The sequence below is a fragment of the Peribacillus phoenicis genome (assembly GCF_047238085.1).
Taxonomy (GTDB): domain Bacteria; phylum Bacillota; class Bacilli; order Bacillales; family DSM-1321; genus Peribacillus.
On sequence record NZ_JBDFMF010000001.1, the window covers coordinates 473,871 to 704,556 of the forward strand.

The window sequence follows — 230,686 nt, forward strand, 5'->3', positions numbered from 1 at the left end:
CTTTGAAATAGAGTTTACTAATGGCGGTGGGCTACAAGGGCAGGAATTCCGCCTTGATATTGATGGAGATGCCATCACTGACCAAGAGTTAGCCCAGTATATTGTAGAGGATATGAGGTTACTAATGGTTGGAGAAGTTAAGATATTTAATAAAAAGATAATTAATGAAAAACATAAACGAAAACCTGTTGATGAGAACTCTAAAAAGTAATCGACTTCAGCTAACAAGTGCGTTAGCTGAGGATTGGAGCAAACAATATTTAAATGATTAAGGGAGGAAGAATTATGTCCATTAACGTAAGATCAAGAAGAATGCTTTTAGATTTGGCAGTTACTTTAGATGGTTTTATAGAAGGGAAAAAAGGGGAAGTTGATTGGTGCATCATGGACCCTGAGATGGGGTTTATTAATTTTTTAAATCAAATCGATACCATTTTATATGGAAGAAAAAGCTACGATTTATGGGGACAATACACTCCAGGAATTGAAGATGCCGATACAGAAAAAGAACTTTGGAAAATAGTTCATAGTAAAGAAAAATACGTGTTTTCCAGAACGCAAAAAGGGACTGATAATAAAGCAATATTTATAAATGATAATATTGTTGAAGAAGTAAATAAATTAAAGAATAAGCCTGGTAAAGACATCTGGCTATATGGCGGAGCAAGTCTTATTACAACATTTATCAATTTAGGGCTTGTAGATGAATTTAGATTATCTGTTCATCCTGTTATTTTGGGAGAAGGAAAACCTTTGTTTATTGATATTAAAAAGAGGTTGAATTTAAAATTGGTTAATACAAAAACGTTCTCCTCTGGTGTTGTGCAACTAATTTATCATTTGAATGAAAATTAATAATATTGTACATTCCAAGGATAAAATACAATAAATATCATTAAGAAATAATTGATAGTTATTGTTGTAAATTCTTCAACATTCGGGTGCTTTAATGGTGCAAGCGATATTAGACATTCTAGATGATGAGAGGGAAAAATGGTTTTAGTATGCTATACAATTGCACCAAGCAGAACAAAAATGGCTTAAGCAGGAGCTGTACAACAGCTCCTTTTTTTTATGCAACAAACGAGGCAGTTGAACAAATCTTCATATATATTGTTGCTGTGATTATTGAAAACGAAGAATTAAATTTAAAACCATAGAATAAGTATTAGATGTGAAAAGGGATTTCCTTAGTTATTTTTGTTTTCGTTTTATCTTCAACTTTCTTCCTTTTTATTATTAAGGGAAAAGACGATTTTATCAATCTCATGAACTTCTTTTAAATTTCTTTCCTGCTTATAATACTACTCTAAGGTGAGTGAACATGAAAAATAGAATGAAAACAAAAATGATAAAAATACTCAGCGGAAACAGGGAAACTAGATTAACGGTTCAAGTTGCAGATACTCAAAGAAAAAGAGATAAGGGCTTAATGTTTGTTGGGAATTTACCCGAAAACGAGGGGATGTTATTTGTGTATCCAGTTAAAATATATGGTGGCTTTTGGATGAAAAACACATTAATTCCTTTATCTATTGCTTTTCTTGATTGGGATGGGGAAATTCTAAAAATACTTCATATGGAGCCTTGTAAAGAAGATATATGTCCTACCTATGATCCAGAAATTCCTTATCAATATGCAGTTGAAGTGAACCTTGGATGGTTTGAAAAGAATCAAATTAAAGAAGGGGATTATGTAAGGTTTTATTGAATTGATCTCACCTCTAGTTTTTCTGGTGAGGTGATTTTTTAGTTCATATTACTAAAAAAATTGTGAAGAAATGTACTAAAACTTACGGGTGCGTTAGGTGAAGATCGGAGCTGTCTTAAAGGCAGCTCTTTCTTATGCAGCTATCGGGGCAGTTTACAGGAGTGGTGTTAAGTAACATGAGGGGGAATTTACTTTATATGGTATTGTATATGCAAGGACTTATTCAGCTAAAGAGCAGTTATTCCGAACGTTTAGCTGAAACGATTGAATTGTGCTTTCTTAAAGGGGGGATTAGCATAAATCACTCACGGACAAATATGTTTCTCTTATTTTTGGCAATCTTATTTTTCGCAGGTATTATTCTTTTTTCATTTAGGATGTTTGTTTGGGGATTATTGCCACTCATATTCTTGCTTATTCTCTACATTTCAACTAATAAATACCGTTCATCAGTTTCCTTGTTTATTTTCTTCTTATTAGGTACATTGGTGTATCAACTCGGAAGCATCTATATCAATGAATGGAACATTCCCAAAGAAATGAAAATCATAATAAACAGATGCTTACTTATATTTATTATGATTGGAACAGTGATTTCACTTATGTTGTCTAAGCAGAAGATATTTTTCTCTGCACGATTACCAGATTGGCACAGGCGTATCAAAATGCCGTTTCATACAATTAAATTACCGTATTTTTTACTTATTGGGCTAATGGTATCAAGCACAATACTTATACCATTATTTAGTCAAGAAATGAGCGATTTAAAAACAGTATTACTTTTCGGTATATTGTTTGCCATCATAAACGCTACACTTGAAGAAGTAATTTGGAGAGGTATTATGTTATCTAGTTTAAAAAGAAATGTTTCCACCTTTTATGCTGTCGTAATAACCAGTATCGGATTCGGGCTACTGCATATATCAATTGGAATTCCTGTAATAATAAGCTTACTTTTTTCTATTGGGGGGCTTTTTTATGCAATCGTAGTTTTAAAGACCGATAGTATATATCCATCCATAGTTTTTCATATTGTTATCAACTTGGGTATGGTTTTCAATGGATGGATAATTTGAACTTATTCCATACAGGGTTTCTTAATGAACGAACGGGTGCTTTAGCTGAAAAATCGGAGCTGTCTTTAAGGCAGCTTTTTCTTTTTGCAACTTCGGGGCAGATTAAGATACATCCATCTGTTTAATTGAGTGCCAGCTCATGTTATAATGAATAACTTACTATAATTACTGTTTCTGAACGGATGCCAGAAAAGCCTCCGCATAGCGATAAAATATGGAGGTGTAAGAGAATGAATAAACAATGGACGATTGGTAAAATTAAAGAATTTGTTGAGAACAATTCGGAAAGTAAGTTGCTGACGACGGAATATCACGGTTTTTCTCAAAAGTTACTATTTAAATGTACATGTGGCAGCAACTTTGAAAAAACATTCAAGAAATTTAAAAATAATAACCAACGTAAATGTGATGTGTGCCAACCGCCTAAAGCGGCACGATAACGTATAGTGAATAAACCGAAGTGCTAATTTCTATTAAAGAGAAGTTGGCACTATTTTTATTTTGGGAAATAAAAGTGGATTTCACTAAAAGGGGAAATTAGAAGAATATTCTTCTAGAACTAACGGGTGCTTTAACTGAAGATTGGAGCTGAAGCTTTTTCTTCATGCAACTAATTGCCCGGGAAAGTTGAGTAGCAGGTTACAATAAAAGACGGTCTGTGGAAAGCTTTCCTAATAATAATTTTAAAGAAGCGGGATCAGCTCATAGTGAGGTGCTGAATGAGTAGTTCGAAAAAGAGAAAAAAACAAACAGAAAAAATATTAAAGACCCTAAAGGTACCAATAAATAAACATTTACCCTTAACGGAAAATGAAGAAGAAGTTTCCCTTAGAACAAAGGAAGAGATTATAGATAGAATTATTTCATTAGCGATAGTCTCAGCGAAAGCCATGGAGGCTCCGCCAGAAAAATATTCATAAAGAAGAACAAAAGTTTTTAAAGAAAAAACATCCTAATCACAATGAGCTGATCCAATACTCGTGGAAGTTAGAATGTATTTGGCTTCTGCTTTGGTCTTTAAATCTAATAGCCGATTTAGATGTTCCAGTCGATACTTGCAATGCTGAATATGTTTTTGAGACGGTTTTTTCTCTTCATTCTAAACAAGAGTTGCTTGATGAATCCACTTTAAAACCAACCAGTGATATATTAGATAGTCTTGATTTTATTTATAGGGCACATTGGGCGGTACGAGAAGCCCAAATAAATCATTTGGAAGTTCCATCATCTCTAGATGAAGGCGTTGTATATGAAAGGCACTACACCCTTAATTGGCTAGTAAATTATATGGATCAAGAATGGGAGGAAATAAGTACAGATACATAAAAGCTGCAATACATACTTTTATGCTCCTATATCAGGGTTAAATGTGAAGTTACCTACTTGATCTAACAGGCAGGAAGGTTGCTGGGGCAGCCTTTTTCTTATGGCACTAACAAGACAGGTTAGCTGAAAAGGGACGAATTACCAGTACAAAAGTTTTGATATTTTGAGATAATCAATAAGCACCAAGTCTTTGATTGTAATAGAATGGATTTGTGTAGAAAATATTATACAAGTTTGGGTGGTAAACATTTCATGGGGAATGTATTACTGGGCTACCAATCGATATATTTATTGCAGCCTATATAAGGCAATACACAGATAAAATTATAAAAAAATTGTAGGTTCCATAAAATACATAGTTAAATAATTTCTAATTGAACTAAAGGTCGGTTTAGTTGAAGATGGAGTCGTGACGAGAGCTCTTTTTTCCCGTAAAAGAACAGGCATGTTATAGTATAGGAGAACCGGATTTTATATTATCTGTGGTAATCTTAATCATCAAAGGAGTTTATTCATAATGCATGTGCTACAAAAAACACAAAAAATAGTTCGCTATCAGAATCAACAGGGCAAAATACATTACGGTATTGTTGAGGATGACATGATATTACAACTGTCTAGCAGTTTTGCTGAACTTGTCAACAAGGAAATAAAGTATGACGGGGTCGAGCTGAAATATAGTGACGTGAAAATCTTGGAACCTGTAAAACCTTCGAAAGTGGTTAATTTCGGCTGGACATATGCAGGTCATGCGAAGGAAACGGGTGGAGAGGCAAACCTTGTTGAACCATTCCTATTTTTAAAGCCATTATCTTCGCTTATTGCAGACAAGGAGAATATTATCCTTCCTCCAAACGAGCTATCCAATCAAGTGGAACTTGAAGGGGAAGTGGCCCTTGTCATTGGAAAGCGCGGAAAAAACATTAAAGAAGAAGACGCGCTGGATTATGTATTTGGGTGCACGATATTTAATGACGTCACAGCAAGAGATCTTACAAAAAAAGATCCACAGTTTACGCGGGGCAAAGGATTTGATACATTCGGACCTTTGGGACCGTGCATCGTTACCGGGGTAGATCCTACAAATTTAAGGATTGTGACCACTTTAAACGGCCGTGTTGTCCAAGACGGAAATACCAATGAAATGTCTCTAAGCATTCCGTTTCTAATCAGCTGGCTTTCACAGGTAATGACACTTGAGCCCGGTGACATTTTGGCCACGGGTTCACCATCTGGCAGCTGCACGATCAAGTCGGGGGATGAAGTCGTTGTTGAAGTCGAGAATATCGGTCGGTTATGTAATGGTGTCCAGTAAGATTTGCTGGAATTCTTAATACGTTAAAAAAGATCAGAGCTGCCTTTAAGGCAGCTTTTAGTTTGTACACAAAGTGGTTTCTATCTGAATTTTAAAACAAAGTTGATTGGATCGAAAGGTGCGAGACTCCTGCGGGAAAAGCGTGTCCAGGGGAGACCCCGCAGGCGCAATGACAAGCCATAGAAAATATAGAGAAACTCGATGAATACCGAATTTGTCTACAGTCTGTAAGCTGTCTTTAAGACAGCTTTTTCTTTATGCTAATTAAGGATATAATGGAAGATAATTTGTTGAGTCACAGCTGCATAAGTACGGAGTGCCAGTCAATGGCCGTCTTGTCAATGTAGTAATCATACATAAGCATGGCATCTATGAAAATATTTTTTGCTAACATGGCTTGTTATATGTCTATAAAATTTAATAATGATTGGAATTTAATGATGTTTACAATAAGTACATATCTAGTTGAAATCAGTGAAGGTGAAGAGAGTTATATATCCTTGGATGACTCTTTAAGATTAAGAGAAGTTTTTGATCATCATAAATTTACTCCGGAGCATATTCAAATGCATATAATGATTCAGTTTAATAATCAAATTGTTATTGGAAATGATATTCCTAGTGGGTTAAATTTATGGGATGATTATATAGTTGGAATAGAGAAATTTTTAAACGGTGAGAACGTTGAAATACCTTATGGGATCGATCCATATCTTATGAAGTTGATCTCCATAAACAGCAATTCATTGGAACTTTCTATAGTGGGAGATTGGGAACCTGTTAAGGTGTTTGCACAAGATATATTACCAAAAAGAGAATTATTTACAGCCATTTTAGATGGAGCAGAACACTTTTGGAATACATTGATTGATTATAAAGTGTTTGAGGAAAAAGAGATAAAGGACACAGCATCTAGAGAATATCCGAAACTAATGATTAAAGAAATTGAAAAATTGAGTGCGAAGGTAAAAACTTTGTTTAAATAAAAAGAGCTAAACTTGAGGCAGCCTTTTAAGGAACTAACAGGGAAAGTTCGTTTCAGAAGGAATTTCAATTTAAATTTTTTGAGATAAACAAAAAGCATTCTCTTAGGTAGATAATGTAAAATCAAAAGACAAAGACTACTCTCCAAAAAAGTAGTCCATTGTGCAGTAAAAAGGGCACCAAAAGTGCCCGACCATTCACTTAGTAAGCGTGTAAGTAAAGATTTTCCTTGAATTTTCTGCCCTGAACTTCTTTGTGGTTTGTTTTATTATAGGCTTTGAAATTTAAGGATCTATAGAGATTCTCACTGTATCGTCTGCTTTTAAATGAACATGGAAAATAATATTACCAATTATTTTTCAAAACAATTTTTCCTATCGCCTTGCCTGACTCCATGTACTCATGAGCTTTTGAGACTTCAGTAAAGGTGAACATGTTTGGATCCACAAGCGGGCGCAGCTTACCTTCCTCAACCACCTTGGCAACCTTCTTTAAAATTTCTCCATATTGCTTATGCATGTCTTTATTTAATATCTTCAACAACATAAAGGTAACATGTAGAGAAAGTCCCTTTGAATGCACTGGGGAGAGGTCATGAGTCGAGCGGGCAGCAATGGCTGCTACCGTTCCATGTACCGCAGCCGCTTCAAAAGAGCGATCAAGGTTTTCACCCCCTACCGTGTCAAACACAACGTCAAATCCTTTTCCGGCTGTATATTTTTGTACATAGTCGTGTACGCTTTCTTCTCGATAATTGATCGTTACATCTGCACCAAGGCGCGTGCCAATCTCCAGTTTCTCTTGCGAAGAGGCAGTTGTATAGACTGTCGCGCCTTTCCATTTGGCTAGCTGAATGGCAATGTGTCCTACACCGCCGGTTGCTGCATGGATCAGTATATCTTGTCCAGGGACAAGATTTGCCCGATTAAATAAAGCTTCCCATGCGGTAATGGCAACTAGTGGTAAAGCTGCGGCTTCTTCCATCGTCAAACTTTTCGGCTTGTGAGCAAGTAAATCAGCATCTGCCAGCATAAACTCCGCAATTGCACCGCCAGTCCCTTTAAAACCACCCGCACACCCAAACACTTCATCGCCAACTTTATACTCAGTCACTCCTTCACCCACTGCAGATACCAATCCTGCAACATCACCATGTAAAACGGCTGGAAACTCGGGGGCAACGGCTGGAACTGCACCAGCACGGACTTTCGTATCAATAGGATTTACACTTGAAGCCTTGACTTGAATAAGTACATATCCAGGTATTAATTCGGGTTTTGAAATCTCTTCAAGCTGAAATACGGATGGATCACCAAATGATTGAATAATTTGTGCTTTCACTTTAGTCACTCCTATTTATTTTTATGGGGAATGTCTCATTACCTATGCATGTTAAGGATCGTAGGCAATAACATGAAAAGTAAGAATATTTAGTCTTTACTTGTAAAATCAATGATACTTTATCTACTATAAAATTAAAAGTTAAGCACATTTTTTTAAGGGAATATAAGAGAAGTCTCTTAAATCATTAAAATATTAATATGATTTTTATTACTAATATATCAGTGATGGTAGCGTGAAGGTTGGAGCAAATACTTAAGTGCAGTTTTAAGCAATATCTATATTAGTTGAAGAGTGAGCTGCCATATAGGCGGCTTTATTTTTATTGTTACAGAAGGTTTTTATCTTCATAAATAAGCTGGAATTCCGATATAAAAGGTGAGTGAATGTTAAAAATTTATAGCTTTTTAGGAGATGTAAACAATTGAAAATTAAAACGAGGTTGATAACTACAGTTTCCATTCTTATTGGAACTATTCTAATACTGGGGAGCTTTGCTGTTTATGTAATAGATGCATTATCCGAAAGAAATTCTATACTTCAGGATAAGATGGAAATTCAAAAGGCTGTTATTGGAATTCAATATCGCCTGGCAGGTTTATCAAATGATGAAAGGGCATTTATCATAACTGGGGATAAACAGTTTGCCGAAGGGATGGAAGAAAAAGCAAATGATGTACAAAAGAAAATCGAAAGAATTAAGGATCTTAATAATGAAAAGAATTACGGGGAGAAAATAAATAATCTAGAAGAAAACTTTAATGATATTTGGGAAATGAACCAGCAGGTAATTAGCATTCATAAAGAAGATCCTGAAGGAGCTAAAAACTTGCACTTTGGAGAAGAAAGAACTCTTAGGAAAGAAGTGCTGGATCCATCAGTAGATGAATTGGTGGAATCTCTCAATGCCGATGTTACCAATATACAATCGTTAAATGACCGCAATTCTGATTTTAGTAGGGGAGCCTTTCTCTTCCTGGCAATTGCTTCATCGATAGTTGGACTCGCGTTATGTATTTTGCTATTAAGGTCAATTCTAATGCCACTTGGAAAGTTAAACCGCCAACTAGAGGAAATAGCCACAGGTGATGCTGATTTAACTAAGCATATGGAGGTTACAGGCAATAATGAATTTGGTCAACTGGCTAAATCGTTTAATATCTTCGTGGACTCGCTTAGACAAATGATTTCTCAAATTGGCATATCATCCGAACAAGTGGCAGCTGCTTCTGAAGAGCTTTCGGCCAGTACCGAACAGTCTATAGTAACATCGGATCACATCTCGGAAACGATGCAAGCGATAACTCATAGCAATATTGAACAAAGCCAGTTAACAGTTAACAGTCTAAAGGCGGTAACCGATTCACTAAACAGCATCATTTTGGTAGCTTCGAATACATCAAAGGTAGCAGAGGTTTCATCAAATATGAGAGGGCAAGCTGAAAGTGGTGAAAGCTCGGTAAAAGAAATGCTCGAGCAGATGAAATCCATCAATCTGTCTGTTGACATGGCGGATAAAGGAGTCACCTCATTAGTATTTAGCGCGACACAAATTAAAGAAATCTCCACTCTAATTACTGATATTTCAGGTCAGACGAATTTACTTGCATTAAACGCTGCAATTGAGGCTGCTAGAGCCGGGGAGCATGGCAAAGGATTCGCAGTTGTTGCAGAAGAGGTTAGGAAATTAGCCGATCAAACCAGTCAATCTGCAAATAATATCCATAAGCTTGTTTCAACCATCCAAAATGAATCAAACGAGACCGTTAATAATATTCAAATTGTAAGAGATAATGTGGACTCTGGAATAAAGCTTTCAGAAGAAACGGTTACAAACTTTGAAGAAATTTTAATTTTAATTGAGCAGGTAACATCTCAGATTCAAGAAGTGGCAGCAGCTACCCAGTTTATAAAGAATGGCTTTGAAGAACTGCAGCAAACCATTGAAATAATTGCTGAAGGGTCGCAGGAAACATTAGCTGGCACTGAAACAGCTGCTGCTGCCAGTAAGCAGCAATTGGCCTCAATTGAGGAGGTATCGAATGCAACAATTTCCTTGACCGGATTGGCGGAGGAATTGCAGGAGATGATTTCTCGTTTCAAGGCTTAACGAAAAAAATGCCCCCAAGCGATTAGGTTTTGGGGCATTTTTTACATTTGAAACTATTTATCTGGTATTTGTCATGCCAAAAAAGTTAATCAGAACAGAGATACAGCATTATGGAACGGGTATGCGAGACTCCTTCGGGAAAAGCGTATCTAACGGAGACACCGCGGGCGGACCGCCTGCTTGAAAGCAAGTGCCTGGAGCGGAAATCCACGTCCAAATTGTACAAACCATAAAGAAACTGTAGACAAACTCGATTTTCATCTAGTTTGTCTACAGTCTGTGGAGTTGTTTTGGCAACTCTTTTTTATGCCACTAAAGGGGCATGTTAACATGGAAAGGTAAAATGAAGGAAATTAACGAGGTGCAAACATGCTTTTAGACGATTTAATGAATGAGAATTTTCCAAACTTAGAGCTTAGTCCACCCTTGTTTTATAGTTGGAAAACTGGTATCCGGTTTAAATTAGGTGTGGACTATGACAGTGATTATGCTTATGAAAATAGCCCATATTTACAAGGAGTATATAAAAGGGCCATCACTTTATTCAAGTCCTTGCATTCTCATAACGATGATATTTATATCGTAGTTGACGTAATCGATTATGGTGATGGTTTTAAACATAAATCAAAAACTTTTTCTCGGTATATTAACGAGAAGTCGATCTTATACCGGTTAAACCAAAAGACAACTTTTCATGGCGATGATGAAGAAGGAACATATAAAACACATAGATTTACTTTAAAATGCAAAACGTCCGACTTCAAATACATTCCTATGCTAAAAGCAATCTGCAATCAAGATATGGGAATAAGGCCAAGTATTTTTAATAGAGTCTATTTTATAAACATCAACAGGAAAACAATATTTCACGTTTATGATGATAGGGGTTGTGATTTATTGGCGACTTCGCCCGAAACAATAAGAGATGTTTATGATAAATACAACGATTGGATATTAGATTACGACAGAAATGAAATAGATGAGGTATTCAAATAAATAAAAGATGGCTCCTTGTTAAAATATCCGGTGCATTACCAAAGGTCAGAGCTGCCTTTAAGGCAGAGTTTGTAGACAAAAGGAGTTCTATCTAGAGGATAAAGAAAGTTGATTGGAGCGGGTGTTCGACTCCTGCGGAAAAGCGCGTCTAAGGGAGACCCCGCGGGCGCAAGCCGGGGGCTGACCGCCCGCGCGGAAAGCGAGTGCCTGGAATGGAAATCCACATCCCAATTGTACAACCATAAAGAAACTGTCGACAAACTCAATTACTATCGAGTTTGTCTCAGTCTGGAGCTGTCTGGAAGGCAGCTCTTTTTTTATGCAGCTAAAGAGAAAGGTTGTTTGAATAAGATATAAATAATTTTGTGGTAAACTATATATATAATGTAAATAAAAGGGGAAAATTTAATTGGGATTCTTAGTGTTCATTATGTTCTTTATCATTATTATTATTCTTGCTCTCTTTATAAATAAATTTCTAACGAAATGGCTTGGTGTAGAAAGGAAAGAAAAGTTATCAGAAACTCCTGGTAAGAATATTGACCGATGGGGAAGAGGTATAATCTTATTAATTTTTTTATGTACTCTTCCCTATGCAATAGAGAACAGAAATGTTATAAAGTGGTATTGGATATGCTTTTTAATTGTATCAATTGGTTTTCAGTCGTTTATGGAGTGGAAGTACCTGAAAACCTCAAAACAATATGTCATTACACTTACTTACATATTGTTAGCTCTAGTTATCATGTATTTTATAGATTATTTTATTTACTGAATCTATCTATTCTCAAAAAGGGGTTGCTGCGGCAAGCCTTTTTCTTATGGTCCTATAGGAACAGGTTAGTTAAACGAAGATAAGATATAATTTGGATTAATATACAAAATTTTAATGAAAATAGAAGGGAAGCGTGAATATGACAGAAATGGTACCACTGACATCGGAGAATTTGGAGCTATGTATCGAACTCTACTTGAATGTTTTTAATCGTGAACCATGGAATGAAAGATGGACATATGAAACGGCTAAAGAGAGACTTTCCGACTTATTGAATACGCCTAAATTTCTTGGCTTTTTATTTCATGTTGATCACAATCCAGTTGGTTTTGTTGCTGGAAATAGTAAGGTGTCTTATCAAGGTTTAACTTATTATTTGGCAGAGCTTTGTGTGAATAATGAAATGCAAGGCAAAGGGCATGGCTCAAAAATGCTTCGATCTTTAGAAGCTGAACTGCAGAAGAGAGAGATTAAAAGTCTATATTTATTAACGGCTAATGACGGTCATGCAGAAGCATTTTATCTGAAAAATGATTATGTTGTAAATGAAGATAGGGTGGTTATGAAGAAAAATTTATTTTGAAAAGTAGTCAAGGGGTGATGGAATTGTCGAAATCTGTAAAGTTGTATCAATTAAGCCGAAAAATACATAAATGGACTGGATTGGTTTTATCCGTTTTTTTTATGTTCATTGCAGTCACAGGCCTCGTACTTGTTTATATGATGCCACTCGGAGTGGCTGATGAGTTAAGGACGGGGAAAGAGGCGAGTCCAGATCAAGCGATACCTATGGAGAAGGTCGTGTCCATTGCTACGTCTCAGGATCTTCCAGGTGCGGATTCGGTTGAAGATATATTTAGAATTGAATATAGACCAAGTGCAAATGTGTACCAGGTTCGCTTTAATAACGGTCAAGGTGTTCAAATAGATGTAAGTACGGGAAAAGTGTTATCCACAAATCCAGATTACTCGACTTTCCTGATTACTTTGCATGATGGATCCTTCTTTGGCGATTGGTATAGATACAGTATCCTCACAATGACCGGTTTATCCTTAATACTGCTGTCATTTTCCGGGTATTACATGTTCGGGTATCCTCTCTATAAGCGTCTAATGGCGAATAAAAGGCAATCTTAATCTGAGGTGGTAATGTGTCTATAAAAGGTTTGAATCACTTTTTATTTTCAGTTTCCGATTTAGAGAGTTCCATAGAATTTTATCAAAAGGTTTTTGATGCAAAATTATTAGTTAAGGGCAGAACTACAGCCTATTTTGATTTGAATGGAATGTGGATTGCCCTGAATGTTGAAAAAGATATTCCCCGTAATGAAATAAGCCATTCATACACACATATAGCATTTTCCATAGAAGAAGCTGACTTTATTAACATGTACGAGAAACTAATCGGATTGAATGTAAACATCCTGTCAGGACGTCCAAGAGATGAAAAAGATAAGAAGTCTATTTATTTCACTGATCCAGATGGTCATAAGTTTGAGTTTCATACAGGTACTTTACAAAATAGAATAGATTACTACAAACAAGAAAAAGCACATATGGAGTTTTTCGACTGATAAGTAAGCTATTTTCAAATGAAAAGGGGAATGTTCATGAAAACTATTGGCCTTATTGGCGGCATGAGCTGGGAGTCATCGTTAGAATATTATCGAATCATTAACGAAGAAGTAAAAGCCAAATTGGGAGGATTGCATTCAGCCAAGTGCATTTTATATAGCGTGGATTTTGAAGAAATCGAACGCTACCAAGCTGAAGGGGATTGGGAAAGCTCAGGCAAATTATTAGGCGATGCAGCTTTGTCTTTGGAAAAGGCAGGTGCCGAAATGATTCTTATTTGTACAAATACGATGCATAAAGTGGTCGGAAATATTGGAGAAAAAGTCAATTTACCGATTTTACACATTGCTGATTCAACGGCAAAACAAATTCAAAAGTCCAAAATCAGTACGATTGGTTTACTGGGCACTAAATATACGATGGAGCAAGACTTTTATAAAACACGAATAGAGTCTAATGGTATCAAGGTTTTGATACCAAATGATGAGGATAGAAAAGTCATCAATAAAGTAATTTATGAAGAATTATGTTTAGGGGAAATTCAACAATCATCAAGGGAATATTACAAAAACGTAATCAAGGGGTTAGTTGATGATGGAGCGGAAGGAATAATACTAGGCTGCACAGAAATTGGATTACTAGTTAAACCAGAGGATTCAGAAGTGCCATTATTTGATACGGCTGTAATACATGCCATTGAAGCCGTTAATATGGCATTGGAAAAATGATTTGATGACATTGTGCTTTAAAAAGGAAGGTTGCTGCGGCGGCCTTTTTTTTGTGGAGTTGGAGGGTTAGGGTAATTCAGGAAAGATAATCAAATAAATGGAATTATGTGTTAAAGTTTTACTATAAAAATTTGGGACTCAAATTTAAAGGGAGAAAAAGATGAAAAATGTAATATATATATTTATTACTATTTTAATTTGGATCTTATCAGGAACTTTTTTGTGCATCCATAGTAAGGGTCTGATGAATGTTAATCCTTGGGGGATGCACAATTTTGAAAATATAACGATACAAATAGCAGTTATTCTATTACCGGTTATTGGACTATTTTTGTCAATTCTTATTAAGAAAAGAGTCATAAAGTACGTAATGATTTTAGGGTGCTTAATAAATATTTATTATCTCTCCATTCCATTTACCTTTGCTTGGTTACATTACTTTCAGGTCATTTAATACAGTAGAATACTTTTTGAAATTAGACTAACGGGAGCTTTTCTTCATGCTTAAGCTGTGCTTATGCAGCTAATTGATTAGAAATAAAATTTATATTGCAGTAAAGGAGAAGGTTGGACTTGATAAAGATAGATACAGTTTTTTCATATATTCTTCTAGGAGTGATCGTATTTTACGCCTTGGAGTGGTTAGCTGTTGGTTCAGGTTTCGGAGTACTTGTTGGCGGGAGTTTTGGTTTACTTTTATTTATAGCCAATCATATTAGTAAAAATCAAAAAAACATGGGTAATACGGAAGAACCTGATGACAAGCAATAAATATTAATATACTAGTCTAACGGGTGCTTTACATTAATAACAGGGTTGCTGTGGCAGCTCTATTCTTATGAAAAGGGGCAGGTTAGTTGAATAAGATATTTTGGATAAATGTATGTAAGAATTAGTATCCAAATATAAGGGGGGGATTCTTATGACATATGATAAACTAAATAAAACAATTACCACTAAAAGGCTAGTACTAAGACTTTTTCAAATATCTGATGCAGTAGCAGTTACTAAGCTTTGTAATAATTATAATATTTATAAAAATACATTGTACCTACCTTATCCATATACTATAGATGATGCTTTATCATGGATTGAGCATCATCTTAATAATTTTAATGCTAATAAATCATATGAATTTGCTATAACAGATAAGGAAAGTGGAGAATTATATGGAGCTATAGCGCTATCTAACAACCACAAGTTTAATCATGGTGAAATAGCCTATTGGATTGGTGAAAAATTTTGGGGAAATGGATATGCTACAGAGGCAGCGCAAGCTATATTACATTTTGCATTTGAAGAAAAGCAATACCATAAAGTATTTGCTCGTTACTTTAATTCAAATCCAGCTTCAGGAAGAGTAATGCAAAAATTAGGCATGAAAAAAGAAGGGGTATTAATTGACCATGTGAGGAAAGAAGACCGATTTGAAGATCTAGTATGTTATGGGATTATAAACTCAGTAGGATTATAGATTATACTGAGGGAGATATGCTAAATTATTAGCCAAATGGTGGACCGACGATGGTTTAATGGGTTCAACCAGATATATTTGGCTGAACTTCTTTTATTAAAGGGTTCTTTACTTCAACTTATTGCTATTGTCATAAAAACATCCTGAAAACAAGAAATATAAAGATTATGATTATGAGCGTGAGGATGATTTTATAAATATAGATATGGAATATTTAATAAGTAGGATCACTATCTCGTTAATGTAGTACTAACGGAGGAGAAACAGACATATGCCAGAAAATAAAAATGATTCATTTCGTGATATGAATATAAAAGAAAAGATGGCAACAGTTGCCGGATTAGCATTTCTCATTATTATGGTAGTGGGCTTTGTTATGGGGCTTTATTTCTTTGGACTGGCAGGGATTTTTGAACTGCTCGGCGTTCGGTATGAATCTATCTGGTCATTGGTTATTTTTGTTGTCAGTTTTTTTATTCTAGGCATCATTGTCGAATTGTTTTCCAAAGCAATTTTCAAGCTGTCTGTCCGAAATATAACAGGAAAAATAAAGGTGTTTTTTATCCGAATCGGTTTTGAAGGCACATCGAACTGGCTAGTACTGTTCGCAGTGGATGAGTTTATGAAAAGTATTACACTTTCCTTGAAAACCGAGATTATTATTGCATTGCTACTTGCCATAATAGAAATTGTTTTCGACGATGATAAGGAAATCCCCTAATAAAACAATTTACTTAAGTATAATTGGGGATTTCCTGTACCTCAGGTGTAGAATAATGGAGTTGGAAGTGAACTTAGCTCGTGGTTTATATTATTTAAGGCAAAGACAGACTCAAAGGTAAGACAAATTAGCCCATGCTGAGATTTTTCCATATTCACCGTGCATTTTTGGTCCACCATTTATAAAAATCTTCTTTGAAAATTTGAATCAAGATATCCTAATAATGGGCTTCTGTATATCCGGTCACGTACGGACCTTATATGTTTAGAGGCCATCCTGGAATCTTAGGTAAAGGCGTATCAACAGGTAATGAACCTATTTTCGCTGCTTCTTTTAATAAAAGTTCTTTATTTTAAATCCCCATTCAGTCCACGATTCTTCTAAACTCGGCTAATTCTTTCATGTGAATGACTCCTTCCTTGTTTATTCGAACTGTGCAACATTAAAACTCATATAATTTTCCACTATTTGGTTTATAATGATAGTAAGGAGTTGTTGTTTAATTGAATGTTACTAATATAAGTACATCCATTTCTGAAGATATTATAATTACTAATTTGACAGGTTTCATAACCCTTGCTGATGTAAACACCTGGTTTAATTCATTTGAGAAAACGTGCTATTCATTTATTAGACAAGGAAAAAAGTATAAGATGTTAGTTAATCGTAAAGGTTATACTCCAGAACATTTTTCTGTACAAAAATTGTGGAAAGACAAATTGTTCTCTAATAATATATTAGAGAACACCATTGCAGTCGCTTTTTTATTAGAAGAAGGGGATATTCTAATTCACCTTGAACAGTCTAATACCAAAGACAATGCAATGTTCTCAAGTAATTATGACCAATTAATTGACTGGCTTACTAAATATAAATAACGGATTATTACTCCTAAGTTGCTGAAAGGTAACTTTTTTTAATGCACAGTTTGTGTCAACTCTGCAATAAGCTATAGAACTAACGGGTGCTTTACTTCAATAACAGGGGGGTTGCTGTGGCAGCCTTTTCTTATGCAACTAACGGGGCAGTTTAGTTGCATAAGGATAATGGTTTTTTGTGGTAAAAATCAATAGGAAAAGGATAATAAGGGGGATGACTATGGAAGGGTTGGAAATATACGATTTTTTAAGATTAGTTTTTATTACTTTTATCATTAGTTTAATTGTTATTACCATTATTTTATTGGTTCAAAAGAAACGGAGCAACCTCGTTAATGGATTCACAGTTAGTATTACTTCAATAATTTCAATAATTGTTTCTGGTATTAATCTTATTATTATGGGATACATAGCTGATGAATTAAATTTAGGAGGAGATGTTATTTCCTCATATTTGTTTCTTATAATTTTAGGGTTAAGCATATTTAATTTGTTTATTTACTTTAAAAATAAAAACAGTATTATTAGTGCCTAATAAATAAATTTTGTTCTTAAAGGAGTTGTTAGGGCAACTCCTTTAACGGGTGCGTTAGCTGAAGATTGGAGCTGTCTTAAGGCAATTTTTCTTCTTTAACTAACAGGTGTTATTGTTTAATGAAAAATCTACTATTCTAGTATAATAGTTCTTCTTTTGTCTATACTGTCTATTAATATGGTATAGATTGGAGAGAAACAGGTATGATCTTAACTGATGTATGGGGTTTATATAAGGCAGATAAGCAAATCCAATTTATCGAGAATAACGGGATAGTATATCCATTAGTTCTTGCTTGGCTGTTTCTACACTTTCTTTTTGGAAATGTTTGTATTGCACTCGGATCTTGGATTCATCCATTCCTGCTGCACTTTCCAAAAACCCAGAAAGTCCTCTTGCTTTTCTATCCACTTCGATGAATAAATCTACGGATTGAGCGTCCGCGACGAATCCGATTTCAACCTCATCAAGGCTTCTTTGGAATGGACCGCCCTTTGGCTTGTATTCGAATTCCTGAAAGACACCCGTTTTGCTACGTTTGAAGGGTATATTTTTCACTTTGTTCAAGTAAAACCCTAATGATTCGATTGCTTTTAGGAAGCTACTGACTGTTTCATTTTCAAATACGTTTATATAATCGTTATCTTTAGGGTCCAATGCGAACGTCACATCCATTTCCGTCTTCATCCACACAGACACGTCTCCTATCGTGATTGGCGTTTCGTACGGAAGTTGCAAGGAAAACGGAATCACCTTTTCTTCGCCTTTTTCAATGACGAATGCATCCGAAACCTTTATTTTGTAAAGGGTAACATCATCTAAATACTTACGGTCATCCTGTTCCCTCAAAACCTGTGTCATCACATGGATGTACAGCCCATTGATTTCCTGTTGGGTGTTTCCGCCAAGGACAAACACGTTCCCTTTTACCGTTTCTCCTTGTTTGTATGAATCTTTTTCTAATTTTGTATCCACTTTCGCCGCACCGATTCCGATGCTTGCTTTCATTTTATCAAAAAATGACATGTACATAATTCCCCCTTTGTAAGTCTATAAATAGCATAGCATAATAGGTTCATGAGCGCCTCTAGAAGTGGTTCAAAGTTTAATGGGCCATGAAAAAAGTGAAACCATAAAACTAAGTGGTGCAATGCGGAGAGACTTGTATAGAAAGTATTTTTAAGGGACCAAGGGTCCTTTTTATTTTGTTCTTAATAAACTATCGGGGCAGGATGGTTGATAATCATGGAAAATTTTCCAATTTTAGTATAGTGTAGAAGGAAGAAATGGAGGGATGAAATTTGAGATTTTTCAAGATGTTTTCTTTTTGCACTTTAATGATAGTATTCTTAAATGCTTGTAGTTTAGAAACTACAAAAACGAAAAGTGAAATTTTAGAAATACCTAATATAGATGAATATACAACCTTATTAGTGCAAAGTGTTGATGAGAAAGGGGTATCTTCCAATTCAACTTCAAAGGTCATTACAGATATTAATGAAGTACAAGCTTTTATAGAGAAAGTGAACAAAATGGAAGTTGTGCAACCTCCTAATAAGGAGTTATTGGAGAAGAGTAAAGAATTAAATAAAAAAGGGAATTACTTTTTTGTATTATCCGATAAAGAAACCATGGATAACAAAGTGTACACTATGAATTTTTTTAGTGATGGAAGGATTATGTTTCAAGAACCGAACGGAAAGAAGCAAGAAGCAAATGGAGCAGAACAGAAAATGATGTATTTATCAAAAGAAAAACATACTGATGTTCTTCTTGAAATGAAAGAATTATTAAACATTAAGTTTTAATTAATCCTTAATCAACTAACTGGTGATTTAGCTGAAGATCGGAGCTGTCTTTAAGGCAGCTTTTTCTTATGGCACTAACGGGGCAGGTTAGCTTAATAAGAACAGGACAATCAATATACTATGTAGAATATAATAAGATGGTATTGTTTAAATATTTAGAAAAAACAGTATAAAAATTAGGAGTGTTTGTTATGGTTCATGCAAAAGATGTTTTATCGGATCAGTTGTTGGCAAATGCTAATGACCCAAGTTGGTACCTACCATTTTCAGATTCAATAGAAAGATTGTCTGAGGAACATGCATTTTGGAAGCCAAACGAAGAAAGTAATAGTATTGCTGAAATTGTGCAGCATCTACTATATTGGAATCAAACATGGCAAACAAGGTACCAAAAATCTCACGTTGATGCTGTGCCTTCAATAGGAAATAATAATAACAGCTTTATTATTCCTGAAAATCATACTTTTGCTGACTTAAAAAAACAACTATTAGAGGTGCTTTTACGTTGGCAAGAGTTATTATCTGAAGAAAAAGTTGAGAGAGAAGTTAATGGTTATCCTGGACACGTGAAATGGTGGGCAATACTCGGAAATGTGTCAACTCATAACGCATATCACATTGGTCAGATCATTTATATCCGGAAGTTGCAAAATAGCTGGAAAATAGATGCAGGAGTAGATAAATAAAAGTTGCACTAGTGCCTACTTGAAATATCGGGTGCTTACTTCAATAAGAAAGGTTGCTGAGGCAGCCTTTTTCTTATGGCACTAACGGGGCAGGTTAGTTCATTAAGTAATGTTAATTAGAGGTGGAAAATGAGAAAGCGATTAAAGAAAAAATTAGAAAATAGATATAATGCTTTAAATGAAGCCAAAGGTCAAAGATTTAAACGAAAAGGCAATCGGTGTATAAGATATGAGTTTTTACCAATTGGAGAAAGGGATAAGTATGCTCTGAATAATGATGAAATAACACCTGAATACCCTTATGCTACACACTGGCTGATTGAGGCATTTGATTGGAAGCATTTTTCTCAAATAAGGATTTTTCCTTGTTCAAAAAATGGAGGTACTACAAGTAGCTCCCCAGTTCAAATGATTATATTTAGTGATGAGAATGTTAAACAGATTTTAAATACATTTAAAAAAGTAGTTGAAGATATGAAAAGTGATAGGTTTTGGCAAACCATTTATTAAACATACTTCAACGCTTAATTTGTTAATGAACTAACGGGTGCTTTACTTCAATAAGGGAGGTTGCTGAAGCAACCTTTTTGTTATGCAACTAAAGGGGCAGTTTAGTTCATTAAGCGTAGCTTAGTCGAACCATAATTATTGACTATTTTTATAAAAAAAACTAAAATTTGGATAACGATATTAATTGGGCGGTGTGTATTTGTTGAGTAATATAGGTATTCCAGAATTAATTCTATCTTCTCTTTTCGTAATATTAGTATTGTTTTTACTAAGAAAACTAGTGAAACCGAAAAAAGAGCTTCAACAAAAAATAGATAAACTGGAAGAAGAGGTTCGAATATTAAAAAATCATAAATAATAAAACTATGCTTTAATGTACTAACAGGTGCATTAGCTGAAGATCAGAGCTGTCTTTAAGGCAGCTCTTTCTTTATGCAACTGTCGGGGCAGGATAGGCTTAAGACCGATATTAATTTAGTGTAGATGTATAGTAATAATAATCAATAAATGTTAAAATTTTCTTAATTCAGTAAGTGATTGTATGAATTTTATTCTTTGAGGAGACAACAATTATGAAAAAAGTTTGTATGAAATTGATATTTGCTTTTAGCGTATCTATATTTTTATTCGGGTGTAGTATAGAAAAAGAAGATATGAAAGAAGATCCTGGGCTTGATAAATCCCAAAAGATAGAAGTATCGTCAGAAGAAAATCCAGAATTGGTTTTAAACGTTATAGATAATCAAGATGATGTAAATGAATTTGTTAATACACTAGAAGTTGATAAATGGAGTATTGTAGATATTCCTTCAAATTCAACTAAAGGGTATATTTATAAGATGTACCAAGAGGATACAGTCAAACTCGGAGAGCCTAATACAGATAAAAAGGAACTTATACAAATCGCTACAATTATTACATATAAAGATAGTCCTTATATCGAATTAAAAACCAAGAAACTAAATTTAAATTTTAAAGTTCCAAAAGATGTAGCAGAATACCTATCTAATAACAATAATTAAAACATTAACCATACAACAATTTCGTCAACAGGACGTTATTTCTTCTTATTGAATTAAACCAGCTGGTAGTTTGTGAAGAATAGTACTTAAACTAACAGGTGCGTTAGCTGAAGATCGGAGCTGTCTTTAGGGCAGCTTTTTCTTTATCCAACTATCGGGGCATTTTAATAGAAGAAGCTACTGTATAATATTAATATATTTAATAGTTTTCGAGGTTTGAAATGGTTAATGGTGGAGATGGATTATTTGCTCTTGTAGCTTTTTTCCCTATTATTTTTTGTATAGTTATTACTGGTTTTTCCATTTATTTTGTATTTAAGGTAATTAAATTCATGAATGAAAAAACAATATTAGACCGAGAAAGAAATGAGAAGCTTGATGAATTAATTAAGGTCAATCAAGGTAAAAAAGATTAAATAACTTTATTTCAACAAACGGGCGTTAGCGCCATAAGAAGGCCGCCAATTGGCGGCCTTCTTAATATATAGCTTTTACAATAATACTTTCAAATTTAATTAACAAACGGGGCAGGTTAGTTCAATAAGGAAACTTTTTCCTTTTTCGTTCGTATTAAAAGTAGCAGGAAATAAAGTTGTCCTTTGGAGTAGGTGTATAAATGAAAAAAATGTTAATGATCTCAACGATGGCTGCATTAGTATTAGCTGCGTGTGGTGAAGAAAAAGCACCATCTTGGAAAGGTACGTGGAAAAAGAAGGATGGAGAAAAGAGTGTTTGTCGAGACTCCTTTACCTTTAAAGGGAAAAACAATTTTGAAATTCAAAATTCAAGAGTCCAGGGCGGAGAACAATCTTCTGGAACATATAAGCATATAGAGAATAATGATTATGAATTTGATTATGGTGGTGGTTTTGACAATTTTACTATTATAGTCGATAAAAATACGATGAAAGTTCAATTATCAGGCAAAGATATCATTTGCGAATATAATAAAGTCGATAAAATTAGAAAAAAATACGAAAATCCATGGGAGTAATGATTGGAAAGCTTTCATAAGGTCAGTCAGATTTTTACCCTTTTCATGAAACCAGCGATGTATCCAATCTGTAATTTCCTATTTTATATATGGTTGGAGGTACAGCAGAACAAGAGATTTCTGCTACCAGTTAAATCTGCTATTCATATTTCAATTATCCCTTTTTCTGAACATTTAGTGCATAGAGAACAGCTAGAATTGTATTCACTAACACTACATACTTTTGTGAAGCCTCTTAAAGAACTAACAGGTGCTTTACTTCAATAACAGGGGTTGCTGCGGCAGCCTTTCTTGCGTAACAAAATAACAGCTACTGATGTTTCTGTTTCTTTTTTTAAATTTGCAAAATTATAAATAGGGATAGTCCAATCACTATCCCTAACATTACATATGATTACGATTAACGAGTTCTTCCGCCTAATTGTTGTTCAGCCATTTGCACTAAACGTTTTGTAATTTCTCCACCAACAGATCCGTTCGCACGAGATGTTGTATCAGCGCCAAGTGTAACACCGAATTCACTAGAGATTTCGTATTTCATTTGTTCTAGAGCTTGCTCTGCACCATTAACTACTAATTGATTACTGTTGTTATTTCTAGCCATGTTGTCAGCTCCTATGAATGTAATGTGTTGCTAGTCATAGGTTTTGATATTGTTAAGAGTTATATACATAGAATTTAAAATAAATCAAGGCAGTGATTAAGTGAAATTAAACTCATCTGTAGCTCTAGAAGGGAAGAGGTACAGGAAAACATTGAAGCAACCGGGTCGCAAGGTAAGGGTTTCAGAAGCTCCGAAAAGCAAATAATCTGATGTAGAGGTTTTCTCCTCCTATTTCACAGTTTGTGTCAATACAATAAGGCAGGTTGCTTAGGCTGCCTTTTTCTTATGGTACTAACGGGGCAGGATAGTTGAAGATAAGCTGGTACTATTATGTAATGTAAACTTCTGAATTTATGGAGGTGTATGATGAAAAATATAATAAATTTTATTTCTCTTTTTGTCTTTATGGTGTTGGTCGGTTGTATTGGGGAAGAAAAAGGAAAATTATCAAGAGTAGATGTTCAAAAAATTGATACAGAAGAAAATTACGAAGATGTCGTAATGATAACAGATAGCGAATCAATAGAGCTGCTAAGGCAGGCATTTGAACAAATCAAATGGGATGATAAAGTGGTTAAAATGGCTAGAAAACCCGACGTAGAAGCTAATTTGTTTTACACTTTTGGTGAAAATATACCTGAAAGACTTTATGAATATGAAATTTGGTTTAATGAAAGTGCAGGTACAGCAACAATTATTAGCAATAATGAAAACGAAAGTTATGGAGAGTTAGATAAAGATAATGCACAAGCCCTAAAAAATTTTTTTCTTAAGTAACGGGTGCTTTAGCTGAAGATCGGAGCTGCCTTTAAGGCGTTTTTTCTTTATGGAACTATCGGGGCAGGTTAGTTCCATAAGCGTAGTGTATTCGTACTGTGTAGTTCGATATTTACACAAACATACTTATTTTTGTTAAAATTAGGTAGTGTTAAATTATCATTAAGGGCACAAATTTTTATAATCTAATTCATTAAGGGGCAATTGTTGTGCAAAAAATACCAGGACTTATATCCGTTCTAATCCCGTCTGTTTTAACATTATTGATCATTAACTTTTTATTTGATATCGTATCCTTGAAAATTCAAGGAATGCCACTCGTATTTCCGTTTATACTGTGTCCAATAGGAGCTATATTTGGATTCGTAGGCTATAAAATGAATCGCGATAAACTTTCGTTAGCTGGAATAATTTTCAACATCATTTTATTTGTGTTCCCAATCTTATATAACATCGTCGCTATACTTACACAAGGTCCATAATCTTTAGTACAAAGGGGTTGGATTTTTCCAATAAGAGATATATCGCACAGTTTGTGTCAACTCTGTGATAAGTCTTATAGAACTAACGGGTGCGTTAGCTGAAGATCGGGGCTGTCTTTAAGGCAGCTTTTTCTATATGCAACTATCGGGGCATGTTAGTTGCATAAAGAAGTTTCCATTTTTTACACAAATGAAAAGGTGTCAAATGGTATGATTGAAACAGAAATTGTACAGAACTTAATTTTTAGGGGGAAATATATTCTTGAAAATGATTAGAATTATCTTAGCAATAATTGTTCTTGCTTTATCAGCCTATCAGCTAATTACTGAAAATTTTGAGTTGATGCCGTATTCTATGTTGTTCTTGGGGGCAATTATGTTAGTTACAGGATTATCCGAACTTCAAAAAGACAGAAAAGGCTTTTGGGGATATATGAGCATTGGTATCTCTTTATTTGTTTTCTTTGTTTCCATACAGGGTTTCTTAATGAACTAACAGGTGCGTTAGCTGAAGATCGGAGCTATCTTTAAGGTAGCTTTTTCTTATGGAACTAACGGGGCAGTTTAGTTTAGGAATAAAAGATATAATTTGTAATATTGATTTAATTGAAAGGAGGTTGCTTCATATGCCAATATGTCCACTGTGGCTATAAATGGGGTTGGATAGAGGCTTTTTTAAAAATGTTTACCTTTAAAAAAAAGTTAAGATGTCCATCCTGTGATTCATCCCAATACATTTCCAAGAAATCAAGAAAGCTATTAAGCCTATTTATATCTTTATTGTTTGTACCATTAGTATCATTTGGTGTACCTAAAAAGTTATGTCTTAGCTTTTGAAATAGTTGCATATGCTTTGGTTATTATTTTGATGCCATTTAATTTTCATGAACAGCAATTCTCCAATTACTTAGGAAACTTTATAAATAATAACACCACTAATCCTGAGATATGTTAATAACAGCAATAATGCAACAATGCATATCGTTCCGATTGAAGCTAAAACATTAAGGATTTTATTTGCTTTTGTACTAAACAGCTTACAAAATACAATATAAACTCCAACTCCAATAATTCCACCTAATGTATTTCCCATAAAGTCAGTTATATCGCTAGCTCCTATAGCAAAGATGAATTGCAATACTTCAAATAACAAACTAACTCCTGCTATTACTGCAATCTTTTTCAAGAAAGACCAATTTGGTTTTAGCATACTGATATAAATTCCAAATGGGATAAATGCAAGTACATTATAGATTATTTCATTAAAATCTATTTGATTATTAACATTAGCTGAACCAGCAAAAGGGATTAAGTTGATTTCCCTAAAATCCGGCAAGCCTTGAAATGAAAATTGCATTTTAAAGACTATAATCCATGTTAATGCAAATAAATATACGGCCAACAAGCCAGCAGTTATTTTTTTTTGATTTTTCATATAAATCCTCAATTCCTAATTCTTTTTCAAATTTATAATTTAAGCTTTATCCTACTTTACACTATTGCTATCATCTTCGAAAATTTTTCAGCTATTTCTTCTGATAATTTTATTACACTATTAAGTAACTGGTATCAGGTTGTTAATTCTTTGTGTGTAAATAAATTTATGATATCCGATTTTATACCAGCTTGTTGAACAGCGTATTCACTGTTAATCAAAAGCAGATTCCCTTGATAGATCTGCTCTTCTGTAATCTCAATCTTATGGGGGTTTTCAGTAGCTGTATTATCATTTTGTTCATATATTTAATCCTCTACTTTATCTTGGGATATCGGTAATATATTAAAAATAAAAACTAGAAATAATGCAAAAACCAATAAATATCCCCACTTTTTCATTTTTAGTCTCCTCCTTGATGTAACTTGTTTATAGGATAGGAAAAACTTTTAAAATAAAAAGTGGGGTAAATATTAAATTTTTCTTAAATTTTTACTTGGATTTTAATCCGCCATTGGTAATTGTGTCTTTAAAATAAAATTGCGATGTTTGTAAGAAAGATGCGAAGTTTTGAATAAAGTTGTGATACTTTATCTTTTCAATCAAAGATTTCTAAATGAGCTTTGATTGAACTTTTTTAGAAAACGGAGAGTCCATTCAAAATGGTTTCCTTTTATTAGCCATAGCTTGTGGGTTTACAGAAAATTTTAAATCAAACCTTATTCAAAACCAACACTAATAATTGATGGATTTTGACATACCGCCAGTGAAATATGTAATCACGTCGATAAAGTTGTTCCGATAAGAATCGCTTTTCTTAATGAACTAACGGGTGCTTTAGCTGAAGATCGGAGCTGTCTTTAAGCAGCTTTTTCTTATGCAACTAACGGGGCAGATTAGTGAAAGAATAAATTTTAAACAGGACTATTGATTAAGTACGTAGTATTTAAAAAGTGAATGTAAAAAGAGGGGGGGAATCTTTTTGGAATTTTATAGATTTGACAAAGAAGTAGGAAAAAACGTTTCTCATTTTAATTCAAATTTCATTATGTCTCGAATTGTAAAAACAGAAAAACCTACACAAATTGGTTGTATGCATTTAGAAGCTAACGGAATTGTAGGTTTCCATCAAGCTGTTATCCCACAATTGCTCATTGTTGTAGATGGGGAAGGATGGGTTCGTGGTGATGATGAATTAAAAGTAAATATAAAAGCTAACGATGTGGTCTTTTGGGAAAAGGGTGAAGGACACGAAACAGCAACTGCCACTGGACTAACTGCAATTGTAATTGAATCTGAAGAATTAACCCCTTCTAATTTTATGCCAATTAAAGAACATAAATAAAAAAATCTTGTTGAACTAACGTATGCTTTACTTCAATGCTAAGAGCTGATCAGCAGCTCTTTTACTTATGGCACTAACGGGGCAGGTTAGTTCAATTGCATGTTATGATGGAAAAAAATAGATTTTCAGGAGGATTAAAAATGTTACATGCTATCTGAAATATGTTATTGACCCTTATAAAGTAAAGGAATTCGAGGAATACGGTAAGATATGGATCCGATTAGTTAATAAATTGGGCGGTACACATCAAGGTTATTTTCTTCCACATGAGGGCGCTAATAACATTGCTTATGCCTTATTCACTTTCCCAAGTTTAGCAGCATATGAAGAGTACCGAGTAAAAATGGCATTAGATGCAGAGTGTCAGGAAGCTTATAAATTAGCAGAAGAAACTAAATGTATTTTAAGTTATGAGAGAAGATTTATGCGCCCTGTATTCGAGTGAGTGAACAGATAAAAACTTATACATATCTTGTTAAGCTAACGGGTGCGCTAGTTTAAGATCGGAGCTGTCTTTAAGGGAGCTTTTTCTTTATGCAACTAACGGGGCAGGTTAGTGAAGTATTAAGACTTAAACTTACTTTTGTAATGGAGGAATATCATAATGGACAAATTAAAAGGGAAAATTGCAATTATTACGGGAGTAAGCCGTCTGAAAGGGATTGGAGCTGCTATTTGTAAGGAGTTAGCTGAAACGGGTTACCATATATTTTTTACTTATTGGACAGATTATGATAAAAAAATGCCTTGGAGTATTGAATTAGATGAGCCCATGAAATTAAAAGAAGAATTAATAAAAAAAGGTGTTAAGGTATCATGTATGGAGTTAGATTTAACTTCATATGATGCACCTGAACAACTTATAAATAAAGTTTCTGAACAACTTGGTTATCCTGATATCTTGATTAATAACGCAGCATACTCAACTAACAACGATTTTTCTAATTTAACTGCCGAAGAATTAGATAAACATTACAAGGTAAATGTTCGTGCAACGACACTATTAAGTAGTAAATTTGCTCAAAGGTTTGATAAGAAATCAGGTGGAAGAATAGTCAATATTACTTCAGGTCAGTTTCGAGGACCAATGCCTGGCGAATTAGCATATGCAACAACAAAAGGAGCAGTTGATGCTCTAACTATTACATTGTCGGCTGAATTAGCCCCTTTAGGAATAACGGTTAATGCATTAAATCCAGGTCCAACTGATACAGGGTGGATGACAGAGGAAATAAAAAATGAATTAAAACCGATGTTTCCTTTCGGTAGGATAGGAAAACCAAGAGATGTTGCAAAAACTATTAAATTTCTAGTGAGCGATGAAGCAGATTGGATTACAGGTCAGATTATTCATTCAGAAGGTGGATTTAAAAGGTAAATTAAACTAAAAAAGTCTTTGGTTCTAGAACCTTTTTGTTGTATTAAATTCCAAGGATAGATATCAATTTGTGAAGGATTGTACTTATACTAACAGGTGCTTTACTTCATTATCAGGAGCTGATCAGCAGCTCCTTTTATTATGCAACTATTGGGCAGGGTAGTTGTATAAAGAAAATTGAAATTTTGTGGTAAAATTAGATAATTATGTAGATTAGGGAGGATATTGAATAAATGAGTAATTGGTTATACATGCTTTATGCTGTAATTTTAGGAATAGTATCTACGTTTACTGGGGAAATAGTAACCTTTGTTATGTTGGGGGTTATTCTAATTGCATTGAATAATATAAATTCAACTCTTAAAAAGATTTATCTTCAAAATAATGAGAGAAGTAATAACGAAGATAAATAGATGTGAAAATAATTTGATTTAAAACTAACCGGTGCTTTATTTCAATAACAGGAGCTGATTAGAAGCTCTTTTTCTTATGGAACTAACGGGGCAGGTTTAACGGGTACTTAACTGAAATAAATTAGCGGGAGATTAAAAATGGATATAATCGTTGGAATTGCCATTGTACTTATTTTGTTTTTTTCTTCAAGCATAATTGAAAAAAGGTTGAAATCTATTGAGAAACAAAACAATCGTGTAATAGAAATCTTAGAAGAAATAAGAGATAAAAAATAATATGTTATTAAGTAACGAGGTAAGTCAGTTGAAAAAGGGAGTTTGTTAGCAAAAAAATCATCAATGCTTGAAGGTAGTTCAGAATTTAACGAATTAAGTGACAGACTAGAAGAAAAGAAAAAAGGCTTAATGAACTAACGGGTGCTTTACTTCAATAAGGGAGGTTGCTGAGGCAGCTTTTTTCTTATAGCACTAAAGGGGTAGGTGGAATAGGTTAAATGATATTTACGGAGGAAGATATAACTTCAAATAAAAACATTCTAAATTTCCCTTTAAATGGATATACACTATAAAAAAAGGAGGGCAATTCAGATTGGAATTCAAATTTGGGAACGGTGCTATTGTGCTACCCCCTTTACACATTACGATTATCGCAATAATTATTATTTTCTTTTTAGTAAGGTGGAGCAAGAAATTAGAAACACGACGATTTACGATTTTCTTTTACTTTCTGATAAGCACTTACATTGCTCCTGTTTTTTCCCGCAGTACAAAAGAAGGTGTCTTTCAGCTATGGATTCCTTTGGGTTTTATATTAGTTTTCTTTTACTTGTTTCGCAGTAAAAGTAACCATCCATCAAAAATGAAAGCGAGTATTTTAGGACTTTGCATAGCGTTATATCAGTTAATTCTTCAATATGTTAGGTAGTTTTTGGTATTAGAGCAATTGCTTATTTCAGTGTGTCAAACTATCAAAAAAAAGACCTTAAATAGTAGAGGTCATTTCATATTTTGTCTTATATTTTCTGGAATCATAACTACTTCTGTTTTTAAATCAACAGGTCTGAATGTTTCATCAATACATTCTTTCCAATACTCTAAATGCTTCTTATCTATCCAGTGGTCTGATTCCTGCACTTCTTGTCCGCCTTGACCCTGGACAGAGTACCAATATAAAAACTCATCACCATTTAGATATTCTCTAAATATAGTTTCAACATACATTTTTTCGGCTTCAAGGGTTATTAGCACATCATTCATATTTTCGTTTAGAAACTTTAACCATTCATCTACCCGTTCGGATTTACCTTCTTTAACTCTAAATCTTGTTAGTTCTACATTCATATTTCTCCCCCATTTAATTAGTTATCTTGCTTACATTACATATTTTAGCAGGTTTTAACCTAACAGGTGCAATAAGGGAGTTACTTTGGCACATCTTTTTCTTATGGAACTAAAGGGGCAGGCTAGTGAAAGAAGTAATTTCCATTTTTCATACAAATGAAAAGGTGTTAAATGGTATGATTGTAAAAGAAATAATGCAGAACTTAGTGAGTTAATGCCGTATTATATGTTTTTCCTTGGGGCATATTTGTTGGTGACAGGATTAGCCGAACTTCAAAAAGACAGAAAAGGATTTTGGGGGTATATGAATATTGTTGTCTCTTTATTTCTTTTCTTTTTTTACATACCGTATTTCTTATAGAACTAACAGGTGCTTTAGCTGAAGATCGGAGCTGTCTTTAAAGGCAGCTTTTTCTTTATGCAACTAACGGTGCAGGTGGGTTTCATAAGAGATATAATAAAACTTCAATGATTAAATGTAATAAAAGAGTTCAACAAGCTAAGGTTATTTCGGTAGCCTGTTCCTTATTTGACTAACAAGGCAGGTTATATTAGGCGGGTTTTGTAATGGGATTGTTTTTTGAAAAAGAGAAAGTACTAAGCCATTTATCCTGATTAGATATTTAATGATAATAGCAACGGGCTTAATTTTAATATTAAGTTTAATTAACGATATTAATTTTAGTTTCATAAAATATATAATTCTTTTATCAGGAATTGGTTCAATAATTGATGGATTTGAATGTTTTTTTAAAAAAGAGGCTAAGAAGCAGATGTTATTAGATTTTGGTATTGCGGTTATATGGTTCGCAGTATTCTTGGTATTACATTTATATGGTGGTTCGTAACATTTTTTATAGAACTTACGGCTGCTTTAGCTGAAGATCGGAGCTGTCTTAAAGGCAGCTCTTTCTTTATGCAACTAACGGTGCAGGTTAGTTTGTTTAATAAGCGTAGTCTGTTCGTACTGTGTAAAAACAAATATAAACATTTTGTGGAAATAATTACATTAATTAGTTAAAATGTTTACGAGGTGATTTTGTTTTGGGATACACAGGTTTGTTCGTAATGCTGGCAATTATCTTTTTAATAGTAATTTCCAATAGGCATTTATTTTGGTGGATAAAAGTCACAATAGCAGCCTATTATTCTGTAATTTCTTATATCTTTATCACTACTAAAAACAAAATTGATAGACAATATGAGAATATTCTTCCTGTACCAGATGCATATTGGGATAAGAATTCAGGATGGGTTAATACAATGGTTGGTTATTATTTCTGGCCTTTGGCAATAATTCTCCTTTTTATTTACTACAAATGGTATAGAAGTGTACAAAGCAGGACAGCAAAAGGATGGATTGTTGTAAGTTTCATTCCAGCAACTGCTATTTTTTTTATTATTACTTTTTTCTTTGGATTTGGATACGGGTACAGACCATAAGGTTTGTACCTTTATTTTTATTGCATAGTTTGTGTCAACTCTATACTAAGCCTTTTTCTTATGGAACTAAAGGGGCAGGATAGTTGTAAAGTGCTGTTTGATCTTTAATTGGGCCATATTCTGGAGTAACTGATTGTGCAAATGATCAAAATTTGAAATAAATGTTATTGAGTATGCTCTTATTAATTAATAAGGAATGTTGATGGTGGATAATAAAGGAAATATGGAGGCTGCTAGTAACTCCATAGTTTTTTCCACTAATGGGTTCCTTTCCGAAATATCCTTGCTGCGTGTATGTTCCAGGGCAACGAGCATTCCGCACACTATTAGTAAAAATTTTAAAAGAATTTATGGATTTGAATTTGTTGCCATACAATTTTATAATTGTATGATTAATGTTGGTATGAAAAAGGGTGAGGAATGTGCCGATTAATTCGTTTGAGGATTATCCAATGACATGGAAGCCGACAATAAATCGAGAAGACAGACCGATTTATCAGGCATTAGCTAAGCAGTTGGAATATGACATTATAGAGGGGCGCTTAGTGCCTGGCACGAAACTTCCACCACAAAGGGAGTTGGCGGATTACTTAGAGGTGAATCTAAGTACGATTTCGAAAGCTTTTAAAGTATCTGAGTTAAAAGGACTGGTCAGTGCGACCATAGGTAGTGGCACTTATGTTTCGTATGATGCGATTTCGAACGCTTATTTGCTTGCAGAAGAAAAGCCAAAGCATTTAATTGAAATGGGAGCAATTTTACCAGATCGTGTGTCGTATGGACCTTTATTTGACTTATTGCAATCGATGTTACAAGAATCAGATTGTGCGAGATGGTTTGGATACAGTCGGCCAGGCGATGCGATTTGGCAAAAAGATGCAGGCGTAAAATTATTGGAATTTGCCGGTTTTGAAACGACTAGAGAACATATCTTACTTGCTACTGGCGGACAAAACGCCATCACGGCAACACTTGCAAGCCTTTGTCAGCATGGAGATCGAATTGGTGTAGATCACCATACATATCCAGGCTTAAAGACAGCAGCCGCGATGCTGGGGATTCAGCTTGTACCGATTCGTTCAGAATCTGATGAAATGAGTCCGGAAGCACTTCTTTATGCATGTAAAAATGAAAATATTAAAGGATTATATATTATCCCAGATTATCAGAATCCGATGACATATACGATGAGCGTTGAAACTCGTAAGGCTATTGCTGAGATAGCTGTAAAGTATAATTTATTTATTATTGAAGATGGAGCGTATCATTTAATCCAAGAAAAAGTGTTGCCGGCTGTAGCGACATATGCTCCTGAGCATACGATTTATATAGCGAGTTTATCGAAATCGATGGCACCTGGACTCCGTCTTGCTTATGTGGCAGTTCCTTTAAAATACCTGGATTCTACTCGAAAAGCTCTTTATAATTTAAATATTTCCGTATCGCCACTACTTGCAGAGTTAGCATCACGAGTAATTGTATCGAATCAGTTTGAAAACATTGTTGCATTTCATAAAGAGGAAACAAAAGCTCGCAATCAGTTGGTTAATCAATATTTAGGTAAAGAGAACTGTTTAGGTGAAGAAACAGGGATTTTTCATTGGTTACATCTGCCGCATAAGTATACAGGTGACCAATTTGAACAACTAGCTGCAGCACAAGGTGTACAGGTATATAGTGGAGGGCGATTTGCGGTAGGTAATGTCGCACCGGCAAATGCCGTACGTGTGGGGATTTGTGCTCCAGAAACGAGAGAGGAACTTGAAAAAGCTCTTATAATACTAAGAAAAATAATTGAATTGTAAAATAAATATTGTTTGCCATACAATAATTATATTGTATGGCTTTTTTTTTACGTGTTATGATAATTCAAACTTAGTTGGGGGATGAAAGGAAATAATAATTTTGGTGTCATAGGCTTATCCCTTTATATAAAAATCTGAATATTCCAATAAAATAAGAAGTGGTAGGTAAAAAAATTGAAATGTTAAAGGAAGGAATGTTTACAATTGGAAAATAAATTTGCTGAGAGGGCCCGTCTAGTTAATTCTTCTGAGACCCGTGAAATATTAAAAGTAACAGAAAGGCCAGAAATCATTTCTTTTGCGGGAGGACTTCCAGCTCCGGAGCTGTTTCCTGTTGAAGCCCTCAAAGTTGCTTGCAATGTTGTATTGAATGAAGAGGGCGCGGCTTCTCTTCAATATAGTACTACTGAAGGCTATGGTCCGTTGAGAGAAGCTATATGTCAAAGGATGAAAGCCATTGGGATTAACTCTGCAATTAACAATGTTCTTATCACTTCAGGGTCCCAGCAAGCAATAGATCTTACTGGAAGATTATTCATCAACGAAGGAGATACCATTATTTGTGAAAGCCCAACCTATCTTGCAGCAATTAATGCATTTAAATCATACAATGCAAACTTTGTGGAGGTAGCTATGGACAATGATGGGATGATAATGGAAGAGCTAGAGAGGAAACTGCAAGAGCATCCTGGCGCAAAATTCATTTATACTATTCCCGATTTCCAGAACCCTACAGGTCGTACATTAAAACTTCAAAGACGTAAAAGAATGATCGAACTTGCTAATCAATACGATGTACTGATTGTAGAAGATAATCCTTATCGAGCTATTAGGTTTGCTGGAGAGGGAATCCCTCCAGTGAAACATTTTGATACAGAGAACAGAGTAATTTATATGAGCACGTTCTCTAAAATTTTCACTCCAGGCATGCGAATTGGATGGATTTGTGCAGATCAATCGTTTATTGATAAGTACGTGGCTTTCAAGCAAACAGCTGATTTACATACCGACAGCTTTGCTCAAAGGATAACAACTAAGTATATGGAACTTTACGATATGGAAGAGCATATTAAAGAAATCAAAGCAGTATATAAAGCAAGATGTACAAAAATGTTAAAATGCATAAAAGAATTCTTTCCGGAAAATTTGTCTTACAGTAAGCCAGAAGGTGGGTTGTTTATTTGGATCGAGCTCCCAGAGGGGGTTGATTCCAAACATATATTTACAGAGTGCTTGAAAAATAATGTTGCTTGTGTTCCTGGTGTTCCATTCTTTCCAAATGGCACACAGAAGAACACTTTACGTTTAAATTACTCGAATATGCCTGAAGACCAAATCATTGAAGGCATGAAGCGTATGGGGGATGTATTACATCGTGAATTAAATAAAGAGACAATATGTTTGTAACTAAAGGAAACAAAAAATAATTAAATCAAACACCAAAACCATTTATAAATATATTTACCGTCTAAATGTTTAATGAAAGCACTATTCTAAAAAATATCCAATTCAAAAAGTAAGATTTTAATTGTATTATTAATAAATCTTATATTTGAATAATCAGGAGGCTTATTATGCCAATATCATTTATAAATCCATATATTACAAAGCCCGTTTCGACATCACCACCACCACCGTTTACTCCTGTATATACGCTTATATATAAAACAGATTAAGAATCTGCGAAATATATAAGCTCTTTCGCAGATTCGAAGGAGTAGGCATGAAATCTAAAATTCAGTTTATATTATCAATGATTATTTTCGGTACAATGGGTTTAGTTGTGAAATACATTGATTTATCTTCGAGTGAAACAGCTTTTCTAAGCAGTTCAATTGGGTGTCTCTTTTTAGTGTTTGTATTTTTCATTATGAAGAAATCCATTCCATGGAAATTAGTGAAAGTTAATGCTTCTACCCTTTTTCCTTCTGCGATTGCATTGGGAGGGAATTGGATTTTTCTTTATCAATCCTACGATCATACAACACTTGCTAATGCAACACTTGGGTATTATTTTGCGCCAGTGTTTGTCATGGTTCTCTCGCCATTTGTACTTAAGGAACTTTTACCAATTAAAAAAATTGTTTGTATTGGTGTAGCGATATTAGGTATGTTATTGATTATTGGAAACGGCATTAGCGCCTCTGGTAAAGATGATCTACTTGGAATCCTTTTCGGGTTAGTTGCGGCTGCATTTTATGCAGCTTTAATGTTATTAAACAAATTCATTCAAAACATGGGCATGTTAGAGATTACAATCATTCAACTTGGAACAACTGCTTTACTTCTCTTTCCCTATGTATTATTCACTGAGGGATTCGGTACCTTGGAAGTTTCAAGATCTTCCGTTCCTTTTATAATACTCTTAGGCGTTGTTAACACTGGTATTGGCTTTTGGTTATTTTTTTCCGGTATGCTAAAGTTAAAGGGACAAAGCATCGCTATGCTAAGCTATGTAGATCCTTTTGTAGCTATACTGATTTCTGCTGTAATCTTACAGGAAAAAATGACAATTGTTCAAATCATAGGTGGCACACTCCTTTTAGGTTCAACTTTTATTAGTGAAAATAATACAATTAATTTTCGAAAACGACACACGAAGATTTTAACAAAATAAAGAAACGGGGCAGTGAGGGGAAATCCCTCACTGCTTTTTACTATATTCCAAGTGAAAAGTCTAAGTTTTGTTACACCCTACTGCCACTAAATTACTTCTTTATTTAACTGACGCAGAGTTTGTGTCACTCTACAATAAGTCTTAATGAACTAACGGGTGAGTTGGCTGAAGATCGGAGCTGTCTTTAAGGCAGCTTTTTCTTATGGAACTAAAGGGGCAGGTTTGTTCAAGAAGGTATTAGGAAATCTTTTGACGAAAATATAAAGAGCTTAGTAAGAAGCGCTTAAAATACCATATAAGAAAAACAGGAAAAAACTAACTGCTAAAAAATTTAGGGGGGAAAATATTGAAACAAACATTACTGATAATCGATGCTCAACAGGAATTAATAGAAGGTAATAAAGAAAAACAAGGAGTCTTTGAGAAAGAAAAAATCGTTAATAACATTAATACTGTAATTGAAAAAGCGATAAATGAAAGTATCCCCGTTGTTTTTATAAGAGATTTAGATGTTTCAAATGGAGAAGGACCTGGATTCCAGATACACAGGGATATTAAAATACCATCAACTGCTATCATATTTGATAAAGCTGCCACAAATTCATTTTATGGAACTCCATTACATGAACATTTAAGTGAAAAAAATGTAGATCATATTGTAATAATGGGATGTAAGACGGAACATTGTATTGATTCAGCTGTTAGAACAGCAACAATCAATCATTTTGATGTAACATTAGTTGGTGATGGACATTCTACTTCTGACTCAAAAAACTTATCTGCAAAACAAATAATTCTTCATCACAATGACACCCTTCACGGTCACTATAATGTAGACAATTTTTCACTTGTTAGAAATTCTAATGAAGAATTGTTTAAACCTATTCACAATAATTACCGATAATAATCATCTTCAATTAACGAGTGAGTTAGCTGAAGATCAGAGCTGTCTTTAAGGCAGCTTTTTTCTTATGGAACTATCGGGGCAGGTTAGTTTAATTAACTGACATTATAATAGGGATGAAATAGAATATAAAACGAAACTTTCTTTATGTATATTCCGTAAGTATTGTAAAAAGGAGGAAGAAAGATGAAAAGAAATGTTGGGATTTTTATCGTTGTACTCATTTCAATAGGAATGGCTGATTTAATACAGGGAATTATTTTAACATCAATATATACACCAGATTCTTACTCAACGAATGGTCAAGAAATGGAACCCTTCCTACAATACATTATCTCAGCTATAACCGTAACCTTAGCTCTTTGGAGTGTTCACAAGGTAAAGCTTTTATTAAAAGGCTCTAAATCACCAAGGTTTTAATAATAGAGAACATATTGAAAAGACAGGACTTAATGAACTAAAGGGTGCGTTAGCTGAAGATCGGCGCTGTCTTTAAGGTAGCTTTTTCTTATGGCCCTCTCGGGGCAGGTTAGTTCCATAAGGAAATGGATTATTTTACACTAATGAATAATTACTCTTTATTGTTATTATTTTCTTAAAGGTTCAAATTATTTTAATTTGATATCGTTAATTCACCATTAAGGAATGTGATTTACTGTGAGAGCAATAAATAAAATTAACTTAGTTACAAAGTTATTAATTTTTTTAATTTTTGTCTCTTTTAATACATATATTTGTTTTTATGCAAAAGACAAAACAGAAGGTATAGTTACTGCGTGTATAGGTACCTTTCTAGTGATTTTGGTTGCAACTATGGGATTTCTTCTAGATAGAAGCAACCATATGTATGAAAGATAAAGAGGATGAAAAAGGAAAGGCAAAAAAGAGGGTTTTTCAAAGGGATAATGATTGAAATTCGTGATTCAATCTTATATGAATTCGTTTTTAACCTCTTAACTCTTATTCCAAGAATGATAGTTCGTTTAGTAAAAAGTTTATTTTAACTAATTGTGTCGGAAGTAATTCTTAATGAACTAACGGGTGCGTTAGCTGATGATCAGAGCTGTCTTTAAGGTAGCTTTTTCTTATGGAACTAAGGGACAGTTTAGTTGGACAAGGTTCTTAAAAAACCTTAATAGGAGTTATATCAAATACCTCAGTTTTTATTCTTTTAAAGGTTTTATTAAAGTTGAATTGAATTATTAATATGGATAAATAAAACAAAGTTGAGGTGTTATCTTGCAGATACTTTTAATTCGACATGGTGAGTCAGAAGACGATTTTCTAGAAGAAAATTACGAAGGAACTACAGATTTACCACTAACTATTAAGGGAGTTGAACAAGTAGAAAAAATGTGCCGGCGTGTATCAGAAGAGTTTCCACCAGAATTCATATGGTCAAGTACCTTGCTTCGTGCTAGTAAAACTGCTGAAACTTTATCAAATACTATCCAATGCCCAGTAACATTCTTAGATGATTTACGAGAGATGCAAGATATGGAGAGTAAATTTGATTTTAGATTACGAGCACAAAATGTTCTTTCCTATATTAGAGAGAACAGTACAAATTATAAACGAATTGCTATAATATCCCATGGGGGGGTGATTACTAAAATGATTGAAAGCTTTCTTCAATTACCACCCGAAATTAATGATGTGTGGTTCAATTCTAATAATACAGGTATACATCTTCTTGAGTATACCGATCATCCATACAAACTTATAAGATTTTTAAATAGTACTACGCATTTGAATTAACTTATGTTCATGCTAAAAAATTTTAACTCCTTTAAAATCAGAAGCTGAGCGTTAGCTAATCGGAGCTGTCTTTAAGGCAGCTTTTTCTTATGGCACTAACGGGGCAGGATAGTTCCATAAGAAAAATTGGAAATATATGTGGTGATATAGGAAGAAATATATTAAGTACATAAACCAAACGGTATACATATAAAAGCTGTTTTTATAATGAAGAGACTCAATTAGGGTAAGCAGTAAATATCATTTAACAGAGAGCTTATAGTTATTCCATTTAATTTTCTTTCGTTAATCGACTCATTCGGAATGAAGCAATGATGAGAACGATAATAAGAACAATTCCCATATAGCCAAAGACTGGATAGAGAGAGGAAACAAGTTTAGTAAAGCCAAAGAAGCTTGCTATAAACCCTATTAACAGTGATGAAATAACGATTACTTTAAATTTTGTGGTCTGGGGATCTGAAAAGCGTGTTCCTAATGAGTAGAACATGCTGACTGCCGTATTGAAAATCATAGCGAAAAGAACGAGAGAGTACAGAATACCTAAGAGAGGTGAAAAACTGTTGGCGATTCCCAACATTGGCATATCTATATCCGCTACAGTATTAATATTTGAGAAAATAGTAAGGTGACTAATTATAACAAGTAGACCTAAAGCAATCCCTCCTGTAAGTCCTCCAATGGATGATATCCTTTCATCAGGTTCATTTCCACCCATAACAAGTGTCATTGAAGCCCCCATTGCAATGGTTATTGAAATATAGTTTATTGCAGATATAAGCCAATGTCCCGCAGCTGAATTTTGTTCCAGCGCATGTGGTTCAAGTGACGTAAACGATGAATTCATTGTAAACATACTATAAATAAATAGAAAAAGTACGACAAGAATCAGAAATGGTGTGACGGATGCAATTACCTTAATCACACGGTCAACTTTCAGCATAACTGTTATCATAACAAGAACGGTCATAAGAATTGTGCCGATAACGGAAGGTAATCCGAATTGCTGATCAAAGATCGAGCCTGACCCCGCAATCATGACAATTCCTACACCAAATAAGATGGCGTTCAGAACATAATCAATGATCCAGCCGAGAAAGCGACCACTAATCTTATAAATTACTTCCTGATGCGAATCTGTTTGTGTACGACTGCCAAGCTTCATCAGAATCATTCCAAGGTATGCAAAGATAGCGACTGAAATGATAGCTCCAATTGTTCCCAAGTGCCCGAAGCTTACAAAATACAGCATGGTTTCTTGTCCTGAGGCGAACCCGGCTCCGATAAGAATTCCGATAAAAGCGCTAGCAATCTTAAGGATTCTCTTCATGTTGTCCTCCGTTTTTCTTACGTTTATATTTTTTTCTTAACTAGTTGATAGGATTATTATTTGATAGCATCTTTTGATACATAATTTGCTAAGGAGGCTCCATGGTGGTATTTCTTGAAAGAATTAATTTAGATACCGTCCTCTCATGGTACTGAAGTTCCCCAGTACTCTCGGGGGAATAGTCGATTTCCTGTACGCTACTTCCATCTCTTCATTCAGCTCTTTCGAACGTTTCGCTGCATGATGAATCGCCTGTGAAATGGCTCTGCCGCCATTATTTTTCCGTAAAGCATCAAGTCCGGATGCTGTCGTTCCATTTGGTGAAGTCACTTTCTCTCTGAGACTTGCCGGTGCCTCGTCGTTCACCATAATCATCTTGGCTGCGCCTAAAATCGTTTGGGCGACAATCTCACGGACCATCGCTTCATCCATACCCTTTTTAACGCCAGCGTGTTCCATATGCTCCATTAAATAATAGAAGTAAGCAGGTCCGCTCCCTGCAATTCCTGTAAAAATATCCATTTGCTCTTCTTCAATTAAGAACACTTTTCCCATACAGCCAAACAGTTCTTTCACTGCTATCACATTGTCCATCGCTGTATGTTTTCCCGGACATAATGCAGTTGCCGACTCCCGGATCATGCTCGACGTATTCGGCATCAACCGCACAACCTGATGTCCAAGCTGTAGATGATTTTCCATGAATTCAGTGGAAATGCCCGCTAATACAGAAATCACAACTTGATCCACTCTTATTTTATCTTTGAGTGCATCGAGAGCATCTGCTGCTCCCTGGGGCTTCATTGCCAAAATAAAGAAATCAATGTCTTCATATGGCAATGCATCCTGATGGACCGCATGAACTCCATACACGTGATTCATTTCCTCGAGTCGTAATTGATTGCTGCGATTTGTCACATAAATTCTCTCTGCTGGTATGCTCCCAATCTGCACAATTCCTGAAATCATCGACTCTGCCATCGAACCGGCTCCTAAAAATGCAACAGTTTTATCTCTCAACATTATGCCCCCCTAAAAGTTCATTGTTCGTAATTCTGTTCGTATTTTTCAACCTTTTTATCGTAACATGCTGAGATTTAGATTCAAGGGAAGAGAGGACATTCACAAGGAAAAGGCCGAGATAGTGAAGGGAAGCGTTATCATTTGGTGCTAACATGCCAGTCAGGTCATTTAATTAGGGATAATCGGCTGTAATCGGGGTATTTGCGATATTTTAGGAAGAAAAACGAAATTAAACAATTCATGTCGTTACAGGTTTTGTCCGCATTTTTTGTCTGTAAAATGCCCTTTTAATAATCGCTCTCCCATTTTATCTAAGACTTGACCTTAATTTATTGAGGGGAGAAGCACAATTTTTGTCTTTTTATGAATAGTTACCTGACAATCTTTTAGCAGGCTTCTTTAAGGGGTTTAGCAAGAATATTAAAAATGGCATCCTTTCCGAAGCAATGTATTATGAGATAGATTTATAAAGACCCTGCAAACAAGTGAGGAAGGGCAACCGACGACTACTTTATTGGCTCAACTAACTTATAGCCCTTTATATATCATCACTGTAATAGTGGCTCTTGGAGTGCTTATTTTCTTAAGAAGTGAAAAAGGTTGCTTAATGTTTTTGATTAGAATTTGGGCTGTGGGTCATATAATTATTTACTTACTAGCTATTTACTTTAATTTAACAACCCTAATTAATGCACAGTTTGTGTCAACTCTGCATAAGTCTTAATGAACTAACGGGTGCGTTAGCACCATAGAAAGGCTGTCAATTAGCGGCCTTTTGAAAGTAAATCAAAGTCATTGTTTTTATTAAATCCTTGAAAATGTAAGCGCTTTCTATTATAATGATAATGGGTTGGATGGCATGTGTGGCTGTCATAGTATCTGGCGTAGGCGGGGCCGATACTAGGAAGAGGGCTTAGGAAATGTCCTTTTTTATTTGTTAAAACTAGTTTTTTATGCGGTCAGAAGTCAAAATATTAATGCCCATCGGTGAATAATAACATACATAAACAATAAAAACGAAAGACATTAAACCCCTTGTGGCCTAAGGGGTTTTTAGCATGCTGCTTAATTACATCTTCCATAATTAGATAAATAAATATGAATTACAAAAAGCTCTAGTGGTTAATCTAGGGGTTTTATTGGTCATCTAGCAAACCCACATCAAGGTTGTACAAAATCCTGTTAAACGATAAAACATGACTAAGAACCAACCCCTTGATACACATGGGTTTGGCTTTTGTTGCTACTTCCTAAAATTTACTTTATGTAAAATAGATTTGTATAACGTATTCATTCGATCCTTTGAGGTCTTCTTCAATGGGAGAGTTTATTTTCTTAATTTAATGGACAAATTATTATAAGTTGAAATTGTGCAATGGTACGTTACGTTAATTCAGAATTTGGTGTAAGTTTGTCAAAAAACATATAGAAGTTGGAGAGAAATGAATAGTAAAATAGAGAACTTTACAAAACGACTATCTGCTGCTCAAATAATTGTTTTTTATTACCTGGTGGCTGTAGTGGTTTCAACCATTTTATTGCTGCTTCCTATTACTCAAACGCAGAATGCAGAGCTCTCATTTATTGATGGAGTATTCATTTCTATTAGTGCGGTAACTGTAACAGGCTTATCTACGGTAGATGTAAGCCAGCTGCTTAGTGTTCCCGGTACGTTTATTTTTGCAATCATCCTCCAGTTCGGTGGAATTGGAATCATGGCTTTCGGAACAATACTTTGGCTTGCATCAGGAAAAAAAATAGGACTCAGGGCAAGAATACTCATGACGACAGAACAAAACAGCCCCACGTTTTCCGGGATTGTTCGGTTCATACGAATGATCTTCTTTTTCTTTGTCATGATTGAGCTATTAGGGGCTATTGTCTTCGGTACATATTTTTTGAAGTATTTCCCAACATGGCAAGAGGCTTATTTGCAGGGTTTCTTCGCCTCTGTGTCTGCTACGACAAATGCCGGTTTTGATATCACAGGAAAATCACTGATTCCGTTTGCAGACGATTATTTTGTCCTGACCCTTAATATAGTACTCTTTATTATCGGATCCCTTGGGTTTCCTGTTTTAATGGAGGTAAGCCAGTGGATCAGGCATAAGGGAAAGATGCCATTCCGGTTTTCCTTGTTCACAAAAATTACAACCGCAACTTTTTTCATACTGATCGTAATTGGAGCCATTCTCATTTATCTGTTTGAGTACAGTCATTTCTATGTGGAAAAGACTTGGCATCAATCCTTTGTCCATTCTTTGTTTTATTCGACATCTTCAAGGACTGGCGGAATGGCGATCAGCGACGTCAATCAATTTTCAGTACCTACCATTTTGTTACTGAGTATTTTTATGTTCATTGGGGCATCCCCCAGCAGTGCTGGGGGTGGGATAAGAACCACCACGTTTGCTGTGATGCTGCTTACCATTTACAACTATGCGAAAGGGAACAGAACAATAAAAATATTCAAAAGGGAGATCGATGAGGAAGATATCATCAAGTCATTCATCGTTTTCACAACAGGTATGATACTGTGCAGTGTGGCAGTTGTCATTCTTGAATGCATTGAATCTGCCTTTTCCCTAATGGAAATTTTATTCGAAGTTTCCTCTGCTTTTGGCACTGTAGGCCTTTCGCTTGGCATTACACCGGAATTGAGTACTGCCGGGAAGGTCGTAATCATGACTTTAATGTTTATAGGGAAAATCGGGATGTTTACCTTCTTATTCAGCATGGGAGGCAAACCAGTTAAACATCCGTATCATTATCCCAAAGAGCGCATCATTATAGGATGAAAACGTAATACCGCAAAGGTAATCAACATGCAAAAGTGCAATACAATTTGTATTGAATATTCTTTTCATCTTCAACTATCCCCCACTTATATCATATAAGCAGCAAAAAGGATCTTTCAGTTTTGAAGGTCCTTTTTTTATACCGATAACATTTTATTATGTTAACCATGCCCTTACAAATAAGGTTTTAGTTACATTGATCGCAACCTTTTAGCCCGTGCTAAAAACCTCTGTTTTTCTCATAAGGATAAATAATTTTTTTTCAAATTTTTCATCGTACAAGAGACATATATAAATCAGACTCTCGAATAGATCCCGTTTAAATTCTTCTAATAATGCGTTCCAAAAAAATCTGAAATCTACATTATTCAAACATAATCATTTTTATTATACATAATAATAAACAGAATTAATTTTTGTTTGCAATATGACAAACATAATAATATAATGTTTGTTAATTGGCAGGAGTCGAGTGTGGTATTTAAAATATGAATTTCACCTGTCCTATATACATTTTGTTGATTATGGATTTCTAAGCAGAAATTCTGACGGAACATCGTATTGGGTGAAGGACTAAAACGAAAAAATAAAAAGGAGCAATGATATGAATAGAGATGGATATGGGTATAACTCAATTATCACTGTTGAAAATTACGACAAAGTAGATGGTAAGGCTGCCTATGGTAAAGGAATCGATTCGTTAAGCGCAGGAATGCTACAGGGAAAATCTCCTAGAACAGGAGATATCGTTGGAAAAATTGTAATGACTGATGATTCTGCTCAAGAAATTGAGTTATCTGCCACTAGAATTTTAGATTTAGCCATCCTTATTTTATCGACCAACTTATATTTTAGAGATGCATATAAATTTGAAAAACTGTATGATCCTGAAAATCCAATCGTTACTGCTTTAGGTTTGCAGGGAAATAAGATGCAAATAGAAATTGACACAAAAAACGAAAATTTAGATAAAGATATTCAATATTTTTATGATATGTTGCAATCGGATGGCGAAATTTTGGGAGAAAGATTTAGAGTCATCAACGATATTATGAAAGATATGGGATATCGGTAAGGAGAGTTATAAAATGATAAGAGGATTTGTCGTTTCAGATGGCAGGAAATTTACAGAAGAAGAAATACAAATGATTTGGAAAAAGCCTCCTAGTCATCAAGAAAGTGTGGAGGAAGTACGTGTTGCCGATACACTCAATAGGAATTGGCAAAATGGAGAACTGCGAGTCATCAATGTTCTGCTAGAGGGGGATGCTGGCTCAGGTAAAACACAACTTGCCAAAGCTCTCTCTCATGATCTTCAATTGCCATATACGAAAATTACCTGTTTTGCCGACATGGATAAATCAGATGTTTTCGGCTCACTTTTGCCTGTAATGGAAGAAGCACAAGTGGAAGATAAAAAAATAATTCAGTTTTTTGAACATAATAGCACGACGCAGCAGCTTTTAGAAAATTTGTCTTCCTATCTACAATTAAATATGACAGAAACGAAAGAATACTTGGCAAAACTTGAAAAGAAAATCAAAGACACCGGTAAGAATGTAACCTATAAGTATTATCCATCAGAAATCGTTCGTGCACTACAAGAAGGCTACTTGCTAGAGATACAGGAACCTACTGTCATTAGAGATGCATCGGTTTTAGTTGCATTGAATTCCGCTCTTGAAATTGATGGTATTTTAAATACTCCAACTGGAATGATCAAACGGCACCATGATGCTGTAGTGGTTATTACAACCAATAGAAATTATCAGGGGAATAGACCTCTTAATGAATCATTACGTGATCGAGTTCAACACACGGAACGAATGAATCTTCCTTCTAAGGAAGTGATGGTCAAACGGGGTTTCAGCAAAGTTGGTTTTGCAGATGAAGAGCTATTAGCAATGATGGCTGAAATCATTATTTTATTAGATGCTATCTCAAAAGCTAATGGAATCAAAGGTGTAGCAGGAATGAGAAGTTATTTCTATTGGGTGAATGCAGTGCATCAAGGAGAAAATATCTTTGATTCTATTTATCAAAAAGTTATCTATAAAATCACTACCGATGAAACGGAGATTGGAATACTAGAAAAAGAATTAGAAAGCAGTCAATTATTGGAGCGTATTCAATCTTATTTACTGAATCAAAAGAATCCAATGAACAAACCGCAAGCTCCTCTAGGGTCACCAATGGTAGATAAATATGAGGAACAACGAGACGGTGAGGATGAACTTCAAAAAGATACATCTTCCTTTGATTTTCCAAAAGATGAGGAGGAAATCCAAAATAGTGATTCCGCTTTGCCTCAACAAGAAAAAGGGAATCCATTAGAAATTTTTTCTGAAAAGAGATCAAAGGACATTGAAATCGATAGTAATAAAGGAAAAGAGCATGAGGAATCTCAAACAGGCATTTCTCAGCAACAAGTAAAACAGATGCCGGAAATACTAGAGAAGCATGAAGCAGAAAAGAAAAAAGAGTTGAATAAAGAAGCTCGAACGCTTATGAAAAACACGATTCATCAAAAAGAAGGGATCATTATCCACCGTCCTCATGCAACGAATGAAAGTATGAGTGAAGCAGAAAGTATTAAAAAGGAAATAACACCTCTTGTGGATAGTATGGCAAGAAAAATTCTTGCTGTATTAGAAAAAGAAGAGTCAGAAACATACACTCAAGGGAAGTTATACGGTACGCGATTTAATGCTTCTAAAGTTGTGATGGGAGATTATCGTTACTTTGATAAAAAAAATCCGCCAACTGAAAATCCCTCTCTAGCTGTAGCAATACGTATAGATGAATCTGGTTCCATGGTTCGGGCTCAACGAATGGAGAGTGCCAAAAAAGCAATAATCGCTTTAACAGAGTTTTGTAGAATGTTAAATGTTCCTTTGATGATTTATGGAGACACTGCAGATATTAGTCAAAGGGAAATGACTTCACTATACTCGTACAAAGAGTTTGATGATGGGTACGAAGGTGTTATAGGAAAAATTGCGACAATGAAGCCTCGCCAAAATAATCGTGACGGTGTTAATATGCGAATATTAGCCGAAAAATTATCGAAACAAGTTGCTTCTACCAAGCTATTGATAAATATTAGTGATGGACAACCAAAAGCCATGCCTAATTATTCTGGAGATGCAGCGAGGGTGGATATCCAATCAGTTATTAGTGAATATGAAAGAAAAGACGTGCTATTCCTATCTGTGGCTATTGGAGAAGATAAAGAAAAGATTGCAGAATTACACGGAAGAGAGAGATTTCTCGATATGACAGACCTTAAATCGTTTCCTCAAAAATTAGTGGAAACAATCAGTCGCTTTTTATAGGAGAGATTTAAAAATGGATGAAAAACGCAAAAAGGCACTGGTACGGTATCAATAAAGATTTTTCCGTTTTTTTTAACCCCGTCCTAATTTAGAACGGGGTATGCTTGTTTGAGCTTTTAAAATTAAATAACTTTATTGTCTTTTTACAATTTCCTCGGTATTGTAAGCGAGACATTAGGCATTTTCTTCAAAATTCCAGTCCGTGGTCGTTAAATTATAGTCTAACCTTAACCTCAGTGCCGTCCTTAGCTTTGACATCTACTAGCACGATTCCCTTATAATTTTTCAGTTCCTTGACGATAGGCTTTAGCATATTTTTGTCTATTAACGGAAAGGTAAAGTCCAGTTTTTTTCTTTCGAAGTGCTCTTTTGTCCATTTGTTTACATTTTGCTGAAGAAATTTTGAAGACAAAATGGAAATAACAATATTTAAAATGGCATATGGAACTGGGATGGTAAACCGAACGTCTTTTGCTTTCACTTTTACATACATCATAAACAAATCACTAATCAATGATGACGGAAACGGTATCCCCGTTTGCCGATTTAATATCAACAATTTGGCCATCTAATTCGTTTTCGATTGCTTCAATAATAAGGCTTATGTCTATATCTTTAACGTATTTTTCCGATTGAGGAATACTCGCTGCGATGCTGTGTCCAGCCACTAATACTGCCTTGACCAGTTTTATAGGCAAATTGACCGTGACGTTATCATTTTCGGCGGATACAACACGAACTTTTAATGTTTTATCTAAATATTTAGTCGGTTTTTCAAGAAGCTTATTACCTGTCTCTTCTTTCTCTTTTAATATTTGAATCAATTCTGATCCCTTATCTGCATCAATCTTCCCTTCTTGAACCATTGTTAACACTCTTGTAATTTCCTCTTTCATGATAAATTCCTCCCTATTCCTCTTTTAAGAGCTTAATGGCTTCTTCTGGTGTTATTTCGCCATTTTCCAACATGGTGACAACTTTTTTCTCGTCCACTTCATTTTTCTTCTTCTGCACATATCCAAGGGATGAAATGATGTCAGTTAGCTTGCCTCGAACCGTTGGATACGAAATCCCCAGTTCCTTTTCAACTTCTTTGATATTCCCTCTGCATGTTAAAAATACTTCCACAAAATGAAGCTGATCCTTTGATAAGGATGCCAGCTTAGATATTTCAAACTCATTTTCAATCGTAGTGTGACAATGAGAGCACTGCAACTTTGTAATTTTCAATGTTTTACTGCAGACAGGACAATTTGTGATTAATTTATAAGCCATAATGAAATCCCTTCCTTTTATTAATTCGATTATAAAACAATAATTTAAAAATATAAATAATAAAATTTAAATTTTAAATAAAAATAATCAATAATATTAATTTATCGTTTAATATTATTGATTATCCGTTTTCGTTATTCATTCAAGTATTATATTACCATAAGGGTTGAAATTGTAGACATTCTTCTTGTGTAAAATACCCAGTTACATAATGAGCACGATTACTTAGTCTTTGAGATGCTGATTAATAATCCATGGATATTTGATATTAATATTCCAACTATGATGATTCAGCAGTCGTTGGCATTGATGTATGATTTAATGATTTAGAACTTGAAAATTATTAAGCTTACGGGTTGATTAATCTCCGATTATGCAGTTATTTGAGGACTTAGTCTTTATTAATGTGTGGAATACCTTTTTCAGCTAAACTCCTCTGATGTCCACCAAAACAAGGGTGATTAGGAGTTTGAGATTTTCATGTATTGTACTATGATAAATTTAAATTATTTGAGTTGGGAAGGTATGGGACGGTGACCGTACTCTTACAGAATTATCTAAGGAGTGGTGCGGCAGCCTTTTTTGTTGAGCTAAAGGGGCAGGTTAGCTCAACAAAGGAAGTAATGAATAGCTTATCAAATAAAGCCTCAGACCTTCTTACCAAGCTAATTTTAAAATTGCGGATAGTAAGACAGGGTTCTTTGATTTAAAGAATAGTGTATTAGAAACGGACCAATATAAAAAAGGGATTCTAATAGCTTAGAATCCCTTTCGTTATGTTTATTTAACAGTTATTTTCCTCTTCACTACTGTTTTGTTTTTTGATTTATCAGTAACAGTGTAAGTTAATGTATAAGTACCTTTTTTCTTTGTATTAACAGAACCTGTTACGTTAATCTTATTTGTTAAATTGCCATCCAGATTGTCTTTTGCTGTTACACCTTTTTTGGAACTGAATGATGAATGTAATTCAATCGTTTTACTCTTAGCTCCTGAAATCACTGGTTTGGTGCTGTCAATCGTGATCTTTCTTGTAATCGTTGTTACGTTCTTTGAATTATCAGTAACGGTGTACTTCAATGCATAAGTACCCTTTTTCTTTGTATTAACGGTTCCGCTTACTTTAATTTTACTAGTCAAACTGCCGTCAACATTATCCTTCGCAGTCACACTTCTTTTTGGATTAAATGAAGAATTTAGTCGAACAGTTTTATTCGTGGCACCTAATATTACAGGTTTAACATTGTCATAAACAGTTATTTTTCTTGTGATTTTTGCTCCATTTCCTGACTTGTCTGCTACAGCGTAAGATAAATCATAAGTGCCTATTTTCTTTGTATTAACCGTACCAGTCACTTTTATAGCACTTGTTAAATCACTGTCAACATTATCCTTCGCAGTCACACTTGTTTTAGCATTAAAAGTTGAGTTGATAGGAATGGATTTCTTTGTTGCACCTGAAATCACAGGTGCCGTTTTATCTTTGACCGTTTTCGAAGGAAGGGAGAGTGACTTCCCGTTTTCCTTTAATACCACTTGAACGATGGAATTTGCTTTTTGTTTACCGATATTTAATTTAAACATCGAGTCATTATTAAGCGTGAATTTCCCAATACTTTTCTTCGAGTTTGTTTTTATTTCTCCAGTTGTAGTCAATCCGTTAGAACTCAAACTTTTCTTCATCGAATTATTTGTAATGGGATTCGATTCCAAGAGATAGACTTCGGCCTCGTTCCCAAATGAACTTTGTCCAGTAATATAAGCATTGTTGTCTGAGAGTTCTTCAATATAGACTTCCTCTACAGAAGTATAACTATAATCATATTGATCCGTATTTGGCATTCTTGTTTCCACTTTTATTATTGTGTCAGGATCTAGTCCATTAACAGGTACGGCAAATCTTCCATTTTCATTAGTCGTACTTTCACCTAACTTGGTATTTTGTTCATCCAAAACGGTAATTAGACTATTTGCGGTTGCAGTTCCAGTTACTTCTTTTGAAATCTGTGAAACTGGGTCAATTTCTGGTTTCGGCGACGTTGTTAATCTTAAAGTTTCAACACTAATCACATTTTCAAATTCTTCTTCATATAAAGTTAATGGTTTCAAATCTTTTAATCTTGTATTTTCATCGAAAGATTGTTTAATTACTCCCGTTGCTCCAGTTGGAAGAACATCCTTGTTTTTATTAAATAGACCACTATATTTTAGATTCGGCGGAAGATAAACGCTGATTGAATCTGACCATGTCGTAATTTTTGAAGTGGAAATAGGATAGTCAACCATAAACCAATCATATATGTCATAGGATGTGGCCAATAATTCATAGGTTTTTATTACCTTTCCTTTTGAAACCCTTATCTTTACAAAATCTCCTAAATGTATTTCGGGACATTCAAGGGAACTATAACTCCCTCCTGCTAAAACACTTTTTACGATCTTGTCATCGACTATAACCTCAATTTTTGAACCTTGACTCGCTTTATAGTAAATTCCAGTCATAGGTCTTTTGGTCGGTGTTTGTCCAATTTCGCCTTGATCATCAATCATCATTTTACTGCCAAAAGAAATTGAAAAGTAAGCTTCAAGCGATGCTTTTAATACAAATACTTCATCAGAATCGATTAAGTTTCCATTGGGATCATACGTATTAATCGTAAAAGTGGTATTTGCTTGATGCTTTCCTACATATATTTTAAAAATTCCATCTTTATTCGATACTGCACTGAAAACTCCGTATCTCTCATCGTAGTAGTTTTTGCCCACATATTTCACTCGTGTGTTTGGTGTTGTCGTCCAGAAACTACTTCGTCAGCAGAGTAAAAATGATTTACCTTTGTCACATCATCTTGAGCAGAAACTTTCCATGTAGAAAAATTGAATGTGCTAAGAAATAGAAGTACTGACAAGAATAAAATAATAAAATTCCTTGTTTTTTTCATAAATCCCCCATTACCTTTTTTAGTATAGTTTATTTTTTTTATAAAGTTGGATTTTTTTCTCAAAATAACCCTAGTTTTATAATCTTTTATATTATTTCTTGCTTAAACATCCTGCCCCTTTAGCTGCTTAAGAAAAAGAAAACCGCAGCACTCCTTATTACTGAGGTAAAGAAATTTAGTCATTATGTTATGAATAACAGTTATTAGTGAAAGGATCTTGGCAATCAATAGGGGGGATGTGTTGGTTGCTTTAATCCTAGTATTCAAACTATCGTAAACATAGGTGTTACTAAACTTATATCATCACTAAAATAGTTGATGATGTTATATAACTAACGGATGTGCTTTAGCTGATTATCGGGGCTGTCTTTATGGCAGCTTTTTCTATGCAACTGTTGGTGCATATTAGCTGAAGAGTGGTGACATAGAGGTATTGTCCTATTTACATAGAATATTTTAAGAGAAAAGCATGTGAATAAATGGGGGGACATATATGGAAATTTGTTTTATTGGCGGTGGAAATCACACAAATAATGAATTAGGTGAAGTGTTCCTGGAACTTTCAAAAATGATTAAACCTGAAGCTAAGATTTTAATAATCCCTTTTGCAACCGACAATTCCAGATATGAAAGTTGGATGGCAAGTATTACACAAGCCTTTTCAATCATGGAGAATGTAAGTATTGAATTATTAAACGAAGACCTTTCAGACAAAGAAATGAAAAAGTCTATAAAAGAACATGATATTCTTTACTTTATTGGTGGAAAACCAGAAAGGTTAATCCATGTTATAGAAGAAAAAGGACTTACCTCAGTTATCAAAGACTTTCAAGGTTTAATCATTGGATATAGTGCGGGTTCTTTAGCTTTCTGTAATGATTGCATAATAACAAAAGATAAAGACTATCCAGAAACGGTAGTGATCAAGGGGTTAGGTTTAGTTGGGTTTAGCGTTGAGGTCCATTACGAGGATAATATAGATGGAGAATTATTTCCCCTATCAAATGAACGAAAGATATATGCAATACCAAATGGAAGTGCAGTTTTCTCCAAGAACGGGGAACTATATAAAGGTATAAATGATATCTATTCGTTTCAAAATATGGAAAAGGAAATAGTGAATTCCAAAGTATTATAGAACTGGCAGGCGCTTTATCCCAATAAGCCGCGGCAGCATTTTTTATATGCGGGAGCAAGGTCGCAGGAAGCTAAGGATAGAGAAAAGAAGACTGCAATGAAAGTAAATTTAATGATCTTCATTACATCAATAAAAGAACAAGAAAAGAATATGCTAATGATGAAAACATTTGAATCTGATATTCGTCCTGTTAACGGGGATATAATCGATGATCCTGGGTTCGATCCAGGATTTCATAATGGATATGAAGTTGTAAAGGTTACCATAAATTATGCTTCGAATGAATGTTTGGTATCCCTGCACCCGCTTGCGATCGAAATCGAGGAAATCAGGATGGAAACTTATTTGGAGAAACTGGAAGCACACGGTTGGCGTGCTGTCTCAAAAGAAGAATTGAAAAGTATGTAAAAATGATATAAGGAGTATGTAAATGGAAAATTACTCAACAACCACTTTAAAGATGATTAGAAATTTTGATGTAATGCCTGAAAGGGTATTTGATGCATGGGTGGACCCTGGGATGATGAGAAAATGGTTTTTTACATTGGAGGGGACAAATAAAGTGGCACAAAATGATCCTCAAGTGGGAGGAGCTTGGGAGATTATTGATCATCGCGATGGAAAAGATTATCGGGCGATAGGGGAGTACCTTGAAATGGACCGTCCCAATAAATTAGTGTTCACTTTTAAAATGCCGCAATTCAGTGAAGCGGCAGATACAATTACAGTTGAGCTGAAAGAACTTCAAAAGGGCTGTGAAATGACATTTTCACAAAACATCACCGTTCCTCATGAAGAAAATTGGACAGAATCCGATATCGAAAAAGCTCTCGGAGAGTATCACGATGGATCTGAACATGGCTGGAATTTAATGTTTATGGGACTGAAGGAATTGGTTGAAACTGGACAAGTTAGCTATAAAGGCTAATAGTCATTAGCCGCAGTTTGTAGACAAAAGGGAATTCGGAATGGCATCCCGAACCCTGAAGACTTGGAGATCGAAGAAATTTGCGACACTCCTGCCGAATAACTGGCTAGCCGAGACCCCACAGGCGTTTGCGCCGAGGAGGCTTGGCAGACAGTCGGCGGAAAGGGAGCGGGTTTCTGAAAGCAGCTGGAATGTTTTCTTGAAAAAACTGTAGGCTGATCTCACACCGAATTATGTTTAAGACTAAGTTTTTTCCTGTAATCCTTATTGGATTGAAGAAATTTGCGACACTCCTGCCGAATAACTGGCTAGCCGAGACCCCACAGGCGTTTGCGCCGAGGAGGCTTGGCAGACAGTCGGCGGAAAGGGAGCGGATTTCTGAAAGCAGCAGGAATGTTTTCGAAACTCAATTACCGAGTTTGTGCTAATAGTCGTTTGCCAATGAAAAGCTCTTCAAATTAACTGGAGGGCTTTTCGGAATGTATTTTTATATATTGACAATTCCTTTTGAATTGGTAATATTTACTTTATTATTACATATGTGATTTTTAATAGAGGGCGGTTTAATTATGGATGGGAAAATCAGTTACGACGAGTTTAATAAACTGATAGAAAATGGGAAATATTGCAAATTGGTCATTTTATTATGACTAACTTTATGTACATATTTTGTTTATTAGTATGGGGACTGAATTTTATTGCCGTTAAGATTCAAGGTACACCTGTGAGTTTAGAATTATCTTTAACATATCGTTTAGGTTTGACGGCAATCCTATTTTTCATTTTATTATGCATTCTTAGACCTAAAGGAAAACCCAAGAAAAAGGATGTTCCATTTATTATTGTGTTTGGGATTTTTAATTTTGCATTAAGCTATTTATGCCTTTATTACGCCACTATCTTAAGTTCAGCGGCAATGGTTACTTTAATATTTTCATTGAAAGTCATTTTAACACCCATTGCCCTACGTGTTTTTTTGAAGGAACCATTACATCCACGTATCTTAATTGGTGGGATAATTGGTGTGCTGGCTGTTTGTATTGTTATTTATCCGAGTTTAGGTGATATTCATGGATTCAATGATATAAAGGGTATCATGATGGCTGTTCTTGGTACCATCCTTACTGCATTGGGCGATGCAAGCTCAGCTAGAAATGCCAGGAAGAAAGTAAACCCAATCTATGCTAATGTACTTGGATTTACTGCAGGAGGAATTCTTTTAGCGGCAATTGTGTTCATTCAAGGACAAGCCGTCACTTTACCGACATCCATTACATATTTATCTGCTTTGTTCTATTTAACTATATTCGCTTCCTTTGGAGCTTGGCTATTCTACCTCAAGCTTGTAGAAAAAATAGGTGGGGCGAAAAGTGGATACATGGTTGCCCTTTTTCCGGCAATTGGAGGTATAGCTTCAGTGATGATTGGCGAATCAGATCCATCCATTTTCTTGGGAGTTGGCTGTCTTTTCAGTTGTTTAGGTGCCGCTATTGCATTAGGTTTTGGCATGAATATTGGCAAAAGTAATTTGAAAGAAGAAATTAATTCGATTTACAGAGAGGGATGGGACGATGGAAAGTAAATGGCCAAATGATATGAATGTAGCGCAAATCCGGGTTGCACGTCCTACTGATCAACTAAAAAAGGTTGTAAAATTCTATTGTGAAGGATTAGGTTTGAAAAAAATCGGTTCTTTCGAAGGGCACGAGGGATATGACGGCATCATGATCGGGCTTCCTGATTCCAGTTATCATCTGGAGTTTACCCAACATAAGGATGGCAGTCCTTGTCCTGCCCCATCAAAAGATAATCTGCTTGTCTTTTATATTCCTGAACGTAAAACCATTGAGGAAATAACGAATAGGTTGAAAGGTATGGGCTATGAACCGGTTTCTCCGGAAAATCCATATTGGGAAAAATCAGGTGTCACTATTGAAGACCCGGATGGTTGGAGAATTGTATTGATGAATTCGCCCGGCATAGGAAATTAAATTTCAAAATGAAACGACCGAAAAGCATCATGCTTTTCGGTCGTTTCGGGTTTATGAGGACATCGTGATCCCGCCATTGATGTGAATGCACTGTCCTGTTATATAAGCACCTTCATCAGATGCTAGCAGCACGTAGGCACCTGCATGATCTGCCGGCTGCCCAGGGCGGCCAAGCGGTGCTTCGGTACCAAATTCGGCAACGGATTGTTCGTCGAACGTCGCCGGGATGAGCGGAGTCCAAATCGGTCCTGGTGCAACCATATTGACCCGGATCCCTTTTTTAGCCACATTCTGTGCAAGGCTGCGTGTGAATCCGACGATTGCTCCTTTTGTCGCTGTATAATCCATCAAAGTTGCATGACCTCTGTAAGGATTGATCGATGTTGTGTTGATGACCGAGTTGCCTTGTTTCATATGAGGAACCGCGTGCTTGCTCATGTAAAATACTGAATAAATATTGGTGCGGAACGTTTTGTCCCATTGCTCGTCCGTGATATCCTCAATGTTTTCCGTCGGGAATTGCACCGCAGCATTATTGACGAGGATGTCCAGCTTTCCGAACTCGTCCAACGTCTTCATAATCAATTCCTTACAATTCGCCTCCACGGAAACGTCACTTGGAAGTAGGAGGCAGCGAACGCCTTCCGCTTCAATCAGCTGCTTTGTTTCTTCGGCATCACCGTGCTCATCTAAATAATTCACAACCACATGGGCGCCTTCCTTTGCATAAGCAATGGCAACCGCACGTCCGATGCCGCTATCTCCGCCTGTAATCAAGGCAACGCGGTCCTTAAGCTTACCGCTTCCTATGTAATCCCTTGGCTGGATCGGAAGTGGATTCATCTCTGATTCAATGCCAGGCTGTCTGTCCTGTGTTTGTCCGGGCTGTCCATTTTTTTGCTGTTCATAAATATTCAAAGAAAATCTCCTCCTCTTAAACTATTGATCTAGTCATACTTTAGCCGTTAAAAAGTACGGCTAAACATCATCATTCCCACCGATTCCAGCTGTAAACGATTACAAAAATATAGTGAAGAAGGACTTAAGGTGTTCAAAGTTGAATTACATTTAAATAAAACTTTCAGGGGTGTTAATGTGAATTCGATAGAAACAATACAAGAATTGACCACTAAAGAACAATGGTTAGAAGCCTTTCCAATCATGAATCAGTTTCGTACTGACCTTACTCAAAAAACATATCTGGAGTTACTTGAAGAAATGAGGAAAGACGGGTACTGTCTGTATGCTTTATATAAGGATAACCAGGTTGTATCCTTGGCTGGTTTAAGCTGGAGAGTTAACTTTTATAATAAACGTCATGTATTCATTTATGACCTTGTAACAGATTCTGCACACCGCTCATTTGGATATGGAGAGAAGTTATTAAGTTATATTCATAACTGGGCAAAAGAAAACGGAGCTGCATATGTTGCATTGGAATCTGGAATCCAGCGAAACGAAGCCCACCGTTTCTATGAAGAGAAATTAGATTATGATAAATGGTGCTACTCATTTAGAAAAACGCTGTGAGTGGAAATAGCGATGTGAAAAAGCTGAGCATTCAGCTTTTTTTTGTGCCATTGATGGTGTGAATGTAAGACACATTGTCCACTATGTGTATCGGATTATAAACATTTTTAGTAAGCAGAGATCAATATAAAATAAAACTCACGAGTAAATTGCCAAAACTTACGAGTAAATCGGCTGAATTCACGAGTAAATCGCTAAAATTCACGAGTAAATGGCTGAAACTCACGAGTAAACGCCGATTCGACAAATAAAAGCGTGAAAAATTTACGAGTATATGCCCCAATTCACGCATAATAGCCCCAAACTCACTGGAAATGCTCAAAAACATGGTTTGTTTCAATACAATTGGCTGTGTAAGGGTGTAAAGGATATTGAAGAAGGCAATAATTTTCCTTTTATAAGCAGTTATTGGTTCTGGCGGATTTTGTTCATCGTAATCAGTTTATTCATCATGTTTACGACTGTAAATCCATTCTTTCGCTGAAAAACCCAAATTTTTGTAATGATTTATTTAGCCTTGGACATACTTAATTAAGATATCAAAAAGTAACATTTAATTAAGGAGGAAGCCCAATGGCTAACGAAAATATACAAATGAAAATGGAACATATTTGGCAGGAAACATGTGGAACATGGGAAAATTGTACGGAAACCACAATTCAGTCATTCTTGGCAAAATCCGAAGAAAGCAATATAGATCCGCAATATTGCATGAGCTGGGTGGAACAGCATAAAGCCCAAATACCTGAGTGGGATGCCGTTTCAAAAGTGTCGCTAGACTGGGTTAATCAACATACCTCAACGGGTTCACCCATTTCAATCAAGGAAGATTATTAAAAGTTATACTTTTGCTGCTTATGAATGGTTCGAACTCCACTATGTGAAGAGGTGAAGATAGTTGTCAAATAATGAGGAACAAAACGGTAAATCAAATCGTCGGGATCCAGATTACAGAGTTAATGCTTGGGATGAAATGAATGGTGAAGATAAATTTGTACAATCAGCCATCCAAGAGGAATTCAATAATCCAGTAATCGAAGAAACGATCTTGAAGTTCAATAAAATAGCGAATGAAGAAGAAAAGGAAACTTGATTTTGGACGCGCCCTATAGGGCGTTTTTTTTTTTGAAAAGGTAGAAGGAGCCGCTAATAACTTATTATGCAACAGCTTTACCTTTAAATTTTAAAAAAACAATAATATACAAATAAAGGGAAAAGTCATCTTGGTATCGTATAAAGCATAGTATAAATCGTTTTTATTAATAAGTTAGCAATATCAATATTGGGAGTGAGAATCATGGAAACAGCGGTAGAAAGGATTTTTTCTAATGAATTGGTGAAATTGGCTGGAGATTTTTTTCAAGTGAATGCGGGGAATCCGGTTAAACTTGGAGATGCAGAGAACTACGTATTTGAGGTTTACAGGGATGGAACGCCATACATCTTAAGAATGACACATCAATCACATCGTACAAAAGTTCAAGTGCTTGCAGAGTTAAAGTGGATTGAGTATTTACAAAATAATGGTAGTGAAATTCCTAAAGTTCTCTTTTCGAAAGATAATAACTTAGTTGAAATTGTAAAGGGCTCGGATGGTACGGAATTTTATTGTTGCCTGTTTGAAAAAGCCCCTGGTGTAAGGATGAAAGTCACCGATGAAAATTTCAACGAACCTTTATTTTTTGAATGGGGAAGAACCATTGGCCAAATGCATAAACAAACAAAAAGTTATAAGCCTGAAGCAAAATATAAACGGCTGGATTGGTATGAAGAGGAATTATTGAATGTCCAGCTCTATCAACACGATGTACCGGAGCAATTGATGCGCCAACAAGAATTAATCACGAAGAAGTTAAATGCCCTTCCAGTTCATCAAGCTAATTTTGGCTTGATTCATTCTGATATACATAACGGCAATTTCCATTATCATGAGGGGAGGATTCATGTTTTTGACTTTGATGACTGTTCTTATCACTGGTTTGCCAGCGATTTGGCGATCCCTCTGTACTATCTGATGTGGAGTTTGGAACGTGAAGGGATAAAAGGGCTCGATGAATATGCTGCCAAGTTCATGAGGGAATTCATAAAAGGGTATGAGACGGAAAATATCCTGGCACCTGTGGAATACGAAACGATTCCTCTATTTTTAAAGCTAAGGGATTTAACGTTATATAACTTTTTTCATAAAAAGTATGATTTGAAGAATGCGGATCGTTCATTATCCAACACCGTTCAAAAAATCGAACAAAGAATCATGGAAGGCCGAACTATTGTTCACTTCAATCCGAACATGGTTCATTAAGGGGGATTGGCATGTCAGGTGCATATATGGTCCGGACTGGTGTATTGGAAGATGCGGAAGCCGTTTTGGATGTACAGAATTCCGTCATTTCCGAAGGCGAGTATTTTATTACGGTATCGGAGGAGTTCAATAAAACACCAGAACAACAAAGAGATTGGATACGAAGGTTATTGGAAAATGAACGGGAAACCATCATCGTGGCCGATATGAATGATGAAGTGGTTGGATGGATAGCATTTCAAGCGGAAAATAGGAAGAGAATGTCCCACAAGGGCTCATTTGGGGTGATGATCAGAAAAAATTTCAGAGGGATGGGAATTGGAAAAGAGCTTATTGAAGCGTTATTGGATTGGGCAGAAGCCAATCCGTTGATTGAAAAGGTGAGTTTAGGAGTTTTTTCAACAAATCATCGGGCAATATCACTGTATAAAAGGCTGGGGTTTATTGAAGAGGGCCGTAAAATAAAGGAATTCAAGATGAGTGAAAATGAATACGTTGATGATATTATCATGTACAAGTTGGTTTGATCAGACCGAAAGAGCATGAATGGATTCAATACATGCTCTTTCGGTTTTGTTATGTATCTATTTTTATAGTAAAACGATATTTATGTCATGCATTATTTAATTACTCTTACCTTCACTTGCTTTCTTCCCCACGTTAAAGCATCCGCTTCTTTCGCGATGAAGACATCGATTCTGTTTCCTTTGATCGCACCGCCCGTGTCTGCAGCGATGGCTTGTCCATAGCCTTCGACTTCAACGATGGAGCCTAGCGGAATCACGTTCGGATCGACTGCAATCAGTTTGGCATCATCATATTTTTCTAAATCGACGCCCATTCTTGTAGTGCCTGAACATCCCTCGCAGCTCGCTGTATATGCTGTACTTGTTACCGTCAGTTCTTTAACGGCTGAGCTTGCCGAACTGGCTCTTTCTTCTAATTTACTTAAGGTCCGTGCACCGGCTATACCGTCAGCGGATAATCCCTTTTGCTTTTGAAAGTTGATAACGGCTTGCTTTGTACCTGATCCATAAATGCCATCGACCGTTGATGAGTAAACATCCCAGGCTTTCAATAGCCTTTGCAGTTCAGCTACAGGTCTTCCCATATCCCCGCTTTTCAGGACCTGTATTTTCTGATTCGTTTGTGTTCCTGATATTCCATCGACTTTAAGCCCTGATTTTTCCTGAAACTTCTTTACGGATTCCTTTGTAATCGGTCCGTAGTAACCTGTTGCTTCATGATAGGGAAAAACCCCTTTTGTCAGTAATAATTCTTGTAATTCTTTAACATCACTATTACTCATTCCAAATGAAAGTGTGCGATCCTTCGCTGCGGCTTCGCCTTTAGTTGGCATGCAAACTCCTAGAATGAATACAGAAGCCGTTAGGATCGTTAATAAAATTTTCTTCATGTTTATCCTCCTCGTTGTTTCCTGCAATTAAACCATTCGTTAAACTATCACTCTTTTAGGCGCAGTTAAGGAAAAACACCGCGAAGGCACTAAGTAATTGTTAAAACATGTAACAGAAAGAAAAGAAATGAGGCGGAGATCGGGTTACCATATCCTTATTAATTAGCGAATTCTGGAAAAGGGTCAGGCTTCATAGAAACGAACGGAACCGTTTGGTTGAACAGGGGCTTTCATTCATGTACGTTTAAGTTAATAGAAATTCTATTTTAAGATTAAAGGAGGAAATTATTTGATTAAGGCAGTTATTTTCGACTTTGATGGTTTGATTTTAGACACGGAAACGGCTTGGTATGAGGCTTATAAGGAAACGATGGCTTTTTATGAATCTGATTTGCCTCTCGAACATTTTGTTACATGTATCGGAACTGATAATACTGAACTTAATCAGTACTTCAAAGATCGGTTGGGGGAAGGGTGTAATATTGAAGAAATTGAATCCAGAGCAAAAGGCCTCCATGAAGTAAAGATGAAAACATCACAGGCACGTGATGGTGTAAAGGATTATTTAGAAGAAGCAAAAAAAAATGGATATAAAATTGCCCTTGCTTCAAGCTCGACAAAAGAGTGGGTCACTCATCATTTGGGGGAACTCGGACTGTTACACTATTTTGAAGTTATTATCACAGGGGATGAAGTAGAAAAAGTAAAACCAGCGCCTGATTTGTATGTAAAGGCAATTGAAGTTCTGGGCATTCAGCAGACAGAAGCCGTAGCATTTGAAGATTCGTTAAATGGGCTTCAAGCGGCCCTGACTGCTGGTTTAAAATGTGTGATCGTTCCTAATCCCGTGACGGAAGCTTTACCTTTTGAAAATCATCATTTACGCCTCCGTTCCATGGTGGATAAGAGCTTGTCTGACGTCATAAAACATATTGAACAATAAGCGTTCGAAGGAAAGTATAGTATGATAAAGGAATGAAACCGCGCCGAAGATGGCAGAGTCTTCGGTTTTTCTGGTTTTAAAAGTTATATTTTGGTGGGGAGGGTGAGTTTATGGGATTGCATTTCAATGACGAAGGAGTCCGGCTGCGGGAGGTCAAGAAGAGTGATCTTCCTATCTTTTTCGAGCAGCAATTGGATCCTGCCGCAAACTATATGGCTGCTTTCACATCTAAAGATACATCAGACATGGCGGCTTTTTTGACACACTGGAAGAACATCTTATCGAACCGGGATATTCAAAAAATGACCATAATCCACAACGGATGTGTTGCGGGCAGCATTCTCAAGTTTGAACAGTTTAGTAACCCGGAAGTGAGTTATTGGATCGGGAAGCAATATTGGGGGAAAGGAATCGCTACAGATGCACTGCTCCATTTTTTGCCGAAACTAAAAGTCCGTCCTGTTTATGCCCGCGCAGCCAAGGATAATCTTGGTTCCCTCAGGGTGCTAGAGAAATGCGGATTTGAAAGATTCGATGAAGACAAAGGATATTCATATGCAAGAGGCAAAGAGGTTGAAGAATTCATTTTGAAACTTGAAAGTTAAGATAATAATAACAATATCGTTTAGCCTATGAGGAAACGGGTGACATACAATGGGATATAAGATTTTTTCCATCATTTTTATTTTATGCGGTCTTTTTGTAATGTGGTTCGCCATTTTTGGCAAAAAGAAAGAGATCAAAGAGATAGGCATACCAACGAATTTCATCGATGTAATATTAATGATGATATATAAGCTTTTACCTTCCATTATTAGAAAAATCCTTCTTTTTGCATTGGGTCTTGCCATTTCTATCGGATTTACTTATATATTGTTTAAGTTATGAAAAATTTTACTTATTAGATAAAATAATCCTGAAACTTTATTCTTGCGGAATCGTATTAAATGGTAACGATATATAGGAGTTGTTGCTATTTCGAAGGAAAAAAAGTAATGGCGTGTTTATGATAATGGGAATTATGGGGGCGGGAAGTTGACGCCGACGCAGGACTTGATGTTATTTCAAAATAAGGTAAAGGACAGGGAAATATAAAATTCAACTCTATTGATTACAGCTGATTCAAGGGGTGTTTATATCCAAATAGAAGAATATCAGTATAGTAATAATATGCATAATATGGTAATGTTGAATTTGTGTTATTTTGGAAAATATAAAAAAAAAGGAAGGTATTATATGTCTGAATCGGTTCTTAAGGTTCAATCCTTAACTAAAAAAATTGGAAAAGCAACCATCGTAGACAATGTCAGCTTTGAAATAAAAAGCAATGAAATATTTGGTTTGCTTGGTCCGAATGGAGCTGGTAAGACCACGATCATCCGTATGATCACAGGTCTCATCAATCGTACGGGCGGTACTGTCATGATCAACGGCAGTGACCTCGATAATGATTTTGAAGGTGCAATGAATCAATTGGGGGCCATTGTTGAAAATCCGGAGTTTTATAAGTACATGACAGGCAGAAAGAATATCCTGCATTATGCCCGAATGTCATCCAATGACATATCCAATGAGAGAATAGAAGAGGTCATTAAGCTTGTCAAACTGGATCATGCCATCGATAAGAAGGTTAAAACATATTCATTAGGCATGCGTCAGCGCCTTGGAGTGGCACAGGCCATTTTACATAAACCGTCGTTATTGATTTTTGATGAACCGACGAATGGCTTGGATCCGCAAGGGATTCGCGAGTTTCGTGATTATTTGAAAGTACTGGCAAGTGAAGGCGTCGGGATATTGATTTCTTCACATTTACTATCGGAGATGCAATTGATGTGTGATAGTTTTGCCGTTATCGAAAAGGGAAAATTGATACATACGAAAGAACATATTGTTGATGAAAAAACCGAAACGATCAATGAAGTTTCATTCACTGTCAGTGATGAGAAGCTAGCTAAAACAATCCTTCAAGAACAGTTTGCGGATATTGCGATTCTCAAATATGATGCGAAGACAATCTCCGTATCGGCCACCCGAGAACAAACGGCCGAGATAAACAGGAGTTTTAATGTAAATGAACTGGATGTCTTTGAAATTGGCATTACGAGAAAATCGCTGGAAGATAAATTCTTTGAAATCACTGAGCAGGAAATGAGGGAGTCTGTATGATGTCCTTAGTGAAAAATGAATGGATGAAAATCTTTTCAAAAGTATCAACTTATATATTCATCGCTTTTCTATTATTGGCAGCATTAGGGGCTGCAGTCATCGATTATAAACTAAGTCCCGAAGAAACGAGTAAAGATTGGAAGCAAGAATTAAAGGCAGATATACAAGAACAGCAAAAGGCATTGGAATCCACTAAAATCAGTGAAGATGAAAAAGCCGTGATTATGGAAGAGATTAATCACAACAAGCAACTGTTGGCTGATAATATAAACCCTGACTTAAACACGAATTGGACCTATATGGCGGAATGGACTACATCATTAACATCATTTGTCACTTTATTCGTCGTCATTGTTTGCAGCTCGCTCGTTTCCTCGGAATTTTCGGATGGCACCATCAAACAACTGTTGATCAGGCCTTATAAACGTTGGAAGATCCTACTTTCCAAATATATTACTTCCCTGTTATTTGCAGCGTTACTACTTGCCAGCCTGCTTATATTCAGTTATCTAATCGGAATCATATTCTTTGGCAATGGCTCGTATTCAGACAAAATTCTAGATCCTGCATCTTTCGCTGAATTCAGTCCGGTTGTAGTTGGCGACTATTTCGTGGACATGATCGTTTACTGGATACCAGGATTCCTAGTCATCACGACCATCGCTTTCATGTTAAGCACATTATTTAAAAACCAAGCACTTGCAGTAGGTATATCCATTTTCATCCTATTTGCTTCCTCGACATTAAATATGGTTATTCAATCATTCATCGGAAAATACGAGTGGTTAAAGTTCGTCTTATTCCCTCATCTCGATTTAAGGGGCTATATTTCAGGAACCATAGAAATGTTCGATGGAGCTACACTTGGATTCTCGATGGGGGTACTCGGCATCTATTATCTTATCTTTTTAGCGCTAACTTTCTTCTTCTTCCAGAAAAAAGATATCACTAATTAAATAATCCTAACCGGAAAAACCGAAATCAGTGGCTGATTTCGGTTTTTCTTATGTAATAGGAATGTTGCTACTTAGAATCTGGCATAAAGTGAAACCTTTATCCAAAATTATCCGTATAAGATAATATGAGGATATTCAGTTGTGTAATAGTGGTGCAGAATGACTAGGGAAGCCCAATAATTCGGCCTACACACCGATAATTTCGACCTGCGCGAGAATAATCCAGACTACGTTGGAATAATTCGACCTATGCGAAAATAAACCGATAGAGATGGAGCAGATTTAAAGATGGGGAAAATGCATTATAAACGAAAGTTAGTCATTGTACTTATTATTATTGGAACAGCATTAGGTTTCTATGTGTACTCGGCATTCTCTCAAAAATTGACAAAATCAACAGATTTGTCTGATGAATCCATCGGGGGATTTAAAGTGTTGGATAACATATCGAGTCCAGAATTCATTAGGGAATATGGAGAACCCATCGATCAGGATAATAATAATGCTTATGATTATTATTATTGGAAAGGCGGGTTAAAAACGGCCTCTATCAATACAGACGAGGATAAAGGGAAAATCATGAGGTTGATCATTTCAAGTACGGACGACGACCAATTTGAAAACTCCCTTCAAACAAGCAAAGGTATTAAATTAGGAAGTAAGAAAGCGGACGTTCTTTCAAAGTACGGAGATCATTATTATAAAAGTTATGAACAGGGAGCGGATATTATCGGATACATTGACCATAAACGTAATATTACTTTAGAATTCTGGTGTGTACCAGGTGGAAGGGTCGCAGAAATACGATTGGATGATGCAGATGTCATTTAATGATTTCACCATTATCATAGAAAAATGGAAATAGACTAAAATAATTACCAATGCTACTCTTGTCCTGTAAGTATTAAAGAATTTTTTTTATGAAACGAAGTAGGTAGGTGAAAAATGACTAATATCTTATCTCTGGGTATTGTATATGATAATTCATTTGATAAATCTGAAGAATTACAAAGTATAATACAATATTTTTTGAATTTAAAGAGCGATATATTTGGTATAAAGGTAAGTATGGATGAAGACGGTGAGAATTGGTTAGAAAGTGAACGAAATGAAAAAAAAATTATTTTAGACTATACCTTATTAACAGAAAAATATTTTGGAGAAATACAAATTCAACTAAATGACTTTTGGAGTTTGAATGGTTTATCTTTGACGCTTCGTATTGTTAAAGAAAATGATTTCTTTGGGTATCTATTAGATTTTGAAATGGAGCAACTTCTAAATCAATATAGTCTGGATTTAATTAATGATCTAATTATTGATTTAGTAAAAGATATCTATAGCGTAACAAAATTTAAATACGCTTTTTGTAATCATGATTCAGAAATTGAGTACTCTCCTTCACAGTATAAGGATTTGGTGGAAGCCTACTCAATATTAATTTTACCAAGGGTGAAAAATGGCTTTGATGTAATAAAAAACAACTGGCAAATAGACGGTATTACAAGTAGAGATAAAATATAATATTTCCAAATAGATTTAAAATAGATGGTCATGAAGACATCTTCCGAGTTAAAACAGATGGAACAGGAAATACATTATTTTCAAAGGATAAGTAATGAGACTATCACTACTCTTACCTTTTAAAAGACGAATAGAAGCTCTTTGGAGGGAGTCGCTGCAGAGCTTTTCTTTAACAAGCATTTCGAGCCTATCAAGTTTAATGAATATGCTAAATATTACTACTAAGAGGTGAATAAGCGTGGAATTGAAGTATACATGCCCATGCTGTGGTTACAAAACTTTAGATGAAGAGCCTCCAGGAACGTATGATATTTGTGAAATCTGTTTTTGGGAAGATGATGGTTACCAATATGAACATCAAGATGAGGATGGAGCAAATTATGTTTCATTTAGAGAAGCACAAAAAAATTATAAAAAATTTGGGGCTAAAAGCGAAAGAAGTTTACAATTTGTAAGAAAGCCTAATAATTCCGAAATAAAAGATCTAAATTGGAAACCTTTAGAATAACAGGCTCACATTTGGGGTTTACGGCGTCGGACTATAACTTCCCTAATAACAAGTATAGTAAGAAGAAAATATAGTTGTATAAAAAAAGTTAGGGCTGCTGGTATTAGCAGTCCTATTTTAAAAGTTATATTTACTAGGGGTGTAAAGATTTTGAAAAACGACAAGAAGAATGTATTTTCCATGATTTTTCATGAAACTGTATTGGATATTTTTTTAAAATTATCATTTTTGGTGATTTTGCTTATAATGTTCATTACTGGTTATTTTTATGTGCAGATAATATTTTATCTATTGGGACTTTATTACATTATTAAAAGTACAAAGCGATTTAATGAAAATAAGTCTACTATAGATTTTATCTCTACACTCTTATTTGGCTTTCTTTTTATAGTAATAGGATATTTTATGGAACCTATGAACATACTGAAAATTTTTGAAATATAATGTTTACCGATAATTACTTTGTTCCCTGTCTAGGTCAAGTAGCTTTAAGCAATGCCACAGGGAAAGAGATATTTCAATTCCCCACAAAAACAAAGGTGTTGATGCTAAATCTCCAATTTTCTCTTATGACCCGTTATTTTTAATGAGTAGGTAGGTAAAATGAAAAAATACTTAGTTATTTTAGTGCTGATGGTTTTAGTAATGGGGTGTGAAAATGAACAACCGAAAGGATTGGAAGCGCCTGAAATGCCTAATGTAACCGGGAATTCATATGGTAATATGATCAATCACGGATTTGTCGCTAAGCAGGACAACCTTTTAATTTATATGAAATTTAATGATTCCACTATTCCGTTTAGCAATAATGCCATTATGGCAAAAAAAGAAGATGGGACAAACGAGGTAAAACTCACTTCAAAAGGCTTTGGTGATATACATGTAATCAAGGAATGGGTTTATTATACAGTAGTGCCCTTTTCAGATGTACCGATGTTATATCGAGTAAAATTGGATGGATCGGAAAGAGAAAAATTAGTCAAAGGTGCTGACTATGTTCAAGTAAAAAATGATCAGGTTTACTATTATGATTCGATTAAGAATGGTATTTATAAAATGAACTTGGACGGGACGGATAAGGTTCAAATCTATTCACCAAAACCGGAAGTTACAATGAATTTCTACGTTGATCGTGAACAGATTTACTTTTATAAACCTATAGATGAAGATGGTGATGAAGGAAAACTATATTCGATGTCACTAAACGGAGAAAATATAAAGAAATTAAATGATACAGTTTCGTATACTCAGATTATTGATGATGCAGATGAGCATTTTCTCTATTATACAGATACAGAAGAGCACTTGTATAAAGTCGATAAACAAAATGGTAAGGAAATAAAAATAAAAGATCAGAAGTTTTCATCCTTAATCGTTGATGAAAATTGGATTTATTACTTGAATCCAAGTGATAAGTACCATATCTATAAGATGAAAAAGAATGGCGAACAAAATCAATTACTACTAGATAAAGAAGTATCCGATATAAATATGCTGGATAATTGGATCTACTACAAAATAGATGGTCATGAAGACATCTTCCGAGTTAAAACAGATGGAACAGGAAATACATTATTTTCAAAGCGTAAATAAAGTAAAGCGCCTATTACTCCTGTAGTTTTGTAAAATACTAATAGATTTGAAGAAAGCTTTGTGGAATGGGATTTTCTACAGAGCTTTTCTTTTTTTGAGGAAGACAGTTTCTACCTGCGGAGGGACCAAATATATAATAATAAGAAAAACACCCCTTTTACATGGGGAGGTCCATATTAAAGAATTTGGCCGTTTAAGTAAATAAGAAAGCGATGCGATAAAGAATATGTTCATAAACAATTTCATCTATCATTACATCATTTATCCGATCATATTTGTTGGGGTATATGTTTTATTTGCTATTTTTAAGCTTGATGATACCCCCGTTCCTATAAGTGATGCTATGCATATGATTTTAATCTATTATTTTGCAATTAGTGTGTATAATGCTTTGCCTACCATAAAATCTAACCGAAATAAAAAAGGTAGCCAATAAAAACAGTACTCAATGGAATTTACATATTTTTGCATGAATTCCGAAACCATTTATTCCCATTATCCGTATATGTAAGTATGAACGGTGCTGGGAAGCTCCGGTATTTATAAGCATTTATCATTTTAATAAATTTGGGAGATGAAGGATCATGAGCGAAAAGGGTTGTATGAAATGCGGAAGCAATGGTGCTGCTAAGAAGGATGTAGCGATGACAGGAACAGGCTTGTCAAAAATGTTCGATGTCCAGAATAATCAATTTACGGTTGTGTATTGCAAGCAGTGCGGTTATTCGGAGTTTTATAATAAGCAATCATCTGCAGGCAGTAATCTGCTGGATTTATTCTTTGGATGATCACTGGCACGGAAAGAATCCCCTTTTTCATGAAAAGGGGATTCTTGTTTTTTTCGTAATGCCCATTACCAGATGAAGTGGTCTTGAACGAATTTTGTAAATTCCTTTGCTGCTGGTGATAGGTGTTTAGATGATTTCATGACCAATCCTATCTCCCGGGAAAGTTCCGGGTTCAAGGGCAGGCTTTTGATGCGTTCGGGTTTTTCCGGTAAAGCCAGGTCGGGCATAATCGTGATGCCTAATTTTCCTGCTACCATTGAGAGCACCGTTTGATTGTCTTTAATGTCGTATGAAATGTTTGGTTTTATCTTGGCTTCCAGGAATCTATCTTCTATAAGTGTTTCACAGCCGGATCGCAGCATGATGAATGGTTGACCAACGAAGTCTTCTAGGTTCAATAAGGTTTTCCCTGAAAGCGAATGGCCTTCGTATACGACAGCTGATAGAGGATCATTTAGCAGAGGGATGAATTCCACGTTCTTTACTGGTTTTGCTGCAAAGCCGATGTCCACTGTTCCTTCTTCGATCCATTTTAAGATTTCCTCATATCCACCTTCATGAATCAGCAAGTCGATATTAGGGTATTTTTCTTTAAAGATAGAGAATAGCTTTGGTATGAATCTGGCAGTGAAGCTTGGAAAACTGCCAATCGTTATTTTACCGATTTCCATTCCATTCACAGCTGCAATCTTTTGTTCAATATGTGCAAGGTTGGCAGCGATGGCCCGCATATGTGGAATAACCTGTTCTCCCGCAGTCGTGAGTGATATACCTTTTCGGTCACGCTTTAATAAAGTCACACCAAGTTCCGTTTCAAGTGCTGTAATGTTATGGCTCACGCCTGATTGAGTCAGTCCGATCCGGTCTCCCGCTTTCGTAAAACTTCCGTGTTCAACAACATGTAAAAAGACTTCCAGTTGAAAAAAATTCAAATGCCCCACACCTTTCTTCTAATGAATTATACATGAGAAACACTAATCCAAGTAATGAAAAACATTCATTTTACTTATGGATTGGTCGAGAATACAATAAAATTAAAAATTAAAATACGAATGGGTGATGGGAAAATGATGAAACGAAAATACGGGCAAATTTTTTCACCGTACACGCTTTCTAATGGAACGGTTCTTAAAAACAGGATTGTAGTTGCCCCGATGACCACTTATTCAGGTCAAGAGGATGGCTTGGTTTCTGACGAGGAATTAGCTTACTATAAAAGAAGGGCAGATGGACCTGCGTTGTTCATTACTGCCGCTGCCGCCATTTCCCCTGTTGCGACAAGCTTTCCCCGGCAAATGAAAGTATATGATGAACAAAGCATAGCTGGACTCACAGAGCTTTCAAAAGCAATCAAATCCAAAGGTGCAAAAGCCATTCTCCAGCTTCATCATGGCGGAAGCGAGAGCCTTCCAAGCTGTACGGGCGGAGAAAAAATGGTTAGTCCGAGCGGAATCATTGCAAGCGTTTATAAAGAAAAGGGCGGGGAGTACATTCCAAGGTCAATGAGCCACACTGAGATTCTATACACTATTCAAGACTTTGGAAGAGCAACACGCCATGCCATTCGTTCAGGATTCGACGGCGTGGAAATCCATGGAGCGAATGGATATCTCATTCAGCAGTTTTTCTCACCCCACTCTAACAGACGGAGAGATCATTGGGGAGGGAGTTTGGAGAATAGAATGCATTTTCCACTTGCCGTCATCGCGGAGGTGAAGCGAATCCGTGATCTATACGCAGACAAGGAATTCATTATTGGATATCGCTTCTCCCCCGAGGAACCGGAAGAAGGCGGATTGAAAATGGATGATACAGCTGCGTTGGTAGATAAATTGGCAACCCAAGGGCTTTCCTATTTACATCTTTCTGTTAAAAATGTCTGGTCCATGCCTAGAAGCGGATTGAACAAGGGGTTAACAAGGAGCGAAATTTTCCGCGATGTCATAGCTGGCAGGACCAGTTTCATATCTCTTGGATCGATTCATACTCCAGAGGAAGCAAATGCTGTGCTTGAGAAAAATATACCGCTTTTCGCATTAGGAAGAGAATTACTGATGGAACCGGACTGGGCCGCCAAAATACAGGAAGGCAGGGAAGACGAGATCATGACGACCTTGCCGCGTGATAGCAGGTGTAAATTAAGTATTCCGGATCAAATGTGGTCAAATATCATTACTCGTGACGGCATGCCCGAGAAATGATAGTATGAATGTAAAAAATGGAAATTTTATGAGGGGAAATTAAATGAATAAAATAGCACTTCTTCAACTGTCTCTAGCAATGACAATCTTTGGTTCTGTCGGTTTCTTTTCAGAACTATCAGGACTACCCGCATTGGAACTGGTTTTTGTTCGCTGCATTTGTGCTGCCATATTCTTATGTGCAGCCTGGATGATTACCGGACATTTCAAGAACGAAATTTGGAATGGCAGGGAGGTAATGCTCATCATTTTCTGCGCGGTGGCCAACTTGTTAAACTGGATATTCCTCTTTAAATCTTTTGAGCTGATATCGGTGACAATCGCCATTTCGCTTTATCATTTAGCGCCGATCCTTGTACTCATTATAGGGAGCCTCATCTTTAGGGAGAAAATGAATGTATTCTCCATCTTGGCCATTTCCCTTTGCTTCATTGGCACATTACTCATTATGGGAACAGATGGATTTCGATCATCATCTCCTGAATGGGAAGGGATCATGTATGGAATCATTGCTGCCTTTTTCTATGCGGCAACCATGCTTTTAGGAAAGAGCATTACAAAGACCAGTGTATATGCGACCACATTTCTGCAAATGTTCATTGGATTTCTATTACTGATTCCTTTTGTCGATTATTCCGTATATACAACTTTAAATTCTTCCGAATGGTTTTATACGGTGCTTACCGGCATCATCCATACAGGCGTCGTGTATTTGCTGTTTTTTAATAGTATTCGCCATTTGCCTACAAATGTAGTATCTTTCATGATTTTTGTCGATCCGGCAGTTGCCATCCTTTTGGATATTCTGCTTTCAGGATTTAAACCGGACGGTATTCAAGTTCTCGGTATTTCCTTGATATTTATTGGGGTAGTCTATTCACTTAAGACGACTAGACCGACTGAAAATGAAGTCATGCAGAAAAGGCCGCACACAATGTGAGGCCTTTTTCCTTTATGCATTTACCTATTGATTAAAATGATAGACATCCCATATGTCAGGGGTTTCTGATCCAATGTACCAAGCAGCTGCACCGCCTAGATGATTTTGTTTTACCAGGTCAATACGGAGCTTCATCGATTTTTTATCCTCTATCCAAATTTGATGCTTTTTCCCTTTGGAAGTATACTCCACGTAATTTTGTTGAGTCTTTTTATCCCATACCTTTTTAAGTTTATGAGATGAAATGATATTGTTGACCTCAGCCATGGTACGGTCATGACTTTTCACTTTTTTGGTCGACAAATCGGTCACCCATTCTCTCGTATAAAATGGTACAGCCAATATGATCTTATGAGCAGGTACTTCTTTCATTAAAAGCTTGGTTCCTTCTTTGATCCAAGGTAACGAGGAAACGGACCCGGCTACTGGGCTCCCTCCCCAATGCTCGTCATAACCCATTATGATTATATAGTCCGCTATTTTGCCAAGTGCTTTCCTATCTAGGCTTTTTGACCAATAAGGGTCGTCATTTTCTCGGGTGACATCCACAGACACTTTAATTCCATGCGGTTTTAGTGCCTTTTTTAGTTCGCCAATGAAAAGTACAAAGTCCTTCTTATTTTTGGGGTCGATGTTTTCGAAATCTACATTTATTCCATCACTTTTCGTTTTAACAAGTGAATCGCGTAAAGCTGAAACTAATTTCTGGCGTTTTTTGGTATTGCCTAGTACTGAATCAGTTAAAACAGGGTCAAATTTATTCCCGATAAGCTGCCAAACTTGTTTTCCTTGTTTATGGGCAGCTTGGATGTATTTTGTATCTACAGAAACGGAAACGTAATTACCGGTATCCGTCAGCGTATAAGAACGGGGAGATACTACATTCAAATTGGGGTGTTTAAGTTGCTGGGTATAGCTTTCTTTTGATCCATTATGCTTCCAGCCCATGACGATACGGTTTTGCGCCTTTTTTTGAAGCTGGGATTTCTTTATCCATCCCTTTTTTCCGCCAAGCAATTGAACCTGGTAGTAATAATCCGGAACCTTCAATTTTTGGCCAACTTTAAGGGTAACCGTATGTAAGTTATTTAATTTCGTCAAATCACTTGTTGTTACCTTGTATTTATTAGAGATCTTCCACAATGTATCTCCTGATACAACCTTATGGATCTTATATTTCTGGGGGATCTTCAGGTTTTGGCCAACAGTTATTTCGGAAGAGGTTAATTTATTTACTTTTTGCAGCTCACTTACTGAAACACCATATTGATTTGCCACTTTCCATAATGTGTTTCCAGGCTTCACTTTATGAATGATAGGACCTGCGGAATCCCCAACGGAAGAAGAAATGACGGGAAACGCCTCGCCCTTTTTTAAGGTCTTTAATAGGGTAGAACCTAATTTAGGAGAACTAAAAACTTTTGTATTGTCCACTTTAACAGAACCTATGGATTGGTTTTTACTTGAAGAATGACCACTGATTGGAAAGAGACACATACAAAGAAGGCTTAACATAATAAAACATCCAAAGAATTTTTTCACAATTATTTTATTCCCCTTTGTAAAATTTAACTTTACTAGTTTACTATGGAGAATAGCTTTAAAATAGAGGTACATTGTGGAAAGGCATTTCTAACCTTCGTGTGGGTTGAATTAATCCGTTCGTGGGTCGAATTAATTCATGTGTAGGTCGAATTAATCCGTTCGTGGGTCGAATTATTTCACTGAAGGACGAATTATTCCGTATGAAGGACAATTGATTCGTAAGTAGAAGGGGAGAGTTAATATGTCACATTTTGCATTACAGTTTTATGGTTTTAACGTATGGGCAAATAATCAGATTTTCAACCGCTTAAAAGAGATTCCAAAGGATGTTTACCATCAAGAAGTTCAAAGTGTGTTTTCATCGATATCGAGTGTGATGGCCCATGTGTATCTTTCCGATCTGGGTTGGGTGGAGGTTTTTTCCGGTAAAAGCATGAACCATGCGTTGGAGCTGGCAGAACAACTGAAGGAACAAACAGAGTCAAAGGAATTGGAGGAAATGGAGGCCATGTTTTTTGAGTTGTCCGGGCGGTACAAATCGCTGCTTAGCCAAAAAGAAAATTTAGATAAGCCTCTTATAATTGAGAATCCAGCTGGCGGTCAAATGAAAACAAGTGTTGCCGAATTGGTTCCGCATGTCGTGAATCATGGAACATATCATCGCGGCAATATCACAGCCATGTTGCGCCAAATGGGATATGCCTCTACTTCGACGGATTATGGTCTTTATTTGTTTTTAAAAGGGGAGTAACTGGATTTCAATTGCTAACTGCCGGGACTGTTAGCCTGACATTGAAAAATTGGCAGTCCTGTTCTTAAAGTGAGGCCACCTGTCATTTTGAAGATAATGAAATCCTATAAATGTGAACAGGTTAACCGGTTTTTACTGGTTGACCTTTTTTACGTTTGCAGCTGGAAATGACTTGTACATGACATTTGTCATCTTCTAGTCATGACACCTGGTACTAATAATTTCAGGTTGATTTCTTTATACTATGTAATAACGACAAATAAAAGGAAGTGCAATTGAATAATGACCTTGCAAAATACGAAATCCTTGAAAAAACAAATTGCTCCTTTTGAACAATCAACGACAAAGCAAAGTATATGGCAGATCATCAATACCTTGGGGCCATTCATTATTTTATGGTACCTGGCATATATAAGTCTTTCCGTTTCTTATTGGTTAGCTTTAATACCAGCTGTGATTGCTGCTGGCTTCTTGACAAGAATATTCATCATTTTTCATGATTGTACGCATCATTCGTTTTTCAAAAGCCGCCGTGCGAATAGAATAGTCGGGACTATCATGGGTGTTTTGACTTTATTCCCGTTTGATCAATGGGGACATGAGCATTCGGTGCATCACGCAACAAGCGGTAATTTGGATAAGCGGGGTACAGGGGATATTTGGACCCTTACTGTCGATGAGTATTTGGCTGCACCGTTTAAACTTCGTTTTGCCTATCGTTTTTATCGCAATCCATTGGTTATGTTTGGTTTGGGACCAATTTATGTATTCCTTCTTAAAAATAGATTTAACCGTAAAGGTGCTAGAAAGAAGGAAAAAAATAATACGTATTTGACGAATGCATTAATCGTCGTTTTAGCGGCATTGCTTTGCCTTGCAGTAGGCTGGCAGTCGTTCCTTCTGGTACAAGGTTCCATTTTCATGATTTCTGGTTCAGTCGGCATTTGGCTGTTTTACGTCCAGCATACATTTGAGGACTCTTATTTTGAAGAAAATGAGGAGTGGGAATATGTATTGGCAGCAGTGGAAGGAAGTTCTTTTTATAAGCTTCCAAAACTGATGCAGTTCCTTACTGGTAATATCGGTTACCATCATGTTCACCATTTAAGTCCAAGGGTACCTAACTATAAATTGGAAATGGCGCACAATAATACGCAGCCTTTAGAGAACGTTCCAACGATTACTCTTGCGACAAGCTTGCGCTCACTCCGTTTCCGTTTATGGGATGAGGAATCCAAGAATTTTGTCGGTTTCAAAGATATAAAATATTTAACGAAAAAAAGTGTTCCCGCTCAAGTGAAATCTGAACTGTAACGTTCATGTATCATTCCAGACTCCCTTAATAATCCTCGGATTTGGGGGAGTCTTTGCTTCATATAAGGAACTCGATAAAGGAGAGAACTTAAAATGATTCGAATTGTCATTGCAGAGAATCAGCAAATGCTGTTAGAGGCAATAAGTTCTCTACTCAATCTTGAAGAAGATATAGAAATTGTCGGGCAAGCGGGTAATGGAGAAGAAGCGGTGGCTCTTGTACACCAATTACAGCCTGATGTGTGTATCATGGATATGGAGATGCCTGTAATGAGCGGACTTGAGGCAGCAGAAGCATTAAGGTCAATTGAATGTAAAGTGGTCATTTTAACGACATTCCGAAGGACTGGTTATTTTCAACTCGCAATAAAGGCTAATGTAAGTGGTTATTTATTGAAGGATAGCCCGGGTGAAGAGTTAGCTTGCTCGATTCGCAGCATAATGGATGGCAAGCGAATATATTCCCCAGATCTTATAGATGAGTCTTCCAGCAATAATGGCCGGGAAATGGGAGTGTTAGGTTTGTTAGCCGATGGTCAATCAAAAATTGAGCCGTCTAATCAGCAAAGCGGCACAATTGGGACAGTAAGGAAATATTTTTCCACCATCAAGGATAAAATGAAGTTACCGGCAGGTTAGATTTGTTACTTAATTCTGTTGACACGTTTTTTTTAATTGTGTACGATGGATTAAATTATAATATTGAAAATTCTGTGATGAAGAGAGTAGTTCATTTTGAAATGGAAAGCGAGTTAGGGATGGTGGGAGCCTAATGCAGGACGGATGAATGAAGCGCACTTTGGAGAAATTTCTTGAACCGTTTAGTAGGGAATATCGGGGAGTCACCTCGTTAACAATGGAAAGTGGTCACAATTTGTGGCAACTAGAGTGGTACCACGGGAATTCATGCTCTCGTCTCTTATTTAGAGGCGGGGGCTTTTTTGTTTAGGAGGGAAAATGACGATGAATAAACCAATTGCAGAAATGATTTCAACTGCTCTGAACAATGAAATGCCAGCAAGTGAAATAGAAAAATTAATGGAAAAGCCAAAATTGATGGAATTAGGTGATGTTGCCTTTCCATGCTTTACTCTTGCGAAAAAATTCAAAAAGTCGCCTCAGGTGATTGCGTCTGAAATAGCCCAACAATTAAATAGCAAGTTGATCCAAGAAGTGAACGTTGTGGGTGGTTATCTGAATATCTTCGTCAATCAACAGCTGGTGACGGAAAACGTGCTGCAAACGGTATTAAGTGAAAAGGATCAGTATGGTTCGATGCAGCCTGTACAGGAAAATGTCGTGATTGATTATTCCTCCCCGAATATTGCCAAACCTTTTTCCATGGGGCACTTACGCTCAACGGTCATAGGGAATGCACTGGCTAACATCGCCGAAAAAAATGGCTACAATGCCGTGCGTATTAATCATTTAGGAGATTGGGGCACGCAATTCGGCAAGTTGATTGTCGCGTATAAGCTGTGGGGCGACAAAGAGGCGATCGAAGCTTCGCCGATTCAGGAATTATTGAAGATCTATGTGAAGTTCCATGATAGAGCCGAAAGTGATGAATCGTTGAATGAACAAGCACGCGCAAGCTTCAAGTCGCTTGAAGATGGGGACGAGGAAGCACTAGCATTGTGGAAATGGTTCAGGGATGCGTCTCTAAAAGAGTTTGAGACGATTTATGATTTATTGGGCATCCGTTTTGATTCCTATGCCGGCGAAGCGTTTTACAATGACAAAATGGATGCGGTTGTCGGGGAACTAAAAGAAAAAGGCTTACTTACCCTATCCGAAGGTGCCTATGTCGTGCAATTGGAAGATATGCCGCCTTGTTTGATTACGAAAACGGATGGTGCGACACTTTATGCCACGCGTGATTTAGCTGCCGCCATGTATCGTAAAAAACAGTATGAGGCGAAGAAAACATTTTATGTTGTCGGAAACGAACAATCCTTGCACTTTAAACAACTCTTTAACGTCATTGAAAAAATGGGGTATGAATGGGCAAAGGATTTGCAGCACGTAGCATTTGGCATGATGTTAAAAGACGGTAAGAAAATGTCGACACGTAAAGGGAAAGTCGTGCTCCTTGCGGATGTATTGGCAGAGGCGATCGAAACTGCGAAGCGCAATATTGAAGAAAAAAATCAAGCGCTAGAACAGAAAGAACTGGTTGCAAGACAGGTCGGTGTCGGAGCGGTAATTTTTAATGATTTAAAAAATAACCGCATGAACGATATTGATTTTTCATTAGAGCAAATGATGAATTTTGAGGGGGAAACGGGTCCATATGTACAGTACACATATGCGCGAATTTCCTCATTGCTTGAAAAAGGTGAATTTAACGAGCAGGCCATCACTTTTGACGCTTTAGGTGAATATGCGTGGCCAGTCATCCAGCTGCTGGAGCAATATCCGAGCATTGTCCAAAAATCGTTTGAACAAGCCGACCCGTCACAAATCGCGAAATTCAGCTTGCATTTATCGCGTGCATTCAATAAGTATTATGCACATACAAAGATCCTAGTTGAAGATGAATGGAAACAAATGAAACTCTCATTCGCTTTTTCCGTAGCGATTGTATTGAAGGATGCGCTAAGTTTATTGGGAATTTCCGCGCCGAAAAAAATGTAAAGTAAAATGAAAGAATCCATTTTGAACTTTCAAAATGGATTCTTTAAAATCTTACTCGATGACATCGAACCATAAGGGAGATTTATCATCAATTTCACCGTTATAATTGATCGTGATTTCTTCGCCAGCCTTTATGTCTTTATGTGCATAAAAGTCTATTGTTAGATCATCTAAATTATTATCATACGTAGCATTCGGAGTGTATGAATGATTGAATAGTGATCCTTTTCCTAAGGCAATGGCCGTTTCATCGTCATCTCCCCAATGGAAACAGTGATGAAAGAGTGACGTTTTCTTTAAATATTTCCATTCGCTTTTCGGTGAAATGATGACAGGTGATGCCTCGATGAGTTCATCCTTTTTAATATCCCTTACCGCATATATTCCCCTCCCATATTTCCCCGTATTTTTTATACAGATTGGTGATACGGCCTCAATGGCTTTTTTCCAGTCCTGCTTGGCTTTCAGTTTTGTTTCATCTAGGTCACCAAGATGCTTATTTAAGTAATCACTGCGATTGCGAATGAATTCGAAGATGAATTCCGGTTCCTTGTCAAACAGATCCACTTTATTCTTTTTATATGGATCAAGAAGGATATGGGGGCGTATCGCCTGGTGCAGTGATAATACTTTATTTTCCATGTGATTCACAGTAAATGTGGTTTCCATTTGTTCAACCAAGAGGTCTTTGTAGAACTTACGGTATTCCGGAACCTGCAATAGAAGATGACTTAAGTGATTTGTCCTTTTTCCTCCAATAGGGACGTATGTGTGCTCCATGATCCCGCCACTGACTTTGCGTCCCCAAGTGGCATCATAATCCCAAGGAATGATTTCAAATAAGTTTGTTTCACTATTGCGATATAATGCATAGTTATGAGTGAAACCGTCGTTATTCATTGTACATACAGCTCCAGCCAACCAGCGTAAGTATTTATGGATATCAAGATGCTGCGAGACTTCTTCTGGAAATTTGGCAAGCGGGGTGGTATTGATTTTTCTGATCAATTCAATAAGGTATTCATCGTCGGACTGTTTTCCAAACGCTTGTTTATAGCCTGATACAAGGGAATCTTTCGGTTTCCCATCCCTTTCCAATGAAAAATTGGCACTATTGTTGACTGCATAATAAATGGGGCCGGCAGGAAGTCCTCTTTTTTCCAAAAAGAATTCATCAACGGACTCCAGTTGTAAATATACCCCTTTACAAGAGCCGTTACGGTATAAGTCAATATGCTGGCTATAGGGGGAAAGAACTCCAAGGTCTTGGAAGTAATCGAGTGAGAGTTTATTACGAATGAGGGAAGGATCTTTGTATTCGGCATTGAGATGGATTTTGTGGGCGCCAAAGAATTTTTCTGGGTCGATGAAATCAATCCAATAGGATCTTTTCCGGAATTTTCGGGTATAAGAGCCCCGATAGGCAATATCGATATCATAAATGTCGTTTTCCACTTTCAAATAGGCGGGAATGGGGTCATTACTCCATACGTCCGCACGTAAATCTTCCAGATCTTCTTCTTCAATCATTAAGAAATAAGATGGAATATGATAAGGCATACACTCACCTTCCTTTCTTGAAGATGTATTAAGGTCAAGCGCAAACATGTAATGTATGAAAAAATTCAACTTAATCAACCAGAGATTGATTAAGTTGAAGCATCTAAGAATTAACTACTATCTTCTTCTTTTTTTCTTTCCACATCCAGTGGAAGTACTTGAAGTAGATGTTTTGCAAGTAGATGTTTTGCAAGTGGATGTGCTGCCAGTGGATGTGCAGCCAGTGGATGTGCTACCAGTGGACTTGCTACCAGTGGACTTGCTACCAGTGGACTTGCTACCAGTGGACTTGCTACCAGTGGACTTGCTACCAGTGGATGTGCAGCCAGTGGACTTGCTACCAGTGGACTTGCTACCAGTGGACTTACTTCCAGTGCACTTGCTACCAGTGGATGAGCTACAGCTGCTGCTGCTGCCAGATGAACCGCATTTTCCTTTTTTTCCCTTTTTTCCTTTCGCCATAAAGACCCCTCCTTTAATAAGGTTAATTACATGATATGCAGAATGGTACAAACTTGAACGTTGGTTAACGACAAACGGGCTAATAAAAATGGCGGAGAGTAAAATAGTAATGTAGAGTTATGGCAGGACAATTCAATTAGGGTGTCCGCCTTTTCTGAAATGAAAAATGCCCCTTACTCCCAAATGGGAATAAAGGGCATGTACCGTGAACATGTCACGGCGATCATGAATTAATAAGCCAAGCTGAATAGGGCTTTGATGTGTGATAGATAGCGAACATTACTTGCTTCTTTCATCAATGTAGCCGGAAGACCTTTAAGTGATGTGTTATTGGCCCCAACCGTTGCCACCGCATCCTTACGGCCAAGGCTCGCAAGTGTACCTGAGTTTACAGGTGAAAATGCTTCAAGTTTCTTGCCTTCAAAGGCTGCAAATAGGTTGTAACCAACAAGCTCACCCATTTGCCAAGCATTTTGAGCAGTAGGAGCGTATGGACGGCCGCCTTCTGGAGGGAAAGCAACGGCACTGTCCCCGACGACGAATACGTCTTTATGGGATTTGGATTGCAAGAACTCATTAACGGTTGCTTTGCCGCGGTCCACTTCAAGGCCTGATTCGCCTACGATAGGAAGAGCCGCAACTCCGCCTGTCCAAACAAGCGTATTGGCCGTTATCGTTTGACCATCTTTCAATTCGATTTGATTGCCTTTAACACCGGTTACAGGCAGACCTGTCAAGAATTCAACTCCGCGTGCTTCCAGGCTTGTCATCGCACGTTCGATTAAGTGGTCAGGCAGGACTGGAAGGATTTTTGGACCAGCTTCCACAAGCTTGATTTTCAAGTCCTTGAAGTCCACTCCGAACTTTTTGGCGATTTTAGGGAAATGATCCACGATTTCACCGATTAGCTCAACGCCCGTCAATCCGCCGCCGCCGATTACGATGGTTGCGTCCGCTTCATTATTTGTTTGTGCATATTCGCGAATGCGATCTTCGATATGTTTGTAGATCTTGTTTGCATCATTTACGGATTTCAAGACCATGCTGTTTTCCTCAAGTCCCGGAATGCCGAAGAATCCTGTTTGGCTTCCCAAAGCAACAACCAGGGCATCATAAGATAAAGTGGAACCATTGGCAAGTTTCACTTCTTTGTTATCGACTGAGAAAGACTCCACTTTGGAAATGACAAGGTCGATATCTTTTCCTTTGAAAAGCTTTTCCAACGGAATGGAAACGGCTTGTTCGGAAATGGATCCGCCTGCAAGACGGTGCAATTCGGTGATGATTTGGTGCGTTGGAAATTGGTTCACCACTGTAACCTGCACTTCATCTTTTTTGTAATATTCACGTACGGATAAGGCAGATAGCAATCCAGCGTAACCCGCACCTAAGATGACGATTTGTTTTGACATAGTTAATCCCCCGTCCTTACTGATTGAAAGTTTATCAAATTATTTTTGGTTTTTACGTTCTGAAGAGACTTCAAGAAAAGCTTGGGCGAAACGGAAAAGCTTTTGTGCTTGCGGATCTTTCATCATTCTTAACAGACCAAAAAGACCGATCACATCAGTATTCGCTTCTGCACGATCCTTAGCTTCAATGGCATTAGCCGCAAGCCCTTTCACTGAGCCCACTACAGGTGTAGCGATCTCCGAAATGGCGCTTACCGTATCATTTTTCAAAACATCATCAGTCGCAACCGATTGAGCGAAATCATAAGACTTTGTTAAAATATTCACTAACTCAGTCAGTTTTGGTAACTGCTCAACTAAAGTGTTCAATGATTCCTGAACCTCAGGCTTTAATAATTGGTCCAGTACATCTAATTGTTTTTGGCGGGCATTAAGTTGTTCAGTTTGTGATTGGGTAATCGTTTCTGACATATCCAATTCTCCTTTGCAATAAGCATTTTGTTGAGGTAAATAGAAAAACTTGTAAAATATTACACAATGTGTGACAAGAAAAAATACTAACAAAAATGTAATAAATGCTATCCTATAGTATATCCCTTTAGTGGCTTGAAAACAGCTGATTTTTTAAAAAAGATTCATAAAATAATCTTTTCCTGCTTATTTTAAGTACAGATTCTAATGGGGTATCCCAGAATTTACCTAAAATGAACTTTAAGAGGGTGTCTAACATCGAAGCCTGTCATACATATTTCCATCTTGATTTGCCATCCTAAATGATGGAGGTGAAAAAATGTGACTGATTCAGAATCTAAACTTACAGAAGAGAATAATGATAAGAAGCTTCATAAACTGGTTGGCAGTATGGAATATACAAAAGCACAACTATTGGAAGGTATGAATGGAATTTCTGAAGTTTACCTCAAAAACAGTGAGGAAGGCACATCGGAAACACCTGATAAATAATATTATTGTGTAAGCATAGCGAAACAGTTATGCTTACTTATTTTTGTAATAAATCCCACTCTTATTTCTCAAACTACAGTTGTTTAAATATTCTAAAAATACACTTGACTTTATCATGAATTGACGTAAGATAAAGTATATAGCCATGGTGTAAACAAGTAGAAATTCTACTCTGCCATCGCCTAAAATGGACTCGGTGACTTAAAAGATGAATCTATAAATAACTGTCGAATCTAATAGACTTCGCCGCCCAGCGAAGCTAAACCTAGATCAAAAACCAGTTATATCAATTATTTCTTATTGATATGACTGGTTTTTTTATTTCATCATTCATCTTGTTCCGTTTTTGGCCTAAGAAAATCCAGCGGCTGGCTGATACTCTTTCACACAGTTCTATTAATCGGTGCAATGGGCGCAAGGCAAAGTATTTTAAATCTTGTAGCAGGGGTGGGAGTTATATGATAGGTACGAAGGATACTAGGCTGGCAATTGATGTAGGCGGAACTTTTACGGATGTGTTCGTTTTTGATGAAAGTACGAAGGAAATTTCAATTACGAAAACGTCGTCGACTCCTTTGAATCCAGAGATCGGTATTTTGGATGGAATTGCGAAAGCGGAAATAGATTGTGAAAATATTAAAGTTTTTTCCCATGGCACAACAGTGGGCACCAATGCCTTGATTGAAAGGAAATTGCCAAAGACAGCATTGATTACATCCGCTGGCTTTCGGGATGTAACGGAAATCCGCCGAGGAACCAAGCTTGAGTTATGGGATACATATGATGATGTAGCCAAACCGTATATCCAAAGAAGAGACCGTTTTGAAGTGGAAGAACGCATCGACTTTGCAGGGAATGTCTTGACGGAAATCAATGAAGAGGAAGTACGGTCACTGGCAAGGAAATTAAAAAGACGCGGTACCGAATCCATTGCGGTTTGCTTCATGAACGCATATGTAAATGGAAGCAATGAGGCGAAAGTAAAACGAATCATCCAGGAGGAACTCCCGGATGTTTATATATGCATTTCAAGTGAAGTCCTTCCTGAGATTTTTGAGCATGAGCGCATGAGTACGACGATCGTCAATGCGGTTTTAGGACCGACTGTCAGCAACTATATTAAAACCCTTGAAGGTGAAATGACTAAACGGGGATATGAAGATGACATATTAGTGCTTCACTCCGGCGGAGGGGTAATGACATCCCAAACCGTTCCCCGTTATGCAGCAAGACTTGCAAGCTCCGGCATCGCTGCAGGTGCGATTGCCAGTAAACATATCGCCCAGCTTTGCGGCTTTAATAATGCCATTGGGCTGGATATGGGGGGAACGAGCACCGATATTTCCTTGATGCATGAAGGTGATTTACGAATTACGAAAGATTGGTATATCGAGTATGGATATCCGATAGGGTTCCCAAGCATTGAAATCTTGACGATAGGAGCAGGAGGCGGAAGTTTAGCTTGGGTGGATGAAGGCGGTTCTTTACGCAATGGCCCTCAAAGTGCAGGGGCGGTTCCTGGACCTGCTTGCTATAGCAGGGGCGGAGTGGAACCGACCAATTCCGATGCCAATATTGTCTTGGGACGGCTTGGCACCAAACTATTGGATGGACAAATGGAACTGGATAAACAAAAAGCGATTGAAGTCGTGGATAAGATCGCCAAGAAATTTGATTATACGATTGAAGAAGCGGCGAACGCCATCACACGGGTGGCCAATGCCAATATGTGTGATGCCCTAAGGCTGATTTCAGTCAGACGGGGATACGACCCGCGCGACTTTGCACTTGTGGCTTTCGGCGGGGCTGGGCCCTTGCATGGAGCGTACTTGGCCAAGGAAATGGAAATCCCGACCGTCATCATCCCGCCGCATCCGGGTGTAGCCGCCGCAATGGGATGCCTGTTGGTCGATGTTCGTCATGATATCTCAAAAACCTATGTCAAGAACGTCAAGGATGTATCGTTAAAGGATTTAGAGAAGGAATTCATCGGAATGGAAAAAGAGGCCGCGGAGTTATTGCAAGAAGAAGGGGTCGCTAAAGAAGCTTCCACATTGATGAGATATATTGACATGAGGTATATGGGACAGTGGCGTTCATTGGCGATAGAAGTCGATTGCCCGATTTCTTCTTTGGAAGAGACCCTTGACCGTTTCCATCAAGAGCATGAACGCGAATTTTCTTTCTTCGATAAAGAACAGACCGTGGAAATTTACGGACTGCTCGTTACGGCTATCGGAACTGTGCCAAAACCTGAATTCCCGACTTATGAACCTGGAGGCACACTTGCAGATGCCTTGAAGGAAACGCGTGATGTCTATTTTGAAGAAGAGGGATATGTAAATACGAACGTCTATAACCGGGAACTCATTCCGGCCTTTTCAGAAATCACGGGCCCTGCCATAGTGGATCAGCTTGATACAACGACTGTCATACCACCAAATTTCACGGCAAAAGTTGATAAATACAGAAACTTGATTCTTTCCCAAAATAAATAAAAAGAGGTGGATTTCATTGTCGAATAAACAGTTAGTTGGCCAATCTGGAGTTGGAACAGGCTTAGATCCGGTGACATTTGAAGTGATAAAAAATGGCTTCGTTAACCTTGTAGATCAGATGGCGGAACAAATCCTTCGGACATGCTATTCCTTCGTCATTTATAATCGGGATTTCAGCTGTGCTCTTTGTGATGCAGAAGGAAATACAGTCATGCAAGGGACGCAGGATATTTCGGTCCATGTAGGTACATTGCATCTAACGGCAAAGGCGGTAATAGAGGACTTCAAGGGTGATATCCATCCTGGGGACGTATTCTTGGTCAATGACCCGTATCGAGGCGGCACTCATTTCAATGACACACGGGTCCTCTTGCCTGTCTTCCATGAGAACAAGCTCATTGCGTTCATGCAGACGAATGGACACTGGGCCGACATGGGGGGATCGACACCTGGCTCCTTTGATATCAATGCCAAGGAACATTTCGGCGAGGGGGTAAGGATTCCGCCGCTTAGGATTTATAGTAAAGGAACATTTTTAAAAGATGTGGTCAATGTGCTCGCTTTGAACATGCGCGTCCCTGAAGAACGTGTCGGAGATTTGCGTGCTCAAGTGGAAGCGGCCAAAGTAGGGGAGCGCCAGTTGTTTGCCATCATCGAGAAGTATGGAATCGATACGACTTTGTCCGCCTTTTCGGAAGTGCAGAATTATGTGGAGCGCCTGGCCAGGGCCAAGGTTGCTGCTTTACCGAATGGAACCTGGGAGACCGTTGATTATATTGATATGGACCCGGAAGCCGGAGACGGTCTGATTCCAATCCGAGTTAAGATGACCATCACGGATGACGAGATCCTTTATGATCTTTCTGGATCGCATTCTTATATCGGCTGCTTTTTGAATGCCGGTTTCGGAGCATCTTTATCAGCGGCATACTCAGGAACCAAGACATTCTTTCCTGAAATACCCCTGAACTCCGGCTTTTACAGAGTGGTGAAAATCGAACTGCCGGAAAACTCCGTAGTCAATGCCCCGGCACCGATTGCCGTAACCGGTTTTTGTTCAGGGGCCTATGAAAAAATCATGAGTGCGTGCTTCGAACTCTGGTCCAACATCATGCCGGAAAGAGCGATCGCATGCTCATTTAACCTGGAGTATTTACTTATCGGCGGTTGGGATCAACGCCAGGAGCAGGATAAATACTTCATGTGGTACGACTGGATGGCAGGCGGTCATGGAGGCCGCTATGATCGGGACGGTGTGAACGCCACTTCGCCGACATTCGGTTTGGGACTCAGCGTACAGCCATGCGAAGGACAAGAGAGATTGTCGCCAGTCGTGACGATGAAGCATGAAATCATTACCGACTCTGCCGGACCGGGTAAATACCGCGGTGGTTGCGGTGTAGAAAAGGGCGGTACACTCACCAATGTCAAAAACACGGTCATGTCCTATTGCTGTGACCGTTCCCGTTCAATAACATGGGGGATTTTTGGAGGGCTTCCTTCTTCCCCTCATGGAGCATGGCTGAATCCCGGCAAGGAAGACGAACGATATTTAGGTGCGATTTTCTCAAATGTAAAAGTACAGCAAGGGGATTCCTTTGTGCGTCCATCCGCTGGGGGCGGGGGACTGGGAGATCCGCTTGAAAGAAGTCCCGAAGATGTTTTGGAAGATGTTATCGATGAGTATGTTTCAATTGAGCGAGCTAAAAAAGATTATGGAGTCGTGATCAAGGAAATCGATAAAGATATCGATTTATTCGAAATAGATCTTGAAGCAACGAAACAAGCTAGGGCTTATATCAGAAACAACCGCAAACAATGGCTTGAGGAAAACATACAAACCGTGGAAGATAAATTCGCCAAGGGCGAGCTAGATAGTCTCGATGTCATTCGCCAGTATGGTGTCATCATCGATTATGCAACGAATAAAGTCCTGCCAGAATCAACAAAACAGTTCCGTGAATCCATGAAAACCCGTTCATTGGCTTATTGGAAGTAACGTGAAAATCATTAGGGAACCTTAGACTGCAGACGAACTCGTCGAAAACGAGTTTGCCTGCAGTTTTTTCCTTTAAAAAAGGTTCAGTTGATTTCAGAAATCCGCTCCCTTTCCGCCGAATGCCTGCGGAAAGCGAGTGTCTGGAGCGGAAATCACCATCCAAATTGTATAGGTTCCGAAGACATTCTTAATGGAAACCCATCAATTCCTTTACATGTTTACAATTATCTTTTGAAGTGAGCATTTCCAAGAGCGTAAAGGCAACATCGAATGCTGTGGAAGGATTGTAGGATGTAATGATATTGTCCGTGACGACAATCGGTTCATTCACCACAATCGCACCATAATCTTTTAGCTGGCCCTGTCTCTTACTGGTTGGATGGTTGTACGTAGTGGCCTTTCTTCCGTTCAAAATCCCGCTTTTTCCTAGTGGGAGAGAACCTACACAAATGGTTGCTATGATTTTGTTCTTATTATGAAAATAATTGATTACATCAAGAAACCTTTGATCATAGGCATCCTCATAGAAACCGGCTTCTTCAAAACCTCCTGGAATGGCCAAAGCATCGAAGTCATCAAGGTTCACTTCATCGATAGTCAATTCGGGCTTCACGATGAAATTCCATGTGCATTTCAATTGTTCATGTAGTCCAACGGTAACCAGATCAGTGGTACCATCACCCTCTAATTTATTCCAGCCCAATACATCTGTAAACACACTCGCTTCAACCGCTTCGAATCCATTGGATAGCAGCAGCAATACTTTTTTCATAGCAGAAACCCCCTTATATATATTGTGTTAATTATATAAAAAGCAAATTTCCTGATACATACGATTAATTACGTAATCATTCCTTTTCTATTTATTTTATAATGTATTTGAAAGGAATCAGTTAATAATAAAAAGTAGGGGTGATTGAATTGGATCGAACGGATAAAAAAATAATTTCCTTACTGGAGATTAATGGTCGAATGTCCATGAAAGAACTGGCACATGAAGTTTCCTTAACGGCTCCAGCAACGAAAGAACGTGTGAATAAATTAGAGGAAAGCGGAGTGATAAAAGGTTATAAAACGGAAATATCCCTTGAAAAACTTGATAGAAGCATAACGGCATTCATATTATTCGAAACGGATCGATGCAAAGACTTTTATCAATTCAGCTTGAGCCATCCGGAAGTTTTGGAATGCCACCGGTTAGCCGGTCAATACAGTTATCTTATTAAAATAAGTACATTTTCCATGGAAACGCTGGAAGACTTCGTTGATGAAGCCATTAAATATGGGAAATCGTCCACCCATCTGATATTCTCTTCCGCATTGAAAAATGTTTTTTCAGGAGATGAGATGTAACCGGCTTAACCATTTACTTGCCACCTTTTTAATATATGATCAATTAGCAGGAAAAAACTCCACCAATATAGAAAGTAAATAGTAACAAAAATCACAGTTGGATATTCAAAAAGGGAGTGGAGAAGAGTGAGTTTTGTTTATGACGAAGATAAAATAATGGAATTCCTTTTGCAGAATAAAAGTGAGTTTGAAGAATATCTTTTATCAGCAGCAGTCAATGTCAGGGATAAAATCGAAGAAATTTTACTGATTGGAAATGTCGACCTTTTGAATAATGCACATAAGCTCATTCGATATATAGTGGAACAGAATGAAACGGAAATGATTGCATTTGCCGAAAAAGAGGGAGTTACGTGGGCAACCCACTCCTTGACGCTTTCATTCAAGCTGGAATGGATTCAAGCCCTTCGCAGAACGCTTTGGACCTTTCTTTATAAGTTTGAACAAGATAAGAAAGCGTTTATTGAGGATTCCAAGGTCTTTTTTGAATTAGAGAAAAGAGTGAATGAAAGTGTTGATGTTTTTCTTAAATCCTTTTTCGTCAGTTACTCTGATTATAAAGACAAATTGATTCTCGCTCAGCAAAACTTGGTGGAAAATCTATCCGTCCCTATCATTCCCGTTACTTCCACCACCTGTGTCCTTCCGTTAATCGGGACAATCGATCATTCACGAATACAGATAATCGAAGAAAAAGTATTGATGGAGATAGGTAAACTGCGGATACAGACATTGATCTTGGATTTGTCCGGTATCATCGAAATAGAAGTTGAAATGATCGATGATTTGATGAAAATCCTCGATGGAACGGCAATGATGGGGTGTAAAGCTGTGGTGACTGGATTACGCCCAGAGGTTGTTACGAAAATGATCCGTTCAGGGATTCAGCTCGATAAAGCAGAAACAAAGGGTACACTGCAACAGGCTTTGAAGGACTATCTTGTAGTTACCTAAATCGTGAAGTGGGAGTCGCCATGTTTTGCTGACTTTTTTTTGTAGGTAATTTGGAATATTAAGGAAGTTTATTTGCGGTTTTATCTTATTAAAATAAGTAAATGGAATGGGGAAAGGAAGCTCCGAACAGAACTGAATCTTGGTTCCAGAAATCAGCTCCCTTTCCGACGACTGCCGACAAGCCTCATCAAAGCAAGCATCAAGAGGGTCTCGTCTAGCCAGTTATCGGCAGGAGTGTCGATTTTTTTAATCATGGTTCGGGGTGAATCTATTCCGAACCCCCAATTGTTGATAAATTCAAGAAAATCCAGTTTTCCTACAGTTTTTTCTAAAAAAACATTCCATTTGATCTCGCCGGAGACTTTATTCGACCGCTGCCGGAGTTATTCGACCTATCCGGCAGTATATTCGACCGCTGCCGGAGTTATTCGACCTACCCGGCAGTATATTCGACCGCTGCCGGAGTTATTCGACCTACCCGGCAGTATATTCGACCGCTGCCGGAGTTATTCGACCTATCCGGCAGTTTATTCGACCTACCCGGCAGTATATTCGACCGCTGCCGGAGTTATTCGACCTGCCCGGCAGTATATTCGACCGCTGCCGGAGTTATTCGACCTACCCGTCAGTTTATTCGACCGCTGCCGGAGTTATTCGACCTATCCGGCAGTTTATTCGACCGCTGCCGGAGTTATTCGACCTGCCCGTCAGTTTATTCGGACCGTTCACAAATTTATTCGACTCCACTTCATTTAGTCGGATTCCGGAGCATTTGTCTTGCGGTCCAAGCATTAAATCGCGCTCCGATTGTTTGCAAAGCCCTCATCAAAGCAAGCATCAAGCGGGCCTAGTCTAGCCAGTTATCGGAAGGGATTTTGCGAATTTCCTCAATGGAGGTTTTTTTGTTTCACTTCAGTAAGGAATAGACATATGTATCATGAGGAATACCGTTTTGGTAAATATAACTCCTTAATATTCCTTCCTGGATGAAGCCCAGCTTAAGAAAGAGCTCACTTGATGGCTGGTTTTCAAGAAAAACGACCGCGCCGATGCGGGTTAAATCAAGGTCGTTGAAACCGTAAGCGATAATTTCTTTAAGAGCTTCTGACACAAATCCTTTGCGCCAATGTGCAGGATGAATTTCATAACCGATTTCCGCTCGTCTGTATTTGGGACTGTGGGCATGAAAACCGATGGTGCCAAATCAATTCCTGGGTATCTTTTCTTTCAATTCCCCATCGTATCGCTCGTTTTTCACGGTGGTTTTTCGCAAAAGATGCTACAATATCCTTCGCCTGTTCGACATTTTCCAATGAGTCCTAGCCATAAAAGCGGGTGACTTCATCTTTTGATAAACATTGGAAAAGAGCTTCCGCATCACTTTCATGAATTTCCCGTAAGCGTAACCTCTCCGTGTTCAATAAAGGAAACATTTTTTTCTCCTCCTATATCAGTTTTATATCCATTCGGGCTCCGCGAAGGTTTTTCCTTTATTATGAAGTGCCTTTTTTTTCGGTAATTTCTGTGGTAATCGGACAAGCTAACATTAGATGCATTAAACAGTTCAACATGAAAAAAAGCATTAATGAAGGGGAGATAGATCATGGGAAAAAAACACCGCAACCGTATCGCTTCACCGAAAAAGAATAACCATATTCCGAAAGCGGATATCATTGCAGAACATGAAGCGCACGGTAAAGAATACTCAGCGAATAAACGAAAGAACGGTCCTGGCTCCAATACAGATTGATTAAACTTAGTGACCGCTCTAGCCTTTAAGGGCAGGGCGGTCATTTGTGTTTCTTGCCATCAAAGGGTTCATCCTTTATCTTAAAGAATGAAGAACCATTGAAGGGAGTTAGGATGATGAAAGCACTTGTCTTTGATGATTTCGGCGGGCCGGAAGTTCTGTCTGTAAGGGAAATTGCAGAACCTGAACATTCAAAATCAGCCGTGATCGTTCGAATGAAAGCAATCGGATTGAATTTTGCTGATGTATATAGAAGGAAAGGAAATTATCATTTGGTGGGTGATCCCCCATTCATTCTAGGGTATGAGGGAGCAGGGGTCATCGAATATGTCGGGGAAGATGTCCATCATGTGAAAGCAGGAGATCGTGTCGGGTTCGCTGATGTTCCCCATGCAAACGCGGAGCTGGTTTCAGTTCCAGCTGATAAACTGTTACCGCTGCCTGAGGGCATTTCCTTTGAAACGGCCGCTTCCGTTTTACTTCAAGGATTGACTGCCCAATATTTAACTCATGACAGCCATCCGGTTAAACAAGGGGAAACCATTCTGGTCCATGCCGCTGCAGGGGGAGTCGGTCAATTACTGACACAGATGATCAGGATGAAGGGCGGTCAGGTCATTGGCTTGACCTCATCGAATGATAAAGCGGCTGTTGCCAAGCAAATGGGTGCGGATCATGTTTTCCTTTACGGATCGGACTGGGTGGATTCCATTAAGGATGTAACCGGCGGTAAAGGTGTTGATGTTGTTTATGAATCAGTGGGCCAAACCTTGATGGATAGTTTCAGTGCGGCCAAGACTGGAGGAACTGTCGTATTTTTTGGGATGGCAGGCGGTGATCCAGAAAAAATCGACCCGAGAATGTTAATGGATACATCCAAGGCATTAATTGGGGGTGACCTTTGGAATGTCCTGACTACCCATGAAGAACGGACAAGAAGAACAGCAGAGCTATTCCAATGGATTCTGTCAGGGGAAATCCTCATCAAAGAACCGACTCTTTTTTCGTTGGAAAATGGGGCGGATGCACATCGACTTCTTGAAAGCCGGAAAAGTTCGGGGAAAATATTATTAATACCATAGCAAATCATGAGGGCTTTCCATTCTAAATGGGGGCCCATTTCTTTTGGTGGTCTGCCGAGATTCAACCCCTTATTCATACTGATGATCAGAACATTTTTCAGTTCCTTTATATAGACCCATTCTAAGACCCTTAGAATAACTCCATAATAAATACCCGTGCCCTTACAGGGGTTATGGCTTGCTGTCAAAACAACTTGATGACCAAGTTGGCTTATCTACAAGATCCATATGCAACACACGAATTCAGAGGAGAAATCCACAATGGGCCAATCACCAAACAACAATCGTCATTCTTCAATTCACAGGCTTTCGTTACAAGCAAAAAAAAGAGAACGGATCCGTTCTCTCTTGGAAAACTTATGAATAGCCATATTAGGGAATGAAGAGAAGATCGAGACGCTCCTTTTGAATCGCGAAATAAGATTGGAGGGTTTCCTTTTTCTTTGTGAGAGGAAAGTTCCGGACAGCCGGGGCCACTGCATGATTGCCGAATTTAAGAACCAAGGTCAACAGCCTATCCAACTGGCCATATGTATCGTTTCTAATGTGAGCCATATATTCGGCAGCAACCTGCTTACAATCATCGGTACTTTTCCTTTTTCCTTCTGCCCGTAAATCTTCGGTCACTGTCTTTACACGGGAAATGAGCCATGTATCGCACCAGTCGTTCAGTACATTGCGGATGAAGTCTGCTTGCTGGTACTTATGGAGAATGGGCTCGATATGTTTTGCCATTTCCAAATCATTCACTACCCGGCGAAGAGCTTTCTCTGAGATGTTTCTATGAAAATGGACGCGTTCAAGCAGGCTTTTGATGGATTCTGCCTGGTGGGCATACTTGACCATCTGTTCCAATGTTTCATTGTACATGATCTTGCTTAAATAAGCAGAGGCTTGTTTTGGGGCAAGAAGCAACTGCTTATTGGCAGGAAGCGCCTGGCCAAATTTCTTAAGAGAATGAGAATAGACGAAACGGGCTAACTTCTGCAGTTCCTTTTGGATATCATTGGAGATGTTTGTCGCTTCTTGCAGAAAGGAACGGAAAATATATTTACCGACCCGTTCCAATTCCCTGCATACAGAATCATTGATATGCCCAAGGTAGCCAGAGTTAAAAATCGTTCTCCGCAATAATGCCCGTTCCGCCCTATTTTCCTTATAGTGCTCCAAGACGCCTTCGGTAAAGGTGAACACCAGAACTTCTTTCTTTGAAAAAGCTCTGCTCGCAAATGAAATCGTCACGATATGGCCTAAAGCGTCATGGATGGCATCGATTGCATCCAATAAGCGCTGCCTTGTGAATAGCGAGCTTGAATCAGGAATGATTTCATTATAATCGAATAGTACTTCTTCAGACTTCAAAACGGACATTCGGAAAGCACCCATAAGCAGCAGCCGTTTTCCATGAATCGTTAAGGTTTTGAAAGCATCGCTATATAAGAAACGGTATTTCTTGCAATAACGGTCCGTCTTCCTGTTATAGCCAAGATTACTTGCAGGACCAAGGTTAAACTTATATAAAACGTCTTCACCTTGATGAACGGGCACAAACACTTTTTTTAATGATCCTTGTGGTGCGGTGAATTTATTGACGATCTGCCTTAAGTATTTTTCTGTCGTTCCGACTCCTCTGGCCATCATATGAAGCGGGCTCTGGATGACCCCGTCCCAGTCACTGTGGAGCAAGGCATACAAACACGTATCGAATTCAGTGGAAGATACATTCCTTAATAGGTATTGGTAAGTTTCTTCATAAATCATAAGGCTTCGTCCCCTTTGGCATGCATCCTTTTCTAGAGTCTATATAAACAATAAATCGGTAAAAGTAGCATCGTTGGTGTAAATTGTATTGGAAGTTTTTTGCCGTTATTTCGATATATTTAAAAAATAGTAAATTAGTTGTACAAAAGTGATAAAATGGGTAAATGGGAACATACATGACAAGGAGAGATTTATAAAAACCATGATACTTTCACTACTCGGTTTCATCTTAAAAGGAATTTTAATGAAAATACCATTTGCCATACTGGGACTTTCCTTGATTCCGCAGAGATGGATAAACGCAATTACCAAAAAGGATATACCTTTTTTCATTGAACAAGTTCTGAGACTTTTAGTTTCTGCTGCCGTATTGTTTTTCGTTATCGATATCATGCTGCTGGATCTTACTGCCGCTGCATTCTTTTCGAGTTTTGCCATTATTCTAGGGCTCATTCTCATCATCGATTCAAGAATGTATATGTACAGTGCCAGTGAATCTTCAAGCACCAGACGGAATCGGAGGGGAAATGAAGGGGCAAAGCAGCAAAAAACACCTTGGAACGTACATTTCAACAGCTTGATAGGTGTCGTTTTGATTGCAGCATGGGTCATCATGCTGTTTTACCCGATCACTTTTGCCGCAGATCTGCATGGATTGGCGAAGGTCGATAAGAAAAAAGAGCTGGAAGAAGTTCAAGATATAAAAACCATGCCGCTCGTTACAGTGAAAATGGCTGACGCAAAAGGCGATGCAGCAATTAATAAAATAGAAAATGCATCATATTTCACTGAAGGCGAATACCGTCTAACCAATATCAATGAAGAATTGGCTTATACATCACCCATTGAAATGGATGGGTTTTTGAAAGCCGGGAAAGCGGAATACACGCCAGGTTATAATCTGATTTCCGCCGTAGCGACGGATAAAGGGGCAAGTACTGTCAAAGGGAAGATGCTCTATGCTCCCTCACAGTACCTCGATCATGATTTGGAAAGGACGATCCGCAAGGCATATCCAAATAAAATCATCCATGATTCATATTTGGAACCGAATGAAGATGGAAAGCCCTTCTTCGTAGCTTCAGTCGGACGTTATTTGAAATACCGCAGCGGTCCCGTAGTGGATGGGGTGGTATTGGTGAATCCTGAAACGGGGGACACGAAATACTATCCAAAAGGAAAAGAACCTGGATGGGTAGATCGAACATTCACACTGGAAACAGCCCTGGAATATTGGACCTACTGGGGAAAATATGTTCACGGGTGGAAAAACCAGTCCCTGATTGGGCCGAAGAAAGATGTCCTGATTCCTAATGAGGATAATATGCAAGTTACGTTTAACGAAAAAGGCGAATTGATTTATGTAGTGGACTTTACCCGGGCTAAATCAAAAGGCAACTCCAAAACCCTTGTAGGTTATGGTGTTTTCAATGCCAAAACAGGTGAAATGACGTACTATAAAGGCGTCACGTCCGTTCTGACTGGAAAGGAAGCAAAATCCAACGCCAATGCGAGTGAGTTTTTGTCTAAGTACCCAGGCTGGAAAGCCACTAATGGGATTTTCTATACGATTTACGGTGCTCCCACTTATGTGATTCCGGTTACAAAGGGCAGCAAGTTCCAAGGTGTGGCGATCGTTTACGCCAATAGTGATAATCCCCAAGTGGTCTTTGGGAAAACGAAAGACGAAGCTTTCCGTAATTATAAAAAGCTGATTGCCTCTTTAGGGAAAGTCAGCGGTGTGACGCCTCAAAAAGGTTTTGAGATGAAAGAAATAAAAGGGAAGGTATTAAGGATCAATGATGCCAATCTTTCAAATGGATACGTCTTCCATTTAATCGTCGAAGGCAATGCCAAGAGGTTCTCGGTGGATCCTGGTGTCGATGCGCTATCTGATATTGTGTTGACGAATGTAGGAGACAGGGTTGTGCTGAAGGTGATGGATATGGAAGAAGACATCGTTCCAGTCGATGAATTCACTAATTTGGATTTGCCAAAGAAATGATAATGGACCGTGGACATATAAACTGGCCATCTCCAATATAAGCATGAAAAAAGCATTGTTATCCGCAATGCTTTTTTCATGTCTTTGAATGATTGTCATTATAAGTCCGATAGATTGAACGAAAGGATGGATTCCATATAATATCCCTTTTGGATGACGGCTTTTATTGCAAAGTGCCCATTTATCCGTTTCCGCACCCGGTACAGAAGTGAAGCGATTTCCTCTGCCGTCACAATTTGCTCTGGATCACCGACTCTCTCTGGCCATACTTGCTGGACAATTTCTTCCTTTGAAATAAGGTTGTCCAAATTCTCATAAAGCAGCTTAAAGCAATTGAATTCCTTTGTCGGCATTTTAATGGGTGCTTCTTCATTGATGATCACGGTCTGAAGGTGCTCATTGATAGCGACGGTTTGCTGTAACTCGGGGTTCACCGGCGTGAAATCCATTGTTAAGTCGTTGTCGATGGAGATCATGAATTCAATCAATCCATTGACTAAAGTAATCGAATCCCCCGGTTCAATGTGACAGGGATTGCCCGGTACGAGCGGCATCTGGTTCACGGAGGTACCATGTTTGCTTGCCAAATCCTCAATGAGGAGCTGTCCTTCCTCCATATAAATCCGGCAATGTTCCCTGGAAACAAAGTCATTGTAAAGCTTGAAATCAGCTTTGGAGTGCTGGCTGGCACGCCCGATCAGCAGGCTCTTCCCTTCGAATACATAGGCGAATTCCTCGGTTTGGCCTTTGTGCAAGGTTCTCAATACAACCTTGAAAGTTTTATGGAACATTCACTTCATCCCCCCTTTAAAAGTCAGAATTTTTAGATTATTGTCATGGATTTATCATTTTGGCTACATGGCTGTTTAGTGGGTTCAATTTTATAATTATAAATTATCAGACGCTTACTTACTAACGAAAAATGAAAAAAATACAAATTAGGCACACAGCCATTATAAGAAAGAGGATTGACGGATGAAGAAAGTAACTCTATTTTTGCTGATATTCGCTTTGATAGTGGGAGGATTTTTTCTATGGCGTTTCCTCAAAGCCGACAAGGCGACACCTGAAGAAGTATTCGATGACTATGTAAAACAATTCTCCGAGCAGGATTATGACGCGATGCTACACGCCATTTCCGAAGGGGAACTCGAAGAATATGATTATGACAAACAAAGTTTTACAGATAAATATGATGCCATCTTTTCAGGGATGGAGGCTTCAACCATCACGGTTTTATCCAAGGAGCTGCTCTACGATGAAGATATCGAAGCATATGAAGGCAGCTTTAAAGTGAAAATCCATACATTTCTTGGTGAAATCCTGGCCTCCTATCAGACTGCCTTCACTAAAGTGGATACGGAAGAAGGGGAGGCGTGGAAGGTGAAGTGGAATCCTTCCTTGATCTTACCGGGAATGGAGAAGGGCGATAAAGTCAGCGTGCAGACATATTTGCCGAAGCGAGGGGAAATCCGTGACCGGAATGGAAATCCGCTCGCTGTTAATGCCGATGTGTATGATATGGGAATCATTCCAGGTGAGCTGGGAAATTCCAAAGAAGCAAGCATCAAAAAGCTAAGCAGCGCTTTCGATATTCCTGAAGAAACCTTCAATAAGGCGCTTGATAAAAAATGGGTGACAAAAGACAGCTTCGTACCGATTGCCACTATGCCGGTAGATTTCAAACCGGAAAGCATCACCGGCAAAGACCTTCCTGGAGTCACCTTCCAAACCGGAAAAACCAGGTACTATCCGGAAAAGGAAAGCAGTGCACATCTGATTGGTTATGTGAAGGAAGTGACGGGCGAGGATTTGGAAAAGGATACCGATCATGTGTATAACGAAGGGGACTATATCGGGAAAGCCGGCCTGGAAGAAGTGTATGAGAAACGATTAAGAGGGAAAAAAGGCGGAATTATCCATATAAAGAGCGAAACGGGCAAGCAGAAAAGCATCATCAAAGAAGTGGAAGCCGTAGATGGGGAAAATATCAATCTGACCATCGATTCGGCACTGCAAAGCGAAATTTATGAAACGATGAAAAAAGATGCCGGGGCAGTGACGGCCATGCATCCTTTGACTGGGGAAATGCTTGCATTGGTCAGCTATCCTTCCATCGACCCGAATTTGATGGTTGGCGGCATGACGGATGAGCAGTGGAAGTCGTACAGCGAAAATCCGAAGCTTCCCTTCTTAAACAGATTCTCAAGCCTGTATGCCCCGGGTTCGACCTTTAAGGCCATAACGGCTGCCGTCGGGCTGACTGTAGGCACGACGTTTCCTGAGAAGAAACGGGAAATTACCGGATTGCAGTGGAAGAAGGACAACAGCTGGGGCGGATACTACGTAACTCGCGTAAAGGATGCTCCTTCGGTTGATATGGTCGATGCCCTCGCCTATTCCGATAATATTTATTTCGCACAGGAAGCCTTGGAAATGGGTGCCGAAAAATTTGAAGAACATGCCATTGAATTTGGATTCAAGGAAGACTATAAGCTGCCTATATATTTGAAAAAGAGCCAGCTTTCCAATAAAGGGATCAACAATGAAGTGTTGCTTGCAGACTCCGCATATGGACAAGGGGAGGTCCTGATGTCCCCGGTTCATTTAGGAACGGCCTTCACGCCATTCGTAAACGGCGGGAATATGGTGATGCCTGTATTGCTGGCAGATGAAAAAGCACAACCACGCAAATCCGTCATTTCAAGTGACGTTGCCAATACCGTAAAAGAGGCATTGATACAAGTGGTGGAGCGGGAAAGCGGAACCGCCCATAACCTTAAAACCACGAAAGCGGTCCTTGGCGCAAAGACAGGCACCGCCGAACTGAAAAGTAAAAAGGGTGAAGATGGATCAGAGAATGGTTTTGCCGTCATCTTTGATGCGGATTCCCCATCCATATTGCTTACAGCGATTGTCGAAGACGTGAAAAATCGCGGCGGCAGCCATTATGTGACAGACAAAATGAAGCCTGTCCTGGATGATTACCTTGCCGCTGAAAAGCAATAGAAAAAGGAGTTGACCATAGGTGAGTATGTGGAGAGATAAAATAAGTGCCTTCAGCATCCTGCTGATGATCATTAGTATGATAGTATATATTATTTTTCCCCATCCCTTTACACTCATTCTGTACTGTATATTTGGAATTGCCTTTATCAGCCTGACTTTATTGAATTAAGACTACCCTTGAATGGGTGGAGGACGGAATAGTAAGAAGAGATGAAAAAAGCCTGCCGTATCAATGGCGGGCTTTTTTTGAGAATAATTTACGGTGAGCCTTAGCATTAGTGAATAAGTTTCTTTATTAATTTGTTCACACGTATAAATATGACTAAACTAATCCAATTTAAATAAAATAAGAAAAAAGAAGTAGGGTAAATTTCCCTACCTCTGAATCTTCAATATACCTTTTTGTAAATTTCCTATATTGTTAAATATCTATAGAATATTGATACGATTTATCATTTTCGGTTCTTATAGTCACTACTACCTTACTTTGATTTGCCCAAATACCAACCTTGAAATTAAGGGTCATACCCCAGCTAGAATAAGGAGCAATAGTAGTGTTAATCCCTGAATTTTCAAGTTTTTCTGCAGTGTATGTTGAATACAGAGAATCATTTTCAAAAATTTCGACCTTCTCTATAAACACACTTTCGTTTGACTCATAATTGTATATGTTAATTGATAAGCTCTTAATTAAATTGTTTATAGTAGCTGAGCCGGATTTATATAAATACAAGTTAGGACGATCCGATATTGTTAAAGTTTTAGAAGTGCTAACCCCGTCAACAGTTGCAGTGATAGTTACTTTCCCTTCCGATAAAGTTTTTAATACTCCATTTTCATCTATCGAAGCCACTGTTTCATCAGAGCTATGCCAACTTATTTGTTGATTAGTAGCATTCTTTGGGGAGATTATAGCCGCTACTTGTTGGCTCACTCCTGTTTTCATAGAAGTAGGAGCAGTGATTGAGACACCAGTTACAGCTATTTTTTGAACAGTGATTGTTCGACTTATCTCTGCAGTATTTCCAGCCGCGTCAGTTACTTTATATGTTACTAAGTAATTTCCTTCAGTCTCTGAATCTACTGAACCACTAGTTTCAATTTTAGCAGTTAGATCACCATCGTTATTATCTGAAGCAGAAACGTCATCTAATAAATTAAATTGTGAATGTAATCCTATCATTGTATCAGCAGCACCAATAATTATAGGTTTAATCGTATCAACAACTGTTACTACACGATTGGCGGTTACAGTATTTCCGGATTGATCGGTAACTGAATAGATTAAAACATAAGTTCCAGCTTTATTAACATTAACCGAACCATCAACTTTAATGGCAGAAGTAATATCTCCGTCACTATTGTCAGAAGCGGAAATATCATCTAGAGCGTTAAAGCTTTCCCCAAAATTAAGTTGAATGTCTTGAATGCCGGATAAAACAGGTTTAAGTGTATCAATCACTGTTACGGTACGATTGGTAGAAACAGTATTTCCTGATTTATCTGTCACCGAATACTTTAAAACATAGGATCCAGCTTTTTTGACATTAACTGAACCATCAACTTTAATGGCAGAAGTAATATCTCCGTCATTATTGTCAGAAGCAGAAATACCCTCTAAAGCAATAAATTTTTCACCTAATTTGATTTGAATATCTTTAATATTCGATAATTTCGGTTTGATATTATCTAGGATTGTAATCGTACGCGTAACAGTCTGTGTATTTTTAGCTTTGTCTGAAACAGTATAGATTAGTTTGTAGTTTCCAGCCTTTTTCATATTAACAGTGCCAGAAACCTTAATATTTTTCGTAATATTTCCGTCGACATTATCCTTCGCAGTAACACCGGATAAAGCGCTAAAAGAAGAATTGATATTTACTGTTTTATTAGAGGCGCCTGAAATAGAAGGTTTAACGGTATCTTTCTTCACAGTAATCGTACGGGTAACCGTGGTTTTATTTTTAGCCTTGTCCGAAACGGAATAAGAGAGCTTATAGTTTCCAGCCTTTTTCATATTTACAGTGCCAGAAACTTTAATATTTTTGCTGATATTCCCATCCACATTATCCTTTGCAGTAACACCGGATAAAGCGTTAAAAGAAGAATTAGTATACACCGTTTTATTTAATGCGCCTGAAATAGAAGGTTTAACGGTATCTTTCTTCACAGTAATCGTACGGGTAACCGTGGTTTTATTTTTAGCCTTGTCCGAAACGGAATAAGAGAGTTTATAGTTTCCAGCTTTTTTCGTATTAACAGTGCCAGAAACTTTAATATTTTTCGTGATATTCCCATCCACATTATCCTTCGCAGTAACGCCGGATAAAGTATTAAAAGAAGAATTAATATACACCGTTTTATTAGAGGCGCCGGAAATAGAAGGTTTAACGGTATCCTTTTTCACAGTAACGGTGCGGGTAACTGCGGTTTTATTTTTAGCTTTGTCCGAAACGGAATAAGAGAGTTTATAGTTTCCAGCTTTTTTCGTATTAACAGTGCCAGAAACTTTAATGTTTTTCGTGATATTTCCATCCACATTGTCCTTCGCAGTAACGCCGGATAAAGCGTTAAAAGAAGAATTGATATTTACCGTTTTATTAACAGCACCAGAAATGGCAGGTGCAACTGTATCCGAAGCTCCAAATGTTACACTAGGTACAGATAAACAAATTAATATTAAACAAATAGCAATGAAACAATTTTGTGTTTTTTCTTTCATATTTCTCTCTCCTAATCCAAATGTATTATATATCTACTGGTACTAATGAATTATAAACCTTCTAAATTATACCACCATTGTTAAATTAAGAGGTGATAAATTATATTAAAGAATTAAAAAAAAATTAGTACTCCATAAATAGAAACTACACACCAAAAATCTAGGGGATATCCAAAATGAACGAGATATTCACCATACTTTAAAAGAGCCATTTTCTAGCAGAAACGGTATAATTAATTGTTAGAAGTAGACATTAAAATATGGACTGCAACTTAGTTTTATCGCGTGTTTTAACTGAATCTTGAGCGAAAGAACCTTTATACAAAAGTCAAAATAAGAAAAGGAGAAACAATGACTAATGAAACAGGATGGAATTTAGACAATAGCTATGCACGTCTACCGGAAAAGTTTTTCACGAGCACGAACCCGACTCCTGTACGTTCACCGGAGTTGATCATTCTCAATGAGAGTTTGGCTGGATCTCTTGGTTTGGACGTAAAGTCCCTGCAAAGCGAAGATGGTGTTGCGGTATTTGCCGGAAACGAGATTCCTGAAGGTGCTTCGCCTCTTTCCCAAGCATATGCTGGCCATCAATTCGGTCATTTTAACATGTTAGGGGACGGCCGGGCGATATTGCTTGGCGAACAGGTCTTGCCCGAAGGCGGGAGGGTCGATATCCAGCTGAAGGGGCCAGGAAGAACGCCGTACTCCCGCGGTGGCGATGGCCGGGCTGCACTTGGACCGATGCTGCGCGAATACATCATCAGCGAGGCGATGCACGGTCTCGGCATTCCTACCACCCGAAGTCTGGCAGTGGTGACGACCGGTGAAACGGTAATCCGTGAAACTGGGCTGCCTGGTGCCATCATGACCCGAGTGGCTTCGAGTCATCTTCGTGTCGGCACTTTTCAATTCGCTGCAAAATGGGGCACGATCGAGGAACTCCGGACACTTGCCGACTATGCCATTAAGCGTCATTTTCCAGACATCGAAGCCGATGAAAACCGTTATCTTTCGCTGCTGCAGGAAGTGGTAAAGCGTCAGGCTGAGCTCATTGCCCAATGGCAGCTGGTTGGCTTCATTCATGGGGTGATGAACACCGACAACATGACGATCAGCGGGGAAACCATCGATTATGGCCCTTGCGCCTTCATGGATGCCTATGACCCTGCAACGGTATTCAGTTCAATTGATAGACAAGGCCGTTATGCCTATGGTAACCAGCCGGTAATTGGGGGTTGGAACCTTGCGCGATTCGCTGAATCCCTATTGCCGCTGTTGCATGATGACCAAGATCAGGCCGTTACTTTGGCACAAGATAAGATTTCCGATTTTAATGATCTGTATCATGCTAATTGGTTAGCGGGAATGAGGGCGAAACTGGGGATATTCAACGAAGAGACTCAGGATGAAGCGCTTATTAATGGCATCCTCAGCATGATGAAAAAGCATGGTGCCGACTATACCAATACCTTCCGTGCCTTGACCTATGATAAAGTGGAGGATTCGGTCCTTTTCGGGACACCGGAATTCGCTCAGTGGCAAGAGCTTTGGAAGGCGAGACTGGGCAGGCAGAAGGAATCGAAAGAATCTTCGGATCAGTTGATGCAGAACAGCAATCCTGCAGTGATCCCACGGAACCACCGGGTGGAAGAAGCGTTGGAAGCGGCAGTGGAGCAAGGGGACTACAGCGTGATGGAACGGCTGTTGGATGTTCTTGCAAATCCCTATGCACACTGCGAGGAACAAGCTGAATACGCCGCACTGCCTGTGTCGACAAAACCTTACCGGACCTTTTGCGGCACCTGATTATAAAACATGTATGAAGCAGCTCCCGCGATTGAAGTCGATTCTTTTTCAACTTCAATTGCGGGAGCCATTTTTATGCCTTTAGTAAAAAAGTTTTGTTTGAAGAATGTCCAGGGCACGGTCAATTTCCGCTAAATCTTCCTTTGATGCATGTTGCAGCCGGCTTTGGAAACGGGATTCTACGATTGCAAAAGCCTCGTTCATCATCATTTCCCCCTCTTTGGAGAGGCGGATGTATTGTTTCCGCCTATCTTCCGAATCACTTATTTTTTCAATTAAATTCTTTTCGCTTAATTTTTTCAGTTCACGGCTCGTGTTAGGCATGGAGATATGCTGACAGTCACTGATTTCACTTGGTGTGACAGGCTGACTGACTGTTATATATTCAAGAATTTTATATTGTACCGGCGTGATGGCATCCGATTTGGCGTTTTGTGTCAATTCGTGTGTGACTTGATGTACGGAAGTTGTAAATGTGACCATTTTTTCAAAAAGAGCTTTTTTGTCCATAACTTTCACCTCTTACTGAAAAGATATCAAAAGTGTTGTCAAAATACAATTATCATTTGACAACAAAAAAGATGGTGCTGTATTATTGTTATCAAATGATAAGTAAATGGGGGGGACGTCATGAACTTGCTGGTCATCTACACATATCCAAATCAAAAAAGCTTAAGCCATGCATTTTTAGAAAAAGTCATCAAAGGAAGTAAGGAGAACCCGAACATAAAGGGGCTGCAGGTCTTGGATTTATATGAAGAGGGCTTCAATCCGCTCTTGGAGTTCAATGAGCATAAACGAAGGCGTGATATGCATCGTGACCCTCAGCTTGAAAAATATAGAAATCAGATTACATGGGCCGACAAGATTGTCTTTGTCTATCCGATCTGGTGGGGGAGGCCTCCTGCCATGCTGATGGGATATATTGATCAATTATTTTCTGCGAATTTTGCCTACAGGGATAAAAAGGGATTGTTCCCGGAAGGCCTTCTGAAGGGAAAGTCGGTCGTATGTGTGTCCACGATGAAGGGACCTGCAAAGTATCCGCTTATCTGGTTGAATGATGCGCATAAAATATTGATGAAAAGAGCACTATTCAATTTTGTCGGAATCAAAAAAGTGAAGTTTTTCGAATTCGGTAATATGGAAAGTCCAAAGGGGAAACAAACTCAAAAGCTAGAAAAGGTTTATCGGTATTTCAGAAAGGTGGCAAGCTAAGTTTTTACGAGATTAATAGTGGGATTCCAGGTGTAGACAAACTAGATAATAATTGATTTTGCCTACAGTTTTTTTTATTTTAAAAAAAGTTTCAGTTGATTTCAGAAATCCGCTCCCTTTCCGCCGACTGTCTGCCAAGCCTCCTCGCCGCAAGCGGCTGTGGGGTCTCGGCTAGCCAGTAATTCGGCAGGAGTGTCGCAAATTTCTTCAATCCAATAAGGATTACAGCAAAAAAACATTAAGGATAATCTAGTCTTGTATTAAATTCGTGGTAATAATTTCGGATTCGGATAAGATCCTTTAAGATCCCCAGTTATAGCTTGTACAATTTGTAAGTTGATTGGAACGTAGGGCACTCGCTTTCCGCGGGCGGTCCGGGAGCCTCCTCGGCGCTTCTTGCGTCTGCGGGGTCTCCCTGGACGCGCTTTTCTAAGCAGGAGTCTTGCACACCCGCTCCAATTAACTTTGCTTTTTTCTACAAACTGTCTTGATCTATAAAGATTAGGCTTTTTTTATTTGTTGTGATATTGAGTCCTCTCAAGACCTGCGGAGCCAAATACACGCAGAGGTGATTACATAGTTTGTTATGTAACCACTTTGCCATCCGCCTTCTTAATCAATCCCGTTTTGTTTTTACGACCCTCCATTTGTTCTTGATGATGGTAACGATCGTGCATATCACAATGATCGTGACCGATGCCAGCCCGCTGAACCATATGCTTTGGAATTCACTTACATGAGGCTGGATGATGTATGAAGCCAAAATGGCCAATACCGCGCTTATCGGTATGTAATCAGGGATTTTCCCTTTGCTGAATACGATAACCAGGATTGGAGCCAGCAATGCCGAGTATATATTGCCTGAATAAAATAAGAGCTCTAATAGGTTTGGGGAATAGAAGAGTGTAGCAACGAAAACCAATCCTCCAATACAGATCGAAAGCAGGCAGGCCATCCTTATTTTTTGCTGGTTGCTTTTTTTTGTTTGTAATGGTTCAAGAATATTGGCTACGATCAGGCTTACCAATGAATGCAGGCAGGCACCGAATGTTGAGGTGATTGCACTGAAAGCGCAGAGCACAAAAAGGATGAAAAAGAATGGTGTCGTTATTTTGTTTGCCAATCCAGCCAGAATCGAGTGGATATCAGTGAAGCCGCCCGTAAAGATAACCATGATGAACAGTGATGAAAAGGAGAGCGGGAATATGATCCATATAAGGCCGGATAAAGAGAATGTCAATCGAACCTTTTTCATTTCTATCATGAATAATCGCTGCCATGATGTCAGGTCAAAGAAAAACTGGCCGAACCCGACAAGAAGTCCAGCAAAAAGAAAACTCCATAGATCATACTTATTGATTACGAGCATGTATGGATGGTATAAACGGATCCCATCATAAACGGGCTGAATCCCTTCCTTGACGAAAAAGTATAAGGGAATCAAGATAACCGCGGCAAACATGAAGACAACTTGAAAAGCTGCTAAACCATGAATGAGCTTTAACCCGCCAAATCCAGCATAAAGGACACAGAAACCGAAAAAAAAGAACAGCCCGACATAGAGCGGGGTATCGAAAAGAAACTGACATAGGGTGGACGCAGCCATTCCCTGAATGAATAAAATGTGTAAGCTGGTTATGACCAGAATCACGATCAATATCCAATATCCGAGGGGATGAAGCCTGACTTTTAAATAGTCCCCGATGGTCAAGCCCACGGGGAAATCCTGCCGGACCCTCTTCCCGATGAAGCTGAACATGAACAGGGCGATCGCTCCCATCAAGGCGTATCCGATCCCTCCGAAAACTCCATACTTCACCATCGATTCGGGGGAAGATAATATCGTGGTTCCTGTCACCCAGCGTGCCAGGAGGGAGATGATCCCTAAACCCATCCCGATTTGAATGGGACCTTGTACGTATTCTTGAAATGTACGTGATCGCAATGTTCATTTTCCTTTCTCGCGGAACTCCTTGGGCGTGATTCCCTCTATCTTCCGGAATAAAGTGCTGAAATAATGCTGGCTATTGAAACCCGATTTTTCAGCGACGTCTGATATGCTCCAGCTGGTGTTATTGGTTAAGGCCCTTTTTGCGGCCTTTATTCTATAGTGCATTAAATATTCCGAAAAGGAAGTGCCAACTTCTTCATGGAATTTCCTGCTTAAATAAGTCGGGTTGGTATGCACTTCACGGGCGATGTCCGAAAGGGAGAGTTTTTCAGCATAATTTTCATGAATGAATGAAAGTGAATGGTGAATTAGGGTTGAATAGTTATGGGAAGATTCCCTTTTGTCATACTTGGCCAGGACTTTATGCAAATCACTTTCTATTACAGGTTTCGTTAAATAATCAACCACGCCTATCCTGATGGATTGCTGGGCATAATCGAAGCTTTGATGCGCGGTCACCATAATGATTTCGACTTCTTTGTTTAGCGCCCTTAAGTCTTCACCAAATTCAAGACCCGATCGCCCCGGCAGATTAATATCCAGGAAAGCGAGGTTGATTTTATGATTTTGGTTGAGGGTCAGTGCCTGACAGGCATCAGCAGCTTTATGAAACTTCCAAAAAGGGTATATGGACTGAATCATATATTCCATTTGTTCAAGGACCAATGGTTCGTCATCAACTAATAATACATTCATTCCGGCTCCGCCTCCTCCAATTTCTTATCAAAAACCAGTGGCCATGATACCTCTACCTTAGTTCCCGATTCAGTAGAAGCTATATTCAATTGTGCACGGTCATTGAAATACAAATATAAACGCTTTTGGATATTATCCAGGCCATGGCCGCCTTCGTCCGTAACGAAAGATTCCTTTCCCATTAACCCATTATCCGCCACTTCCAGATACACCATCTGCGATTCCAGATAAAACCGGATATGCAGCAGGGCTTCGCCCACTTTTTTTTCCAAACCGTGTTTAAACGAATTCTCCACCAATGTCTGAAGAATGAAGGGGGGAACAAGTGCGATTGCTAATGGTTCCGGGCAATCCATATCAATCTTGAGCCGATCACCGAAGCGAAGGGTCTGGATGTCGAGATAATGCTGGGTATACTGAATTTCCTGGGAAAGGGGGATCAATGGTTCTGATGCTTTATATTTGAATTTCAGGAATTGCGAAAATGCCTCTAAGGCCCGTATCAATTCTGCCGTCCTGTTCAGGCGGGCCAAGCCCAGAATGACATTTAGTGTATTAAACAAAAAGTGTGGCTGGATTTGCTGGTTCAATTTATTATATTGTGCTTCTTGCAGTGCTTGCTCCAGGCGGATCTCTTTGTTTTTATTTTCAAGAAGGTCGATCCTTTTCTCGAATATGAATAGAAATAAAAGAGCGATAGCTCCCATGATGGGAGCTAAAATGAAGAGCATGATAATTAAGGTGAATCCCTCGTAACTTAGCATGGAGAACCTCTGCTGGTTATATTTTTAAATAACTTGAATTATTCTGTTTATTAGTATCATACTAAAGACCCCTCCGGAAATCTACAGCTTATGACACAATGTGACAAGCCACTTGATGGTTTTGTGCCGATAGTTTCAGTTCGGGTAGCTGTGTTTTGCAGATATCCTGTACAAAAGGGCACCGTGTATGGAAGCGGCAGCCGTTTGGAGGGTCGATGGGTGAGGGTACATCACCCGTCAATAGGATCCGTTCTCTTTCATGCACAGGATTCGGTACTGGGATGGCCGATAACAATGCCCTTGTATATGGATGCTGAGGCTGTTCGAAAATGGACTTTTTATCGGCTATCTCGACTATCTTTCCGAGATACATGACCATCACCCGATCCGAGATATGTCTGACCACACCTAAGTCATGTGATATGAAAAGAAAGGTAAGGTCGAACTGGCGCTGTAAGGATTTTAATAAATTCAGCACTTGCGCTTGAATGGAGACATCCAGTGCAGAAACAGCTTCGTCACATATGATCAATTTTGGATCCACTGCCAGAGCCCGTGCAATGCCGATCCGCTGTCTCTGGCCGCCGCTGAATTCATGCGGGTATCTTTCCATGGATTCAGGTCTCAGCCCGACATGTCCCAATAATTCTTCGATCCTGCTCTTTCGTTTTTCTTTAGGGACTACATTTTGTATCGCTAATGCTTCTCCGAGAATTTGGCCGATAGTCTGTCTAGGGTTAAGGGAGGCAAATGGATCTTGGAAAATAACTTGCAAATCCTTCCTGGTACGCCTCATTTCTCTTTTTCCTAAACTCAGTAAATCCTTATCCTGAAAGTGAATGCTCCCGCTCGTCGGTTCATCCAATCGAAGGATGGCCCTTCCGGTAGTCGATTTTCCGCAGCCGGATTCGCCGACGATGCTTAAGGTTTCACCCTGTTTGATATCGAAGGTAATGTCATCAACGGCTTTTACATGATTGATGGTCCTTCCGAAAAATCCTCCCTTGATCGGAAAATATTGCTTCAATTGATCCACTTTAAGCAGAACCTTTTTCTCTGCAACTGGTACACTCATCATTATACCCCCACCTTCTCTTGAGTGTCATATTCCTTCTCCCATTGGGGGGTGAACATCCAGCAGCTGACCTCGGTGCTTGGGCCGATAGCTTGGAGATCCGGTACGGCTTGTTCACAAATGCTCTTCGCATGTGCACAGCGGGGAGCGAAGCTGCACCCCTTGGGCATGTTGTAAGGGCTTGGAACGGTCCCGGGAATTGTGGTCAGTTCTTCCTGGTCCATGTCCAGACGGGGAAGGGAGTTCAATAAACCAATGGTGTAAGGATGTTTTGGGTTTGTGAATATTTCCTTGGCCAAGGTGTATTCAACGATTTTCCCTGCGTACATGACAGCGACCCGATCACAGGTTTCGTATACGACACCCAAATCATGTGTAATCAAAATGACAGCCGTCCCGAAATCCTTTTGCAGCGTCTTGATCAGTTCGAGGATTTGGGCTTGAATCGTCACATCCAGTGCTGTTGTAGGTTCATCCGCTATTAAAACTTCAGGGTGGCAGGCAAGTGCCATCGCAATCATGACCCTTTGCCTCATTCCGCCGCTTAGCTCATGCGGCTCCTGTTTTGCCCTCTTTTCAGGTGAAGGGATCCCCACGAGCCGAAGCATGTCGACGGCTTTATTCCATGCTTCCTTTTTTCCCAGCTTTTGATGGAGCCGGATCGCTTCCGCAATTTGCTCGCCCGCTGAATATACGGGATTCAATGATGTCATCGGCTCCTGAAAAATCATCGAAATTTCATTCCCGCGTATGGACCGCATCTGTTTTTCAGACTTCGTAAGCAGGTCCTCCCCTTTAAAAAGGATGCTGCCGCCGGCAATCTTGCCGGGTGGCGATGGAATGAGCCTTAACAATGAGAGCGATGTTATGCTTTTCCCGCTTCCCGACTCCCCGACGATTCCAAGCGTTTCCCCTTTATTGAGGGAGAAACTGATCCCATTGACTGCTTTACTCGTTCCTTCATCAGTGAAAAAGTGGGTCTGCAGGTTTTTTACCTCCAGTATTTTATCAGCAACCTGTTTCATCATCATACCTCCTTAGTTCAAGTCTATTCTTTTGTTAAAGTATCGATAGAGGACATCCACTGCCAAGTTCATGAATACGAAGATAACGGAAGCGATGAGGACGCCGCCTTGGACCATCGGCAAATCCCTCGTTCTGATTGCATCGACTATCAATCTCCCAAGTCCATTGATGGCAAAAAAGGACTCTGTCAATACCGTGCCGCCAAGGAGTGCACCGAACTGGAGGCCAACGACGGTAATGACGGGGATAAGCGCATTTTTCAGGCCGTGTTTATAAATGATGATATATTCTTTCAATCCCTTGGCTCTCGCGGTCCGGATGTAGTCCTGGCGAACGACTTCAAGCATGCTCGACCTGGTCATCCTGGCAACGATGGCCGCTCCGCCGGCCCCAAGGGTTATGGCAGGGAGAATCATGTGGCTGAAGGTTCCCCAACCTGAAACCGGAAACAAATGAAGGTTCACGGAAAAGAAGTAGATAAGCATAAGTCCCAGCCAAAAACTAGGTAACGAGATTCCCAATAAAGCAACGATCATGATGGAAATGTCAGCTGCCGAGTATTGCTTGGTAGCCGAGATGATTCCTGCGATCATTCCAAGCACAACGGTTATGAATATGCTGGCAAGTGCCAGTTCAAGGGTGATGGGCAAGCGGACCATGATTTCGTCCAAAACAGGGCGGCTGCTGCGGAGTGATTCCCCAAAGTCACCTTGAACGGCATGAAGGACATAGTCAACGTATTGATAGAGGATTGGACGATCCAAGCCAAGCTCATGCCGCAGCGATTCAATCGTTTCTTTAGTCGCTCCTTCACCTGCAAGCAGTGTTGCCGGATCTCCCGGGACCATTTGCATGATGAGGAAAACAACAAGACTTACTCCCAGTAATACCGGTATCGTTTGAAGTACCCGTCGGATAATGAATACGAACATTTTCTCTCCTCCTTATTTTTTCATTCTTGGATCCAGGGCATCTCTAAGTCCGTCCCCGAAGATGTTGAAACCAAGTACCAGTGTTGATATCGCTATCCCCGGAAACAAAGCGATGTGGGGGGCACTGAACAAATAATCCCGTCCGCTGCTCAGCATCGCTCCCCATTCTGGAGAGGGCGGCTGGGCACCCAGTCCCAGGAATGATAATCCGGCTGCCGACAGAATGGCCGTTGCCAGACGTAACGTAGCTTGAACGATGACAGGTGATAGAATATTCGGAAAAATATGTTTGCATATGATCGTGAAGTCAGTCGCTCCCAATGCACGAATGGCATCGATATATTCCAGCTTCCTGACTGATAGTGTGGAACCCCGTACAATCCGGGCAAACATCGGTATCGAAAAGACGCCGACCGCTACCATTACATTGATTAAACTCGGACCAAGGGCACTAATGATGGCAAGAGCAAGCAGTATTCCCGGGAAAGCCAGCAGAACATCGACAATCCTCATAATGACGGTATCGATCCATTTTCCGTAATAACCAGCTGTTAACCCGAGGAGTATGCCAATGAACGCCCCGAAGAATACAGAGACAAATCCAACCGTTAATGAAAGCCGTGTTCCATATAATAATCTGCTTAAAATATCCCTTCCCTTATCATCCGTACCCATCCAATGCTCGGCTGATGGAGGCTGGAGTTTGTTGACCAAATCAATTTCATAGGGATCCTGCGGTGAGATCAAAGGGGCAAAGATAGCCAATAAAATATAAAAAAGTACGATGTACCCGCCTACCAATGCCAATTTATTTCGCTTGAATTTTTTATAAAAGGCTTTCCAGTGTCTTAGTTTCGGAGATTTTCTTTCTTTTACATTCAATTCGGTATTATTGATGACGACCTCTGGCTTCATTGGATTTCCTCCTTTTCTTTCATTCAATTTATTCAAAAAAGGGATTGAAGTAAATATGATGCGGAAAAGCAGTAAAGATAATTAAAAAATGAGTAAAGATTCTGAAAATATAAAATTCGGTTTTTTTTTATAATTTACAGTAAGCCCGATGTACTCATAGCTGAAAGTTACTTGGAGAAACAAAGGCAGGTTGAAAAGGGAGGAAATAGAATGAGAAAAGGTATGATTGGGTTGCTTTTTGCTTCTTTATTAGGCATCTCATCCGTTTTATCAGGGTGTGCAACAGAAGAAACCGGCAGTAAGGAAACAGTAGAAAAAGCAAAGGAAGGAGGTACGCTGATCGTCGCGCGATTATCTGATGCGACCACCCTTGACCCTCACTTCATAACAGACATTCCATCTGCAAACGTCGTTTATGAAAAGGTTTATCAAACATTGGTCGTTCCTGACAAAAACATGGATCCTAAACCGCTGCTCGCGAAAGAGTGGAAACAACTGGATGATGTCACGTGGGAGTTTAAATTGCAGGAGGGAGTCAAATTCCATGATGGGGCCCCATTCAATGCCGAAGCGGTGAAAACCAATTTCGACAGGATACTGGATCCGGCAACAGCTTCTCCGCAGGCTGGTAAATTGGAAATGATCAAGGAAATTAAAGTCATTGACGAAACGACCGTACAATTCAAGCTGAAATATCCTTATGCTCCGCTGTTATCGATTTTAGTAAGTAATGAAGGAAGCATAATCAGCCCTAAAGCGATTAAGGAAAATAGTGACAAACTGGCTCAAAATCCAGTTGGGACAGGTCCATTCGTTTTTAAATCGTGGAAGCCTGGTGAAGAAATCGCCCTTTCGAAAAACAAGGACTATTGGGGGGATAAGCCTAAGATTGATGGGGTGTTATTCAAGGTTGTCCCTGAAGATGCCACGAGGATTGCAATGATAGAAACGGGTGAAGCACATGTGACCGATCAAGTGCCAGTGACGGAGATTGATAGGATCGAAGCGTCAGGCACGATGGATTTATATCGCACGGAGGGACTTGCCGTTGAATACTTAAGCTTCAATGTTAAGAAAAAACCTTTTGATGATGTACGGGTCCGTAAGGCGGTCGCTCATGCCATCGAAGTCGATTCCATTATCAAAGGGGTTTATAACGACGTCGGCACGAGGGCAAATTCAACAATGAGCCCGAAGGTGTTTGGTTATGATCCGGAAATAAAAGGCTACGACTATGATATTAATGAATCGAAGAAGCTCTTGAATGAAGCGGGGGTCAAGGATGGTTTGGAGTTTACACTGACGACGAGTGATCGTAAGGAAAGGATCAATATGGCCGAGGTGATTCAATCCCAGTTAAAAGGAATCGGTATTAAGGTCAAGATTCAAGTCCTTGAGTATGGGGCTTACATTGACGCGACAGCCAAGGGCGAGCACCAGGTAGCGATAGGCGGCTGGGGCAATGCTACCGGGGATGGAGATTATAATCAATTCAATCTTTTCAATACCAAATCCCAAGGTGCTGCGGGAAATAGTTCATTCTATAGCAATCCGGAAGTTGATAAATTGATTGAAAATGCACGTAAAGAATCGGATGGCGATAAACGTAAGGAACTATATTCGAAGGCACAAGCAATTGAAAGGGAAGAAGTTCCATATGTTCCTATCCGAAACTATGAACACTTGGCGGTATACGGTGGGACAGTTAAAGGACTGTGGCTGAATCCGGCAAATTATTTAATGCTTGATGACGTAACCGTGAAGTAGGAATTCATCACAAATGGAAGGCAGCATAAGGAAGTTATGCTGCCTTCTCAATTAGGAGGGGAAAGTATGATAGATTTACTGCTAATCCATGGGACCGTTATTACCATGGATCAAAACAGGAGAATTCTGCAGGATGGTGCCATCGCCATACATCAAGGAAGGATTTTAGCCGTAGATTCAACGGAAAAACTGAAATTGGAGTATGAAGCTGTAAAAGTCATCGATTGCAGCCATCAATGCATATTGCCTGGATTGATAGATGTTCATGGTCATGGGGGACATTCCATGTTCAAAACGATCGCCATGGAGAATATTGATTTTTGGATGCCCATCATGACGAATGCTTACAAGCATTTTGTTACAGATGACTTTTGGTATTACGAAGGAAAGCTATCCTCCCTTGAGAGATTAAAGGCGGGCGTGACAACTGGGGTTAGCGTGTTAGGATCCATGCCGCGGTCCGATGAACCGATTTTTGCCATCAATCATGCAAAAGCATACGCCGAAGTTGGGATCAGGGAAGTGGTATGCACAGGTCCTTGCAACCCTCCATGGCCCCATTCATTCAGCCGGTGGATTGACGGAAAGAGAGTGGTAAAGGAAGTTTCATATGAAGAAGTATTACAGGGGGCGGAAGCTGTAATCGAGGCGCTGAACCATGCAAATGAGGACCGCACGAGGGCCTTCATTACACCATTTGTCATCGTTACATCAGTGGATCCCTCGAATCCCACCTCGCCGGACAGGCTTTATGGGCTGACTGATCATGACCTTTATCAAGCGAAGAAAATAAGGGAGATTGCCAGGAAATATAACACACGCATTCACTCAGATGCCTTTGGCGGGATGATTCATTTAGCGATACAGGATAAGGAAAACGCCCTATTGGGTCCAGATGTCCATTTACAGCATTGTCGGGGCATTTCCTTTGATGAAGCAAGAATACTGGCAGAAACAGGTACCAACGTCAGTGCATCACCTGGATTTGGCCAGGTTCATGCCCGTACCCCGATAACTGAATTATTGGAGATGGGGACAACTGTGGCAATCTCCACGGATGGGACTTCCCCTTCCACAAGCTTTGATATGTTTCAGGCAATGAGGAAAACACAGTTTGTTCACCAGGCAGCGCTTAGGGACTACTATTATTTACCTCCAGGCAAGCTACTGGAAATGATCACGATAGATGCTGCGAAATGCATTGGCTGGGATGATGAAATAGGCTCCCTTGAAATCGGGAAAAAAGCGGATGTCATTACGGTCAATCTGCATCGGCCGCATCTGACCCCTGAATTCATGCATGTTCACCGGCTTGTATTTCAAGCAGTGGCGAATGATGTGGAGCATGTCATCGTTGATGGGAAATTGATCATGGAAGGAAGGGAAGTACGGACGGTCCATGAAAGTACAGTGCTTGATGAAGCGAATGAAGAAGCCTTTTCAACGATAAAGCGTGCGGGGCTCGAAAAGTATATGCAGCCGACGAAATATTTCTGGGGCCATGCCAGGGCCTATGTAGATGAAAAGCGATATGACGAACGCGAAGACGCTGCCGTGATGGTGAAAGGGGAATAAGATGAAAACCAAGCTTAAAGGAAGATATGTAATTGGGTATGATGGATGCGATCATGTCATTTTGGAAAACGCAGAGATCGTTTATGAAAACGACACGATTTTGTATGTCGGAAAAAATTATCCAGAAGAAGTGGACGAGGTAATGGATGCCGGTAATGCGATTATCAGTCCCGGGTTCATAGATTTAAATGCATTAGGTGACATTGACCATGATATTTTACATTTTGAAGCAAGTGCCGCCAGACAGAAGAATCTTCTTTGGTCAGAGAAATATATAAAAAGCGGACATCCTGAATTAATGACCGAGGAAGAAGAAGCGTTTAAATCACTATATGCTTATTCACAGCTCATTCTTCATGGCGTGACGACGGCGATGCCCATTACTTCCGTTTTTTATAAAAGCTGGGCTGAATCCTATGATGAATTGGCAGCTGCCGCAGAACATGCCGCTGGATTGGGGTTAAGGATTTACCTTGGTCCGAGTTTCCAATCAGGAATGAGAGTCGTCCAGCCTGACGGGAAAATTAAACTGCATTGGGATGAAAAAGCCGGGGAAGCGGGATTACGGAAAGCGGTCGAGTTTGTAAAAAAATTCGATGGAGCCCATGAAGGAATGGTCAGGGGGATGCTTGCCCCAGAACGTGTAGAGTCTCAAACGGCGGATCAATTAAAACAGATTAAATATTACAGCGAAAAATTGAATGTACCGATAAAGCTTCATGCTGCACAAGGCAGTTTTGAGTTCAACACCATCTGGGAAGCTCATCATGTTACACCGATCAGATATTTGTACGACCTTGGCTTTCTCGGTCCGAGAACAGGGATCCCGCACGCCCACTTTATTTCAGGATACAGTAAAGCGAAATATGGCCAGGGTGATGACTTGGCGCTGCTTGCTGAAACGAATACAACGGTGATCCATTGCCCGCTGATCATCGGAAGGCACGGGGAGGCGTTAGAATCTTTTGCCAAATATAAACGGGCTGGGATCAATATAGCCCTTGGAACGGATACATTCCCTCCGGATATGTTCCAGAACATCAGGACAGGAAGCATGCTCTCACGGCTGGCGGCAGGAGAAACGGAAGGCTCTGTTTATGCCGATTTCTTTCGGTCAGCCACACTTGATGCGGCCGCCTTTCTTGGCAGGAACGATCTAGGACGCATCGCAGCGGGGGCCAAGGCGGATATCATCGCGATTGACTTGGACGGTTTCCATATGGGGGTAATCGATGATCCGATTCGAACCATGTTCGTAAGCGGCTCTGGGAGGGACGTTAAATTATCGATCATCAATGGAAAAGTAGTCATGAAGGATCAAATAATCCCCGATCTTGATTTAACGGAAATCAAATATAAGGGGCAGCAATATTTCAATAAGATGAGAAGAGGATATATGGAAAGGGATTATCAGGAGCTTCCCGAGAAAGAATTGTTCAAGCCATCATTCAAGGTCGTGGAAACGATAAGCGATCCAGAAGCGATTTATGGAAACAAGTAAAGAAAATGAAAAACATAGTAAAGATATTCGAAATAAATAATCAGAATATTTCCTATAATTAGATAAATGTTCGAAAAATGAAATTGGGAGGTAGAAGACCATGGGGTTAAAACGTAGGGCAGGAAAGCTTTTTCTAGTCATGATCATGGCCATCATCATTGCGGGCTGTTCTTCTAACAATGACGTAAGCACAACAGAAAGTGATCCGAACAGAGCATCAAACGAAGGGGGTACATTGGTCATTGCCCGCCTATCCGACGCTGAGAATTTGGATCAGCAGTTCATGTCCACGATTAACGCCGCTAGCGTCACTCACCATAAAATCTATGAAGGCCTTGTACAACGGGATGAGAATAGTGAGATACAGCCAATGCTAGCAGAAAAATGGAAGCAAATAAATGACACGACCTGGGAATTCAAGCTTAGGGAAGATGTAAAGTTTCATGATGGCACACCATTTAATGCAGATGCAGTAAAAAAGACATTTGATCGACTATTAGATCCGATGGTCGCTTCTCCGAGGGCGGTAGTATTCGATATGGTAAAAGAGGTGAAACCGGTTGATGAATTTACCGTGCAATTCATTTTGAAGGAACCTTTTTCTCCTCTTCTTTCGATATTGGCGAATCATGAAGGCGGAATCATCAGTCCGAAAACGATTGAAAAGTATGGCAAAAAGATTATCCAGGAACCGAATGGAACCGGTCCTTTCGTTTTTGATTCATGGTCTCCAGGCCAGGAAATCATATTGACGAAAAACGACAGCTATTGGGGAGACGAGCCAAAAGTGGACAAGGTCCTCTTCAAGGTCGTCCCCGAAGACTCCACGAGGATATCGATGATAGAAACTGGTGAAGCGCATATCGCAGAGCCTCTTCCTGTAGCTGTCATGGACCAGGTGGAATCTTCACCGGCAATGGATGTTTACCGCAGTGAAGGGTATGGAACCGAATATTTAGGGTTCAATGTCAATAATGAACCGTTCAATGATGTAAAGGTACGTAAAGCCATCGCCCATGCCATTGAAATGGACTCGATTATCAAGGGGGTCTTTAATAATGTGGGAGTAAAGGCGAACTCCTTGATGGGCTCTAAGGTATTCGGGTACAACGAAGATCTCGAAGCCTATGATTACAACCTGAAGGAAGCAAAGAAACTGATGGCCGAAGCTGGATATTCTGAGGGCTTGGATGCAACCATCCTGACAATGGACAGTAAAGAAAGAGTTAACTTGGCCGAGGTCCTGCAATCCCAACTGAAAGGTATCGGCATTAATTTGAAAGTACAGGTAATGGAGTACGGTTCGTTCGTGGAACAAGTGAATAAAGGGCAATCGGAAATGTTCATCATCAGCTGGAGAAACGCGACCGGCGATGCTGATTATAATCAATATAATCTATTTCATACGGAATCACAGGGAGCGGCCGGCAATACATTCTTTTACAGCAATCAAAAGGTTGATCGTTTAATAGATGCCGCCAGGAAGGAAAAAGAAGAAGGGAAGCGCAAAGAACTATACGCAGAGGCACAGGAAATCGAGATGGGCGACACCCCGTATATTCCTGTAAGGGTCATAGAAAATGTTGCTGCAGTCGCGAAAGATGTAAAAGGATTTTCAATCAGCCCTTCAGGCTATTTGGAGATAAATGACGTAACGATAAAGTGATGCGCAGATAAGAACAAAGGGTTCATCCAGTTTATTGGAGTCCGAAAAGTGAGATGAAGGTCGAAAAAAATTCGTGAACGGTCGAATACAGTGCCTCAACGGTCGAATAAAATGCTGGGTAGGTCGAATACTGTGCGTGAACGGCCGAATAAGTGGTTATGGTTAGGTCGATAAACTGCGTCAACGGCCCATGACAGTGCAGCGGGTCGAATAAGGTGCTCCGGTCTTTATGTTTTTTCTGTAATCCTCATTGGATTGAAGAGATTTGCGACACTCCTGCCGAAATACTGGCTAGCCGAGACCCACAGGCGCTTGCTTTGATACGGCTTGGCAGACAGTCGGCGGAAAGGGATTTTAAAGCAAAGTTGATTGGAACGGAAGGTGCGAGACTCCTGCGGGAAAAGCGAGTCCAAGGGAGACCCCACAGGCGCAAAGACGCCGAGGAGGCTCCCGGACCGCCCGCGGAAAGCGAGTGCCTGGAGTGGAAATCAACGTCTATAAAAGAAAGGGAGTCGATCTCTGAAATCAATTGAACTTTTTAAATAAAAAACTGCAGGCAAACTGAGCTTTCATAGAGTTGTCTACAGACTGAAAGGGTTCATCCATTAGGGTGAGCCTTTTCTTTGGCACAATAAGTAAAAATAACATAAAAATGAGTAAAAATTCTGAAATTATTTGCTGAACTTTAAAACTATAATGAAAGTGATGCATGTTCAATCTGAATGGAAGGGTGAGTTTAATGTCTCGATCGTATTGGTTAACGAATGTCCGCTTGGAAAATGGTTTTACTTATAATGAAAATGAAACGATCACCGGTACTGAAACCGGCAATTACCACATCAAGATTGAAAATGGGAAAATTTCTTCCATTTTATCGGCGAAGGAATCGATAACGGATCAGGACCCGCAGCATGATGTTCACGGTCTCCTGATGGTCCCCTCGTTTAAGGAAATGCATATCCACATTGATAAAACCTATTATGGAGGTCCGTGGAAGGCTTGCATGCCTGCCATTAATGGTGTGAAAACCCGGATAGAGGAAGAGCAAGTATTACTGCCCCAATTATTGCCTACCGCTAAGGGAAGGGCAGAAAAAATGCTGGATTTATTATTGGACTTCGGATCTACCCATATTCGCACACATTGCAACATTGACCCGGTGATAGGACTGAAAAACTTAGAGGCCACCATTCAGGCACTGGAAGGATATAGTGATAAATTGACGTATGAAATCGTCGCATTCCCACAGCATGGACTATTACGGAGCAATTCCGCTGGTTTAGTAAGGGAGGCCATGAAGAATGGGGCGAATCTGGTAGGAGGCGTGGATCCCGCCACCATTGATGAAAACATAGAGCGGTCCCTTGAAACGATCATGGATATCGCGGTTGAATACAATTCCGATATCGATGTCCATTTACATGATCCGGATCACCTTGGTCTCTTCACCATGCAACGCCTTGCTTCACTGACGGAAGACGCAGGCTGGCAAGGAAGGGTAACGGTTAGCCACGCCAGCGGTTTGGCAGATCTTTCAGTCCCGGAGGCAACGGGCATTGCCGAAAGATTTTCGGAAACAGGCATATCGATTACATCCACAGTGCCCATCTTCAGAACGATCCCCATCCCTCTGCTTCATGAAAAAGGGGTGAAAGTGGAATTGGGTAATGACAGCATCACTGATCATTGGACACCCTTTGGCATCGGGGACAATCTGGAAAAGGCCGGTCGCCTTGCAGAGAGGTTTCGCATGATTGATGAACGTTCCTTAGCGAAAAGCCTTCAATTCATAACAGGAGGGAAGACTCCATTAAACCAAGACGGGGTCAAGGCATGGCCTAATGTCGGGGATGAGGCGAATATCGTTTTGCTTGAAGCCAGTTGTTCAGCGGAAGCGGTGGCTAGAAGGGCGAAGCGTGCTGCTGTCATCTTCAGGGGCAATGTTGTTAGCGGTTCTATTTCATCTTTTGAGACTACAGGTGTTTAATCTTCTATTAAAGAGAGTGATTGGATGAATGAAGCATACTGGCTTACAAACGTTACGCTTGATAGTGGATTTGTTTTTGAGAATGAACGAATTAATCGGACGAAAACAGCTACATACAACATGTATATAAGAAATGGGATCATAGAGGATTTGCAATTGGCTTCAAGTATGCCTTTGAAGATGGATGGTCCTGTTCACGACGCGGGAAAGCTGCTTGCACTTCCTCCTTTTAAAGAGATGCATAACCATCTTGACAAGACTTATTTAGGACTGCCATGGAAATCATGCACTCCGGTTCCGAATTTAATCGAACGCTTAAAGTTAGAAGCAAAAGAGCTTGCTGAACTGGCTGAAACCGGGCGGCTCCGGGCTGAACGGATGCTTCAACTATTGTTAAGCGGCGGGGCAACGCATGTAAGGACGCATGTAAACATCGATCCATACATCGGTATGAAGAACTTGGAAGAAATTCAAAAGGCGCTAAGTAGTTTCAGAGGGAAAATGACATCCGAGATCGTGGCTTTCCCGCAGCATGGACTGCTAAGAACGAATTCAAAAGGGTTGATGAGACAAGCGATGAAAGAAGGGGCGTCATTGGTGGGCGGCCTGGATCCTGGCGGGGTGGATAAAAATATAGAAGCTTCCCTGTATGAAATGGTCGATTTGGCTGTTGAATTTGATGCAGATATTGATATTCATATACATGATCCCGGTCACCTTGGTTTATATACGATCAAGAAACTGGCTTCTTTGATCGATGAAGCAGGGTGGAAGAACAGAGCGGCCATCAGTCATGCTTTTGCACTTGGTGACGTTTCAATAGGAGAATCGAATGAACTGGCCAGTGAATTATCAAACCTGGGGATAGCGATTATGTCTACAGTTCCGATCAACCGGGTCATGCCCCCGATTGATTCCCTGCATGAGAAAGGTGTCCATGTTGCTCTCGGGTGCGATGGCTTTTACGACTCCTGGTCCCCATTCGGTACTGGAGATATGCTGGAAAAGGCAGGCCGATTGGCTGAGAGGTACAACTGGAAGGACGAGTATGCATTGTCTCAATCGCTCCAATTCATTACGGGCGGAGTCAAGACATTGGACCATGAAGGAAATCGTTTATGGCCGAAAGTGGGAAATGATGCAAGTATGGTTTTTGTGGATGCATCATGTGCTGCCGAGGCAGTTGCGAGGAGATCGACGCGGGCTGCGATCATGGTCGATGGAAATCTGGTTTACGGCGGACTTGATCGCGAATCTGCCTTGAAGTCGAATTGAAGATCTAGTTCAAGAAGGGATGAAGATCATGAATAGAATCTATTGGTTAAAGAATGTTCGTTTGGAATGTGGTTATCGGAAAGAGAATGAAAGAGTTACAGGAACGATCACGGGGCTATTTCATCTGTTGATGGAGGATGGCAGGATCACGAAGATTGTCAAAGATGGGGAAGCCATACGTGATGATTTACCAGTGGAAGATGCAAAAGGATTGCTGGCGTTACCATCCTTCATTGAAAAGCATGTCCATCTTGATAAGACACTGATGGGGGATGTTTGGAGAGCGTGCACTCCTTCTTCAAGTGTCATTGAACGCTTTGAAAATGAGAAGAGGGTTCTGCCTTCCATTGCAACAAGCGCATGTAAACGTGCAGAATCTTTACTGGAAATCCTGTTAGCTTCTGGCTCTGCACATATACGGACTCATGTTGATATCTATCCGGAAGCGGGCTTGGAAAACTTAGAGCAAGTTCAGCAGGCGCTTGCTGGCTATTCCAATCGACTCAGTTCAGAAATCGTCGCATTTGCGCAGCACGGTTTGTTGCGGTCCGGCTCTGTCAAGCTTGTCAGGGAGGCATTGCGAAACGGAGCAGGAATCGTCGGGGCAGTGGATCCAGCCACAGTCGATAACAATATTGAAGCATCTCTCGTACAATTGATGGATTTAGCAGTGGAAGCTAATGCTGATGTGGACTTGCATTTACATGATCCCGGCCATCTGGGCACGTTCACCATGAAACGTTTGGCAGCTCTGACCAAGCAAGCGGGCTGGGAAGGAAGGGTAGCATTAAGCCATGCGTTCGGCATCGGGGACGTATCCAGGGAAGAAGCCTATGAACTGGCTGACATTCTTAGGGAGGCGGGGATTTCCATCGTCACCAGTGTCCCGATCAACAGGCAAATGCCCCCTGTTGATTTATTACATGAAAGAGGGGTTGAAGTATCAGTAGGAAATGATAATATCTTTGATGTATGGTCACCTCTCGGGAATGGTGACATCTTGGAAAGGGCAGGAAGGCTCGCAGAACGTTTCAAATGGATTGATGAAGTCTCGCTTTCCCGGACACTCGGGTATATAACTGGCGGAAAAACCCCATTGGATGATAAGGGTAACCAGGTATGGCCGAAAGTTGGGGATGCCGGAAGTCTGGTGTTAATTGACGCAAGCTGTTCTGCAGAGGCAGTTGCCAGGCGTTCGGAACGTAAAGCGGTCATTTACAAGGGGAACTTAGTTTCCGGTTCACTATATAAACAAAAGCAGTCCATTGAACGGTAGGACTAAACGAAAAAAGGATTTCTGGATATTTCCGGATTTCCTTTTTCATTTTTGCCGGGTTCCGTGTACTTTTATTTACTTATGTTGCTGTGGAAGTGATTTTTTTGGCTATATGGGTTAGCCCTCCCATGTCTTTATATAAATGTCCCGCTTTTGCTTGCCGGCCTTGCAACCTTAATCAAGCCAACAAATTAGCGGGGAGCCGCAGTCTTTGTTACTATTAATGGGAACGTTATCATTACTCATGCGCCTGCAAAGGTCCAGCGACATAAATTATGTGTCCAGCAATGCAGCAGCGGACCATCCGGGACCGCGTTTATTAACATGGTGATGTCCTATCGCCTTTTTCAAGGGAAGGACAAGTGAAATTCACCATGAGTTTGAAAAGTATCATGTTCAAAGGAGATGGAATCTATGAAAAGTTGGAGATCTTCTGTGACTCTATTTTCTTCTTTTCAATGGTTGTTTTTTATTTTTGCAAATACGGTAGTAGTGCCCATATCGATTGGCGCAGCTTTTGATCTTCCTCCCGATGTCACGGAAATGACCATGAGAAGCTCGCTCATTTTCACCGGGATCGCTTGCGTGTTTCAGGGGTGGAAGGGGCATAAGTATCCACTTATGGAAGGTCACTCCGGTCTATTGTGGGGAGTGATGCTGAATTTAGGATTATCTGCACCATCCATAGGGCTCGGTTATGCTGAGATAGGAGGGGGAATTGCTACTGGCCTCATTGCCGCTGGTGTCGTCACCGTCATTATTTCTGCCTTCAACCTGATTTCTCATGTCCAGAAGATTTTCACTCCCATGGTCATGACGGTTTATTTATTCCTACTGACGTTCCAGCTAATTTTTGTCTTTTTTAAGGGGATGCTGGGGATTACGGAGAATGGGGAAATTAACATCCCGGTCAGTTTCCTATCAGTGGGGATTGTACTTTTAGTAAGTATATTAAAGATAAAAGGTCCAAGGACCATAAGCAATTTCTCGATATTGATCGGAATTATGGTGGGATGGATTTTTTACGAGCTGCTATTTCCGGAGGCCGGGGGAGAAATGGGCTCGACGGGTGCCGCTTTTTCATTTTTCCCATTAGGTGCTCCAAACCTGGAATTCGGGATCATAGCGATTTCCTTTTTTGCAGGATTACTGAATTTGTGCAACACGTTCGCTTCGATTCAGGCTGCATCGGAATTAATCGGTGATGAAGCTGAACACAAGCAGTATCGAAATTCTTTATTCATGACTGGCGGCTTTACCATTTTCGCTCCGGTGCTTGGCCTTGTTCCGTATACACCTTTTACTTCATCCATCGGATTTTTGCAGAGCACTCAAATCTATGAGCGGAGGCCCTTCTTACTTGGAGGCATGTTATTGACCATAATCGGGCTCATTCCTCCTTTCATCTCTTTCCTGGCCACGATGCCGATAACAGTCGGGAATGCAGTATTGTTCGTTGCTTACCTTCAGCTTTTCGGAACGGCTTTCAACAGCGTCAAGGGTCAGCATTTCACTTCAGACACGATATTCAGGCTTGCCGTACCGGTATTGATTGGCGTGAGTTTGATGAACATCATGCCTAATGCATTTTCGAACGTTCCCGCGCTTCTACAGCCCTTTTTGACCAATGGGCTCATAATGGGCGTCTTGATATCAATCGTGCTGGAAAAATCGGTAAACTGGAATCGATATGAACAACTGCAGAACTAATTGGAAAGAGTGATGTGTGGAATTCTTATTAAGCACAAGAGGTAACTTCCTAATTAAAGATTCTATACAGCTTTCTTATATTTTAAAAGACATGGAGAAACGCCTGATTGGATACGGCAGTACATAAGTGATTCTCCCATCAACAAGGGTGGGGCAATCTTTATAATAAGGATTTTTTCATTGTAAATGACGAAGAAAAAAGATACTTGTAAGGCAATTAATATGAAAACCAGAAGGGTGTTGGGGACCTTCTGGTTTTTTTGATTGTGTTTAAGGTTTAACAATTTTATAGCATAAACTTGTTCGGTTTGAGACATCAAACTTTCTATAGAGATTTTGCAAATGTCTTTTTACTGTATTAACACTAATAAATAGTTCGCTGGCAATGGTGATATTGGTATGCCCTTTTAGAACCAGTTGTAATATTTCTGCTTCTTTTGATGTTAAATCTGGTTGTCTGAGATCTTGAGAACTAGCCAGAATCTTATTTTTCAAAGGATTAATGTTTTCTTTGGGATCGCTTACAGAAGGATAAGGGAAATCACTTGTTTTTTGCGATAAGAACCTAGAAATAACCTCTAAACACATAATATCGGATGTACTAAAAGGCTTCTCCTTTTTGGATCTAACGAAGTTCAGAACACCTTTAATGCTGTTTCTATCATATAAAAAAACACCCACATCATAATAAAATCCATATTTAAACATGAAATCATTATAGTATACACTTTTTTCATATAATTCAGGAGGAAGTAAATCAAGGTTTTTTATAACAGTTTGTTTACTTGCTTTTTGCCTATTATATTTTGGGGCTAGCAAATCTAATTGATAAAAGTTATTAAGATAATCATCCGTAACATATTTATCTATATTTAACGTAATAGGTTCGATCAAGTCATTATTATCATCACATAACCAAAAAACAGATTGGCAGTAACCAAATAAATTTTCAAAGGTCTGTAGTACTTTTTCACGGAAATTTACATTAGAAAAAGTAATTTCATCCATAAAAGATAAAATTTTTTTATAGCTGGGGTTAGACATATCCTTCATAGGCTTTCCTCCAAGTTAACTTTTTTTGATTATATAACATTTTAAAATAAAATGAATTACTTTTTGATATAAAATGACCCATTTGGGTAATAGTAAATTTTTTGATTTTTCTGGATAATATAAAATACTAACATGTAATAGTTCATAAATTAGAAAGACTTTTTAAAATAAACCTAAGGAGATGAAAGAAACGAAGTGTGTGAGGTAGGAAAATAAACATCTCCTTATCAAAACAGAATAAGTGAATGCATAGTACACTTTTGAGTTATTGAATTAAAGGTAATTGAAGGAGAGTAATGTTTATTTGTATAACGTTTTTGTAACGGTTGTTTAATTTTTGGGTATATTTATGTGTTTTTTAGAGTTGCTAAGTACTCTATCTCTTTTAAAAAATCAATAAAATAATGGAAGAGGTATGCTTTCTTGGACAATTCAGAAATTGAAACGCTAACTCGTGCTGAAATAGAAGCACTGTAAATGAGCAGATTTCAGACTACATTATGACATATCTATCTGAATATAGAGTTTATCGAATGAAGTTTAAAGAGCTAAGGATTACTCCTGATGACATTCAATTTTAATGGATGCCATTTACCAAAAAACAAGACTTAAGAGTTCATTATCCATGTTGAAAAATCATAATAATATAATCGCTTTCAATTATGTGTGTAAACAAAGTTAGGGGCTTTTAGCTTATTCAAGATACGCATCACATAAGGAAACCTAGCTATCTATGTTTTTCAAAATTGTATGGTTAGTAATTTCGAAGTTTTATCAAAAAAATAGATAAGAGGTGGAGAAAATGAAAAAATATCAACTATTTATCGATGGAAAATGGACAGATTCACTCTCAGGAGAAACATTTGAAACGATTAATCCTGGAACAGGAGAAGTTCATGCCCTTGTTTCACAAGGGGGCGAGGAAGATTTAAACCATGCAGTTAAAGCAGCTCGAAAAGCGTTCGAATCCGGACCATGGGCTACTATGTCTCCTAGTGACCGAGGCAGACTTCTGTATAAAGCAGCTCAGAAAATGAGGGAGAATTCAGACTTTTTAGCGGAAGTAGAATCAAAAGATAATGGTTTACCAATCAATGAAACAAAGCATATAGCGCTTCCTTCTACCATAGATGTACTGGAGTTCTATGCAGGACTTGCAAACAAGGTTCAGGGTGATACATTAGCATCACCTCACAATCGTTTCAACTACACACTAAAAGAACCATTAGGTGTAATTGGCGCCATTGTCCCTTGGAACTTTCCTTTAATGCTGACGATGTGGAAATTAGCTCCTGCTTTAGCTGCTGGAAATACAATTGTTATTAAGCCAGCAAAAGAAACATCAACAAGTATTTTAGAGCTGGCTAAACTGTTCCAAGAAGTCGGTATTCCTGATGGGGTGATTAATATTGTACCCGGTCCAGGTTCAACCGTGGGATCTGCTTTAGCTTCTCATCCAGACGTCGATAAAATTGCCTTTACGGGGTCAACGGACACGGGTCGGTTAATTATGCAAGCAGCTACAAAAAACTTGAAACCAGTTTCGTTAGAATTGGGAGGGAAATCACCTAACATTGTATTTGACGATGCCACTCTTGAAGATGCAGTTAATGGAGCGATGTTTGGCATTTACTTTGCACAAGGTCAAGTTTGTGCTTCTGGTTCTCGTTTATTTGTCCAAGAAAGTATTTATGATAAATTTATGGATCTTTTTGCTAGTAAAGTACAATCAATACGGGTAGGAAATCCCCTTGAAGCGACAACACAAATGGGTCCACAAGTTTCCGCACAACAGTTAAAGACGATTGAAAAGTATGTAGCGATTGGTCTTGAAGAAGGTGCGGAATTAGTGACGGGTGGCCAAAGAGGCAAGAAAAATGGATATTATTTCACACCTACCATCTTTGGAGATGTAACCAACGAAATGACAATTGCGCGTGAAGAGATATTTGGACCAGTCGTGTCGGTTATTCGCTTCAAAGATGAAGAGGATGCTCTACGACAAGCAAATGATACTATTTACGGTTTAGCTTCGGGGATATGGACCAATGACTTAAAAAGAGCTCATCGTATGGCGCGCGGTATCCAAGCAGGAACTGTCTATGTTAATACGTACAGTATGCTAGATAGTACAACTCCTTTTGGAGGAATGAAACAAAGTGGATTTGGTAGAGAATTAGGGGTACAAGCCATGGATATGTATACACACTCAAAGAGTGTATGGATTGATTTAGGTGAAAAAGGCTTAAATTGGTACGGTGGCTAAGACTATTATTTCTAATGAAAGTTAAAAATATAAAATGAAAGGAAACATTCTATGAAAACAATGCAAAGAACTTTCAAAGCAGCAATTATTGTAATTACTGCACTAACTTTCATATTCTCTCCTTATTCACTAATTCATAATAACAACGCTTCTGCTCATGGCGGTGAAATGGAATTAATTAAGCTAGAAACAGCTTTAGAAGGTACTGGTGCAACTGTTAAATCTGATTTTTGGAGTTTTTTTACAAAAAAAATCACCATCGAAAAAGATGATACGGTCATAAAAATAATACCTGATTCTGATAAAGCGTATATTAATGGAAAAGCGATTACACTTGAATCAAACGTGATAGAAAAAGATGAGAAAATCTACGTAACTGATCATTTTGTGAATGAAGTTCTCCCTGACATCAAGCAAACAGCTAAAATAAAAGAAGCTTATCATCCTTTAGATCCTTTAACTCCTAAAGAAATTAAAGCGGTGGTTAATGTGATCAAAGAGGCAGGGAAATATAAAGATACTCTTCGTTTTACAGAAATTACACTGAAGCTTCCCGAAAAAAAGAAAGTGTGGGAGTGGGAGTACGATAAAGAGAAAAAAGACGACGCATTTACAAGAAAAGCAGAGTTCATTGCATTGAATGGCAAACAAGTTATTGAGGGTGAAGTGAATATATCATCAAAAAAACTAGTTTCATGGAATGAAATGGACGGCGTTCATGGCATGTTAATTCTGGATGATTTTGCTACTGTCCAAGGAGCCATTGAAGCAAGTGAAGACTATGCAAAAGCGCTAAAAAAGCGGGGTATAGATGACCCTAAAAAGGTCGTTGCGACCCCTTTGACAGTAGGTTATTTCGATGGTGAAGATAAATTGGAGCATGATAAGCGTCTATTGAAAATAGTATCTTATTTGGATACAGGGGATGGGAATTTTTGGGCGCATCCTATTGAAAATTTGGTCGCTGTTGTAGATCTTGAAAAGAAAGCGGTTATTAAAGTAGAAGATGAAGGTGTCATTCCAATCCCGATGCAATTAAACGCATATGATGGTAGAGATTATGAGAAGAAATCCGATGTAAAACCGCTTAATATTACCGAGCCTGAAGGCAAGAACTATGAAATAAAAGGAAATACGATTAGCTGGCAAAACTGGGATTTCCACTTGCGATTGGATACTCGGGTAGGACCTGTGTTATCAACCGTTACTTATGATGACCATGGGAAAAAAAGAAAAATTATGTATGAAGGATCGCTGGGTGGGATGATAGTTCCTTACGGAGATCCTGACGTTGGCTGGTACTTCAAATCCTATTTGGATGCTGGTGAATATGGAATGGGCACATTAACTGCACCGCTGGAACTTGGAGCTGACGTACCAGAAAACGCCGTGCTGCTAGATGCAACAATTGCAGATAACTCGGGCAATCCTTACGTTATTAAAAATGCCATTGCAGTATTTGAACAATATGCGGGGCCAGAATATAAACATGCCGACCTTGCGACATTTAAAGAAGAAAATCAAAGCCGTGAACGCCGTGAATTAGTGGTTCGCTGGGTTAGTACAATAGGAAACTATGATTATATCTTTGATTGGAAGTTATCGCAAAATGGAGTAATTAATATTGATGTAGGAGCATCCGGTATTGAAGCAGTAAAAGGTGTTAAATCAAAAACAATGCATGATAAAACTGCAAAAGAAGATACAAAATATGGTACCTTGCTTGATAATAATATTGTCGGAACCACTCACCAGCACATTTACAATTTCAGGCTTGACCTAGATGTTGATGGCGAAAGTAATTCCCTAATGGAAATTAATCCAAAGGTAGAAAAAAATCAAGAGGGCGGTCCACGCAAAAGTGTTATGGTAACAGAAGAAAAAACAGTAAAGACGGAGCAAGAGTCGATTCAAAAATTTGATTCTTCCACTATTCGACTGTTCAGTAATCTTAATAAAGAGAATAAGGTAGGAAATCCAGTTTCCTATCAAATCATCCCTTTTGCAGGAGGCACTCACCCGATTGCCAAAGGAGCCTTATTTAGTGATGATGACTGGCTTTTTAAGCGAGTTAACTTTATGGACAAGCAGTTGTGGGTCACAAATTATGACCCGGATGAGCGATATCCGGAAGGTAAATATCCGAACCGCAGCAAAACAGATACAGGATTAGGACAATATTCGGCAGACAACGGTTCCATTGACAATACAGATAATGTGGTATGGATGACCACAGGTGCAACTCATGTAGCACGAGCTGAAGAATGGCCAATGATGCCAACAGAATGGGTGCACGCCATGTTAAAACCGTGGAATTTCTTTGATCGTACTCCAACATTAGACTTACCAAAAGAAAATTCAAAGTGATTAAATAAAGTCCTTGTATAAGTTAGTGCAAGGGCTTTATTTTTGTCCGAAGCAAGATTGAATTCATAAATTGATTATTTGGAGTAGCATCGTAATTCATAGATGAAAAGGATATTGAGGTTCTATGTTTCTAACTTGCTAAGCTCCTATTTAGGCTTGCCAACTTAGTTCCAGGTTCTTACAGATTTGTTCGAAGTTTTTCATTTGTACCAAGCCACATAATTAATATAGTGATTATCCTATTTCCGTCTTGAACCGTTTTAAGGAGATTCAAGGAAATTAGGCGCTTTAATCAGTGGCAATACCCACTCCCCTGACATAATTTGTTGGAGGGATTACTTGACGTGGTGTTAAATTCCCTGACCATTTCGTTCAGGTTTCCTGTTCTAAGCACTATCTTATAAATAAAAAACGGAGGTATATAAAATGTATGAATTTCAAAATCAATTGCAAAATCTGAATGTCGATGATTTTCAGGTGACTCAGCCAGTTCCTTGGGAGCAAAACCAGTACAATTTGGATGATTCGTCTCGACAATTCATTGGTGTGGGCGGCTTTGGTTGTTTTGGCTGTTTCTTGTGCTTTGGCTGCTTTGGTTGCGGCGGTCGCTGTGGTGGATGCGGACGCTGTGGTGGATGCGGACGCTGCGGCGGTTGCGGCGGTCGTTGCGGACGTTGCGGACGTTGCGGGGGTTAAGTATCCAGGTTTTCTAAAGGAAGTCCCTGCATGTGCAGGGACTTTTCTTTATAGCATGAGACATAAGGGACAAATTGTCGTACATAGGATTAAAGTGAAGTGCTGTGCTAAAAGCAGTACTTAGAATGCATCGGGTTAGGAGGAGCGGAATGGTGAATTTGACCCCTTCTATGCGTTTGAAAGTGAAAAGGGATACGTTTTTTCTTCCGGAACCGAACAGAGGTGTGTATTTCAGGAATAACATAAGTTCGTTCCGTATGGAGGGCAGCTCGATCGTACAGTGGATTGAAAAGCTATTACCGATGTTCAACGGGAACCATACATTAAGCGAGTTGACGGATGGATTGCCTGGCCCATACCGGAACCGGGTAATGGAAATTGCCGAGGTTCTGTACGGGAATGGGTTTGTTCGGGATGTAAGTCAGGACAGTCCCCATCAATTAAGGAATCAAGTACTTGAAAGGTATGCTTCGCAAATCGAGTTCCTGGAAAGTTGCGGCGATTCCGGGGCTCACCGTTTTGAAATTTATCGAAAGAAAAAGGCGTTGGCTATAGGTTCTGGCCCATTGTTCCTTTCATTGGTGTCCTCACTGATTGAATCGGGATTGCCTGCATTCCATATCTTCATTACGGACACGGTACAGACCAATAGAAAAAGATTGAATGAAATCGTGGCACATGCGCGTAAGACGGACGACGAGGTTGCGATAGAGGAGGTCGTGCTTGAAAAGGGAACAGAGATTGAATGGCAGGAGATCGTGCCGCCCTTTGACTCGATATTATATGTGTCACAGGAGGGTGATATAGAGGAATTAAGAGAACTTCATTCGGTTTGCAGGCAAGGGGAAAAGAGCCTGTTTCCTGCAATGATCATCAATCAAGTAGGCATGGCTGGTCCGCTTGTCCATCCAGATTCAAAGGGGTGTTGGGAGTCAGCGTGGCACCGTTTACATCAAGCTGAGCTGGAGAAGAATCAGGCATCATCTTCTTTTTCCGCTACAGCCGGAGCGATGTTAGCCAATATAATGGTATTTGAATGGTTTAAAGACGCTACAGGAGTTACGACAGCAGAACAAGCCAATCAATTTTATCTGTTGGATATGGATACATTGGAGGGAAAATGGCATCCGTTCATTCCCCACCCGGGGGTGACGGGAAAAGGGACTGCAACATGGGTTGAAGATTTTGAACGGCGGCTTGAACAGAAAGCAGACCCGGTTGAGCCGGGGAAGGTATTTATGTATTTCAGCCGGTTAACATCGTCGGAATCCGGAATTTTTCATCGGTGGGATGAGGGGGATTTAAAACAGCTGCCGTTGGCTCAATGCCGCGTTCATGTCGTTGATCCGTTGTCGTCCGGTCCGGCCGAACTCCTGCCTGAAATTATCCGTTCAGATCTGACTCATGAGGAAGCGAGAAGGGAATGCGGTCTTGCAGGAGTTGAAGCATATGCATCCCGAACACTCAGCCAGCTCGTTGCGACTCTTCCTCCGCTTCAGGGTGCAGACGAAATAAAGGAATCGATCGGTGTCGGAGCAGGGGAAACATTTGCTGAATGTGTTTGCCGGGGACTGCAAAGCAGTTTGGATACAGAGTTTTTAAATAAGCGGTTCAACCAGGAGAAACTTTTGACGGTGCAGTTGGCTCAAGTGGAAGATGAGCGCTGCAGGTATTATTTACAGGCGCTGACCCGGCTGCAGGGAGATCCGATCATCGCCTTGGGTGAGGAAGTGTCCGGTTTTCCGGTAGTTTGGGCTGGAACGAGTGATGGCTGGTCCGGCGCTGTCGGCTTGAATGTAACGATCGCATTACGGAACGCATTGCAAAAATCCGTCATGAAAGTCCAAAACCAGACCGTTTGCTTAACAGCTCCAGGTTTAGTGGCATCGCCTGTTCTTGAGGAAGAAAAGGTGGATCTTGTGATTCCTTCATGCGGGGTGAAAGGGATTCCCGAACTGGTACAGTCCGCCATTCAAGTCTTGAAGAAGAACAGTAAGCGAATCCACGTTTTCGAAATGGATCTGGAACCTTTCTTGAAGGAAGAAATTGCAGGTGTGTTCGGGGTGTTTTTGCGAGAGGAGGAATCAGGGTGAAAACTGTCGTATTGGTTGTCGGGGAAGGAGTGTTGGCCGACCATGTTCATGGGGACCTGTCCGGCCAATATCAGGTGAATCGCCAAACCGATTTCGAGGCAGGAATCCCGCAAACGACTGCCATGGTCCTTCTGCTGCAAGATGCTTGGAATCCCGCTTTCCATGTAAAGGCCGAAGAGGTGATAGGGCAAGCGGGCATTCCATGGCTGCGGGGATTCGTATCATTTGGAGAGGGAGTGATAGGTCCGCTGGTGCGCCCGGGTGTTCCTGGCTGCTCACAGTGCGCGGACCAAAGGTATCTCATGGCCGGACGTGATCGAAAAGAAATGTGGGGAATCCGCCAACAGCTGCAGGAAAATGGGGGGATCGAGCGTGATGCTTCGGCATCCCGCACAGGCCTTTTACAGATGGCCCACTTGATTTGTGCAGAGGCAAGGAAGGTGATGAAAGGAGAACGCGCCCGATCGGAAGGGCATGTATCATTAATCAGCCTGAAGACGCTGAATGGTTCGTGGCACTCTTTTTTACCTGACCCATTGTGTCAGGTTTGCTCAACATTACCTGATGACTCGAAGGAGCGTGCAAGAATTTCGTTGCAGCCAAGTCCAAAAATCAGTCCCGAAAGTTACCGTACCCGTTCGATGGAGGAGCTGAAAGAAGTTCTGGCCAAGGATTACTTGGACCACCGCACAGGATTTTTGAATAATAAAATGATAGACCTTGTACCGCCATTTGCCGATGTAAGTGTTAATTTGCCTTTGTTCATAGGAGATGAGGGGTCGGCAGGGCGGACTCTCTCATATGAAGTCAGTGAGATGACTGCCATATTGGAGGGATTGGAAAGGTATTGCGGAATGGAGCCCCGCGGCAAACGGACAGTCATTCATGACAGCTACAACAACCTGAAAGATTTTGCGCTCGATCCCATCAGGATAGGGGTACACTCGAAGGAAAATTATGCACAGCGGGATTTCCCGTTTCAACCGTTTAATCCTGGCCGCTCGATAGATTGGGTATGGGGCCACTCATTTTTGCAAGAGCGGCCGATCTTGGTCCCGGAATTGCTTTCCTATTACAGCTTGGGCTGCGGTCATGGATTTGTCTATGAAACTTCCAATGGCTGTGCTCTAGGGGGAAGTTTGGAGGAGGCCATTTTCTACGGCATCATGGAAGTGGTCGAACGTGATTCGTTCCTGCTGACCTGGTATGCGCAGCTGCCCCTCACACGTCTTGATCCTTATTCTGCAAATGACAAAGAACTGGAGCTGATGATTGACAGGGCGAGGGCGGCAGCGGGATATGATATCCATTTGTTTAATGCGACGATGGAACATGGTATACCGAGTGTATGGGCGCTGGCAAAAAACAGGAAACAAAAAGGGTTGAATATCATATGTGCGGCAGGGGCTCATCTGGACCCGATCCGGGCGGTGAAAAGCGCGGTCTTCGAGCTGGCTGGCATGATGCTGACCCTTGACGATAAATTGGAAGAGAACCAGGATGAGGTTGAGAAAATGCTGCATGATTCCTCGCTGGTACGGAAAATGGATGATCATGGCATGCTGTACGGTTTACCGCAAGCCGAAGAGCGACTGCAGTTTCTGCTGGATGATGACCGCCCGATGCGAACATTCGCTGAAGAATACGGGGAAAAGGTGAACCATCCGGACTTGACGGAAGATTTGCAGGAAATCCTTCAGGAGTTTCACCGCTTGCAACTCGAGGTGATTGTGGTGGATCAGACGACACCGGAAATTGCACGAAATGGATTACATTGCGTGAAAGTGCTGATCCCGGGGATGCTGCCGATGACATTCGGCCATCATCTTACCCGCATAACGGGGCTTGAGAGAATACTGAAGGTTCCGATGGAACTTGGATATGCAAAACGGCCGCTTGATTTCGAGCAGCTCAATCCGCATCCGCATCCTTTTCCATAAGCGGTGACTTAGGAGGTTGGAGGATGAGTCTAGAGGCATTTTTGCACAATTTGCATTTTGATATCGAAAAGGCAAGTCCGCCGGATTGGGAAGTGGATTGGGAAGATGCACCGCTAACGTATAAGCTTTACCGTGACTTGCCTGTTTTTCCACTCTCACTGGAGGTGCCGCTGACGCTCGAGGGGGGGAGCGGGCCTTCACGGCAGGACCTCGAAGGAATCGGTCATTTCCTCTGGTACGCATATGGCCTGACCCAAGTCAGCCAGGTTCCGAGATCCTCGGAATCTGAGGACCTCATGCAGTCATTCCGGCGTTTTCCGCCATCAGGGGGAGCTTTGTATCCAAGTGAATTGTACGTATACTTGAAGATGGAGGGATTACCTGCTGGCGTATACCATTATGATGCAGCACACCACCGGTTGGTTTTGGTGCGGGAAGGGAATTTTGATTCCTATTTAACAAAGGCTCTTGGTGAATCCTTTGATATGTCAGCATCCTTTGGCACGGTTTTCGTATCGACGATGTTTTGGAAAAACTTCTACAAATATAATAACTTTTCATACCGTCTGCAAGGTCTGGATGCGGGCGTGCTTCTTGGACAGTTGCTCGAAGTGGCGAAACGGTTTGGAATCGCCGCCGGGGTGTGCTTCCAATTTCTTGATCGGGCCATCAATCATCTGCTCGGGCTTTCGGAAGAGGAAGAGAGCACGTATGCGGTGATGCCCTTATCGACAGAACCTTCTTTTAGATTTAGGGAAGAAAGGAGTATGGGAGGAAATGTCACCTCGACGGAATTATTGCTGGAATTGACGGGAATTCAGCCTGAACACTATGTTCGTTCGCAGAGGATCAGGGAATTTCCGATGCTAACTAAACTGAATGAAGCATCCATGATCGAATCCACCCAATCATTCCGGCGGATCCATCCAAAGAATGAGGCGGACTCTGAAGGGAAAATTGTAGCCCTTCCTATCGTGAAGCGGTTGTCCTATGACTTGGCATCAGTTTGCCGGAAGCGATTTTCACCTGAAATGGACTTCGTACTCGGGAAAGTCAGTCAATCGCAACTGGCCGCTCTCCTGCAGGAGGCAACCGCTTCATTCTCCTATCGAAATGACTTGGATGGAACAAACGAGAACAACGAAAATCGCGTTTCCCTCTATGCTTGCTTATATAATGTGGAAGACATAGAAGATGGTGCATACCATTATGACAGCACGACACATTCATTACGACAGATACAACCAGGAGATCATCGGCTCCTATTGCAATACGGAATGTCCCTCGATATCATGAATTTTCAGCAAGTGCCGATCTGCATACATGTAGTTGGTGAGCGGGACCATTCCAAAACGCAACTTGGATATAGAGGATACCGCATCCAGCAAATGGAGGCGGGGATGCTCGTTCAGAAATTACTGCTGGCGTCGTCAGCCCTCGGAATGAACGGGCACCCGCTGCTCGGCTTTGATGTGAATATGTGTGATGAACTTTATAAGATAGACGGTCCGCAAAGGAAAACGAGCCTGATCCAAATCCCAATCGGACACTATCTGAATCGCCCTTGGCTGAAGGGGAGTCTGCATAGTTGAAGAAGATGAAACGAAAGCCTCCATTTCATTTGGATGGAGGCTTTCGTTTTTATTTTGTAGTATGGCAGAGTGCAATAATCTCTGCTGAAGATTATACTGAAATAAGAGGTTTTACTACTATTGGGAATGAATAAGTATATGAAGTTATTAATGCAGTACGCTTTTAACTAAACATTTTAAAGGATGTAGCTTATGGAATGGAAAACGGACAGAAAATCCAAGAAGCCTTTATATAAACAAATAGCAGCTTACATCGAGAGTGGCATTGCTGATGGAACATTTTTATTGGATAAGCCGTTACCATCTGAACGCTTCTTGGCAAGTGAACTGGGAGTTAACAGAAGCACAGTTGTTGCAGCTTATGATGAATTGGAAGCAAATGGGCTGGTTGAACGAAAAAAAGGAAGCGGAACGATGATCAGCAAGGATATCTGGGGAATTACCCGAAAACGTATCCCTAGTTGGAATAGATATATCGAAGCGGGTTCTTTTTTGCCCAATATGCCAGTAACCCAAAGAATACGTAAAGAGACGGAAGGGCATAACCTTATTAACTTAGCTAGTGGGGAGCTTTCAGAAGACTTATTTCCAGTCCAATCCTTACGTGAAATCATTTCCAATAGGTCCTTCATTGGTAGCTTAGGTTATGATCACCCTCAAGGCAATGCGGTTTTAAGGGAAACGATAGCCAATCATGTTAAACAGTATAGGAGAATTAACACGGATCCATCTTCTATACTCATTACTTCTGGTGCACAGCAAGCCATCCATCTGGTGGTCCAATGCTTGTTAAAGCCAGGAGATGCCGTTGTATTGGAAGATCCATCATATAGTTACAACCTTCCCATCTTTCAATCCGCGGGCCTAAGAATTTTTCCTTTATCAGTTGATAAAGATGGCATCAACCCAGAGGATTTACTGGAACTCCATAAAAAACATCGGATTAGGATGATTTTTTTGAACCCTGTATTTCAAAATCCTACAGGAACTGTCCTTCATATCAACCGTCGTAAAAGGATTCTTGAACTTTCATCCGAATATGGAATACCGGTCATAGAAGACGATCCTTATAGTTTAACTTCCTTTGCCGGTGAAGAAATTTCCACTCTTAAATCGATGGACAACAACGGAAATGTTTTGTATATAAGCTCTTTGTCAAAAATTGTTGCTTCCGGTTTAAGAATTGGGTGGATTATAGGACCGAAACCAGTTATTGAGAGACTATCCGATGCTAAGCAGCAGGTTGACTTCGGTCATGGCTCATTCACTCAATGGATAGCAAACGATTTTTTGGATTCAGAGTATTTTCCTGCCCATCTTGCCTGCTTAAGGGGGCAACTGGAAAAAAGAAGGGATGCAATGGTTTCGAGCCTTCAACAATTCCTGCCAAAAAAAGTTGATTATTATTCGCCAAATGGTGGAATTCATTTGTGGTGTAAACTGAAAGTGCCATTGAACGAATTAAAGCTACTGGAGGAATCCATCAAAAGGGGAGTCATATATGTTCCGGGTTCAACACTAGGTACAAATGAGGGATACGTACGCTTTACTTTTGCAAGGGAAAATGAGGATTCCATTCACGAAGGCATCAAAAGATTTGCAGAGGCTGTAAAAAGTTTATAATCATATGGATATTCACGAGAGAGAGTCATGAGGATTCCGTGATTCCAGACTGTAGACAAACTTGTTCGTTTTGCCTGCAGTTTTTTTGTACAATTTAGATGTTGATTTCCACTCCAGGCACTCGCTTTCCGCGGGCGGTCCGGGAGCCTCCTCGGCTTACGCCTGCGGGGTCTCCCGTAGACGCGCTTTTCCCGCAGGAGTCTCGCACCTTCCGTTCCAATCAACTTTGTGTTAACATCCCTTTCCGCCGACTGGCTTCCAAGCCGCATCAAAGCAAGCGCCTGTGGTGTCTCGGCTAGCCAGTAATTCGGCAGGAGTGTCGCAAATTTCTTCAATCCAATTAGGGTTACAGTAAAAAAATCATAAAGACCGGAGCTGTTTATCGACCCAAACCACACAATATTTCGGAGTTAAGGCACTATATTCGACCCAAACCACACAATATTTCGGAGTTAAAGCACTATATTCGACCTAACCACACAATATTCGGCCGTTGAGGCACTATATTCGACCTAACCACACTATATTCGACCGTGGAGGCACTATATTCGACCTACCCAGCACTATATTCGACCGTTCACGAATTTTATTCGACCTTCACCTCACTTTTCGGACTTCAATCCTCATTTTGTCTAGAGGCTTATACAATTTAGATGTTGGTTTCCACTCCAGGCACTCGCTTTTCGCGGGCGGTCCGGGAGCCTCCTCGGCTTACGCCTGCGGGGTCTCCGTAGACGCGCTTTTCCCGCAGGAGGGCTCACACACCCATTCCAATCACTATTTATAGGCTTTAGATAGTGACGAAATCATGATTCTTTTTCTGTCTTTTTTGTGGAAGCAAGTTAGGTCTGAGTTCCTGCAATACGCGGTATCTTAGCCATTTCTTCAGTGGCGCTTTGCACTTTTTTATGTATATTAACGAAAGAATTCAACAAGTGGATGGTGGAAATTTCACTTAATTGGATGGTCCTAAAATTGGTTGTTCTTTTATTATAGAGAAGTAGGCTTTTTCTAATATATTTACTCATTAAACGTGAAGCGCGATCTACGATGGGAATCGGAATGATTTGAAATGGTTCAAGGAAATAGATAATAATATTGGGAGGCGTTGTATTTGACGATAAGTGTAATATTAGTAGTAGCCATTAGTTTAGTTGCTCTGGTTGGCACCCTTTCATTAACGGGGAAGAGTGATAGTGATTATTCTGCAGCAACGAGAGGGAATTTGTTGAACCTTAGTTATATTTATATTGGTCTTGCCCTTGTATTAACTGTGGGCATCATCTACTTCGTAATAAAATCAGCCTAAGATACCGTGAATGATTATTATAATAGACTATCAAAATGCATAGAAATATTGGCTTAATCGTGATTCATAAGACATACTCTATTTGTGAAAAAATGTGAATTTGTTCACAAGTGTGACGAAAATTTGAACGAAAAAAATCTGATAGATGGCTTTAAAAAAATGAGACGTTAATAGAACGGTCACATCAAAGAAAAACTGACCGCCTCTTAAAATAATAATGTAGCGGAGATGATCAAATATGACATGGCCTGTATTGATTTTGACAATTATCTTAAGTTTGCTCAAATTATTAGTTACCTGTCTTCCAACCGATGCAGTGAATTGGATTATGAGTAAATTTAAAATACATTCAGAAGTTAGTGACGCGAATTCAATCATAACCTTTGATGGAAAACGTTTGGAAGGTGAAGATAAAATTCAAGTGCTTAATTATTTTAACGAAGCTAGGTTTTTGAAAAAAAATCATATATTCCCCGGGAACGAGCAATTGTTTTTACATCCAGAGAACAGCGGGACTCCAATAATAATTGATGTAAAAAGAGGAAAAAACGATGTTAGATTATTTGTGTACATTTACAACGACCACGTGGACGTAGTCAAACAGTACAAGAATAAAGTAGTTGCGTATAGTCTTCTTTCCGAGAGCCTTCAAGAACGTTCCATGCCAGTAATAAGGAATTTAATTTAAAAGGAACAAAAGTGAACTGCACCCCAATTGTCAGTAACAGCTAACCAATTGGAGATGCAGTTTTTTTATGATGAATAACAAAGGACTTTCGCTCAGATTCAGCTAAACAAGCAAACTGATAACTTCAATGTACTTTTATTAACGGATCGGCCAAAAGTCAGTCGTTCTCGGTTAATACCTTTAAAGTTTTTTCCCTGATGCTAATCCTGTTTTTATAATCTTTAGCTACCAACTCTGTATATATTAAATCAAAAAGTAAAAGCAGCGGAAGCAATGGAGAGATGTTTTGTCCCATATGCATGCTGTTTTTACTTGTGACCAATAGTGATAGATCGCCAAGCTGTGAGAGCTCGGAATTCTTATCTCCAGTAAAGACCAAGATGCGTGCGCCTTGCTTCTTTGCGATTTTAACTGCAGAAATTACTTCTTTCGTCGTTCCGGAAATGGAAATGCCGATGACAACACTATTCTCGTTACTTAAAGCTGCATCCATCATGGACTGATGGGGGTCTGTAATGGCTTCGACAGTTAAGCCGATACGAAAAAACTTGGACTTGAACTCCTGGGCCGCTATACCTGAACTCCCTATTCCATATACATGAATCTTATTTGCCTTTGTAAGGAAAGATACAGCTTTTTGGATATTGTCATATGTCGTTATATGAAAGGTATTATCGATGATACCTAAGTGATCTTGATACAGTTTAGCGAAATAATCCACCTGCTTGATGTTCTTCATGTTTTTCGGCGTATTTCGGAGATCCACGAACCTTTTTAACTCATGCCTGAACTCATTAAACCCAGAAAAAGCTAATTTCTGGCAGAAACGCGTAATGGTTGCAGGTGAAATATGAAGCTTTTTAGCTATTTGACTGATGGTTAACTGACTTACTTCTTCAGGGCGCTGCAGAATATAATGGGCCAATTCTTCTTCTGTTTTGGTGAACTTGTCCATGCTGCACTCTATGCCATATATGAGGTTTTCTGCTAGATATTCCATGTGATCACCCATTTCGGATTTCTTATCTGTATTTATAGTTTAATGTATCCATTAGGGACGTCAATAACCGGAGGGACGTTTGCAGCAATTTGAATCGAAAAAAAGACCCAAACTGTTGCCAGCCTGGGTCTTTTCATTACTATGTGCTATTTTCTATTCTTGGATAGCGTCCACGAATCTTTTGGTGATTTGCTGCGGCCTGGTAATGGCACCGCCCACCACTACAGCATGGACATTCATATCCAATACAGAGCGGGCGATTTCTGGTGTAATGACATTTCCTTCCGCGATCACTTTAGCTTTGTTCACTGCTTTTACTATTTCTTTGAGGACAGCATAGTCATCCTGATATATTTTCTGGCCGAGAGTTTCGTTCGTATACCCGTATAAAGTGGGCGCCACAATGTCGAATCCTAAATCGTCAGCGTATTTGGCTTCCTCAATGGTGGATACATCCGCCATTAGTAGAACATCCGGATATTTTGCTCTTATTTCACTGTAAAACTGCTTTAGCGTTTTACCGTCCGGCCTTACCCGGGATGTAGCATCCGTCGCAATGATTTCGGCTTTGGTTTCCATCAATGCATCAATTTCGGCCATGGTGGGAGTGATATAGACATCGTTTTGTCCATACACCTGTTTAATGATCCCTATGACTGGAAGGTCCACATTTTTCTTGATTTCCATTATGTCAGCTACAGAGTTTGCGCGAATGCACTTCGCACCGCCTTCTTTGGCAGCAATGGCCATGCGTCCCATAATAAAAGGGCTGTGCAGCGGCTCATTCTCCAATGCCTGACATGATACAATTAAGCCTTTGTGAATTTTATCCAGCACCTGTTGCATGTTTAACACGTCCTTATCGTTATCTATGTTCTCAATGACCCAAGTATTCTTCCACTTCATTTTTGATGATCGTCACTTGGGGACCGTAAACTATTTGAATGCCATTTCCTTTTTTTACGACGCCTTTTGAACCGGTTTGTTTAATGACGTCTTCTTTCACCAATGATTCATCCTTTACCGTGACACGAAGACGGGTTGCACAGCAATCGACTATATCGATATTATCCTGTCCGCCTAATCCATTGACGATGGTCTGGGTTCTCTCTGATGCCGTTACTTGTGTAACAGCGGCCTGTTCATCATCTTCACGGCCGACCACTTTCAAGTTTTTCTTCCTAATCAAGAATTTAAAAGTGAAGTAGTATAGGAAAAACCACGGAATGCCGACGAGAAGTACATAAACCCAGTTTGTTTTACTGATGCCCTGGAGTATCCCGAATAAAGTAAAATCAATAAATCCTCCAGAAAAGGTTTGGCCGATCGTTATATTGAATATATCTGCCATCATGAAGGCAAGTCCGTCAAACAAGGCATGAAAAACATAAAGGATCGGTGCGACAAATAAGAAACTGAATTCAAGCGGTTCGGTGATGCCAGTTAAGAAAGAGGTCAAGGCAGCTGAAAGAAGCAAACCGGCCACGACTTTCTTATTTTTAGGTTTAGCGCAATGATAAATGGCCAATGCCGCTCCAGGCAGACCAAACATCATCGTGATGAACCGTCCGGACATGAACCGGGAAACACCCTCATAATACTTGACGGTAGTTGGGTCGGCCAATTGCGCAAAGAAGATATTCTGGGTCCCGCTGACAATCTGCCCTTTAATCTCCATCGTTCCGCCTAAAGCTGTTTGCCAGAAGGGAAGGTAGAAAATATGGTGCAGCCCTAACGGCCCGAGCATCCGTAATATGAATCCGTAAAAGAAAGTCCCGATCGTACCTGTGCTCGTTACCAGCGCGCCTAATTGGTTTATGAAAAGTTGGAAATAAGGCCATACGATAAAAAGCACGGCTCCAACCAAGATGGACGCGAAGGAAACGATGATCGGAATGAAACGTGAACCCCCGAAAAACCCTAACACTTGCGGAAGCTGAATTTTATTATATTTATTGTGCAAAAGTGCGGCAACGATACCTACTACGATACCGCCAAACACACCGGTCTCCAGAGTCTGGATCCCGACCGCCATTCCTTGCCCGGCACCTGCCAAATTCTCTTTGGCAAGTTCCCCGTTTATTTGAAGCAGTGCATTTATTGAACTGTTCATGACGAAGTAGCCGATCATGGCTGCCAATGCAGCGGTCCCTTTATCCGACCGTGCCAAGCCTACTGCAACACCTACGGCAAAAATAACCGGCAAGTTGCCGAATACGATGCTTCCTGCAGAACTCATGATCGTGAAAATGGCCTGCAGCCAAGCAAAGTCTAAAAAAGGATAGGCCTCAACTGTATTTGGATTGGAAAGAGCACCGCCAATTCCCAGCAATAAACCGGCCGCTGGCAAAACGGCAATCGGGAGCATAAAAGATTTACCGAACTGCTGCGCTTTCTCAAAAGCTTTCTTCATAATGATTCCTCCCTCATTTAACGAGCCTTTGATACTCTTTATTTTTTATCGCTCTATACTAGCTATATTAAATCCCCGTGAGAGCGTTTTCAATGCGATGAAAGGTTATATCAACTGTTTTCAATCTTGTGCTTATTTCTCTGAAAAAGTTTTCATTAATAGAAGGTGCTGGATTGGATAAAAAGTTATATGAATATATTGAAATCTTTATTGCTTATTTTTATAATTCGTGTATTGGTGAGTAAACGTACTATTTAATAAGAAAAAACATTTTTTTTATCCAAAATCCGAATATTATCTTGTGCAATCAAGAAAAAGTATATATAATTACCTCAAACGATAGTTTGGCAGGTGATAGTCATCTTACCGATAAACGCTAACGAAACGAAGAAATTGCTTTCTCATATGTATAATGAGGTATCGAAGGAATTGTTCGGCTTTGGTACGACGCTGCTGAAGGTTACTGTTGAGCAGAATGTGATTACATTTCAGGCCAAACATCGACGTGCCCCGCGCTCTGAAGCTTTAGAAGGGGAAGTTCCCAGCCTGAAGCAGGAGGTTGACTTCCATATGTCCCTGCTTTATAAAAAGAAACTGAAACAAAAGTTGGAAACGCAAACGAATTGGGATATCGAAGCTGTCCTGAGGGATTATGACTCAGCGACGCAGCTGGCATTCACCAATATAGTATTGAAGGAAAAAAATATATAATCATATAAATGGATTTCCCTTCGGATTTATCTGGAGGGAACGCCGCTAGAGAACCAAATGATAAGTTTTATCTTTGTTTACAAAGAAAAGACAATCTTGGGTAGAATTTCAATTCTATTTAAGATTGTCTTTTTTTACATGTAAATCAGTAAAAAGGAAATTTTAAACAATATGAACTTGGAGGTTTGGATGATGAAAAAAATATTGATGATGTTATCACTTTTCACATTAGTTTTAGCTGCATGCTCTTCAAAGGACAATGGAAAGGAAAAACCAGCCAAATTAGTCGTTTCCACTTGGGGATTCGCCGATGATTTCTTCCGTCCTGAAGTCTATGAGCCATTTGAAAAGAAGCATAATGTAGAGATTGTAGTTGATTCAGGAAATAATGCAGATCGATTGAACAAAGTACGCCAAGCGAATAGCGATGTGGATGTTATCTATTTATCCGACTACTATGCACAGCAGGGCATCGATGAAGGGTTATTTGAGAAAGTTGACTACAGCAAAATTCCGAATATTGATAATATATACGACAAAGCAAAAGCACCGAATGGCGAGGAGTTTGGACCAGCCTATACCATTGCACAATTTGGAATTGCCTATAATCCTGATGAATTGAGTAAACCGATCACCACTTGGAAAGATCTTTGGAGCAAGGATTTGGAAGGAAAGATCACGATCCCATCCATCACATCGACAACTGGACCGATGTTTTTGGATGCCGCTTCAAAAGTTAGCGGAAGTAAAGAGTTCAATGAAGATAAAGCCTTCGATCAAATGAAAAAGATCATGCCGAATGCGGTTAAGGAATATGGGCAAACGTCAGAGTTCGTCAACATGTTCTCGCAAGGGGAAATCGCTGCAGGCCCGATCATGGAAATGTATTTTGGCGATTTACAGGAAGCCGTTCCTAATGCTAAGTTCATTTCCCCAGAAGAAGGCGGCTACGCAGTGATGAATACGGTGAATATTGTTAAAGCCAGCGATCAAAAAGAATTGGCCGGCGAATTCATGAATTACATCTTAAGCAAGGAAGTTCAGGGAAAATCAGCGAAAGCGAAAGTGGATTCTCCTGTCAATACGGAAGTCAAGCTCTCTAAAACGGAAGCGAAAGGCTTAACCTATGGAGATGACGTCATTGACAGCCTGCGTGTATTGGACATGAAGTTTGTTAATGAAAACTCTAAACAATGGATCGATCGTTGGAATCGTGAGCTTACACACTAAGAAAGAAATGAGGTGTGCTTGATGAAGAAAAAAATGATTCTTGATGTGGATACTGGAATAGATGATGCGATCGGGATCATGCTTGCTGTTAAAAGCCGTCAATTCGACATATTGGCGGTCACAACAGTGAACGGGAATGTATCACTTGATACGGCCACATTGAATACATGCAAAATATTGGATTTATTGAATGAACAGGACATTTCAGTCATAAAGGGGGCAGATAGCCCAATTATCAGGAGCCCCTTTTTTGAACACCGGATCCATGGTGAAGACGGGATTGGCGGAGCCTTGAAGGATGTGCCAGTCAAAAAGCGGCCTGATGATGGATTTGCTTCTGATTTCATCATCAATTCCATTTTGAATTTTCCTGGTGAAGTGACGCTTGTCATGACGGGACCTCTTACGAATTTGGCATTGGCGGTGAAAAAATGTCCGCAAATCACCAAGCTCGTTAAAGAAGTCATTTTCATGGGCGGAGTGATCAAAGGGGTCGGTAATGTCACGCCGACCTCTGAATATAACACGTATGTCGATCCTGAAGCAGCCAAAATCGTATTACAGGCGGGATTCGCATCCATCACGCAAGTTGGTCTTGATGTCACGAGAAAGGTTCTATTGGGTGAAGAGCATATCCAATTGATTCAAAACCATGAACTTGCTGACTATATAAGGCAAAGTACATCAGATTACCGGAAAAGGTATTTTGAACGTAACGGCATATGGGCATGTGCGATGCATGATCCATTAGCTGTAGCCATCGCTTTGCAAGAAGATCTTGTCACCAGAGAAGAATATTATGTGGATGTTGAAACAAAAAGCGAGCTTTGTGACGGACAGATGGTTTGCGACTTTCAAAATAGGCTGATGAAGCAGCCGAATGCGCATGTATGTCTGGACGTCGATGCGGAAGCGTTTTTCGACCTGTTCATTCGCATAATCAATTCATAAATAATACGAACAGGGGGTTCCGAGGTGAAGAAACGCTATCTATACCTGCTGCTGTTACCAGGCGTTCTATTTTTAACGATTTTCATGATCATTCCGATCCTAATGACGATTGGCACGACCTTTTTTCATGAAGGCGGCGGTTTTTCCGTACAAGGATATCTTGATTTTTTTCAAGACCGATACTTTATTGAAATTCTGCTGACGACACTTAGGGTGAGTCTGTTCACGACAATCATTTGCATTCTATTAGGATTTCCAGCAGCTTATTATATTTCAAAACTGAAACAACGAAAAAAAGCCATCATGCTTTTGCTGACGATCTTCCCGCTATTAACAAGCCCTGTTGTCCGCTCATTCAGCTGGATGGTGATCATCGGTAAAAACGGTGTGGTGAATAAATTGCTTATGGGCATGGGCTTGATTGAAAAGCCGCTTGATATATTGTACACGCCCACTGCCATCATTATCGGATTGGTCCATTTATTCCTGCCATTGATCATCGTGACGCTGGTGGGTGTGATGGAGAACATCGAGACGGACTTATTAAAAGCGGCGGAGAGCCTTGGAGCATCAAGATTGGCCGTATTCTCAAAAGTGATCATTCCGCTTTCGGTCCCAGGTTTGGTCATTGGCAGCATCCTTGTTTTCGTAGGAAGCTTCACGGCTTATACTACGCCTGCTCTATTAGGCGGGAAACAGCGGGTCATTTCGACCTTTCTTTATCAAAACGCGATTACATTGAACGAATGGCAAGTGGCATCGATAGTCGCTACGATAATGATTGCCGTGACAGTTCTGATCATATCGATCATGAATGGTTTGGCAAAAAAATTAAATCCAAAGGGGTAGAGGTGTATGCAGGAAAAAAATCGAGGATTGGCCCTGTTTACATTCCTAGTGTTCCTTTTTTTACTAGGGCCTTTGCTTATCATATCCGTTACGTCATTTGAAGGCGGAAATATTTTGAAGTTCCCGCCAGAAGAGTTTTCTTTCAGATGGTACGAAAATATTTTTAATGTGGACATGTTTTTGGTCGCTTTTAAAACGTCCATCCTTGTTTCACTGGGAGGCAACCTCTTGGCACTGTTACTGGGAGTGCCGGCTGCCTATGCATTAAGCCGGTTTGATTTCAAAGGGAAAAGCGTAATAAATGCCTTTTTCGTTTCGCCAATATTAATACCGGGAATTGTGCTGGGCTTTGCGTTTTTACGTTATATTGTGGGGACTTATCAGCTTCCGATATATGCGGCCCTGTTTGTGGGACATACTGTTATCATGCTGCCGTTCATCATCCGTGTGATTTCTTCAAGCTTATCAAACTTTGACTTTTCCATCGAAGAAGCGGCGGAGAGTCTCGGAGCCAGTAAATTGGGCACATTCTTTACAGTCGTCCTCCCGAACATAAAATCAGGAATTCTGGCGGCAGTCATGATCGCCTTCTTGGAATCCTTCAATAATGTCGACATTTCAGTTTATATGACAGGCCCTGGAGTAAGTACGTTTCCGATTCAGATGCTGACGTATGTGGAGAACTACTTCGATCCTACCATTTCGGCCATTTCCGTATTGCTCATGTTCATAACGGCTTTCTTCATGTTTATAGTAGAACGGCTCATGGGATTGTCTTATTTCACAAAACGATAAAGGAGGTAATGATGGGTGGCTTTATTCACTTTACAAGATATATCTGTAGCATATAACAAACAGAATATATTAAAAGATTTCAATCTCGAGATTGAAAAAGGGAAGCTTGTATCCCTACTTGGCCCGAGCGGCTGTGGGAAAACGACGACCCTGCGTTTAATTGCCGGGTTTTTACAGGCGAACGAAGGGAAGTTTTTATTCAAGGAAAAGGACTATACGAAAGTGCCCGTCAACAAGCGGAATTTTGGCTTTGTGTTCCAAAACTATGCATTATTTCCGCATTTGTCGATATTCGATAATATTGCATTCGGTCTCCGTCTGAGAAAGAATTCTAAAAGTGAAATCGAAAAAAAAGTAATGAATGTGCTCGAGATCGTTAATTTAAAAGGTTTTGAAAAACGATATCCCCAAGAACTTTCCGGAGGGCAAAAGCAGCGGGTCGCGATTGCCAGGGCGCTGGTGATTGAGCCGGACATCCTCTTATTTGACGAGCCATTGAGTAATCTTGATGCCAACTTAAGGGTGAATATGAGAGTCGAGATTCGCCGTATCCAACAAGAGCTGGGGATTACGACGGTATATGTTTCGCATGACCAGGAAGAATGCTTTTCGATATCCGACCAGGTGGCGATCATGAATAAAGGGATCATCGAACAGCTTAGTGATCCTGCGACCATTTACAAATATCCTGAAACCAAGTTTGTCGCTGACTTCATCGGCTTCAAGAACTTCATTGACTTCGATAAGCGGACGGATCATGACGGTAAAATCGAACTGAACAAATCTGGATACTCATTTGTGCTGCAAAAGGATCCGCAGATGACCAATTCAACGGGAAAAATAGGCGCCATCAGGCCGGACGATCTGTTGATCAGGGAAAAAGATAACACGGGAACTGTTCAGGAAAATAGTTTATCTGGCCGAGTCAAGGTAAGTACGTATCTTGGAAGAAGCTATCAATATGTCGTTGAAACGCCAATAGGGGATTTCACTGTGAACAAGGAAATGGCGGAATCCTATCGGACGGGTCAGGAAATCATCCTTGAAATTCCGAGAAACCAGATGGTGCTTGTTGACTAGCTTAGGAGGGTAAGTTATGCGAATGGATATGCTTGTAAGAGATATCAACGTGTTTAACAGCTATTTTAAAAGATTCATTAAAGGGAATGCAGCCATCAAGGATGGAAAGTTCTATTATATTGGAGATCGGGAATTGGATGCCTTCGAGCCGGATCGAATCGTCGATGGACAGGGGAAGTATATGGTTCCAGGTCTGATCGATATCCATCTCCACATTGAAAGTACGATGGTGACGCCTGCGACTTTTTCCTACGGATTAATCAAAAATGGCGTGACGACGATCGTGCCGGAACCGCATGAAATGGCCAATGTTTTCGGCATTTCCGGTGTGAAGGAAATGATCAAAGCAAGTCAAGATTGCGTAGCGGATATGTTTTATGCCATCCCGAGTTCCGTTCCAGCCACATCGATGGAAACAACAGGCGGTTCGATCGAAATAGATGATATAGACGAATTGATGCAAACGGAGAACATTATATGTCTCGGCGAGATTATGAATTACTATGAGGTCATAACCGACCCGGATTGCAAAACGAATAAGATCTTGTCCCATATCCGTGCCCGTTATCCAGATCTGATCATAGAGGGGCATGTTCCAAAGCTGCTCGACTTGGAATTGCAAACGATTATTAATGCCGGAGTGAATTCAGATCATACACATCAGACCGTGGAAGGGATGGATGCGAGGATCGCTGCCGGGATGTTCATTGAGATTCAAGAGAAATCAATGACTGAAGAAGTGATGAATTACTTGAAGGAAAATCAGGTGGATGAACATTTCTGCTTTGTCACCGATGATGTCATGACCGACTCTTTCCAAAAAAGGGGACATCTTAATGTCCTTTTAAAGAAAGCAATCCAAATGGGGATGACTCCGGAAAAAGCAATTTATGCATGCACCTATACACCTGCACAGCGGATGCGGATGTATGACCGCGGCGCCATTGCACCTGGGAAAACAGCAGATTTCCTGCTGTTATCGGACTTGGAAACATTTGAAATTGAACAAGTATACAAAAAAGGTGAGCTAGTTTATGAATCTTCACGTCCATATGTCCAAGAAGTGAAGGAAGAACAATTTCCTAAGCATTTCTATCAAAGTGTGAAGCTAGCGGAACTTACCGAAAACGATTTTAACATAACGATCCCGGATAGGCTTGAAAGCAGCATGTGCCGAATCATAAACGTGCAGAACGGTTCTACTTTCACGTCTGAAACCCATGATCTTATCAAAGGGAAGAATGGTCAATTAAGCTGGGAAGAAAGCCCTTATGGTTTAATCGCCACATTCGAACGATACGGGAAAAACGGTAATCGGGCGCACGGGTTGATCACCGGCGATGTATTGAAGCGTGGAGCGGTTGCCACAACCTATTCGCATGATAACCATAACCTTCTGGTGATTGGCCATAATAAGCAGGATATGATGATTGCCGCTAACGAAGTGATTAGGAAGCAAGGGGGAGTCTGCTGCGTTGAAGATGGCAAGGTCTTATCGATGATTCCTCTTCCGGTAGGAGGGATTCTTTCCGAAGAGCCGATGGACATCGTATCAAAGCAGGTTCAGCACCTGACAGATGCACTTAAATCGTTAGGCTACGAACATTATAATGTCATCATGTCATTAAGCACCTTATCGCTTCCTGTCAGCCCGGCTCTGAAAATAACCGACCATGGATTGATCAACGTGAACGAAGGGAAAACAGTCCCTCTCATAATGAGTGATGAAGCTTAAACCGAAAAGGGGATCATCCATTGGATGATCCCCTTTTCTTAATGACTTACCTGGAGTCAAATGTTAGCTGGACTTGTTTATTTTCATATAATTACCATTAAGGTAAATATATGATAAAATAGAGGGGCAACTGAGGATAGAGTGGTAGGTCACGCTTTGCTTTTCCATCTAATGATAGATTGGAAAGGAGGTGACCGCTTGATTCATTTCTTATTGAACTTGATTACAGATATGGGTAAAGAGATATTTGTTGCTGTAGCAACCAGTCTTATCCTGTCTATGTTCGCCAAGAAACGGAAAAAGAACCACTCATCCTCCCAAGATGGCAATGGTTCTTCTTCTGACGATTAATTAAGTTAGTTGTGACCAACCACTCTTGCTAGTTGTCAGCCTCATGTTAGCGCATGAGGCTGTTTTTAGTTTATGTCAATATAAGGATAACATACCCCGATTTTAAAGTAAATATTCAGACATTGAAAAGGGGAGTGCTATGGGCTTGGCTGCATTTTTTTTTGAATCTTTTAATAAAACTTTGGAAAACGGCAAAAATGAATTGACTCTTTCTTACTGATATGGTATGTTAATTCCAATCTAAGAAAAGGTGTGGTGTTTTATGTCGGGAGTAGGTATCAACTAATTTAGTTGAATAAGGTATTTAATCACTGATATGTCAGTGGATTAAGTATGCCTTTTTTCACAGTGCAATTCTGCATTGTGAATACCTACCTTAAGACTGCTTCCTTTTCCATAAATCGTGTAACATGCAGGTGTTACGGCGAAAAGCATGGTGGGATTTGTCCTATCATGCTTTTTTGTGTACGCAGGTCTATTCGAGCTGCCCAATTTGTTATCGATTTTAGGTACTTATCTATAGATAAGGCCGATGCCCGCAGGAGCTTTCTACTCAAATGGCTTGTTCATTTGTAAAGGTAGGGGGACCATTGCGGGCATTTTTTGGATTCGGGAATTTTAATCACTCACTCATTCAAGGAGGATCATTAGATGAATACAATGACTTATGAAAAATTACAATATATCCAACTCAAGGAAATGGTCAAAAACCATTGCGTAAGCGGTTTAGGAAAAGCATTATTGGATCAGCTTAAGCCGAGCAGCAATTTGAAGGTCGTTAAAAATCGTTTGAACGAGACTACGGAGGCAAGGAATTTACTGAATGCGGAAAGCCATATTCCCTTAAAAGGCATTTCACATATTGGCCTCCATATCGACAAGCTGGAAAAAGGTATGATTTTGGAGCCGTCAGAGTTAGTGGCGATAGCGGACTTCTTAAGAGGCTGCAGGAATATCAAGAAATTCATGACCGATAAAGAGTTCTTTGCACCGACACTGCATTCCTACGCCCGCTCCATGACTGAATTCAGGAGCATTGAAGAAGAAATCCAATTCACCATCAAAGGAAATGCAGTTGTTTCCGAAGCAAGCAAGGACCTGAAACGGATTAGGAACCAAATCATCAAGACAGAAAGTAAAATAGAGGAACGGCTGAATAAGTTCTTGAAGAGCGGAGCCAATAAAGAGTTCATTCAGGAATTTTTCATCAGTAAAAAGGATGATCGCTATACCATCCCGATCAAAGCCTCCTATAAAAATCAAGTGGCCGGAACGATTGTGGAAGTATCCGCAAAAGGGGCTACCGTGTTCATCGAACCTGCCTCCGTAACGAAATTGAATGCAGAATTGGCAAGCTTAAAAGCGGAGGAATCGATGGAAGAGTATCAACTTTTGGCCACATTATCCGGAACGGTTTTCGAACAGCTGAAACCGATCAAGATAAACATCGAGTTGATCAGTCAATATGACATGATCTTCGCAAAAGCCAAGTTCAGTAAAAGCATGGATGCCATCGAACCGAAAATCAATGATCACGGTTATATTAAGTTAAAGAGCTGTAAACATCCCCTTTTGCCGCAAGACAGCGTACCTTTGGATTTTGAAATCGGTAATGACTATCGCAGTTTGATTATTACAGGCCCTAATGCCGGGGGTAAAACAGTCGTCCTGAAAACGATCGGAATCCTTACATTGGCCGTCATGTCAGGGCTGCATGTTGCAGGGAAAGAGGGAATGGAGCTTGCCGTCTTTGACCAGGTATTCGTCGATATCGGTGATAATCAAAGCATGGAAAACGCACTGAGCACGTTTTCATCGCATATGAAAAACATCTCGGAAATCATGGGGGCAATAACCAATAACTCCTTGCTGCTGTTCGATGAAATCGGGAGCGGAACGGAACCGTATGAAGGAGCCGCATTGGCGATTAGCATCCTTGAGGAATTTTATCAGAGGGGCTGCATAACCGTTGCGACGACCCATTATGGTGAAATCAAGCGCTATTCGGAAATACACAGTGATTTCATGAATGCAGCCATGCAATTCAACAGTGAAACACTTGAGCCAAAGTATAAGCTGCTGATCGGTCAATCCGGGGAAAGCAATGCCCTCTGGATAGCCAAAAAAATGAATGTTCGTGAAAAAGTTCTGCAAAAGGCAAAGCTCTATATCGAAAATAAAGACTACGACTTGGAGCGTGTCCAGGAAGGTAAAATCAAAAAAGCGAAGCCAGCAGCCGTTCCCAAAGAAGCATCTTATGAATATGAAGTCGGTGATAAAGTGAAGGTAAGCGAACTGAATGGATATGCGATCGTTTATAAGAAAAAGGATTCCTACAATAATGTCGTCGTCCTTTTCGAAGATACCTTCAAGGAGGTTCATGCCAATAAGCTCGAGCTTGAAATAAAGGCCGTCGATTTATATCCTGAAGGCTATGATCTCAATTCTTTATTTGTCAGCTACAAAGAACGGAAAATGAACCACGACTTAGAGCGGGGATCGAAAAAGGCGTTAAAGAATGTAGCAGCGGATATTCGGAAGAAGCTTGGTGAATAAACAGGGTTGGATTTTGAAAGGGAAAAACCAAATCCTGATAATTAATGAAATTGTAATAGCGGTTGTAATAACCGTGTTCCACCCAAAAAGTTAGACATCGGCAGGGTATGAGTTCTGTATTAGCAGGGCTCATACCCTTTTTTGATTACTTTCTCGTGTGGATAAACCCGTTCTAAAAAGGGATACATAATATGAGAGTACTGTTGTTTAAATAGTATTACAAGAAAAAATTTTAGCAGTATGATCATTGTTAGGTGAGGAAAAAAGTTTGCGGTTTTTTGCAGCTTGAGTTAAAATCAATTACGGATATTAAAAGTCTGTAATAGTTTTAATTATGAGGTGCATCAATGAAGTATTCAAAGGCAACCAATTATGCACTACATACAATGGTGCATTTAACGATGGAACCAAAAGGTCAGACGGTAAGCGTGGATCAGCTGGCGTGTATGCAGGATTTGTCTCCGACGTACTTGTCGAAGATTTTGACGAAGCTTGTGAAGGCTGGATTAATTGAATCAGTGCCAGGGGCAAAAGGCGGCTACAGTATTTCACGCCGCGCGCAGGACATTTCGTTTCTGGATGTTATTGAAGCGGTGGAGGGTCAGTCGGTGCTGTTCAACTGTGCGTTTGACCATGAAGAAAGCGATTGTTTAATTGAGCGCGTGATGATCGAGGCGGAAGGCAACATGAAGAAAGAACTGGCTGGACGGACCATTCAGAGCATTGCGGAGCAGAGTAAGGAGACAAAAAAAGAAAAATAAAATTTTTTACACAAATTAAGGATATTAAGGGTCTATAATAGATTTTATAAATAAGGAGTGTTTCATGTGTTGGATTGTGTAATTATTGGCGGAGGACCTGCTGGACTGAATGCCGCGTTGGTCATGGGGCGTGCTGGACGGAAAACAATTTTGTTTGATGAGGATAAACCCAGAAACCAGGTGACGCAGGAGTCGCACGGATTTATCACACAGGATGGGGTAAAGCCTTCAGAGTTCAAGAAGCGGGCAAGAACGGATGTCCAGAAATATCCGTCTGTCTCCATCAAGGAGCAGCGGGTGGAGATTATTGAAAAAGCCAGTGGTGTGTTCCGGATTCAAACGAAAGGCGGAACGGATTACACGGCGAAAAAAGTACTTCTTGCAACAGGTCTTCGGGATGTTTTGCCGGAGATTCCAGGCATTCAGAATGTATACGGAACGAGTGTTTTTGGCTGTCCATTTTGTGACGGCTGGGAAATGCGGAGCCAAGCATTGGCGGTGATTGCGGAAAATGAACGGGCTTTTCATATGGGAAAACTGCTGTCAAACTGGAGCCGTGATGTAATTGTGTTTACAAATGGCTATCAGTTGCTTGTTGAGGAGAAGGATATCTTGGCTAGGCAGAACGTAACAGTCGTGGAAGAAAAGATTGGAGGTCTTGAATCGAAAGGAGGGCAGCTGACATCGGTCCGGATGAAAAACGGGCAGGAAATCCAAAGGGAGGCAGGGATTGTGGTGACAGACTTGGTGCAATCCGCTCCTTTTGCGGAACAGCTTGGCTGCGAGATCACTCCAAACGGCGGGATTAAAGTGGATTCATTTGGACGAACAACGGTTGAAGGAGTATATGCATGCGGAGATACATCACTAAGCACGCCTTCACAGCTGGTGATTGCGGCGGCGGCGGGGAATAAAGCGGCGGCTGGAGTCATCATGGATTTAGTTGAAGCTGCATTTCTTTTGGAGGCATAAAATCCTTTTTTCTAAGAAAGAAAGCCATTTGTAAAGGAGATTGAAGTATGACGGAAATTTGGGAATCAAGTTTTATAGAAAATCAAATGATGTGGGGATTTGAACCTTCGGACTCCGCAATCTTGACAAAGGAGTTTTTCCTTGAAAAGAAAGTTAAGGATATATTGATTCCTGGCATTGGATATGGAAGAAATGCAAAGGTTTTTACTGACAACGGAATACATGTAACAGGTATCGAGATTTCAAAAACAGCGATTGAATTGGCAAGGCAAAATGGGCTTGATCTTAATATTTTTCATGGTTCAGTAACGGATATGCCTTTTGATAATAAACTTTATGATGGTATATTTTGTTATGCCCTTATTCACTTATTGAATAATCGTGAGAGAGATAAGTTTATTAAAGCTTGCTATAATCAGTTAAAGCCAAACGGATATATGATTTTTACTACTATTTCAAAAGAAGCCCCAATGTTCGGTAAGGGCAAACAACTGGGTAAAGACTATTTCGAGATAATGGAAGGGATGAAAATGTTTTTTTATGATCCTGACTCGATTAAACAAGAATTTGGAAAATATGGGCTGATAGAGTTTTCGGAAATTGTTGAGCCCCATAAGAATATGGAAAATAAACCTCCATTTAAATTTATAATGGTAAAATGTCAAAAGGACTAGAATGGCTTTATCCATAAAAAGGGCATGTTTTGATCAAGCATTTTTTCAACACATGCTCTTTTCTATTTGCTCTCGATTCTTTATTTGTCGGCTACAAGGAAAGGAAATTGAACCATGACTTAGAACGGGGATCAAAAAAGGCATTAAAGAATGTAGCAGCGGATATTCGGAAGAAGCTTGGTGAATAACCTGATGTAAAAACCAAAATTGGTAGGGTATGAGTGTTTTAACAGGGCTCATACCCTTTAATTTTGTCATAATTTCTCGTGTGAAGAAAGAAGGATTAGGCTCTAGACGCAGATATAAAAGGTATTAAACAATCAAAATTTTAATAGTAATCAGGTTTAATAGCTATTAAATTTAAAAATATTCAAAAAACGAAGAATCAACAAAATCAATTAGAGATGAAAGATAAAATAAGAAAGGGATACATACATCATCTGAAAAAGGTTGTTAGTATCACCAAAATATTTAGCTTCTTACATCTTTTGAATGATCAAACATCTTTAAAATAAAAATTGCACTTAGAAAAAGTACTGGAATTCCTACAACAAAGTAATAAATACCTTTGGGCATATACATATCAAAGAAATATAAAAATAATACTACCCAGAGAAATAGGACAATATATTTGATTAATTTTTTCATTTTTGATCAATCATCCTTTAAATTAATAAAATTCTATCCAACCATTATTAGGCCTCTTATCTCTTTTATCAAGTGGTTTTGCCAACAATAAAAAATATCCTTTTTTCTACAATAAATATTTTTTTTAGTTGGTGGGTTCCAAAAATGAACAGTACAAATTCAGAATTGATACAGGCCATTGTTTTTCGAGATACCCTCAAGGAGGTTCATGCCAATAAGCTCGAGCTTGAAATAAAGGCCGTCGATTTATATCCTGAAGGCTATGATCTCAATTCTTTATTTGTCAGCTACAAAGAACGGAAAATAAACCACGACTTAGAGCGGGGATCAAAAAAGGCGTTAAAGAATGTAGCAGCGGATATTCGGAAGAAGCTTGGTGAATAGTACGATCATCAAAAATGCAAAAAAGCCTCTCTAAAAGGTTTCAGTTATTAGATCTAAATTTAAAAAAGTAGATTGGAACGGAAGGTACGAGACTCCTGCGGGAAAAGCGCGTCCAAGGGAGACCCCGCAGGCGCAAAGGCGTCGAGGAGGCTCCCGGACCGCCCGCGGAAAGCGAGTGCCCTACGTTCCAATCAACGTTCAAGTTGTCTATGTCTACAGTTTGAAGCCTCTCTAAATGAGAGGCTTTTTTACATTGTATTGCCAAAATTCTCTTTTATTGAGTTCTTTTACTTCTTTCATGATATAGATTAATTAATTCTGCATTTTGCTCATTCATCTTTTTCACATTCTTATTAATCGTTGCCAATTCCCATAGTACAGCTAATCCAAAGATTAGTATAAGCGTTAATAAATCCATCGTTGCCCTCCTATTGATGTTTTGTACCTTTAATTAAATGATTCTTTTCAATTTCCTTGGATTCAATTTCTCAACTTGGGAAGGCAAGTTTTTTCTTTGATAATAATTGTTTTGAATCAATGCATATATGACTAAAAAAGTTCCCAGTAATTCGAATGATGATAGTGGTTTTCCTTGGATAAAAACGATGATCAACGTGGTTATTGGAACTAAATTGATAAATAGGATTCCATTGATCGGCGTTAAAAGTTTAATGCCTAAATTCCAGCTTAAAAGGGCTATGGCACCAGGGAAAATAATCATGAAAATCATCTCGCCATAAATGGATTGCATAACCTCTGCTGTAGGGACAGAAAGGCCCATTGCAGTTGCGAGGAATGTTATGATTGCTGATACTGCAGTTCCTAAGATGCACGTTAAAGTCGAATAGCGAAGTGTTGACCATCCATTGAATTGGTTGCCGCCCATCGTATATATAACCCAGCCTATAACCCCGATGAGGATGAAAAGGATAGGGATGAGGCTATCTTTCAATAAAAATACGAATGATATATTGCCATTGGTAATGACAAGAAAGGCCCCTATCAAGGCAATGAACATGCTGGCGATGGTATACTTCATCGGTCTGGCACTTTTGAAAACCCACAGAATTAAAATTGAAATCATGGGCATTAATGATTCCATGATGGAAGCAACAATTACCCCGTTATGTCCCAGTAAGTCTTGACCTGCGAAAATGAGAAAGTTGTATACAGTGAACGCCATCGTTCCAAAAAACAATAATTTCTTTCCTTTCCCTTCAAGGCTAAATGACTTCTTACCCTCTTTAATTAAAAGCAATATCCCTAAAATTACGCTAACAGCTAAATATCGCAAAAAAGAGAAATAAAAAGGATCAATATACATTAGTGCCCTTTCTGCAACTGGAAACATCGCTCCCCAAGAAATGCTGGCTGTCAAACATAAAAGTGCACCGATTAAAACTTGATTTTTTTTCATAAAAGCTTCCCCTCAAAAATAATGATTGATTAAATTCCTATACACACCTTATGATAAAGTCATTATCATGTAAAATGACTTAAAATGAATATAATCATCATTATTAATGATAGTTGAGAAAGGGGGTCACTTTTATGGAAATGCGGGATTTGCAAATATTCCAGTGCGTCGCTAAATATGGCAGCGTAAGTAAGGCGGCTGTTGAGTTGAATTACGTCCAATCCAATGTAACGGCGAGGATTAAGCATTTAGAGCAGGAGTTACGGACGCCTTTATTCAATAGGCATAAACGTGGCATGTCTTTAACTGCAGAGGCCAGAAAAATGCTGGAGTATGTAAACAAAATTTTGCTTGATGTGGAAGAACTCAAGCAAGTATTCCTGGATAGTGAAACACCTACAGGGATATTGAACATCGGTACAGTTGAAACGGTCAGCGATCTTCCCAAGATTCTAGCTTCTTATCATAAACAGTATCCAAATGTCGATTTATCCATAAAGGCGGGGTTAACAGAAGACCTGATTAAGGATGTCATTGAACACAGGCTGGATGGCGCTTTTGTTACAGGACCGATTAAACATCCGCTCATTCAGCCATACGATGTATGTACAGAAAAACTTGTATTAGTCACAAGAAATGAAACATTTAACCTTGAAGAAATCATAACAGAACCATTTTTAGTATTCAGTCAGGGCTGTGGCTATCGCTCCAAACTGGAACAATGGCTGAGGGAAGAAGAAGTGATGCCCAAAAGGATCATGGAGTTCAATGTATTGGAAACTATTTTAACAAGTGTAACACTCGGCCTTGGCATTACCCTCGTTCCACAATCAGCGGTAAATCACCTAACAGCCAATGAAAAAGTGTACGTGCATGTAATTCCGGAAGAATACCGCAATATCTCGACTGTCTTCATCCACCGTAAAGATGCCTATATGACAAACTCCATGCAAAGCTTCTTGCAAACGATTGAAGCTCATCATGAAAGCCGATCTAAGCAAAATCCTGGAACTACTCCTGAGCTGATATGAAGGAAGGGGGAGCGGCATATCGCTTTATATAGAATGATAGAGGATCGCTGAAACCGTCGATTATTAGGCTGCGAAACTATTCATAAAAAGTAAAACATGGGGATACTGGGACAGCGATATAGCATAGTAGGGTATTTATTATTGCTTCGGTTTCCTTATGCTTGTCGTTTATTTTCTAACGTTAACTTGGAAAAGTATTTGTGAATTATTTAGACAAAAGCCAACGATTTCGTTGGCTTTTTGTCTGTACGATCATTTCAATTTTCATACATTCAAATAACCTTCTTAAACTAAACTGGTAGTTTAGCTATAGAAAAATTGTATTACTTTTCATCAATTGGGAAAAAATATAAATAATAACAAGAAGGAGGGAACAGAGATGGAAGTAAATATGAGTGTTGAAGAAGTCGTGAATCAAATTTCTGCATTGGTAGAAAAAGAAGGGAAGCCACCTCGAAAGAAAGAGGTAAAGAAGTCAGATCCGGAGTTAATGAAGAATGCATTGTATTATTTTCCCAATTGGGATACTGCAGTAGAACATAGCATTGGATCTTAACCAAAACATATATTTTTCAATTAGTACATATAAGGCAAGGGAAGTTATGAAGGCCGCCAATTGGCGGCCTTTTGAACGTGCGATTCTTTACATTATCATACATTCAAGCACTCCTATTCAAACTATCTATCGAATAGTTTACTTAAATAAAGATATAGACGCATCAAAGTGAATCAATTTCATATTTTCCTTTTCGGAAAGAGTGGAGTATCAATCGTTTTTAAGACGATAAAGTCTGATACTTCAATGAAGCACAGTGTAACTTTTTTACATATGGGACCGTATAATAATTTGTTAAAACACATGAAAAGAGGGTTCCAATGAAAAAGATATTGTTGATTTTGGCAGCCGTTTTTTTGGTAACAGGACTTAGTGCTTGTAAAGAAGTCCAGGAGGGAAATGAGGAATCTCCGCCAATTTCAGAAAAGCCAAATGATAATCCTAAGCAAACCGACGGGCAAGATGAAGATACTCCAGGTGAATCGGTCGATGATCCGGCAAAAGATCGGCCAAATACGAAAACAGATATGATCATATTAGAAGGTATGGAAGAATCATTCCAATTCACGCTTCATCATAGTCAGGCATTGGGATTCTCAACCTACATCGTGGATGACATGGTCGTTGAAGAGGCTAGTTCTGGTGAAGGAGATGCAATGATTGTTTTTGCAAATTTTGCAGGCAAGAGAAATGAGGATGCCAAAGTTCAAATATTTTCTAAAAGTGAGGGTGCAAATGCGACAATAGAAGATCAGTCGGAGTTTGCGAGGGAAGCTGTGATAAGCAACGGCTTTGAGATTAAACAGCGATCTGATAATACCCCTAACCGATTTGATTGGTCTGAGGTCGAATTTGACATTAGTAAGAAGGGCAGTAATTATTCAATATTGGGTACAGTGTCGGTTTTTCAACATGGCGACCGCGTTTACTATGCGATAATTCAATACCCGGAAGATTATGAAGAAGGCTTCATACCGCGGGTTGTAAAAATGTTTGATGATATCGTATGGTATGAAGCACCTTGATAAATGAGTTTCCAAAAATGGGTACACCATTTGACAGATGATGGTCATATATTTGTCTAAAAAGTGGGCATAAAAAGGAATCCTGTTGAACGGTAGGTAGCTAGTTTGTCTACAGTCTGAGAGCAGCTCTTTTGCTGCTCTTTTTTTGTATGATAGGATTGTCTGCTTTATTCAGATTAAGAAGGATAAATGATTGGGTTAGAGAATAATTAGTGATAGGATTTCGAAAACGAATTTGATAGAAAATAGGTGAAGCAAGTGGAGTTGGATACATTATATAAGACATATCGACCTTTTCTTTTTTCCATCGCATACCGGATGCTCGGATCGGTTACCGACGCAGAAGATATCGTTCATGATTTATTCCTGCAGCTTAAGCTTGATACCGACGAAATTAAGGACATGAAAGCATATCTTGCGAAAATCACGACAAATCGCTGTTTGAATTTTTTAAAGTCAGCCCGTAAGAGAAGAGAGGTTTACACAGGTCCTTGGTTGCCAGAACCTCGGGTAAACGAAAAAGATCAGCCTCTAGATAAGGTCGTAACGGATGAAACGGTTGCATATGCCTTCCTCGTTTTGCTGGAACAGCTTTCACCTGTTGAAAGAGCGGTTTTCGTGCTTAGGGAAGCATTCACTTACAGCTATGAAGATATCGCCGAGATGCTCGAAAAGAATGAAGTGAACTGCAGAAAGATCTACAGCCGGGCTAAGCGGAAATTACAGAATGATAGGCCCGTCCATCCGGAGGATACGAAACATGTCGATCTTTTGGCAAAAAAATTCATAAAAGCATCTGCGACAGGAAACTTTGAGGAGTTTTTGGATCTTCTTACAGAAGATGTTGTCCTTGTTACTGACGGCGGAGGAAGAGTGCTTTCTGCATTAAATCCAATTGTAACCAAACAGCGCGTATCCTCCTTTCTTAAAGGCGTTTCTGCTAAAGGAGGCTTCATAGGAGAACTTCTGCCGGTGATGGTCAATGGCCAGGAGGGAATTTTGCAAATGAAAGAAGGAAAACCTATCAAAGTCATCTGCTTTGAATTAGATCCAAAACAAAAAAATATCCGCAAAATCTTTATTGTCACCAATCCCGATAAATTAAATCATATTCCTGTAATAGATTGAGGGCCCTCTTTTTTGGATGTCACAAATCAAACCGCTATATTGTCTTATAAGTGGAACCTAAAAAGATTATGGAGGAGATAGACATGGAACAACGGATTAACTACATGAAGACAAATCGTGAAGTGGTCAAATTAATGATGGGTTTGGAGGAGTACAAGAAAACAACGGAAATCGATAGCACATTAATCGAATTGATTAAAATTCGCGCGTCTCAAATCAATGGCTGTGCGTACTGCTTGGATATGCATACAAAGGATGCCCGGGCAATGGGTGAAACGGAACAAAGAATTTACTGTTTGAGTGCTTGGCGTGAAACACCATTTTATTCTGATTCGGAAAGGGCAGCGCTGGAATTGACGGAAGCGGTCACGGCCATTTCTGCAAACGGTGTACCGGATGAACTGTATGAGAGGGTCCGCCTTCATTTTGATGAGAAACAATATATCGATCTCGTTACCATAATCATCACGATCAATGGCTGGAACCGATTGGCCATTTCAGCCCAAAACATACCAGGGCACTATAAGCCTGTAATGGAAAAATGATTTTGTTATTAAAACCCCTTGTATGGCTACGAGGGGTTTTGCTTTTTATTCAGACCTAAAGTTACTATAATAAGCGGTTTTCAATCTTTATTTCATTAAGAATTTCATACAATTTATTTTCATAGTACAAGCTGATTAATTGTGATCTGGAGGTAACATCTAGTTCTTCAAACATTTTATTTACATAGTTACGAACTGTAGAAACACTTATATTCAGATTATCAGCTATTTCTTTATCTTTGAGACCTTGTGTTATATTTTTTATTATTCGCAATTCAACTTCATGTTGTTGTTCCCTGGTGATTATAGATGATGTATTTGTTTTTATTATCTCTTCTATTGATAATTTCTCACGATACACATGTAACTCGTAGGAGATTTGATTAGCGAGCATTTCAGAAATCATTTCGAAATTCCCATTATCATCCTTTGTGATTATACCTATATACCCTTGCAATTCCTTATTTTTAATTTCAAGAATCGGGGAAGATATAACACTAAAATCTTCACCGGAGATTAGGTTTTTGGTTTTTACGGTAGTATTTTGCAATGAACTTAAAACAAATGCATTATTTTCAACAGATTCTTTTATAACCAAATTACATATATCTTTATGTTCAAAATTACTCTTAGAGTATAAAACATTTAGCTCTTTATCAAAGATAAATATAGTAGTTTCAAAATTAAACTTGAAATTCTTAATACTATTCAATACTTTTTTACTGATATAAATGGTTTGATTTTTCAATTCCATATTCATACCTCATACTTGTCCCTAAAATGATATACCCTGTTTACTCTCCTCTTTTCACAATAAACTATTTTACCTTATGATTGGTTCCAAAAATGACGATTGCTATTTCAGATATGATACGGCACATCGGGTTTGGATTTTATTCAATTGCTAACTTATTTACACAGAGTATTGATGAAATTCTAAAAATAATGCTTATACACCCATCTCCTAACCTAAAACAAAATTCGACAAGGATTTCATGGCTGGTGTAAGATGAATGAAAAAGCCAGAAATGGGGTGAATGCTTTGGTTGATTTATTACCGTCGCTGTTTGAAAAAGTGGGGATCATCGTTATTGCTGCATTCCTGCTTTCTTATATGAAACCCTTTCGGCAAATGATAGGCCATGAACATGAAATGTCGAAGAAAATCATGTTTATCGCGCTTTTTGGAACATTCGGCATCATAAGTAACTATACAGGAATTGAAATCGGGAACCATGCCATGCCAGAGGGTGATTGGCATGCTGAGATTGCTCCCGATAACGCGATTGCCAATACAAGGATCATGGGAGTGGCAATCGGCGGTTTGCTGGGGGGACCATTTGTTGGGTTGGGAGTAGGTTTGATTGCAGGGCTTCACCGTTATTTTCTTGGGGGTTTTACGGCGGGGGCTTGTGCGGTCGCCGCGATTTTGGCTGGAGTCTTATCGGGTTTTTTGGGAAAAAGGCGCCGAAAGCATGGGACGATCACCCCTTGGTTTGCGCTGCCCATTTGCATGGCATTGGAAGCGATCCAAATGGGCATCATCCTGGTGACTACGAAACCATTTGAAAGGGCGTGGGAGCTCGTACAAGTAATCGGCCTTCCCATGATCATCATCAACGGGTTCGGGACTTTATTATTCATGCTCATCATTCAGTCGATCACAAGGGAAGAAGCACGGACGCGGGCCGTACAAACGAATCTTGCGTTTTTGATTGCAGATCAAACATTGCCCTTTTTCAGGCAAGGTCTTAATCAAACTTCTTGCAAGAGAATAGCCGAAATCATCTTGGGGCTGACTGAAGCCGATGCCGTGGCCATTACCAATGAACATAGCGTGCTTGCCCATGTTGGCGCTGCGTCAGATCACCATGTCCCTAAGGTGGGAATAGCGACAGGTTTAACGAAAAAAGCCCTTGAACAAGGGGAAATAATCGTGGCCAAAACAAAAAGGGACATTTATTGTTTTCATGATCAATGCCCATTGCAAGCGGCCGTAGTCCTGCCGTTGCAGGTCCGACAGAAAACGGTCGGGACTTTGAAGATGTATTTCAAGCATCCGGATAAATTAAGCCAAGTGGAACAAGAGTTAGCTGAGGGCTTGGCAAAACTATTTTCCACTCAATTGGAACTCGCTAAAGCAGAAATGCAAACGAAATTATTAAAAGATGCTGAAATTAAAGCATTGCAGGCACAGGTCCATCCTCATTTTTTATTCAATGCAATCAATACGATATCCGTTCTATGCCGGACGGATGTCGAGAAGGCAAGAAGTTTATTGCAGGAGCTCAGTGCCTTCTTTCGCTCTAATTTACAAGGAGCCCGACAAATACTGGTGCCGCTAGAAAAGGAATTAGAGCATGTTAACGCATATTTATCGCTGGAGCAGGCGCGTTTTCCAGATAAATATCATATCGACTATCGCATTGAGCCAAGGCTTAAGGAAGTTCTCTTCCCTCCATTCACATTGCAGCCACTTGTTGAGAATGCGGTACACCATGCATTTCCACATGTGAAAAACAAAGGTCAAATCATCATCCACGCATACTTTAAAGACGATGCGATGCGCATTGTTGTGGAGGATAACGGAAAAGGGATTCCGAGCGGGAGAATAGATGAATTGGGCAAGCATGCTGTAGAATCGGCTAAGGGTACCGGAACGGCCCTTCATAATATCAGTGAACGGCTGGAAGGGATTTATAAAGGTCAGGCCAGCCTTTCGATCGAAAGTGAAGCGGGACACGGAACAAAAGTGAAAATATCAATACCACTCAACGAAAAAGGAGCATATGGCAACGATGATGAAAGCATTTATCGTAGAGGATGAACCACTGGCAAGAGATGAATTGAAATATCTATTGAAGAGAAGCAGGCAAGTTGAAGTCGTGGGAGAGGCCGAGGGGATAGAAGATGCCATGAGGGATATCTCCCGACTTAAACCTGAACTTGTCTTTTTGGACATTGAGCTTGCAGATGGCAATGGCTTGCATTTGGCTAAGCAATTAGCGGAACTTGACCCCGCACCATCGCTCATTTTTGCGACCGCTTATGATGAGTTTGCCCTCCAAGCCTTTGAGTTATATGCATTTGATTATCTATTAAAGCCATTTAATGAAAAAAGGATACGGCAAACATTGGATAAGCTCATGAAGCAGCGTCAAATCGGGAAAGACGAATCCGGGACAGCAGCTCCCGCCAGCCGAACCGCGGTGGAACAGACAGGTAAATTGGCTGTAGTGATAGATGATCGGATCGTTTTGATCGACCGGGATCATATTTTGTTCATAGGACTCATGGAAGGAAAGACGATCATTAAAACCAGGGAAAATGAATATAAAATCGGCGACCCTCTCATCGTGCTTGAAAGGAAGCTCGATAAACGCTCATTTTTACGGGTGCATCGCAGTTTTATCGTGAATGTCATCCATATATCCGAAATACAGCCTTGGTTCAACTCGACTTATAATCTCATTATGAGTGACGGATCAAACATCCCGGTAAGCCGGACGTATGTGAAGGAGCTAAAGCAGCTTATCGGTTTTTAAAAATTTTCATAATTCTGCATTTTAGCTTCTTCCTAATGCAGTCCATCCGTCGATATCTGCATTATAACTTGAAAACCCATTGAATTCGCTTTCATTGTGATATCATTTTTTTACGATGTAAGTAATAGAGGGGGTTCAAATATGAATGCGGTTACAATTGTCATAGGCTCCATTTGTATATTAATGATTGCCTACCGTTTATACGGGACATTCATAGCACTAAAAGTATTAAAACTCGATGATTCCAAGCCGACTCCGGCCCATAAATTAGAAGATGGAAAAGATTATGTTCCAACAAATAAATGGGTGGCATTCGGCCACCATTTTGCAGCCATTGCAGCGGCTGGTCCTTTGGTGGGGCCGATCCTTGCTGCACAATTCGGGTATTTGCCAAGTTTATTATGGCTTCTGATCGGGGCTGTAATCGGGGGAGCCGTCCATGACGCCGTCGTGCTTTTCGCGTCGATGCGTAAAGACGGCAAATCCCTTTCGGAAGTTGCGAAAGAAGAACTTGGACCTGTTGCAGGCTTCTGTACAGGACTCGCTATGCTTTTTATCATCACGATCACGATGGCAGGGCTTTCAATGGTCGTTCTGCATGCTTTGGAAAACAATCCATGGGGGACGTTCGCTGTCGGGATCACCATTCCGATCGCCATGGGTGTAGGGCTTTATCATAAAAAAACCGGCAACCTGAAAGGGGCGACAATCGTCGGGTTCGGGCTCATCATGGCCGCAATTTTACTTGGGCCGAACATTCAAGGTACGGCACTTGGCGACTTATTGACACTTGAGGCGAGCACCCTTGCCATCATTTTGCCGATTTATGCTTTCTTCGCTGCCGCATTGCCTGTTTGGCTGCTGCTGGCACCTCGTGATTACTTGAGTACTTTTATGAAAATCGGTGTATTTGCCGCATTGATTATCGGTGTTTTCGTAGTGAATCCAGAAATCCAGTTTCCTGCGTTTACCGAATTCATTAATGGCGGGGGCCCGATTGTAGCCGGTCCTGTTTGGCCATTCATTTCAATAACCATCGCCTGTGGGGCGATTTCAGGATTCCATGCATTTGTCGGATCAGGAACAACTCCAAAAATGTTAAACCGTTGGAGTGATATCAAATCCGTTGGTTTCGGAGCGATGCTTGTGGAATGTGTCGTTGCCATCATGGCATTGATTGCTGCGGTTTCGCTGCAGCCAGGAGATTATTTTGCGATTAACTCCACACCTGAAGTATTTCAAACATTAGGCATGGAAACCGTACACCTTGACGAACTCAGTGAAGAAATCGGCATTAATCTGGAGGGACGGACAGGCGGGGCAGTTACACTTGCTGTCGGCATGACCTATATTTTTACCGAAATACCCTTCTTTGACAAACTGGCTTCGTTTTTCTTCCAATTCGTCATCATGTTCGAGGCAGTGTTCATATTAACCGCAATCGATTCAGGGACACGTGTTGCCCGTTACTTAATCCAGGACTTCTTCGGAGAGTTCTATAAACCATTAAAACGAGTCGACTGGCTGCCGGGGAACATCTTCGCCAGTGCGTTAGCCTGCTTTATCTGGGGATATCTGCTCTACTCTGGGGACATCGGTTCGATCTGGGCACTCTTTGGCGTATCCAACCAGCTCATGGCTTCGATTGGACTCATCATCGGTGCGACCGTCGTACTGAAAATCGCAGACAAACGCTGGTATATATGGACATGCCTCGTACCCCTTGCCTACTTATATGTAACGGTTAATGTAGCAGGGTACTGGATGGTGAAAAACGTATACCTGAACCCGGACTCTGCAGGATTCAGCATCTTGAACGGAATATTATCGATCACCATGTTAATCCTAGGCTTGATCATTCTGGTTGCCGCCTTGAAAAAATGGCGGGAGCTTTGGAAAATCCCTCAAGCAGAACTATTGAAAAGATCAGCATGAGCATATAAAAAATCCGGGCGGAAACTGCCCGGATTTTTGTTCGTTGCAATGCCCTCAATTAAATTAAGACACCAAAACCTGAAAAAGGAAAGTATCAATAACCCCAACTTTGTTAATGATAGCAAATGAGGAGGTGTGATAAGATGGCAAAAGATGTACTATGTGAAGTGAATAATTGTAAATACTGGGATTCTGGAAACAAATGCAGTGCAGATGCTATTTATGTTGTCAGCCATAAAGGGAACCAAGCATCAAATAGCAAAGAAACGGATTGCAAAACATTTGATCCAGAAATTTAAATCATCCGGGGTAACCATCAACTGGTTACCCTTCTTTCATATTTATTATTGATAATAAAAATCATTTTCATTCAAGATTATAGAAATTCATATTATTTTTTCTTCATGAAAAGGATATTTGGGCGATATATACGTGAGTTTGATGGATATAAACGTGAGATTGAGCGATAAAATCGAAAGTTTGGTCGATATATACTTGAGATTGAACGATAAATCGAGAATTTGATCGATATATACGTGAATTTGAACGATATTCTCAAGAATTCGGACTATACTCGTGAGTTTGGCTGTTTTACTCGTGAATTTGCTCGATTTACTCGTGAATTTGAGCAGTTTACTCGTGAATTAAGCAGTTTTACTCGTGAATTCACACATTACTCGAGAATCGCACTTTACACGAGAGTTTGCAGATTACTCGTGGGTTTGGCTGTTTTACTCGTGAGTTTGCGCGATTACTTTTGAAATGGTCAGCCCATCACCGATTGGAATTAGCATTGATTCCAATTGAGGGTGATTGGCCACCTTTTCATTGAATGCCTTCATAAATGCAGTGTAATGTTTAGGTTCAGCATCCGGATCTGCGACACTGCCCCTCGCAAGTACGTTATCCATGACGATTAAAGCACCCGGTTCTGCCAGTTTAATGCAATATTGCAGGTAATTTTCATAATTGTCCTTGTCAGCATCTATAAAGAAAAAATCAAATTTCCTGCTATCATGAGCGAGTTTTTCAAGGCTTTGCAATGCTGCTCCGGTCATATATGATACTTGATTGCCAAATCCAGCTTTGGATAGATTGCGATAAGCTAACTTTGCGTATTCCTCCTTTAATTCAAGGGAAGTTAATTTTCCTTCGCTGCCGAATCCCCTGGCAAGGCAGATCCCGCTATAGCCCCCAAGAGCGCCTATTTCCAAAACATTTTTAGCTCCTGAAATGGATATAAGCATAGTAAGAAGTTTTCCGGATGAGGGGGATACCGATATGGACGGCATTCCGTTTTCTTGTATGGACGAAATGACTTCTTCCAAAAGGGCATCTCCGGTATAAAACACTGAGTCGATATAACTGTTAATTTGTTTCATTCGTTTCCATTCCTTTCTCATTGGAAGTTTCCTTTTCTTCACTTTTCTTATCGGCTGCTTCATTTTCTTGTATTTCAAATAATTGTATGAACTCGTTGATTAACATATCAATTGCTTTCAATTCACCGACTAAGATTTGATTGATGGATTGAAACTCTGGTTTATCTAACTGTTCCATAATGGTTGAACGTTTAAGATTCATCATCTCTAAAAAAGCAATTGCCCTTCCGCGGCGAAACGTTTTGGGGCCACGATGGTGTGAACCATGGTCTTTATGCCTGCCACCGTGATGTCCATCTTTTTTGAATTTTTCATCTCTCATTTTATGACCTCTTTCCGTGTATACATATGTATACATTTTTTATCTTGTGTTAAATGTATACATATGTATACAAAATGTCAACTGATAATCGAATAGAAAAATTAAAATAAAAGTTTGTCTAAGTTGTGAAATCGTTATTTAGAGAGGCAAAAAAAACTCAAATTTGCAAATAGACCGGTTTGTATAATCAGGGGCATCGGGATAGCGGTCATGGTTTCGCTATTCTCTGCGAAGCAAAATGGCTACTTAACTGATGTGGCAAATGATTTACCGGCAGCTGCTGCTTCTGGTTCATCACTTGTATTTAAAATTAGTTTGATTTTCGCCATCGTGAATGTGGTGCTTTCATTGTTCATGAAAAAACCGAAGTAACAAAAATAAAAAAACAGATCACCTTTCAAACGGGTGATCTGATTTTCTTATTTTTGAACTTTACTAAGTAAATCCAAAAGCTGCTGTTTTTCCGTCTCATTCAAGTTGGCAAACTGTGATGCCTGAAAATGCTCTTGTTTTGGAACGACTTCATGAAAAAACTCTTTTCCTTCATCAGTCAATGAAAGGTATTTTGTCTTCCATTCCTGCTCCCGTTTAATCAATCCCAACTCTTCCATTTTCCTTAGTAGTTGAGTGATATTGCCTTTCGTCACAAAAAGCTTGTTTGCCAGTTCTTGCTGAGACAATCGTTCATGGGAACCCACTTGAACCAAGATATCGAATTGGGCTGCCGATAGATTCCATTTCTTTAAATGTTGGTTGGATTCCCGGATACTCTGGTTATATATTCGTGTGATCCGGAACCATAACATTAAACCTAGTCTTTCCTCATTATTAGATGTGGAGGGATGCATGAATGTCACCTCATACTTTCTTTGTTCCAATCAGTTTATGAATAAACTAAGTGTGTGTCAAATGCAAAAATTTCCAGATTTCAAATGAAGAAACCAGTATTATCGTTTGATACTGGTTTCTTTGATCCCTTTATTATGTAGTCGTTAGTTTAGCATAGATGATAAAGAACAATGTTAATTCGGCTATTATCACAATATTCGGTACCCCGACAAACAAATTAAAAATAAAAAAGACTGCTAAAATCCCCAAAAATAACCCTAAATGATATATTTGCAACCGCTGGTGCTTATGTCTATATTGGTGGAAAACAAACGTGGCTGACATGAAATAGAGCAATACGGAACCAAAAACAAAATAGAGGATAAATGAATAATGGACCTCATGTAAAAACAATAATCTGATGGCTGCTGCAATCATGCTTATAGACATTAAAATAAACAGGTGACCGTAAATGATGATTTGGCCGGAAGATTGTACAGACTTGTCGACTTTTTTCTCCATGTTATCGAAATATTGCCACCACATAGCTATTATCAGGGCAAATGAAATGATGGAAAAGGCTATCGAATCCCAATTTCCTTGTTTAGGCTGAATTACCGCAAGCGTGCTGACAAGAGCTTCCCCAAAGAGAATGATGGTAAATAGACCAAAGCGCTCCAACAAGTGGGCCGTATTTGTAGGAACCTTTTCTAAGCACTTTCTCCCAAGGATCGGGACAATGATATCGATGAGGATGCCCAAATACAACACAGCATACCGAAGCCAAGAATCAAAAAGGACGGAGAATAATGAAATGAAGATTCCAATCCAAAAATACTTTCCCAAAAAGAGTGCTGCCTTTTTTCGAAATCCATCTTCTATCCGCTGTACAACAAGATATTGGATGGCAGTCACGGCTCTCAATCCAATATAACCAATTAAAAAAGAAAGATAATAAGGATCAAAATCAGCAGATAAGCTTGATGTCATGATTAGGACAAAAAACATTTGCAATATCAAAAATAGCCGTTGATGAAATACATCCTTTCCAAACCGGTTAATAAATATGGTTTGCCCTACCCAAGCCCACCAGATAGGAATAAAAATCAACACGAACTTTAATAAATACTCTGGATGGATATATCCATCTTCAACATGCAGTAAAACATGAGTTGCGCCCGCAACGGCCGCCACAAATAACAAATCATAAAAGAGCTCTAACCATGTAACTTTCTTTTCATCCATTTACGCACTCCTCCCAATCGCCTTATAGTTTATAGTATGTTGGAAATATTCAGAAAATGGAAGAGGGTTCAATATAACTTAAAGCATGTTATTTAGAATGCATGATCCATTAATTATATGAAGTTCTTTTAACCCAATATTAAGTTAATCCAAATTTAGTAAATACAAGCGTGTAATTAGGAATAACGTCACTATTTTAGTTTTGGTATATTATGGTACTATGGGAGACAAACAGGGAGGGAAGTAGATGACCAGAACCATCGGCCTTATTTGCGGCAGTTTACGGGAAAATTCTTATAATAGAATCATTGCTCAATCATTGACAGATATGGTTGATTCGTATCAATTTCGCTGGATCGAAATTAATGATCTTCCGTTGTTTAACGAAGACTTAGAAATAAGTGGGCTTCCTGAAACAGTGACATCATTTAAATCAGCGATTCAGGAAGTCGACGGTATCATTATCGTAAGTCCAGAGTACAATTCTGGAATGCCAGGCGTATTAAAAAATGCATTGGACTGGGCATCAAGACCTCGGGAGTCCGCTGTTCTTACCAAAAAGCCAGTTGGCCTGATTGGAGCTACTCCTGGAGGAATGGGTACTGCATTTGCTCAAATGCAAATCAGGCAAGTACTAGAAGCCATGCAAGTTCATGTTCTTCCATTTCAAAAAATGCTGATTTCGCAAGTACATAAAAAGATTGATTCTGATCGGAAAGTGCTTACTGACGATCAAACAAAACGTTATCTTGAGCGTTATTTACAACAATTCATTCATTGGATCGATCACACTCCAATTATAGATTAATCAATAAAACTTATTATATATATGATTGACAGGTTATAAGTTTTATAGATAAACTTATAGCAACAGTCAGTTAAGTTATAAACTGACTGGAACCAATGAAGGAGTTGGGGGGATTTTCCCTACATATGAACTTTCTTCGATAGCTTTTAATAAAAGGAGGACTTTAAAAATGTCTGATCTCTATTCCCGTCTTTCCAAGGATGATGCTGCCGTTCTTCTGGTGGATCATCAAACCGGTCTTATTTCCGGGCTAGTGCGTGATTATGGCGTTGATGAATTCAAGAACAATGTCATGGCCCTTGCCAACACCGCAAAGTTTTTTGATTTACCAGTCATTTTAACGACAAGCTTTGAAAACGGACCAAACGGACCGCTCATGCAAGAATTGGAAGAACTTTTCCCTCACGCACCAAAAATAGCTCGGCCTGGACAAATTAACGCATGGGATAATGAAGACTTTGTTAAAGCAATCGAAGAAACTGGAAAAAAACAACTCATCATCGCGGGCGTGGTTACAGATGTCTGTGTTGCTTTCCCGGCACTTTCCGCTTTGAACGCTGGTTATGAAGTATTTGCCGTAACTGATGCTTCTGGAACAGTCAGCAAACAGGTAGCTGATGCGGCTCTAGCGCGTATGGCCCATGGCGGTGTGCAGCTTATGAACTGGTTTAGCGTAGCGTGCGAATTACAACGTGATTGGCGCAACGACGTCGAAGGTTTTGGTGCTTTACTTTCCAGCCAGCTTCCTGGTTATCAAAATATCATCGGAAGCTATAGGGGAGCGCAGCGCGACTTCAGCAAGCAGATTTAGAGATGACGCACCGATTGAATAAAGAGGGGATATTTGTTCCCTCTCGGACTGTAGGCAAGCTCGATGAAAATCGGGTTTGCCTACAGTTTTTAGTATGAGCACAATTTGTCCGTCCAGGCACTCGCTTTCCGCGGGCGGGGTCTCCCCTAAATACACTCCTGTTCCAATCTTTTAAAACAAAATTTGGTTATCCTTCATGATTTTTTTATTGTTTTATATGGGACGAAACCATATTGGATTGAAGAAATTTGCGACACTCCTGCCGAATAACTGGCTAGCCGAGACCCCACAGACGCTTGCGTCGAGGAGGCTTGGCAGACAGTCGGCGGAAAGGGAGCGGATTTCTGAAATCAAGCTACTTCTTCTTGAGGTTTTGTAAAAATATGAACGTTGATTTCCCTTTCATTTTGATTAGATGAAAGCTAGGTTTAGCCCTTTAAAACGGCTCATTTCAATCCCTCAGCTTCATCTCCGATTCCCTTTTATACCTCGGCCTCATGACCTCACTCGCCTCCAAACTGTATAAGTACACATCTTCCAAATATATCCTGTACTGAAAACTGATTACCTGCCGTATTGTGCACAAATGTTTAAAGAGTATATTATTGTGCAGTACCTATGACAACATTCGGACTGAGAAACGCTACATTTTTAATAAGAAGTGAGATATCGTAGAAGCAGGGAGAGGGATTGAGAATGTTTTTAGATGAAAGAAGCGCCAATTTACTAAAACTATTACAGCATTCGCCCATTTCAAAAATGAAAGAACTTGAAGCCCAAACAGGTCTGACGAGAAGGCAAATTCAATATGGATTGAGCAAAGCGAATGACTGGCTCCAATTTCATGGATATCAACCGATTCAATATAATCGTGAAATGGGCTACTCCTTTTCTGAAACAATCAGGGATGAAGAATTGAATGTAAAACTGACAAAACGCAATTATATATTTTCAGAGACAGATAGGGAAAAGGTTTTTTACCTCATGATCCTGTTAAGCCAAGAAGAATTGTCCGTCTATCATTTCCAGACGATCACCGGGGTTTCGCGAAATACGGTGCTGAAGGATTTAAAAAGACTTAAAGAGAAAAACAGGGACATATCGCTCAAGATCCAGTATTCCAAACAAGATGGCTACGTGTTGATAGGGGAAAGCCGAACAAAGAGATATATCATTGAACGTCTCGTGCATGATGTACTGAACAGTCCCAATAGTGAATGGATCATGGAGTGCATATGGAGAAATCATGAAAAGCAAATCAGTTCGATCCGGTTACAGCTTGAAAGGGTCGAAAGTAAATTGGGCATCACCTTTACGGATGAACGGCTTCATGAACTGAGCTATTTATTTCTATGTGCAGATCAGCTCATAGGAAAAGGGGAAGAGTTACAGGCCGACGAGAGCTGGGCGCCGTTTGTTGCGACAAAAGAATACAAACTGGTTGAGGAAATGACCAGAACGAATGCGTTTCAATCAGTATGGAGCGAAACGGAAAACTTGTACGCAACCCTACATTTACTGAGCATGAATCGAACGAAGGATATTTCCCCTCTTAAGGATGATGAAGTCATTCAACACCTTTTGCAGGAAATCGTGGAAGAGTTCGAGAGGCTGGCATTTGTTCACCTGAAAGACAAAGAGCAGCTATGCCAACAATTATATGTTCATTTTAAACCGGCATATCATCGCCTGCGGTATGGTCTCCCGCAAATGAATCCGATGACGGGACGGGTGCAGAAGGTCTATCCCGAACTGCATCATTTGACAAAAAAATCCCTGTGGGTGTTGGAGAAAGAGATTGGCTGTCCAGTATCAGAAGAAGAAGTGGCCTATTTCACGATCTATTTTGGAGGATGGCTGCGCAGGCAAGGGACCACATTGGATGATCGAAAACGGGCGATTGTCGTATGCCCGAATGGTATTGGCATCAGCAATATCCTCATTTATACATTGAGGGAATTATTTCCTGATATTTTGTTCCTGGATGTTTTGTCCGTTAGAAATGCGGCTGATTACCCATTGTCGTACGATCTTGTTTTCTCGACAGTGCATATGAGAACAAAAGCGGCATTATTCGTTGTACCGCCCATTTTGGAAATGCAGGACAAACATACATTGCGCCAGCAGGTCATGCAGGAATTGTATGGCTATACGACGGAAAGTGTGGATGTTGCAGCTTTATTAAAGATCATTTCCAAGTATGCAACCATCCATGAACAGGATCAGCTTGAAAAGGCTTTGAAGTCGAATGTGTATACCCACAAACCAAAAATAAACCAATTTTCTTTAAAGGAGGCAGAGAAGCCTGTGTTAGAAGAACTGCTCAATATGCAAACCATTCAATTACAGCAGCAAGTTTCCGATTGGAAAGAAGCCATTCAAGTCGCGGCCAAGCCACTCGTTGACTTAGGTACCGTTGAAGAACGATATGTGGATGCCATGATCGAGGCCATAGAAACGAATGGACCATATGTAGTGATAACGCCTGGAGTGGCAATTCCCCATGCACGTCCGGAGCAGGGGGTCAGGTCTTTATCCATGAGTTTGCTGAAATTGGATGAAGCCGTGGACTTTGCGCCGGATAAACCGGTTCGCCTGATTATCATTTTGGCGGCCGTAGATAACGATTCGCATCTGCGGGCATTGATCCAGCTCACTCAATTATTGAATGAACCAGCCAATATAGAAGAAATCTTAAGCACTTCAGATAAATCGGTCCTTATGGAGTACGTTCATAAATATTCGAAGGAGGAAGCGGAATGAAAATCATGGTTGTATGCGGGAACGGATTGGGAAGCAGCTTCATCATGGAGATGAATGTGAAGAAAGCATTGACGGAAATGGGGAAGACGGCCGAGGTGGATCATACGGATCTGGCATCCGCAAAGACGGTTCAGGCTGATATTTTCCTGGGAGCGGCGGATATTGTCGGTCAGCTGGATGATGGAACCCGGACGATCGTCACACTGGAGAACATGATGAGCATCCCTGAAATCAAATCTAAATTGGAAATTCATGTAGGATAAAAAAAGGAGAGATTGATATGAAGAAAATCATGGTAGTATGCGGAAACGGATTGGGAAGCAGCTTCATCATGGAGATGAATGTGAAGAAAGCGTTGACGGAAATGGGTAAGACAGCCGAGGTGGATCATACGGATCTGGCATCCGCAAAAACGGTTCAGGCTGATATTTTCCTGGGAGCGGCGGATATTGTCGGTCAGCTGGATGATGGAACCCGGACGATCGTCACACTGGAAAACATGATGAGCATTTCTGAAATCACATCGAAATTGGCTTCACATCTATAAGAAGAAAACATAAAGAAGAGGGGGAGAGGCAATGCTGGAACTTATCATGAATGACATCTTGGGTACACCTTCCATACTTGTGGGGCTGTTTGCCCTCATTGGACTGCTGTTACAGCGGAAATCCAGTGCTGATGTCGTATCTGGAACACTAAAAACCGTCATGGGCTTCATTATCATTGGAGCGGGAGCGGCAGTGCTCATTGGCGCCCTTGATATATTCAGTAAAATGTTCGATCATGCATTCAATGTACAAGGCGTCATACCGAATAACGAAGCCATTGTCGCAGCCGCCCAAAGTGATTTTGGGACTTCGACTGCACTAATCATGGTTTTTGGTATGGTTGTCAATGTTTTGCTAGCTCGTTTCACGCCATTTAAATATATATTTTTAACGGGACACCATACCTTATTCATGGCTTGTTTACTTGCAGTCACCCTATCGGTCGGCGGGCTCAGCGGATTTACGCTTATCTTGGTCGGTTCCATTCTATTAGGAGTATGCATGGTGATGTTCCCAGCCCTCCTTCAGCCATACGTACGGAAGATTACCGGAAGCGATGATTTTGCCATCGGCCATTTCGGGACAATCGGATATTTTGTATCCGCGACTGTTGGAAAATGGTTTGGAAATAAGGAAAAAACGACAGAGCAAATCAAGGTTCCTAAATCTTTAGGATTCCTGAGGGACACATCAGTCGCTGTATCGCTTACGATGACGATATTCTTCGTGATCGTCGCATTGTTTGCCGGACAGAACTATATTGAAACGGAATTATCCGGCGGTTCGAACTTCATCGTATTTTCTTTCATCCAGGCGATAACATTTGCTGCAGGAGTCTACATCATCCTTGCGGGGGTACGGATGTTAATTGCTGAAATCGTCCCTGCATTCAAAGGGATTGCCGATAAAGTGGCGCCGAATACAAAGCCTGCATTGGACTGTCCGACCATCTTTCCATTCGCTCCAAATGCAGTGATCATCGGGTTCCTATTCAGTTTCCTGGCGGGATTATTATCCATGTTCCTCCTTCCGGTACTAGGACTGAAAGTAATCGTTCCGGGGCTCGTACCGCATTTCTTCACCGGAGCTGCAGCAGGTGTATTTGGAAATGCCACAGGAGGCAGACGCGGAGCGATGCTCGGTTCCTTTGCAAACGGACTCATCATCAGTTTCCTGCCGGCGATACTCCTGGTCTTCTTGGGGGATGTAGGGTTTGAAGGCACCACATTTGGTGATTCGGACTTCGGTGTGGTCGGTCTCTTGATCCTAAGCGTCATGAAACTTTTAGGATTATCCTAAACTGTTATACTGATAAGGTACAGAAACAAAATAAATGAATGATACCAGCAGCCTAAGATCTTCTAGATAATAGGCTGTTGGCATTTTCATCATCATTCGGATTTTTGAGGTGATTGGCATGACCAACAAGGCAATTGTGCTCGATTTAGATGGCACGACATTGAACGAAAGAAACACTGTGAATGAGACGCTGGAACAATACATAGGCGAACTTAGGAAAAGCGGAAAGCTGATTTTCATTGCAACAGGAAGAACGCTGGAAGAGGTAAGGGACGTTTTGCCGTCCGGCATGGAGGCCGATGGAATGGTGACCGCCAATGGAATGTCCGTATTCATCGGAAAGAAACAGATTGTCGAACACGCCCTGTCGACGGAACTTGTCGAAGAATTGGTCGCCAAAGCAGGAGCGGAAGAGATTTTTTACGAAGTTCATCCGAACGAAGGAACACGGATGGCATTACTTAAAGATAAAGACTATATGGTTAAACAAGGTTTGATACCAAAACCTGAGACTGTCGATGAAAATGAATGGCTATCAAGACAGGATGCAGTCGAAGACAAAATAAGGTGGTCAGAACAACTGGATATAAGCAGCGTCGCCAAAATCTACTTTTTCAGCAATGAAATGAATACGATTCGAAAATGGAAAGCGGAGTTGGGGAAAATCAAGCAGTACAATGCCTTTACCACAGCTTCCTCCACTCATCATAATGTAGAAGTGACCGTGGAAGGCATCACAAAAGCAACAGGCGTTCAACTGCTGCTGAAACATTTCCAGCTAGCACCCGAAAATATCCTGGCAGTAGGCGATGGCGAAAATGACCTCCCACTATTTAAACTCGCCGGACATTGCGTTGCCATGAAAAACGCCACTGACCTGGTCAAAGAACAAGCCGATGAAGTGACGGAGTATTCATATAGAGAAGATGGACTGTATCGCTTTTTGAAGGGAAAGTTTCACTAAAATAACCTGGAAGGGCAAAGAACTAGTCTTGGAAATTTGAACGGTGATTGGAAAGCGAGTGCCCTACGTTCCAAACAACATTCAAGTTTTGACAACTAAACTAGACTCCTTAATGGTTTTTGACTGTTTTATGAAACCCTCAATGGATTGAAGAAATTTGCGACACTCCTGCCGAATAACTGGCTAGCCGAGACCCGCAGACGATTATGACGAGGAGGCTTGGCAGACAGTCGGCGGAAAGGGAGCGGATTTCTGAATTCAACTCCGAACGTTTTTTTTGAGGGGTGTAGAGTTTGACCAGAGATTAAACAATCTACGAATGGGCTTATTCCAAAGTTTATATTTTAGGACCCGTCCTAATTGGCATCTTGATTGAAGTGTTTTCAAGATCCACAGGTTACCTGATCATGGGGGCATTATCAATTGCGTCTACCATTGTTATTAAAACCTCCATAAAACGCTCAAAACAAGAAGCTTCACCTAATGAAGGATATCCTCTTGAAGAGATGCTGATTAATAGAAAATGATTCTTTGAAACAGGCAAGAGCAGACCTTAACGGGTTTGCTCTTGTTTATTTTGAGCTGGTGTCTATTATTATTGATACGTTCATTATTGTTAATCATTACTTTTTGATTTGGAGTATGTAGGAATTAAAAGAAAACCTATTCCAAATAAAGCATATGAAATCCATCGGACTATATCATACCATTCCATTTGTTTGAAAAAAGAAAGATTAATAATCATTGCAAGAGCACCTAAAATTACAAGTGTTTTTCCTAATACCTGTCTAGACAAAGGGGGTTCCACTCCTTTTTGAATTGGTTTTACAAGATATTAACATTTTTTCTCAAAAATTACTTGTTTTGGACAATTACTTTAAAACTGAGTTTACCGATAATGATGTCCTTATGGTGGGGTCTTTCTACCTCGATTTTTGGCAAGCTGAAATACGCATTTGCTTAAACTGTCTTTACTTTGCTTAATTCACGAATCAGATCGTAGCTGAAAACAATAAAATGCATGCAGGTCGTCTTAATGGCCATAATGATTTTTATTCACAAAACTTCATTAATATTGACGGTATCAATCTATGACTTTATCATAACAGCAGGATAATGATAATCATTTTCAATTATGAATGTATTAGTCAGATAAGAAGTTAAGTAGGTATAGATGACGGAAAGGGTGCAAAAAATGAAAGAATCTAGAAAAGTAAGAACATTTGGGGGAGGAGCATTCATCCTGTTATTTACGATTATGATGGTGTTATCAGGATGTAATAATTCTCAAAAAACAACGGAAGTAGAGAAGACATCTGCCGAAACAAGTAATCAAGAAGTAAGGACGATTAAGCATGAAATGGGAGAAACGGAAATTAAAAACACTCCTAAAAAAATAGTTACGCTTGAGTTATCTTTCGTTGATTCTTTAAATGCCCTAGGGATAAAACCTATCGGGATTTCAGATGACAAAAAAAAAGATATGATTACAAAACTTGTTGGTCAAGAAATGGATTATACTTCCGTAGGAACACGTGAGCAGCCTAATTTAGAGGTTATCAGTTCTTTACAGCCGGATTTAATCATTGCAGATGCTGAGCGGCATAAAGGGATTTATAAAGATTTACAGCAGATTGCCCCTACCATTGTTTTAAAAAGTCGGGAATCTACATATCAAGAAAATCTGGATTCTTTTAAAACGATTGCAAAGGCAGTCAATCAGGAAGATGCTGCAGAAAAAAGATTGAGCGAGCATGAAAAAACGATTAAGGAACTTAAATCGAAACTTACTGTTGATTCAAATATGACGGTTTTACCTGCAGTTGTACGTGATACTTCATTCCAAGCCCATACTTCTTCTTCCTATGATGGAGAATTGCTTGAGCGCATGGGATTGAAAAATGCCATTCAGCAGGAACAGCCACATGCCGAGATGAATCTGGAGCAGCTTGTCGAAATTAATCCGGATGTGCTGCTTTTGGCGAACAATGAGGGTAAGTTACTTACTGATGAGTGGAAAGACAATCCTCTTTGGAAAGACTTGAAGGCTGTAAAAAACGGACAGGTGTATAGTGTTGATCGAGATTTATGGACGAGATACCGTGGTGTTGTATCCGCAGAGGCCATTGCTAAAGACACTTTAAAAATGCTTGGTGAAGAATAGAGGAACAAAAGCGAAGTAAGAGATCCCATTCTTACTTCGCTTTCCATTAGGTTTAAATTTTGTTAGGAAGTGTGTTGTATAGTCAATGGAAACTGTAGTTAGAAGTAAACTGAAAGTGTTATGTACAGCTATCGCTGGAATCGTTTTGTTAATTTTAGGCGTCCTGACGAGTATTTCTGTGGGCGCGGCAGATATTGATGCATCAATGGTTTTGAAGTCCTTTTTTGATGTCGACTCGTCCAAGGAACAGACTATTATAAGGACTCTTCGTTTGCCCCGAGCTATAGTTGGAGCTTTGGTCGGTGCTAATTTAGCGGTAGCGGGTGCTCTCATGCAGGCTATTACCCGGAATTCATTAGCTTCACCACAAGTGTTTGGTGTTAATGCAGGTGCCTCATTTTTTATTGTGTCAGCTTTTGCTTTCTTTCCTAACCTTTCTTCAGTCTCTTTAGTTTGCGTTGCATTCATTGGTGCAGCAGTGGGAGGGATGGCAGTCTATTCTTTTGCTTCGGGAGGAGGAATGACCCAAGTGAAGCTGGCATTGGCTGGAATGGCTGTTCACTTTTTTTTATCTTCCTTAACGCAAGGCATGATCATCTTTAATGAACAAGCGAAAGATGTGCTCTATTGGTTGGTCGGGTCTATTAATGGAAAGACATGGGCGCACGTAAACATGATCCTTCCCTGGTCTCTTATCGGGCTATTGGTTGCTGCCTTGTTCTCTCGATCTGTTTCCATCCTTGTCTTAGGAGAAAATATGGCGCAGGGTCTTGGGCAGCGGGTGTACCGAATCCGTATTTTAGCAGGAATATTGGTGATCATTTTGGCAGGATCTTCGGTTGCCGTCGCAGGTCCAGTGGGATTTGTGGGATTGATTATTCCTCATATCGTAAGAAGACTGGTGGGTGGGGACTATCGAAGAATCATCCCTTTCTCTGCATTATTCGGCGCTTTACTCTTAGTTTACGCAGATATTCTCGCACGGTTCATCGCTTATCCTTTTGAGTCGCCGGTAGGCATCGTAACAGCTATAATCGGTGCGCCATTCTTCCTTTATTTAGCGAAGAGAGGGAGGAATATTAAGCAATGAAACTAAAACGGACATTTGGGTTGAAATCAAATTTTCAGCCTTATTCTATTCTCCTGTTGCTGACGGTTACCATGCTGATTTTATCAATGGTGAGCCTGGGCTTAGGGGCCATATATATATCACCTTTAGAAATTCTCCAAAATTTCCTTGGAAATGGTATGCAAAGTCAGACATTCATTCTGCATAACTATCGCATACCACGCATTCTAATTGCCGTGATAGTGGGGGCCGGTTTGGCAACGGCTGGAGCCATTCTGCAAGGAGTCCTTCGAAATCCATTGGCCTCTCCAGATGTGATTGGGGTAACAAAAGGGGCCGGTTTGGCAGCTGTTATCGTCATTGTCTTATTTCCGCAATCGCCCATTATCATACTGCCTCTTTCAGCTTTTATCGGAGCGGCGGTCATGGCGGCAATTTTGATGATATTTGTTTATAAAAAAGGAGCTCAGCCAAATACAATAGCTTTGGTCGGAATAGCTTTAGGGGCCATATGTCAAGCTGGCATAGAGTATTTCATGGTCAAGTTCCCGGATGATGTAAACACGACATTGCTGTGGTTGACCGGCAGCCTATGGGGAAGAGGATGGGATCAAGTATTCATTTTGCTTCCATGTCTTGTTCTTGTCCCGGTATTGATTGCATTGACGTCTAAAATGGATGTACTGAGTCTTGGAGACGATATAGCTACAGGTCTCGGTGAAAGATCAAAATTACTGCGTTATATATTGTTAAGCGTATCTGTCATATTAATCGGAGTCTGTGTAGCAGCGGTTGGTTCCATCGGGTTCATTGGTTTAATTGCCCCCCATATTGCCCGGAGAGTGGTAGGGTCAAAATTCAAGGTATTACTTCCTGCTTCAGCTCTTTTCGGTTCTATCTTTCTCCTCGTTGCCGATAGCCTTGGAAGAGGATTATTCCCTCCAATAGAAATACCCGCCGGAATCATCACTGCGGTGATTGGCGTGCCATATTTTTTATATCTATTACGCCGTGAACGAAAAATAACATAAGGAAGGCTGGCGACCATGACAACATTATCAGCAGAGCATCTTTCTCTCTCTTATGGATCAACTCAAATCATTGATAATATCGATTTAGAAATTCCTGAAGGTAAGATCAGTATAATCATTGGTTCCAATGGTTGTGGCAAATCCACCATTCTAAAGTCTCTAGCTAGATTACTAATGCCACAACAAGGCACGATCCATTTAGATGGAAAGGCCATTCATCAGCAATCTTCCAAGGAAGTCGCAAAGAAATTGGCTATATTGCCCCAAGCTCCGGAAGCTCCTGAAGATATAACCGTTAAAGAACTATGCTATTATGGCAGGCATCCGCACAAAGGCTTATTTTCCAGACAAACCCCGGAAGATCATAGGATTGTGGACCGTGCATTATCAGCAACAAAAATGACGGAGTTTGCTGATCGGACATTGGATGCATTATCTGGAGGACAAAGGCAAAGAGCATGGATTTCGATGGCTTTAGTACAAGAAACCGACCTTTTACTGTTAGATGAACCGACAACCTATCTCGACTTAGCACACCAAATTGAAATATTGGAATTACTGCGCGATTTAAACGTAACATATGGACGCACGATCGTCATGGTTCTGCATGATTTGAATCAAGCGGCACAGTATGCCGATCATCTAATTAGCATCAAGAAGGGAAAAATCTATAAGGAGGGACCGCCTGAAACGGTATTCACAAAAGAGATGATCAAGGACGTCTTCAGACTGGAATGCTGTATTATTGAAAATCCAGTAGATCAAACGCCCCTATGCATTCCAATTGGTTTATCTCAAGATCATTAGAAGCAGTTTCTTCCCTATTAATATAGATCAAGACGTTAGCGGTAGATTTTTATATTAATCCAACCAACATTAAATGGGGCATTCCTTCAAAAGGGGATGCCTTTTGTTTTTTCTCAATAGGCACAGTGACATACATTCGAAGCCTAAATCATAAGACTACTATAAAGGCTTATCCCTTTATAATGCCAAAAAGAGGTGCTTTTTGATGGAAAAACGAACTATTAATCAAGTGGACGGGTATGTGCCACAGCCTATCCGAAGTGATGGAGCCGGAGCGATTGACTCTGGGCCGCGAAATATTATGCGGGATCTTCAAAATCCAAATATGCTCGTCCCGCCTATCACAGATGCAGGCTTGCTTCCTAACTTGAAATTCTCGTTCTCGGACACTTCAATGACATTAAATCACGGGGGATGGTCAAGGGAGATCACCGCAAGGGAACTTCCGATTGCGACCACACTTGCGGGTGTAAATATGAGCTTAACGGCAGGAGGAGTACGTGAACTCCATTGGCATCAAGAAGCAGAGTGGTTCTTATATGCTGTTAGGACGGGCACGCATAACCTAGGTTGACCAAGAAGGACGAAATTTCATTGCCGACGTCGGCCCGGGCGATCTTTGGTACTTTCCCCCAGGAATCCCACATTCGATTCAAGGGTTGGAACATTGCGAGTTTTTGCTCGTCTTCGATGACGGAAACTTTTCCGATCTTAACACCTTATCCATCTCAGATTGGTTTGCACACACTCCAAAAGATGTTCTGTCGGCCAATTTCGGCGTTCCAGAGAGTGCCTTTAACTCCATTCCTTCAGATCAGGTCTATATCTATCAGGGAAAGGTACCCGGTTCACTGGAAAGTCAGGAAGTCCAGTCACCTTACGGAGATGTTCCTTTAACCTTTAAGCACGAGCTGTTGAAACAAACACCAATCAAGACCCCTGGTGGAAGCGTGCGAATTGTGGACTCTTCTAACTTCCCTATTTCAAAAACAATCGCAGCAGCACTCGTTGAGATTGAGCCGGGTGGAATGAGAGAACTTCATTGGCACCCTAATAACGACGAGTGGCAGTATTACCTTACTGGACAAGGGCGCATGACAGTATTTACTGGAAACGGTACAGCTCGTACACTTGATTATAGTGCAGGTGATGTCGGATATGTACCCTTTGCTACTGGGCACTATATTCAGAACACCGGTACCGAAACGTTATGGTTTTTAGAAATGTTCAAAAGCAATCGCTTTGTAGACGTATCTCTAAACCAGTGGATGGCACTGACTCCTAAAGAACTAGTTCAAAGCAACTTGAATGTTGGATCAGAATTGCTCGATTCACTACGCAAGGAGAAATGGCCTGTTGTGAAATATCCCGGGTTTCCTACTAAAATGCCGGATTAAACTGATAGGGGTATTTTTATTAGAAAAGTTATGATTAGGTTCTTATTTAACAAAAGAATTTTTTACTTCAAAACCTGGGTTGCTGCGGCAACCTTTTTTTTGTGGAACGAAGGGGCAGGTCAATTGAAGGTGAAAAGGGATTATAATAATAAAACGGAATGCTTAATTAGAAGTGATTAAAACGTGGAAAACAATAATACATTAAATCCAGAGTTAACAGCTCTTTAAGTTTTTTAGAATACTCGCCAGGTTCAGTTTAAATGATAAAATGGAAAGACTTATATATTAAAGGAGACTTATTATATTGGAAGCCAAATGTATTAAATTCTATGAATTTGGGAATCCGCAAAACGTTTTAAAAGTTGAAAATAAATGTATTCAAAGACCTTTCGAGGGGGAAGTCCTCGTTCGGATGACCACACGTCCCATTAACCCGTCTGACTTGCTGCCCATTCGCGGTGCCTATTCACACCGAATTCCCTTGCCTTCCATACCTGGTTATGAAGGGGTCGGCATTGTCGAAGAGGTGGGTCTATCGGTTTCGAAAGAGCTGATAGGCAAGCGTGTTTTGCCTTTGCGCGGTGAAGGGACCTGGCAGGATTATGTTAAAACATCTGCGGAGCTGGCCATCGTCATTCCGGATTCGATTGAGGACCATATAGCAGCGCAATTATATATAAACCCGATAACCGCATGGCTAATAATCACAGAAGTATTAACTTTGAAACCTGATGATGTTTTACTCGTAAATGCTTGCGGATCTTCGATTGGCCGCATCTTTGCCCAGTTATCCAGGATTCTTGGATTTAAGCTGATTGCTGTAACGAGAAACAATAAGTATACGGAAGAACTGCTTAAACTTGGTGCTTCATATGTGATCGATACGTCCCGATCATCATTGCATGATACAGTAATGGAAATGACGAAGGGGCGCGGAGCGAAAGCGGCCATAGATTCAGTAGGCGGCATCGATGGCTCAGAACTCGCTTTTTGTGTTCGGCCTAATGGCATCTTATTAACGATTGGCCTTTTATCAGGGCAGTCTGTAAATTGGGCGAAAATTTCCGAAAGGACAAAAGTGAATGTTAAAATGTTTCATCTTCGGCATTGGAATCAGCAGGCTTCCGTTCAAACCTGGCATGAAACGTTTAACCTTTTGATGGGGTTCATCGCTGATAAAAGGTTGACATTCATGATGCCGGATTCCTGCTACAGCCTTCAAGATGTGCAAGAAGCCATGATTGTCACGGGCGTTAGAGGGAAGATTTTTTTAAGCAATTGATTTTGCAATAGACATCCACTATGTGGTAATTAAAGGACGCATTCATCTTGGAGCACTTCCAATAGGTTCCTAAGGTAAATGGAAATGGCCCCTGATAATATGGAATTACTTGATTACCTGTAAGGTGCTAGTTTAGAATGCGGAATAGAACATGTTGATACATGATACGACTTTGGAGGAAATACTTATGAAAACAATATATGTGAATGCTACATTTTTTACTATGGACAAGGAAAACCAAATCATTGAAAACGGCATGATGATTGTACAAGATCATACCATATCCTACATCGGCCAGCATGATGAACAACAATTGGCAGATGCAGATCAAGTGGTCAACCTTGGCGGGAAATGGATCATGCCAGGCCTTGTGAATGCCCATTCGCATATTGTAATGACCCTTTTACGCGGTATCGGGGACGATATGCTGCTGAAGCCATGGCTTGAAACGAAAATATGGCCGATCGAAAGCCAGTTTACAACGGAAATCGCCGCTGTAAGTTCTCAGCTTGGCATCATGGAAATGATGAAATCAGGAACCACGACATTTTCGGATATGTTCAATCCTAATGGAATAGATGCAGGTGCTGTCATGGAGACGATAGCCGAAACAGGAATGCGCGGAGCCTTTTCCTATACGATCTTCAGCTTGGGTTCCGAAAAAGACCAAAAAGCGAACCTCATGGGGGCTGAGCAGTTTTCAAAAAACTATAAAACATTTGCCGATGGCCGCCTGACTACCATGGTCGCACCACATAGCCCATATGCCTGCACACCTGAAGCGATTATGGAAAGTGCACGAATTGCAAAAGAGAATGATTTGATGGTGCACATCCACGTATCGGAAACGGACTTTGAAATCCTCGACATCGAAAAACGGTACGGATCCCGTCCTGTCGAGCACCTTCGCCGTCTAGGCCTGTTCGATCAGCCTACAGTGATGGCACATGGAGTGGTCCTTAATGATGAAGAGCGGGCGATCCTAAAACAGCATGATGTTCGCGTTGCCCATAATCCAATCAGTAACCTGAAGCTCGGATCTGGGATAGCAGATGTCGTCAGCCTTCTTGATGCAGGCATTAAAGTGGGAGTGGCAACAGATGGCGTCGCCTCCAATAACAACTTCGATATGTTCGAAGAAATGAGGACAGCCGCATTGCTGCAAAAAGGAATGTATAAGGATGCCACAAAATTCCCTGCCCAAACAGCACTCGCCATGGCCACAAGAATGGGCGCCGAAGCGATAGGCATGGGTCACACAGGATCACTGGAAGCTGGTAAAAAAGCGGATTTCATCACCATTTACCCATATAACAAAGAACACCTGCAGCCACTAAGTGAAGCCTATTCGCACCTGCTTTATGCAGCACGCGGAAATGACGTATGTGATGTTTACATCGATGGCAAAAACGTCGTGAAAGATGGCCGCTGCTTAACGATCGATGAAGAAAAAGTAATCGCCGAAACAAATCGTCTGCAAGGTACCTTATCACGATAATGCAGATGTGAGAACAAAAGAAGGAGCTGCCATTTGCAGCTCCTTTTTTTATGGATTAAGTTAAGGGACGAAAATTGGTTGTAGGTCGAATCTGGTTGCAGATCGGAATAAATTGGGCCGTTTTAGTAAGGGGTAATTCGTATCAAATGGCATTCAAAAAAAATTACCGCTTGTATTGTAGAATAAATAGATCTTAACACTTAGAAGCCCGACGTGAGTCCAGTTTCTTGGAAATATGGAAACAAAGGAAGCCGGTAAAAAATATTAATAAGAAAATAGGTATGGCAAAAACGGTAAAAAACGAAAAGACGAAAAAAATGCTGCTGACCGCAAATATTAACCAACTGGTAATCAGCAAGCAGCTGGTTAAAAAATCTTTGACAGCATGAATCATGAATTTCACCACCGTATGAAGATCTATGTATTGATTATACACTATTTTCCAATGGTGTTGTTTCAACGGGTCACCCTTCATTCACATCACGATGGAAATGCCTTTCCATGATATAGCCAAAAAAGGAGGCAAGCATTTGTTGAAACAGCATGCCAAGTACAACGGGTACCGCGACGGCAGCAGGGAAATAGGTGGTTGCAAGAACGGCTCCAGCACTGATGTTTCGCATGCCGCCTGTAAATGTCAAGGTGATGATATCCTCCTTATCCCATCTTAAATATGCACCGACCATCCAAGAAATGGCATACCCAGAAGCAGCTATGAACAAAACCAAGAAGGACATGATCAGTAATTTCTTATCGAAATGTGTTAAGTAAGGCGCGATTTTTGAACTGTTCAATATGACTACGATTCCAACGCATATCTTGGAATATGGAGCTAAGCGGGGGGATAGTGTATATTGTATCTTCCCTTTTGTAGCTTGATTCAAGAACATGGCAAGCATGGAGGGAAGAACGACCATACCGATTAATCCTTTCACCATCGAACCCATATCCATTTCGATCGAACCGCCTCCAAAAAGGGATACACTGTAAGGAACGATGAATGGCGAGAGTAGGGTGTCGATCAAGATGATGGTTAGGGCAAGTACGGCATTCCCATTATAAATGGATACCCAGATCATACTGGTGACACCGGTTGGAATCACTACAGCCAGGACTAGGCCGGTAATCGTGAAAGCATCACCATGGAACACTAAATGGCCGAGTCCAAAAGCCCAAACAGGCATAAGCATATGAAGGATGATCAATACGATGAAAACAGGTAAAGGGTGGGTGACTGCCTGTTTAAGAGATTTAAAGTTAGAGCCTAAACTTCCGGAAAAGGTAATGAAGGCAAATATCCATGGGACAAGAAAGGTGTAATCCATTAGATGTTCGGCCAATAATACCCCAATAACCACGCTTATCGGCGTGATAAGGGGCATAATTTTATCCATTTGTTCATTAATTATTTTCAGCATGATTCATCCACTTCCTGAGCAAAGTAAATTCTATTAAGTAAGTTTACCATATTCCTAAAAATATAATTTGTAAGACAAGAAATTTGTCTATATCTTTTTTCTGGATTTTTAAAAAGGATTACTTTCACTGCCCTGGAACTCGCATCGTTCCAAAAAGGGCTTAAAGCTTTCCCCGACGACCGAGGGTTTAAGGTTTTAGGCAGGATTGTTCGATGCATCGTTGTATATTCATTGAAAAATAGTTTAAAGTAGAGAGAGAGGTGAAAGAAATGTCAGAAAAGGTATCCAGTATTATGTGGTTTAGTCTTGCCGTACAAGCCCTGCTTGTTCTTGCTGATCATGATGGATTATGTAATAGTAATAAATTGGCCGATAAGCTTGATTCGGAGTCAGGTTTTCTTAGAAAAATATTAAGTAATTTAGTGAAGGCAGGGCTGATTCAAGCGAAGGAGGGCAGGGATGGGGGATATTCACTTGCCAAAAATCCCGAACAAATCATTCTTGCAGATATATACTCTGCAATTAAATCAGAACCTTTTTCAAAAGGCTTTCTTGATGTGAATGATAAAAAATGCTTTCATCCATCTTCTAGAGAAGCGTTATGCGGTTTGAAAAACGAGATGGAGAGCTGGATTATACAAGGCTTGGAACAAAAGACGATCGCTGACTTACTATCAAAATCTTAATGTGAAAAACGAAACTGACAGGGTTTCGTTTTTCTTAAACTGTATTTGACAAAAGAACAGTATGCGTTATATACTGTTCCTGTATTAAATACAGTTAAATGGAGGTCATTATAAATGACAAAAAATATAATGAGTAAAGAAGAGTACCTAAATAAATCGAAAGAATTGAATGTACCGGTTGAAAAACCCAAAGTCCTTAATGATACGGATTTCATTACGGTAGCAAAAGAACGGAGATCTGTTCGCCAGTACGATGCTGAATACGTGATGACTGAAGAAGAAATTCGTGAAATCCTGGATATTGCGATTCAAGCACCATCTTCTTCCAACTTGCAGCCATGGAGATTCCTTGTGATTCAAGATAAGCAAACCCAGCAAGAATTGCTTCCCATCGCAAATAATCAACAACAAATCGTCGATGCATCTGCTGTCATTGCCGTTTTAGCTGATATAGAAGGTTACAAAAATGCAGAGCGGATTTATGGTGAATTAGTCAATAAAGGAATCATGAAGAATGAAATCAAAGAGCCATATGTAGCCTCTATTCTGCATAATTACGGTAATTTTTCTGCTGAAAAGGCTTTAAGTGTAGCCATGATTGACGGTGGCTTGGTTTCCATGCAGATCATGTTGGCTGCAAAAGCAAAAGGATACGATACAGTCCCAATGGGAGGGTTTGATGAAGCCAAATTTGTCGATGCATTCAATGTACCGGAAAACTTCAAGCCTGTCATGTTAATTTCCATTGGAAAAGGAACTAAAGCAGGGTTTGAAAAAGTCCGTTTGCCACTCGATACTATATTGACTTGGAATAAATACTGAGGAAAAAACGTAGTAAAAGGATAGCTAAAATTCGCTATCCTTTTTTTCATGGTTTGAGATTGGCATAGAAAATGATTTAATCTCGCAAGCGATAAATGGATATGTTACAATTTTTCCAGATATTTCTTTGGAATGTCTCCTCAAAAGTCCCCTACGCAAAAGGATATTTAAGGGGATAAACAGAGCTAAAGAATTGCGTTGCAATCCAATAATTGGTTTAGCCGTTCACAATGGATGGGAGGGAGTCCTTATGAAGAATATGAGAAGTGAAGTGTTTTCGTGGTTGAAAGCCATCTTATTCGCTTTAATGATCGTGTTCATTTGCCAACAGTTTTTATTTACGCCAGTCACAGTAAAAGGTGAATCAATGGAGCCGACGTATGAGAATGATGACCGGATCGTGGTAGCTAAAATCGGAAAGCCGGAGCGCTTCGATATGGTCGTATTTTATGCTCCGGACGCGGAAGAGAATTATATAAAAAGAGTGATCGGTCTACCAGGTGACAGTGTCGAAATGAAAGATGATGTCTTATATATCAATGGGAAAAAATATACGGAACCATATTTGAAAACAAAAAAAGGGGAAATTCCGCCTAAAGAAAATCTGACGGAGAATTTCACCCTGAGTGATTTACTTGGGAAATCCAAGGTACCTGCGGGTCATTTATTTGTCATGGGGGATAATCGGAGAAACAGTTGGGATGGAAGAAGATTTGGTTTTATTTCTGAAGAATCACTTGTGGGCAAAGTGAAATTTCGTATCTACCCACTAAATGAAATGGGAGTGCCGAAGTGAATGGATCACAGTGAGTACAAGTGAAAGCTTAGAGGATAATTATGTGGACTAAGTTGTATTTATAGCAGATGATGGATAAGAACCTTTTCCTGTGGTTAAGGTTTTTCATTTTGGTTTGGTGGGGGTATTAATATGACGAATGGGTTAGCTGCCATCTCCATCCCGATGCTGGATGAAGAAATGGGACGGCAGGTTAAAGGACATGTCGATTCGCTGACGGTTCCTCAGGGAAGCCTAGGACGGCTTGAAGAATGGATAATCGAACTGGCCAAGATGACAGGAGAGGCATTTCCGGACATTTCGAAACCGGGGGTTATCGTGTTTGCGGCCGACCATGGAATTACGGAAGAAGGGGTTTCGGCTTATCCAAAAGAAGTGACGGAACAAATGGTTCTCAACTTCCTGAATGACGGTGCTGCCATCAATGTATTAAGCCGGGCAATAGACGCTTACTTGGACATTGTCGATATAGGGATCGATGCAGATATCAAGGCAGCGGGGTTAACTTCGAGAAAAGTCCGCAATGGAACTAGAAACTTTTATAAGGAAGAGGCGATGACAAAGGAAGAAGTAATTCAAGCGCTTGAAATTGGATATGACCGTGCAGAGAAAATGATTGCCCGTGGAGCAAACTGCCTGATTCTTGGTGAAATGGGAATCGGAAATACGACTTCCAGTACCGCCATCATCTCCATCGTAAGCGGGAAAAGCGTCGAATCACTAGTGGGGCAGGGAACAGGATTGAATTCAGACGGCATTTTACATAAGCGAAGAATAATTGAAGAAGCGATTTCATTAAAAAATCCTAATCCTGATGACCCAATCAATATTTTGATGAATATCGGTGGATTCGAAATTGCAGGTATGGCAGGGGCCATGCTTGCTGCAGCGAATAACCGTATACCCATTCTTGTTGATGGTTTCATTACAACCACGGCTGCTGTATTGGCAAACCTGATTTCCGGACGTGCAGCCGATTATATGTTTGTTGGACATCGATCTGCAGAACCTGGTCATAAAACGGCCATAGAACTGCTTGGCAAGGAGCCGATCCTCGATGTGGGAATGAGAATCGGGGAAGGAACAGGGGCAGCCCTGGCATACCCCATCCTTAAGGCAGCGACATTGGTCATTAAAGAAATGGCAACATTTGAATCTGCAGGCGTGTCAAATAAGTAAGAAACAGGAGACCTTCGATACACTGGTCTCCTATTTATACAGGTTAAAAAAAGGTGGATACTGCATTGAAACATTCTTTCATCCCACTTTACTTAATGGGCAGGTGATCTTTATATTTCTTCATTTTCCTGACGACGGAAGGCTGGCTGATACCTAAGAATTTAGCCATTTCATATGTGGACTTGCATTGTTTACTCGCTTTCATCATCATCCATTTTTCGACTTGTTCGAGGGCGGTATTGAGATCACTATCATCAACCATCATAGTGTCGATCATTAGGGTATCATCTATTTTCTCCAAAGATTCTTGTCCATGGAAATTGGAGGGGAGAAAGCCTGGGAAAATGATGGAGTCTTCCGAGGTCAAAATGAGCCGTTCAATCAGGTTTTCCAATTCACGCACGTTTCCTGACCATTTATGCTGAATCAGTATTTCGTAAGTCGAAGGGTGCAACTTCTTATCTGTCTTGTATTTCTTGTTGATGATTTCGAGATTATGATTGATTAAGATGGCAATGTCTTCTTTTCTTTCGCGTAATGGCGGTATTTGAATCGGAATCACATTTAAGCGGTAATACAAATCCAGCCTGAATGTTCCCTTTTCCACCATTTCCTCAAGGTTTTGATTGGTTGCCGTCACAAGCCGAAAATCTATCTTATGCTCTTTTTTTCCACCCACTCTTTTAAAGGTCTTCTCTTGCAGGACATTTAATAACTTCACTTGCATATCCAGGGGAAGCTCCCCGATTTCATCCAGAAATAAGGTTCCGTTATCAGCTTGTTCCACCAGCCCTTGCTTCCCCTGCTTCTGCGCACCGGTAAAGGATCCCGCTTCGTAACCAAACATTTCCGATTCGAAGAGACTTTCTGGGATGGTACTGCAGTTGACTTCGATGAATGGCTCCTTGCTGCGGTAACTCTGATTATGCAGCCGGCGGGCGAAGACGCTCTTTCCCACACCGGATTCCCCAAGTAGCATGACCGTGGCATCCGTTTTGGAAACACGGTGTATCGTTTTTGCGATTTGCCGCATTTCCTTGCTGCGATAGATCAGCTCCTCCTGTTCCCTAAGCTCCTCGACCTCCGATTGGTATTCCTGTATCTTTTTCTCCAATTGACCGTACTGATCCTGGAGGTTCCTGATTTCAGTTTGATCTTGGGCATAGCTAACGACACGAATCAATTCACCATTATCATCAAAGATGGGATAAGCAGTCGACATGACTATTTTTCCTGTCTTCGTTTGCTGCATGATCTGGACAGGTGTTTTCTCTTTCAATACCATCGCGGAAATCGACGGTGAAAGGATTCCTTCCGTTTCGAGCTGGTAAACGGATTTCCCAAGATAATGTTCTGGTTCGATTCCATATATCCACCAATGGTTAGGATTCGTGAATAAAATGAATCCTTTTTCATCGGTCACGGTAATATTGTTATTGGATGTGTTGATGATGCATTCCAAAACCCTTTTGACATTGTTATCACTCATCATTTTCCCCCTTATCCTCTTTTCCGGTGATTCAAATATAAATCAAAAACAGAGGTGAATCAAGAATTTTCAGATATTTTGATTTGGAATTGAATCATTTATGACAGTATGCCTGCGATAATCTCACTCACTTCAATACATCAAGGCTAAAACTAGAGTAATAGAGTAGCGAACTACCTTACTTACGGTTAACCTACTTATGTTTGGGTATAAATAAAGTAAAGAGTAATCGATTGAAGGAGTGATTGAATTGGCTGAAAATACAACCTTGGGACAATATTTATACGACTGCTTAAAAGCAGAAGGCATTACAGAGATTTTTGGTGTCCCAGGAGACTATAATTTCTCATTGTTAGATACTTTGGAAGATTACGATGGGATTGAATTTATTAATGGACGAAATGAACTCAATGCTGGATACGCAGCGGACGCTTATGCCCGGGTGAAGGGCTTGTCGGCACTGATCACCACCTTTGGTGTCGGTGAAATGAGCGCATGTAATGCAATCGCTGGAGCGTACAGTGAAAATGTGCCGCTCATCCATATTGTCGGCTCGCCAAAGTCCATGATGCAACAGGAGAAGGAGCTTGCCCATCATACGTTAATGGACGGAGATTTTGATGTTTTCCGTAAGGTTTATGAGCATATCACCAGTTATACGGCGATTCTTACACCAGAAAACGCGGCTAGGGAGATACCGGCTGCAATCAGAATCGCGAAAGAAAAGAAAAAGCCCGTTTATTTGGTAGTGGCTATCGATCTCGTTGAAAAACCGTTGATTTCCCACAGTGAGGTTTCTGAAAATGTGGCCAAAACAAATGTCGATGCGTTGCAGTCAGCAGTGAAGCATATAAAAGGTATGCTAGAACATGTAAATAAAGCGGTTCTGCTTGTCGACGTAAAAACACTTCGCTATAACTTGCAGAAACCCGTACTGCAGCTCGCTGAGAGGTTAAATGTTCCGGTTGCTTCGTTAATGCAGGGAAAAAGCGGGTTTGATGAGAGGCATCCTCAGTATATTGGTGTATACGGCGGAGCTTTCGGAAGTAAGGATGTAACTCAAACTGTTGAAGAAGCGGATTTCATCATAGCTGTTGGTGCAGTTTGGTCAGACGTCAATACTTCCAAAGGTACAGCAAAGCTTGACCCGTTGAAAATGGTGGAAATTCAACCTGACACATTAAAAGTGGGGGTAGCCAGTTATATGAATGTCAGGGCGGAGGAAATTCTAAGTGCGCTCCAGGACATTGGCTACCGGCAGAACGAATCTGTCGGAACCATCTCGTTTCCGTATGACACAATGGTGGAAGACCCGTCAGCACCTCTGGAAGCGGCTTCCTATTATCCACGGATTCAGCAAATGTTGAAGGAAAATGACATTGTGGTCACGGAAACAGGAACATTCTCTTATGGCATGTCACAGGTTAGATTGCCGAAAGGGGCGACCTATATTGCACAGGGAGGCTGGCAAAGCATCGGTTATGCTACCCCCGCAGCTTTCGGAGCTTGTATAGCGGATAGAAACCGGCGTGTTCTTTTGTTTACCGGGGACGGCTCGATACAGCTGACAGCACAGGAAATAAGCTCAATGCTGGAGAACGGCTGTAAGCCCATCGTGTTTATCCTCAACAATAACGGCTATACGATAGAAAAATTCTTAAATGTAAAAGTCGATATAGAAAAACAGAAATACAACGAGATACCAGAGTGGAATTATACAAAACTGGCTGAAGCGTTTGGTCAAGAGGCATTCACAGCACGAGTCGAGACGAATGGTGAACTGGATGATGCCATTGCAAATGCCCAGGACATGAACGCCGATAAACTTTGCCTTATAGAATTGGTCGTGAAAGATCAAATGGATGCACCGGATTATTTGAAAAAAATGAGGCAGTATCTTGAAAAGCAAGAGAAACTAAAGTAATGCCATGTTCGAAATGCACTCACCCCTGATTAAAACACTAGATTGAAGAATTATGCGACACTCCTACCGAATAACTGGCCCACAGGAGCTTGCTTTGATATGGCTTGGCAGACAGTCGGTGGAAAGGGAGCGGATTTCTGAAAACAAGCTGGAACGTTTTTTAGTAAAAACTGTAGGCGAACTTTTCATCGAGTGTGGCGACAAAATGTGGTTCGGAGTCCGAATAATGAGGTGAAAGTCGAAAAAAATTCGTGAACGGTCGAATAAAGTGCGGGATAGGTCGAATAAAGTGCCTCAACGGTCGAATACTGTCCGGGATAGGTTGAATACAGTGCGTGAACGACCGAATACAGTGAGGCATAGGTCGATAAACTGTGTCAACGGCCCAAGACAGTGCAGCTGTTCGAATACTATGCTCCGGCCTTGATGGTTTTTACTGTAATCGTTACTGGATTGAAGAAATATGCGACACTCCTGCCGAATAACTGGTAGCCGAGATACCACAGGCGTTTGCTTTGAGGTGGCTGGGCAGAAAGCCGGCGGAAAGGGAGCGGATTTCTGAAATCGACTGGAACGTTTTTGAAAGAAAAAAGCTCAGGCAAACTTACTCTTCTTATTAGTATACTTTCTGAAAAGGTCTTCTGTGATGAAGGCCTTTTTTTGTTGGTAATCTAGATACTGCACGGCCCGATCAAGGACAAAAATGCAAGTTGAAAAAGTGAACAGGATATATCCAGAATGACAATACCAATATTGGTAACTGTCATTTCAAAATTGAAACCAAGAATTTTTAAAATAAGAGTATTATGAAAATATCATGAAGTAATAGGAAAAATATTTTTCCTTAGCAGAGAAAACCATTCTTTTTCCGGCTAGCAATTTCTGTAGAGAAGGAGGCAAAAAAATGCGTAAAAATGTATCATTAGCGCGGTTAATAGAGTCGAATAAAGAAAATCTCAACAATAATCAGCTGTTCATAGATCTTATAGAAGAAAAAGTCCATAGAAAGCAAGTTGAAATGCAGGAAAGACATCTAACAAAACAGGCAGGTGAGGGAAATGTTATTAAGAAAGGCTTGGTTATTACAACAAACGATAACCTATCATAGAAAAAAGAAGGATGAAATAGGCCAACGAAAGGAATTATCAAGCTTTGAAGGAGTCCGTATCAGTAATCAACTGAATTATGCGATTGTGGAAATGCAAAGGTTAATGCGCCAGGTATGAGGAAAGAGAGGATAATGGAATAAATACAATAGGACGGATCTTCGGAGCCCCAATAAAACTGCAGAAGCTTGTTATCCGGCATATCAATGTATGTCTAAATCAATTTTGCCAACAAATCACAAATTGTATTTTAGTAATAAGAATAGATCAAAAGGATTATTAGTCGGTTCATTAGCAATAGGAGCTGCTGGTTTGATTCCTGGAATGAGTGTTACATCATTTTTAGCTGGCTCTGCATTTGGAATAAAGGAATATTCAAAGGGCTATATGTCATACAAGGTATATATCAAAAGGAGTTCAAAATCTAATAAAAAAGGACAACTTAAATTTGTATATTATAAAGAGAAGAATTTTAAGGGGGCAACTAAAACTACCTATTCAGATTTTTAAATTGAAAAGAGGTGTTGATAATGAGTAAGTATTGGTCTTATAAAATCTTTTTAACTGGTGTGTTTATTATTGCTACTATTATCTTTTACAAATTTGGGTTTACTAGTGAAGGTTTAGTTTACTTTGTATGTTTTGCAATACTTTTAAGTGTTTTGAGTATTTTTAATCGTAAAATCAACTATAAGAAAAAGACTTAATACTTTAACAAATTAAAAATAAATTTCCAGTTATAAATAATAAACCACAATTGAATTATTGCGCTTTTATGCGATTGTGGAGATGTAAAGGTTAATGCGCAAGAAATGAGTCAAAAAGATAATGATGTGGGAACATTTGTAGGTAACGGTGTAAAACGCTTTTTAATTTTTTGAATATTATATCAATTTATATTAAGAGAGTCTTGGAGCCATTAACCCTACCCTTTGTTTTGCCTTGGGAAAGGTAACTGCTCTGAAGTCACGCCAGATAATATAAATGATAATTGTTGGATAGGAGCCAGGATACTATTTTGTCAGGTGTGTAATTGGCGGAATCGATATAGTGACTAAAAGTATTTATGCTACAATTTTCAATCATTGCGGGTAATCCAGCAAAAGTGATGAAAATGTTACTTACTAAAGAGACTAATAGAACTGAAAAAATATATATTTTTGATGAAAATATGACCAATATCTTACAATGGAAGGCCTCCTTAGGAGATAATCTGAAATGGAAGCTTGTTTTCCTCCATTACAAAGGAAATTGTAATATGGAACCTGCTAGTGCATTTGTATCGTAACACGAGTTGGCGGCTATTTTACATTATGATACGCAAAAAAGCGTGTATGATATTTTATCAAAACACGCTTTTTGCTCTTAATCGTGTACTGCCATCACATTTAGTTAAGAACTCGGACTGCCTTCACAAAGCTAGGTCCCCAGTAGGAATTGTTAATGTTAGCGTAGGAAACACCTTTAGATGTCGAAGCATTCAGCATTTGACCGTTACCGGCATAAATTCCTACATGATTGATTACTCCATCATTATTGGTATCGAAAAATACTAAATCCCCTTTTTGCAGGGCTTTCGAGGATACAGTTGTACCAACGTGTGATTGTGCCACTGAATTTCGAGGCAAGGAAATACCTGCACTTTGGAATGCCCTTAATGTGAAAGAAGAGCAATCAAATACGTCAGTGCGTGAAGTGCTCGCACCGTAAACATACTTGGCTCCCATGTATTTGGCGCCAGCTGCCAAAACTTGATCCGCTTTGGTCGATTTGGACGGTTTATTAATTGCAGATGCCGAGGCCTTCCCTGAAACACGGATGGTTTGGCCGATACGAATACGATCTGAATTAGAAATATTAGGGTTTATTTTAAGTAAGGCACTAAGGGAAAGGTTATATTTTTTAGCGATTGTTGATAAGGAATCCCCTAATTTAACGACATAAACGTCTGTTGTATTTTTACCTTTATCCGGATTGTTGGTAATGGCATTAACCTTCAAGACCTGGCCGGGAAAAATGAGAGTGCTAGTCAAATGGTTTATAGACTTTAATTGTTGGACAGTCATATTATTGACTCTGGCAATTTTGCCCAGTGTATCCCCGGATTTGACTTTATATGTAGCATTTGAACTGTTTTTAGCCGGAGAGCTGGACCCAGAGGCTTGTCCGGAAACCCGGATGGTTTGGCCAATATAAATGCGATCCGAATTAGAAATGTCAGTGTTTAATTTAAGCAGGGCACTAAGGGAAAGGTTATATTTATTAGCAATTTTAGATAAAGTATCCCCCAGTTTAACCACATATTTTTCGGTTTTATCTTTATTATCTGTACGGTTATTAAGAGTATTAAATTTCAAGACTTGGCCGGGAAAAATAAGGTTACTAGTCAAATGGTTTTGAGATTTTAAGTGTTGGACAGTTGTATTATTGGCTTTAGAGATTTTATCTAGGGTGTCCCCTGATTTAACTTGATAAGAACCAGCATGAGCAGAAGTGCCGGCGATTAGGGTACCTATAATGGTCCCCGCAAGAATGAAAGAGTTTTTAGAATTGTTCATTTAGGAAAGTTCCTCCTGATGTGGTAAAAAAATATCTAGCATTTATATTATAAAGGTATGGAATATAAAAAACATGGCACATATAAATAAAATTCAACTTTTTCGTCATTTTTCGGGTTATTCTGTTACAGGAAAATGGGAGTCTGTTACATCGGGCGGGTTCATTGGAGTGTAAGAGGACCAAATCTTGAAATTTCGCATAAATGGATAGCTAGTAAACTCAAAAGAGCATTTCATAAAATGGAAGTTTGAGTTACGGTAATTAAAAGAAAGGTAAGAATAACAAATCCTTACCTTTCCGTGATTAATTTTTTAATATTGTCTATTAACGAAGGGGGCATCAGGTTCACGATTTTACTATGTGATGATACTTTGAGTAGGGGAATGGTTTACTTGAATGGCTGATTATATAAGGATTTCATACAAACATTTAGATGATTCCAGATATAAGGACAACGTAAGCTTCGTTCCTTTTGGGCTAGTGTCTGATGCTTCATTCACAACTTTTTGAGATTTCGAGATGCTTACCGACATTGTAAAATCCCCTCAAAGTCGTGTAACATCCACAGAATTTACACTGTTCACTTAGAGGGGATAAAATCATGGTTTATTTTTCGGTACAGCTTTATTAATTAGGTTTTTACGCGATATAAACGGATTGTCGGTAACCCAGAAACGCCAAGGGTAATCTTTTGCTACCCCGGAGTTGTCGATTCCGACGCGGGGGCCGCTGGATATGTGTTCAGGCTTTTTTCCGTCAGCTAGATATAGCGGGGGATCTGTAAAAGATCGACCATAATCATCCATGGTGATGCCCAGTGCCTTTGTTAGCTTCCCTGGTCCATCGGTCCATTTACGAATATCGGCAATTCCTCGTCTTTCATGCATTAACTCGAGCCCTGAATAGGGTTCAACCGCCCGGATTAAAATGGCTTCCGGATTTTCAGGCCCTCCGCTTACGACATTGACCAGTGTATGTGTGTGCATGACGTATGTATAGATCAAACCGGAATTTCCGAACATCACTTCCGTCCGTTTTGTCCTTCTATTTCCAAAACTATGTGCGGCCCTGTCACCAGGTCCAATATAGGCTTCTGTTTCAACAATGAATCCAGAAGCGGTTCCATCCGCTGTTTCTTTTACAATCAGGCAGCCAAGAAGGGATTTTGCCAGTTCAAGGGTGGGCTGCTGATAAAAATCCGCAGGTAAAATTGAATCGTTTATCTTGTTCATGATATCACTCCATTTAGTCTCATATAGGTAAAATTCCCTTATCAATGAAAAAGAAACATGAAGGGAAAAAAAAGGCCGGCTGATTATATCAGCCGGTCCCGAGCATTTTTTAGCCTAATTCCTTTTCCGTTTCTTGATCTTTTTTGATTCGGCCCGAACCCACGGAAAGTGCCACTAATATCCCTGCGGAAACAAAAAAGATACCGGTGATGAAAACACTGGAGAATGCATCGATCCAAGCATTTTCAATCGTTTTTACAAGGACAGTGCTGACTTCTGCGGGCATTTTAAGGTTTTCAGGATAAAGCATGATGTTGAATAACGCATCCGTTTTATCGGCTAATGCTTTTAGTGCCTCATGCAATATAGGGTCCTTTTGAATTACGACCGCATCATCCATATTTTGCTGGAGATTGTGATTCATGACAGCATTCAAAATCGTGATGCCCATCGTTCCTCCTATTGATCGGAAGAATGTCGAAGCTGCTGTAACCGACCCTAGCTGCGATTTTGGAAATTCGTTTTGAACGGCAATCATCAATGTCGGCATGACAAGACCCATACCTATCCCAAGGATGGCCATGTATGAGTACGCAGTGAATATAGTCGTACTGCCGTCCATCATGCTCATTAGGAAAAAGCCAAGCGTCGCAAAGGCCATTCCAAAGGTAAGCACGGTACGAAAACGGAATTTCAAAAGTAACCGCCCGCCAATGATGCTGGAAAGAATCATACCGATCATCATCGGAGTCATGGTCGACCCCGCTTTTGTTGGTGAAACTCCCAAAACGCCTTGCATGAACAGCGGGACGAACATGATTGCCCCGAACATGCCAAGGCCAAGCAGGAATCCCAAAATATTCGTGGTGGAAAAAACTCTATTTTTAAAAAGGGATAAATCAAGGATCGGTTCGACCGCTCTTCTTTCAAAAAAGATGAATAGGGCAATGAAGACAATGGTGCTGCCGAAAATCAAGATGGATTCTAATGATAACCATTCGAATTTATCACCACCGAAGGTCAAGCCAAGCAGTAACAGGACAATACCAGGAATCAAGGTGAAAATCCCTAGATAATCGATATTCACTTTCTCTGTTTTCCTTATCGCTTCATGTTTCAATCCTACATAAATCAAAATGGCAGATAGTAAGCCCGTCGGTACATTGATCAAAAAGATCCAATGCCAGCTGATATGGTCAACGATCAGGCCGCCCAGAAAAGGGCCGATGACAGAACTTAAACCAAAAAGGGCTCCGAATACTCCCTGCCATTTGGCTCTTTGTTCCGCAGAGAATATATCGCCGATGATTGTTTGGGATAAAGGCATGATCATTCCGCCGCCAATTCCCTGCAGACCCCTGTAGATGATCAATTGTTCCATCGAAGTGGCTGTGGCACATAAAAACGAACCGATCGTAAATATAATCGTGCCAAGCAGATAAAGGGAACGCCTGCCATATAAATCAGATAGCTTTCCAACAATGGGTACAACAGTCGTTGAGGCTATTAAATAGGCAGTCGTTACCCATGCAAAAATGGTGAAACCATTCAATTGCCCGATAATTGTCGGCATGGCGGTACCGACGATCGTCTGTTCCAATGAACTGAAAAACATTCCTATGATCAATCCTGTTAAGACAAGCTTGGTATTGACCGCTTTTTTTTCCATTTGCATAGCATTTCTCCATTCCTATAACTGTATTCCTTATTCATTTGTGACTAATAGGTCAAAATTATAAATCTCTAATGACCATTTAGTCAACATCTTTTTTATTTAATTGCTTGACTATATTGCGTAAAGGTGGATTTAAAAATACATACATATCACTTAAGTAATTCGACCAGAAACCACCAAATCCTTCCTTATTAATATCTCCAACGTGTTTCCATTTATCATATCCGATATAATAAGAAAGAATATAGATGAACTTATGATTGGAAGTGTAAGATATGAATAAAAAAATCGGGTTTATTGGATGCGGCAAAATGGGTGAGGCAATGCTTGAGGGCATGCTGCTTGCAGAGGTCATTTCACCTGAAGGGATCATGGTCAGTACTGCGAGTGTGGAGACCAAAACTAAAATCACCACGAAATATAAGGTTAAAGGTACTTTGGATAATAAAGAGGTTGCCGGTTTTGCCGATTTTCTCTTTCTAGGAATCCAGCCTGCCATGCATAAGCAAGTGCTTGAAGAAGTGAAGAATCATGTTAAAGAAGACGCTGTGATCATTACTATGGCAGCAGGGATTACTGTATCACTAGTTGAGAACAGCTTCGGAAAAAGAGTGAAGGTTGTCCGGACGATGCCAAACACTCCTTCGCTTGTTGGTGAAGGCATGACTGCCATGAGCATTAATGATCAAATTACCGATGCTGATATAGAGGGTGTGACTGCACTGCTGAATAGTTTCGGTAAAACGGAAATCCTGCATGAAGATTTGATGGACGCAGTACCGGCCATCAGCGGTTCGTCGCCTGCTTATGTATATATGTTCATCGAGGCGCTAGCTGATGGAGGGGTCCGTGACGGCATTCCAAGAAAACAAGCATACCGAATGGCAGCACAAGCTGTAATGGGAGCTGCTAAAATGGTACTGGAAACGGAAAGACATCCAGCTGCTTTAAAGGATGATGTCTGCACGCCGGGCGGTTCAACGATAGCTGCCGTAGCGACTTTAGAAGAAAATCAGCTAAGATCCAGCATTCTGCAAGCAATGAAGGCATGCACGGATAAAACGAAAGGTTTCAGTAAATGAAGAAAGATGGATTGCCTATTAGCGGGCAATCTCGTCCATTTTCCATTTTCAGAATGTTTGGTGAAAAAAGAGGAGGCTACATAATGACTGGTTATATAGAAGAATTAAGGAAGATTCTGACGGAAGAACAGGTAACGGTGAATGAAACATTATTGGAGCAGCACAGCCATGATGAATCATATCACACTCCGCACCTTCCGGATATGGTCATATATCCAAGGGATACTGCGGAAGTAAGCGCAGTCATGCGTTATGCGAATGAGCATGAAATACCGGTCATTCCTTTTGGATTAGGTTCAAGTTTGGAGGGGCATGTCGTTCCAGTCAAAGGGGGAATTTCCTTGGATTTGTCTTTGATGAATCGAATATTGGAAATCAGGGAAAATGATTTCCTTGTGAAGGTCCAGCCAGGTGTGACTAGGACGCAGCTCAATAAAGAATTAAAAAAATACGGTTTGTTCTTTTCCGTCGACCCTGGTGCCGATGCTACATTGGGAGGGATGGCAGCTACGAATGCAAGTGGGACGACCTCGGTCAAATATGGGATTATGCGCGATCAAGTCAGGGATTTGGAAATAGTTTTAGCAAACGGTCAAGTGATTCATTCCGGAAGCTTAGCGACAAAATCATCTTCAGGCATTCATTTGAATGGCTTGTTTGTCGGCTCTGAAGGTACGCTGGGAGTATTTACTGAACTGACATTAAAGGTGTATGGCATTCCTGAAGTCACAATGGCTGGGAGAGCATCATTTCCAACCGTCGAACAGGCAGTATCTGCGGTTAATGGGATCATGCTTGCTGGTATTCCGATTGCACGAATTGAATTGGTTGATGCCGAGTCCATAAAAAAAGTTAATCAATTCATGGACAAATCCTATGAAGTCAAACCAACTTTATTCCTCGAGTTTCATGGGAATTTTGCCGGACTGGAACAGGACGTCAAATTTGCCAAGGAAATCGTAAGTGACTTTGGCTGTGGGGATATCCAGTTTGAAACCGATTCAAAAGCACGGAATGCCTTATGGGAAGCGCGCCATAATCTCGCGTACGCATTCATTCACAGCGCCCCGGGGAAGAAACTGATGGTGACCGACGTAAGTGTGCCCCTTCATGAATTATCGAATGCCATACTGGATACAAGGAAGAAAGTCGAACAATCCAAAGTGGAGGGGGCGATTGTAGGACATGTAGGTGACGGGAATTATCACGTATTGTTCATGATCGATCTGAAAAATCCTGAAGAAGTTAAAGAAGCGAAAAGGTTAAATGAAGAAATCGTCGAATATGCATTAACCAGAGGCGGTACATGTACGGGTGAACATGGGGTGGGCCTTGGAAAATCGAAGTATCAGCGAAGGGAGCATGGAGCAGCTTACGAAGTGATGAAAACGATCAAACAGGCTTTGGATCCAAAAGGAATAATGAATCCCGGGAAGATCTTCATAGATTAAGAGGAATATTCTATTTTGTTAGATTAGTAATAACATCAACCGGGGAAAGGGCAGAGTAGTGGCCTATCCGGAAAAATCGCCCGTCCGAAAATCCGACCTAACTCTGGATAATTCGACCGATCGAGGAGAAAATCCGACCTAACTCTGGATAATTCGACCAATCGAGCAGAAAATCCGACCTATACCCAAATTATTCGACCGTTGTGCAAGTTAATTCGACCGTTGTGTGAGATAATCCGGCCTAATCCAGATATCGTATGGAGACGTACTGCTTCATCGAGGTTCTCGTCCAAAAAAAAAGACTCCAGACAAGATTCTGGAGTCTTTTTTTATTAAGCGTTAATGTTATTTGGGTTTAAGGCGTTTTCAACACTTACGTAGTTGTAGCCAAGGTCTGTGGCAACTGCTTCGAACGTGATTTCACCGTTCGCCACATTGACGCCTTTTGCAAGGGCATCATTTTCAAGGATTGCTTTGATGGCACCTTTGTTTGCAATTTGAAGTGCAAATGGTACTGTTACGTTAGTTAAAGCAACTGTAGAAGTTTGAGGCACTGCTCCTGGCATATTCGCCACTGCATAATGCACTACTCCATGTTTAACATAAGTAGGGTTATCATGTGTTGTTATGTGGTCAACCGTTTCAAAGATACCGCCTTGGTCGATTGCAACATCGACAATGACTGAACCTGGTGACATCGATTTAACCATTTCTTCAGTAACGAGCTTAGGAGCTTTAGCACCTGGAATCAATACAGCACCGATAACCAAATCGGCATCTTTGACCGCTTCTGCAATATTATAAGGGTTGGAGATGAGTGTAGTCAGTTCATTTCCGAAAATATCATCAAGTTGACGAAGGCGGTCTGGGCTTAAGTCAAGAATGGTAACATCTGCGCCTAATCCAATAGCGATTTTAGCAGCATTCGTTCCAACCATGCCTCCGCCGATAACAGCGACTTTACCGCGTTTAACTCCAGGAACTCCGCTTAAGAGTATTCCTTTACCGCCGTTATTTTTTTCAAGGAACTGAGCACCGATTTGTGCAGCCATGCGTCCTGCAACTTCACTCATTGGTGTCAATAAAGGAAGTGTGCGGTTTACTGCAACCGTTTCATAAGCAATGGCCAAGACACCGCTTTCTTTTAGGGCCTGAGCTAGTGCCGGTTCTGCCGCAAGATGTAAATATGTGAAAAGGATTAAATCTTTTCGGAAATATTTATATTCAGATGAGATAGGTTCTTTTACTTTCATGATCATTTCTGTGCTTGCCCAAACGCTAGCAGCGTCCTCGACTATAACAGCACCAGCTTCTTGATATGCTTCATTTGTAAAACTGCTTCCTAGACCTGCGTTCATTTCGATTAATACTTCATGTCCTGCATTGACTAATGCTACGACCCCAGCTGGAGTGATAGCTACACGATTTTCATTGTTTTTAATCTCTTTTGGAATTCCTATTCTCATCTTAATCCCTCCAATAATATGTTTTACTATTTGTATCACAAGTATAGTTGGAAAAAGAAACAGTTAGTATGTGGAAATCAGAAAAATGAAAAAGGTGTATTTGTGGAATTCCACAAACGCAGTTTCAAAAAACATGGACTTGCCAGGATCAAAACCCAATTAAAGCTGAATTCAATTCTTTGCAATTGGTTCTTGAATGCGCTCTAGAATCCTTCTTTTCTTATAAAGCATGATTCCCGTATCGGCTATATCGGCAATCATCGAACGATTTGTAAGGGCGCCAAATATTATTCCGGCAACAGGAACCATTTGCAAAAGCTTTTTCCAGCCAAACTGATCACGGTATGTATAAACGACTTCTCGCCATCCTTGCAGTTCTGATGCTATTTCCCTTTTTGATTGGGAATCAGTCTGGGTCATTTTCGACAATTCATTTAATAGAGCCTTTTTGCCGACAACATCCGATGCTGTGAATTGGAGCAATTTGACGATGAATATACGTTCTTGGCGGTCCCTAGGATTGAAGCCATATGTGATGGCGATATCCTGAAGGGTTTTGATCGACATGCCGAGAAGAAGGGGGATGTCGATTGCCAAGGTGAAGATTCCGCCAATCCCGGTAGTGGCCCCTTGAACCGTTGCCAATTTGCTGCCTGAATTTTTAATATCCTGACTCACGCTATCCATGATATGGAGGGGTATGCTTGAAACATCCTCCACGGCAGTAATATTCAACTCGGGATTCTTGGCTTGCAGCTGATTTAGAATATGAGCTTCTTTCGTTAAATATTTTCCGCCATTCTGAATGTAGCTTCCGATTTCATCAAGCATGACACCCAATTTTTTCTGAATGAAATCCGGTGTCAACTTATCCAATAGCTTGAAGGGAATCCGCCCAATCCGTTCCCAAAACCATAGTCCTTTTTGATCCTTCTCCCATTTTTCTATGATTGCTAATTCTTTTTCAAGTTCTTCTTTTGTTTCAAATTTCATAAGATCAACCTTTCCACACTTCTAGTATTCCGTATCAGGGAATATATCATTAATTTTTCTTGAAGAATTCATCATATTGATTAAGTTTAATGTTAAGAAAGAGGGACATTTTTTGAATTGGGTCTTTTAACCGGATATTTCCCACTTCCGAGATCCTTTTTAATCGATAATTCAATGTATTCACATGGATATGAAGGTTTCTTGAAGCCTCGTTTGGGTTGCAGTCTTTCTCTAGATAGACGGTGAGTGTTTGCAGCAATTCCGTCTGGTTTTTCATATCGTATGCTTTAAGTTTAAGGATGGAAGGATGAACACGACGCTGTTTATTGCTTGCGAGTGATTCAATCATTTGAAACATGCCAAGTTCTTCATAATGTAAAATGAGTTTCATGTCATCAGGGAATATATTCTTCATTTTTAGAGTGTATAGAGCTTCTTCGTAACTTGATTTAACATCCATTAAGTTTTTATACATATTGCCAGCCGTTCCAAGGATATGCTCAACACCGAAACGCCGTTTCATCTCCAGAATGAAAAAAGGAATGAACTCATAAATCGATGAAGTGAAAGAAGGGCTGTTTTCCTGGTTGGCTCCTGCGAAAAGAATGAGCTTGTTATGGTCAATGGCAAATAAGGAACTGTTTATCTTTTGAGTGGTCGTTAACATGTATGAAATGTAGCGCTCCACTTCGCGATTGATCTCTTTAGGAAATTCGAATACCAATATGGAAAAAACCACTGGAACATGGATCGAGAATTTCTTATAATTTTCAATTATTTCCGATTCTTCTTGGTAGTGCCCGGTCAACATGCGCCAAAGGAACTCTTGATGACCGGCTTCTTTCCTTTTCTTTTTCAATTGCAATTGCTGTAACTGGTTCTTCGCCTCCTTGGCAGCGAATTGCAGAAATTTCATATCTTCTTCGGTGAAAGGTTCATTTACTTCCAAAGCCCAAATGAATCCAAGTACTTCATTATTTTTCCGGATGGAAACCGCAACCCTGTTACCAAGACCGACATCATTGATGGCCCCGATTTTAATGGGGGCATCTTCTTTCAATAACGCGGGTATGAAGCCATCTTTCCATAAACTGTTGATGACCTTTTCAGGGACACGTCTTCCGATTATGGTCATGATACGAGCCTGATCCGTAGTATCATCGTGAGTGCTATAAGCAAGTAAGCGATGGTTACCGTCCTCGATTGTAATGGGGCAGCCTAAAACAGAACTGATTCTATCGGCAAACTCCATCATATCTCCATAAAGGTCTTTAAAAATATCTCTATTTTTTTCGAATTCCTTCATTGTAAATTTTGCCCCTCGCTAAAAAAAATTCCTTCTCCTTGAATTTTAAACGATTTCCTATTAATTAGCATAGATAAATCCTATGTCAAAACAGAAAATCCCTACCGATGGAAACCGGAAGGGATTTTATTTTAGAATAAGAAGTTAATTAAAAGATAAAGCAAACCAGCTAATGTTGCAGAGATGGGAATGGTAATGAACCAAGTGATGATCATTCTTTTTGCCGTTCCCCATTTTACGCCCTTGACACGATGCGCAGATCCAACACCAAGGATTGAAGACGAAATAACATGTGTTGTACTGACCGGCATGTGTATTACAGTCGCGCCGAAAATGATAAAGGCTCCGGTTAAGTCCGCTGCAACACCATTGACCGGGCGGATTTTCATGATTTTGCCGCCAACGGTTTTAATGATTTTCCATCCGCCGACGGAAGTTCCAAGTCCCATTGCCAGCGCACAGGAGAACTGAACCCAGAAGGCGATATCGGTACTTGATGCATAACCATTTGCAATAAGGGCCATCGTGATGATACCCATCGCTTTTTGAGCGTCGTTCGTTCCGTGGGTATACGATTGAAGTGCTGCAGTAGCAATCTGTATAGTCCGGAATTTTTGGTTTGTTTTTGTCAGGTTATTGTTTTTAAAGACAACTTTAAAGATGCTGTATACGATAAACCCGATTACAAAAGCAATTAACGGGGAGAAAATCAAAGCTTGAAGAATTTTCATGAAACCTTCCCATTTAATTCCAGCGAATCCCGCTGCAGCAATGGCTGCACCAGCAATCGAACCAATCAATGCATGGGAGGAACTGCTTGGTATTCCGTAATACCAGGTTAGAAGGTTCCATATGATAGCGGCAAGTAGAGCAGCCATAATTACATATGAACCATTCGGAAGCGTGAACGGATCCACGATATCCTTCGTTATGGTCTTCGCCACTCCAGTAAATGTCATGGCTCCGACGAAATTCATGACGGCTGCCAAGATGATGGCATGCCTAGGCTTCAAGGCCTTTGTTGAAACAGCAGTCGCTATTGCATTGGCTGTATCATGAAAACCATTGATGAAGTCAAATGCTAAAGCAAAGAAAACGATTAATATTGTTATAATTAATAAAGTATCCATTTATTGGGGTACTCCTTAGGCGTTTTTCATTATGATTGTTTCAAGTGTATTGGCCACCGCTTGACAGTGATCGGCGATCTCTTCAAGGCTTTCGTAAATTTCTTTATATTGAATGATCCTGATTGGATCTTTTTCTACTGTAAACAAGTTTTTGATTGATTGACGTTGGATTCCGTCACAAACGGATTCAAGATCTTTAATTTTTATTGCATGTTCACGAATCATTGGCAATTTTTTAGTGGATAGTGTATCGACAGCATTTTCAATCTCATACGTACACTGTTTGATTGCTTCCACAAACTTAAGCATATACTCATCTGCATTGACAATTGAGTACATTTCGAATAATGCCGCACAGTGTTCCAAACCGTCTATGACATCATCCATTCTCATGGTTAATTCAAGGATATCCTCCCGTTCGATAGGAGTGATGAAAGCATTGTTCAGCTCTTTGATCACATTATGAACCATTGAATCGCCTTTATGCTCAAAGTCTTTCATCGTATCTGAAAATACTTTGAGATCGGAGATGTTCTTGAGTTTATAATCCGCGAAATAGTCAGCACCTTCTTTTAGGTTTTGAGCGATGTTAAAAAGCATTACAGCGAATTTGTCTTTTTTTGATTTAAAAGCCATGTTAAAGCCTCCCAATTAGTCATGCAAATTTACGCACTTTAGTCGTACGCTTAGTATTAACAAATTGATTGTAACGAATTCATGTAGTATCCGGGAAGGTTTTTCGACGAAAATTTACAAAATCTTAATAAAACTTTACATAAAAAAACAAGGAAAATTAAAAAAAGGGAAAAAGCCTGCATTTATAAGGGGGAATTGTAAAAAAAAAGCCTTTCCGATATGGAAAGGCGAAAGGTTCTATAAAAATAAAGCAATCAAATAGTAAATGATTCCAGCTAAAGAAGCAGAAATTGGCAATGTAATGAACCAAGTGACCAACATGTTTTTGGCGGTTCCCCATTTTACCCCTTTGATGCGGTGTGCAGAACCGACCCCAAGTATTGAAGAAGAAATGACATGAGTCGTGCTGACAGGCATATGCAGGAAGGTTGCACCGAAAATGATCGATGCACCAGTCATATCGGCAGCAACGCCATTAACCGGACGGATTTTCATGATTTTACCGCCAACTGTTTTGATGATCTTCCAACCTCCGATAGATGTACCAAGCGCCATGGCAATTGCGCAGGATAATTGTACCCAGAAAGGAACCTCAGAGGTAGAGGCATATCCGTTAGCGATCAAAGCCATCGTGATGATACCCATGGATTTTTGAGCATCATTCGTTCCATGTGTATAAGACTGGATGGCCGCTGTGAGAATTTGTATTCTCCTGAATCGCTTATTGGTTTTTCCTAAATTATTATTTTTGAATACTACCTTGAAAATACTGTATACAATGAATCCAAGCGTAAAGGCAAGGATGGGAGATAGAATCAATGCTTGTACAATTTTAGTGAATCCACTCCATTTAATCGCATCGAATCCACTAGCCACGATGGCAGCTCCCGCTATTGAACCAATGATCGCATGGGAGGAACTGCTTGGAATGCCAAAATACCAGGTGATTAAATTCCATATTATGGCCGAAATTAGAGCGGCAAGGATTACATAAGAACCATTGTTCAATGTGAAAGGATCAACGATATCCTTCGTAATGGTATGCGCAACACCGGTAAAGGTCAGTGCTCCTAGTAAATTCATGACCGCAGCCAGGATGATTGCATGACGTGGTTTAAGCGCCTTGGTTGATACTGCTGTAGCGATGGCGTTAGCCGTATCATGGAAACCATTGATAAAGTCAAAGACCAAAGCAAAAATAATAATTAGCACTGTTAAGATGAGTATGCTATTCATACATGGAGGACTCCCTTGATTTCAAGTGTAAAGTGTATATGGATTTTGGCCAATGAATGGGCGCAAAACAGTTTGCAACTCCTCAATATTTAGAATGGGAGTTTTACGTTTGATTATTCTTTAAAAGCTGACACCTTCTTTTTTACTTGGTTTTAAATCGAACTATTCAATTGTAACGAATTTCATACCTATAAGGATAGATGTTTCGTCATTTTTTTACAAAATATTTAACTTGGTGAATGATTAAAAAGATAAAATGTTTCCTCTTATATATATAAACGGGTGCGTTTCGTTTAAGGAACTCTATAAATCCCGAGGCTTATGGTTAGAAATAGAAGGTGGAGGGATGTATAATTGGTAAATAAAAGTAAGGGGGAATGATGGAATGATTTCAAACATTGGGGAAACGATCACCTTACATAATGGAGTTAAAATGCCACAGTTAGGTTTTGGTGTATTTAAAGTGAAAAACGGCAATGAAACGGTTGAGTCTGTCAAGAAAGCGATCGAAGTTGGATATCGTGCGATCGATACTGCGGCCATTTATAAAAATGAAGAAGGTGTTGGCCAGGCGATTCGTGAATGCGGCGTGCCTCGTGAAGAATTGTTCATTACATCTAAAGTGTGGAATACAGAGCAAGGATACGAAACGACGCTCCAGGCATTTGATGATAGTTTAAATCGCCTTGGCTTGGAATACTTGGATTTATACTTGATCCACTGGCCGGGAAAAGATAAATATCTGGAAACCTGGAGGGCTTTGGAAAAGCTTTATAAGGATGGCAAGGTGAAATCAATCGGTGTAAGTAATTTCCATGTTCATCATTTGGAAAATTTACTTGCAAACAGTGAAGTGAAGCCGGTCGTCAATCAAATTGAATTACACCCACTTTTGACACAAGTAGAAATTCGTGATTACTGTGAAAAACATGAAATAAAGGTAGAATCTTGGAGCCCGCTAGGAAGAGGGAACCTATTGGAAGAGCCGACAATTAATCATATAGCGAAGAAGCATGGGAAAAGTTCAGCGCAAGTGTTGATTAGATGGCATCTGCAACATGATCTAGTTGTAATACCTAAATCGATTACGCCGTCCCGTATCGAGGAAAATGCACAGGTATTTGACTTTTCATTAAGCCTGAATGAAATGAATCAAATAGATGCCTTGAACAAAAATGAACGGTTCGGCAGCAATCCCGATGAACTTTTGTTCTAAGAATGCTGCAAATAATAGAAGGGTGTCCCGATAATTGGGGCATCCTTTTTCTTTTTCCTTTATGAACATAATTGAGACAGTTACTGCTTATACTAACAATGTGACAAAGTTAAAGCCTATGGTATACCCGTTTAATATGTCTGATAATCCTGTTTTCGTTACCAAATATTTTTTAAAAAAATTAGGTTTTAGATTATTAAAACGGGGAAAATAATGAGTACAGCGGCAAACAAAAAGAAAAAAATCACTAACATGAGGATTGTCCAATCAGTTACTCAAGGGCTATAGCTAGCTAACTCTACCCAATAACTAAAGCATTCACATTCATTAGATATCGTGCTAATCGGCATCATACCATTTTGAATGTAAAAGTTAAAATAACTGAAAAATGGCATGACAATATGGAAGTGATTTGATTTCTTGGAGTCTGCTGCAGAAATGAAAAAATAACTAATTTGAAGGAGGAAATATATTATGGGATTTTTATGGTCATTAATTATCGGAGGTATCATTGGTTGGTTAGCAGGTATGATCGTTGGACGTGACGTACCATTTGGAATTATCGGTAACATTATCGCTGGTTTTGTTGGTGCATGGTTAGGTTCATTAATTCTTGGGAACTGGGGACCTTCAGTTGCAGATTTCGCGATAATTCCAGCATTGATTGGTGCAATCGTATTTGTCTTCATCTTAAGCCTTATCTTAAAAGGCATGAGAAAAGCTTCATAAATACAAAAAATAAAGCTGGCCCAAGTGGCCAGCTATTTTTTTATGCCAAAAGAACGGATTTCGTCCCGACATGCGTATATTTCGGTTGACCTAACATGCAGAGAATCCGTCCGCTGAATAAATATGAGTGACAATTCGGATAATATTAATGAAGAAATAAGAACACCGTCCGAAAAGGAATGGTGTTTCAGACTGTCACAAATTCGAAATTAATTGAGTTTGCAAATAAGTGTTGATTTCCTCTCCAGGCACTCGCTTTCCGCGGGCGGTCCGGGAAGCCTCCTCGGCGCCTTGCGCCTCCGGGGTCTTCCCTGGACACGTTTTCCCGCAGGAGTCTCGTACCTTACGCTCCAATCAACTTTGTTTTACCTTTTAGATAGGGCCCCATTTGTCTACAAACTCGATAATAATTGATTTTTCCTACAGTACTTTTGAATGTTTATAGAATTGAAACGTTGATTTCCTCTCCAGGCACTCGCTTTCCGCGGGCGGTCCGGGAAGCCTCCTCGGCGCCTTGCGCCTCCGGGGTCTTCCCTGGACACGTTTTCCCGCAGGAGTCTCGTACCTTACGCTCCAATCAATTTTGTTTTACCTTTTAGATAGGGCCCCATTTGTCTACAAACTCGATAATAATTGATTTTTCCTACAGTACTTTTGAGTGTTTATAGAATTGAAACGTTGAATTCCTCTCCAGGCACTCGCTTTCCGCGGGCGGTCCGGGAAGTCTCCTCGCCTGCGGGGTCTTCCCTGGACACGTTTTCCGGCAGGAGTCTCGTACCTTACGCTCCAATCAACTTTGTTTTACCTTTTAGATAGGGCCACATTAGTTTGCAAACTCGATAATAATTTTTCCTACAGTATTTTTTGAGTGTTTATAGAATTGAAACGTTGATTTCCCCTTCAGGCACTCGCTTCCCGCGGGCGGTCCGGGAAGCCTCCTCGGCGCCTTGCGCCTGTGGGGTCTCCCTTGGACTCGCTATTCCCGCAGGAGTTTCGCACACCCGCTCCAATCAACTATGTTTAAAAATTTAGATAGAACTCCTTTTGTCTACAAAAAAAACACCGTCCGGTATGGAACGGTGTTTTTTTTGTTTAAATGGTGAAATCGAATATTTCAGGTTTATCAATGAAAGGAGCTTCAACGATCATTTTTTCTTCTGAAATGGGGTGGATGAATTCAATTTTTCTTGCATGAAGGGCTTGACGTGGAAATGTCCTTTTTCCGCCATATAAGGAATCTCCGGCCAAGGGGTGGTTCAAATGACTGAAATGCACCCTGATCTGATGGGTTCGGCCGCTTTCCAGGGTGCAGCTGACGAGTGTCAAGTTTTTCTTGGGATAGCGGTTGAGCACCCGATAGTGGGTGACTGCCGTCTGGCCTGTAGGGGAAACCCTTCTTCTCGTGGCATGGTGGCGGTCGCGGCCAATTTTTTCTTTGATTTCGCCTTCATCCTTTTTAATGTTTCCTTGTACTAAAGCTAGGTAAGTCCGCTTGATTTCCCTTTCTTCCAACATTCTATCCAGCATGGACCCAACAAGGCGGTTTTTGGCAAAAAGGACGGCACCGGTGGTATCTTTATCAAGCCTATGAATATGCTTGATCATACAGGTCTGGCCGTTTTTTTGAAGATGGTGTGCGACTCCATTGAGGAGGGAGTGTGCTTCACCCGGCTGAGAAGGGTGGGTATCCATTCCAGCCGGTTTATTGGCTATCAACAACACATCATCTTCATATAAGATGGAAATTCCTAAGTCTGCCGCTTGTACTGTTTCATTTTCAGCGTGATCCAATAAGGGGATTCTGATCGTATCTCCTTCATTAAGGAATGTTGACCATGTTACGGAATTCCCGTTCACTGTCACTTCTTTACTCATTCTCCATTCATGCACTAATTTCTTTGGGGCCTTCCAACGCTCCCTAAAAAGCTTTTCCAATGTTAATCCATTCCAAGTTTGGAGAACATCTATTATTAAATGTTGGTTAGTTATTCTAAAATTTTCCAATAAAAACTCCTACTTTCGACTGCTTTGGTTTTTGATTAAATGAAAAAAATATATAATAATCAAGAATTAGTCATGAAAAAGTAACTTTGGACCTATTGCTGAAATTTTCGTGGTGGAAATTACCACATATTTTTTACAATATTTATGTTATTCTAGTGGGAAAGAAATCGCTTGTCCTAGAATATACATATAATAGATAGGTCTAACGGATCTGAAAAAAGGTGGTTTTTTTAGTGAAGACGGTCTTTTCTTCAACGGAAGAACAAGAGCAAGAAATAGCGAGTCTCGTTTCTCGTTTCTACGAATCTGTATTTCCAAAATACTTTACGGAAAGTGAAATCCTTCATTTTCGCGAGATTGGCGTTTTAGAGCCCAATCAAAGTTCTGTTACTTACTTGGCAACATTAAGAGACGCATTTCAAGTAATGACATGTCTTCAAGTCCTTATGTCGATATTAGACAAACAAAAGAGAGAAGAGTTTATAGTGATGGAACCTGAATCTGAAGAATTGTTCCAACATAACATCACTCTATTGAATGAATGCGGAATATTCTTCCCCTTTTATTATGACCATTTTTCAAGTATAAACCAAGAATCGAATAATGAGATTCAGATGATGGACATCCAGGTGGCTAATCAATATTTAGTATAAGGCAAAAAAAATGAGCCGGCTATAACGGGAGAAGCATTTCCGTTAGGGCCGGCTCATTTTTTCCATCCTTAATTAATATCGTGGTCCTTGAACCATTTCTCGAACGTTTCCTCATCATTATAGCCAACGATCCGTTCTTGTTCTTTGCCATTATTATAGTGAACGATGGTCGGGGTCTTTTTGATGCCATAATCGCTCCATCCTTGTTCAAACTCCAAAAGATTATATTGAACTAGATCGATTCCCAACTTTTCTGCCAATGGAGCCACGATTGGCGTGGTTTTTAGACAATGCGGGCACTCAGGACTATAGAAGTAAACGGTCACATCTTCATTATCCTGGAGGTCCTGCTCCAATTCTTCCGGCAGGATCAAGTTTTGATAATTGGGGTCATCCAGCTGATCGACAGTAGCGGGTTTAAGCTTATCCTTGCCGTATGGATTTCCTTTTGATTTTTCTTCTTTTTTCAAGTTTGTAAAAACGCCCAGCAGGACAAATATCGCGACGATTATCACTAAAAATATAGCCATTTTCTTCATTAAGCTGCAACCTCCTTGGATCTTGTCCATATGATGTAACTGCATATGAAAATAATGATGAATGCAGTCAAGGCTAGGAACGGGATGGTGATGAAACCAAATACGTTTATATATTGACCTGTACATGGAACCCTTCCGCATGCAAGGGTGTGGTCAGAAAAGAATGAAACCTTTTGTATCAAGTAATGGTACGTGGAAATGAATGCACCGATAGCGGATAATATCATCGTATAAAAGCTGATCCAATAATCTTTTCGAATGATTGCAATTCCTAAAATGATCGTAAAAGGATACATGATGATCCGCTGATACCAACAGAGCACACAAGGTTCATATTGCTTGATTTCAGAAAAATATAAGCTTCCAAACATAGCAATGATGGAAGCAGCCCAGGCTGCAAATAATAAGTTTTCCACACTGCGTTTTGTATTGTTCATGGTTCCTCTTCCCCATCTCTTTATACTCTCATGAAAAGTATAGTATGTAAGGACCGCGTATGTAAAATATATATTCTTTTAACGGACAATCAGAATGTTTTATTTGAAATCCATGGGTAGGTTCAGTTGTTTTAATTTTTGAATAAGGGGTATAATTCTTATGGAAGAGATTAAAGGAGTCTGAGGAAAATGCCTAATTTGGACCTGCATAAATATGAAAAAATAATGGAAATACGTAATATGAGGCTAGGAGACATAGATGAAATAATTGCTTTGCAGTCGAGTTGCTTTCCTGGAATGGTTCCCTGGAAGCGAGATCAGCTTGAGAGCCATCTGGCAATTTTTCCAGAGGGGCAGTTTGTGGCTGAATATGATGGAAAAGTGATTGGCTCATGTTCCAGCCTCATTATTAATTTTGACGAATATGATGACCGCCATACATGGGATGATGTAACCGATAATGGATACATCACGAATCATAATCCGGACGGTTATAATTTATATGGAATCGAGGTCATGGTCCATCCTGAATTCCGCAGGATGAAAATTGGCCAAAGACTATATGATTCAAGGAAAGAACTTGTTGCCCATTTGAACTTAAAAAGCATCATTATCGGGGGCAGGATCCCCAATTACCATAAACATGCGGATGAATTGTTACCAAGGGAATATGTGAAAGAAGTGCAATTGCATAAAATATATGATCCGGTTCTTTCATTCCAGCTTTTAAATGGGTTCACGCTTATGAGGATCAATCCGAATTACTTGCCGGATGATCTGCAATCGAATAAGTATGCTACGCTCATGGAGTGGAATAACGTCGATTATCAGCCAAAAACAAAACGTTATTATAAAACATCGGAACCGGTACGTATCTGCGTCGTGCAATACATGCTGCGTAAAATCGATTCATTCGAAGATTTCGCTAACCAAGTCGAATATTTCACCGATGTTGCTTCGGATGCCAATGCGGATTTCGCCGTGTTCCCGGAATTGTTCACAACCCAGCTGATGTCTTTCTTGAATGAAAGATCACCAAGCTTGGCTGTCCGGAAACTGTCGGATTTCACGGAGCAATACATTGAATTGTTTACCACTTTAGCTGTAAGGTATAACGTCAATATCATCGGCGGTTCCCATTTCGTTAAAGAAGATGATGACAATATCTATAATATCGCTTATTTATTCCGTCGCGATGGGACGATTGAAAAGCAATATAAAATTCATATCACACCGAATGAAAGAAAATGGTGGGGTATTAACGCAGGTGACCGCGTTCGTGTCTTTGATACGGATTGTGGAAAAATCGCGATACAAATTTGTTATGATATTGAGTTTCCGGAACTCGCCCGGATTGCTACCGACATGGGAGCCAAAATCATATTCACTCCATTTTGTACAGAAGACAGGCAAGGCTATCTGCGGGTTCGTTATTGTGCCCAGGCCCGTGCCGTGGAAAACCAAATTTACACCGTCATTTCCGGAACGGTCGGAAATCTTCCGCAAACGGAAAATATGGATATCCAATATGCCCAATCGGGAATCTTCTCTCCATCGGATTTCGAATTTGCGCGTGATGGCATAGTCGGGGAAACAAGCCCGAACCTTGAGATGGTACTGATTGGCGATGTCGATTTGGAAATCTTAAGGCGGGAGCGTCAATCTGGTACTGTAAAGCAATTGAAAGATCGCCGCCATGATATTTACCATCTGCATTACAAAGATGGCCAAAAATAAAGAGGTAAACGAGCTCGTGATGTGAAGAATGCTGGATTCGGTTCTTTTCATTACGAGCCTTTACTTCATTTATTGGAATAAATATGATAATTTTGTATATGTAAGGCAGATACATAATAAGCAAATATGAGGCGTTTGGGAGGAGATGTTGGAGATGGACTGGAAATCTTTATACACCACTTGGGCAGGGTACCAGGATTTAAATGGGGAATTACGTGTCCTCCTTGAGGAAATGCAGCGGGATGAAGCACAACTCGAAGATGCCTTTTATAAAAATTTAGAATTTGGAACAGGCGGAATGCGCGGGGAAATCGGGGTAGGAACGAACCGGATGAATCTTTATACTGTAAGGAAGGCAACGGTGGGGTTGGCTCAATATATCTCTTCGTTTGGGGAAGAAGCGAAAGGAAGAGGGGCTGTGATCGCTTATGATTCAAGACATAAGTCCCCGGAATTTGCACTCGAAGCAGCTAAGACCTTGGCAACATTTGGGGTGAAGGCTTATTTATTCGATGAATTGCGTCCAACTCCAGAATTGTCATTTGCGGTTCGCGAGCTGAATGCTTTTGCTGGAATCGTCATCACGGCAAGCCACAATCCGCCTGAATATAATGGTTACAAGGTTTATGGGTCAGATGGGGCACAATTGCCACCGGAAGCGGCTGATCAAGTGATCAGCTACGTGAATGCCATTGAAAACGAGCTTGAAATTCAGGTTGAAGAAGCTGAAATCCTTAAAGGGCAGGGCCTCATCGTAATGGTTGGGGAGGAAGTGGATGCAGCGTATAATCGTGCGTTGCTTACAGTTCCCGAGAACCCGCAGCTTGCCGAGGAAATAGATGTGTCAATCGTCTTTACACCGCTTCATGGAACGGCAAATAAATCCGTCAGGCGGGCACTGCAAAGCTTAGGGTATCAAAATTTGCATATCGTTAAGGAGCAGGAATTGCCAGATCCGGATTTTTCGACAGTTCAGTCTCCAAATCCGGAGGAACCAGCTGCATTTGAAATGGCCATCGAGCTTGGTAACAAGGTGGAGGCGGACCTATTGATAGCAACGGACCCAGATGCCGACCGGCTTGGAATTGCCGTGAGAGACGAGAGGGGCCAATATGTTGTCCTGACTGGAAATCAAACAGGTGCTCTTTTCCTGGATTATTTACTGTCCCAGAAGAAAGAAAAAGGGAAGATTCCCCAAAATGGAATCGTCTTAAAAACGATCGTCACTTCAGAAATCGGCCGGACGATTGCTGAGTCATATGGCTTGAAGACGGTTGATGTACTTACCGGGTTTAAGTTCATCGCCGAGAAAATAAATCAGTATCATGTAAGCGGGGAAAGCAGCTTTTTGTTCGGATATGAAGAAAGCTACGGTTATCTGATTAAAGACTTTGCACGTGATAAGGATGCCATTCAAGCTGCAGTGCTTGCTGTCGAGGTCTGTGCCCATTATAAAAAGCAGGGATTGACCCTATATGAAGGGTTGCTGAATGTGTTTGAAAAGTACGGCTTTTACTTGGAAGGTTTGCGTTCATTGACTTTAAAGGGCATTGAGGGAGCGAAACAGATTTCTGGAATATTAAGTCAATTCCGTCAAAATCCTCCTTCCCGAATTGCTGGCATTCCGGTAGTCGCTGAAGAAGATTACCAAAGCAGCAAGAAGCGTACATTACTTTCAAATGATGAAGAATTGATCGAGCTTCCGAAATCAAATGTATTGAAGTATTTCCTTGAGGATGGTACATGGGTTTGCCTGCGTCCTTCAGGCACTGAACCGAAAATTAAATTCTATTTCGGTGTCCAAGGTAAATCAATGCAGGAAGCTGAGTCCAAGTTATCGGGAGTCATGGAAGATTTCATGTGCAAGATTGAAGCATTGGTTTAAATGTATGAAAGCTAGACGAAAGACTGTAGGCAAACTCGATGAAAAATCAGTTTGCCTGCAGTTTTTTATTTAGAAAAGTTCAGTTGATTTCAGAAATCCGCTCCCTTTCCGCCCGACTGTCTGCCAAGCCGCATCAAAGTAAGCGCCTCTGGGGTCTCGGCTAGCCAGTAGTGTCGCAAATTTTCTTTAATCCAATGAGGATAACAGTAAAAAACCATAAAGACCGGAGCACTTTATTCGACTCGCTGCACTGTCTTGGGCCGTTGACGCAGTTTATTGACCCAAGCCTCACTGTATTCGGTCGTTCACGCACTGTATTCAACCTATCCAGGACAGTATTCGACCTACCTCGCACATTATTCGACCGTTGAGGCATTATATTCGACCGTTCACGAATTTTTTTCGACCCTCATCTCGCGATTGGGACTCCGAATCCCATTTTGTTGTTAAAGTTAAACGAAAGACTTCTTCGGTCTTTCGTTTTTTTATGCTTTTTAGTTGCATGAAAAATCAAAATTCTAGGAAATTCCGTTTCGGTTTTGGTATACTGTATTGGCGACTGATCTCGGAAAACATCGGGAATAATGGAGGTTTAATTCATGAAATTAGTAATCATTAATGGTTCACCACGTAAACAAGGGCGTACGGGGATTGCCTCACGCTACATATCCAAGAAATACGGAGCGGAACTTATTGATTTAAGCAATAGCGAAATCCCTTTATATTCAGGTGAAGGTGAGCAATATCAACTGGAAGTGATCCAAGGTCTTCGGAAAAGCATCGAGGAAGCTGATGGCGTAATTCTGACAACTCCGGAATATCATGGTTCCATGAGCGGGGCCTTGAAAAATGCCTTGGATTTTCTAAGCAGCGAACAATTCACGCATAAACCAGTAGCTTTATTGGCTGTCTCCGGCGGAGGAAAAGGCGGGATCAATGCCTTGAATTCCATGAGAACAGTGGGGCGAAGCCTTTATGCAAATGTGATCGCCAAACAATTGGTTCTGGATCCGCATTGCTTCGATTACGAAAATGATGGTTTATTTGAAGAATCTGCGGTACTTGTAGAAGGTATGATTGAAGAACTTAAAATGTATGCAAACGCATATGCTGCAATGAAAAAATGATGAAATGAGGGTCAGGTATTTACATACCTGACCCTTCCTTGTTTTTATAGGGTTTCACCAGCCAAAGTTATATCCCCGAACATTAATCCTCTTGTATAATTTTTCCCGTTTTGCAAAAACTATAGTTGATTTTAGCTTGGAAGTTCACTTAAATAATCACTTGTTTTTTCTGCCGCATGATCCAGATATCGAAGCAGTGCATACAGCTGGGATTGAACGATTTGATAATCATGCTCAAACCTGTAAGCGTGCAAAAAATGTTCTATTTTTTTTGAAAGAAAGTGATCTTTCGTTCGAACCATCAATACTAACAAGCTGTCCCAATCAGAACGGTGTGTGTGAAACAATGCCTGATCATAATCAGCGATCCTCATGTTCTTCTCCCCCTTATTAAGGAGCTATTTGTATTTTGTTCAGATACGACAGAACATTTCCTTACAATAAGTGGCGATGTATTTGGACCGCGGTTGTTGCTTTTTACCTGAATAAAAATAAAAGGTGAGTACATGAGAAAAATAATGGTAATTGGAATACTAGTGCTTCTTTTTTTCCCTGAACCATCGCTGGCGGCAGAAGTGTATTCCCCTGAACAGATGGAAATGGATCTTCAAGGAATCCAAAAGCAGTATGAATTGGATGTTCAAATAATCGGGCAAACTGAAAAGGGAAAAAATATAAAGGCAGTCAAGTTAGGAAAAGGAAAAAGATCGATTTTGCTGGTGGGATCACATCATGGACGGGAATGGCTCAGCTCCAAACTTTTAATGCGCATGCTTGAAGAATATGCAGCCGCCTATCGAGCGGGCAAACCTGTTGGAGAATACCGGACGGAAACATTGGATGAGGTGAGCATCTGGTTCATCCCGATGCTGAATCCAGATGGCGTCAGCATCCAGCAAGGAGATTTATCCAACTTAAATATTCTTGAAAAGGCTGCGGTATGGAAAATGAACCGATATAGCAGGAATTGGTCCCGGTGGAAAGCCAACGCTAAAGGCATTGATTTAAATAGGCAGTATCCGGCTGGATGGAAAGAAGTCATGAGTCATGAAACAAAACCGACGTATCAATTTTATAAGGGCCGACAACCACTTGAAGCAGCTGAAGTAATAGCGCTTACGGATTTCACGAAAAAGATCGATCCCCTTATTGCCGTTTCCTATCATACCTCAGGAAGGGAAATCTTTTGGCATTATAATAATAAACGGAAAAATATGGCGAGGGATTATGGCATTGCCAAAAAGACTGCCGAATTGACTGGATATGAACTGACCTTTCCGGAAAAAGAAGCGGTAGGAAGCGGATATACGGATTGGTTCATAACTGAATTCCGCCGCCCGGGAATGACGATTGAACTTAGTTATTTAGTGGATGAAACCAATCCGCCATTGACTGTGTTTCCTGAGGAGTGGGAGAGGAATCGATTAGTTGGAATCATGCTTGTAAAAGAAGCGAAGCAGCTGCATAACAACTGAACAATTTTACATAATAATACTAACCGGAAAGTATGAGGAGGAAAAGATTTTGAAAAAAGTCATCGTGATGCTAATGGGGATTTTTTTGATTATGCAAGCAGGGGCCATTTCAGCACAAGCCCAAAAACCCGATTACGAAAAATACGGAAAGATTGCGATTACAATAGTGCAGGCAGATTATCCTGAAGTTGAGATTACCGATTACGAATATAAGGGCAGAAAAACGGTAGCGAAAAATCTAGTCGAAGACGATTTCAGATTTTTGGTCGAGAATAAAGGTCAGGAGTTCAATGTCATCGTGACTGTACAACATGATTTGAAAAATGAAAAATTACTTAGTTTGAAGGTCACAGAACAAAAAGGAAAGTGAGATCGCGGAACAAACGGAAAACTTAAGGGATGCATTACAGAACATCTTCATCTCGAGAAGATGTTTTTTTCTGATTTCGTTTAAAGGCTGTCCAGAAATGGTTGATATCGGATTAGGTGCCAATGGGAAGTGATGCCAGCCGTTCAGCTTCCATGAAGTTTTCATTGCATTTATGAGCAGCTAACAAGTATAGTTAGTATCAGATTGAAACAATAAGCTTGAATGTAGGGGTATTAGAAAATGAGAAAGTTTAAGAAAGTTTATGTGGAAATTACGAATATATGTAATTTGAAGTGTAATTTTTGTCCAAGCTCCAGCTTGCAAAGGACCCTGAAATTCATGGATCCTGAAGGGTTTACGGAGGTTATCAAGAAAATCAAACCACACACCGATCATATTTATTTTCATCTGATGGGTGAACCGTTTTTAAATAAAAATTTGGGTACATTCCTGGATATCAGTGCTGAAAATGACCTGAAGGTTAATATTACAACGAACGGTACTTTGATTCAAAAGGTCAAAGACAAGCTGCTCTCCAAAAAAGCCCTTCGGCAGGTGAATATTTCACTTCATAGCTTTGAGGCAAACGATACGAGCAATAGTCTTGACTCTTATGTCAGTAATATTGCCGATTTCATAAATGAAGCAAATGAAAAAAGCGAAGTGATTTGTGCCATTCGTTTATGGAATATGGATACGGATGAATTAAAAGCGAGTAATGGCCTGAACGACGATATTCTGAGCATGCTGGAGGAGAAGCTTTCATTGGACATTCGCTTAAGTGAAGCTCTTCAGCAAAAGAATAATATAAAGTTGAGGGACCGGGTTTATATAAACATGGCGGAAAAATTCGAGTGGCCGGAATTGGACCGTGACATTATCGATGAAAATATTTTCTGCTATGCTCTTAGAGATCAATTAGGCATCTTGGTGGATGGTACAGTCGTACCTTGTTGCTTGGATAGTGAAGGCAAAATACCGCTGGGAAATATATTCGAAACATCACTTGAAGACATTTTAAATGGTGAACGGGCTAAAAATATGTATGATGGTTTTTCAAGAAGGTGTGCAGTTGAAGAATTATGCAAACGATGTGGCTATGCAAAGCGTCATAAAAAATAAAGGAAGGAAAACCACGAAGTCCATCTCCGTGGTTTCAGGCTGTAGGCAAACTCGATGAAAACTCAGTTTGCCTGCAGTTTTTTATTTTAAAAGTTCAGTTGATTTCAGAAATCCGCTCCCTTTCCGCCGACTGTCTTGGGCCGTTGACGCAGTTTATCGACCTAAACCACACCGTATTCGACCGTTGAGGCACAGTATTCGACCTACCCCGCACTGTATTCGGCCGTTCACGACTTTTTTTCGACCTTCACCTCACTATTCGGATTTTTTGCCGCCAAACTGATACCACGGAGTCCATCTCCGTGGTTTTTTCTGTGCTTGAAGCATTTCCTTCTTTTTTATTAAAAATTCAGAATATTATTGTTTTATTAAACGTCCCGTGATAAAATACTCTCTATTATTGTTGAAGTTAAAACTTCATATTGTCATATAAAAAGTTTTTGATTCATATCTTGTTTCAGAGGGGATGTTTTATGGACTTACAGCAAAAAGTTAAAGAAGTATTCCCGGGTTTATCTACTGGTCAAAAAAAGGTAGCAAAATACTTGTTAGTGCATTCACATACATTTGCAGTCACTTCAGCTCAAAAGCTCGGAAAGGATATTGGGGTGAGTGAAACGACCATCATCCGCTTTTGCTATTCATTAGGGTTAAGTGGATATGCTGAGCTTCAAAAGCTTATTCGCAATCAGTTGATATACGAGAGCAGCAGTTTGAATGAATATCATTCTTCAAAACTTGAAGCCGCGAGTCAGCCAAACTTCATGGCTCAAGTTATGGGGCAGGATATCATCAGCATCGAAAAGACAATGAAAAATTTATCAAATGAAGATTTCGCCACAACAGTTGATAAATTGGCGGCAGCTGACAATGTTTTGATATCCGGACACCGTTTATCATTTTCGGCAGCGCATTGGTTAACCTTTACACTTAGGCTTGTCAGGGAAGAGATTCATTTATATCGGCCTGATACTGATGATATATTTTTACTGTTGAATAAAATGACTGAAAATTCCGTTTTTGTAGCCATTTCATTTCACCGCTATGTTAAAGAGACTGTGAAAATAACGGAAATGGCCAAAAAAGCGGGTGCATTTGTAATTGGGGTTACGGATTCCGAACTGGCTCCGATTGCTGAATACACTGACATTTTATTGCCCATTTCAACACCAAGGACTTCCACGATCGATACAGCACCGGTTTTATTCTCATTATTGAATAGTTTAGTAGCTGGAGTATCGATTAAGGACGAACAGGGTTTCAAAGAAAGAAAAGCGATATATGATGCGTTCAATCAAGACGATTATTTCTTTTGAGGTAAAACTTCCACCAGTTTGGGGAACAAGCCGATTAAACCGGGATACAAGGGGGAGACAGAAATGGATATCACAAAATCTATCGAAAAATTAAGGCCGCGTATACTCGATATTTTTGACCATTTACACGCAAATCCTGAAACGAGTTGGAATGAAGTGAATACGACAGCTTTCATTTCAAATATTTTAACGGAGAATCAGTGTACGGTGAAAACATTCGAGGACTGTACAGGAGTGATTGGGGAAATCGGGGGTGGGGATTTCACGGTCGGGTTACGATCGGATATCGATGCACTTTGGCAGGAGGTGCATGGGACGTTTCAAGCCAATCATTCCTGTGGACACGATGGTCATATGACCTTGGCACTTGGAGTATTCCTGGTATTGAGGGAAATGGACTTTCGTCCTAGGGGGAAGCTGAAGTTCATTTTTCAACCTGCTGAAGAAAAAGGTACGGGTGCCTTGAAGATGATTGAAGAAAAAGTATTGGATGATGTCGATTTCCTTTATGGAGTGCACTTAAGACCGGTTGAGGAAGTGAAGGATGGGCAAGCGGCGCCAGCCATTGTGCATGGAGCGGCTCAGTTCATTAAAGGTGAAATAGCGGGAACTGATGCGCATGGAGCCAGACCGCATCAAGGGCAAAATGCCATCGAGATAGGAGCGGCTTTCATCACTTTGCTAAATGGTATCCATCTCAATCCATCCATCCCTTATTCCGTAAAAATGACGCAGTTTTTTGCTGGCGGCGAAAGTTCCAATATCATCCCGGGGAGAGCCACTTTTTCATTGGATTTACGGGCACAGGATAATGCAGTGATGGAAGAGCTCACCAAAAAGGTGGAAAAGGTTGCAGAATCTTTGGCCATTGTCCATGGAGTCGAAGTGAAACTCGAACCGGGAACCTGTGTTGCTGCTGCAACCGTGAACGATCAAGCCCAGGAAATGATGTCTGTAGCGATAGCCGATACACTCGGGGAAGAAAATCTGGTAGCGCCTGTCATTACAACCGGAGGAGAGGATTTTCATTTTTATACGTTGAAAAGACCTGAACTCAAGGCGACGATGCTTGGATTGGGCTGTGATTTGGCACCAGGGCTCCATCATCCGAACATGACGTTCAACAAAGATGCATTGTTATCGGGAATTGAAATCCTGGCCAAAGCCATCATACTGACTTTCGAGAAATATGGAGATGGGGGCCACTTACATGACTGAAGAATTAATCATTAAATCCCTATCCACACTAGAGGATTTACAAGAAGTGCAGCGACTGGAAGCCATCGTATGGGGCATGGATTGCGTTCCCATCCATCAGACGATTACTGCAGTCAAAAACGGCGGGCTTGTTTTAGGCGGCTATATCAATGGCCAGTTAGTCGGGTTTCAATACAGTTTCCCGGGATTCAAGGACGGAAGGGTATATCTTTGTTCACATATGCTAGCCATCCATCCGGACCATCAAAAGAAGGGCTACGGCAGATTACTTAAACTTGCACAAAAAGAAGAAGCACTTAAAAAAGGCTACGACTTGATCACATGGACGTATGATCCATTGGAAAGTGTGAATGCAAACTTGAATATCGGTAAGCTAAAAGCTGTTTGCTCTACATATATGGAAGATTGTTATGGAAATATGAAGGATACCCTCAATGAAGGACTGTCAACCGATCGTTTCATGGTGGAATGGAATATACGGCAGGAAGCAAAGGAAGAGACTCCGCTTCCTGATAAAGCGATACACATCGTAACGACAGCAATGAATGACCAAGGCTTTCCTTACATCAAGGATTATCATTTCGAAACCAATGCCGAGGTGATCGCCATACCCATTCCGATAGATATTCAACACATCAAAAAAGCTGATCTTCGCCTTGCGATTGATTGGCGGTTAAAAACCGGTGAATTATTCAAAGCTCTTTTTGCCAAAGGATATGTTGCAGCGGGGATCGAACGGGAAAAAGGTGAAAACATTCAAAACTATTTATTAAAAATACCAGAATAAGAGGGGAATCGCGATGAAAATAACAGAAGTGCGTTTACGTCATTTAAATATGGATTTGGTAGCTCCCTTTACAACAAGCTTTGGAACGTTTGTGGATAAGGAGTTCATTCTTGTGGAAGTGAAAAATGGAGAAGGGCTCTCGGGCTGGGCTGAATCTGTGGCGTTTTCAGCACCTTGGTATAACGAAGAAACCATAAAAACCAATTGGACCATGCTGGAGGATTTCCTGATTCCGCTTGTATTGGATAAAGAAATAGAGCATCCTCGTGATGTATCGGATATGTTCTCGCATATTCGTAAAAATAATATGGCAAAATCGGCAATCGAGGG

Annotated in this window: 221 protein-coding genes, 5 pseudogenes and 1 other annotated feature (2 of these 227 only partly in view); of the genes and pseudogenes, 166 read left to right on the top strand and 60 right to left on the bottom strand. The window is 39.9% G+C overall.

From position 1 onward, the window contains the following. The 9 genes from ABC374_RS02370 to ABC374_RS02410 all read left to right on the top strand — a co-directional run. Positions 1-211, top strand: partial view of a cyclase gene (locus ABC374_RS02370; RefSeq protein ID WP_413015669.1) — the 3' portion only. The gene continues 23 nt to the left of window position 1, outside the view; 211 of the gene's 234 nt are visible here — the last part of the coding sequence; its start codon lies off the left edge, out of view; its stop codon occupies positions 209-211. Between the two features lie 74 nt (positions 212-285). Further along, positions 286-855 carry a dihydrofolate reductase family protein gene (locus tag ABC374_RS02375; protein ID WP_413015671.1) on the top strand — a complete coding sequence of 190 codons (570 nt, stop codon included), beginning with the start codon at positions 286-288 and terminating at the stop codon, positions 853-855. A gap of 469 nt (positions 856-1,324) precedes the next feature. Next, positions 1,325-1,711 (top strand): DUF192 domain-containing protein, encoded by a 387-nt coding sequence (locus ABC374_RS02380; protein WP_413015673.1) that lies wholly within the window; start codon positions 1,325-1,327, stop codon positions 1,709-1,711. A 197-nt stretch (positions 1,712-1,908) separates the two neighbouring features. Further along, positions 1,909-2,787 (top strand): CPBP family intramembrane glutamic endopeptidase, encoded by an 879-nt coding sequence (locus ABC374_RS02385; RefSeq protein ID WP_413015675.1) that lies wholly within the window; start codon positions 1,909-1,911, stop codon positions 2,785-2,787. A 230-nt stretch (positions 2,788-3,017) separates the two neighbouring features. Continuing rightward, positions 3,018-3,227: a hypothetical protein gene (locus tag ABC374_RS02390; protein WP_063235826.1), complete on the top strand. Its 210-nt coding sequence runs from the start codon at positions 3,018-3,020 to the stop codon at positions 3,225-3,227. A 279-nt stretch (positions 3,228-3,506) separates the two neighbouring features. Beyond that, positions 3,507-3,707: a DUF4272 domain-containing protein gene (locus tag ABC374_RS02395; RefSeq protein WP_413015677.1), complete on the top strand. Its 201-nt coding sequence runs from the start codon at positions 3,507-3,509 to the stop codon at positions 3,705-3,707. A 49-nt stretch (positions 3,708-3,756) separates the two neighbouring features. Beyond that, on the top strand, positions 3,757-4,113 hold the full coding sequence (locus ABC374_RS02400; protein ID WP_413020240.1) for a DUF4272 domain-containing protein: 357 nt from the start codon (positions 3,757-3,759) through the stop codon (positions 4,111-4,113). A gap of 517 nt (positions 4,114-4,630) precedes the next feature. Then, positions 4,631-5,428, top strand: a complete 798-nt coding sequence (locus ABC374_RS02405; RefSeq protein WP_101226022.1) for a fumarylacetoacetate hydrolase family protein — start codon at positions 4,631-4,633, stop codon at positions 5,426-5,428. Positions 5,429-5,799: 371 nt separating this feature from the next. Next, complete coding sequence (locus ABC374_RS02410; RefSeq protein ID WP_413015679.1) at positions 5,800-6,414, top strand: hypothetical protein; 615 nt, start codon at positions 5,800-5,802, stop codon at positions 6,412-6,414. Between the two features lie 343 nt (positions 6,415-6,757). Here ABC374_RS02410 and ABC374_RS02415 read toward each other — a convergent pair whose 3' ends face one another. Continuing rightward, on the bottom strand, positions 6,758-7,753 hold the full coding sequence (locus tag ABC374_RS02415) for a zinc-dependent alcohol dehydrogenase family protein (RefSeq protein WP_413015681.1): 996 nt from the start codon (positions 7,751-7,753) through the stop codon (positions 6,758-6,760). A gap of 424 nt (positions 7,754-8,177) precedes the next feature. On the opposite strand from ABC374_RS02415, the gene ABC374_RS02420 reads away from it, so the two are divergent. The 12 genes from ABC374_RS02420 (at position 8,178) to ABC374_RS02475 (ending at position 17,545) form a co-directional block, all read left to right on the top strand. Continuing rightward, the gene (locus tag ABC374_RS02420; protein WP_413015683.1) at positions 8,178-9,863 is read left to right on the top strand and encodes a methyl-accepting chemotaxis protein; all 1,686 of its coding nucleotides are present in this window, start codon (positions 8,178-8,180) and stop codon (positions 9,861-9,863) included. Between the two features lie 387 nt (positions 9,864-10,250). Beyond that, on the top strand, positions 10,251-10,859 hold the full coding sequence (locus ABC374_RS02425) for a DUF3885 domain-containing protein (protein WP_413020242.1): 609 nt from the start codon (positions 10,251-10,253) through the stop codon (positions 10,857-10,859). Between the two features lie 430 nt (positions 10,860-11,289). Further along, positions 11,290-11,634 (top strand): DUF4181 domain-containing protein, encoded by a 345-nt coding sequence (locus ABC374_RS02430; RefSeq protein WP_350302792.1) that lies wholly within the window; start codon positions 11,290-11,292, stop codon positions 11,632-11,634. Between the two features lie 139 nt (positions 11,635-11,773). Further along, positions 11,774-12,217, top strand: a complete 444-nt coding sequence (locus ABC374_RS02435; protein WP_413015685.1) for a GNAT family N-acetyltransferase — start codon at positions 11,774-11,776, stop codon at positions 12,215-12,217. Positions 12,218-12,240: 23 nt separating this feature from the next. Next, positions 12,241-12,771 (top strand): PepSY domain-containing protein, encoded by a 531-nt coding sequence (locus ABC374_RS02440; RefSeq protein WP_413015687.1) that lies wholly within the window; start codon positions 12,241-12,243, stop codon positions 12,769-12,771. 14 nt (positions 12,772-12,785) lie between these two features. Beyond that, positions 12,786-13,208, top strand: a complete 423-nt coding sequence (fosM, locus tag ABC374_RS02445) for a FosM family fosfomycin resistance protein (RefSeq protein WP_350301374.1) — start codon at positions 12,786-12,788, stop codon at positions 13,206-13,208. A 36-nt stretch (positions 13,209-13,244) separates the two neighbouring features. Further along, positions 13,245-13,937: an aspartate/glutamate racemase family protein gene (locus tag ABC374_RS02450; RefSeq protein WP_413015689.1), complete on the top strand. Its 693-nt coding sequence runs from the start codon at positions 13,245-13,247 to the stop codon at positions 13,935-13,937. A 573-nt stretch (positions 13,938-14,510) separates the two neighbouring features. Beyond that, a complete protein-coding gene (locus ABC374_RS02455) occupies positions 14,511-14,708 on the top strand; it encodes a hypothetical protein (RefSeq protein ID WP_350301376.1) in 198 nt (65 codons plus the stop codon). A gap of 151 nt (positions 14,709-14,859) precedes the next feature. Beyond that, positions 14,860-15,411 carry a GNAT family N-acetyltransferase gene (locus tag ABC374_RS02460; RefSeq protein WP_413015692.1) on the top strand — a complete coding sequence of 184 codons (552 nt, stop codon included), beginning with the start codon at positions 14,860-14,862 and terminating at the stop codon, positions 15,409-15,411. A gap of 271 nt (positions 15,412-15,682) precedes the next feature. Further along, positions 15,683-16,132 (top strand): YrvL family regulatory protein, encoded by a 450-nt coding sequence (locus tag ABC374_RS02465; RefSeq protein WP_413015694.1) that lies wholly within the window; start codon positions 15,683-15,685, stop codon positions 16,130-16,132. Positions 16,133-16,635: 503 nt separating this feature from the next. Next, the gene (locus ABC374_RS02470) at positions 16,636-17,010 is read left to right on the top strand and encodes an STAS/SEC14 domain-containing protein (protein WP_413015696.1); all 375 of its coding nucleotides are present in this window, start codon (positions 16,636-16,638) and stop codon (positions 17,008-17,010) included. A gap of 220 nt (positions 17,011-17,230) precedes the next feature. Continuing rightward, positions 17,231-17,545 carry a hypothetical protein gene (locus ABC374_RS02475; protein ID WP_377430298.1) on the top strand — a complete coding sequence of 105 codons (315 nt, stop codon included), beginning with the start codon at positions 17,231-17,233 and terminating at the stop codon, positions 17,543-17,545. Between the two features lie 255 nt (positions 17,546-17,800). On the opposite strand, the gene ABC374_RS02480 is transcribed toward ABC374_RS02475, so the two are convergent. Then, entirely contained in the window at positions 17,801-18,571 is a 771-nt protein-coding gene (locus tag ABC374_RS02480; RefSeq protein ID WP_350301386.1) for a sporulation protein, read from the bottom strand. Positions 18,572-18,626: 55 nt separating this feature from the next. Here ABC374_RS02480 and ABC374_RS02485 point away from each other — a divergent pair. The 7 genes and pseudogenes from ABC374_RS02485 to ABC374_RS02515 all read left to right on the top strand — a co-directional run. Further along, positions 18,627-18,728: pseudogene (locus ABC374_RS02485) on the top strand (integrase); the annotation flags it as partial. A gap of 118 nt (positions 18,729-18,846) precedes the next feature. Further along, complete coding sequence (locus ABC374_RS02490) at positions 18,847-19,353, top strand: hypothetical protein (RefSeq protein ID WP_350301387.1); 507 nt, start codon at positions 18,847-18,849, stop codon at positions 19,351-19,353. Between the two features lie 191 nt (positions 19,354-19,544). Continuing rightward, positions 19,545-20,039, top strand: coding sequence for a DinB family protein (locus tag ABC374_RS02495; RefSeq protein WP_057276098.1), 495 nt, complete (start codon positions 19,545-19,547; stop codon positions 20,037-20,039). 129 nt (positions 20,040-20,168) lie between these two features. After that, positions 20,169-20,549 (top strand): hypothetical protein, encoded by a 381-nt coding sequence (locus ABC374_RS02500; RefSeq protein ID WP_413015700.1) that lies wholly within the window; start codon positions 20,169-20,171, stop codon positions 20,547-20,549. A gap of 572 nt (positions 20,550-21,121) precedes the next feature. After that, positions 21,122-21,571, top strand: a complete 450-nt coding sequence (locus tag ABC374_RS02505; protein ID WP_413015702.1) for a hypothetical protein — start codon at positions 21,122-21,124, stop codon at positions 21,569-21,571. Between the two features lie 221 nt (positions 21,572-21,792). Next, complete coding sequence (locus ABC374_RS02510) at positions 21,793-21,987, top strand: hypothetical protein (protein ID WP_413015704.1); 195 nt, start codon at positions 21,793-21,795, stop codon at positions 21,985-21,987. Positions 21,988-22,187: 200 nt separating this feature from the next. Beyond that, the gene (locus ABC374_RS02515) at positions 22,188-22,565 is read left to right on the top strand and encodes a hypothetical protein (RefSeq protein WP_413015706.1); all 378 of its coding nucleotides are present in this window, start codon (positions 22,188-22,190) and stop codon (positions 22,563-22,565) included. A 400-nt stretch (positions 22,566-22,965) separates the two neighbouring features. Here the strand turns inward: ABC374_RS02515 and ABC374_RS02520 are convergent, their stop codons facing one another. Then, positions 22,966-23,169, bottom strand: coding sequence for an alpha/beta-type small acid-soluble spore protein (locus tag ABC374_RS02520; protein ID WP_214750194.1), 204 nt, complete (start codon positions 23,167-23,169; stop codon positions 22,966-22,968). Between the two features lie 363 nt (positions 23,170-23,532). Between ABC374_RS02520 and ABC374_RS02525 the strand changes: the two genes are divergently transcribed. The 4 genes from ABC374_RS02525 to ABC374_RS02540 all read left to right on the top strand — a co-directional run bounded on the left by ABC374_RS02525 (position 23,533) and on the right by ABC374_RS02540 (position 25,265). Further along, positions 23,533-23,946 carry a hypothetical protein gene (locus ABC374_RS02525; protein ID WP_413015708.1) on the top strand — a complete coding sequence of 138 codons (414 nt, stop codon included), beginning with the start codon at positions 23,533-23,535 and terminating at the stop codon, positions 23,944-23,946. Between the two features lie 209 nt (positions 23,947-24,155). Then, positions 24,156-24,428, top strand: coding sequence for a hypothetical protein (locus tag ABC374_RS02530; protein ID WP_413015710.1), 273 nt, complete (start codon positions 24,156-24,158; stop codon positions 24,426-24,428). 268 nt (positions 24,429-24,696) lie between these two features. Next, complete coding sequence (locus tag ABC374_RS02535; RefSeq protein WP_350302794.1) at positions 24,697-24,924, top strand: DUF3953 domain-containing protein; 228 nt, start codon at positions 24,697-24,699, stop codon at positions 24,922-24,924. 110 nt (positions 24,925-25,034) lie between these two features. After that, complete coding sequence (locus tag ABC374_RS02540; RefSeq protein WP_413015712.1) at positions 25,035-25,265, top strand: TIGR04104 family putative zinc finger protein; 231 nt, start codon at positions 25,035-25,037, stop codon at positions 25,263-25,265. Between the two features lie 70 nt (positions 25,266-25,335). Here ABC374_RS02540 and ABC374_RS02545 read toward each other — a convergent pair whose 3' ends face one another. Both ABC374_RS02545 and ABC374_RS02550 read right to left on the bottom strand, forming a co-directional pair. Next, on the bottom strand, positions 25,336-25,863 hold the full coding sequence (locus ABC374_RS02545) for a VanZ family protein (protein WP_413015714.1): 528 nt from the start codon (positions 25,861-25,863) through the stop codon (positions 25,336-25,338). A gap of 65 nt (positions 25,864-25,928) precedes the next feature. Then, positions 25,929-26,264: pseudogene (locus ABC374_RS02550) on the bottom strand (D-Ala-D-Ala carboxypeptidase VanY); the annotation flags it as partial. A 581-nt stretch (positions 26,265-26,845) separates the two neighbouring features. Between ABC374_RS02550 and ABC374_RS02555 the strand changes: the two are divergent. The 5 genes from ABC374_RS02555 to ABC374_RS02575 all read left to right on the top strand — a co-directional run bounded on the left by ABC374_RS02555 (position 26,846) and on the right by ABC374_RS02575 (position 29,275). Then, the gene (locus ABC374_RS02555; RefSeq protein ID WP_241638044.1) at positions 26,846-27,208 is read left to right on the top strand and encodes a cupin domain-containing protein; all 363 of its coding nucleotides are present in this window, start codon (positions 26,846-26,848) and stop codon (positions 27,206-27,208) included. Positions 27,209-27,374: 166 nt separating this feature from the next. Continuing rightward, the gene (locus tag ABC374_RS02560; protein ID WP_413020244.1) at positions 27,375-27,653 is read left to right on the top strand and encodes an NIPSNAP family protein; all 279 of its coding nucleotides are present in this window, start codon (positions 27,375-27,377) and stop codon (positions 27,651-27,653) included. Positions 27,654-27,812: 159 nt separating this feature from the next. Then, complete coding sequence (locus ABC374_RS02565) at positions 27,813-28,586, top strand: SDR family oxidoreductase (RefSeq protein ID WP_413015717.1); 774 nt, start codon at positions 27,813-27,815, stop codon at positions 28,584-28,586. A 233-nt stretch (positions 28,587-28,819) separates the two neighbouring features. After that, entirely contained in the window at positions 28,820-28,999 is a 180-nt protein-coding gene (locus ABC374_RS02570) for a hypothetical protein (protein WP_413015719.1), read from the top strand. Positions 29,000-29,137: 138 nt separating this feature from the next. After that, a complete protein-coding gene (locus ABC374_RS02575) occupies positions 29,138-29,275 on the top strand; it encodes a hypothetical protein (protein WP_350301399.1) in 138 nt (45 codons plus the stop codon). A 720-nt stretch (positions 29,276-29,995) separates the two neighbouring features. Here the strand turns inward: ABC374_RS02575 and ABC374_RS02580 are convergent. Further along, positions 29,996-30,340, bottom strand: a complete 345-nt coding sequence (locus tag ABC374_RS02580; RefSeq protein WP_350301400.1) for a DUF6176 family protein — start codon at positions 30,338-30,340, stop codon at positions 29,996-29,998. A gap of 226 nt (positions 30,341-30,566) precedes the next feature. On the opposite strand from ABC374_RS02580, the gene ABC374_RS02585 reads away from it, so the two are divergent. The 8 genes from ABC374_RS02585 to ABC374_RS02620 all read left to right on the top strand — a co-directional run bounded on the left by ABC374_RS02585 (position 30,567) and on the right by ABC374_RS02620 (position 38,867). Next, entirely contained in the window at positions 30,567-30,701 is a 135-nt protein-coding gene (locus ABC374_RS02585) for a DUF3953 domain-containing protein (RefSeq protein ID WP_413020246.1), read from the top strand. A gap of 683 nt (positions 30,702-31,384) precedes the next feature. Then, complete coding sequence (locus ABC374_RS02590) at positions 31,385-31,783, top strand: hypothetical protein (RefSeq protein WP_350301401.1); 399 nt, start codon at positions 31,385-31,387, stop codon at positions 31,781-31,783. Between the two features lie 422 nt (positions 31,784-32,205). Next, positions 32,206-33,588, top strand: a complete 1,383-nt coding sequence (locus tag ABC374_RS02595; protein WP_413015722.1) for an aminotransferase-like domain-containing protein — start codon at positions 32,206-32,208, stop codon at positions 33,586-33,588. A 204-nt stretch (positions 33,589-33,792) separates the two neighbouring features. Then, positions 33,793-34,995, top strand: a complete 1,203-nt coding sequence (locus tag ABC374_RS02600) for an aminotransferase-like domain-containing protein (RefSeq protein WP_413015723.1) — start codon at positions 33,793-33,795, stop codon at positions 34,993-34,995. 316 nt (positions 34,996-35,311) lie between these two features. Then, positions 35,312-36,205 carry a DMT family transporter gene (locus tag ABC374_RS02605; RefSeq protein ID WP_413015725.1) on the top strand — a complete coding sequence of 298 codons (894 nt, stop codon included), beginning with the start codon at positions 35,312-35,314 and terminating at the stop codon, positions 36,203-36,205. 346 nt (positions 36,206-36,551) lie between these two features. Then, the gene (locus tag ABC374_RS02610; protein WP_413015727.1) at positions 36,552-37,109 is read left to right on the top strand and encodes a cysteine hydrolase family protein; all 558 of its coding nucleotides are present in this window, start codon (positions 36,552-36,554) and stop codon (positions 37,107-37,109) included. A 186-nt stretch (positions 37,110-37,295) separates the two neighbouring features. Beyond that, entirely contained in the window at positions 37,296-37,529 is a 234-nt protein-coding gene (locus ABC374_RS02615) for a hypothetical protein (RefSeq protein ID WP_350301405.1), read from the top strand. 819 nt (positions 37,530-38,348) lie between these two features. Further along, the gene (locus tag ABC374_RS02620; RefSeq protein WP_413015730.1) at positions 38,349-38,867 is read left to right on the top strand and encodes a histidine phosphatase family protein; all 519 of its coding nucleotides are present in this window, start codon (positions 38,349-38,351) and stop codon (positions 38,865-38,867) included. 271 nt (positions 38,868-39,138) lie between these two features. Here ABC374_RS02620 and ABC374_RS02625 read toward each other — a convergent pair whose 3' ends face one another. Together ABC374_RS02625 and proC (ABC374_RS02630) are read right to left on the bottom strand one after the other, a co-directional pair. After that, positions 39,139-40,197, bottom strand: a complete 1,059-nt coding sequence (locus tag ABC374_RS02625) for a YkvI family membrane protein (RefSeq protein ID WP_413015732.1) — start codon at positions 40,195-40,197, stop codon at positions 39,139-39,141. 123 nt (positions 40,198-40,320) lie between these two features. Beyond that, positions 40,321-41,220, bottom strand: a complete 900-nt coding sequence (gene proC / locus ABC374_RS02630; protein ID WP_413015734.1) for a pyrroline-5-carboxylate reductase — start codon at positions 41,218-41,220, stop codon at positions 40,321-40,323. Between the two features lie 1,442 nt (positions 41,221-42,662). Here proC (ABC374_RS02630) and ABC374_RS02635 point away from each other — a divergent pair. From ABC374_RS02635 to ABC374_RS02645, 3 genes are all read left to right on the top strand, one after another. Next, positions 42,663-44,018, top strand: coding sequence for a TrkH family potassium uptake protein (locus ABC374_RS02635; protein WP_413015736.1), 1,356 nt, complete (start codon positions 42,663-42,665; stop codon positions 44,016-44,018). A gap of 604 nt (positions 44,019-44,622) precedes the next feature. After that, positions 44,623-45,093 (top strand): DUF6530 family protein, encoded by a 471-nt coding sequence (locus tag ABC374_RS02640; RefSeq protein WP_413015738.1) that lies wholly within the window; start codon positions 44,623-44,625, stop codon positions 45,091-45,093. A gap of 13 nt (positions 45,094-45,106) precedes the next feature. Then, positions 45,107-47,353 carry an AAA family ATPase gene (locus ABC374_RS02645; RefSeq protein WP_350301412.1) on the top strand — a complete coding sequence of 749 codons (2,247 nt, stop codon included), beginning with the start codon at positions 45,107-45,109 and terminating at the stop codon, positions 47,351-47,353. Positions 47,354-47,567: 214 nt separating this feature from the next. Here the strand turns inward: ABC374_RS02645 and ABC374_RS02650 are convergent, their stop codons facing one another. From ABC374_RS02650 to ABC374_RS02665, 4 genes are all read right to left on the bottom strand, one after another. Beyond that, complete coding sequence (locus ABC374_RS02650) at positions 47,568-47,849, bottom strand: hypothetical protein (RefSeq protein ID WP_350301413.1); 282 nt, start codon at positions 47,847-47,849, stop codon at positions 47,568-47,570. Between the two features lie 10 nt (positions 47,850-47,859). Beyond that, the gene (locus ABC374_RS02655; protein WP_063236560.1) at positions 47,860-48,249 is read right to left on the bottom strand and encodes an SHOCT-like domain-containing protein; all 390 of its coding nucleotides are present in this window, start codon (positions 48,247-48,249) and stop codon (positions 47,860-47,862) included. A gap of 13 nt (positions 48,250-48,262) precedes the next feature. Then, positions 48,263-48,628, bottom strand: coding sequence for a DUF2089 domain-containing protein (locus ABC374_RS02660; RefSeq protein WP_350301414.1), 366 nt, complete (start codon positions 48,626-48,628; stop codon positions 48,263-48,265). Positions 48,629-49,408: 780 nt separating this feature from the next. Then, positions 49,409-51,394 (bottom strand): immunoglobulin-like domain-containing protein, encoded by a 1,986-nt coding sequence (locus ABC374_RS02665; RefSeq protein ID WP_413015741.1) that lies wholly within the window; start codon positions 51,392-51,394, stop codon positions 49,409-49,411. Between the two features lie 669 nt (positions 51,395-52,063). Between ABC374_RS02665 and ABC374_RS02670 the strand changes: the two genes are divergently transcribed. The 6 genes from ABC374_RS02670 (at position 52,064) to ABC374_RS02695 (ending at position 55,627) form a co-directional block, all read left to right on the top strand. Continuing rightward, positions 52,064-52,708 (top strand): Type 1 glutamine amidotransferase-like domain-containing protein, encoded by a 645-nt coding sequence (locus ABC374_RS02670; RefSeq protein WP_413015743.1) that lies wholly within the window; start codon positions 52,064-52,066, stop codon positions 52,706-52,708. Between the two features lie 96 nt (positions 52,709-52,804). Beyond that, positions 52,805-53,116, top strand: coding sequence for a hypothetical protein (locus ABC374_RS02675; RefSeq protein ID WP_413015745.1), 312 nt, complete (start codon positions 52,805-52,807; stop codon positions 53,114-53,116). Between the two features lie 22 nt (positions 53,117-53,138). Continuing rightward, on the top strand, positions 53,139-53,636 hold the full coding sequence (locus ABC374_RS02680) for an SRPBCC family protein (protein WP_413015747.1): 498 nt from the start codon (positions 53,139-53,141) through the stop codon (positions 53,634-53,636). A gap of 40 nt (positions 53,637-53,676) precedes the next feature. Continuing rightward, a complete protein-coding gene (locus ABC374_RS02685; protein WP_413015749.1) occupies positions 53,677-53,850 on the top strand; it encodes a hypothetical protein in 174 nt (57 codons plus the stop codon). A gap of 432 nt (positions 53,851-54,282) precedes the next feature. Continuing rightward, positions 54,283-55,218 (top strand): DMT family transporter, encoded by a 936-nt coding sequence (locus ABC374_RS02690; protein WP_413020248.1) that lies wholly within the window; start codon positions 54,283-54,285, stop codon positions 55,216-55,218. Next, positions 55,208-55,627: a VOC family protein gene (locus ABC374_RS02695; RefSeq protein WP_413015751.1), complete on the top strand. Its 420-nt coding sequence runs from the start codon at positions 55,208-55,210 to the stop codon at positions 55,625-55,627. The genes ABC374_RS02690 and ABC374_RS02695 overlap by 11 nt, the downstream gene beginning before the upstream one ends. A 51-nt stretch (positions 55,628-55,678) precedes the next feature. On the opposite strand, the gene ABC374_RS02700 is transcribed toward ABC374_RS02695, so the two are convergent. Then, positions 55,679-56,545 (bottom strand): SDR family oxidoreductase, encoded by an 867-nt coding sequence (locus ABC374_RS02700; RefSeq protein WP_413015753.1) that lies wholly within the window; start codon positions 56,543-56,545, stop codon positions 55,679-55,681. 177 nt (positions 56,546-56,722) lie between these two features. On the opposite strand from ABC374_RS02700, the gene ABC374_RS02705 reads away from it, so the two are divergent. From ABC374_RS02705 to ABC374_RS02725, 5 genes are all read left to right on the top strand, one after another. Then, entirely contained in the window at positions 56,723-57,157 is a 435-nt protein-coding gene (locus ABC374_RS02705; RefSeq protein WP_413015755.1) for a GNAT family N-acetyltransferase, read from the top strand. Positions 57,158-57,730: 573 nt separating this feature from the next. Then, on the top strand, positions 57,731-57,994 hold the full coding sequence (locus tag ABC374_RS02710) for a hypothetical protein (protein ID WP_413015757.1): 264 nt from the start codon (positions 57,731-57,733) through the stop codon (positions 57,992-57,994). A gap of 61 nt (positions 57,995-58,055) precedes the next feature. Then, the gene (locus ABC374_RS02715) at positions 58,056-58,250 is read left to right on the top strand and encodes a hypothetical protein (RefSeq protein ID WP_350301425.1); all 195 of its coding nucleotides are present in this window, start codon (positions 58,056-58,058) and stop codon (positions 58,248-58,250) included. A 204-nt stretch (positions 58,251-58,454) separates the two neighbouring features. Next, complete coding sequence (locus ABC374_RS02720; RefSeq protein ID WP_413015759.1) at positions 58,455-59,459, top strand: phosphotransferase enzyme family protein; 1,005 nt, start codon at positions 58,455-58,457, stop codon at positions 59,457-59,459. An 11-nt stretch (positions 59,460-59,470) separates the two neighbouring features. Continuing rightward, positions 59,471-59,986, top strand: a complete 516-nt coding sequence (locus ABC374_RS02725; protein ID WP_413015761.1) for a GNAT family N-acetyltransferase — start codon at positions 59,471-59,473, stop codon at positions 59,984-59,986. A gap of 92 nt (positions 59,987-60,078) precedes the next feature. Here the strand turns inward: ABC374_RS02725 and ABC374_RS02730 are convergent, their stop codons facing one another. After that, positions 60,079-60,876 (bottom strand): peptidoglycan-binding protein, encoded by a 798-nt coding sequence (locus tag ABC374_RS02730; RefSeq protein ID WP_350301428.1) that lies wholly within the window; start codon positions 60,874-60,876, stop codon positions 60,079-60,081. A gap of 292 nt (positions 60,877-61,168) precedes the next feature. Between ABC374_RS02730 and ABC374_RS02735 the strand changes: the two genes are divergently transcribed. The 10 genes from ABC374_RS02735 (at position 61,169) to ABC374_RS02780 (ending at position 69,357) form a co-directional block, all read left to right on the top strand. Continuing rightward, entirely contained in the window at positions 61,169-61,819 is a 651-nt protein-coding gene (locus tag ABC374_RS02735; protein ID WP_413020250.1) for an HAD family hydrolase, read from the top strand. Positions 61,820-61,929: 110 nt separating this feature from the next. Next, entirely contained in the window at positions 61,930-62,424 is a 495-nt protein-coding gene (locus tag ABC374_RS02740; RefSeq protein ID WP_413015764.1) for a GNAT family N-acetyltransferase, read from the top strand. 49 nt (positions 62,425-62,473) lie between these two features. Then, positions 62,474-62,707: a hypothetical protein gene (locus tag ABC374_RS02745; protein ID WP_413015766.1), complete on the top strand. Its 234-nt coding sequence runs from the start codon at positions 62,474-62,476 to the stop codon at positions 62,705-62,707. A gap of 348 nt (positions 62,708-63,055) precedes the next feature. Further along, entirely contained in the window at positions 63,056-63,988 is a 933-nt protein-coding gene (locus ABC374_RS02750; protein WP_413015768.1) for an ABC transporter ATP-binding protein, read from the top strand. Continuing rightward, entirely contained in the window at positions 63,985-64,944 is a 960-nt protein-coding gene (locus ABC374_RS02755) for an ABC transporter permease (RefSeq protein ID WP_350301432.1), read from the top strand. The genes ABC374_RS02750 and ABC374_RS02755 overlap by 4 nt, the downstream gene beginning before the upstream one ends. A 288-nt stretch (positions 64,945-65,232) precedes the next feature. Then, positions 65,233-65,775 (top strand): hypothetical protein, encoded by a 543-nt coding sequence (locus ABC374_RS02760; protein WP_413015770.1) that lies wholly within the window; start codon positions 65,233-65,235, stop codon positions 65,773-65,775. 114 nt (positions 65,776-65,889) lie between these two features. Then, positions 65,890-66,468 carry an Imm64 family immunity protein gene (locus ABC374_RS02765; RefSeq protein ID WP_413015772.1) on the top strand — a complete coding sequence of 193 codons (579 nt, stop codon included), beginning with the start codon at positions 65,890-65,892 and terminating at the stop codon, positions 66,466-66,468. A 244-nt stretch (positions 66,469-66,712) separates the two neighbouring features. Next, positions 66,713-66,976, top strand: coding sequence for a CPCC family cysteine-rich protein (locus ABC374_RS02770; protein ID WP_413020252.1), 264 nt, complete (start codon positions 66,713-66,715; stop codon positions 66,974-66,976). 603 nt (positions 66,977-67,579) lie between these two features. Next, positions 67,580-68,569, top strand: a complete 990-nt coding sequence (locus tag ABC374_RS02775) for a DUF5050 domain-containing protein (protein WP_413015774.1) — start codon at positions 67,580-67,582, stop codon at positions 68,567-68,569. 584 nt (positions 68,570-69,153) lie between these two features. Next, positions 69,154-69,357, top strand: a complete 204-nt coding sequence (locus tag ABC374_RS02780) for a zinc ribbon domain-containing protein (protein WP_413015776.1) — start codon at positions 69,154-69,156, stop codon at positions 69,355-69,357. Between the two features lie 65 nt (positions 69,358-69,422). On the opposite strand, the gene ABC374_RS02785 is transcribed toward ABC374_RS02780, so the two are convergent. After that, positions 69,423-70,289, bottom strand: a complete 867-nt coding sequence (locus ABC374_RS02785) for a LysR family transcriptional regulator (protein ID WP_413015778.1) — start codon at positions 70,287-70,289, stop codon at positions 69,423-69,425. Between the two features lie 135 nt (positions 70,290-70,424). Between ABC374_RS02785 and ABC374_RS02790 the strand changes: the two genes are divergently transcribed. Together ABC374_RS02790 and ABC374_RS02795 are read left to right on the top strand one after the other, a co-directional pair. Continuing rightward, the gene (locus ABC374_RS02790) at positions 70,425-71,558 is read left to right on the top strand and encodes an NADH-dependent flavin oxidoreductase (protein ID WP_413015780.1); all 1,134 of its coding nucleotides are present in this window, start codon (positions 70,425-70,427) and stop codon (positions 71,556-71,558) included. Between the two features lie 43 nt (positions 71,559-71,601). After that, positions 71,602-72,498, top strand: coding sequence for a DMT family transporter (locus tag ABC374_RS02795; RefSeq protein WP_350301437.1), 897 nt, complete (start codon positions 71,602-71,604; stop codon positions 72,496-72,498). Between the two features lie 24 nt (positions 72,499-72,522). Here ABC374_RS02795 and ABC374_RS02800 read toward each other — a convergent pair whose 3' ends face one another. Next, positions 72,523-74,013, bottom strand: coding sequence for a LysM peptidoglycan-binding domain-containing protein (locus ABC374_RS02800; protein ID WP_350301438.1), 1,491 nt, complete (start codon positions 74,011-74,013; stop codon positions 72,523-72,525). A 271-nt stretch (positions 74,014-74,284) separates the two neighbouring features. On the opposite strand from ABC374_RS02800, the gene ABC374_RS02805 reads away from it, so the two are divergent. From ABC374_RS02805 to argS, 4 genes are all read left to right on the top strand, one after another. Beyond that, positions 74,285-74,794 (top strand): DinB family protein, encoded by a 510-nt coding sequence (locus ABC374_RS02805; protein ID WP_350301439.1) that lies wholly within the window; start codon positions 74,285-74,287, stop codon positions 74,792-74,794. Between the two features lie 282 nt (positions 74,795-75,076). Continuing rightward, positions 75,077-76,108, top strand: coding sequence for a Delta(5) desaturase DesA (gene desA, locus ABC374_RS02810; RefSeq protein ID WP_350301440.1), 1,032 nt, complete (start codon positions 75,077-75,079; stop codon positions 76,106-76,108). Between the two features lie 93 nt (positions 76,109-76,201). Then, positions 76,202-76,747, top strand: a complete 546-nt coding sequence (locus tag ABC374_RS02815) for a response regulator (RefSeq protein ID WP_413015784.1) — start codon at positions 76,202-76,204, stop codon at positions 76,745-76,747. A 65-nt stretch (positions 76,748-76,812) separates the two neighbouring features. Further along, positions 76,813-77,031 (top strand) — a binding site (T-box leader). A gap of 34 nt (positions 77,032-77,065) precedes the next feature. Beyond that, complete coding sequence (gene argS / locus ABC374_RS02820; protein WP_413015786.1) at positions 77,066-78,745, top strand: arginine--tRNA ligase; 1,680 nt, start codon at positions 77,066-77,068, stop codon at positions 78,743-78,745. Positions 78,746-78,796: 51 nt separating this feature from the next. Here the strand turns inward: argS and ABC374_RS02825 are convergent, their stop codons facing one another. Together ABC374_RS02825 and ABC374_RS02830 are read right to left on the bottom strand one after the other, a co-directional pair. After that, entirely contained in the window at positions 78,797-79,213 is a 417-nt protein-coding gene (locus ABC374_RS02825; protein ID WP_413020254.1) for an SET domain-containing protein, read from the bottom strand. A 12-nt stretch (positions 79,214-79,225) separates the two neighbouring features. After that, positions 79,226-80,305 (bottom strand): annotated as a pseudogene (locus ABC374_RS02830) (CotH kinase family protein); the annotation flags it as partial. A gap of 94 nt (positions 80,306-80,399) precedes the next feature. On the opposite strand from ABC374_RS02830, the gene ABC374_RS02835 reads away from it, so the two are divergent. Next, complete coding sequence (locus tag ABC374_RS02835) at positions 80,400-80,801, top strand: hypothetical protein (protein WP_413015788.1); 402 nt, start codon at positions 80,400-80,402, stop codon at positions 80,799-80,801. 196 nt (positions 80,802-80,997) lie between these two features. Here the strand turns inward: ABC374_RS02835 and ABC374_RS02840 are convergent, their stop codons facing one another. Together ABC374_RS02840 and ABC374_RS02845 are read right to left on the bottom strand one after the other, a co-directional pair. Further along, positions 80,998-82,179 (bottom strand): NAD(P)/FAD-dependent oxidoreductase, encoded by a 1,182-nt coding sequence (locus ABC374_RS02840; protein ID WP_413015790.1) that lies wholly within the window; start codon positions 82,177-82,179, stop codon positions 80,998-81,000. A 39-nt stretch (positions 82,180-82,218) separates the two neighbouring features. Further along, a complete protein-coding gene (locus tag ABC374_RS02845; protein WP_101224421.1) occupies positions 82,219-82,650 on the bottom strand; it encodes a helical membrane plugin domain-containing protein in 432 nt (143 codons plus the stop codon). A gap of 321 nt (positions 82,651-82,971) precedes the next feature. Here ABC374_RS02845 and ABC374_RS02850 point away from each other — a divergent pair, with 321 nt between their 5' ends. The 3 genes from ABC374_RS02850 (at position 82,972) to ABC374_RS02860 (ending at position 87,639) form a co-directional block, all read left to right on the top strand. Next, on the top strand, positions 82,972-83,142 hold the full coding sequence (locus ABC374_RS02850) for a hypothetical protein (protein WP_155726503.1): 171 nt from the start codon (positions 82,972-82,974) through the stop codon (positions 83,140-83,142). Positions 83,143-83,600: 458 nt separating this feature from the next. Then, complete coding sequence (locus ABC374_RS02855) at positions 83,601-85,640, top strand: hydantoinase/oxoprolinase family protein (protein WP_413015793.1); 2,040 nt, start codon at positions 83,601-83,603, stop codon at positions 85,638-85,640. A gap of 16 nt (positions 85,641-85,656) precedes the next feature. Next, the gene (locus ABC374_RS02860; RefSeq protein ID WP_413015795.1) at positions 85,657-87,639 is read left to right on the top strand and encodes a hydantoinase B/oxoprolinase family protein; all 1,983 of its coding nucleotides are present in this window, start codon (positions 85,657-85,659) and stop codon (positions 87,637-87,639) included. Positions 87,640-87,826: 187 nt separating this feature from the next. Here the strand turns inward: ABC374_RS02860 and ABC374_RS02865 are convergent, their stop codons facing one another. Further along, complete coding sequence (locus ABC374_RS02865; protein WP_350301447.1) at positions 87,827-88,411, bottom strand: DJ-1/PfpI family protein; 585 nt, start codon at positions 88,409-88,411, stop codon at positions 87,827-87,829. A 149-nt stretch (positions 88,412-88,560) separates the two neighbouring features. On the opposite strand from ABC374_RS02865, the gene ABC374_RS02870 reads away from it, so the two are divergent. Together ABC374_RS02870 and ABC374_RS02875 are read left to right on the top strand one after the other, a co-directional pair. Further along, positions 88,561-88,992 (top strand): Lrp/AsnC family transcriptional regulator, encoded by a 432-nt coding sequence (locus ABC374_RS02870; protein ID WP_413015797.1) that lies wholly within the window; start codon positions 88,561-88,563, stop codon positions 88,990-88,992. Between the two features lie 126 nt (positions 88,993-89,118). Next, the gene (locus tag ABC374_RS02875; protein WP_413015799.1) at positions 89,119-89,946 is read left to right on the top strand and encodes an STAS domain-containing protein; all 828 of its coding nucleotides are present in this window, start codon (positions 89,119-89,121) and stop codon (positions 89,944-89,946) included. 907 nt (positions 89,947-90,853) lie between these two features. On the opposite strand, the pseudogene ABC374_RS02880 reads toward ABC374_RS02875, so the two are convergent. Continuing rightward, a pseudogene (locus tag ABC374_RS02880) lies at positions 90,854-91,379 on the bottom strand (GNAT family N-acetyltransferase). Positions 91,380-91,549: 170 nt separating this feature from the next. On the opposite strand from ABC374_RS02880, the gene ABC374_RS02885 reads away from it, so the two are divergent. Together ABC374_RS02885 and ABC374_RS02890 are read left to right on the top strand one after the other, a co-directional pair. Continuing rightward, entirely contained in the window at positions 91,550-91,696 is a 147-nt protein-coding gene (locus ABC374_RS02885) for a hypothetical protein (RefSeq protein WP_100298038.1), read from the top strand. Positions 91,697-91,812: 116 nt separating this feature from the next. After that, complete coding sequence (locus ABC374_RS02890; protein ID WP_350302799.1) at positions 91,813-92,778, top strand: quinone oxidoreductase family protein; 966 nt, start codon at positions 91,813-91,815, stop codon at positions 92,776-92,778. Between the two features lie 372 nt (positions 92,779-93,150). On the opposite strand, the gene ABC374_RS02895 is transcribed toward ABC374_RS02890, so the two are convergent. After that, entirely contained in the window at positions 93,151-94,539 is a 1,389-nt protein-coding gene (locus ABC374_RS02895; protein ID WP_413015801.1) for a hypothetical protein, read from the bottom strand. A gap of 244 nt (positions 94,540-94,783) precedes the next feature. On the opposite strand from ABC374_RS02895, the gene ABC374_RS02900 reads away from it, so the two are divergent. Continuing rightward, a complete protein-coding gene (locus ABC374_RS02900; protein WP_413015803.1) occupies positions 94,784-96,544 on the top strand; it encodes a hypothetical protein in 1,761 nt (586 codons plus the stop codon). A gap of 98 nt (positions 96,545-96,642) precedes the next feature. Here the strand turns inward: ABC374_RS02900 and ABC374_RS02905 are convergent, their stop codons facing one another. Then, positions 96,643-97,335 (bottom strand): FHA domain-containing protein, encoded by a 693-nt coding sequence (locus tag ABC374_RS02905; RefSeq protein ID WP_413015805.1) that lies wholly within the window; start codon positions 97,333-97,335, stop codon positions 96,643-96,645. Between the two features lie 184 nt (positions 97,336-97,519). On the opposite strand from ABC374_RS02905, the gene pbp4 reads away from it, so the two are divergent. Beyond that, the gene (gene pbp4, locus ABC374_RS02910; RefSeq protein ID WP_413015807.1) at positions 97,520-99,553 is read left to right on the top strand and encodes a penicillin-binding protein PBP4(5); all 2,034 of its coding nucleotides are present in this window, start codon (positions 97,520-97,522) and stop codon (positions 99,551-99,553) included. Between the two features lie 421 nt (positions 99,554-99,974). Here the strand turns inward: pbp4 and ABC374_RS02915 are convergent, their stop codons facing one another. Further along, positions 99,975-102,275 (bottom strand): immunoglobulin-like domain-containing protein, encoded by a 2,301-nt coding sequence (locus ABC374_RS02915; RefSeq protein WP_413015809.1) that lies wholly within the window; start codon positions 102,273-102,275, stop codon positions 99,975-99,977. 351 nt (positions 102,276-102,626) lie between these two features. Between ABC374_RS02915 and ABC374_RS02920 the strand changes: the two genes are divergently transcribed. After that, positions 102,627-104,084 (top strand): protein adenylyltransferase SelO, encoded by a 1,458-nt coding sequence (locus ABC374_RS02920; RefSeq protein ID WP_413015811.1) that lies wholly within the window; start codon positions 102,627-102,629, stop codon positions 104,082-104,084. Positions 104,085-104,165: 81 nt separating this feature from the next. Here the strand turns inward: ABC374_RS02920 and ABC374_RS02925 are convergent, their stop codons facing one another. Then, positions 104,166-104,594 (bottom strand): MarR family winged helix-turn-helix transcriptional regulator, encoded by a 429-nt coding sequence (locus ABC374_RS02925; protein WP_413015813.1) that lies wholly within the window; start codon positions 104,592-104,594, stop codon positions 104,166-104,168. 120 nt (positions 104,595-104,714) lie between these two features. Between ABC374_RS02925 and ABC374_RS02930 the strand changes: the two genes are divergently transcribed. Continuing rightward, positions 104,715-105,302, top strand: a complete 588-nt coding sequence (locus ABC374_RS02930) for an NAD(P)H-dependent oxidoreductase (protein WP_350301458.1) — start codon at positions 104,715-104,717, stop codon at positions 105,300-105,302. A gap of 616 nt (positions 105,303-105,918) precedes the next feature. On the opposite strand, the gene ABC374_RS02935 is transcribed toward ABC374_RS02930, so the two are convergent. The 7 genes from ABC374_RS02935 to nikC form a co-directional block, all read right to left on the bottom strand. Beyond that, positions 105,919-107,247, bottom strand: coding sequence for a transporter (locus tag ABC374_RS02935; protein ID WP_413015815.1), 1,329 nt, complete (start codon positions 107,245-107,247; stop codon positions 105,919-105,921). 3 nt (positions 107,248-107,250) lie between these two features. After that, positions 107,251-107,949, bottom strand: coding sequence for a response regulator transcription factor (locus tag ABC374_RS02940; RefSeq protein ID WP_057278356.1), 699 nt, complete (start codon positions 107,947-107,949; stop codon positions 107,251-107,253). Further along, on the bottom strand, positions 107,946-108,713 hold the full coding sequence (locus ABC374_RS02945) for a sensor histidine kinase (RefSeq protein WP_137017448.1): 768 nt from the start codon (positions 108,711-108,713) through the stop codon (positions 107,946-107,948). The genes ABC374_RS02940 and ABC374_RS02945 overlap by 4 nt, the downstream gene beginning before the upstream one ends. A gap of 88 nt (positions 108,714-108,801) precedes the next feature. Beyond that, the gene (locus ABC374_RS02950) at positions 108,802-109,791 is read right to left on the bottom strand and encodes an ABC transporter ATP-binding protein (RefSeq protein ID WP_413015818.1); all 990 of its coding nucleotides are present in this window, start codon (positions 109,789-109,791) and stop codon (positions 108,802-108,804) included. Then, positions 109,791-110,813 (bottom strand): ABC transporter ATP-binding protein, encoded by a 1,023-nt coding sequence (locus tag ABC374_RS02955; protein WP_413020256.1) that lies wholly within the window; start codon positions 110,811-110,813, stop codon positions 109,791-109,793. The genes ABC374_RS02950 and ABC374_RS02955 overlap by 1 nt, the downstream gene beginning before the upstream one ends. A 12-nt stretch (positions 110,814-110,825) precedes the next feature. Then, on the bottom strand, positions 110,826-111,746 hold the full coding sequence (gene nikB / locus ABC374_RS02960; RefSeq protein ID WP_413015820.1) for a nickel ABC transporter permease: 921 nt from the start codon (positions 111,744-111,746) through the stop codon (positions 110,826-110,828). A 12-nt stretch (positions 111,747-111,758) separates the two neighbouring features. Further along, positions 111,759-112,661, bottom strand: a complete 903-nt coding sequence (nikC, locus tag ABC374_RS02965) for a nickel transporter permease (protein WP_053536318.1) — start codon at positions 112,659-112,661, stop codon at positions 111,759-111,761. 210 nt (positions 112,662-112,871) lie between these two features. Here nikC and ABC374_RS02970 point away from each other — a divergent pair, with 210 nt between their 5' ends. From ABC374_RS02970 to ABC374_RS03005, 8 genes are all read left to right on the top strand, one after another. Further along, positions 112,872-114,428 carry a glutathione ABC transporter substrate-binding protein gene (locus ABC374_RS02970; RefSeq protein ID WP_413015822.1) on the top strand — a complete coding sequence of 519 codons (1,557 nt, stop codon included), beginning with the start codon at positions 112,872-112,874 and terminating at the stop codon, positions 114,426-114,428. 66 nt (positions 114,429-114,494) lie between these two features. Further along, positions 114,495-116,003 (top strand): amidohydrolase family protein, encoded by a 1,509-nt coding sequence (locus ABC374_RS02975; protein WP_413015824.1) that lies wholly within the window; start codon positions 114,495-114,497, stop codon positions 116,001-116,003. Between the two features lies 1 nt (position 116,004). Next, positions 116,005-117,504 (top strand): amidohydrolase family protein, encoded by a 1,500-nt coding sequence (locus ABC374_RS02980; RefSeq protein ID WP_413015826.1) that lies wholly within the window; start codon positions 116,005-116,007, stop codon positions 117,502-117,504. Between the two features lie 100 nt (positions 117,505-117,604). Continuing rightward, positions 117,605-119,170, top strand: coding sequence for a glutathione ABC transporter substrate-binding protein (locus tag ABC374_RS02985; RefSeq protein ID WP_413015828.1), 1,566 nt, complete (start codon positions 117,605-117,607; stop codon positions 119,168-119,170). Between the two features lie 739 nt (positions 119,171-119,909). Then, positions 119,910-121,157: an amidohydrolase family protein gene (locus tag ABC374_RS02990; RefSeq protein WP_413015830.1), complete on the top strand. Its 1,248-nt coding sequence runs from the start codon at positions 119,910-119,912 to the stop codon at positions 121,155-121,157. A gap of 24 nt (positions 121,158-121,181) precedes the next feature. Beyond that, complete coding sequence (locus tag ABC374_RS02995) at positions 121,182-122,432, top strand: amidohydrolase (protein ID WP_413015832.1); 1,251 nt, start codon at positions 121,182-121,184, stop codon at positions 122,430-122,432. Between the two features lie 28 nt (positions 122,433-122,460). Beyond that, a complete protein-coding gene (locus ABC374_RS03000; RefSeq protein WP_413015834.1) occupies positions 122,461-123,708 on the top strand; it encodes an amidohydrolase in 1,248 nt (415 codons plus the stop codon). Positions 123,709-124,122: 414 nt separating this feature from the next. After that, positions 124,123-125,418: a uracil/xanthine transporter gene (locus ABC374_RS03005; RefSeq protein ID WP_413015836.1), complete on the top strand. Its 1,296-nt coding sequence runs from the start codon at positions 124,123-124,125 to the stop codon at positions 125,416-125,418. Between the two features lie 270 nt (positions 125,419-125,688). On the opposite strand, the gene ABC374_RS03010 is transcribed toward ABC374_RS03005, so the two are convergent. Further along, complete coding sequence (locus ABC374_RS03010; RefSeq protein WP_350301471.1) at positions 125,689-126,471, bottom strand: response regulator transcription factor; 783 nt, start codon at positions 126,469-126,471, stop codon at positions 125,689-125,691. A gap of 802 nt (positions 126,472-127,273) precedes the next feature. On the opposite strand from ABC374_RS03010, the gene ABC374_RS03015 reads away from it, so the two are divergent. From ABC374_RS03015 to ABC374_RS03055, 9 genes are all read left to right on the top strand, one after another. After that, the gene (locus ABC374_RS03015; protein ID WP_350301472.1) at positions 127,274-128,737 is read left to right on the top strand and encodes an aldehyde dehydrogenase family protein; all 1,464 of its coding nucleotides are present in this window, start codon (positions 127,274-127,276) and stop codon (positions 128,735-128,737) included. Positions 128,738-128,788: 51 nt separating this feature from the next. Next, entirely contained in the window at positions 128,789-131,104 is a 2,316-nt protein-coding gene (locus tag ABC374_RS03020) for a copper amine oxidase (RefSeq protein WP_413015839.1), read from the top strand. 426 nt (positions 131,105-131,530) lie between these two features. Then, the gene (locus tag ABC374_RS28795) at positions 131,531-131,800 is read left to right on the top strand and encodes a heterocycloanthracin/sonorensin family bacteriocin (protein WP_350301474.1); all 270 of its coding nucleotides are present in this window, start codon (positions 131,531-131,533) and stop codon (positions 131,798-131,800) included. Between the two features lie 149 nt (positions 131,801-131,949). After that, positions 131,950-133,893, top strand: coding sequence for a putative thiazole-containing bacteriocin maturation protein (locus tag ABC374_RS03030; protein ID WP_413015843.1), 1,944 nt, complete (start codon positions 131,950-131,952; stop codon positions 133,891-133,893). Then, positions 133,890-135,833: a TOMM precursor leader peptide-binding protein gene (locus ABC374_RS03035; RefSeq protein ID WP_413015845.1), complete on the top strand. Its 1,944-nt coding sequence runs from the start codon at positions 133,890-133,892 to the stop codon at positions 135,831-135,833. Before ABC374_RS03030 ends, ABC374_RS03035 begins: the two co-directional genes overlap by 4 nt. A gap of 23 nt (positions 135,834-135,856) precedes the next feature. After that, positions 135,857-137,425 carry a SagB family peptide dehydrogenase gene (locus ABC374_RS03040; RefSeq protein WP_413015847.1) on the top strand — a complete coding sequence of 523 codons (1,569 nt, stop codon included), beginning with the start codon at positions 135,857-135,859 and terminating at the stop codon, positions 137,423-137,425. 192 nt (positions 137,426-137,617) lie between these two features. Continuing rightward, complete coding sequence (gene pdxR / locus ABC374_RS03045) at positions 137,618-139,048, top strand: MocR-like pyridoxine biosynthesis transcription factor PdxR (protein ID WP_413015849.1); 1,431 nt, start codon at positions 137,618-137,620, stop codon at positions 139,046-139,048. 1,114 nt (positions 139,049-140,162) lie between these two features. After that, positions 140,163-140,357: a hypothetical protein gene (locus tag ABC374_RS03050; RefSeq protein WP_350301479.1), complete on the top strand. Its 195-nt coding sequence runs from the start codon at positions 140,163-140,165 to the stop codon at positions 140,355-140,357. A gap of 238 nt (positions 140,358-140,595) precedes the next feature. Beyond that, the gene (locus tag ABC374_RS03055; RefSeq protein ID WP_350301480.1) at positions 140,596-141,045 is read left to right on the top strand and encodes a YfmQ family protein; all 450 of its coding nucleotides are present in this window, start codon (positions 140,596-140,598) and stop codon (positions 141,043-141,045) included. Positions 141,046-141,202: 157 nt separating this feature from the next. On the opposite strand, the gene ABC374_RS03060 is transcribed toward ABC374_RS03055, so the two are convergent. The 3 genes from ABC374_RS03060 to ABC374_RS03070 all read right to left on the bottom strand — a co-directional run bounded on the left by ABC374_RS03060 (position 141,203) and on the right by ABC374_RS03070 (position 144,458). Next, a complete protein-coding gene (locus ABC374_RS03060) occupies positions 141,203-142,045 on the bottom strand; it encodes a MurR/RpiR family transcriptional regulator (protein ID WP_413015852.1) in 843 nt (280 codons plus the stop codon). Between the two features lie 153 nt (positions 142,046-142,198). After that, a complete protein-coding gene (locus ABC374_RS03065) occupies positions 142,199-142,891 on the bottom strand; it encodes an N-acetylmannosamine-6-phosphate 2-epimerase (protein ID WP_350301482.1) in 693 nt (230 codons plus the stop codon). Positions 142,892-142,922: 31 nt separating this feature from the next. Then, positions 142,923-144,458, bottom strand: a complete 1,536-nt coding sequence (locus tag ABC374_RS03070; protein ID WP_413015854.1) for a maltose/glucose-specific PTS transporter subunit IIC — start codon at positions 144,456-144,458, stop codon at positions 142,923-142,925. Positions 144,459-144,818: 360 nt separating this feature from the next. Between ABC374_RS03070 and ABC374_RS03075 the strand changes: the two genes are divergently transcribed. From ABC374_RS03075 to ABC374_RS03140, 14 genes are all read left to right on the top strand, one after another. After that, positions 144,819-145,169: a DUF2294 domain-containing protein gene (locus ABC374_RS03075; protein ID WP_105718871.1), complete on the top strand. Its 351-nt coding sequence runs from the start codon at positions 144,819-144,821 to the stop codon at positions 145,167-145,169. 192 nt (positions 145,170-145,361) lie between these two features. Further along, the gene (locus ABC374_RS03080) at positions 145,362-146,399 is read left to right on the top strand and encodes an ABC transporter substrate-binding protein (protein WP_413020257.1); all 1,038 of its coding nucleotides are present in this window, start codon (positions 145,362-145,364) and stop codon (positions 146,397-146,399) included. Between the two features lie 21 nt (positions 146,400-146,420). Continuing rightward, positions 146,421-147,350 (top strand): nucleoside hydrolase, encoded by a 930-nt coding sequence (locus ABC374_RS03085; protein WP_413015856.1) that lies wholly within the window; start codon positions 146,421-146,423, stop codon positions 147,348-147,350. A gap of 24 nt (positions 147,351-147,374) precedes the next feature. Beyond that, a complete protein-coding gene (locus ABC374_RS03090; RefSeq protein WP_096340021.1) occupies positions 147,375-148,199 on the top strand; it encodes an ABC transporter permease in 825 nt (274 codons plus the stop codon). A gap of 6 nt (positions 148,200-148,205) precedes the next feature. Then, on the top strand, positions 148,206-148,994 hold the full coding sequence (locus ABC374_RS03095; protein ID WP_048687496.1) for an ABC transporter permease: 789 nt from the start codon (positions 148,206-148,208) through the stop codon (positions 148,992-148,994). A 15-nt stretch (positions 148,995-149,009) separates the two neighbouring features. After that, a complete protein-coding gene (locus tag ABC374_RS03100; RefSeq protein ID WP_413015858.1) occupies positions 149,010-150,074 on the top strand; it encodes an ABC transporter ATP-binding protein in 1,065 nt (354 codons plus the stop codon). 16 nt (positions 150,075-150,090) lie between these two features. Further along, complete coding sequence (locus ABC374_RS03105; protein WP_413015860.1) at positions 150,091-151,809, top strand: adenine deaminase C-terminal domain-containing protein; 1,719 nt, start codon at positions 150,091-150,093, stop codon at positions 151,807-151,809. Positions 151,810-152,007: 198 nt separating this feature from the next. Further along, positions 152,008-152,160, top strand: coding sequence for a hypothetical protein (locus ABC374_RS03110; RefSeq protein WP_153246156.1), 153 nt, complete (start codon positions 152,008-152,010; stop codon positions 152,158-152,160). Positions 152,161-152,811: 651 nt separating this feature from the next. After that, entirely contained in the window at positions 152,812-154,716 is a 1,905-nt protein-coding gene (locus tag ABC374_RS03115) for an endonuclease MutS2 (RefSeq protein ID WP_413015862.1), read from the top strand. Between the two features lie 347 nt (positions 154,717-155,063). Beyond that, a complete protein-coding gene (locus tag ABC374_RS03120) occupies positions 155,064-155,477 on the top strand; it encodes an RrF2 family transcriptional regulator (RefSeq protein WP_348963479.1) in 414 nt (137 codons plus the stop codon). A 66-nt stretch (positions 155,478-155,543) separates the two neighbouring features. Further along, on the top strand, positions 155,544-156,449 hold the full coding sequence (locus ABC374_RS03125) for an NAD(P)/FAD-dependent oxidoreductase (RefSeq protein WP_413015865.1): 906 nt from the start codon (positions 155,544-155,546) through the stop codon (positions 156,447-156,449). Between the two features lie 47 nt (positions 156,450-156,496). After that, positions 156,497-157,123 carry a class I SAM-dependent methyltransferase gene (locus tag ABC374_RS03130; RefSeq protein ID WP_413015867.1) on the top strand — a complete coding sequence of 209 codons (627 nt, stop codon included), beginning with the start codon at positions 156,497-156,499 and terminating at the stop codon, positions 157,121-157,123. Positions 157,124-157,152: 29 nt separating this feature from the next. Next, complete coding sequence (locus tag ABC374_RS03135) at positions 157,153-157,311, top strand: hypothetical protein (RefSeq protein WP_350301491.1); 159 nt, start codon at positions 157,153-157,155, stop codon at positions 157,309-157,311. A 604-nt stretch (positions 157,312-157,915) separates the two neighbouring features. Then, entirely contained in the window at positions 157,916-158,155 is a 240-nt protein-coding gene (locus ABC374_RS03140) for a hypothetical protein (RefSeq protein ID WP_413015869.1), read from the top strand. Between the two features lie 274 nt (positions 158,156-158,429). Here ABC374_RS03140 and ABC374_RS03145 read toward each other — a convergent pair whose 3' ends face one another. Both ABC374_RS03145 and ABC374_RS03150 read right to left on the bottom strand, forming a co-directional pair. Then, the gene (locus tag ABC374_RS03145) at positions 158,430-158,573 is read right to left on the bottom strand and encodes a YrzO family protein (protein WP_350301493.1); all 144 of its coding nucleotides are present in this window, start codon (positions 158,571-158,573) and stop codon (positions 158,430-158,432) included. 33 nt (positions 158,574-158,606) lie between these two features. Continuing rightward, the gene (locus ABC374_RS03150) at positions 158,607-159,572 is read right to left on the bottom strand and encodes a DMT family transporter (RefSeq protein ID WP_413015871.1); all 966 of its coding nucleotides are present in this window, start codon (positions 159,570-159,572) and stop codon (positions 158,607-158,609) included. A gap of 134 nt (positions 159,573-159,706) precedes the next feature. Between ABC374_RS03150 and ABC374_RS03155 the strand changes: the two genes are divergently transcribed. The 5 genes from ABC374_RS03155 to ABC374_RS03175 all read left to right on the top strand — a co-directional run bounded on the left by ABC374_RS03155 (position 159,707) and on the right by ABC374_RS03175 (position 163,857). Continuing rightward, positions 159,707-160,603: a LysR family transcriptional regulator gene (locus ABC374_RS03155; protein WP_413015873.1), complete on the top strand. Its 897-nt coding sequence runs from the start codon at positions 159,707-159,709 to the stop codon at positions 160,601-160,603. A gap of 379 nt (positions 160,604-160,982) precedes the next feature. Continuing rightward, positions 160,983-161,159 (top strand): hypothetical protein, encoded by a 177-nt coding sequence (locus tag ABC374_RS03160; RefSeq protein WP_199777211.1) that lies wholly within the window; start codon positions 160,983-160,985, stop codon positions 161,157-161,159. Between the two features lie 320 nt (positions 161,160-161,479). Further along, on the top strand, positions 161,480-162,184 hold the full coding sequence (locus ABC374_RS03165; protein ID WP_413015876.1) for a hypothetical protein: 705 nt from the start codon (positions 161,480-161,482) through the stop codon (positions 162,182-162,184). 258 nt (positions 162,185-162,442) lie between these two features. After that, the gene (locus tag ABC374_RS03170; protein WP_413015878.1) at positions 162,443-163,312 is read left to right on the top strand and encodes an RNA polymerase sigma-70 factor; all 870 of its coding nucleotides are present in this window, start codon (positions 162,443-162,445) and stop codon (positions 163,310-163,312) included. Positions 163,313-163,395: 83 nt separating this feature from the next. Then, positions 163,396-163,857, top strand: a complete 462-nt coding sequence (locus tag ABC374_RS03175) for a carboxymuconolactone decarboxylase family protein (RefSeq protein ID WP_063235135.1) — start codon at positions 163,396-163,398, stop codon at positions 163,855-163,857. Positions 163,858-163,921: 64 nt separating this feature from the next. Here ABC374_RS03175 and ABC374_RS03180 read toward each other — a convergent pair whose 3' ends face one another. Further along, the gene (locus tag ABC374_RS03180) at positions 163,922-164,611 is read right to left on the bottom strand and encodes a response regulator transcription factor (protein ID WP_413015880.1); all 690 of its coding nucleotides are present in this window, start codon (positions 164,609-164,611) and stop codon (positions 163,922-163,924) included. Positions 164,612-164,899: 288 nt separating this feature from the next. Between ABC374_RS03180 and ABC374_RS03185 the strand changes: the two genes are divergently transcribed. From ABC374_RS03185 to ABC374_RS03200, 4 genes are all read left to right on the top strand, one after another. Next, complete coding sequence (locus ABC374_RS03185) at positions 164,900-166,684, top strand: LytS/YhcK type 5TM receptor domain-containing protein (RefSeq protein ID WP_413020258.1); 1,785 nt, start codon at positions 164,900-164,902, stop codon at positions 166,682-166,684. Then, positions 166,656-167,402 carry a LytR/AlgR family response regulator transcription factor gene (locus tag ABC374_RS03190; protein ID WP_413015882.1) on the top strand — a complete coding sequence of 249 codons (747 nt, stop codon included), beginning with the start codon at positions 166,656-166,658 and terminating at the stop codon, positions 167,400-167,402. The genes ABC374_RS03185 and ABC374_RS03190 overlap by 29 nt, the downstream gene beginning before the upstream one ends. 141 nt (positions 167,403-167,543) lie before the next feature. Beyond that, on the top strand, positions 167,544-169,337 hold the full coding sequence (cstA, locus tag ABC374_RS03195; RefSeq protein ID WP_063575196.1) for a carbon starvation protein CstA: 1,794 nt from the start codon (positions 167,544-167,546) through the stop codon (positions 169,335-169,337). A 143-nt stretch (positions 169,338-169,480) separates the two neighbouring features. Further along, positions 169,481-169,636, top strand: coding sequence for a DUF1540 domain-containing protein (locus ABC374_RS03200; RefSeq protein ID WP_065310844.1), 156 nt, complete (start codon positions 169,481-169,483; stop codon positions 169,634-169,636). Between the two features lie 432 nt (positions 169,637-170,068). Here the strand turns inward: ABC374_RS03200 and ABC374_RS03205 are convergent, their stop codons facing one another. Together ABC374_RS03205 and ABC374_RS03210 are read right to left on the bottom strand one after the other, a co-directional pair. Further along, the gene (locus ABC374_RS03205) at positions 170,069-170,719 is read right to left on the bottom strand and encodes an O-methyltransferase (protein WP_350301502.1); all 651 of its coding nucleotides are present in this window, start codon (positions 170,717-170,719) and stop codon (positions 170,069-170,071) included. Next, positions 170,706-171,041, bottom strand: a complete 336-nt coding sequence (locus ABC374_RS03210) for a hypothetical protein (RefSeq protein WP_230177164.1) — start codon at positions 171,039-171,041, stop codon at positions 170,706-170,708. Before ABC374_RS03210 ends, ABC374_RS03205 begins: the two co-directional genes overlap by 14 nt. Positions 171,042-171,251: 210 nt before the next feature. Here ABC374_RS03210 and ABC374_RS03215 point away from each other — a divergent pair, with 210 nt between their 5' ends. Further along, on the top strand, positions 171,252-171,413 hold the full coding sequence (locus ABC374_RS03215) for a hypothetical protein (RefSeq protein ID WP_185149875.1): 162 nt from the start codon (positions 171,252-171,254) through the stop codon (positions 171,411-171,413). A gap of 47 nt (positions 171,414-171,460) precedes the next feature. On the opposite strand, the gene ABC374_RS03220 is transcribed toward ABC374_RS03215, so the two are convergent. Together ABC374_RS03220 and ABC374_RS03225 are read right to left on the bottom strand one after the other, a co-directional pair. Then, positions 171,461-171,889, bottom strand: a complete 429-nt coding sequence (locus tag ABC374_RS03220; protein ID WP_413015885.1) for a MarR family winged helix-turn-helix transcriptional regulator — start codon at positions 171,887-171,889, stop codon at positions 171,461-171,463. A 133-nt stretch (positions 171,890-172,022) separates the two neighbouring features. Beyond that, complete coding sequence (locus ABC374_RS03225; protein WP_413015887.1) at positions 172,023-173,114, bottom strand: low temperature requirement protein A; 1,092 nt, start codon at positions 173,112-173,114, stop codon at positions 172,023-172,025. A 247-nt stretch (positions 173,115-173,361) separates the two neighbouring features. Here ABC374_RS03225 and ABC374_RS03230 point away from each other — a divergent pair, with 247 nt between their 5' ends. The 8 genes from ABC374_RS03230 (at position 173,362) to ABC374_RS03265 (ending at position 180,307) form a co-directional block, all read left to right on the top strand. Next, positions 173,362-173,922: an NADPH-dependent FMN reductase gene (locus ABC374_RS03230; RefSeq protein WP_350301507.1), complete on the top strand. Its 561-nt coding sequence runs from the start codon at positions 173,362-173,364 to the stop codon at positions 173,920-173,922. A gap of 169 nt (positions 173,923-174,091) precedes the next feature. Further along, positions 174,092-174,733 carry an isochorismate family cysteine hydrolase YcaC gene (gene ycaC / locus ABC374_RS03235; protein WP_048681500.1) on the top strand — a complete coding sequence of 214 codons (642 nt, stop codon included), beginning with the start codon at positions 174,092-174,094 and terminating at the stop codon, positions 174,731-174,733. A 196-nt stretch (positions 174,734-174,929) separates the two neighbouring features. Beyond that, on the top strand, positions 174,930-175,112 hold the full coding sequence (locus ABC374_RS03240; protein ID WP_251542330.1) for a hypothetical protein: 183 nt from the start codon (positions 174,930-174,932) through the stop codon (positions 175,110-175,112). Between the two features lie 317 nt (positions 175,113-175,429). Then, positions 175,430-177,496: a BglG family transcription antiterminator gene (locus ABC374_RS03245; protein WP_413015890.1), complete on the top strand. Its 2,067-nt coding sequence runs from the start codon at positions 175,430-175,432 to the stop codon at positions 177,494-177,496. Beyond that, entirely contained in the window at positions 177,493-177,759 is a 267-nt protein-coding gene (locus tag ABC374_RS03250) for a PTS sugar transporter subunit IIB (protein WP_241591474.1), read from the top strand. The genes ABC374_RS03245 and ABC374_RS03250 overlap by 4 nt, the downstream gene beginning before the upstream one ends. Positions 177,760-177,776: 17 nt before the next feature. Next, complete coding sequence (locus tag ABC374_RS03255; RefSeq protein ID WP_413015892.1) at positions 177,777-178,043, top strand: PTS sugar transporter subunit IIB; 267 nt, start codon at positions 177,777-177,779, stop codon at positions 178,041-178,043. 31 nt (positions 178,044-178,074) lie between these two features. After that, positions 178,075-179,343 (top strand): PTS ascorbate transporter subunit IIC, encoded by a 1,269-nt coding sequence (gene ulaA, locus ABC374_RS03260; protein ID WP_413015894.1) that lies wholly within the window; start codon positions 178,075-178,077, stop codon positions 179,341-179,343. Between the two features lie 118 nt (positions 179,344-179,461). Continuing rightward, a complete protein-coding gene (locus ABC374_RS03265; protein ID WP_413015896.1) occupies positions 179,462-180,307 on the top strand; it encodes an HAD family hydrolase in 846 nt (281 codons plus the stop codon). Positions 180,308-180,923: 616 nt separating this feature from the next. On the opposite strand, the gene ABC374_RS03270 is transcribed toward ABC374_RS03265, so the two are convergent. After that, complete coding sequence (locus ABC374_RS03270; protein WP_342602925.1) at positions 180,924-181,103, bottom strand: hypothetical protein; 180 nt, start codon at positions 181,101-181,103, stop codon at positions 180,924-180,926. Between the two features lie 399 nt (positions 181,104-181,502). Between ABC374_RS03270 and ABC374_RS03275 the strand changes: the two genes are divergently transcribed. The 8 genes and pseudogenes from ABC374_RS03275 (at position 181,503) to ABC374_RS03310 (ending at position 189,944) form a co-directional block, all read left to right on the top strand. Further along, positions 181,503-182,471 carry an ABC transporter substrate-binding protein gene (locus tag ABC374_RS03275; RefSeq protein ID WP_413015898.1) on the top strand — a complete coding sequence of 323 codons (969 nt, stop codon included), beginning with the start codon at positions 181,503-181,505 and terminating at the stop codon, positions 182,469-182,471. An 85-nt stretch (positions 182,472-182,556) separates the two neighbouring features. Next, positions 182,557-183,561: a FecCD family ABC transporter permease gene (locus ABC374_RS03280; RefSeq protein ID WP_350301512.1), complete on the top strand. Its 1,005-nt coding sequence runs from the start codon at positions 182,557-182,559 to the stop codon at positions 183,559-183,561. Then, positions 183,558-184,571, top strand: coding sequence for a FecCD family ABC transporter permease (locus tag ABC374_RS03285; RefSeq protein ID WP_413015900.1), 1,014 nt, complete (start codon positions 183,558-183,560; stop codon positions 184,569-184,571). The genes ABC374_RS03280 and ABC374_RS03285 overlap by 4 nt, the downstream gene beginning before the upstream one ends. A gap of 15 nt (positions 184,572-184,586) precedes the next feature. Further along, positions 184,587-185,378 (top strand): ABC transporter ATP-binding protein, encoded by a 792-nt coding sequence (locus ABC374_RS03290; RefSeq protein WP_350301514.1) that lies wholly within the window; start codon positions 184,587-184,589, stop codon positions 185,376-185,378. Between the two features lie 205 nt (positions 185,379-185,583). Then, a pseudogene (locus ABC374_RS03295) lies at positions 185,584-186,775 on the top strand (oxalate decarboxylase family bicupin). A gap of 304 nt (positions 186,776-187,079) precedes the next feature. Next, complete coding sequence (locus tag ABC374_RS03300) at positions 187,080-188,057, top strand: zinc-dependent alcohol dehydrogenase family protein (RefSeq protein ID WP_413015903.1); 978 nt, start codon at positions 187,080-187,082, stop codon at positions 188,055-188,057. A 187-nt stretch (positions 188,058-188,244) separates the two neighbouring features. Then, positions 188,245-189,555, top strand: coding sequence for an amidohydrolase family protein (locus ABC374_RS03305; RefSeq protein ID WP_413015905.1), 1,311 nt, complete (start codon positions 188,245-188,247; stop codon positions 189,553-189,555). A 227-nt stretch (positions 189,556-189,782) separates the two neighbouring features. Beyond that, entirely contained in the window at positions 189,783-189,944 is a 162-nt protein-coding gene (locus ABC374_RS03310) for a hypothetical protein (protein WP_413015907.1), read from the top strand. Positions 189,945-190,019: 75 nt separating this feature from the next. Here ABC374_RS03310 and ABC374_RS03315 read toward each other — a convergent pair whose 3' ends face one another. After that, entirely contained in the window at positions 190,020-190,973 is a 954-nt protein-coding gene (locus ABC374_RS03315; RefSeq protein WP_413015909.1) for a bile acid:sodium symporter family protein, read from the bottom strand. A gap of 269 nt (positions 190,974-191,242) precedes the next feature. Between ABC374_RS03315 and ABC374_RS03320 the strand changes: the two genes are divergently transcribed. From ABC374_RS03320 to cobT, 4 genes are all read left to right on the top strand, one after another. Next, entirely contained in the window at positions 191,243-191,659 is a 417-nt protein-coding gene (locus ABC374_RS03320; protein ID WP_241591505.1) for an RrF2 family transcriptional regulator, read from the top strand. A gap of 114 nt (positions 191,660-191,773) precedes the next feature. Next, a complete protein-coding gene (locus ABC374_RS03325) occupies positions 191,774-192,481 on the top strand; it encodes a nitroreductase family protein (protein ID WP_350301520.1) in 708 nt (235 codons plus the stop codon). A 250-nt stretch (positions 192,482-192,731) separates the two neighbouring features. After that, positions 192,732-193,277, top strand: coding sequence for a signal peptidase I (lepB, locus tag ABC374_RS03330; protein ID WP_413015912.1), 546 nt, complete (start codon positions 192,732-192,734; stop codon positions 193,275-193,277). 132 nt (positions 193,278-193,409) lie between these two features. Then, positions 193,410-194,456, top strand: a complete 1,047-nt coding sequence (gene cobT, locus ABC374_RS03335) for a nicotinate-nucleotide--dimethylbenzimidazole phosphoribosyltransferase (protein ID WP_413015913.1) — start codon at positions 193,410-193,412, stop codon at positions 194,454-194,456. An 88-nt stretch (positions 194,457-194,544) separates the two neighbouring features. Here cobT and ABC374_RS03340 read toward each other — a convergent pair whose 3' ends face one another. Continuing rightward, the gene (locus ABC374_RS03340) at positions 194,545-195,945 is read right to left on the bottom strand and encodes a sigma-54 interaction domain-containing protein (RefSeq protein WP_413015914.1); all 1,401 of its coding nucleotides are present in this window, start codon (positions 195,943-195,945) and stop codon (positions 194,545-194,547) included. A 250-nt stretch (positions 195,946-196,195) separates the two neighbouring features. On the opposite strand from ABC374_RS03340, the gene ABC374_RS03345 reads away from it, so the two are divergent. From ABC374_RS03345 to ABC374_RS03355, 3 genes are all read left to right on the top strand, one after another. Then, on the top strand, positions 196,196-197,869 hold the full coding sequence (locus ABC374_RS03345) for an alpha-keto acid decarboxylase family protein (RefSeq protein ID WP_413015916.1): 1,674 nt from the start codon (positions 196,196-196,198) through the stop codon (positions 197,867-197,869). A gap of 904 nt (positions 197,870-198,773) precedes the next feature. After that, positions 198,774-198,977 carry a hypothetical protein gene (locus tag ABC374_RS03350; RefSeq protein WP_252268734.1) on the top strand — a complete coding sequence of 68 codons (204 nt, stop codon included), beginning with the start codon at positions 198,774-198,776 and terminating at the stop codon, positions 198,975-198,977. Between the two features lie 208 nt (positions 198,978-199,185). Beyond that, positions 199,186-199,485 carry a hypothetical protein gene (locus tag ABC374_RS03355; RefSeq protein WP_350301526.1) on the top strand — a complete coding sequence of 100 codons (300 nt, stop codon included), beginning with the start codon at positions 199,186-199,188 and terminating at the stop codon, positions 199,483-199,485. 878 nt (positions 199,486-200,363) lie between these two features. Here ABC374_RS03355 and ABC374_RS03360 read toward each other — a convergent pair. The 3 genes from ABC374_RS03360 to ABC374_RS03370 form a co-directional block, all read right to left on the bottom strand. Next, complete coding sequence (locus tag ABC374_RS03360; protein ID WP_413015919.1) at positions 200,364-201,533, bottom strand: C40 family peptidase; 1,170 nt, start codon at positions 201,531-201,533, stop codon at positions 200,364-200,366. Between the two features lie 600 nt (positions 201,534-202,133). Continuing rightward, positions 202,134-202,766 carry a DNA-3-methyladenine glycosylase gene (locus ABC374_RS03365; protein WP_413015921.1) on the bottom strand — a complete coding sequence of 211 codons (633 nt, stop codon included), beginning with the start codon at positions 202,764-202,766 and terminating at the stop codon, positions 202,134-202,136. 109 nt (positions 202,767-202,875) lie between these two features. Further along, positions 202,876-204,441: an MDR family MFS transporter gene (locus ABC374_RS03370; RefSeq protein ID WP_413015923.1), complete on the bottom strand. Its 1,566-nt coding sequence runs from the start codon at positions 204,439-204,441 to the stop codon at positions 202,876-202,878. Positions 204,442-204,716: 275 nt separating this feature from the next. On the opposite strand from ABC374_RS03370, the gene proC (ABC374_RS03375) reads away from it, so the two are divergent. Continuing rightward, positions 204,717-205,523, top strand: a complete 807-nt coding sequence (gene proC / locus ABC374_RS03375; protein WP_413015925.1) for a pyrroline-5-carboxylate reductase — start codon at positions 204,717-204,719, stop codon at positions 205,521-205,523. A gap of 83 nt (positions 205,524-205,606) precedes the next feature. Beyond that, on the top strand, positions 205,607-206,974 hold the full coding sequence (locus tag ABC374_RS03380; protein WP_413015927.1) for an FAD-binding oxidoreductase: 1,368 nt from the start codon (positions 205,607-205,609) through the stop codon (positions 206,972-206,974). A 332-nt stretch (positions 206,975-207,306) separates the two neighbouring features. Here ABC374_RS03380 and ald read toward each other — a convergent pair whose 3' ends face one another. From ald to ABC374_RS03410, 6 genes are all read right to left on the bottom strand, one after another. Then, positions 207,307-208,440: an alanine dehydrogenase gene (gene ald, locus ABC374_RS03385; RefSeq protein WP_053533925.1), complete on the bottom strand. Its 1,134-nt coding sequence runs from the start codon at positions 208,438-208,440 to the stop codon at positions 207,307-207,309. 171 nt (positions 208,441-208,611) lie between these two features. After that, entirely contained in the window at positions 208,612-209,433 is an 822-nt protein-coding gene (locus ABC374_RS03390; protein ID WP_413015929.1) for an EcsC family protein, read from the bottom strand. Between the two features lie 49 nt (positions 209,434-209,482). Continuing rightward, positions 209,483-210,739, bottom strand: a complete 1,257-nt coding sequence (locus tag ABC374_RS03395) for a PucR family transcriptional regulator (RefSeq protein ID WP_413015931.1) — start codon at positions 210,737-210,739, stop codon at positions 209,483-209,485. 131 nt (positions 210,740-210,870) lie between these two features. Continuing rightward, positions 210,871-211,869 (bottom strand): inorganic phosphate transporter, encoded by a 999-nt coding sequence (locus ABC374_RS03400; RefSeq protein WP_350301534.1) that lies wholly within the window; start codon positions 211,867-211,869, stop codon positions 210,871-210,873. Positions 211,870-211,884: 15 nt separating this feature from the next. Next, the gene (locus ABC374_RS03405) at positions 211,885-212,505 is read right to left on the bottom strand and encodes a DUF47 domain-containing protein (RefSeq protein ID WP_413015933.1); all 621 of its coding nucleotides are present in this window, start codon (positions 212,503-212,505) and stop codon (positions 211,885-211,887) included. 237 nt (positions 212,506-212,742) lie between these two features. Further along, positions 212,743-213,741: an inorganic phosphate transporter gene (locus ABC374_RS03410; protein ID WP_350301536.1), complete on the bottom strand. Its 999-nt coding sequence runs from the start codon at positions 213,739-213,741 to the stop codon at positions 212,743-212,745. A gap of 385 nt (positions 213,742-214,126) precedes the next feature. On the opposite strand from ABC374_RS03410, the gene ABC374_RS03415 reads away from it, so the two are divergent. Beyond that, positions 214,127-214,957 carry an aldo/keto reductase gene (locus tag ABC374_RS03415; RefSeq protein ID WP_413015936.1) on the top strand — a complete coding sequence of 277 codons (831 nt, stop codon included), beginning with the start codon at positions 214,127-214,129 and terminating at the stop codon, positions 214,955-214,957. Between the two features lie 474 nt (positions 214,958-215,431). Further along, the gene (locus tag ABC374_RS03420; RefSeq protein WP_170946860.1) at positions 215,432-215,686 is read left to right on the top strand and encodes a GlsB/YeaQ/YmgE family stress response membrane protein; all 255 of its coding nucleotides are present in this window, start codon (positions 215,432-215,434) and stop codon (positions 215,684-215,686) included. A gap of 1,092 nt (positions 215,687-216,778) precedes the next feature. Here the strand turns inward: ABC374_RS03420 and ABC374_RS03425 are convergent. After that, positions 216,779-217,690 (bottom strand): RluA family pseudouridine synthase, encoded by a 912-nt coding sequence (locus ABC374_RS03425; protein WP_413015938.1) that lies wholly within the window; start codon positions 217,688-217,690, stop codon positions 216,779-216,781. Positions 217,691-217,923: 233 nt separating this feature from the next. Between ABC374_RS03425 and ABC374_RS03430 the strand changes: the two genes are divergently transcribed. Further along, positions 217,924-218,343, top strand: coding sequence for a DUF5365 family protein (locus ABC374_RS03430; RefSeq protein ID WP_350301539.1), 420 nt, complete (start codon positions 217,924-217,926; stop codon positions 218,341-218,343). Positions 218,344-218,411: 68 nt separating this feature from the next. On the opposite strand, the gene ABC374_RS03435 is transcribed toward ABC374_RS03430, so the two are convergent. Next, complete coding sequence (locus ABC374_RS03435; RefSeq protein ID WP_350301540.1) at positions 218,412-218,882, bottom strand: thioredoxin family protein; 471 nt, start codon at positions 218,880-218,882, stop codon at positions 218,412-218,414. Then, positions 218,882-219,319: a disulfide oxidoreductase gene (locus tag ABC374_RS03440; protein ID WP_350301541.1), complete on the bottom strand. Its 438-nt coding sequence runs from the start codon at positions 219,317-219,319 to the stop codon at positions 218,882-218,884. Before ABC374_RS03440 ends, ABC374_RS03435 begins: the two co-directional genes overlap by 1 nt. Positions 219,320-219,508: 189 nt before the next feature. Here ABC374_RS03440 and ABC374_RS03445 point away from each other — a divergent pair, with 189 nt between their 5' ends. The 3 genes from ABC374_RS03445 (at position 219,509) to ABC374_RS03455 (ending at position 224,068) form a co-directional block, all read left to right on the top strand. Beyond that, positions 219,509-221,056: a GNAT family N-acetyltransferase gene (locus ABC374_RS03445; protein ID WP_350301542.1), complete on the top strand. Its 1,548-nt coding sequence runs from the start codon at positions 219,509-219,511 to the stop codon at positions 221,054-221,056. 154 nt (positions 221,057-221,210) lie between these two features. Continuing rightward, complete coding sequence (locus ABC374_RS03450) at positions 221,211-222,941, top strand: phospho-sugar mutase (RefSeq protein WP_413015941.1); 1,731 nt, start codon at positions 221,211-221,213, stop codon at positions 222,939-222,941. A 599-nt stretch (positions 222,942-223,540) separates the two neighbouring features. Continuing rightward, complete coding sequence (locus ABC374_RS03455; protein WP_350301544.1) at positions 223,541-224,068, top strand: NADPH-dependent FMN reductase; 528 nt, start codon at positions 223,541-223,543, stop codon at positions 224,066-224,068. Positions 224,069-224,199: 131 nt separating this feature from the next. Here ABC374_RS03455 and ABC374_RS03460 read toward each other — a convergent pair whose 3' ends face one another. Beyond that, positions 224,200-224,442: a YhdB family protein gene (locus ABC374_RS03460; protein ID WP_048689737.1), complete on the bottom strand. Its 243-nt coding sequence runs from the start codon at positions 224,440-224,442 to the stop codon at positions 224,200-224,202. A 132-nt stretch (positions 224,443-224,574) separates the two neighbouring features. Between ABC374_RS03460 and ABC374_RS03465 the strand changes: the two genes are divergently transcribed. The 7 genes from ABC374_RS03465 to menC all read left to right on the top strand — a co-directional run. Further along, positions 224,575-225,543 (top strand): M14 family zinc carboxypeptidase, encoded by a 969-nt coding sequence (locus ABC374_RS03465; RefSeq protein ID WP_413015943.1) that lies wholly within the window; start codon positions 224,575-224,577, stop codon positions 225,541-225,543. A 49-nt stretch (positions 225,544-225,592) separates the two neighbouring features. Further along, a complete protein-coding gene (locus ABC374_RS03470; RefSeq protein ID WP_137018061.1) occupies positions 225,593-225,913 on the top strand; it encodes a DUF3889 domain-containing protein in 321 nt (106 codons plus the stop codon). Between the two features lie 240 nt (positions 225,914-226,153). Beyond that, entirely contained in the window at positions 226,154-227,035 is an 882-nt protein-coding gene (locus ABC374_RS03475) for a radical SAM/SPASM domain-containing protein (protein ID WP_214743366.1), read from the top strand. A gap of 473 nt (positions 227,036-227,508) precedes the next feature. Continuing rightward, positions 227,509-228,351 carry a MurR/RpiR family transcriptional regulator gene (locus ABC374_RS03480; protein WP_413015946.1) on the top strand — a complete coding sequence of 281 codons (843 nt, stop codon included), beginning with the start codon at positions 227,509-227,511 and terminating at the stop codon, positions 228,349-228,351. 69 nt (positions 228,352-228,420) lie between these two features. Continuing rightward, positions 228,421-229,569 carry a M20 peptidase aminoacylase family protein gene (locus ABC374_RS03485; protein WP_413020259.1) on the top strand — a complete coding sequence of 383 codons (1,149 nt, stop codon included), beginning with the start codon at positions 228,421-228,423 and terminating at the stop codon, positions 229,567-229,569. Beyond that, positions 229,562-230,356: a GNAT family N-acetyltransferase gene (locus ABC374_RS03490; protein ID WP_413015948.1), complete on the top strand. Its 795-nt coding sequence runs from the start codon at positions 229,562-229,564 to the stop codon at positions 230,354-230,356. Before ABC374_RS03485 ends, ABC374_RS03490 begins: the two co-directional genes overlap by 8 nt. 13 nt (positions 230,357-230,369) lie before the next feature. Then, positions 230,370-230,686, top strand: the start of a protein-coding gene (gene menC, locus ABC374_RS03495) for an o-succinylbenzoate synthase (protein WP_413015950.1). Its footprint extends 796 nt past the window's final position; the window shows 317 of its 1,113 coding nt (coding positions 1-317); its start codon is at positions 230,370-230,372; the stop codon falls past the right edge of the window.

Coding starts and splice junctions, on each gene's coding strand:
- ABC374_RS02375 (WP_413015671.1), top strand. CDS start 286: ATGTCCATTAACGTAAGATCAAGAAGAATGCTTTTAGATTTGGCAGTT.
- ABC374_RS02380 (WP_413015673.1), top strand. CDS start 1,325: ATGAAAAATAGAATGAAAACAAAAATGATAAAAATACTCAGCGGAAAC.
- ABC374_RS02385 (WP_413015675.1), top strand. CDS start 1,909: ATGGTATTGTATATGCAAGGACTTATTCAGCTAAAGAGCAGTTATTCC.
- ABC374_RS02390 (WP_063235826.1), top strand. CDS start 3,018: ATGAATAAACAATGGACGATTGGTAAAATTAAAGAATTTGTTGAGAAC.
- ABC374_RS02395 (WP_413015677.1), top strand. CDS start 3,507: ATGAGTAGTTCGAAAAAGAGAAAAAAACAAACAGAAAAAATATTAAAG.
- ABC374_RS02405 (WP_101226022.1), top strand. CDS start 4,631: ATGCATGTGCTACAAAAAACACAAAAAATAGTTCGCTATCAGAATCAA.
- ABC374_RS02410 (WP_413015679.1), top strand. CDS start 5,800: ATGAAAATATTTTTTGCTAACATGGCTTGTTATATGTCTATAAAATTT.
- ABC374_RS02425 (WP_413020242.1), top strand. CDS start 10,251: ATGAATGAGAATTTTCCAAACTTAGAGCTTAGTCCACCCTTGTTTTAT.
- ABC374_RS02430 (WP_350302792.1), top strand. CDS start 11,290: ATGTTCTTTATCATTATTATTATTCTTGCTCTCTTTATAAATAAATTT.
- ABC374_RS02435 (WP_413015685.1), top strand. CDS start 11,774: ATGACAGAAATGGTACCACTGACATCGGAGAATTTGGAGCTATGTATC.
- ABC374_RS02450 (WP_413015689.1), top strand. CDS start 13,245: ATGAAAACTATTGGCCTTATTGGCGGCATGAGCTGGGAGTCATCGTTA.
- ABC374_RS02460 (WP_413015692.1), top strand. CDS start 14,860: ATGACATATGATAAACTAAATAAAACAATTACCACTAAAAGGCTAGTA.
- ABC374_RS02465 (WP_413015694.1), top strand. CDS start 15,683: ATGCCAGAAAATAAAAATGATTCATTTCGTGATATGAATATAAAAGAA.
- ABC374_RS02475 (WP_377430298.1), top strand. CDS start 17,231: ATGGAAGGGTTGGAAATATACGATTTTTTAAGATTAGTTTTTATTACT.
- ABC374_RS02480 (WP_350301386.1), bottom strand. CDS start 18,571: ATGTCATTTTTTGATAAAATGAAAGCAAGCATCGGAATCGGTGCGGCG.
- ABC374_RS02495 (WP_057276098.1), top strand. CDS start 19,545: ATGGTTCATGCAAAAGATGTTTTATCGGATCAGTTGTTGGCAAATGCT.
- ABC374_RS02500 (WP_413015700.1), top strand. CDS start 20,169: ATGAGAAAGCGATTAAAGAAAAAATTAGAAAATAGATATAATGCTTTA.
- ABC374_RS02505 (WP_413015702.1), top strand. CDS start 21,122: ATGAAAAAAGTTTGTATGAAATTGATATTTGCTTTTAGCGTATCTATA.
- ABC374_RS02510 (WP_413015704.1), top strand. CDS start 21,793: ATGGTTAATGGTGGAGATGGATTATTTGCTCTTGTAGCTTTTTTCCCT.
- ABC374_RS02515 (WP_413015706.1), top strand. CDS start 22,188: ATGAAAAAAATGTTAATGATCTCAACGATGGCTGCATTAGTATTAGCT.
- ABC374_RS02520 (WP_214750194.1), bottom strand. CDS start 23,169: ATGGCTAGAAATAACAACAGTAATCAATTAGTAGTTAATGGTGCAGAG.
- ABC374_RS02525 (WP_413015708.1), top strand. CDS start 23,533: ATGATGAAAAATATAATAAATTTTATTTCTCTTTTTGTCTTTATGGTG.
- ABC374_RS02535 (WP_350302794.1), top strand. CDS start 24,697: ATGATTAGAATTATCTTAGCAATAATTGTTCTTGCTTTATCAGCCTAT.
- ABC374_RS02545 (WP_413015714.1), bottom strand. CDS start 25,863: ATGAAAAATCAAAAAAAAATAACTGCTGGCTTGTTGGCCGTATATTTA.
- ABC374_RS02565 (WP_413015717.1), top strand. CDS start 27,813: ATGGACAAATTAAAAGGGAAAATTGCAATTATTACGGGAGTAAGCCGT.
- ABC374_RS02570 (WP_413015719.1), top strand. CDS start 28,820: ATGAGTAATTGGTTATACATGCTTTATGCTGTAATTTTAGGAATAGTA.
- ABC374_RS02575 (WP_350301399.1), top strand. CDS start 29,138: ATGGATATAATCGTTGGAATTGCCATTGTACTTATTTTGTTTTTTTCT.
- ABC374_RS02580 (WP_350301400.1), bottom strand. CDS start 30,340: ATGAATGTAGAACTAACAAGATTTAGAGTTAAAGAAGGTAAATCCGAA.
- ABC374_RS02585 (WP_413020246.1), top strand. CDS start 30,567: ATGTTTTTCCTTGGGGCATATTTGTTGGTGACAGGATTAGCCGAACTT.
- ABC374_RS02605 (WP_413015725.1), top strand. CDS start 35,312: ATGAAATCTAAAATTCAGTTTATATTATCAATGATTATTTTCGGTACA.
- ABC374_RS02615 (WP_350301405.1), top strand. CDS start 37,296: ATGAAAAGAAATGTTGGGATTTTTATCGTTGTACTCATTTCAATAGGA.
- ABC374_RS02625 (WP_413015732.1), bottom strand. CDS start 40,197: ATGAAGAGAATCCTTAAGATTGCTAGCGCTTTTATCGGAATTCTTATC.
- proC (WP_413015734.1), bottom strand. CDS start 41,220: ATGTTGAGAGATAAAACTGTTGCATTTTTAGGAGCCGGTTCGATGGCA.
- ABC374_RS02635 (WP_413015736.1), top strand. CDS start 42,663: ATGAATAGTAAAATAGAGAACTTTACAAAACGACTATCTGCTGCTCAA.
- ABC374_RS02640 (WP_413015738.1), top strand. CDS start 44,623: ATGAATAGAGATGGATATGGGTATAACTCAATTATCACTGTTGAAAAT.
- ABC374_RS02645 (WP_350301412.1), top strand. CDS start 45,107: ATGATAAGAGGATTTGTCGTTTCAGATGGCAGGAAATTTACAGAAGAA.
- ABC374_RS02650 (WP_350301413.1), bottom strand. CDS start 47,849: ATGATGTATGTAAAAGTGAAAGCAAAAGACGTTCGGTTTACCATCCCA.
- ABC374_RS02655 (WP_063236560.1), bottom strand. CDS start 48,249: ATGAAAGAGGAAATTACAAGAGTGTTAACAATGGTTCAAGAAGGGAAG.
- ABC374_RS02660 (WP_350301414.1), bottom strand. CDS start 48,628: ATGGCTTATAAATTAATCACAAATTGTCCTGTCTGCAGTAAAACATTG.
- ABC374_RS02670 (WP_413015743.1), top strand. CDS start 52,064: ATGGAAATTTGTTTTATTGGCGGTGGAAATCACACAAATAATGAATTA.
- ABC374_RS02675 (WP_413015745.1), top strand. CDS start 52,805: ATGAAAGTAAATTTAATGATCTTCATTACATCAATAAAAGAACAAGAA.
- ABC374_RS02680 (WP_413015747.1), top strand. CDS start 53,139: ATGGAAAATTACTCAACAACCACTTTAAAGATGATTAGAAATTTTGAT.
- ABC374_RS02685 (WP_413015749.1), top strand. CDS start 53,677: ATGGCATCCCGAACCCTGAAGACTTGGAGATCGAAGAAATTTGCGACA.
- ABC374_RS02690 (WP_413020248.1), top strand. CDS start 54,283: ATGACTAACTTTATGTACATATTTTGTTTATTAGTATGGGGACTGAAT.
- ABC374_RS02695 (WP_413015751.1), top strand. CDS start 55,208: ATGGAAAGTAAATGGCCAAATGATATGAATGTAGCGCAAATCCGGGTT.
- ABC374_RS02710 (WP_413015757.1), top strand. CDS start 57,731: ATGGCTAACGAAAATATACAAATGAAAATGGAACATATTTGGCAGGAA.
- ABC374_RS02720 (WP_413015759.1), top strand. CDS start 58,455: ATGGAAACAGCGGTAGAAAGGATTTTTTCTAATGAATTGGTGAAATTG.
- ABC374_RS02725 (WP_413015761.1), top strand. CDS start 59,471: ATGTCAGGTGCATATATGGTCCGGACTGGTGTATTGGAAGATGCGGAA.
- ABC374_RS02730 (WP_350301428.1), bottom strand. CDS start 60,876: ATGAAGAAAATTTTATTAACGATCCTAACGGCTTCTGTATTCATTCTA.
- ABC374_RS02740 (WP_413015764.1), top strand. CDS start 61,930: ATGGGATTGCATTTCAATGACGAAGGAGTCCGGCTGCGGGAGGTCAAG.
- ABC374_RS02745 (WP_413015766.1), top strand. CDS start 62,474: ATGGGATATAAGATTTTTTCCATCATTTTTATTTTATGCGGTCTTTTT.
- ABC374_RS02750 (WP_413015768.1), top strand. CDS start 63,056: ATGTCTGAATCGGTTCTTAAGGTTCAATCCTTAACTAAAAAAATTGGA.
- ABC374_RS02755 (WP_350301432.1), top strand. CDS start 63,985: ATGATGTCCTTAGTGAAAAATGAATGGATGAAAATCTTTTCAAAAGTA.
- ABC374_RS02760 (WP_413015770.1), top strand. CDS start 65,233: ATGGGGAAAATGCATTATAAACGAAAGTTAGTCATTGTACTTATTATT.
- ABC374_RS02765 (WP_413015772.1), top strand. CDS start 65,890: ATGACTAATATCTTATCTCTGGGTATTGTATATGATAATTCATTTGAT.
- ABC374_RS02775 (WP_413015774.1), top strand. CDS start 67,580: ATGAAAAAATACTTAGTTATTTTAGTGCTGATGGTTTTAGTAATGGGG.
- ABC374_RS02780 (WP_413015776.1), top strand. CDS start 69,154: ATGAGCGAAAAGGGTTGTATGAAATGCGGAAGCAATGGTGCTGCTAAG.
- ABC374_RS02790 (WP_413015780.1), top strand. CDS start 70,425: ATGATGAAACGAAAATACGGGCAAATTTTTTCACCGTACACGCTTTCT.
- ABC374_RS02795 (WP_350301437.1), top strand. CDS start 71,602: ATGAATAAAATAGCACTTCTTCAACTGTCTCTAGCAATGACAATCTTT.
- ABC374_RS02800 (WP_350301438.1), bottom strand. CDS start 74,013: ATGTTAAGCCTTCTTTGTATGTGTCTCTTTCCAATCAGTGGTCATTCT.
- ABC374_RS02805 (WP_350301439.1), top strand. CDS start 74,285: ATGTCACATTTTGCATTACAGTTTTATGGTTTTAACGTATGGGCAAAT.
- desA (WP_350301440.1), top strand. CDS start 75,077: ATGACCTTGCAAAATACGAAATCCTTGAAAAAACAAATTGCTCCTTTT.
- ABC374_RS02815 (WP_413015784.1), top strand. CDS start 76,202: ATGATTCGAATTGTCATTGCAGAGAATCAGCAAATGCTGTTAGAGGCA.
- argS (WP_413015786.1), top strand. CDS start 77,066: ATGACGATGAATAAACCAATTGCAGAAATGATTTCAACTGCTCTGAAC.
- ABC374_RS02840 (WP_413015790.1), bottom strand. CDS start 82,179: ATGTCAAAACAAATCGTCATCTTAGGTGCGGGTTACGCTGGATTGCTA.
- ABC374_RS02845 (WP_101224421.1), bottom strand. CDS start 82,650: ATGTCAGAAACGATTACCCAATCACAAACTGAACAACTTAATGCCCGC.
- ABC374_RS02855 (WP_413015793.1), top strand. CDS start 83,601: ATGATAGGTACGAAGGATACTAGGCTGGCAATTGATGTAGGCGGAACT.
- ABC374_RS02865 (WP_350301447.1), bottom strand. CDS start 88,411: ATGAAAAAAGTATTGCTGCTGCTATCCAATGGATTCGAAGCGGTTGAA.
- ABC374_RS02885 (WP_100298038.1), top strand. CDS start 91,550: ATGGGAAAAAAACACCGCAACCGTATCGCTTCACCGAAAAAGAATAAC.
- ABC374_RS02890 (WP_350302799.1), top strand. CDS start 91,813: ATGAAAGCACTTGTCTTTGATGATTTCGGCGGGCCGGAAGTTCTGTCT.
- ABC374_RS02895 (WP_413015801.1), bottom strand. CDS start 94,539: ATGATTTATGAAGAAACTTACCAATACCTATTAAGGAATGTATCTTCC.
- ABC374_RS02900 (WP_413015803.1), top strand. CDS start 94,784: ATGAAAATACCATTTGCCATACTGGGACTTTCCTTGATTCCGCAGAGA.
- ABC374_RS02905 (WP_413015805.1), bottom strand. CDS start 97,335: ATGTTCCATAAAACTTTCAAGGTTGTATTGAGAACCTTGCACAAAGGC.
- pbp4 (WP_413015807.1), top strand. CDS start 97,520: ATGAAGAAAGTAACTCTATTTTTGCTGATATTCGCTTTGATAGTGGGA.
- ABC374_RS02915 (WP_413015809.1), bottom strand. CDS start 102,275: ATGAAAGAAAAAACACAAAATTGTTTCATTGCTATTTGTTTAATATTA.
- ABC374_RS02920 (WP_413015811.1), top strand. CDS start 102,627: ATGACTAATGAAACAGGATGGAATTTAGACAATAGCTATGCACGTCTA.
- ABC374_RS02925 (WP_413015813.1), bottom strand. CDS start 104,594: ATGGACAAAAAAGCTCTTTTTGAAAAAATGGTCACATTTACAACTTCC.
- ABC374_RS02930 (WP_350301458.1), top strand. CDS start 104,715: ATGAACTTGCTGGTCATCTACACATATCCAAATCAAAAAAGCTTAAGC.
- ABC374_RS02940 (WP_057278356.1), bottom strand. CDS start 107,949: ATGAATGTATTATTAGTTGATGACGAACCATTGGTCCTTGAACAAATG.
- ABC374_RS02945 (WP_137017448.1), bottom strand. CDS start 108,713: ATGCTAAGTTACGAGGGATTCACCTTAATTATCATGCTCTTCATTTTA.
- ABC374_RS02950 (WP_413015818.1), bottom strand. CDS start 109,791: ATGATGAGTGTACCAGTTGCAGAGAAAAAGGTTCTGCTTAAAGTGGAT.
- ABC374_RS02955 (WP_413020256.1), bottom strand. CDS start 110,813: ATGAAACAGGTTGCTGATAAAATACTGGAGGTAAAAAACCTGCAGACC.
- nikB (WP_413015820.1), bottom strand. CDS start 111,746: ATGTTCGTATTCATTATCCGACGGGTACTTCAAACGATACCGGTATTA.
- nikC (WP_053536318.1), bottom strand. CDS start 112,661: ATGAAGCCAGAGGTCGTCATCAATAATACCGAATTGAATGTAAAAGAA.
- ABC374_RS02970 (WP_413015822.1), top strand. CDS start 112,872: ATGAGAAAAGGTATGATTGGGTTGCTTTTTGCTTCTTTATTAGGCATC.
- ABC374_RS02975 (WP_413015824.1), top strand. CDS start 114,495: ATGATAGATTTACTGCTAATCCATGGGACCGTTATTACCATGGATCAA.
- ABC374_RS02980 (WP_413015826.1), top strand. CDS start 116,005: ATGAAAACCAAGCTTAAAGGAAGATATGTAATTGGGTATGATGGATGC.
- ABC374_RS02985 (WP_413015828.1), top strand. CDS start 117,605: ATGGGGTTAAAACGTAGGGCAGGAAAGCTTTTTCTAGTCATGATCATG.
- ABC374_RS02990 (WP_413015830.1), top strand. CDS start 119,910: ATGTCTCGATCGTATTGGTTAACGAATGTCCGCTTGGAAAATGGTTTT.
- ABC374_RS02995 (WP_413015832.1), top strand. CDS start 121,182: ATGAATGAAGCATACTGGCTTACAAACGTTACGCTTGATAGTGGATTT.
- ABC374_RS03000 (WP_413015834.1), top strand. CDS start 122,461: ATGAATAGAATCTATTGGTTAAAGAATGTTCGTTTGGAATGTGGTTAT.
- ABC374_RS03005 (WP_413015836.1), top strand. CDS start 124,123: ATGAAAAGTTGGAGATCTTCTGTGACTCTATTTTCTTCTTTTCAATGG.
- ABC374_RS03010 (WP_350301471.1), bottom strand. CDS start 126,471: ATGAAGGATATGTCTAACCCCAGCTATAAAAAAATTTTATCTTTTATG.
- ABC374_RS03015 (WP_350301472.1), top strand. CDS start 127,274: ATGAAAAAATATCAACTATTTATCGATGGAAAATGGACAGATTCACTC.
- ABC374_RS03020 (WP_413015839.1), top strand. CDS start 128,789: ATGAAAACAATGCAAAGAACTTTCAAAGCAGCAATTATTGTAATTACT.
- ABC374_RS28795 (WP_350301474.1), top strand. CDS start 131,531: ATGTATGAATTTCAAAATCAATTGCAAAATCTGAATGTCGATGATTTT.
- ABC374_RS03030 (WP_413015843.1), top strand. CDS start 131,950: ATGGTGAATTTGACCCCTTCTATGCGTTTGAAAGTGAAAAGGGATACG.
- ABC374_RS03040 (WP_413015847.1), top strand. CDS start 135,857: ATGAGTCTAGAGGCATTTTTGCACAATTTGCATTTTGATATCGAAAAG.
- pdxR (WP_413015849.1), top strand. CDS start 137,618: ATGGAATGGAAAACGGACAGAAAATCCAAGAAGCCTTTATATAAACAA.
- ABC374_RS03055 (WP_350301480.1), top strand. CDS start 140,596: ATGACATGGCCTGTATTGATTTTGACAATTATCTTAAGTTTGCTCAAA.
- ABC374_RS03060 (WP_413015852.1), bottom strand. CDS start 142,045: ATGGAATATCTAGCAGAAAACCTCATATATGGCATAGAGTGCAGCATG.
- ABC374_RS03065 (WP_350301482.1), bottom strand. CDS start 142,891: ATGCAACAGGTGCTGGATAAAATTCACAAAGGCTTAATTGTATCATGT.
- ABC374_RS03070 (WP_413015854.1), bottom strand. CDS start 144,458: ATGAAGAAAGCTTTTGAGAAAGCGCAGCAGTTCGGTAAATCTTTTATG.
- ABC374_RS03080 (WP_413020257.1), top strand. CDS start 145,362: ATGAAAAAAATATTGATGATGTTATCACTTTTCACATTAGTTTTAGCT.
- ABC374_RS03085 (WP_413015856.1), top strand. CDS start 146,421: ATGAAGAAAAAAATGATTCTTGATGTGGATACTGGAATAGATGATGCG.
- ABC374_RS03095 (WP_048687496.1), top strand. CDS start 148,206: ATGCAGGAAAAAAATCGAGGATTGGCCCTGTTTACATTCCTAGTGTTC.
- ABC374_RS03105 (WP_413015860.1), top strand. CDS start 150,091: ATGCGAATGGATATGCTTGTAAGAGATATCAACGTGTTTAACAGCTAT.
- ABC374_RS03115 (WP_413015862.1), top strand. CDS start 152,812: ATGAATACAATGACTTATGAAAAATTACAATATATCCAACTCAAGGAA.
- ABC374_RS03120 (WP_348963479.1), top strand. CDS start 155,064: ATGAAGTATTCAAAGGCAACCAATTATGCACTACATACAATGGTGCAT.
- ABC374_RS03130 (WP_413015867.1), top strand. CDS start 156,497: ATGACGGAAATTTGGGAATCAAGTTTTATAGAAAATCAAATGATGTGG.
- ABC374_RS03140 (WP_413015869.1), top strand. CDS start 157,916: ATGAACAGTACAAATTCAGAATTGATACAGGCCATTGTTTTTCGAGAT.
- ABC374_RS03145 (WP_350301493.1), bottom strand. CDS start 158,573: ATGGATTTATTAACGCTTATACTAATCTTTGGATTAGCTGTACTATGG.
- ABC374_RS03150 (WP_413015871.1), bottom strand. CDS start 159,572: ATGAAAAAAAATCAAGTTTTAATCGGTGCACTTTTATGTTTGACAGCC.
- ABC374_RS03155 (WP_413015873.1), top strand. CDS start 159,707: ATGGAAATGCGGGATTTGCAAATATTCCAGTGCGTCGCTAAATATGGC.
- ABC374_RS03160 (WP_199777211.1), top strand. CDS start 160,983: ATGGAAGTAAATATGAGTGTTGAAGAAGTCGTGAATCAAATTTCTGCA.
- ABC374_RS03165 (WP_413015876.1), top strand. CDS start 161,480: ATGAAAAAGATATTGTTGATTTTGGCAGCCGTTTTTTTGGTAACAGGA.
- ABC374_RS03175 (WP_063235135.1), top strand. CDS start 163,396: ATGGAACAACGGATTAACTACATGAAGACAAATCGTGAAGTGGTCAAA.
- ABC374_RS03180 (WP_413015880.1), bottom strand. CDS start 164,611: ATGGAATTGAAAAATCAAACCATTTATATCAGTAAAAAAGTATTGAAT.
- ABC374_RS03190 (WP_413015882.1), top strand. CDS start 166,656: ATGATGAAAGCATTTATCGTAGAGGATGAACCACTGGCAAGAGATGAA.
- cstA (WP_063575196.1), top strand. CDS start 167,544: ATGAATGCGGTTACAATTGTCATAGGCTCCATTTGTATATTAATGATT.
- ABC374_RS03200 (WP_065310844.1), top strand. CDS start 169,481: ATGGCAAAAGATGTACTATGTGAAGTGAATAATTGTAAATACTGGGAT.
- ABC374_RS03205 (WP_350301502.1), bottom strand. CDS start 170,719: ATGAAACAAATTAACAGTTATATCGACTCAGTGTTTTATACCGGAGAT.
- ABC374_RS03210 (WP_230177164.1), bottom strand. CDS start 171,041: ATGAGAGATGAAAAATTCAAAAAAGATGGACATCACGGTGGCAGGCAT.
- ABC374_RS03215 (WP_185149875.1), top strand. CDS start 171,252: ATGGTTTCGCTATTCTCTGCGAAGCAAAATGGCTACTTAACTGATGTG.
- ABC374_RS03220 (WP_413015885.1), bottom strand. CDS start 171,889: ATGCATCCCTCCACATCTAATAATGAGGAAAGACTAGGTTTAATGTTA.
- ABC374_RS03225 (WP_413015887.1), bottom strand. CDS start 173,114: ATGGATGAAAAGAAAGTTACATGGTTAGAGCTCTTTTATGATTTGTTA.
- ABC374_RS03230 (WP_350301507.1), top strand. CDS start 173,362: ATGACCAGAACCATCGGCCTTATTTGCGGCAGTTTACGGGAAAATTCT.
- ycaC (WP_048681500.1), top strand. CDS start 174,092: ATGTCTGATCTCTATTCCCGTCTTTCCAAGGATGATGCTGCCGTTCTT.
- ABC374_RS03240 (WP_251542330.1), top strand. CDS start 174,930: ATGATTTTTTTATTGTTTTATATGGGACGAAACCATATTGGATTGAAG.
- ABC374_RS03245 (WP_413015890.1), top strand. CDS start 175,430: ATGTTTTTAGATGAAAGAAGCGCCAATTTACTAAAACTATTACAGCAT.
- ABC374_RS03250 (WP_241591474.1), top strand. CDS start 177,493: ATGAAAATCATGGTTGTATGCGGGAACGGATTGGGAAGCAGCTTCATC.
- ABC374_RS03255 (WP_413015892.1), top strand. CDS start 177,777: ATGAAGAAAATCATGGTAGTATGCGGAAACGGATTGGGAAGCAGCTTC.
- ulaA (WP_413015894.1), top strand. CDS start 178,075: ATGCTGGAACTTATCATGAATGACATCTTGGGTACACCTTCCATACTT.
- ABC374_RS03265 (WP_413015896.1), top strand. CDS start 179,462: ATGACCAACAAGGCAATTGTGCTCGATTTAGATGGCACGACATTGAAC.
- ABC374_RS03275 (WP_413015898.1), top strand. CDS start 181,503: ATGAAAGAATCTAGAAAAGTAAGAACATTTGGGGGAGGAGCATTCATC.
- ABC374_RS03280 (WP_350301512.1), top strand. CDS start 182,557: ATGGAAACTGTAGTTAGAAGTAAACTGAAAGTGTTATGTACAGCTATC.
- ABC374_RS03285 (WP_413015900.1), top strand. CDS start 183,558: ATGAAACTAAAACGGACATTTGGGTTGAAATCAAATTTTCAGCCTTAT.
- ABC374_RS03290 (WP_350301514.1), top strand. CDS start 184,587: ATGACAACATTATCAGCAGAGCATCTTTCTCTCTCTTATGGATCAACT.
- ABC374_RS03305 (WP_413015905.1), top strand. CDS start 188,245: ATGAAAACAATATATGTGAATGCTACATTTTTTACTATGGACAAGGAA.
- ABC374_RS03315 (WP_413015909.1), bottom strand. CDS start 190,973: ATGCTGAAAATAATTAATGAACAAATGGATAAAATTATGCCCCTTATC.
- ABC374_RS03320 (WP_241591505.1), top strand. CDS start 191,243: ATGTCAGAAAAGGTATCCAGTATTATGTGGTTTAGTCTTGCCGTACAA.
- ABC374_RS03325 (WP_350301520.1), top strand. CDS start 191,774: ATGACAAAAAATATAATGAGTAAAGAAGAGTACCTAAATAAATCGAAA.
- lepB (WP_413015912.1), top strand. CDS start 192,732: ATGAAGAATATGAGAAGTGAAGTGTTTTCGTGGTTGAAAGCCATCTTA.
- cobT (WP_413015913.1), top strand. CDS start 193,410: ATGACGAATGGGTTAGCTGCCATCTCCATCCCGATGCTGGATGAAGAA.
- ABC374_RS03340 (WP_413015914.1), bottom strand. CDS start 195,945: ATGAGTGATAACAATGTCAAAAGGGTTTTGGAATGCATCATCAACACA.
- ABC374_RS03350 (WP_252268734.1), top strand. CDS start 198,774: ATGCGTAAAAATGTATCATTAGCGCGGTTAATAGAGTCGAATAAAGAA.
- ABC374_RS03355 (WP_350301526.1), top strand. CDS start 199,186: ATGTCTAAATCAATTTTGCCAACAAATCACAAATTGTATTTTAGTAAT.
- ABC374_RS03360 (WP_413015919.1), bottom strand. CDS start 201,533: ATGAACAATTCTAAAAACTCTTTCATTCTTGCGGGGACCATTATAGGT.
- ABC374_RS03365 (WP_413015921.1), bottom strand. CDS start 202,766: ATGAACAAGATAAACGATTCAATTTTACCTGCGGATTTTTATCAGCAG.
- ABC374_RS03370 (WP_413015923.1), bottom strand. CDS start 204,441: ATGCAAATGGAAAAAAAAGCGGTCAATACCAAGCTTGTCTTAACAGGA.
- proC (WP_413015925.1), top strand. CDS start 204,717: ATGAATAAAAAAATCGGGTTTATTGGATGCGGCAAAATGGGTGAGGCA.
- ABC374_RS03380 (WP_413015927.1), top strand. CDS start 205,607: ATGACTGGTTATATAGAAGAATTAAGGAAGATTCTGACGGAAGAACAG.
- ald (WP_053533925.1), bottom strand. CDS start 208,440: ATGAGAATAGGAATTCCAAAAGAGATTAAAAACAATGAAAATCGTGTA.
- ABC374_RS03390 (WP_413015929.1), bottom strand. CDS start 209,433: ATGAAATTTGAAACAAAAGAAGAACTTGAAAAAGAATTAGCAATCATA.
- ABC374_RS03395 (WP_413015931.1), bottom strand. CDS start 210,739: ATGAAGGAATTCGAAAAAAATAGAGATATTTTTAAAGACCTTTATGGA.
- ABC374_RS03400 (WP_350301534.1), bottom strand. CDS start 211,869: ATGGATACTTTATTAATTATAACAATATTAATCGTTTTCTTTGCTTTA.
- ABC374_RS03405 (WP_413015933.1), bottom strand. CDS start 212,505: ATGGCTTTTAAATCAAAAAAAGACAAATTCGCTGTAATGCTTTTTAAC.
- ABC374_RS03410 (WP_350301536.1), bottom strand. CDS start 213,741: ATGAATAGCATACTCATCTTAACAGTGCTAATTATTATTTTTGCTTTG.
- ABC374_RS03415 (WP_413015936.1), top strand. CDS start 214,127: ATGATTTCAAACATTGGGGAAACGATCACCTTACATAATGGAGTTAAA.
- ABC374_RS03420 (WP_170946860.1), top strand. CDS start 215,432: ATGGGATTTTTATGGTCATTAATTATCGGAGGTATCATTGGTTGGTTA.
- ABC374_RS03435 (WP_350301540.1), bottom strand. CDS start 218,882: ATGAAGAAAATGGCTATATTTTTAGTGATAATCGTCGCGATATTTGTC.
- ABC374_RS03440 (WP_350301541.1), bottom strand. CDS start 219,319: ATGAACAATACAAAACGCAGTGTGGAAAACTTATTATTTGCAGCCTGG.
- ABC374_RS03445 (WP_350301542.1), top strand. CDS start 219,509: ATGCCTAATTTGGACCTGCATAAATATGAAAAAATAATGGAAATACGT.
- ABC374_RS03450 (WP_413015941.1), top strand. CDS start 221,211: ATGGACTGGAAATCTTTATACACCACTTGGGCAGGGTACCAGGATTTA.
- ABC374_RS03455 (WP_350301544.1), top strand. CDS start 223,541: ATGAAATTAGTAATCATTAATGGTTCACCACGTAAACAAGGGCGTACG.
- ABC374_RS03460 (WP_048689737.1), bottom strand. CDS start 224,442: ATGAGGATCGCTGATTATGATCAGGCATTGTTTCACACACACCGTTCT.
- ABC374_RS03465 (WP_413015943.1), top strand. CDS start 224,575: ATGAGAAAAATAATGGTAATTGGAATACTAGTGCTTCTTTTTTTCCCT.
- ABC374_RS03475 (WP_214743366.1), top strand. CDS start 226,154: ATGAGAAAGTTTAAGAAAGTTTATGTGGAAATTACGAATATATGTAAT.
- ABC374_RS03480 (WP_413015946.1), top strand. CDS start 227,509: ATGGACTTACAGCAAAAAGTTAAAGAAGTATTCCCGGGTTTATCTACT.
- ABC374_RS03490 (WP_413015948.1), top strand. CDS start 229,562: ATGACTGAAGAATTAATCATTAAATCCCTATCCACACTAGAGGATTTA.